This window comes from Microbacterium kyungheense (assembly GCF_006783905.1).
GTDB lineage: Bacteria > Actinomycetota > Actinomycetes > Actinomycetales > Microbacteriaceae > Microbacterium > Microbacterium kyungheense.
The window spans coordinates 745752-975489 of sequence record NZ_VFPE01000001.1 but is presented as its reverse complement, the minus strand read 5'-3'; the positions used below and the strand labels follow the sequence as shown (position 1 = coordinate 975489).

The 229738-nt window shown below is 70.7% G+C and carries 207 protein-coding genes and 2 riboswitches (1 of these 209 running past the window's edge); of the genes, 101 read left to right on the top strand and 106 right to left on the bottom strand.

The annotated features are described in order from the left end of the window. The first annotated feature begins 188 nt into the window (after window positions 1-188). Window positions 189-437, top strand: coding sequence for a WhiB family transcriptional regulator (locus tag FB391_RS04255; RefSeq protein ID WP_018171995.1), 249 nt, complete (start codon window positions 189-191; stop codon window positions 435-437). A 163-nt stretch (window positions 438-600) separates the two neighbouring features. On the opposite strand, the gene FB391_RS04250 is transcribed toward FB391_RS04255, so the two are convergent. From FB391_RS04250 to FB391_RS04240, 3 genes are read right to left on the bottom strand one after another with little or no spacing between them, the layout of a single operon-like run. After that, complete coding sequence (locus FB391_RS04250; protein WP_141893016.1) at window positions 601-2085, bottom strand: sensor histidine kinase; 1485 nt, start codon at window positions 2083-2085, stop codon at window positions 601-603. A gap of 24 nt (window positions 2086-2109) precedes the next feature. Further along, on the bottom strand, window positions 2110-3420 hold the full coding sequence (locus tag FB391_RS04245) for a CpaE/TadZ family protein (RefSeq protein WP_185842933.1): 1311 nt from the start codon (window positions 3418-3420) through the stop codon (window positions 2110-2112). Further along, window positions 3417-4049, bottom strand: a complete 633-nt coding sequence (locus FB391_RS04240) for a CpaB family protein (protein ID WP_141893015.1) — start codon at window positions 4047-4049, stop codon at window positions 3417-3419. The genes FB391_RS04245 and FB391_RS04240 overlap by 4 nt, the downstream gene beginning before the upstream one ends. Before the next feature lie 98 nt (window positions 4050-4147). Here FB391_RS04240 and FB391_RS04235 point away from each other — a divergent pair, with 98 nt between their 5' ends. Then, a complete protein-coding gene (locus FB391_RS04235; RefSeq protein WP_141893014.1) occupies window positions 4148-4429 on the top strand; it encodes a MerR family transcriptional regulator in 282 nt (93 codons plus the stop codon). A gap of 14 nt (window positions 4430-4443) precedes the next feature. Here the strand turns inward: FB391_RS04235 and FB391_RS04230 are convergent, their stop codons facing one another. Then, the gene (locus tag FB391_RS04230; RefSeq protein ID WP_141893013.1) at window positions 4444-5052 is read right to left on the bottom strand and encodes a hypothetical protein; all 609 of its coding nucleotides are present in this window, start codon (window positions 5050-5052) and stop codon (window positions 4444-4446) included. A 132-nt stretch (window positions 5053-5184) separates the two neighbouring features. On the opposite strand from FB391_RS04230, the gene FB391_RS04225 reads away from it, so the two are divergent. Further along, window positions 5185-5631: an Rv3235 family protein gene (locus FB391_RS04225; protein ID WP_141893012.1), complete on the top strand. Its 447-nt coding sequence runs from the start codon at window positions 5185-5187 to the stop codon at window positions 5629-5631. 61 nt (window positions 5632-5692) lie between these two features. On the opposite strand, the gene FB391_RS04220 is transcribed toward FB391_RS04225, so the two are convergent. From FB391_RS04220 to secA, 3 genes are all read right to left on the bottom strand, one after another. Further along, entirely contained in the window at window positions 5693-6043 is a 351-nt protein-coding gene (locus FB391_RS04220; protein ID WP_141893011.1) for a hypothetical protein, read from the bottom strand. Between the two features lie 78 nt (window positions 6044-6121). After that, entirely contained in the window at window positions 6122-7348 is a 1227-nt protein-coding gene (locus tag FB391_RS04215; RefSeq protein ID WP_141893010.1) for a pyridoxal phosphate-dependent aminotransferase, read from the bottom strand. A gap of 192 nt (window positions 7349-7540) precedes the next feature. Then, window positions 7541-10375 (bottom strand): preprotein translocase subunit SecA, encoded by a 2835-nt coding sequence (gene secA, locus FB391_RS04210; protein ID WP_141893009.1) that lies wholly within the window; start codon window positions 10373-10375, stop codon window positions 7541-7543. A gap of 234 nt (window positions 10376-10609) precedes the next feature. Here secA and FB391_RS04205 point away from each other — a divergent pair, with 234 nt between their 5' ends. From FB391_RS04205 to FB391_RS04170, 8 genes are all read left to right on the top strand, one after another. Then, window positions 10610-11539, top strand: a complete 930-nt coding sequence (locus FB391_RS04205; protein WP_141893008.1) for an efflux RND transporter periplasmic adaptor subunit — start codon at window positions 10610-10612, stop codon at window positions 11537-11539. Further along, window positions 11527-12435 carry an ABC transporter ATP-binding protein gene (locus tag FB391_RS04200; RefSeq protein WP_425462936.1) on the top strand — a complete coding sequence of 303 codons (909 nt, stop codon included), beginning with the start codon at window positions 11527-11529 and terminating at the stop codon, window positions 12433-12435. The genes FB391_RS04205 and FB391_RS04200 overlap by 13 nt, the downstream gene beginning before the upstream one ends. Then, window positions 12432-13643 (top strand): ABC transporter permease, encoded by a 1212-nt coding sequence (locus tag FB391_RS04195; protein WP_141893007.1) that lies wholly within the window; start codon window positions 12432-12434, stop codon window positions 13641-13643. The genes FB391_RS04200 and FB391_RS04195 overlap by 4 nt, the downstream gene beginning before the upstream one ends. 56 nt (window positions 13644-13699) lie before the next feature. After that, entirely contained in the window at window positions 13700-14338 is a 639-nt protein-coding gene (locus FB391_RS04190; protein WP_141893006.1) for a PadR family transcriptional regulator, read from the top strand. After that, window positions 14335-15051 carry an ABC transporter ATP-binding protein gene (locus FB391_RS04185; RefSeq protein WP_141893005.1) on the top strand — a complete coding sequence of 239 codons (717 nt, stop codon included), beginning with the start codon at window positions 14335-14337 and terminating at the stop codon, window positions 15049-15051. The genes FB391_RS04190 and FB391_RS04185 overlap by 4 nt, the downstream gene beginning before the upstream one ends. Further along, window positions 15048-17915: an ABC transporter permease gene (locus FB391_RS04180; RefSeq protein ID WP_246093347.1), complete on the top strand. Its 2868-nt coding sequence runs from the start codon at window positions 15048-15050 to the stop codon at window positions 17913-17915. The genes FB391_RS04185 and FB391_RS04180 overlap by 4 nt, the downstream gene beginning before the upstream one ends. 118 nt (window positions 17916-18033) lie before the next feature. Next, on the top strand, window positions 18034-19875 hold the full coding sequence (locus tag FB391_RS04175) for a DEAD/DEAH box helicase (RefSeq protein ID WP_141893644.1): 1842 nt from the start codon (window positions 18034-18036) through the stop codon (window positions 19873-19875). A 705-nt stretch (window positions 19876-20580) separates the two neighbouring features. Continuing rightward, window positions 20581-21939: a hypothetical protein gene (locus FB391_RS04170; protein WP_141893004.1), complete on the top strand. Its 1359-nt coding sequence runs from the start codon at window positions 20581-20583 to the stop codon at window positions 21937-21939. Between the two features lie 455 nt (window positions 21940-22394). On the opposite strand, the gene FB391_RS04165 is transcribed toward FB391_RS04170, so the two are convergent. Beyond that, complete coding sequence (locus FB391_RS04165; protein WP_141893003.1) at window positions 22395-22868, bottom strand: DUF1772 domain-containing protein; 474 nt, start codon at window positions 22866-22868, stop codon at window positions 22395-22397. Between the two features lie 52 nt (window positions 22869-22920). On the opposite strand from FB391_RS04165, the gene FB391_RS04160 reads away from it, so the two are divergent. Next, window positions 22921-23490 (top strand): TetR/AcrR family transcriptional regulator, encoded by a 570-nt coding sequence (locus FB391_RS04160; protein WP_141893002.1) that lies wholly within the window; start codon window positions 22921-22923, stop codon window positions 23488-23490. 172 nt (window positions 23491-23662) lie between these two features. Here the strand turns inward: FB391_RS04160 and FB391_RS04155 are convergent, their stop codons facing one another. Further along, complete coding sequence (locus tag FB391_RS04155; RefSeq protein ID WP_141893001.1) at window positions 23663-24874, bottom strand: amidohydrolase family protein; 1212 nt, start codon at window positions 24872-24874, stop codon at window positions 23663-23665. Between the two features lie 156 nt (window positions 24875-25030). On the opposite strand from FB391_RS04155, the gene FB391_RS04150 reads away from it, so the two are divergent. Then, window positions 25031-25705: a GntR family transcriptional regulator gene (locus tag FB391_RS04150; RefSeq protein ID WP_141893000.1), complete on the top strand. Its 675-nt coding sequence runs from the start codon at window positions 25031-25033 to the stop codon at window positions 25703-25705. Between the two features lie 56 nt (window positions 25706-25761). On the opposite strand, the gene hpf is transcribed toward FB391_RS04150, so the two are convergent. The 5 genes from hpf to mtrA form a co-directional block, all read right to left on the bottom strand. Further along, on the bottom strand, window positions 25762-26421 hold the full coding sequence (gene hpf, locus FB391_RS04145) for a ribosome hibernation-promoting factor, HPF/YfiA family (RefSeq protein ID WP_141892999.1): 660 nt from the start codon (window positions 26419-26421) through the stop codon (window positions 25762-25764). Window positions 26422-26537: 116 nt separating this feature from the next. Continuing rightward, a complete protein-coding gene (locus FB391_RS04140) occupies window positions 26538-27224 on the bottom strand; it encodes a phosphoribosyltransferase family protein (RefSeq protein ID WP_141892998.1) in 687 nt (228 codons plus the stop codon). A gap of 92 nt (window positions 27225-27316) precedes the next feature. After that, the gene (locus FB391_RS04135) at window positions 27317-29020 is read right to left on the bottom strand and encodes an LpqB family beta-propeller domain-containing protein (RefSeq protein ID WP_141892997.1); all 1704 of its coding nucleotides are present in this window, start codon (window positions 29018-29020) and stop codon (window positions 27317-27319) included. Continuing rightward, entirely contained in the window at window positions 29017-30786 is a 1770-nt protein-coding gene (gene mtrB, locus FB391_RS04130; RefSeq protein WP_246093346.1) for an MtrAB system histidine kinase MtrB, read from the bottom strand. Before mtrB ends, FB391_RS04135 begins: the two co-directional genes overlap by 4 nt. A 7-nt stretch (window positions 30787-30793) precedes the next feature. Then, window positions 30794-31474, bottom strand: a complete 681-nt coding sequence (gene mtrA, locus FB391_RS04125; RefSeq protein ID WP_141892996.1) for an MtrAB system response regulator MtrA — start codon at window positions 31472-31474, stop codon at window positions 30794-30796. A gap of 205 nt (window positions 31475-31679) precedes the next feature. Here mtrA and FB391_RS04120 point away from each other — a divergent pair, with 205 nt between their 5' ends. The 6 genes from FB391_RS04120 to aqpZ all read left to right on the top strand — a co-directional run bounded on the left by FB391_RS04120 (window position 31680) and on the right by aqpZ (window position 38337). Then, window positions 31680-33128: a DUF7847 domain-containing protein gene (locus tag FB391_RS04120; protein ID WP_141892995.1), complete on the top strand. Its 1449-nt coding sequence runs from the start codon at window positions 31680-31682 to the stop codon at window positions 33126-33128. Beyond that, entirely contained in the window at window positions 33119-33799 is a 681-nt protein-coding gene (locus FB391_RS04115) for a DUF4129 domain-containing protein (RefSeq protein ID WP_141892994.1), read from the top strand. Before FB391_RS04120 ends, FB391_RS04115 begins: the two co-directional genes overlap by 10 nt. Before the next feature lie 122 nt (window positions 33800-33921). After that, window positions 33922-35049 (top strand): DUF4350 domain-containing protein, encoded by a 1128-nt coding sequence (locus FB391_RS04110; RefSeq protein WP_141892993.1) that lies wholly within the window; start codon window positions 33922-33924, stop codon window positions 35047-35049. Beyond that, window positions 35046-36146: an AAA family ATPase gene (locus FB391_RS04105; RefSeq protein ID WP_425462935.1), complete on the top strand. Its 1101-nt coding sequence runs from the start codon at window positions 35046-35048 to the stop codon at window positions 36144-36146. Before FB391_RS04110 ends, FB391_RS04105 begins: the two co-directional genes overlap by 4 nt. A gap of 5 nt (window positions 36147-36151) precedes the next feature. After that, window positions 36152-37453, top strand: a complete 1302-nt coding sequence (locus FB391_RS04100; RefSeq protein ID WP_141892992.1) for a DUF58 domain-containing protein — start codon at window positions 36152-36154, stop codon at window positions 37451-37453. 86 nt (window positions 37454-37539) lie between these two features. Then, a complete protein-coding gene (gene aqpZ, locus FB391_RS04095; protein WP_141892991.1) occupies window positions 37540-38337 on the top strand; it encodes an aquaporin Z in 798 nt (265 codons plus the stop codon). 90 nt (window positions 38338-38427) lie between these two features. Here aqpZ and katG read toward each other — a convergent pair whose 3' ends face one another. From katG to FB391_RS04080, 3 genes are all read right to left on the bottom strand, one after another. Beyond that, entirely contained in the window at window positions 38428-40737 is a 2310-nt protein-coding gene (gene katG, locus FB391_RS04090; protein ID WP_141892990.1) for a catalase/peroxidase HPI, read from the bottom strand. A gap of 39 nt (window positions 40738-40776) precedes the next feature. Then, a complete protein-coding gene (locus FB391_RS04085) occupies window positions 40777-41247 on the bottom strand; it encodes a Fur family transcriptional regulator (protein WP_185842978.1) in 471 nt (156 codons plus the stop codon). A 67-nt stretch (window positions 41248-41314) separates the two neighbouring features. Continuing rightward, the gene (locus tag FB391_RS04080; RefSeq protein WP_141892989.1) at window positions 41315-42310 is read right to left on the bottom strand and encodes a stage II sporulation protein M; all 996 of its coding nucleotides are present in this window, start codon (window positions 42308-42310) and stop codon (window positions 41315-41317) included. A 16-nt stretch (window positions 42311-42326) separates the two neighbouring features. On the opposite strand from FB391_RS04080, the gene FB391_RS04075 reads away from it, so the two are divergent. Next, complete coding sequence (locus FB391_RS04075) at window positions 42327-43172, top strand: RDD family protein (protein ID WP_141892988.1); 846 nt, start codon at window positions 42327-42329, stop codon at window positions 43170-43172. A 13-nt stretch (window positions 43173-43185) separates the two neighbouring features. Here the strand turns inward: FB391_RS04075 and ahcY are convergent, their stop codons facing one another. Then, a complete protein-coding gene (gene ahcY / locus FB391_RS04070; RefSeq protein WP_141892987.1) occupies window positions 43186-44673 on the bottom strand; it encodes an adenosylhomocysteinase in 1488 nt (495 codons plus the stop codon). A 46-nt stretch (window positions 44674-44719) separates the two neighbouring features. After that, a complete protein-coding gene (locus FB391_RS04065) occupies window positions 44720-44926 on the bottom strand; it encodes a DUF3499 family protein (protein ID WP_141892986.1) in 207 nt (68 codons plus the stop codon). Window positions 44927-45042: 116 nt separating this feature from the next. Here FB391_RS04065 and FB391_RS04060 point away from each other — a divergent pair, with 116 nt between their 5' ends. Next, complete coding sequence (locus FB391_RS04060; RefSeq protein ID WP_185842932.1) at window positions 45043-45483, top strand: metallopeptidase family protein; 441 nt, start codon at window positions 45043-45045, stop codon at window positions 45481-45483. Between the two features lie 10 nt (window positions 45484-45493). Here FB391_RS04060 and FB391_RS04055 read toward each other — a convergent pair whose 3' ends face one another. The 4 genes from FB391_RS04055 to manA all read right to left on the bottom strand — a co-directional run bounded on the left by FB391_RS04055 (window position 45494) and on the right by manA (window position 51517). Then, the gene (locus tag FB391_RS04055) at window positions 45494-46900 is read right to left on the bottom strand and encodes a DUF5719 family protein (RefSeq protein WP_141892985.1); all 1407 of its coding nucleotides are present in this window, start codon (window positions 46898-46900) and stop codon (window positions 45494-45496) included. After that, on the bottom strand, window positions 46897-49773 hold the full coding sequence (locus tag FB391_RS04050; RefSeq protein WP_141892984.1) for a glycosyltransferase: 2877 nt from the start codon (window positions 49771-49773) through the stop codon (window positions 46897-46899). Before FB391_RS04050 ends, FB391_RS04055 begins: the two co-directional genes overlap by 4 nt. Before the next feature lie 83 nt (window positions 49774-49856). Further along, complete coding sequence (locus FB391_RS04045) at window positions 49857-50183, bottom strand: WhiB family transcriptional regulator (protein WP_141893640.1); 327 nt, start codon at window positions 50181-50183, stop codon at window positions 49857-49859. A gap of 185 nt (window positions 50184-50368) precedes the next feature. After that, window positions 50369-51517 carry a mannose-6-phosphate isomerase, class I gene (manA, locus tag FB391_RS04040; protein WP_141892983.1) on the bottom strand — a complete coding sequence of 383 codons (1149 nt, stop codon included), beginning with the start codon at window positions 51515-51517 and terminating at the stop codon, window positions 50369-50371. Between the two features lie 178 nt (window positions 51518-51695). Here manA and FB391_RS04035 point away from each other — a divergent pair, with 178 nt between their 5' ends. From FB391_RS04035 to FB391_RS04025, 3 genes are read left to right on the top strand one after another with little or no spacing between them, the layout of a single operon-like run. Beyond that, window positions 51696-53165 carry an O-antigen ligase family protein gene (locus FB391_RS04035; protein ID WP_141892982.1) on the top strand — a complete coding sequence of 490 codons (1470 nt, stop codon included), beginning with the start codon at window positions 51696-51698 and terminating at the stop codon, window positions 53163-53165. Continuing rightward, window positions 53162-54508 carry an O-antigen ligase family protein gene (locus tag FB391_RS04030; RefSeq protein ID WP_141892981.1) on the top strand — a complete coding sequence of 449 codons (1347 nt, stop codon included), beginning with the start codon at window positions 53162-53164 and terminating at the stop codon, window positions 54506-54508. Before FB391_RS04035 ends, FB391_RS04030 begins: the two co-directional genes overlap by 4 nt. Window positions 54509-54562: 54 nt before the next feature. Beyond that, the gene (locus FB391_RS04025) at window positions 54563-55552 is read left to right on the top strand and encodes a glycosyltransferase family 2 protein (protein WP_141892980.1); all 990 of its coding nucleotides are present in this window, start codon (window positions 54563-54565) and stop codon (window positions 55550-55552) included. Between the two features lie 31 nt (window positions 55553-55583). Here the strand turns inward: FB391_RS04025 and FB391_RS04020 are convergent, their stop codons facing one another. Genes FB391_RS04020 through FB391_RS04010 form a run of 3 tightly spaced genes read right to left on the bottom strand, consistent with a single transcriptional unit; the run spans window position 55584 to window position 58148 of the window. Further along, a complete protein-coding gene (locus FB391_RS04020; protein WP_141892979.1) occupies window positions 55584-56333 on the bottom strand; it encodes an ABC transporter ATP-binding protein in 750 nt (249 codons plus the stop codon). Continuing rightward, window positions 56333-57139: an ABC transporter permease gene (locus FB391_RS04015; RefSeq protein WP_141892978.1), complete on the bottom strand. Its 807-nt coding sequence runs from the start codon at window positions 57137-57139 to the stop codon at window positions 56333-56335. Before FB391_RS04015 ends, FB391_RS04020 begins: the two co-directional genes overlap by 1 nt. Before the next feature lie 46 nt (window positions 57140-57185). After that, on the bottom strand, window positions 57186-58148 hold the full coding sequence (locus tag FB391_RS04010) for a class I SAM-dependent methyltransferase (protein ID WP_246093345.1): 963 nt from the start codon (window positions 58146-58148) through the stop codon (window positions 57186-57188). Window positions 58149-58300: 152 nt separating this feature from the next. Between FB391_RS04010 and FB391_RS04005 the strand changes: the two genes are divergently transcribed. Continuing rightward, window positions 58301-60574 carry a glycosyltransferase gene (locus FB391_RS04005; RefSeq protein ID WP_185842931.1) on the top strand — a complete coding sequence of 758 codons (2274 nt, stop codon included), beginning with the start codon at window positions 58301-58303 and terminating at the stop codon, window positions 60572-60574. Next, window positions 60574-61851: an oligosaccharide flippase family protein gene (locus FB391_RS04000; protein ID WP_141892976.1), complete on the top strand. Its 1278-nt coding sequence runs from the start codon at window positions 60574-60576 to the stop codon at window positions 61849-61851. Before FB391_RS04005 ends, FB391_RS04000 begins: the two co-directional genes overlap by 1 nt. A 12-nt stretch (window positions 61852-61863) precedes the next feature. Here the strand turns inward: FB391_RS04000 and FB391_RS03995 are convergent, their stop codons facing one another. After that, window positions 61864-62982 carry a UDP-N-acetylglucosamine 2-epimerase gene (locus tag FB391_RS03995; protein ID WP_141892975.1) on the bottom strand — a complete coding sequence of 373 codons (1119 nt, stop codon included), beginning with the start codon at window positions 62980-62982 and terminating at the stop codon, window positions 61864-61866. Next, window positions 62979-64049, bottom strand: a complete 1071-nt coding sequence (locus tag FB391_RS03990) for a glycosyltransferase family A protein (protein WP_141892974.1) — start codon at window positions 64047-64049, stop codon at window positions 62979-62981. Before FB391_RS03990 ends, FB391_RS03995 begins: the two co-directional genes overlap by 4 nt. Before the next feature lie 182 nt (window positions 64050-64231). On the opposite strand from FB391_RS03990, the gene FB391_RS03985 reads away from it, so the two are divergent. Next, a complete protein-coding gene (locus FB391_RS03985; protein WP_141892973.1) occupies window positions 64232-65725 on the top strand; it encodes a DUF2142 domain-containing protein in 1494 nt (497 codons plus the stop codon). On the opposite strand, the gene FB391_RS03980 is transcribed toward FB391_RS03985, so the two are convergent. From FB391_RS03980 to glf, 3 genes are all read right to left on the bottom strand, one after another. Continuing rightward, complete coding sequence (locus FB391_RS03980; RefSeq protein ID WP_141892972.1) at window positions 65704-66078, bottom strand: DUF2304 domain-containing protein; 375 nt, start codon at window positions 66076-66078, stop codon at window positions 65704-65706. The genes FB391_RS03985 and FB391_RS03980 overlap by 22 nt on opposite strands. Then, window positions 66075-66833 carry a glycosyltransferase family 2 protein gene (locus tag FB391_RS03975; RefSeq protein ID WP_141892971.1) on the bottom strand — a complete coding sequence of 253 codons (759 nt, stop codon included), beginning with the start codon at window positions 66831-66833 and terminating at the stop codon, window positions 66075-66077. The genes FB391_RS03980 and FB391_RS03975 overlap by 4 nt, the downstream gene beginning before the upstream one ends. Before the next feature lie 67 nt (window positions 66834-66900). Then, complete coding sequence (gene glf / locus FB391_RS03970) at window positions 66901-68037, bottom strand: UDP-galactopyranose mutase (RefSeq protein WP_141892970.1); 1137 nt, start codon at window positions 68035-68037, stop codon at window positions 66901-66903. A 107-nt stretch (window positions 68038-68144) separates the two neighbouring features. On the opposite strand from glf, the gene FB391_RS03965 reads away from it, so the two are divergent. Then, window positions 68145-68576 carry a GtrA family protein gene (locus FB391_RS03965; protein ID WP_185842929.1) on the top strand — a complete coding sequence of 144 codons (432 nt, stop codon included), beginning with the start codon at window positions 68145-68147 and terminating at the stop codon, window positions 68574-68576. 12 nt (window positions 68577-68588) lie between these two features. On the opposite strand, the gene FB391_RS03960 is transcribed toward FB391_RS03965, so the two are convergent. From FB391_RS03960 to FB391_RS03950, 3 genes are read right to left on the bottom strand one after another with little or no spacing between them, the layout of a single operon-like run. Further along, window positions 68589-69602: a Gfo/Idh/MocA family protein gene (locus FB391_RS03960; RefSeq protein ID WP_141892968.1), complete on the bottom strand. Its 1014-nt coding sequence runs from the start codon at window positions 69600-69602 to the stop codon at window positions 68589-68591. Next, window positions 69602-70699, bottom strand: a complete 1098-nt coding sequence (locus tag FB391_RS03955; protein ID WP_141892967.1) for a DegT/DnrJ/EryC1/StrS family aminotransferase — start codon at window positions 70697-70699, stop codon at window positions 69602-69604. Before FB391_RS03955 ends, FB391_RS03960 begins: the two co-directional genes overlap by 1 nt. Then, complete coding sequence (locus FB391_RS03950; RefSeq protein WP_141892966.1) at window positions 70696-71283, bottom strand: acyltransferase; 588 nt, start codon at window positions 71281-71283, stop codon at window positions 70696-70698. Before FB391_RS03950 ends, FB391_RS03955 begins: the two co-directional genes overlap by 4 nt. A gap of 77 nt (window positions 71284-71360) precedes the next feature. Between FB391_RS03950 and FB391_RS03945 the strand changes: the two genes are divergently transcribed. After that, window positions 71361-72935 (top strand): DUF2142 domain-containing protein, encoded by a 1575-nt coding sequence (locus FB391_RS03945; RefSeq protein WP_141892965.1) that lies wholly within the window; start codon window positions 71361-71363, stop codon window positions 72933-72935. Here FB391_RS03945 and FB391_RS03940 read toward each other — a convergent pair. The 6 genes from FB391_RS03940 to rfbA form a co-directional block, all read right to left on the bottom strand. Beyond that, window positions 72920-73774 carry a glycosyltransferase family 2 protein gene (locus FB391_RS03940; RefSeq protein WP_185842928.1) on the bottom strand — a complete coding sequence of 285 codons (855 nt, stop codon included), beginning with the start codon at window positions 73772-73774 and terminating at the stop codon, window positions 72920-72922. The two genes, FB391_RS03945 and FB391_RS03940, sit on opposite strands and share 16 nt — an antisense overlap. Then, window positions 73767-74978, bottom strand: a complete 1212-nt coding sequence (locus tag FB391_RS03935; protein ID WP_141892963.1) for an ABC transporter ATP-binding protein — start codon at window positions 74976-74978, stop codon at window positions 73767-73769. The genes FB391_RS03940 and FB391_RS03935 overlap by 8 nt, the downstream gene beginning before the upstream one ends. Further along, on the bottom strand, window positions 74978-75889 hold the full coding sequence (locus FB391_RS03930; protein ID WP_246093344.1) for an ABC transporter permease: 912 nt from the start codon (window positions 75887-75889) through the stop codon (window positions 74978-74980). Before FB391_RS03930 ends, FB391_RS03935 begins: the two co-directional genes overlap by 1 nt. 69 nt (window positions 75890-75958) lie before the next feature. Further along, a complete protein-coding gene (locus FB391_RS03925; protein WP_246093342.1) occupies window positions 75959-77923 on the bottom strand; it encodes a rhamnan synthesis F family protein in 1965 nt (654 codons plus the stop codon). Next, on the bottom strand, window positions 77920-79779 hold the full coding sequence (locus FB391_RS03920; protein WP_185842927.1) for a rhamnan synthesis F family protein: 1860 nt from the start codon (window positions 79777-79779) through the stop codon (window positions 77920-77922). Before FB391_RS03920 ends, FB391_RS03925 begins: the two co-directional genes overlap by 4 nt. A 175-nt stretch (window positions 79780-79954) precedes the next feature. Beyond that, window positions 79955-80839: a glucose-1-phosphate thymidylyltransferase RfbA gene (gene rfbA / locus FB391_RS03915; protein WP_141892961.1), complete on the bottom strand. Its 885-nt coding sequence runs from the start codon at window positions 80837-80839 to the stop codon at window positions 79955-79957. Between the two features lie 72 nt (window positions 80840-80911). Between rfbA and rfbB the strand changes: the two genes are divergently transcribed. The 3 genes from rfbB to FB391_RS03900 are packed head-to-tail and all read left to right on the top strand — an operon-like array spanning window position 80912 to window position 84509. Then, on the top strand, window positions 80912-81910 hold the full coding sequence (gene rfbB / locus FB391_RS03910) for a dTDP-glucose 4,6-dehydratase (protein ID WP_141892960.1): 999 nt from the start codon (window positions 80912-80914) through the stop codon (window positions 81908-81910). A 2-nt stretch (window positions 81911-81912) separates the two neighbouring features. After that, window positions 81913-83343, top strand: coding sequence for a sugar nucleotide-binding protein (locus FB391_RS03905; protein WP_141892959.1), 1431 nt, complete (start codon window positions 81913-81915; stop codon window positions 83341-83343). Then, window positions 83340-84509, top strand: a complete 1170-nt coding sequence (locus tag FB391_RS03900; RefSeq protein WP_342778175.1) for an acyltransferase family protein — start codon at window positions 83340-83342, stop codon at window positions 84507-84509. Before FB391_RS03905 ends, FB391_RS03900 begins: the two co-directional genes overlap by 4 nt. A 60-nt stretch (window positions 84510-84569) precedes the next feature. On the opposite strand, the gene FB391_RS03895 is transcribed toward FB391_RS03900, so the two are convergent. The 7 genes from FB391_RS03895 to FB391_RS03865 form a co-directional block, all read right to left on the bottom strand. Then, window positions 84570-87095 (bottom strand): hypothetical protein, encoded by a 2526-nt coding sequence (locus FB391_RS03895; RefSeq protein WP_141892957.1) that lies wholly within the window; start codon window positions 87093-87095, stop codon window positions 84570-84572. 77 nt (window positions 87096-87172) lie between these two features. Next, a complete protein-coding gene (locus FB391_RS03890; RefSeq protein WP_141892956.1) occupies window positions 87173-88303 on the bottom strand; it encodes a glycosyltransferase in 1131 nt (376 codons plus the stop codon). A gap of 2 nt (window positions 88304-88305) precedes the next feature. After that, window positions 88306-89778, bottom strand: coding sequence for an LCP family glycopolymer transferase (locus FB391_RS03885; RefSeq protein WP_141892955.1), 1473 nt, complete (start codon window positions 89776-89778; stop codon window positions 88306-88308). Beyond that, window positions 89775-90242 (bottom strand): 5-(carboxyamino)imidazole ribonucleotide mutase, encoded by a 468-nt coding sequence (gene purE, locus FB391_RS03880; RefSeq protein WP_141893636.1) that lies wholly within the window; start codon window positions 90240-90242, stop codon window positions 89775-89777. Before purE ends, FB391_RS03885 begins: the two co-directional genes overlap by 4 nt. A 149-nt stretch (window positions 90243-90391) precedes the next feature. Continuing rightward, window positions 90392-91528: a 5-(carboxyamino)imidazole ribonucleotide synthase gene (locus tag FB391_RS03875; RefSeq protein ID WP_141892954.1), complete on the bottom strand. Its 1137-nt coding sequence runs from the start codon at window positions 91526-91528 to the stop codon at window positions 90392-90394. A 58-nt stretch (window positions 91529-91586) separates the two neighbouring features. Beyond that, window positions 91587-92174: a PH domain-containing protein gene (locus FB391_RS03870; protein WP_141892953.1), complete on the bottom strand. Its 588-nt coding sequence runs from the start codon at window positions 92172-92174 to the stop codon at window positions 91587-91589. A 54-nt stretch (window positions 92175-92228) separates the two neighbouring features. Then, entirely contained in the window at window positions 92229-93035 is an 807-nt protein-coding gene (locus FB391_RS03865) for a biotin--[acetyl-CoA-carboxylase] ligase (protein ID WP_141892952.1), read from the bottom strand. Window positions 93036-93157: 122 nt separating this feature from the next. Here FB391_RS03865 and FB391_RS03860 point away from each other — a divergent pair, with 122 nt between their 5' ends. Together FB391_RS03860 and FB391_RS03855 are read left to right on the top strand one after the other, a co-directional pair. Continuing rightward, window positions 93158-94747, top strand: coding sequence for an acyl-CoA carboxylase subunit beta (locus FB391_RS03860; RefSeq protein WP_425462934.1), 1590 nt, complete (start codon window positions 93158-93160; stop codon window positions 94745-94747). Continuing rightward, a complete protein-coding gene (locus tag FB391_RS03855; RefSeq protein ID WP_141892950.1) occupies window positions 94744-94983 on the top strand; it encodes an acyl-CoA carboxylase subunit epsilon in 240 nt (79 codons plus the stop codon). Before FB391_RS03860 ends, FB391_RS03855 begins: the two co-directional genes overlap by 4 nt. 345 nt (window positions 94984-95328) lie before the next feature. On the opposite strand, the gene FB391_RS03850 is transcribed toward FB391_RS03855, so the two are convergent. The 4 genes from FB391_RS03850 to FB391_RS03835 are packed head-to-tail and all read right to left on the bottom strand — an operon-like array spanning window position 95329 to window position 99717. Continuing rightward, a complete protein-coding gene (locus tag FB391_RS03850; RefSeq protein ID WP_185842925.1) occupies window positions 95329-96432 on the bottom strand; it encodes an MFS transporter in 1104 nt (367 codons plus the stop codon). Continuing rightward, window positions 96429-97679, bottom strand: coding sequence for a sensor histidine kinase (locus tag FB391_RS03845; protein ID WP_185842924.1), 1251 nt, complete (start codon window positions 97677-97679; stop codon window positions 96429-96431). Before FB391_RS03845 ends, FB391_RS03850 begins: the two co-directional genes overlap by 4 nt. Further along, window positions 97669-98346, bottom strand: coding sequence for a response regulator transcription factor (locus tag FB391_RS03840; protein WP_141892949.1), 678 nt, complete (start codon window positions 98344-98346; stop codon window positions 97669-97671). The genes FB391_RS03845 and FB391_RS03840 overlap by 11 nt, the downstream gene beginning before the upstream one ends. A gap of 9 nt (window positions 98347-98355) precedes the next feature. After that, window positions 98356-99717 carry a class I SAM-dependent RNA methyltransferase gene (locus FB391_RS03835; protein WP_141892948.1) on the bottom strand — a complete coding sequence of 454 codons (1362 nt, stop codon included), beginning with the start codon at window positions 99715-99717 and terminating at the stop codon, window positions 98356-98358. A 43-nt stretch (window positions 99718-99760) separates the two neighbouring features. Between FB391_RS03835 and FB391_RS03830 the strand changes: the two genes are divergently transcribed. From FB391_RS03830 to FB391_RS03820, 3 genes are all read left to right on the top strand, one after another. Beyond that, entirely contained in the window at window positions 99761-100438 is a 678-nt protein-coding gene (locus FB391_RS03830) for a Maf family protein (RefSeq protein ID WP_141892947.1), read from the top strand. A gap of 78 nt (window positions 100439-100516) precedes the next feature. After that, on the top strand, window positions 100517-102283 hold the full coding sequence (locus FB391_RS03825; RefSeq protein ID WP_141892946.1) for an ATP-binding protein: 1767 nt from the start codon (window positions 100517-100519) through the stop codon (window positions 102281-102283). A gap of 22 nt (window positions 102284-102305) precedes the next feature. Continuing rightward, a complete protein-coding gene (locus FB391_RS03820) occupies window positions 102306-102608 on the top strand; it encodes a hypothetical protein (protein WP_141892945.1) in 303 nt (100 codons plus the stop codon). A 127-nt stretch (window positions 102609-102735) separates the two neighbouring features. Here FB391_RS03820 and FB391_RS03815 read toward each other — a convergent pair whose 3' ends face one another. After that, entirely contained in the window at window positions 102736-104184 is a 1449-nt protein-coding gene (locus tag FB391_RS03815) for an NAD(P)H-quinone dehydrogenase (RefSeq protein ID WP_425462933.1), read from the bottom strand. A 113-nt stretch (window positions 104185-104297) separates the two neighbouring features. Between FB391_RS03815 and FB391_RS03810 the strand changes: the two genes are divergently transcribed. Beyond that, window positions 104298-105131 carry a purine-nucleoside phosphorylase gene (locus FB391_RS03810; RefSeq protein ID WP_141892943.1) on the top strand — a complete coding sequence of 278 codons (834 nt, stop codon included), beginning with the start codon at window positions 104298-104300 and terminating at the stop codon, window positions 105129-105131. 125 nt (window positions 105132-105256) lie between these two features. After that, complete coding sequence (locus FB391_RS03805) at window positions 105257-107203, top strand: phospho-sugar mutase (RefSeq protein WP_425462940.1); 1947 nt, start codon at window positions 105257-105259, stop codon at window positions 107201-107203. Window positions 107204-107328: 125 nt separating this feature from the next. Here FB391_RS03805 and FB391_RS03800 read toward each other — a convergent pair whose 3' ends face one another. The 6 genes from FB391_RS03800 to FB391_RS03775 form a co-directional block, all read right to left on the bottom strand. Continuing rightward, complete coding sequence (locus tag FB391_RS03800; protein WP_141892942.1) at window positions 107329-108216, bottom strand: patatin-like phospholipase family protein; 888 nt, start codon at window positions 108214-108216, stop codon at window positions 107329-107331. A gap of 266 nt (window positions 108217-108482) precedes the next feature. Beyond that, on the bottom strand, window positions 108483-109388 hold the full coding sequence (locus FB391_RS03795) for an ATP-binding cassette domain-containing protein (protein ID WP_141892941.1): 906 nt from the start codon (window positions 109386-109388) through the stop codon (window positions 108483-108485). Continuing rightward, window positions 109385-110218, bottom strand: a complete 834-nt coding sequence (locus FB391_RS03790) for an ABC transporter ATP-binding protein (protein ID WP_141892940.1) — start codon at window positions 110216-110218, stop codon at window positions 109385-109387. Before FB391_RS03790 ends, FB391_RS03795 begins: the two co-directional genes overlap by 4 nt. Further along, window positions 110218-111084, bottom strand: coding sequence for an ABC transporter permease (locus tag FB391_RS03785; RefSeq protein WP_221886275.1), 867 nt, complete (start codon window positions 111082-111084; stop codon window positions 110218-110220). The genes FB391_RS03790 and FB391_RS03785 overlap by 1 nt, the downstream gene beginning before the upstream one ends. Next, window positions 111081-112040: an ABC transporter permease gene (locus FB391_RS03780; RefSeq protein WP_141892939.1), complete on the bottom strand. Its 960-nt coding sequence runs from the start codon at window positions 112038-112040 to the stop codon at window positions 111081-111083. Before FB391_RS03780 ends, FB391_RS03785 begins: the two co-directional genes overlap by 4 nt. Before the next feature lie 65 nt (window positions 112041-112105). Continuing rightward, complete coding sequence (locus tag FB391_RS03775; RefSeq protein WP_141892938.1) at window positions 112106-113683, bottom strand: ABC transporter substrate-binding protein; 1578 nt, start codon at window positions 113681-113683, stop codon at window positions 112106-112108. A gap of 208 nt (window positions 113684-113891) precedes the next feature. On the opposite strand from FB391_RS03775, the gene FB391_RS03770 reads away from it, so the two are divergent. Both FB391_RS03770 and FB391_RS03765 read left to right on the top strand, forming a co-directional pair. Beyond that, window positions 113892-114476 carry a GNAT family N-acetyltransferase gene (locus FB391_RS03770; RefSeq protein ID WP_141892937.1) on the top strand — a complete coding sequence of 195 codons (585 nt, stop codon included), beginning with the start codon at window positions 113892-113894 and terminating at the stop codon, window positions 114474-114476. A gap of 229 nt (window positions 114477-114705) precedes the next feature. After that, entirely contained in the window at window positions 114706-115659 is a 954-nt protein-coding gene (locus FB391_RS03765) for a type IV toxin-antitoxin system AbiEi family antitoxin domain-containing protein (protein ID WP_141892936.1), read from the top strand. 264 nt (window positions 115660-115923) lie between these two features. Here FB391_RS03765 and FB391_RS03760 read toward each other — a convergent pair whose 3' ends face one another. Further along, window positions 115924-117846, bottom strand: a complete 1923-nt coding sequence (locus FB391_RS03760; RefSeq protein ID WP_141892935.1) for a BglG family transcription antiterminator — start codon at window positions 117844-117846, stop codon at window positions 115924-115926. A gap of 129 nt (window positions 117847-117975) precedes the next feature. Between FB391_RS03760 and FB391_RS03755 the strand changes: the two genes are divergently transcribed. The 11 genes from FB391_RS03755 (at window position 117976) to FB391_RS03705 (ending at window position 128962) form a co-directional block, all read left to right on the top strand. Then, a complete protein-coding gene (locus FB391_RS03755; protein WP_141892934.1) occupies window positions 117976-118329 on the top strand; it encodes a PTS sugar transporter subunit IIB in 354 nt (117 codons plus the stop codon). Window positions 118330-118379: 50 nt separating this feature from the next. Beyond that, window positions 118380-118658, top strand: a complete 279-nt coding sequence (locus tag FB391_RS03750; RefSeq protein WP_141892933.1) for an HPr family phosphocarrier protein — start codon at window positions 118380-118382, stop codon at window positions 118656-118658. A gap of 79 nt (window positions 118659-118737) precedes the next feature. Continuing rightward, window positions 118738-120336, top strand: coding sequence for a phosphoenolpyruvate--protein phosphotransferase (gene ptsP / locus FB391_RS03745; RefSeq protein ID WP_425462939.1), 1599 nt, complete (start codon window positions 118738-118740; stop codon window positions 120334-120336). Window positions 120337-120359: 23 nt separating this feature from the next. Then, a complete protein-coding gene (locus FB391_RS03740) occupies window positions 120360-121922 on the top strand; it encodes a PTS mannitol transporter subunit IIBC (protein WP_141892931.1) in 1563 nt (520 codons plus the stop codon). A gap of 115 nt (window positions 121923-122037) precedes the next feature. After that, window positions 122038-122475 (top strand): PTS mannitol transporter subunit IIA, encoded by a 438-nt coding sequence (locus FB391_RS03735; protein ID WP_141892930.1) that lies wholly within the window; start codon window positions 122038-122040, stop codon window positions 122473-122475. Beyond that, a complete protein-coding gene (locus tag FB391_RS03730; protein WP_141892929.1) occupies window positions 122475-123629 on the top strand; it encodes a mannitol-1-phosphate 5-dehydrogenase in 1155 nt (384 codons plus the stop codon). Before FB391_RS03735 ends, FB391_RS03730 begins: the two co-directional genes overlap by 1 nt. A 171-nt stretch (window positions 123630-123800) precedes the next feature. Beyond that, window positions 123801-124595 carry an alpha/beta hydrolase gene (locus FB391_RS03725; protein WP_141892928.1) on the top strand — a complete coding sequence of 265 codons (795 nt, stop codon included), beginning with the start codon at window positions 123801-123803 and terminating at the stop codon, window positions 124593-124595. A 33-nt stretch (window positions 124596-124628) separates the two neighbouring features. Continuing rightward, on the top strand, window positions 124629-125351 hold the full coding sequence (locus FB391_RS03720; RefSeq protein ID WP_141892927.1) for a sulfite exporter TauE/SafE family protein: 723 nt from the start codon (window positions 124629-124631) through the stop codon (window positions 125349-125351). Between the two features lie 166 nt (window positions 125352-125517). Next, entirely contained in the window at window positions 125518-126915 is a 1398-nt protein-coding gene (locus FB391_RS03715) for a flavin-containing monooxygenase (protein ID WP_141892926.1), read from the top strand. Next, window positions 126912-128009, top strand: coding sequence for a bile acid:sodium symporter family protein (locus FB391_RS03710; protein WP_141892925.1), 1098 nt, complete (start codon window positions 126912-126914; stop codon window positions 128007-128009). The genes FB391_RS03715 and FB391_RS03710 overlap by 4 nt, the downstream gene beginning before the upstream one ends. Next, entirely contained in the window at window positions 128006-128962 is a 957-nt protein-coding gene (locus tag FB391_RS03705) for an SDR family oxidoreductase (protein ID WP_141892924.1), read from the top strand. Before FB391_RS03710 ends, FB391_RS03705 begins: the two co-directional genes overlap by 4 nt. 253 nt (window positions 128963-129215) lie before the next feature. Here the strand turns inward: FB391_RS03705 and FB391_RS03700 are convergent, their stop codons facing one another. The 9 genes from FB391_RS03700 to FB391_RS03660 all read right to left on the bottom strand — a co-directional run bounded on the left by FB391_RS03700 (window position 129216) and on the right by FB391_RS03660 (window position 140005). Further along, window positions 129216-130331, bottom strand: a complete 1116-nt coding sequence (locus FB391_RS03700; protein WP_141892923.1) for an adenosine deaminase — start codon at window positions 130329-130331, stop codon at window positions 129216-129218. A 102-nt stretch (window positions 130332-130433) separates the two neighbouring features. Then, the gene (locus FB391_RS03695; protein ID WP_141892922.1) at window positions 130434-131756 is read right to left on the bottom strand and encodes a thymidine phosphorylase; all 1323 of its coding nucleotides are present in this window, start codon (window positions 131754-131756) and stop codon (window positions 130434-130436) included. Next, window positions 131753-132154 carry a cytidine deaminase gene (locus FB391_RS03690; protein ID WP_141892921.1) on the bottom strand — a complete coding sequence of 134 codons (402 nt, stop codon included), beginning with the start codon at window positions 132152-132154 and terminating at the stop codon, window positions 131753-131755. The genes FB391_RS03695 and FB391_RS03690 overlap by 4 nt, the downstream gene beginning before the upstream one ends. Window position 132155: 1 nt before the next feature. Next, window positions 132156-133427 (bottom strand): ABC transporter permease, encoded by a 1272-nt coding sequence (locus FB391_RS03685; protein ID WP_141892920.1) that lies wholly within the window; start codon window positions 133425-133427, stop codon window positions 132156-132158. Continuing rightward, complete coding sequence (locus FB391_RS03680) at window positions 133424-134758, bottom strand: ABC transporter permease (RefSeq protein WP_141892919.1); 1335 nt, start codon at window positions 134756-134758, stop codon at window positions 133424-133426. Before FB391_RS03680 ends, FB391_RS03685 begins: the two co-directional genes overlap by 4 nt. Then, window positions 134755-136269 (bottom strand): ABC transporter ATP-binding protein, encoded by a 1515-nt coding sequence (locus FB391_RS03675; protein WP_141892918.1) that lies wholly within the window; start codon window positions 136267-136269, stop codon window positions 134755-134757. Before FB391_RS03675 ends, FB391_RS03680 begins: the two co-directional genes overlap by 4 nt. Window positions 136270-136358: 89 nt before the next feature. Further along, entirely contained in the window at window positions 136359-137477 is a 1119-nt protein-coding gene (locus FB391_RS03670; protein ID WP_141892917.1) for a BMP family lipoprotein, read from the bottom strand. 182 nt (window positions 137478-137659) lie between these two features. After that, window positions 137660-138775, bottom strand: a complete 1116-nt coding sequence (locus FB391_RS03665; RefSeq protein WP_141892916.1) for a mannose-1-phosphate guanylyltransferase — start codon at window positions 138773-138775, stop codon at window positions 137660-137662. Between the two features lie 69 nt (window positions 138776-138844). Continuing rightward, on the bottom strand, window positions 138845-140005 hold the full coding sequence (locus FB391_RS03660; protein WP_141892915.1) for an endo-1,4-beta-xylanase: 1161 nt from the start codon (window positions 140003-140005) through the stop codon (window positions 138845-138847). 241 nt (window positions 140006-140246) lie between these two features. On the opposite strand from FB391_RS03660, the gene sdhC reads away from it, so the two are divergent. The 9 genes from sdhC (at window position 140247) to FB391_RS03615 (ending at window position 148852) form a co-directional block, all read left to right on the top strand. After that, a complete protein-coding gene (sdhC, locus tag FB391_RS03655) occupies window positions 140247-140672 on the top strand; it encodes a succinate dehydrogenase, cytochrome b556 subunit (RefSeq protein ID WP_141892914.1) in 426 nt (141 codons plus the stop codon). Beyond that, complete coding sequence (locus FB391_RS03650) at window positions 140672-141121, top strand: succinate dehydrogenase hydrophobic membrane anchor subunit (protein ID WP_141892913.1); 450 nt, start codon at window positions 140672-140674, stop codon at window positions 141119-141121. The genes sdhC and FB391_RS03650 overlap by 1 nt, the downstream gene beginning before the upstream one ends. A gap of 40 nt (window positions 141122-141161) precedes the next feature. Beyond that, window positions 141162-142985 carry a succinate dehydrogenase flavoprotein subunit gene (sdhA, locus tag FB391_RS03645; protein WP_141892912.1) on the top strand — a complete coding sequence of 608 codons (1824 nt, stop codon included), beginning with the start codon at window positions 141162-141164 and terminating at the stop codon, window positions 142983-142985. Next, window positions 142985-143758 carry a succinate dehydrogenase iron-sulfur subunit gene (locus FB391_RS03640; protein WP_141892911.1) on the top strand — a complete coding sequence of 258 codons (774 nt, stop codon included), beginning with the start codon at window positions 142985-142987 and terminating at the stop codon, window positions 143756-143758. The genes sdhA and FB391_RS03640 overlap by 1 nt, the downstream gene beginning before the upstream one ends. A 48-nt stretch (window positions 143759-143806) precedes the next feature. Continuing rightward, window positions 143807-145033 (top strand): MFS transporter, encoded by a 1227-nt coding sequence (locus tag FB391_RS03635; RefSeq protein ID WP_141892910.1) that lies wholly within the window; start codon window positions 143807-143809, stop codon window positions 145031-145033. Between the two features lie 28 nt (window positions 145034-145061). Then, complete coding sequence (locus tag FB391_RS03630; protein WP_185842923.1) at window positions 145062-146309, top strand: YihY/virulence factor BrkB family protein; 1248 nt, start codon at window positions 145062-145064, stop codon at window positions 146307-146309. Window positions 146310-146339: 30 nt separating this feature from the next. Further along, window positions 146340-147188: an exodeoxyribonuclease III gene (locus tag FB391_RS03625; RefSeq protein WP_185842922.1), complete on the top strand. Its 849-nt coding sequence runs from the start codon at window positions 146340-146342 to the stop codon at window positions 147186-147188. A 71-nt stretch (window positions 147189-147259) separates the two neighbouring features. Beyond that, window positions 147260-148267: a tryptophan--tRNA ligase gene (gene trpS / locus FB391_RS03620; protein WP_141892907.1), complete on the top strand. Its 1008-nt coding sequence runs from the start codon at window positions 147260-147262 to the stop codon at window positions 148265-148267. 18 nt (window positions 148268-148285) lie between these two features. Beyond that, window positions 148286-148852, top strand: coding sequence for a GNAT family N-acetyltransferase (locus tag FB391_RS03615; RefSeq protein ID WP_141892906.1), 567 nt, complete (start codon window positions 148286-148288; stop codon window positions 148850-148852). Between the two features lie 77 nt (window positions 148853-148929). Here FB391_RS03615 and FB391_RS03610 read toward each other — a convergent pair whose 3' ends face one another. Beyond that, the gene (locus tag FB391_RS03610; protein WP_141892905.1) at window positions 148930-152988 is read right to left on the bottom strand and encodes a hypothetical protein; all 4059 of its coding nucleotides are present in this window, start codon (window positions 152986-152988) and stop codon (window positions 148930-148932) included. A gap of 153 nt (window positions 152989-153141) precedes the next feature. Between FB391_RS03610 and FB391_RS03605 the strand changes: the two genes are divergently transcribed. After that, window positions 153142-154125 carry a helix-turn-helix domain-containing protein gene (locus tag FB391_RS03605; RefSeq protein ID WP_141892904.1) on the top strand — a complete coding sequence of 328 codons (984 nt, stop codon included), beginning with the start codon at window positions 153142-153144 and terminating at the stop codon, window positions 154123-154125. A gap of 42 nt (window positions 154126-154167) precedes the next feature. Further along, window positions 154168-155028: an Fpg/Nei family DNA glycosylase gene (locus FB391_RS03600; protein WP_141892903.1), complete on the top strand. Its 861-nt coding sequence runs from the start codon at window positions 154168-154170 to the stop codon at window positions 155026-155028. 28 nt (window positions 155029-155056) lie between these two features. Here the strand turns inward: FB391_RS03600 and glpK are convergent, their stop codons facing one another. Continuing rightward, window positions 155057-156595 (bottom strand): glycerol kinase GlpK, encoded by a 1539-nt coding sequence (glpK, locus tag FB391_RS03595; RefSeq protein WP_141892902.1) that lies wholly within the window; start codon window positions 156593-156595, stop codon window positions 155057-155059. Window positions 156596-156661: 66 nt separating this feature from the next. Further along, entirely contained in the window at window positions 156662-158437 is a 1776-nt protein-coding gene (locus FB391_RS03590) for a glycerol-3-phosphate dehydrogenase/oxidase (protein WP_425462932.1), read from the bottom strand. Between the two features lie 88 nt (window positions 158438-158525). Beyond that, window positions 158526-158689, top strand: a riboswitch (FMN riboswitch). 66 nt (window positions 158690-158755) lie between these two features. Here FB391_RS03590 and ribD point away from each other — a divergent pair. From ribD to FB391_RS03560, 6 genes are all read left to right on the top strand, one after another. Beyond that, window positions 158756-159826 (top strand): bifunctional diaminohydroxyphosphoribosylaminopyrimidine deaminase/5-amino-6-(5-phosphoribosylamino)uracil reductase RibD, encoded by a 1071-nt coding sequence (gene ribD / locus FB391_RS03585; RefSeq protein ID WP_141892900.1) that lies wholly within the window; start codon window positions 158756-158758, stop codon window positions 159824-159826. Beyond that, window positions 159826-160464 (top strand): riboflavin synthase, encoded by a 639-nt coding sequence (locus FB391_RS03580; protein WP_141892899.1) that lies wholly within the window; start codon window positions 159826-159828, stop codon window positions 160462-160464. The genes ribD and FB391_RS03580 overlap by 1 nt, the downstream gene beginning before the upstream one ends. After that, window positions 160461-161753: a GTP cyclohydrolase II gene (gene ribA / locus FB391_RS03575; protein ID WP_141892898.1), complete on the top strand. Its 1293-nt coding sequence runs from the start codon at window positions 160461-160463 to the stop codon at window positions 161751-161753. The genes FB391_RS03580 and ribA overlap by 4 nt, the downstream gene beginning before the upstream one ends. Then, complete coding sequence (gene ribH / locus FB391_RS03570; protein ID WP_141892897.1) at window positions 161750-162232, top strand: 6,7-dimethyl-8-ribityllumazine synthase; 483 nt, start codon at window positions 161750-161752, stop codon at window positions 162230-162232. The genes ribA and ribH overlap by 4 nt, the downstream gene beginning before the upstream one ends. Before the next feature lie 69 nt (window positions 162233-162301). Next, a complete protein-coding gene (locus FB391_RS03565) occupies window positions 162302-162655 on the top strand; it encodes a Fe-S protein (RefSeq protein ID WP_141892896.1) in 354 nt (117 codons plus the stop codon). Window positions 162656-162888: 233 nt separating this feature from the next. Beyond that, the gene (locus tag FB391_RS03560; RefSeq protein WP_141892895.1) at window positions 162889-164343 is read left to right on the top strand and encodes an MFS transporter; all 1455 of its coding nucleotides are present in this window, start codon (window positions 162889-162891) and stop codon (window positions 164341-164343) included. 186 nt (window positions 164344-164529) lie between these two features. Here the strand turns inward: FB391_RS03560 and FB391_RS03555 are convergent, their stop codons facing one another. The 5 genes from FB391_RS03555 to FB391_RS03535 all read right to left on the bottom strand — a co-directional run bounded on the left by FB391_RS03555 (window position 164530) and on the right by FB391_RS03535 (window position 168540). Continuing rightward, on the bottom strand, window positions 164530-165222 hold the full coding sequence (locus tag FB391_RS03555) for a DUF4166 domain-containing protein (protein WP_141892894.1): 693 nt from the start codon (window positions 165220-165222) through the stop codon (window positions 164530-164532). After that, entirely contained in the window at window positions 165219-165803 is a 585-nt protein-coding gene (locus FB391_RS03550) for an SRPBCC family protein (RefSeq protein WP_246093339.1), read from the bottom strand. The genes FB391_RS03555 and FB391_RS03550 overlap by 4 nt, the downstream gene beginning before the upstream one ends. A gap of 87 nt (window positions 165804-165890) precedes the next feature. Then, window positions 165891-166709: an ABC transporter permease gene (locus FB391_RS03545; protein ID WP_141892893.1), complete on the bottom strand. Its 819-nt coding sequence runs from the start codon at window positions 166707-166709 to the stop codon at window positions 165891-165893. Further along, window positions 166706-167602, bottom strand: a complete 897-nt coding sequence (locus tag FB391_RS03540; protein WP_141892892.1) for an ABC transporter permease — start codon at window positions 167600-167602, stop codon at window positions 166706-166708. Before FB391_RS03540 ends, FB391_RS03545 begins: the two co-directional genes overlap by 4 nt. Further along, entirely contained in the window at window positions 167599-168540 is a 942-nt protein-coding gene (locus tag FB391_RS03535; protein ID WP_141892891.1) for an ABC transporter ATP-binding protein, read from the bottom strand. The genes FB391_RS03540 and FB391_RS03535 overlap by 4 nt, the downstream gene beginning before the upstream one ends. A 188-nt stretch (window positions 168541-168728) precedes the next feature. On the opposite strand from FB391_RS03535, the gene FB391_RS03530 reads away from it, so the two are divergent. Both FB391_RS03530 and FB391_RS03525 read left to right on the top strand, forming a co-directional pair. After that, window positions 168729-168944: an AsnC family protein gene (locus FB391_RS03530; RefSeq protein WP_141892890.1), complete on the top strand. Its 216-nt coding sequence runs from the start codon at window positions 168729-168731 to the stop codon at window positions 168942-168944. 26 nt (window positions 168945-168970) lie between these two features. Then, window positions 168971-170950 carry an ABC transporter ATP-binding protein gene (locus tag FB391_RS03525; RefSeq protein WP_141892889.1) on the top strand — a complete coding sequence of 660 codons (1980 nt, stop codon included), beginning with the start codon at window positions 168971-168973 and terminating at the stop codon, window positions 170948-170950. 254 nt (window positions 170951-171204) lie between these two features. On the opposite strand, the gene FB391_RS03520 is transcribed toward FB391_RS03525, so the two are convergent. Next, window positions 171205-173100, bottom strand: a complete 1896-nt coding sequence (locus FB391_RS03520; RefSeq protein ID WP_141892888.1) for a phosphoenolpyruvate carboxykinase (GTP) — start codon at window positions 173098-173100, stop codon at window positions 171205-171207. Window positions 173101-173224: 124 nt separating this feature from the next. On the opposite strand from FB391_RS03520, the gene FB391_RS03515 reads away from it, so the two are divergent. Beyond that, window positions 173225-174661, top strand: coding sequence for an XRE family transcriptional regulator (locus FB391_RS03515; RefSeq protein ID WP_141892887.1), 1437 nt, complete (start codon window positions 173225-173227; stop codon window positions 174659-174661). Window positions 174662-174667: 6 nt separating this feature from the next. Here the strand turns inward: FB391_RS03515 and FB391_RS03510 are convergent, their stop codons facing one another. Together FB391_RS03510 and FB391_RS03505 are read right to left on the bottom strand one after the other, a co-directional pair. Beyond that, window positions 174668-175747, bottom strand: coding sequence for a winged helix DNA-binding domain-containing protein (locus tag FB391_RS03510; protein WP_185842920.1), 1080 nt, complete (start codon window positions 175745-175747; stop codon window positions 174668-174670). Between the two features lie 54 nt (window positions 175748-175801). Then, a complete protein-coding gene (locus FB391_RS03505; protein WP_185842919.1) occupies window positions 175802-176230 on the bottom strand; it encodes a winged helix-turn-helix transcriptional regulator in 429 nt (142 codons plus the stop codon). 112 nt (window positions 176231-176342) lie between these two features. Between FB391_RS03505 and FB391_RS03500 the strand changes: the two genes are divergently transcribed. Further along, window positions 176343-176708 carry a DoxX family protein gene (locus FB391_RS03500; protein ID WP_141892886.1) on the top strand — a complete coding sequence of 122 codons (366 nt, stop codon included), beginning with the start codon at window positions 176343-176345 and terminating at the stop codon, window positions 176706-176708. 137 nt (window positions 176709-176845) lie between these two features. Here the strand turns inward: FB391_RS03500 and FB391_RS03495 are convergent, their stop codons facing one another. Then, window positions 176846-177682 (bottom strand): alpha/beta fold hydrolase, encoded by an 837-nt coding sequence (locus tag FB391_RS03495; RefSeq protein WP_141892885.1) that lies wholly within the window; start codon window positions 177680-177682, stop codon window positions 176846-176848. A gap of 152 nt (window positions 177683-177834) precedes the next feature. Here FB391_RS03495 and FB391_RS03490 point away from each other — a divergent pair, with 152 nt between their 5' ends. Beyond that, entirely contained in the window at window positions 177835-178251 is a 417-nt protein-coding gene (locus FB391_RS03490) for a VOC family protein (RefSeq protein ID WP_141892884.1), read from the top strand. 71 nt (window positions 178252-178322) lie between these two features. On the opposite strand, the gene FB391_RS03485 is transcribed toward FB391_RS03490, so the two are convergent. Then, the gene (locus FB391_RS03485) at window positions 178323-179519 is read right to left on the bottom strand and encodes an epoxide hydrolase family protein (RefSeq protein WP_141892883.1); all 1197 of its coding nucleotides are present in this window, start codon (window positions 179517-179519) and stop codon (window positions 178323-178325) included. Between the two features lie 62 nt (window positions 179520-179581). Here FB391_RS03485 and FB391_RS03480 point away from each other — a divergent pair, with 62 nt between their 5' ends. Then, complete coding sequence (locus FB391_RS03480; protein ID WP_141892882.1) at window positions 179582-180583, top strand: helix-turn-helix transcriptional regulator; 1002 nt, start codon at window positions 179582-179584, stop codon at window positions 180581-180583. A gap of 123 nt (window positions 180584-180706) precedes the next feature. On the opposite strand, the gene FB391_RS19610 is transcribed toward FB391_RS03480, so the two are convergent. Continuing rightward, on the bottom strand, window positions 180707-180847 hold the full coding sequence (locus FB391_RS19610) for a hypothetical protein (protein WP_185842918.1): 141 nt from the start codon (window positions 180845-180847) through the stop codon (window positions 180707-180709). A 79-nt stretch (window positions 180848-180926) separates the two neighbouring features. Here FB391_RS19610 and FB391_RS03475 point away from each other — a divergent pair, with 79 nt between their 5' ends. The 4 genes from FB391_RS03475 to FB391_RS03460 all read left to right on the top strand — a co-directional run bounded on the left by FB391_RS03475 (window position 180927) and on the right by FB391_RS03460 (window position 182839). Then, window positions 180927-181481, top strand: a complete 555-nt coding sequence (locus FB391_RS03475) for a DapH/DapD/GlmU-related protein (protein ID WP_141892881.1) — start codon at window positions 180927-180929, stop codon at window positions 181479-181481. Window positions 181482-181688: 207 nt separating this feature from the next. Then, window positions 181689-182111, top strand: a complete 423-nt coding sequence (locus FB391_RS03470) for a hypothetical protein (protein WP_185842917.1) — start codon at window positions 181689-181691, stop codon at window positions 182109-182111. A gap of 45 nt (window positions 182112-182156) precedes the next feature. After that, entirely contained in the window at window positions 182157-182561 is a 405-nt protein-coding gene (locus tag FB391_RS03465; RefSeq protein WP_141892879.1) for a VOC family protein, read from the top strand. Beyond that, window positions 182558-182839: a winged helix-turn-helix transcriptional regulator gene (locus FB391_RS03460; protein WP_141892878.1), complete on the top strand. Its 282-nt coding sequence runs from the start codon at window positions 182558-182560 to the stop codon at window positions 182837-182839. Before FB391_RS03465 ends, FB391_RS03460 begins: the two co-directional genes overlap by 4 nt. Window positions 182840-182854: 15 nt before the next feature. Here FB391_RS03460 and FB391_RS03455 read toward each other — a convergent pair whose 3' ends face one another. Further along, window positions 182855-183157, bottom strand: coding sequence for a hypothetical protein (locus FB391_RS03455; RefSeq protein WP_141892877.1), 303 nt, complete (start codon window positions 183155-183157; stop codon window positions 182855-182857). A gap of 215 nt (window positions 183158-183372) precedes the next feature. Between FB391_RS03455 and FB391_RS03450 the strand changes: the two genes are divergently transcribed. Then, window positions 183373-183810: a DUF1622 domain-containing protein gene (locus FB391_RS03450; protein ID WP_141892876.1), complete on the top strand. Its 438-nt coding sequence runs from the start codon at window positions 183373-183375 to the stop codon at window positions 183808-183810. Between the two features lie 129 nt (window positions 183811-183939). Here FB391_RS03450 and FB391_RS03445 read toward each other — a convergent pair whose 3' ends face one another. From FB391_RS03445 to FB391_RS03425, 5 genes are all read right to left on the bottom strand, one after another. Continuing rightward, entirely contained in the window at window positions 183940-185001 is a 1062-nt protein-coding gene (locus FB391_RS03445; RefSeq protein ID WP_141892875.1) for a hypothetical protein, read from the bottom strand. Window positions 185002-185152: 151 nt separating this feature from the next. After that, window positions 185153-185623 (bottom strand): DUF1294 domain-containing protein, encoded by a 471-nt coding sequence (locus tag FB391_RS03440; RefSeq protein ID WP_246093338.1) that lies wholly within the window; start codon window positions 185621-185623, stop codon window positions 185153-185155. A 226-nt stretch (window positions 185624-185849) separates the two neighbouring features. Next, window positions 185850-186446 (bottom strand): class I SAM-dependent methyltransferase, encoded by a 597-nt coding sequence (locus FB391_RS03435; RefSeq protein ID WP_141892874.1) that lies wholly within the window; start codon window positions 186444-186446, stop codon window positions 185850-185852. A 121-nt stretch (window positions 186447-186567) separates the two neighbouring features. Beyond that, window positions 186568-188037 (bottom strand): NAD-dependent succinate-semialdehyde dehydrogenase, encoded by a 1470-nt coding sequence (locus FB391_RS03430; protein WP_141892873.1) that lies wholly within the window; start codon window positions 188035-188037, stop codon window positions 186568-186570. Window positions 188038-188158: 121 nt separating this feature from the next. After that, window positions 188159-190069, bottom strand: a complete 1911-nt coding sequence (locus FB391_RS03425; RefSeq protein ID WP_141892872.1) for an FAD-binding monooxygenase — start codon at window positions 190067-190069, stop codon at window positions 188159-188161. Window positions 190070-190201: 132 nt separating this feature from the next. Between FB391_RS03425 and FB391_RS03420 the strand changes: the two genes are divergently transcribed. After that, the gene (locus tag FB391_RS03420) at window positions 190202-190906 is read left to right on the top strand and encodes an IclR family transcriptional regulator (protein WP_141892871.1); all 705 of its coding nucleotides are present in this window, start codon (window positions 190202-190204) and stop codon (window positions 190904-190906) included. Window positions 190907-190913: 7 nt separating this feature from the next. Here the strand turns inward: FB391_RS03420 and FB391_RS03415 are convergent, their stop codons facing one another. Beyond that, window positions 190914-191222 carry a hypothetical protein gene (locus FB391_RS03415; RefSeq protein ID WP_141892870.1) on the bottom strand — a complete coding sequence of 103 codons (309 nt, stop codon included), beginning with the start codon at window positions 191220-191222 and terminating at the stop codon, window positions 190914-190916. Window positions 191223-191361: 139 nt separating this feature from the next. On the opposite strand from FB391_RS03415, the gene FB391_RS03410 reads away from it, so the two are divergent. Then, on the top strand, window positions 191362-193014 hold the full coding sequence (locus FB391_RS03410; RefSeq protein ID WP_141892869.1) for a thiamine pyrophosphate-binding protein: 1653 nt from the start codon (window positions 191362-191364) through the stop codon (window positions 193012-193014). On the opposite strand, the gene FB391_RS03405 is transcribed toward FB391_RS03410, so the two are convergent. Beyond that, window positions 193011-194210, bottom strand: coding sequence for an FAD-dependent monooxygenase (locus FB391_RS03405; RefSeq protein ID WP_141892868.1), 1200 nt, complete (start codon window positions 194208-194210; stop codon window positions 193011-193013). The two genes, FB391_RS03410 and FB391_RS03405, sit on opposite strands and share 4 nt — an antisense overlap. 87 nt (window positions 194211-194297) lie before the next feature. Here FB391_RS03405 and FB391_RS03400 point away from each other — a divergent pair, with 87 nt between their 5' ends. Together FB391_RS03400 and FB391_RS03395 are read left to right on the top strand one after the other, a co-directional pair. Continuing rightward, window positions 194298-195014: a TetR/AcrR family transcriptional regulator gene (locus FB391_RS03400; protein WP_141892867.1), complete on the top strand. Its 717-nt coding sequence runs from the start codon at window positions 194298-194300 to the stop codon at window positions 195012-195014. Window positions 195015-195095: 81 nt separating this feature from the next. Further along, window positions 195096-195911: an LLM class flavin-dependent oxidoreductase gene (locus tag FB391_RS03395; RefSeq protein ID WP_141892866.1), complete on the top strand. Its 816-nt coding sequence runs from the start codon at window positions 195096-195098 to the stop codon at window positions 195909-195911. 91 nt (window positions 195912-196002) lie between these two features. Here the strand turns inward: FB391_RS03395 and FB391_RS03390 are convergent, their stop codons facing one another. The 10 genes from FB391_RS03390 to FB391_RS03345 all read right to left on the bottom strand — a co-directional run bounded on the left by FB391_RS03390 (window position 196003) and on the right by FB391_RS03345 (window position 205223). Then, entirely contained in the window at window positions 196003-196764 is a 762-nt protein-coding gene (locus tag FB391_RS03390; RefSeq protein WP_141892865.1) for an enoyl-CoA hydratase/isomerase family protein, read from the bottom strand. Window positions 196765-196774: 10 nt separating this feature from the next. Then, window positions 196775-197971, bottom strand: a complete 1197-nt coding sequence (gene paaE, locus FB391_RS03385) for a 1,2-phenylacetyl-CoA epoxidase subunit PaaE (protein ID WP_246093337.1) — start codon at window positions 197969-197971, stop codon at window positions 196775-196777. Further along, the gene (gene paaD / locus FB391_RS03380) at window positions 197971-198477 is read right to left on the bottom strand and encodes a 1,2-phenylacetyl-CoA epoxidase subunit PaaD (protein ID WP_185842916.1); all 507 of its coding nucleotides are present in this window, start codon (window positions 198475-198477) and stop codon (window positions 197971-197973) included. The genes paaE and paaD overlap by 1 nt, the downstream gene beginning before the upstream one ends. Next, window positions 198477-199367 carry a 1,2-phenylacetyl-CoA epoxidase subunit PaaC gene (gene paaC, locus FB391_RS03375; protein WP_141892864.1) on the bottom strand — a complete coding sequence of 297 codons (891 nt, stop codon included), beginning with the start codon at window positions 199365-199367 and terminating at the stop codon, window positions 198477-198479. The genes paaD and paaC overlap by 1 nt, the downstream gene beginning before the upstream one ends. Next, the gene (gene paaB, locus FB391_RS03370) at window positions 199364-199669 is read right to left on the bottom strand and encodes a 1,2-phenylacetyl-CoA epoxidase subunit PaaB (protein WP_141892863.1); all 306 of its coding nucleotides are present in this window, start codon (window positions 199667-199669) and stop codon (window positions 199364-199366) included. Before paaB ends, paaC begins: the two co-directional genes overlap by 4 nt. Then, window positions 199669-200658, bottom strand: a complete 990-nt coding sequence (gene paaA, locus FB391_RS03365) for a 1,2-phenylacetyl-CoA epoxidase subunit PaaA (protein WP_141892862.1) — start codon at window positions 200656-200658, stop codon at window positions 199669-199671. Before paaA ends, paaB begins: the two co-directional genes overlap by 1 nt. Before the next feature lie 39 nt (window positions 200659-200697). After that, window positions 200698-201138 carry a hydroxyphenylacetyl-CoA thioesterase PaaI gene (gene paaI / locus FB391_RS03360; RefSeq protein WP_425462931.1) on the bottom strand — a complete coding sequence of 147 codons (441 nt, stop codon included), beginning with the start codon at window positions 201136-201138 and terminating at the stop codon, window positions 200698-200700. A 181-nt stretch (window positions 201139-201319) separates the two neighbouring features. Further along, window positions 201320-203452, bottom strand: a complete 2133-nt coding sequence (gene paaZ, locus FB391_RS03355; protein WP_246093336.1) for a phenylacetic acid degradation bifunctional protein PaaZ — start codon at window positions 203450-203452, stop codon at window positions 201320-201322. Further along, window positions 203449-204297 (bottom strand): 3-hydroxyacyl-CoA dehydrogenase family protein, encoded by an 849-nt coding sequence (locus FB391_RS03350; protein WP_281286398.1) that lies wholly within the window; start codon window positions 204295-204297, stop codon window positions 203449-203451. The genes paaZ and FB391_RS03350 overlap by 4 nt, the downstream gene beginning before the upstream one ends. A 176-nt stretch (window positions 204298-204473) precedes the next feature. After that, a complete protein-coding gene (locus tag FB391_RS03345) occupies window positions 204474-205223 on the bottom strand; it encodes an enoyl-CoA hydratase/isomerase family protein (protein WP_141892859.1) in 750 nt (249 codons plus the stop codon). Between the two features lie 89 nt (window positions 205224-205312). Here FB391_RS03345 and FB391_RS03340 point away from each other — a divergent pair, with 89 nt between their 5' ends. Continuing rightward, window positions 205313-205921 (top strand): TetR/AcrR family transcriptional regulator, encoded by a 609-nt coding sequence (locus FB391_RS03340; protein WP_141892858.1) that lies wholly within the window; start codon window positions 205313-205315, stop codon window positions 205919-205921. Between the two features lie 4 nt (window positions 205922-205925). Here the strand turns inward: FB391_RS03340 and FB391_RS03335 are convergent, their stop codons facing one another. Both FB391_RS03335 and FB391_RS03330 read right to left on the bottom strand, forming a co-directional pair. After that, a complete protein-coding gene (locus FB391_RS03335; RefSeq protein ID WP_141892857.1) occupies window positions 205926-207371 on the bottom strand; it encodes a lactonase family protein in 1446 nt (481 codons plus the stop codon). A 180-nt stretch (window positions 207372-207551) separates the two neighbouring features. Continuing rightward, a complete protein-coding gene (locus tag FB391_RS03330; protein ID WP_141892856.1) occupies window positions 207552-208928 on the bottom strand; it encodes an MFS transporter in 1377 nt (458 codons plus the stop codon). A 114-nt stretch (window positions 208929-209042) separates the two neighbouring features. Between FB391_RS03330 and FB391_RS03325 the strand changes: the two genes are divergently transcribed. The 9 genes from FB391_RS03325 (at window position 209043) to FB391_RS03285 (ending at window position 217846) form a co-directional block, all read left to right on the top strand. Further along, window positions 209043-210623 (top strand): fumarylacetoacetate hydrolase family protein, encoded by a 1581-nt coding sequence (locus FB391_RS03325; protein ID WP_141892855.1) that lies wholly within the window; start codon window positions 209043-209045, stop codon window positions 210621-210623. After that, entirely contained in the window at window positions 210620-211327 is a 708-nt protein-coding gene (locus tag FB391_RS03320; protein WP_141892854.1) for a GntR family transcriptional regulator, read from the top strand. The genes FB391_RS03325 and FB391_RS03320 overlap by 4 nt, the downstream gene beginning before the upstream one ends. A 102-nt stretch (window positions 211328-211429) precedes the next feature. Next, window positions 211430-212941 (top strand): 5-carboxymethyl-2-hydroxymuconate semialdehyde dehydrogenase, encoded by a 1512-nt coding sequence (gene hpaE, locus FB391_RS03315; RefSeq protein ID WP_141892853.1) that lies wholly within the window; start codon window positions 211430-211432, stop codon window positions 212939-212941. A 16-nt stretch (window positions 212942-212957) separates the two neighbouring features. Beyond that, window positions 212958-214124, top strand: a complete 1167-nt coding sequence (gene hpaD / locus FB391_RS03310) for a 3,4-dihydroxyphenylacetate 2,3-dioxygenase (RefSeq protein ID WP_141892852.1) — start codon at window positions 212958-212960, stop codon at window positions 214122-214124. A 19-nt stretch (window positions 214125-214143) separates the two neighbouring features. Further along, window positions 214144-214929 carry a 2-keto-4-pentenoate hydratase gene (locus FB391_RS03305; protein WP_141892851.1) on the top strand — a complete coding sequence of 262 codons (786 nt, stop codon included), beginning with the start codon at window positions 214144-214146 and terminating at the stop codon, window positions 214927-214929. Further along, window positions 214914-215717, top strand: a complete 804-nt coding sequence (locus FB391_RS03300; RefSeq protein WP_141892850.1) for an HpcH/HpaI aldolase family protein — start codon at window positions 214914-214916, stop codon at window positions 215715-215717. The genes FB391_RS03305 and FB391_RS03300 overlap by 16 nt, the downstream gene beginning before the upstream one ends. Window positions 215718-215758: 41 nt before the next feature. Further along, window positions 215759-216328, top strand: a complete 570-nt coding sequence (locus FB391_RS03295; RefSeq protein WP_141892849.1) for a hypothetical protein — start codon at window positions 215759-215761, stop codon at window positions 216326-216328. A gap of 85 nt (window positions 216329-216413) precedes the next feature. Continuing rightward, window positions 216414-216794, top strand: a complete 381-nt coding sequence (locus FB391_RS03290; RefSeq protein WP_141892848.1) for a YciI family protein — start codon at window positions 216414-216416, stop codon at window positions 216792-216794. Beyond that, complete coding sequence (locus FB391_RS03285; protein ID WP_141892847.1) at window positions 216794-217846, top strand: RNA polymerase sigma factor; 1053 nt, start codon at window positions 216794-216796, stop codon at window positions 217844-217846. The genes FB391_RS03290 and FB391_RS03285 overlap by 1 nt, the downstream gene beginning before the upstream one ends. A 10-nt stretch (window positions 217847-217856) precedes the next feature. Here the strand turns inward: FB391_RS03285 and FB391_RS03280 are convergent, their stop codons facing one another. Beyond that, entirely contained in the window at window positions 217857-218159 is a 303-nt protein-coding gene (locus FB391_RS03280) for a hypothetical protein (RefSeq protein WP_141892846.1), read from the bottom strand. Window positions 218160-218288: 129 nt separating this feature from the next. On the opposite strand from FB391_RS03280, the gene FB391_RS03275 reads away from it, so the two are divergent. Together FB391_RS03275 and FB391_RS03270 are read left to right on the top strand one after the other, a co-directional pair. Next, complete coding sequence (locus tag FB391_RS03275; protein WP_141892845.1) at window positions 218289-218744, top strand: MarR family winged helix-turn-helix transcriptional regulator; 456 nt, start codon at window positions 218289-218291, stop codon at window positions 218742-218744. A 3-nt stretch (window positions 218745-218747) separates the two neighbouring features. Next, on the top strand, window positions 218748-219392 hold the full coding sequence (locus FB391_RS03270; RefSeq protein ID WP_141892844.1) for an NAD(P)H-dependent oxidoreductase: 645 nt from the start codon (window positions 218748-218750) through the stop codon (window positions 219390-219392). A 110-nt stretch (window positions 219393-219502) separates the two neighbouring features. Here the strand turns inward: FB391_RS03270 and FB391_RS03265 are convergent, their stop codons facing one another. Together FB391_RS03265 and glyA are read right to left on the bottom strand one after the other, a co-directional pair. Next, complete coding sequence (locus FB391_RS03265) at window positions 219503-220384, bottom strand: bifunctional methylenetetrahydrofolate dehydrogenase/methenyltetrahydrofolate cyclohydrolase (RefSeq protein WP_141892843.1); 882 nt, start codon at window positions 220382-220384, stop codon at window positions 219503-219505. After that, window positions 220381-221655 carry a serine hydroxymethyltransferase gene (glyA, locus tag FB391_RS03260; RefSeq protein ID WP_141892842.1) on the bottom strand — a complete coding sequence of 425 codons (1275 nt, stop codon included), beginning with the start codon at window positions 221653-221655 and terminating at the stop codon, window positions 220381-220383. Before glyA ends, FB391_RS03265 begins: the two co-directional genes overlap by 4 nt. A 37-nt stretch (window positions 221656-221692) precedes the next feature. Continuing rightward, a riboswitch (ZMP/ZTP riboswitch) is annotated at window positions 221693-221777 on the bottom strand. A 151-nt stretch (window positions 221778-221928) separates the two neighbouring features. Between glyA and FB391_RS03255 the strand changes: the two genes are divergently transcribed. From FB391_RS03255 to FB391_RS03235, 5 genes are all read left to right on the top strand, one after another. Next, the gene (locus FB391_RS03255; protein WP_185842977.1) at window positions 221929-223464 is read left to right on the top strand and encodes a family 20 glycosylhydrolase; all 1536 of its coding nucleotides are present in this window, start codon (window positions 221929-221931) and stop codon (window positions 223462-223464) included. 30 nt (window positions 223465-223494) lie between these two features. Then, entirely contained in the window at window positions 223495-224631 is a 1137-nt protein-coding gene (gene nagA / locus FB391_RS03250) for an N-acetylglucosamine-6-phosphate deacetylase (protein ID WP_141892840.1), read from the top strand. A gap of 377 nt (window positions 224632-225008) precedes the next feature. Then, window positions 225009-226946, top strand: coding sequence for a sigma-70 family RNA polymerase sigma factor (locus FB391_RS03245; RefSeq protein WP_185842915.1), 1938 nt, complete (start codon window positions 225009-225011; stop codon window positions 226944-226946). A 218-nt stretch (window positions 226947-227164) separates the two neighbouring features. Further along, window positions 227165-227557, top strand: coding sequence for a YrdB family protein (locus tag FB391_RS03240; RefSeq protein ID WP_141892838.1), 393 nt, complete (start codon window positions 227165-227167; stop codon window positions 227555-227557). Further along, entirely contained in the window at window positions 227554-228945 is a 1392-nt protein-coding gene (locus FB391_RS03235) for an FAD-binding oxidoreductase (protein ID WP_141892837.1), read from the top strand. The genes FB391_RS03240 and FB391_RS03235 overlap by 4 nt, the downstream gene beginning before the upstream one ends. Before the next feature lie 177 nt (window positions 228946-229122). Here FB391_RS03235 and FB391_RS03230 read toward each other — a convergent pair whose 3' ends face one another. Beyond that, window positions 229123-229738: the 3' portion of a hypothetical protein gene (locus FB391_RS03230; protein WP_141892836.1), read on the bottom strand. The gene runs 176 nt beyond the window's last position; the window shows 616 of its 792 coding nt (coding positions 177-792); its start codon lies beyond the right edge, outside the window; its stop codon occupies window positions 229123-229125.

The following is a 229738-nucleotide window of genomic DNA, read 5'->3' as shown; positions in this document are numbered from 1 at the left end:
GAGGGAACACTCAGCAAGTCCTACACAAACGCGCCGATGAACCCTTGATTCAGGTAAACCGCTATGGGACGATTGGTGAAGCCGTGTGCTCCCACAGCGACGTGGGGCGAGTTTCCTCGCACATCCCACAGGGTATCGGACCCGAACCGGCACTCTTTCCCCACCCCTCTGTCACAAGGAGCACCACCATGGACTGGCGCGACAAGGCCGCCTGCCTGACCGTCGACCCCGAACTGTTCTTCCCCGTGGGGAACACCGGACCGGCCGTCGATCAGATCGAGAAGGCCAAGTCGGTGTGCGCACGCTGCACCGTCACCGAGATCTGCCTGCAGTACGCCCTCGAGACCGGTCAGGACTCGGGCGTGTGGGGCGGCCTCTCCGAAGACGAGCGTCGCGCGCTCAAGCGCCGCGCCGCTCGCGCGCGCCGCGCCTCCTGACCACCCGACACAGAAGACGGAGTGGATGCCGCTCGTGCGGCATCCACTCCGTCTTCTTTCGTCCCGCGCGTGACCACCGCCGAGATCAGGAGATCTCGCCGGCACAGGACGCGTCGTCGAGGAACGGCCTGTCTTCGCGAGATCTCCTGATCTCAGAAGCGGCTCAGCCCTGGCTGCGCTCGATGTAGCGCAGCGGGATGTCGATGGTCACCTCGGTGCCGCTGCCCATGATGGTGTGCCAGTCGATGGTGCCGCCGAGCTCGCCCTGGATGAGGGTGCGAACGATCTGGGTGCCGAGGCCGCGACCGACCTGGCCCTCCGGGAGCCCGGAGCCGGTGTCGCGCACCCGGACCTCGAGCCGGTCGTCAGTGCGGTCGGCGATGATCTCGACGTCGCCCTCCTGGCCGGCGAGACCGTGCTCGACGGCGTTCGTCACGAGTTCGGTGAGCGCCAGGGCCAGCGGCGTGGCGTACTCGCTGGGAAGGGTGCCGAAGCGGCCGGTCGAGTGGGTGCGGGCACGCGTGTTGGGCGCGGCCGCAACCTCGGCGACGAGCTTCAACACGCGGGCGAACACCTCGTCGAAGTCGACATTCTGTGCGAGCCCCTCCGACAGCGTGTCGTGCACGACGGCGATCGCCGAGACGCGGCGCATCGCCTGCGTGAGCGCGTCCCGCGCCTCGTCCGAGTGCGAACGACGCGCTTGGATGCGCAGCAGCGAAGCCACGGTCTGCAGGTTGTTCTTGACGCGGTGGTGGATCTCGCGGATCGTCGCGTCCTTGGTGATGAGCTCCTGCTCCTGGTGGCGGATCTCGGTGACGTCGCGGCACAGCAGGATCGCGCCGATGCGCGTGCCGTGGTCGCGCAGGGGGATGGTGCGCAGCGACACCGTCACCCCGCGCGCCTCCAGGTCGGCGCGCCACGGCGCGCGGCCGGTGACGACCACCGGGAGCGATTCGTCGAACTGGCGCTTGGTGGGAAGGATCTGCGTCACGACCTCGACCAGTGACTCCCCCTCCAGCTCGTCCTCGAAGCCGAGACGGTTGAACGCGGACAGGGCATTCGGGCTCGCGAAGGTGGTGATCCCGTCGACGTCGAGCCGCACCAGTCCGTCCGACGCCCTCGGCGCGCCGCGGCGCGGCGAGGTCGGCGCGCTGAGGTCGGGGAAGTCACCGGATGCGATCATGCCGAACAGGTCGTCGGCGCACTCGTTGAACGTGATCTGCTGCCGCGACGGCGTGCGCGCCTCGCCGAGGTTCGTGTGCCGGGTGACGACGCCGATCGCCTGCAGGGCACCGCCCTGCTTGCGGGCGACGGGGACGGCGCGGACGCGCGTCGGCGTCTCTTCGAACCAGTCGGGCGACGCCGAATCGACGATCACGCCGGTCTGGAACGCCTCACGCACCTGCGTGCGCCACTGCGGGCGCACCCGATCGCCGACGATGTCGCGGTAGAAGAGGGTCGCCGCACCACTCGGACGCGTGTGCGCGACGGCGACGAACGAGTCGTCGGACGTCGGCACCCACAGCACGATGTCGGCGGACGCCAGATCGGCGAGGAGCTGACCGTCACCGGCGAGACGGTGGAGCCACTCCACATCCTCTTCGCTGGAGCGGCCCTGGGCGTAGACGAGATCGCTGAGGGTCGACACGCACCTAAGCCTAGGGCTCGCGCCTCATGCGGCCGGTGCGCCGGCGCGCGACGGCTGCCGCGCGTCGCCACGGCCGGCGCGCCCCGTGCGCGCAGGACGGCGTGCCTTCATCCCCGCGCCCGGCTCCCGCGCCGGCACGACGGCATCCCCTGCGAACCGGCGGATCGCGAGCGTCAGAGGCGACTTCGGCGCGACCTCCGCGATGGTCTGTGACGACAGCAGCGCGGCATCGGCGGACCGCGGGTCCTGCGGGAGGAACCACACGTCCTCGATCCCGCCGAAGCGGTCGAGCGTGCGCCGCACCTGTCCGCGCGCGTCGATGCCGAGGGCGCCGGGGCGCAGCCGGTTCGCCACCACGGCGACCCGCGTGGCGCCGATCGTCGCGCGCAGCTCAGCGTGCGCGCGCAGGAAGCGCGCCACGCCGAGCGGATCTGCCGCGGCCACCGCCACCACGAGATCGGCCGCACGCAGTGCCGCGATCGTCGCGGCGTTGCGCCGCGGTCCGTCCAGGTCGCTCACGATCTCTTCGTCGCGCTCCAGCGACGACGCGACGTCCACGACGGTGTAGTCGGACCACTCGCGGCACGCCGCGAGTGCCGTCGTCACTCGCCGGTCGCTGAGCTCGGGCCAGCGCGACGGGCGGTTGATCCCGGTGAGCACGTCGACGCCGGTGCGCCCGAGCGGCGTGGCGATGCGCGTGAGCTCGCGCGCGTCCAGACCCCCGAGCTCGGCCTGCCGGCAGGCGGCCGCGAACCCCGGGCCCTCGTCGGCGAGGCCGAGTGCGAGCGCGATGGACGGCGCATGGGTGTCGGCATCGACGAGGGCGACATGGCGTCCGCCACGAGCGAGCTCCATCGCGAGCTCGGTGGCGACGGTCGTGCGACCGGGGGCGCCGGCGGGTCCCCACACCGCGATCACCCGCGGCCGGCTCGACGCCATGTCGGCGGAGCGGACGGCGGCCGGCGCCGTCGAGGGCCCGGCGAGAAGCACCTCGGCGATGCGCCACGGCTCCGCGTTCGCGTCGAGCGGCGCCTCGAGACCGCAGGCCGCGGTCAGACGCTCCCCCGCCTCGTCCGCGACGAGGGGGACGATCCGGGTGCCCGCCCGGTCGCACAGGGCGACCACCGTCGGCGAGAGACTTGTTCGGCCGACTTCGAGCACGAGCGCGTCCGCATCGGCGAGGGCGCGCAGCAGCTCCTCGGCCTCGGGCCCCGGCATCCCGTCGGCCGCCGCGGCGGGCGCCGACGCCGCGAACCGGGCGATCACCTCGACGCCCTCACGGATCAGCCCGGCGACGAGCGCCTCGGTGTCGTCCGCGGCGACGACCGCCCTCACGAACCCGCCCCGATCGTCGGCACGATCGACAGGGCCGACTCGTCGGCCATCGCCGCGAGCGTGGCCGACACGTCGTCGCGCGGGATCACCAGCTCCAGCGCTGCCGCCCCGCCGCCGATCATGGAGTCGTCACGCGTCACCGAGACCACGGTGGCGTCGGTGACGAGGATGCGCGGCTCGTCGTAGGTGCCGCGCTCCAGCAGCGGCGCCGCCCACACCTCCACGACGGTGCCCGCCTCCACCGACGCCGGCACGTCGAGAGCGCTGCGCACCACCACGCTCGTCGTGCGCGCGTCCGCCGCATCCCCGACCGAGGACGCCGGCACGAGCTCGCCGGCCTCGATGGTGCGCGTCGCGACCGCGGCGTCTCCGAGGTCGCCCGCGCCGACATACGTGCCCGCGACCGTGCCGAGTGCGACGTCGACGACCTTGACGTCACCGGCGGCGATCGGCTCGCCGGGAACGATGGTGTGCGCGGCCGCGTACACGGGGACCGTCTGCCGGGCGGCTGCGACCACGAGCCACACGCCGCCCACCGAGGCGATCACGAGGAGGATGCCGAGGAAGAACCTGGTGTCGCCCCAGAAGGCGCGACGCGGCGTTCGAACGGATTCGCTGGCGACGGTCATGGGACCATCGTCGCCGACTCGCGCGAAACGCGTCGGGCGTTATCCACAGGGCGTCCGCCGCCCGGCCCGCACCAGATCCGCGGGGCCATAATGGGGGCATGTCAGATGACCCGACGTCCGACGTGCGTCTTCTCGCCCCCGCTCAGGTGGGCGAGGTGCTCGGCGTCTCGGTCGACGAGGTGATGGCACTCGTCCTGGACGGCCGCCTGCGCGGCCTGCGGGTCGGCTCGCCCGCGCGCTGGCGCGTCGACGCCGCAAGCGTCGGCGACTACCTGGACGACCAGGCCGAGGAGGCGCGGCGCATGGCCCTGTGGCGCCAGTCGCAGACGGCCAGCTTCCCCGAGCTGTGGGGCAGCGGCATCGTGCGCAACGGCGACTGACGCCGGCGCGAGTCTCAGGGCAGCGAGGGTCCCTCGTCCGCCCGCACCCACGCCACCGCCGCGAACGGCACCATGCGATGGCCCGTCACGGCGTCCGCGCGACGCGGCGCGCCCGGATCGTGCAGTGCGAGGTCGAGGTGGTCGGCCCCCGCACGATCGATCGTGCCGGTCAGCAGGCGCCCGTTGACGAGGTGCACGGCCACGCCCGCGCGACGGCGCACGAGATCGCGCAGCACGAATCCGAACGTGAGGCGATCGGTCAACGGCGAGCGGGGCGGGGCGGCCCTGGCGGTGCGCAGCAGGTCGGCGTGCGGCATCCCGACCGCAAGGATCGCGCCGAACGGGGCGACCACCGCGCCCGGCGGCCCGTCGGCCGGCGCGAGGGCGACCCAGTCCGCGCCGACGCCGGTCACCGTCGCCCGCAGCGCGGTGCCGTCGACGAGATCGAAGGATGCCGTCGCCAGAGCGGCCCCGTCGCGCCCTGCCAGGAGCGCGAGCCGCTCTGCGAGCAGCACGCGCGACAGACGCAGGCGCTCGGCCTCGGTGTCGAGCGCGGCACGCTCCGCCTCCCACTCGGAGGCGAGCTGATCCTCGAGGTCGTCGAAGAAGCGGTCCCAGCGCACGGAGCGAGCGTAGGGCAATTCCGCTCTGACCGGCCTCGAGTTATCCACAGATTCGCGGTCGGGGATTTTCCTGAGAGTTCCCCGTGTGTTGTACTAGCCCCCAAGACATCCCCCCTGTCGAGATAGGCACCCATGGCAACGACGCCCGCGGGCACCGCCCGCGCACACCCTCATCCGCTGTCGACACGCAGCGCGCAGCTGTCAGAGTTCTTCGCGCCGCAGCACACGCCCTCGACCGAGCTGCCCTCGCCCGAGCCCTTCCTGCGCAACCTCGCGCTCGGGGTGCTCGAGGTGTTCGCAGGCGTGCGCGAGGTCGAGCAGCTGGCGCGGTGGCTCACCGAGGACGCGTATCGCAAGCTCGTCGTCCGCACCAACCTCGCCGCGCGTGCCCGCAGCGCACGTGGAGTGGCCGCCCGCCGACCCGTGCACACCGTCATGTCGGTGCACGAATCGTCGCCGGCCGACGGGATCGTCGAAGCCGTCGTGGTGGTGCGCGGGCCGGCGCGCACGCGCGCCCTGGCGGTGCGCCTGGAGGGCCGTGACGGCCGCTGGCGCGCCACCTCGCTCGCGCTCCTCTGATCTTCCAGCCGCGGCGGACGGGCCGGTCCCGACGATGTGACCGGCCCGGCCGTCGGCGTTCTCAGTCGTCGCGGTCGATCAACTCGAGCAGCGACTTCAGGGCGTCGCGGATCTCGTCGTGGCCGTACTGCCCCGCGCGGCTCTCACCCGAGATCACCCCCGCACGGTGGACGCGACGGAAGTCCCCGAACGGGAACGAGTAGGCCTGCTTCGTCTCACGGTCCTCCGAGCGGTCGACGCCGAGGTGCCAGTGCGAGAACTCCGTCCACCCGTCACGCTCGATGAACGCGTTCTCCTCCTCGGCGGTCGGCGCCGCCTCCGACCAGTCGTCCCGTTCGTCGCGGACGACCTTTCCGTCACGGATCAGCGCCCGCGCGTGGCGGAGCGCCGGCTGATTCAGTTCGATGGACATGCCTGCGACGCTAGGTCGCGCGCGACGCCGATCGCGAGGGGGTTGACGGATGCGCGGACCGGTGTGTCGCAGCCCCCGTCACTGCTTGTACGACGAGAGGAAGTTCCCCAGGCGCTCGATCGCCTCGGTGAGCACCCGCGCCTCAGGAAGCGTGACGATGCGCAGATGGTCGGGCGTCGGCCAGTTGAAGCCCGTGCCCTGGACGAGAAGCACATGCTCGGCGACGAGGAAGTCGTACACGAGCTTCGCGTCGTCGTGGATCTCGTAGACCTCGGGGTCGAGCCGGGGGAACGCGTACAGCGCGCCCTGCGGCTTGAGGCACGTGACGCCCGGGATGCGCTCGAGTGCCTCCCACGCGGCATCCCGCTGCTCGAGCAGCCGCCCCTCGGGGGCGATCAGCGCGTCGATCGACTGCACGCCCGACAGCGCCGCCTGCACGGCATGCTGCGCCGGCACGTTCGGGCACAGCCGCGTCGACGCGAGCAGCTGGATGCCTTCCAGGAACCCTGCGGCGTGGGACTTGGGTCCGGTGATGACGAGCCAGCCCGACCGGTATCCCGCAACGCGGTACGTCTTCGACAGCCCGTTGAAGGTCAGGCACAGCAGGTCGGGCGCGAGGGTCGCCAGCGGGATGTGCTGCGCCCCGTCGTACAGGATGCGGTCGTAGATCTCGTCCGACAGCAGCAGCAGCGAGTTCTCGCGCGCGATCTCGACGATCCCCTCGAGCACCTCGCGCGAGTAGACCGCGCCGGTCGGGTTGTTCGGGTTGATGACGACGATCGCCTTCGTGCGCGGCGTGACCTTGGCGCGGATGTCGTCGAGGCTCGGCTGCCAGCCGTCGTCCGGATCGCAGCGGTAGTGCACCGGAGTGCCGCCCGCGAGGCTCGTCATCGCAGTCCACAGCGGGTAGTCGGGCGCGGGGATCAGCACCTCGTCGCCCTCGTCGAGGAGCGCCTGCATGGTCATGGTGATGAGCTCGGACACCCCGTTGCCGAGGTACACGTCGTCCGGATCGAACTGGGGGAAGCCCGGCACCTGCTCGTAGCGCGAGACCACCGCGCGGCGCGCCGACATGATGCCGCGGCTGTCGCTGTACCCGTGCGAGTGGGGGATGGCCTCGATCATGTCGCGCACGATCTGGAACGGCGCCTCGAAGCCGAACACGGCCGGGTTGCCGGTGTTGAGCTTGAGGATCGTGTGACCCTCGTCCTCCAGCCGGTCGGCCTCTGCCAGTGCCGCCCCACGGATCTCATAGAGAACGTTCTGGAGCTTGCTCGACTGGTCGAGAGGACGGAGGCGATTCATCGCATCAGGATATCCGCGCCTGCTCGGTGCCAATGCACGCTCTGTGGCCCGGCCGGCGCGTGCACGAGATCAGGATATCCGGCGACCACAGGTTGATCCGCGCGAGGACATCCTGCCTCGGCGAGATCTCCTGATCTGGGCGAAGTGGATGCCGCGACCCGGCGTCGGCCGAGGTCGCGGCATCCATCCGCCTCACTTCTTGCGCTGCTCGGCGGCGCGACGCTGGGCGCGGTTGAGGGGCGCCTGCTCGGCGGCGGGGGCGTCGGTGCGCTGCCCGAAGGCGCCGCGCGGCGCCTCGGCGGCGGGCTGCGCCGGCGGCTGGGCGGGCGTGGCCGCGGCGGCCGCGGCGGCCTGGCGCAGGCGGGTCGCCGCCTGCTGCACCTGGCCGCGTTCGTTGCGCACCTCGACCTCGCCGGCGTCGTTGGACGCCGTGTACTGCAGTCGCTGCGCATCGACCGACGGCGCGGACGACAGTCCCTTGGCCTCGACCTGCGTGACCTGCTCGGCGTCGCCCTCGCCCTGGCGGCGCACCTCGACCTCGAGGTTGTAGAGGTAGCCGACCGACTCCTCCTTGATCTGCCCCATCATGGCCTGGAACATCTGGTAGCCCTCGCGCTGGTACTCGATGAGCGGGTCGCGCTGGGCCATCGCGCGCAGGCCGATGCCGTCCTTCAGGTAGTCCATCTCGTACAGGTGGTCGCGCCAGCGGCGGTCGAGCACCTGCAGCACGACACGGCGCTCGAGCTCACGCGTCGCCGCCTCGCCCAGCGCGGTCTGGCGCTTCTCGTAGGCGATGCGGGCGTCGGAGAGGATCTCGCGCTTGAGGCCGTCGGCGGTGATGCCGCCCTTGCGGCCGGCTGCCTCGGCCACAACCTCGTCGATGGTCACTCCCACCGGGTAGAGGGTCTTCAGCTCGGTCCACAGCGCGTCGAAGTCCCAGCTCTCGTTGTGACCCGACCCGGTGTGGTCGTCGATCACGGCGCCGATGGCGTCCTCGATGAAGTGCTGCACGCGGTCGGCGATGTCGTCGCCCTGCAGGATGTGGCGGCGGTCGGAGTAGATGGCCTCGCGCTGGCGGTTGAGGACGTCGTCGTACTTGAGGACGTTCTTGCGGATCTCGGCGTTGCGCGCCTCGACCTGGCTCTGCGCGGACTTGATCGCGCGCGTGACCATGCCGGACTCGATCGCGACGTCGTCGGGGAAGTTCGTGCGCGCGATGATCGCCTCGGCGGCTCCGGACTGGAACAGCCGCATCAGGTCGTCGGTGAGCGAGAGGTAGAAACGGCTCTCACCCGGGTCGCCCTGACGGCCGGAGCGACCGCGGAGCTGGTTGTCGATGCGGCGCGACTCGTGGCGCTCGGTCCCGAGCACGTAGAGACCGCCGGCCTCGACGACCTGCGTCGCCTCGCCCGCGACGTGGTCGCGCGTGGCCTGGTACACCGCGTCCCACTCGGCCTCGTACTCCTCGGGCGTCTCGACCGGGTCGAGGCCCTTCGCCTTCATCTCCTGCACGGCGAGGAACTCGGCGTTGCCGCCGAGCATGATGTCGGTGCCGCGTCCGGCCATGTTCGTGGCGACGGTGACGGCGCCCAGGCGACCGGCGCGGGCGACGATCTCGGCCTCGCGCGCGTGGTTCTTCGCGTTGAGGACCTCGTGCTTGATGCCCTTCTTCGCCAGCAGCCGCGAGAGGTACTCGCTCTTCTCGACGCTGACCGTGCCGACGAGCACCGGCTGGCCGTTCTCGTGGCGTCGCGCGATGTCTTCGACCACCTGCGCGAACTTCGCCGTCTCGTTCTTATAGACGAGGTCGGACTGATCCTTGCGGATCATCGGCTTGTTCGTCGGGATCGGGACGACGCCGAGCTGGTAGGTCGACATGAACTCGGCCGCCTCGGTCTCGGCGGTACCGGTCATGCCGGCGAGCTTGTCGTACAGGCGGAAGTAATTCTGCAGCGTGACGGTGGCGAGGGTCTGGTTCTCGGCCTTGACCGGCACGGCCTCCTTGGCCTCGATGGCCTGGTGGATGCCCTCGTTGTAGCGCCGGCCGACCAGGATGCGGCCGGTGTGCTCGTCGACGATCATGACCTCGTCGTTCATGACGACGTAGTCGGTGTCGCGCTTGAACAGCGCGAGCGCCTTGATCGAGTTGTTGAGGAACGAGATGAGGGGCGTGTTGGCCGACTCGTACAGGTTGTCGATGCCGAGATAGTCCTCGACCTTCTCGATGCCGGGCTCGAGCACGCCGATGGTGCGCTTCTTCTCGTCGACCTCGTAGTCGACGCCCGCCTCGAGGGTCTTGGCGATCTTCGCGAACTCGACGAACCACCGGTTCGCCTCGCCCGACGACGGGCCCGAGATGATGAGCGGCGTCCGGGCCTCGTCGATGAGGATCGAGTCGACCTCGTCGACGATCGCGTAGAAGTGACCGCGCTGGACGAGGTCCTCCTTGCGCCACGCCATGTTGTCGCGCAGGTAGTCGAAGCCGAACTCGTTGTTCGTGCCGTACGTGATGTCGGCGTTGTACTGCTCGCGGCGCACTTCCGGCGTCTGCCCGGCGACGATCGTTCCGGTCGTCATGCCCAGGGCGCGGTAGATGCGGCCCATCAGCTCGGACTGGTATGACGCCAGGAAGTCGTTGACGGTGACCACGTGCACGCCCTCGCCGGCGATGGCGTTGAGGTAGACGGGGAAGGCGCCGGTGAGCGTCTTGCCCTCACCGGTCTTCATCTCGGCGATGTTGCCGAGGTGAAGTGCCGCGCCGCCCATGATCTGGACGTCGTAGGCGCGCTGGCCCAACGTGCGCTTGGCGGCTTCGCGAACGGCGGCGAACGCCTCGGGCATGAGCTGATCGAGGGTCTCGCCCGCCTGGTAGCGGGCGCGCAGCTCGGCGGTCTCGCCGCGGAGCTCCTCGTCGGTGAGCTGCTCGTAGTCCTCTTCGAGGGCGCCCACGGCCTTCACGACCTGCTGGAGCCGGCGCAGGACGCGACCCTCACCGGCGCGAAGCAGTTTCTCGAGGGGGTTGGCCACGGAGTGTCTCCATCTTCAGGAAGTCGGGTGCGGCGCGCTGGCGCCGCTGCCGCCCGAGCCCCCAGGGCCCAGGCATACCTGCCTATGTTATCCACCCGTGACCTTGGTGTGCGCTGGGTGCGCGAGCCGTGTGGATGCCGGCGGACACGGCTTCACGGCATCCTTCGTCTGCATTCCGGGTATGTATATACTCGGTCACTACATACTGGGTATACCCCGACGGAGAGGTACGACATGGTGGTCTGGCGTCGATGGATCTTCCCGATCCTGATGGTGATCGTGGTGGGGGCAGGAGCCGTCGCCCTGGTGAAGATCGCCTTCTTCCCGGATCAGGCGCCCGCCGCCGCGTTGGAGCCGAGCGCGCAGATCGCCGATCCCGTGGTCGCCGTCGAGCGCGGCGAGGTCGTCAACGCGCTGAGCCTCACCGGGACCATCGCGCGGGATGCCGCCTACCCGGTCCGCTCGGGCGTCGACGGCCTGGTCACCTCGGTCGACGTCGGCGAGGGCCAGTCGGTCGCCGCCGGCCAGAAGCTGTTCACGATCAAGCAGACCGACCCTGTCAAGAACATCGACGTCGTCGCCCCCGAGGCCGGCGAGGTCACCGAGCTCGCGATCGTGAAGGGCCAGCCCGCGTCCATCGGCGTCGAGCTGGCGAAGCTCACCCCGGCGCGGTACCACGTGCAGGCCACGGTCGAGCCGGTGCAGCTGTACCGGCTGCTCAACGCCCCCACCGAGGCGGCCGTCACGATCCAGGGCGGCCCGGCGCCGTTCACCTGCACGGGCCTCAAGGTCGCGGTCGCCGAAGACGGCACCACGACCGTCACGTGCGCGGTGCCCGCCGACCAGACCGTGTTCGCCGGGCTGCAGGCGCAGCTCGACATCGACCTCGGCACCGTGTCGGACGTCCTCGTCGTGCCCACGACCGCAGTCAAGGGCGGGTCGGGCACCGGCGTGGTGTGGGTGGATGCCGGCACCGGCGAACTCGAAGAGCGCGATGTCACGCTGGGCGTCAGCGACGGCACGACCGTCGAGGTGACGGCCGGGGTCGACGAGGGCGAGCAGGTGCGGCAGTACGTGCCTGGCCTCGCCGCAGGCAACGAGCCGGTCTGCTACGACGACGGCATGGGCGGCGAGTACTGCGAGCCGGCGGGATGGAACTGGTGAGCCTCGTCCGGCTGGAGGGCGTGGCGAAGCACGTCATCCTCCCCGACGACTCGCGGCTGGACATCCTGCGTGACGTCGAGCTCGCCATCGCCGCCGGCGACCACGTCGCCATCGTCGGCCGCAGCGGTTCGGGCAAATCGACGCTGCTGAACCTCATGGGGATGCTCGACCGCCCGTCCGAGGGCGCGGTGTGGTTCCGCGGCGAGCCGGTGCGCCGGATGCGCAAGGGCAAGCTCGACAAGCTGCGCGGACGCAACGTCGGGTTCGTGTTCCAGCAGTTCAACCTGCTCGCCGGGCGCACGGCGCTCGAGAACGTCGCGATGCCCCTGGGGTACGCGTCGGGCCGTGCATTCTGGAACCGCCGGCGCACCGCCACCGCGATGCTCGAACGCGTCGGCCTCGGCCATCGCATCGACTCGACGCCCGAGCAGCTGTCGGGCGGCGAGCAGCAGCGCGTCGCCATCGCGCGGGCGCTCGTGCGCCGCCCGGCCCTGATCCTGGCCGACGAGCCGACCGGGGCGCTGGACGTCGAGACGGGTGGGAGCGTCATGGCGCTGCTGGACGAGATCGCCTCCGAGGCGGACGCGGCCCTCGTCACGATCACGCACGACCTCCACGTCGCCGCCCGCGCGCGGCGCCACTACCGCCTGGAGGCCGGAGTGCTCACACCGTTCGACCTGTCAGCGCCGGCCGCGGGTGCCGCGGCGGCCGCCGCGTACGACCGCGTCGCGCTCGCCCCCGAGCTCGCCGAGAGCGTCGCGGCAGGACCCGCGGATGCCGCCGCCTCGGTCGTCGGAGAGCCGGAGGACACGGCATCCACTCCGTCGTCCGAGTCCGAGTCCGAGTCCGAGACCGCGACCGCGACCGACGCCGACCCGGTGGAGGTGGCCTCGTGACCGGCCTGATCGGCGCGCTCGGCGAAGCATGGTCGGAGCTGCGGCACCACAAGCTGCGGGTGCTGCTCAGCCTCATCGGCATCGCGGTGTCGGTCGGCGCGCTCACCGCCGTGGTCGCGCTCAGCGAGTACCAGCAGCAGCAGATGGCGGAGCAGTCCGACCAGAGCGGCGGCCGGCCGGCGACGGTGTCGGTCTCGGCGATGCGCACCGACGGCACGCCGATGGACTGGGAGACCTTCGACGCGCACGTGCAGGACGTGTCGGGGCGGTACTCGTTCTCGTACCTCACGCGCATCGTCAATCCGGTGGCGGTCCAGGTGCAGACGCCCGAGCAGGTCCAGACGCTGAACGTGCGGCTCGTCGACCCCGCCTACCCGATCATCCACCGCACGGCCCTGCTGGAGGGCCGCTGGTTCGATGAGGCAGACGCCGAGCTGCTCGCCCCGCCCGTGGTGATCACCGAGGCGCTGTGGGACGTCTACGGCCGCCCCGATCTCGCCGCCGGCTTCGCACTGCCGCTGACCGGCGACGTCGCCGGTTCGTACCCGGTCATCGGCGTGACCCCGCGCGTGTACGACGGCGACAACGAGAAGCTCGCCACCATGCTGTACGACTCGTACGCGGCCCGCGTCGACGCCCTGCCCGCGGACTCGTCGGTGACGTGGGAGGTGTGGGTGCCCGAGGAGGGCGTGGCCGACGTCGGACCCGTCCTCGCGATGGACCTGCGCGCCGGTGTCGACAAGGGCGTCGAGGTCATGGTCTCGCGCACGGACTGGGCGTCGCGGCCCGAGGCCAAGAGCTCGGCCGCGATGTTCGAGCTCATCACCGGCGCCATCGCCGGGCTCGTGCTGCTCCTCGGCGGTCTCGGCCTCGTCAACATCCAGCTCGTGGCCATGCGCCAGCGCATCCGCGAGATCGGGGTGCGTCGCAGCTTCGGCGCGACCGGGGGCCGCATCTTCACCTCGGTGCTGCTGGAGAGCGTCGTGGCCACCGCGGTCGCCGGCGTGATCGGCATCGCCCTGGCCGTCGCGATCCTGAAGGCGCCGTTCGTGCTCGACATGTTCCAGGGGATGCAGGACATCCCGCCGTTCCCGATGCGGGCCGCCGTCGTCGGGCTCATCGCCGCCGTCGCGATCGGTGCGCTGGCCGGCTTCATCCCCGCACTCATGGCTGTGAGGTCCAACGTCATCGACGCACTCCGCTTCTGACACTCCGTCTGCGCTCCAGCCCGGGCGCAGCAGCACTCCGTCCCGAAGGAGATCCCATGTCCGTCCGCCAGAGCCTGCTGGCCATCCTCGATCAGGGCCCGTGCTACGGGTATCAGCTGCGCGCCGAGTTCGACCGGCGCACCGGTTCCACATGGCCGTTGAACGTCGGCCAGATCTACAACACGCTCGACCGCCTCGAACGCGACGGCCTCGTCGAGAAGGGCGATGTCGACGACCAGGGCCACGTGTACTGGCAGATCACCGATGCCGGCGCCGCAGAGGTGCGCTCGTGGCTCGACTCGCCCGTCGAGCGCGGGCAGGGCACGCGCGACGAGCTGGCCATCAAGCTGGCGGTGGCCGCGACGCTGCCGGGGGTCGAGGTGGCCGACATCATCCAGACGCAGCGGCGCGCGTCGCTCGCCCAGCTGCAGGAGCTCAACCGCGCGAAGTACGCCGGCGAGAATCCGGACGGCCCGGAAGAGCTGGCGTGGTCGCTCGTCGTCGACTCGATGATCTTCGCCGCCGAGGCAGAGGTCCGCTGGCTCGACCACTCCGAGCAGCGCCTGGCGATGCATCCCGACCATGCGATGGCGCTGGCGCTGTCGACCGAGAAGCCCCGCCGCGGGCGTCCTGCCCTTCGACAGGCTCAGGGACCGGTCGCGGGGCCTGTCGAAGCGCCCGGGTCCCTGCGATGAGCGACACCGTGCTGCGCCTCATCGGCGTGACGCAGCAGTACGGCACCGGGGCGACCGCCGTCTCGGCGCTGTCGGGCGTCGACCTCGACGTGCAGCGCGGTGAGCTCGTCGCGGTGATGGGCCCATCGGGGTCGGGCAAGTCGACGCTCCTGGCCATCGCCGGCGGGCTCGCGATCCCGACGACCGGCGAGGTGGTGGTCGAGGGCGCCTACCTCAGCGAGCAGTCTCCGCGCGAACTCGCACGTCTGCGCCGGCGTTCGCTGGGGTTCGTGTTCCAGGACTTCAACCTCATCCCGACGCTGACCGCGCTCGAGAACGTCACCCTGCCCCTCGAGCTCGACGGGTTCCGCGCCCGGGCGGCACGGCGCGCCGGTCGGGACGCCCTCGCCGCCGTCGGGCTCGAAGGCAAGGCGTCGTCGTATCCCGACGACCTGTCGGGCGGCCAGCAGCAGCGGGTGGCGATCGCGCGGGCCGTGGTCGGCGGGCGCCGGCTCATCCTCGCCGACGAGCCCACCGGCGCCCTCGACTCGGTCACCGGCGAGTTCGTGCTGAAGATGCTCAGAGCGCGGGTGGATGCCGGGGCCGCCGGCATCCTCGTCACCCACGAGGCGCGCCACGCCGCGTTCGCCGATCGCATCGTCTTCCTGCGCGACGGCCGCATGGTCGATCAGACCCGCCGGGCCGGCGCCGAGAGCCTGCTGACAGGCGCATGACCGGACTGCTGGAGGCCTCCGTCACCGAGGCGACGCCGAGGGATGCCGCGCCCCGTGGCCGTCCGTCGGCGTGGGCACGCTGGCGTGTGGCGGCGCGTCTCGCCCGTCGGCAGGTCTGGCGCGCGAAGGGTGCGAGCGCCCTGGTGATGACGCTCGTGGCGCTGCCGATCGCGGCGATGAGCGCCTACGCCGTCTACGCGATGAGCTCGGTGGGCACCGCCGAGGAGCGGAGCACCGTCGAGCTCGGCGGCATGCAGGCCTGGGTGAGACCGGCCGGTGTGCCCGACGCGGGGTTCTGGCAGGCTCCGAACCGGCCGGACTGGAACGGCTACCCTGTCACGGACGGCGGCGGGTGGCAGATCCCGCCGGGCGGGCCGGTGGCGAGCCCCGTGCCGTGGCTCCCCCGTGGCGCCGAGACGATCGAGCTGACCCACGGCGACGTGGCGGTGAAGACGCTCGGCGGCACGGCCCGCCTCGAAGCGTGGGGCGGGCCCGCCTGGGATCCGCGCTTCGCCGGGCGGTTCGACCTCACGGGCGGGGTGCGTGCCGCGGGCGCGGACGAAGCCATGGTCACCGCCGCCGCCCTGGACCGCCTCGGAATCGCGATCGGCGGGGAGCTCGCCCTCGCCGGGCCGGACGCCGGCCGCGCGTTCACCGTGGTCGGCACGTTGGATGCCGCGACGATCCCTGATGCCGTCGCGGCGGTGTTCCTTCCCGGGGCGGATCTCGTCCCGGGCGAGCCGCGGTGGTATCTGCCCGACACCGCGATCTCGTGGCAGGACGTGCAGCGGCTGAACGCGAAGGGCATCGTCGCCTACTCGCGGCAGATCGACCTCGACCCGCCCACCGTGACCGCGATCGAAGGAGCGAGCGCACAGGACGCGTGGCTGAGCTCGATGTGGACGATCCTCACCGTGCTCGCCGTGGCCGGCGCCTTCGTCGCGTACGTCGCGGTCATGCTCGCGGGCGCCGCCTTCGCCGTCTCGGCCCGTCGGCAGCAGCGCTCCCTCGCGATGGTGGCGAGCGTCGGCGCCCGCCCGCGCGACCTCGCACGCACCATCGCCCTGCAAGGCACGGTGCTCGGCATCGTCGGGGGCGTCATCGGCATCGTCGCAGGGATCGGCGTGGCTGCTCTCGTGATGCAGCTGACGCAGGACGGCAGCGCCACCCGCTACTGGGGCTTCCATGTGCCGTGGCCGATGCTCGCGATCGTCTTCGCGTTCGCAGCCGTCGTCGGCACCGCCTCGGCGCTGATGCCCGCGCGGACCGTGACCCGCAGCGACGTCATCGGCGCCCTCCGCGGTGCCCGGCGCCCGCAGCGGCCGCGCGCTTCGCGGCCGATCTGGGGCAGTGTGCTGCTGCTCGCCGGCATCGGTGTCACCGCGGCCGCCGCAGCCGCCGCGACCGCTCTCAGCTCCAGCACCGTGCCGTACGACTCGCCGCTGCGGACGCTCCCGCCCGTCGGGATCGTCGTCGGGCCGGTCCTCGTCCAGATCGGCGTCCTCGTCTCAGGCGCCTGGCTGTTGTGGTGGGCCGCCCGTGGACTGTCGAGGGTCGGTCTCTCGGCGCGGCTGGCCGCGCGTGACGCCGCGGCGAACGCCTCGCGCACGGTTCCCGCGTTCGCGGCGATCGCGGCCACCGTGTTCCTGGGTGTGTTCGCGATCGGGCAGTCCGCGATGCAGTCGGCCTCCTCGGCACGGACGTGGTTCTACGCGGCGCCGCTGGGGGCACTGTCCATCGAGGTGACGCCGTCCGGGATGGATGCCCTCACGCCGGACGCCGCGCGCACCGCCATCGCACGCGCGGCGGATCTGGCGAGGAGTGCGGGCGCTGACGACATCGCCGTCGTCAGCGCCCAGCCGGACCCGTGGTTCCTCGCGCAGCGCGCGGACGACGCCGAATCGGAGTTCGTGATGGCGCTGCTCCCCTCGCGCCACCTCCTCGATCCGAACGTCATCGAGAGCTTCTCGACGAACGGGCAGCACCCGACGAACCCCATTTCGGTCATCACGCCCGGCGAGCTCGAGGTGGCGCTCGGCATGAAGCTGTCAGCCGGACAGCTCGCCGCGTACCGTGCCGGCGCGGCGCTCGCCGCGGATCCCCGCTACGTCACCGACGGCAGGATCGAGCTGGCTGCCTGGACGGCGCGCGACGCGAGCGAGGGCCGTGCGCCCGACAACATCTGGGACACCAGCAGGGCATTACCCGGAGAGTCCGCCCCGCCCGACTTCGCCGAACCGCTCTGGACCGACCGGCTCGACGCGATCACCGTCGACCGCCCGAACCAGCCCATCTCGATCGCCATCGCGCCGTCGACGGCCGCTCGCCTCGGCATCGTCGCTCAGCCGGAGTCGGTGGTCGCGGGGTTCGCACAGCCGCCTCCGGTGAGCGACCTCGACAGGGTCGCCGAACAGTCCGCACTCGTCCAGGGCGAGGGATGGGCGCTCGCACCGCGGTTCGAGACAGGGCCGCCGAGCAGCGCCGTGTGGATGGTGCCGAGTCTCGCCGGCGTCGCCGTCCTCGTGCTCGGCGCGAGCGCCGTCGCACTCGGACTCGCCCGTTACGAACGACGCCCCGATGACGCCACGCTCACCGCGATCGGCGGCACCCGGAGGCTCCGCCGGCGCATCGGGTTCTGGCAGGGCCTCGTGATCGCGGGCTTCGGCACGCTGTCGGGGACGGTCGCCGGCATCCTTCCACCGCTCGGCTTCGCGCTCCAGTCACAGCTGGATCTGCGCGCCGCGGACATACCGTGGACGGTGCTCGCGATGCTCGCGGTGGGCCTCCCGCTGGCGATCGCCACGGTGTCATGGCTGGTGCCGCCGCGCGACCCCGACCTCACGCGCCGGACCGCGATCGCCTGATCGTCGCACAGGCCGGGCCGACGGCATCCTGTCGCCTCACAGGCGGGCCCCGCTACGCTTAACTGTGCACACGAACGCCGACCAGATCGAAGACGAGGCTCAGACCGAGCCCGCAGCGATGACCTTCTCAGACCTCGGGCTCAGCGCTCCCGTCCTCAAGGCGCTGAAGGACATCGGCTACGAGACCCCTTCGGCGATCCAGGCGGCGACCATCCCGACCCTCCTCGCGGGGCGCGACGTCGTGGGCATGGCGCAGACCGGAACCGGCAAGACCGCCGCGTTCGCGCTGCCGATCATCGACCGGCTCGACCTGTCGCAGAAGACTCCGCAGGCGCTCGTCCTGGCCCCCACCCGCGAGCTCGCGCTGCAGGTGTGCGAGGCGTTCGAGAAGTACGCGGCGCACCTGAAGGACGTGCACATCCTTCCCGTCTACGGCGGGCAGGGCTACGGCGTGCAGCTGTCGGCGCTGCGTCGCGGCGTGCACATCGTCGTCGGAACCCCGGGCCGCATCATCGACCATCTCGAGAAGGGCACGCTCGACCTGTCGGAGCTGCAGTACCTCGTGCTCGACGAGGCCGACGAGATGCTGAAGATGGGCTTCGCCGAGGACGTCGAGACCATCCTCGCCGAGACCCCCGACACCAAGCAGGTGGCGCTGTTCTCGGCGACCATGCCGGCGCAGATCCGCCGCATGTCGAAGCAGTACCTCCACGATCCCGAAGAGATCACCGTCAAGGCGAAGACGCAGACGTCGGCCAACATCTCGCAGCGCTACCTCATCAGCGCATGGCAGCAGAAGATGGACGCCCTCACCCGCATCCTCGAGGTCGAGAACTTCGACGGCATGATCGTGTTCGGCCGCACGCGCAGCGTCACCGAAGAGATCGCCGAGAAGCTGCGCGCCCGCGGCTACTCCGCCGCCGCGATCAACGGCGACATCGCCCAGCCGCAGCGCGAGAAGACGGTCAACCAGCTGAAGTCGGGCAAGCTCGACATCCTCGTGGCCACCGACGTCGCCGCGCGCGGTCTCGATGTCGAGCGCGTGTCGCACGTCGTCAACTACGACATCCCCACCGACGCCGAGTCGTACGTCCACCGCATCGGCCGCACGGGTCGTGCGGGCCGCTCGGGCGACGCCATCAGCTTCGTCACGCCCCGCGAGCGCGGCCTCGTCAAGATGATCGAGCGCGCCACCCGTCAGGAGCTCACCGAGATGGCGCTGCCGAGCGTCGACGAGGTCAACGTGACGCGTCTGTCGCGCTTCGACGACCGCATCACCGCGGCGCTGGAAGAGGCCGGGCGCATCGAGGCCTTCCGCGACATCGTCACCCACTATGTGCGTCACCACGATGTTCCCGAGGTCGACGTCGCCGCCGCTCTGGCCGTGGTCGCACAGGGCGAGACCCCGCTGCTGCTGGAGCCCGACCCCGAGCCCGCTCCGCGCCGTGAGCGCACCGACCGCCCGGAACGCGGTGACCGCCCCGACCGCGGCGAGCGTGGCGACCGCCCCGAGCGCCGCACGCCGCGCGAAGGCTTCGCGACCTACCGCATCAACGTCGGCAAGCGTCAGCGCGTCGAACCGCGCCAGATCGTCGGCGCGCTCGCGAACGAGGGCGGCCTGCGCCGCGACGACTTCGGCGCGATCAAGATCATGCCCGACTTCTCGCTCGTCGAGCTGCCGGCAGACCTTCCCCACGGCACGCTCGACCGGCTCGCCGACACCCGCATCTCGGGCCAGCTCATCGAGCTGCGTCCCGACAGCGGACGCCCGCAGCGTCGGACGGATGCCACCTCCCGCGGCCGCCGCGACGACCGCGGCTCGGGCGACCGCGGCGGCTACGGCGGTCGCGGGTCGTACGGAGACTCCGGCTCGCGCGGCTCGTACCGCGACTCGGGCTCGAAGAGCTCGTACCGCGACTCGGGCGACCGCAAGCCGCGGCACAAGCGCGACGCCGACTGAGGCATCCCGCCTCGCCCGGTCGGGCCGCGCCAGGCGGGCGTCGCCCGCGGTGCGGCGCCGGGCAGCGCCACACCGTGCCGCACCGCCCCGGGCCGCGCGGGGGCAGGCGTCGCCCGCTTCGCGCCGCACCTTGAATCGGATCCGCATGAGCGGACCGGCGGTCTGACACGCCGTTGCGCCGATCCCGGATCACGGCGCGGCGCCCTGTCGGTCCGCATCAGCGGATCCGATTGTGCGTGCGTGGCGCAGACCGTGAACGTCACGAACTTCGGGATGCCCGGCCGCGGGCATACCCCTGGTTCGCGCGTCGCCGGCCTGCGGCATCCCGGGCCGCCGGCATCCCGCCTCCGGGATTCCCGGCCTTCGGCATCCCCGGCCTCCGGTATCGCCGGCCACGCCAGCATCCCCGGCCTCCGGTATCGCCGCTGCCTGCATCCGCGGCCTCCGGTATGGCCGCCTCCGGTGTCCGGGGATCCCGGCATCCCCGGTCTTCGGCCTCCCCGGCCTCCGGCATGGCCGCTGCCGGCATCCGCGGCCTCCGGTATGGCCGCCTCCGGTGTCCGGGGATCCCGGCATCCCCGGACCGCCGGCATCCCGCCCCACCCCCGGCTCCGGCGGGCAGAGTCGGCGACGCTCTGGGCGAACAATCCCCAGCGGCGGGGGTCCGCCTCAGCCCGCTCCCAGCCGCGCCCGTAGGATCGATTCATGGCCGGATTCTGGGGCAGACGCAAGCGCGAGCAAGAAGAACTGACCGCACAGGACGCGGATCTCGCGCGCCGTGCGCAGCAGGCGCTGGTCGCCGCCGACGAGCGGATCCGCCTCACCACCGACGAACTCGCGTTCGCCGAGGCCGAGCTGGGCCCGGGCACCACGAAGGATCTGCGCGAGGCGCTGGACTCGGTGCGCACGCACCTGCAAGAGGCGTTCCAGTTGCACCAGCTGAACCACGACGAGATCCCCGACACGGCCGAAGAGCTCCGCACCCGCAATGCCCGCATCGTGCAGCTGTGCGAGTGGGCGGAGGACCTCCTCGACGACCGCACCGAGGCCCTCGCGGCGCCGATCGAGCGTGCCCGTCGCGCTCCCGAGATCATCGCGAAGATCCGGGCGGATGCCGCGCGCCTGCGCCTTGCGCTGCCCGATGCCCGCGCGACCGTCGACCGGCTGTCGGCACGGTACGCCGCGCAGGCGCTCGCCCAGATCGACGCCAACCCGGCCGAGGCCGAGCAGCTGCTCGGGTTCGCCGAGCACAGCGCGAGCGTCGCCGAGCGTCGCCGCGAGGCCGGTCAGCGCGAGCAGGCCAGCATGGCGCTCGAGGCCTCGATCGAGTCCGTGCGCCGGGCCGAGAAGCTCATCGAGGCCGTCGAGACGTTCGAGGTCGAGGCGCTGCGGGCCGAGTCGACGCTCGCCGCGATCGTCGAGGATTCACGCGGCGACCTCGTGGTCGCGCTCAAGGAGCCGTCATCGCCGGCCGTCGCCGCTGCGATCGACGAGCTGCAGGCGGCCCTGGCCGCGCTGCCGGCGGGCGGCGTCAACACCGACCCGTTCGAGCAGCTCACGCGTCTGCGCGAGGCGAACGCGGGCCTCGACGCGGCCATCGCGGCCGCCCGCGAGCGCGCGGCGCGCCCGCTCCCGCCGCTGGAGCACGTGCGCCACGCGATCGACGATGCCGACCGCCAGCTCGCCGTGACACGCGACGTCATCGCCGGGCACCGCGGCTGGATCGGCGCGGACGCGCGCACCCGCCTGGCCGAGGCGGAGCGCGTGCGGACCGACCTCGATCGCTACCTCGGCACGTCGGCGGCGGCCGTCACCGCCATCGACGACGATCACCGCGAAGAGGCGTTCGCGATGGCGCGTCGGGCCGCGTTCCTCGCGAGCGAAGCGCTGCAGCTCGCGCAGCGTGACATCGACAACGCCCGACCCCAGCCGGACCAGTGGGGCGGCCCCGGCTACGGCCAGCGTGGCGGCTACGGCGGCCGCGGCAGCGGCGGCTCCGACGTGATGGGCGGCATCCTCGGCGGTCTCGTCATCGGCAGCCTGCTCGACGGCTTCTTCGACTGACGCGCTCCCCCAGCCGCCGGCATCCCTCCCCCAGATGAGGAGGAGTCCAGGTTCGCCCGGTCCTCGGATGAGGATCGCGCCAGGCCGCGCGACTCCTCAAACGAGGATGAGTGCCGGGCTGCGGACCGGTCCCCTGTGTTGTGGTCAGCAGCTCGGCTCGGCACCTCAGTTGAGGTGCGGTGGCACTTCGCGGTCTCGGGTGGACGGCGCCGACGCGACCCGGTCCTCAGATGAGGACAATCGCCGAGCTGCGGGTCGACAGGCATCAGAGCCTCCGCCGCCCGGCGCTGCTCCTCAGTTGAGGACGCTTCAGGATGCTGGCGCGCCGATGCCCGGCGCGACACACGCAACCGCGATTCGGGCGGCGCTCGGCGGTCCCGGGCGTGCCCGGGTGATCGGACGGGGATGCCTCGACCCGGCGCGGAGCAGGGTCGAGGCATGAGCTCCCGAGCGGCTCAGCCGAGGAGGATCGTCGTGCACAGGAGCAGGATCGTCACGCCGAGGAGGACCGCGCGCAGCGGGATGATCGACTCCCAGCGGGCCTGCAGGGCGCGGGCGTTCGAGGGGACCTCATCGGCGAGCGCCGCCGCCGTCAGCACCTTGTTGATCGGCGCCGAGATGCGGGCGAAGAGCGTCAGCCACACGAGGAGCAGCAGCAGCGCGACCACCGACGCGATGCCTGTCACGGTGGTGCCCCACAAGAGTGAGAGCCCGGCGGTGGCGGCGGTCAGCACGGTGCCGGCGATTCCGACGATGGGCAGCCGGCGGTCGCCGTAGTAGTGGCCACGGCCGGTGAACTGCACAAGGCTGCGGTCGTCGACCTCGGCGTAGACGGGGCGCTGCACGACGGCGGCGACGACGTCGGTCCCGTAGATGACCGCGAGCGCGAGGATTGCGAGGGTGGCAGTGGCGCCGATGATGAGGTCCATGGTGTCTCCAGGTGTTATCACTGCTAACAGTTAGCGGTGCTAACCTAGCGACGTGGCACGCACAGCGCAAGAGCAGGAGCGATTCCGCAACCGAGAGGCGCGCATCGTCGACACGGCCCGCGAGATCGCCGAGCAGGACGGATGGCCGGCCGTCACCGTGCGCCGGCTGTCGGACGCCATCGGCGTGAGCCAGCCGATCCTCTACCGGCACTTCCCCGGCGGGCGCGACGAGATCGTCGCGCGGGTCGTCGTGCAGGGATACGCCGACCTCGTCGACGTCATACGCTCCCCCGGCGCGGAGGATCCCGCTGCGAACCTCCCCCGGCTGATCGAGGGCTACCTGCGCTTCGCGCGCACGCATCCCGCCGTCTACGAGGTGATGACGACCTCACGGACGAGCGTCGCCTTCGCGTCGAGCGACACCCCCGCGATCCTGCGCGAGGGGTTCGCGATCTTCGAGCAGGCGGTCGGCGGCGCCGACGAGAAGGATCGTGCCGTGCGCGCCGAGCTCCTGTGGAGCATGCTCCACGGCGCGGGCCAGTTCGCGGCGCATGACCGCCTCGACCCCGCGCTGGACGACGTGCGCGAGGCCGCGATCGCCCGGCTGTTCGCAGGAGGCTGAGCGGACCCCGCCGCCGTCTTTCATCGAGGCCGGGCGTCTCGGTCGAGACCCGCGGCGTCGCCCCAGGGCCCGGCCCGACCGCCCGGTCTCGACGACATCCGCCCCGGTCTCGCGGCGACGGACACTCGACGACGAGCTGCCGCGGCATCCACAGCCCGCGAGGGGATGCGCCTCAGGGTGCCAGCACGCGCAGACCGTCGGCGACGAGGCGGCCGTCGTGCAGCACCGTGCGGTCGTCGCTGCGGTCCATGACGGCGCTCGTCGGCGTCTCGCCTGCGACGATCACGAGGTCGGCACGGTCGCCGACGGCGACGCCCGGGCGGTCGCCGACACCCGCGACCCGCGGCGAGGAGTGGCTCATGATCGACGCGCCGCCCATCGTCGCGACGGCGAGGGCGAGCTCGATGTGGTCGTCGCGACGGAAGCCGTTGACGAACGCGAGCTGCCACGTCCGGTCGAGCATGTCGCAGTTGCCGTACGGGCTCCAGTAGTCGCGCTGTCCGTCCTCACCGAGCCCGACGCGCACGCCCGCGTCCGCGAGGTCGAGCAGGCGCAGGTGGTTGGTCGTCGACGGGGCGATCGTCGCCATTGCGATGTCGAGCTCGGCGAACTCGTCGATGAGGCGGCGGCTCGTCGCCTCCGAGACCGCGCCCAGGTCGTACGCATGCGACATCGTGACCTTGCCCTGCATGCCGAGGGCGCGCGTGCGCTCCAGCACGAGCTCGGTGCTGAAGACGCCGAGCGCGCCCGGCTCGTGCAGGTGGATGTCGACCTCGACCTGGTACTTCTCGGCCAGGCCGAACACGATGTCGAGGTGCTTCACGGGGTCGCGGTCGAGCTGGCTGGGGTCGATGCCGCCCATGACGTCGGCGCCCTGCCTGAGCGACTCCTCGAGGTAGGCGACCGTGCCCTCCTCGCGCAGGATGCCGGCCTGCGGGAACGTCATGACCTGCACGTCGGCGTGGCCCCGGTACTTCTCCTTCGCCGCCATCACCGAATCGAACTTCTCGAGCTTGCAGTCGACGTCGACCTGCGCGTACGTGCGCACCCGTGTCGTGCCCCGCGCGATCATCCGCTCGAGCGTGCCCGCGACGATGTCGGCGTGCGGCACGTCGGTGTTGCGCCAGTTCGCGCGGTCGTTGAGCATCATGCCCCACACGCCGGGAGCGCCGGTGTGAGGCCGGAACGGCAGGCCGATGCGCGATGAGTCGAGGTGCACGTGCACGTCGCTGAACGACGGCAGCGCGAGCCGACCGCGGCCGTCAACGTCGCCCGCGGCCACGACGGCGGCCCGATCGTGCGGGCGGATCGCGGCGATCCGGTCCCCGTCGATCACGATGTCCGAGGTCTCGCCGCCCCACGGTCGCACGTTCCGAATGATCACGCCTGGCCCTTTCGACGAGAGGATGCCGCACCAAAGCGGGCAACACCCCCTCGATGGTATACCAAATGCCCATCTTCTCGCTAAGATGAGGTCGTCGGTGCGGCCGAGAAGCCCGGTTGGGATACCAACCTCCCCGCCCGCCTTCGAGGAGTGCCCATGTCCGATGTCGTCGACACCGATGCCGGCGCCGAGGCGCTCGCCGACGGCGTGTACGGCGCACTGCTGCGCGCCATCGTGGCGGACGAGCTGCGGCCGGGCACCTGGCTCAAGGAGCGCGAGCTCTCGGAGCGCTATGGCGTGTCGCGCGTGCCGGTGCGGCAGGCGCTGCATCGGCTGGAGTCCGAGGGTTTCGTGAAGACGTCGCCGCGCCGCGGGGCCGTCGTGTCACCCGTCACGAGCACCGACATCGACGAGCTCTTCGACGCGCGCCTGTGCATCGAGCCGTTCGCCGCGCGGCAGGCCGCACGACGCGTCGCCGACGGTGTGCCGGCCACGCTCCTGCAAGACGTGCTCACCGCGTCCGAGGCGAGCTTCGCCGAGGGCGACGACAGCGACGGAATCACGCTCAACCTGCGCTTCCACGCCGCGGTGCTCGACGTGTCGGGCAACACCCTCCTCGCACGCAGCCTGCAGCCGATGCTCGGGCGCATGGAGTGGATCTTCCGCCGCACGAGTCGCGCCGGTGAACCCGATCAGCTCCGCGAGCACCGGGCGCTGTACGAGGCGATCGTGGCAGGCGACGGCGAACTCGCCGCGGCGATCGCCTACGCGCACATCGAGCGCGGACGCCGACCTGCGCTGGCGGCGCTCGGACCGGTGCCCGCACCCTGACACACGCGTCGGGCGCGGCCTGGTGGCCGCGCCCGACGGAATCCTGCTGATGCGGACTACGAGGCGAGCTCCTCGGGCTGCGCCTGCGTGCTCAGCGAGATGACGCCGTAGTCCCAGCCCTTGCGGCGGTACACGACGCTCGGGTGGTCGGAGCGCACATCGATGAACAAGAAGAAGTCGTGGCCGACGAGCTCCATGCGGTCGACCGCCTCTTCCACCGACATCCACTCGGGCTGGAACTCCTTCGTGCGGATGACGACGGGCGTATAGCCCTCTTCCTCCTCGTTGCCGGTGACGATCGGGATCTCGCCCGTCGCGACGGCGCGGAGGACGTCGGCGGATGCCGGCTGCAGATCGATCCCCTGGATTGCGCCGCTCCCCTTCTCGTACTTGGCGCCACGCGGGTGGTTGCGTGCGTCGACGCGCTTGTCCTTCGCGCGCCGCAGCTGCTCGCACAGCTTGTCGACCGCGAGATCCAATGCGGTGAACTTGTCGCCGTCGGTGGCTTCGGCCCGGACCACCGGCCCCTTGCCGTCGACGGTGAGCTCGACGGTCTCGTCACCCGGACGCCCGTTGCGGTAGGCGCGGTGGGTGACCTTGATATCCACGCGTTGCGCGCGCGGAGCGAGGGTCTCGATGCGGGTGGCCTTCTCTTCGACGACCGAGCGGAAGCGATCCGAAATACCCACTCCCACGCCGACGATGCTGGTTTCCATCCCCTGACCTCCTTGTTCCGGTCCACCCGGTCAAGGGCGGACCTTCAGTCGCCTTGTGCCCCCAACGGTAGTCGGGCGTTACGGGTCTGTCACCTGTGAGTTTGGAACGTGTCCGGTCAGTGTTCACCGAGTCGTGCGAAGCGGCGGGGTGTCGCTGCGGCGGTGGCGGCGCCCACCACCTCCGCACCCGCCGCCCGGAGTGCACGGGCCGCTTCGGCCAGGCTCGCGCCCGTCGTGACGACGTCGTCGACCACCACCACCCGTCGCCCCGACAGGCCCTCACGCGCGACGAGACTTCCCTCGACGTTCCGGCGCCGGGCGGCCCGGTCGAGCCCTCGCTGGTCGCCGGTGCGACGCCGGTGCCGCAGCAGCCGCGTCGCGCGCCGCCCGGTGCGGCGGACGAGAAGCTCGGGCACGCGAAACCCGCGGCGCCGGTACGCTGCCCGCGACGTCGGCATGGGCACGAGGATGACGGCCTCGGCGCCGGGGCGCCCCCGCTCCGCGTGCTCCAGCGCGGCCGCCAGCGCCGGAGCAAGGGAGCGCGCGAGGCTCGTGCGGCCGTCCTGCTTGATCGCTCGCAGCACGCGCGCGGCGACGCCCTCGAAGACGAGCCCGCTCCACACCGGGATGCCGCCCCCGGGCGCGTCCACGAGCTGACGCCGCGGCGCGGGCGCCAGCGCCAGCACGCACCGCTCGCACAACCCGACGTCCGGTTCGTCGCAGCCGGCGCATGACACGGGGAGCAGCAGGGCGAGGGCGTCCGCGCAGGCGGACCGGACGGCGAGCACCAGGGCGGACGGCATGCGCCCAGCCTGCGGCGGCGGGTGGCGGCATCCACTCGCCTCCCCCGGATCTGTGGACGGATGCCGCACCCCGGCGGGCTGGGGAGGAACGGCTACTGCGGCGAGCCCTGCTGGGTGGCGAGCAGCAGCACGCCGGTCGCCGTCGGCTGCCACGCCGTTCCGCGCTTGACGAACAGCGTGCCGTCCTCGGCGCGGAGCCGGAGACTGGAGGTGCCGTTCCCGCCCGCGATCGACGCCATGCCACTCGTGCCCGACGAGGTCGCCGTCGGGCCGCCCACCGGCTGCTCCACCACGATCGACGCGTCATCGCCGCGCGCCAGCACGCCGACGGTGACGTCGTCGACCCAGGTGACGCCGTCGGCCGGGCCGCCGACGATCGCGAGCGGAACGGTCGGCCCCAGGGCGACCGGCACGTTGTCGCCGTCGCGCAGGACGCCGGCCACCCACAGCACGGTGCGGCCGCCCGAGGTGACCGTCGCCGCCATGCGGGTGCCGTCGCGCGAGAGCGCCATCGCGCTCACGGCCGTCGCATCGGGCCACGCGTCGGCGAGCGCGATGGGATCGATGCTCTGCGGCGCATAAGCCTGGAGCGCCGTGGGCTGGTCCTTCGGCACGCTCCAGACGTACCCGAAGCCGTCGACCACGGGATCCGCCAGGCCGGCGCGGGTGTCGAGCACCTCGGGAGCCGTCGACGTGGACGTCAGTCGCGCGACCTCACCGCCGGGCAGCTTCACGGCGGCGACGTCGTGCTCAGGACCGACCTGCACCGCCGTCGGAGCGGCGGCCACCACGGCGGGCGACAGCCCGGGGATCTGATCGATCTCATCGCCGGCGAGGAAGCCGAAGCCGTCGGCGGTGAGGACGAGCGGCGCCGCGGGCACGCGCGTGGAGCGCACCGCCACCGGGGATGCCTCGACCGGCGTCGAGTCGACGCGCATCACGACGTCGGCCACGCCGGCGGCGTGCAGGCTCTCGCGCAGCTGGGTCACCATGCGGTCCAGCGCGGTCGGATTCGCGCTGAGCAGGGAGGTGTCCTCGAAATCCACGATCGCGACGTCCTGCTCGTCGACCTGCACCGACGGCACCACCACGGCGCCGTCGGGGAACGCCGTCTTCACCGACTCGGCCAGCCACTCGCTGCGTGGCTTGTTGACGAGGTTCACGGCGATCGTGCTGGCCGCGTTGACGGACGGGAACCAGCGGACGTCGGGAACGAGGTACTGCCACGTCGGATCGAAGTACATCAGCGAATAGCGGCGGAACACCTGCGGGAACTGACCCTCGTCGAGCCAGATGCCGTCGGGCGCCTCGGTGATGCGCCACTCGCCGTCGGACTGCTTGGCCAGGCGGAACTCCTGGGAGTTCGCTGCCAGCTCCGCACGCTTGTACGAGCCGATGTCATCGAGGTCGGCGACCGCCTCGTACGAGAACGTCACCGAACCCTCGCCGGTGGCGGATTCGGCGTAGTCGCGCTCGGCACGCTCGTCGATCCGCACCGTCGCCAGCGGATCCCACGCCTCCTTGAGATCCGGGGCGAGGAATTCCTTCGCGACGTCCCACGTACCGCGCACACCCGGGCCCGACCCGGCGTCGATGAAGCCCTCGACGATCTGCTGCGGCGTCGCGCCCGGCTGCGGCCGGTTCGGGATGAAGGTCACGTTCTGAGACCCCCCGGTATCGGCCCCGGTCTCCAGGCCGTACTGGATCGACCCGCTCTCGGGGAAGCCCGCGCAGCCCGTGACGAGGACCGCGCACAGCGCGACGATGAGAGCGAGGATGCCGCGAGCCCGGGTCATGACGCGTCCCCTCGGCCGCCGGCTGGGCCCACGCGCCCGGAGGCTCCGGGCGACGCGCCAGCGTCGTCTGGAGGGGGCGTGGGGACCTGCTCTCCCCCGCCGCCATGCGGCAGCTCGATGGGCTCGGTCAGCCCCAGCTCCTCCAAGCCCGGCCCGTCGTCGTCACCCGGCTCGACCGGGATGGGGAGGGCACCGTCGAGGGAGCCGTTCTGCCTCGGCAGGGTGAGCACGAAGTTCGTGCCCCGGCCGAGCTCGGACCACACCGACAGCCGGCCGCCGTGAAGCTTCGCGTCGCCCAGCGCGATCGACAGGCCCAGGCCCGTGCCGCCGATCGTGCGCTTGCGCGACGGATCGGCGCGCCAGAACCGGTCGAACACGTGGTCGACGTCACCGGGCTTCATGCCCATGCCGAAATCGCGCACGCCGATCGCGACGGCGTTCTGGTTGCTGTCGACGGTGACGACGATGGGCCGCGCCTCGCCGTGCTCGATGGCGTTGCCGAGCAGGTTCCGCACGATGCGGCGCACCCGGCGCGGGTCCATGTCGACGGGCGAGTAGCCTCCCGGCGCGACCAGGCGAACGTCCGATCCGTGCTGCTCCGCCAGCTGCTGCATCGACCCGATCACGTCCTCGGCCAGGTGGGCGAGGCTCGTGGGCTCGCGCTCCAGCTGCACGGAGCCCGCGTCGTACCGGCTGATCTCGAGCAGGTCGGTGAGCAGCACCTCGAATCGCTGCACCTGCGCGTTCAGCAGCTCGGCGGCCCGCGCGGTCGCGGGGTCGAACTCGTCGCGCTGGTCGTTGATCATGTCGGCGGCGAGGCGGATGGTCGTCAACGGCGTGCGCAGCTCGTGCGACACGTCCGACACGAAGCGCTGCTGCACGAGCGAGAGCTCCGCCAGCTCTTTGATCTGGGACTCCATGCTGTCGGCCATCGCGTTGAACGAGCGCCCGAGGGTGGCGAGCTCGTCCTCGCCGTGGACCTCCACGCGCACGTCGAGCTGACCCGCCGCCAGGCGCGCGCTGGTGTCGGCCGCCTCGCTGATCGGGGCGGTCACCGAGCGCAGCACGAACCACGCGATGCCGCTGATGAGCAGCACCAGCCCGATGCCGACGACCCACAGCGTCCCCTGCACGAACCCGAGCGTCTGGGGCGCATTGGCGAGGTCGTAGGCGAGGTAGAGCTCGTACGACGCGACCCCTTCGATGTTCAGCTGCTGGCCGACCATGATGCCCGGTGTCGTGCCGCCGTCCTCGGGCAGCGCCACCGGCTGCCAGATCTGCCGCCCGGGGTTGGCGCGCACCTGCTCGCGCATCGCCGGCGTCAGCAGCGGCTCGATGACGCCCTCGGCCGTCGAGAAGTCCTGGGGCGCGTTGGCCACCGGCGGGCCGATCCGGTATGCCGCCATCATCTGCGCCGACGACTGGTCGCTCAGGGCCCGGGATGCGAGCGTCATGACGCTCTGCAGCTGCACCGCCTCGGACTGCACAGCGGCGTCGAGCGTGCGCTGCGCGGCCGCGCGCGCCTGTTCGGCGTCGGCCAGCACCTGCTGCTGCCGGGAGGTGTAGAGGTCGTTCTGGATCTGCAGCGCCATCCAGATGCAGGCGACGGCCACCGCGAGCAGCGTCAGGCCGATCGTGACGAGGAGCGTGCGGAAGCGCAGGGACCGCCGCCACAGCGCGCCGATGTTGCCCGGCCACGCGCGCCACAGCCGCCAGCCGCGCAGCGGCGTGCGGGTCGTGGTCACGCCCGTGATCGGGGCGGTCATGGCACGCTCAGACGACGGCGCCGGCGCGGTACCCGACGCCGCGCACCGTCGTCACGATCTTGGGATTGTCGGGATCCTTCTCGACCTTCGCCCGCAGTCGCTGCACGTGCACGTTCACCAGGCGCGTGTCGGCCTTGTAGTGGTAGCCCCACACCTGCTCGAGCAGCATCTCGCGCGAGAAGACCTGCTGCGGCTTCGAGGCGAGCGCCACGAGCAGCTCGAACTCGAGCGGCGTGAGCGCGATGGGCGCGTCGCCGCGGCGCACCTCGTGCGCGGCGACGTCGACGGCGAGGTCGCCGATGCGCAGGGTGTCGCCCGCCGGCTGGGACGCCGGCCGCAGGCGCGTGCGGATGCGGGCGACGAGCTCCTTCGGGTTGAAGGGCTTCACGATGTAGTCGTCCGCGCCGGACTCCAGGCCCTTGACCACGTCGGCGGTGTCGGTGCGGGCGGTGAGCATGATGATCGGGATGCCGGACTCGGCGCGGATGAGGGTGCAGATCTCGATGCCGTCCATCCCGGGGAGCATCAGGTCGAGCAGGATCAGGTCGGGCCGCTCGCTGCGCCAGGCCTCGACCGCCTGGGCGCCGTCGGCGCAGAAGACCGTCTCGAATCCCTCGGTGCGCAGCACGATGCCGATCATCTCGGCCAGGGCGGTGTCGTCGTCGACCACCAGGATGCGTGAAGTCATCGCGCGCGTTCGTTCCTTCTCTCCAGGCACGGGCAGAGCCTTCGCCTTCCCCATGCGCTCCCCACAGAGTAGTCGACGCACGCTGAGGACCGGCCGAACCGCGCGCACGGCGCCGGGATGCGGCATCCCCCGATGTGGAACGATGGGACCCAAGCGACCCGCAACGCCGCGCACGACGCCGCGGCGGCCGACGGAAGGGGACTGCGTGACCGCGTATCCGGCCTGGACGCCGGCATCCCGCCCCGGGATCATCCCGCTGCATCCGCTCACCTTCGGCACGATCCTCGGTCGCTCGTTCTCGGCGCTCCGGCAGAACCCGCGCGTGCTGCTGGGCTTCGCGCTGGTCGTCCAGACCGTCGCGTACATCGTCGTGCTCGTCGCGGTGCTCGGCGTGATGTGGGCCTCGTTCTCGCGCCTGGACACGCTGACCGAGGGGACCGAGGAGTACAACACGGTGCTCGCGGGGTCGATCGGGCTCGTCGCGGTCACCGGGTTCGTGCTGGGCCTCGCGGCCGGAGCGCTCAGCGTCATCGTCCAGGGCATCGTCGTGCTCGAAGTGACGCATGCGGCCGTCGCCGAGAAGCTCGCACTGGGTGCGCTCTGGCGCCAGCTCAAGCCCGTGGCGTGGCGCCTGATCGGGTACTCGCTGCTGGTGATCCTGGCGGTGACCGCCCTCGTGGCGGTCGTGGTGCTCGGCGTCGTGGGCGTCGCCGTCGTCGCACCGCCCGCCGCGATCGGCCTCACGATCCTGCTCGTCGTCGGCGCCATCCCGCTCACGTGGTGGCTCATGATCAAGCTGCTGCTCGCGCCGTCGGCGATCATCGTCGAGCACGCGACGATCCTGCAGGCCCTCTCTCGGTCGTGGACCCTGACGCGCGGGCGCTTCTGGCCGGCGCTCGGCATCATCGTCGTCATCAGCGTGATCTTCGGCGCCATCGCCCAGGTGGTGAGCCTGCCGTTCAGCTTCCTCTCGGCCGGGCTCACGACGATCATCGCGCCGACCGGAGCGTCCGAGCCCAGCGCCATCATCGGCGTGATCGTCACGGTGCTCCTCGCCCAGGTGGTGACGCTGCTGCTGCAATCGGTCGCCGTCGTCGTGCAGTCGACGGCCACCGCCCTCATCTACATCGACTGCCGCATGCGCCGCGAGGGGCTCGACCTCGACCTCCTCGCGTATGTGGAGAGGAGGGATGCTTCGTCTCGTGCCTCGCTCAGCACGAGTGCCGGCGGCACCGCCCTCGCCGACCCGTACCGTGAGCACGTCGGACGCGCGATCGCCCCTCGCGGGTGGTCCGGCGCCCCGGCAGGGTTCTCGGGGTACGCGCCGGGATACGCGTACGGTGCGTACCCCGGTCAGCAGGTCCCGACGCCGCCCGGAGCGTACCTTCCCGCCGCGGGGGCGTACCCGCCCGCCGCCGGCGCGTATCCGCAGCCCCCGTACGCAGCCCAGGCCGCCCCCGGGGTCCCCCCGGGGCAGGGCGCTCACCCCGTTCCGCCGCAGGCAGCCCCGGCACCCGCCCAGCCCGCCGCCGCATCGGGGTCGCCCGAGACCGCCGTGACGCCCGAGGGCCAGGAGCCCGCCCCGCCGTCGCCGACGAACTGGGCCGCTCCCGGCGCCTCGCAGGATGCCGACCGCGAGTCGCCGTGGTCTTGACCGCCCTGCTGCGCGCCGTCACGGCATCCGCCGCCGACGTGCCGCCGCTCACCCCTGACGGCGACGAGGCTCGCCGCTGGGCCGAGGAGGAGCTCTCGAAGCCCGCGTACGACATCGCCGAGCCGACGCCGTTCGACCGCATCGCGCGCGCCATCGGCGACTTCATCGCGTCGCTGTTCAACCCGCAGGTATCGGGCGACTGGGGGTCGGTGCTCGCCCTCGTCGCGACCGCTGCGGTCGTCGTCCTGATCGTGACGGCGTTCGTCGTCTGGGGCGTGCCGCGGGTGTCGCGGCGCGCCGCGGCGCGGACGCCCCTGCTGTTCGGGGAGGCCGAGCACCGCTCGGCCGCCGCCCTGCGCGCCGCCGCCGCCGAGCGCGCGCAGGCCGCCGATTGGGAGGCCGCCATCGTCCTGCGCTTCCGCGCACTGGCACGCGGGTGCTACGAGCGCGGCGTGGTCGATCCGCCGCCCGGGGCGACCGTCCACGGGTTCGCCCGTGCCGCCGCGCGCGTGTTCCCCGGCCTCACCACGCGGCTCGAGGACGCCGCGACCGCCTTCGACGATGTGCGCTACCTGCGCCGCCCCGGCACGGCCGAGTTCTACCGTCTCATCGCCGCGGTCGACGACGACATCGCCACGGCGCGCCCGCTCGCCGAACAGGTGCCCGCATGACCGCGCTCGACGGCACGACGACGAGTCGATCGGGGGCAGGAACGCCGGCCCCGCATTCCGGGTCCGCAGAGCAACAAGACTCCGGCACGCCTGCCGCCGCGCCCACGCCCCGGCGGCGCCGCGTGGCCGCGTGGATCGTGATCGGCATCGCGCTGCTCGTGGTGGGCGGCATCGGCGGCGCCATCTCGGCGGCGAACCAGTGGGCCGCCCGGGACGCCCTGGATCCCGCCTCGGCGGGTCCGCAGGGCACCCGCGCACTGGCCGAGGTGCTGCGCAGCCACGGCGTCGACGTCGAGGTGACGCGCAACCGCGCGGACGCGCTCGCGGCCCTCGACGGCTCGGCGGCGACGCTCGTGCTGCCCGATGCGCCTGCGCTGTCGGACGACGCCGTGTCACAGCTCGCCGATGCCGCCGACGACGTCGTGCTGATCCAGCCACGCTCCCGCACCCTGGACCTCCTGCTGCCGGGGTCGGCCGCGGCGGGCTTCGCCGCAGGGGATGCCGTCGCGCCGGCATGCGAGTCCGCCGAGGCGGACCGCGCCGGCGCCGTCGCCCCCGGCGCCCTGTACACGCCCGGATCAGCGACGGCAGCCTGCTACCCGGTCGAAGAGGGATTCGGACTCCTCGTGCACGACACCGGCGACCGGCGCGTCTGGGCCGTCGACGGGAGCGTCCTCTTCACGAACGAGCATCTCGCGGCCGACGGAAACGCCGCGCTCGCCGCGAACCTGATGGGGCGGCATCCACTGGTCGTCTGGTACGTGCCGAGCGCCGGCGACACCGACCTCAGCGACACCGATCCGTCGCTGGGCGAGCTCACGCCCCCGTGGGCGAGCCCCGTCATCGTGCTGCTGCTGGTCGCGGGCGTCGCCGCGGCGATCTGGCGCGGACGCCGATTCGGGCCGCTCGTGGCCGAGCGGCTGCCCGTGACCGTGCGCGCATCGGAGACCACCGAGGGGCGCGCGCGCCTGTACGCACGAGCACGCGACCCCTTGCACGCCGCCGATCGCCTGCGCATCGGCGCGCTGCGGCGACTGTCGGCGCTCCTGGGTCTCGGCGCGCACGCCGAAGCCGGGGAGGTCGCCGACGCCGCGGCCGGACGCACCGGATGGGACCGCGCGACTGTGCGCGGCATCCTGCTCGACGACATCCCCCGCAGCGACGCCGACCTCGTCGCCCTGAGCACCCGCCTGCGAGACCTGGAGGAGGCCGTGCACACGGCCGTCCGCCCCGAGAGGAGCACCCGATGACGGACACCCCCGACACCCCGACCCCCGACGGCGTGGCCGGCGGCGCGCCCGCCGCGCCGGCGTTCGGCGAGCCCGGAGCACGGGCGTACGGCGCCGCGCTGTCGCCCGACGGGGCGGGGGCGCCGCGCGACGGCGTCGAGCCCGACCATGCCGCGCTACGGGAGGCGATGAACCGCGTGCGCATCGAGGTCGGCAAGGCCGTCGTCGGTCAGGACGGCACCGTCACGGGGCTGCTGATCGCCCTGCTCGCTCGCGGCCACGTGCTGCTGGAGGGCGTCCCCGGCGTCGCCAAGACGCTGCTCGTGCGCGCGTTCTCGACGGCGCTCGGGCTCGACACCAAGCGCATCCAGTTCACCCCCGACCTCATGCCGGGCGACGTGTCGGGCTCGCTCGTGTACGACGCGCGGACCGGCGAGTTCGAGTTCCGCGAGGGCCCGGTCTTCACCAACGTGGTGCTCGCCGACGAGATCAACCGCACGCCCCCGAAGACCCAGGCGGCGCTCCTGGAGGCGATGGAGGAGCGCCAGGTGTCGACCGACGGCGTCACGCGCCCCCTCCCCGACCCGTTCCTCGTCGCGGCGACGCAGAACCCGATCGAGCACGAGGGCACCTATACGCTCCCCGAGGCGCAGCTGGACCGGTTCCTGCTGAAGCTCATCGTCGAGGTGCCGGCACGCGACGCCGAGCTCGCGGTGCTGCGTCGCCATGCCGGCGGCTTCGACCCGCGCGACCTCGCCGCCGCGGGGCTGCAGCGTGCCGCGACCGCGGACGAGATCCGCGCGGCACAACGCGCCGCCTCCTCCGTCACCGTGTCGGACGACGTGCTCGGCTACGTCGTCGATCTCGCCCAGGCGACGCGCCGGAGTCCCTCGGTGCAGCTGGGCGTGAGCCCTCGGGCGGCCACCGCTCTCCTCGCCGCCGCCAAGGCATGGGCGTGGCTCGGCGGGTACCCGGCCATCACCCCCGATCACGTGCAGACGATGCTCCTGCCGACGTGGCGTCACCGCATCCGGCTGCGGCCGGACGCGGAGCTCGAAGGAGTGTCGGTCGACGCCGTGCTCGGCTCGGTCCTGCAGCAGACCCGCGTCCCCATCTGATCCGCATGTACCTCACCGGCCGCCTCCCGCTCCTCGTCGCCCTCGGCGTCGTGCCCGTCGTGCTGCTCTCGCTCGCCGGCGTCGATGCGTGGCTCGCGGCCGCCGGGTGGGTCGTGCTGTGCGCAGCCGCCGCCCTCGGCGACGCAGCGGCCGCGGCGGACCCGCGCCAAGTCACGGTGAAGCGCCGGATGCCGCACCGCGTGCTGCTCGGGCAGCCGGTCCTCTCCGAGATCATCGTCCGCAACGGCGGCACGCGCACGATCCGCGGTCTGGTGCGGGACGCGTGGCAGCCGACCGCCGGCGCCCCTGCCGAGCGTCAGACGATCGAGCTGCCGGCCGGAGAGGCGCGGGCCGTCGGCATCCCGCTCCTCCCCCGCCGGCGCGGCGAGCTGCGCTCCGCCTTCGTCGTGGTGCGGTCGGACGGGCCGCTGCGTCTGGCCGGACGACAGGCCCGGATCGACGCGCCGGGCGCGATCCGCGTCCTGCCGCCGTTCACCGCACGTCGGCACCTGCCCTCGCGGCTGGCGCGGCTGCGCGAGCTCGACGGCAGCACCAGCGTGCAGGTGCGCGGCCAGGGCACCGAGTTCGACAGCCTTCGCGAGTACGTGCGGGGCGACGACGTGCGATCGATCGACTGGCGCGCCACGGCCCGCTCGACCACCACCATGCTGCGCACGTGGCGTCCCGAGCGCGACCGGCACGTCGTCATCGTGATCGACACCGGCCGCACCGCCGCCGCGCGGGTCGGAGACGGCGTCCGCATGGATGCCGCCATGGAGGCCGCCCTGCTGCTCTCGGCGCTGGCAACCCGCGCGGGCGACCACGTGCACCTGCTGATGTTCGACCGGGTGATCCGCGCCCGTGTGACCCGCGTCGACGGGCCGGGCCTGCTCCCCGCTCTCGTGGACGCGATGGCGCCCGTCGAGCCCCAACTCATCGACACGGACTGGGACGCCGCGTTCGCGCAGGTGCGCGCGCTCACCTCGCGACCCTCGCTGGTCGTGCTGCTCACGGCGCAGGACGCGGCCGAAGCGGCACGCGGATTCCTCGGGTCGCTTCCGGCGCTGGCGCAGTCGGCCCACGTCCTCGTCGGGGCGGTGACGGGCGACGCCGAGCCGCTCCCGGAGCGCCCGGACGCGGCCGACGTGTACCGCGCGGCCGCCGTCGAGCGGGCGGCGCAGGATGCCGCGGTGGTCGCGGCGGCGATCGGCCGGGCGGGCGGCGAAGCCATCGCCGACACGCCCGACGGGCTGCCGCCGCGCATCGCCGACCGCTACCTCGCGCTCAAGGCAACGGGGCGCCTGTAGCACGGGCATCCGCGGACACTCCGACCGGCTTCCCTGAGAATCTGCTGGGCGGCCCGATACTCTCGCGACGATGAAAGGAGTCCGCCATGCCGGATACCATCAAGGACCCCACCACGGCGACCAAGCTCGTCGCAGAGGCTCTCGGTACGTTCCTGCTCGTCTTCGGCGGCGTCGGCACCGCGTTGTTCGCCGCCACCTTCCCCGCCGACTCTGACGGCAATCCGCTCGGCGTCGGGTTCGTCGGCGTCGCTCTCGCCTTCGGCCTCACGGTGGTCGTCGGCGCCTACGCGTGGGGCCCGATCTCGGGCGGCCACTTCAACCCCGCCATCACCCTCGGCCTCGCCGCCGCGGGACGGTTCGCGTGGCGGGACAGCATCGCCTACATCATCGCCCAGCTCATCGGCGGCGCGCTCGGGACCACCGTCATCGTGCTCGTCGGCCTGTTCGGGCCCGAGGGCTGGCTCGCCACGGCGCAGGACGGCGGCTTCGCGTCCAACGGCTTCGACGAGCACTCCCCCGGCGGCTTCGGACTGGGCGCCGCGATCATCGCCGAGATCGTGCTCACGGCCATCTTCGTGTTCATCATCCTCGGCGTGACGCACACCGTCCGCGGCACGGCGGCCCTCGCGCCGCTGGCGATCGGCCTCACGCTGACGCTGATCCACCTGATCTCGATCCCGATCGACAACACGTCGGTGAACCCGGCGCGCTCGATCGCCGCGGCGATCTACGGCGGCCCTGCGGCGCTGTCGCAGGTCTGGGTGTTCATCGTGTTCCCGATCGTCGGCGGCATCCTGGCCGGCGTGATCCACCGGGCGCTCTTCGAGCCGAAGGGCTCGCTGCCGCCGGACCAGTCGCAGGCGCGGGTGCCCGACGCACGCTGAGCCCCCGGCACGACGCGGAACGGCCCGCCCCCTCGGGGGCGGGCCGTTCCTCATGGATGCCGGCAGCCGCGGCCGCCGGCATCCACTCTGTCAACGCAGGTCGAACCGGTCGAGCTCGGTGACCTTGCCCCACGCCTTGACGAAGTCGCGCACGAACTTCTCGTTCGCGTCGTCCGAGGCGTACACCTCGGCGACCGCGCGCAGCTCCGAGTTCGACGCGAACAGCAGGTCGACGCGCGTGCCGATGCCGACCGGCTCGCCCGAGCCGTCCTTCGCGCCCGAGAACGCGTGCGACCCCGGGTCGAGCGGCTTCCACGTGGTGCCGAGGTCGAGCAGGTTCACGAAGAAGTCGTTCGTGAGCACGCCCTTGCGGTCGGTGAACACGCCGTAGTCCGAGTCGTCCCAGTTGGCGCCGAGCACGCGCAGGCCGCCGACGAGGACGGTCATCTCGGGTGCGCTGAGCGTCAGCAGGTTCGCGCGGTCGATGAGGTGGTGCTCCTCGGGCATGAACGCCGACGGGCCGTAGTAGTTGCGGAACCCGTCGGTCACAGGCTCCAGGAACGCGAACGACTGCACGTCGGTCTGCTCCTGCGAGGCGTCAGTGCGACCCGGGTGGAACTCCACCTCGACGTCGACGCCCGCGTCCGCCGCGGCCTTCTCGACCGCCGCGTTGCCGGCCAGCACGATGAGGTCGGCCAGCGACACCCGCTTGCCGTCGGTGCGGCCGTCGTTGAACGATGCCTGGACGGCCTCGAGCGTGGCCAGCACGGACTGCAGCTGGGCGGGCTTGTTGACCTCCCAGTCCTTCTGCGGGGCGAGGCGGATGCGGGCGCCGTTCACGCCGCCGCGCTTGTCGCTGCCGCGGAAGCTGGATGCCGCCGCCCACGTCGTCTCCACGAGCTCGGACACGCCGAGCCCCGACTCGAGGATGGCGGCCTTGAGCGCGGTCGCGTCGGCCGCGTCGATGAGCTCGTGATCGACGGCGGGAACACGGTCCTGCCACACCAGCTCTTCGGCGGGGACCTCGGATCCGAGATAGCGCTCGATGGGACCCATGTCGCGGTGGGTGAGCTTGAACCACGCGCGCGCGAACGCATCGGCGAAGGCCTCGGTGTCGTCCTTGAAGCGACGCGAGATCTTGTCGTACTCGGGGTCCATGCGCAGGGCGATGTCGCTCGTGAGCATGCGGGGCTCGCGGCGTCCGTCCGAGTGCGCCAGCGGCACCATGTCGGCGCCGCCGCCGTTGATCGGGCGCCACTGGTGGCCGCCGCCCGGGCTGCGCATGAGCTCCCACTCGTACGCGTAGAGGATGTGGAAGAACTCGTTGTCCCAGCGGGTCGGGTGGTACGTCCAGGTCACCTCGAGCCCCGACGTGATCGTGTCATCGCCCTTGCCGGTGCCGTGGTTGTTCTTCCAGCCGAGGCCCTGCTGCTCCAGGCCGGCGGCCTCGGGGTTGTCCTCGACGTTCGTGTCGGGCGCCGCGCCGTGCGTCTTGCCGAACGTGTGACCGCCCGCGATCAGCGCGACCGTCTCTTCGTCGTCCATCGCCATGCGGCCGAAGGTCTCGCGGATGTCGCGGGCCGACGCCAGCGGGTCCGGGTTGCCGTTGGGGCCCTCGGGGTTGACGTAGATGAGGCCCATCTGCACGGCCGCGAGCGGGCGCTCCAGGTCGCGGTCGCCGGAGTAGCGCTCGTCGGCGAGCCACGTCGTCTCGGGGCCCCAGTACACGTCGGCGTCCGGCTCCCACACGTCGGCGCGACCGCCGGCGAAGCCGAACGTCTTGAAGCCCATCGACTCGAGCGCGACGTTGCCGGCGAGGATCATCAGGTCGGCCCACGAGATCGCCTGGCCGTACTTCTTCTTCACCGGCCACAGCAGGCGGCGAGCCTTGTCGAGGTTGACGTTGTCGGGCCAGCTGTTCAGCGGCGCGAAGCGCTGCTGTCCGGCACCGCCGCCGCCGCGGCCGTCGGTCACGCGGTAGGTGCCGGCGCTGTGCCACGCCATGCGGATCATGAGCGGGCCGTAGTTGCCGAAGTCCGCGGGCCACCAGTCCTGCGACGTGGTGAGGACCTCCGCGATGTCGGACTTGACGGCGGCGAGATCGAGCGTCTCGAACGCGGCCTTGTAGTCGAAGTCCTCGCCGAGCGGGTTCGCGACCGCCGGGTTCTTCGCGAGGATCTTGAGGTTCAGCTGGTTCGGCCACCACACGCTGTTCGCGTTGCCGGTGGTCGGGTGGGGCTGGCCGCCGTGGATCACCGGGCAGCCCTCGGTCTCGTTCGGCCGCGGGCGGGTCTCGCCGTCCTCACGCTCGTCGACGGGGGTGTCGATCGGGGTGACCGCCTGGTCGGCGTCGGTGGGGTTCTCGCCGATCTCGGGGATCGTGTCGTTGGTATCGGACATGGTTACCTTCCTTGCAGGCGAACGGGATGGGAACGGGAGTCAGGATGCCGCGAGTGCGGCGCAGGCGGGGCACACGCCCCAGAACGTGACCTCGGCCACGCGCACGGTGTACCCGTGCGCGTCGTCGGGCGTGAGGCACGGAGCCTCGCCGACGACGCAGTCCACGTCTTGGACGGCGCCGCATTCCGAGCAGACGAGGTGATGGTGGTTGTCGTCCACGCGCAGCTCGTACAGGCCGGGACGCCCGGCCGGCTCGATGCGGCGGGCGAGGCCGGCGTCGACGAAGTCGCCGAGGGCGTTGTAGACCGACTGCAGGCTCGTCGCCGGGACGGAGCGCGCGACGATGGCGAACAGCTCGTCGGCGCTGGCGTGCGGACGCTCGACGAGCGCCTCGACCACGGCGCGCCGGGAGTCGGTGACCCGCAGCCCCGCAGCGCGCAGCCGCTCGGCGGCGACGGTCTCGGCGGGTGACGCCGAGCTGCCGGGAGCGGCGGCTTCGGTGGGCGGGATCACACCCTCAGCTTAGCCAAGTTTTGATTCACTCAAAACAACGGGTGCGGCATCCAGCATCCGGCGCTCAGCCGGCGACGAGCGTCGGCGTCCCCGCCTCGAACTCGGTCAGATCGCCGGTTTCGCCCTGCCGCGCGGCTCGGCGCCCCAGCATCAGCATGTACAGGAGGAAGAGGGCGAGCGCGAACGCGCCGATGCCGATCTTCACCGGCCACGGCCACGGCTGCCGCGTCACGAAGCCCTCGATGAGTCCCGAGACGCCGAGCGCGATGACCAGTCCGATGGCGATGGTGGCGAGCGAGCGGCCGGCGGCGGCGAGTGCCGCGCCGCGTGAGCGGGGTCCGGGCGCGACCCACGCCCAGAAGATCTGCAGGCCCGCGGCCCCGGCCACGAAGATGCTCGTGAGCTCGAGCAGGCCGTGCGGCAGGATGAACAGCACGAAGACGTCGGCGCGGTCGAACGCCGTCAGCACCGCGGCGGCGGTGCCGACGCCCACGGCGTTCTGGACCAGCACCATGAGGGGCCAGATCCCGGTGATGCCGAACAGCACGCATTGCGCGGCGATCCAGGCGTTGTTGGTCCACACCGTGCCGGCGAACACGGCGGCGGGGTTCTCGCTGTAGTAGTCGGTGAACCGGTTCTCGGCGTAATCCTCCAGCTGGGCGCGGCTTCCGAGGCTCGCCACCAGGGCCGGGTCGCCCGACACCCACAGCGCCACCGTCGTGACGACGATGACGAAGCCGACCGCGATCGCCAGCGTGGTCCAGCGCACGCGGTACAGCGCGGCGGGCAGCTGCAGCACGAAGAACCGCGGGATCTGCCGCATCACGTTGTCGGGGGCGCCGGTGAGCCGCAGCCGGGCGCGGGCCAGCATCGTCGAGATGTGATCGCTCTGCACGCTCCGCCCGGCAGAGGTCTTCGCGTCGGCGAGATCGGCGGATGCCGCACGATAGCGGGTCACCAGCTCGTCGACCTCGGGCCCCGACAGCTGACGGGTCCGGCTCAGCGCGTCCAGGCGCGCCCACTCCTCGCGGCGGGCGGCCGTGAGGGCGTCAAGATCCATGCGCTTTACTGTAGCCATGCCCGCCGAGCGTCCGACCATCATCGACATCCATCAGGACGAGGTGCTCACCGGCGAGGCGGTCGCACTGGACGTGCAGCCGGTCGGGTACTTCCTGCGGGCGCTCGGCGTCATCATCGACATGCTGCTCGGCTTCGCCGCGCTGCTGCTGTTCGCGCTGGGCGCGGGCTGGCTCGTGACGAACGGCGCGCTCGACGGCGCGGTCGTCCCCATCCTCACCATCGTGATGCTGGTGCTCGTGATGGTCGTGATCCCGACGGTCGTCGAGACGGCCGGCCACGGCCGCAGCCTCGGCCGGCTCGCCGTCGGCGCCCGCATCGTGCGCTCCGACGGCGGCGCCGCCGGCTTCCGTCAGGCGTTCATCCGCGCTCTCGTCGGCGTGTTCGAGCTGTGGTTCACCCTGGGCGCCGTCGCGGCACTCGTCGGCGCGTTCACACCGCGCTCGCAGCGCCTGGGCGACCTGCTCGCGGGCACGTACTCCGAGCGCACCCGCACCCCCCGGCTGCCCGAGGCGGGGCTGGGAATCCCCCCGGTCCTCGCAGAGTGGGCCGGCGTCGCCGATGTCGCCCGGCTTCCCGAGCCGCTCTCGCGACGCCTCGCGCAGTTCGCACGATCGGCGACGAGCATGGAGCCGGCTGCCCGCGCCCGGACGGCGGCATCCCTCGCTCGCGAGACGGCGGAGTTCGTGTCTCCGGTCCCGGCGGGCGACCCCGAGACGTTCCTCATCGGCGTGGTCGCCCTGCGTCGCGCGCGCGAGCTGCGCGCGCTGCAGCTCGAGACGGCGCGCGTGGAGGCACTGACCGCACCGGTGTCGGCCCCGCCTCGCGGCTTCCCCGATCGCTGAGGCGCAGCCGGGCTCAGTAGCGGTAGTGGTCCAGCTTGTACGGGCCCTCGACCGGGACGCCGATGTAGGCCGCCTGCTCGTCCGACAGTGTCGTCAGCTTCACTCCGAGCGCGTCGAGGTGCAGGCGCGCGACCTTCTCATCGAGGTGCTTCGGCAGCGTGTACACCGCGGTCGGGTACTCGTCGCGCTTCGTGAACAGCTCGATCTGGGCCAGCACCTGGTTGGTGAACGACGCGCTCATCACGAAGGAGGGATGCCCCGTGGCGTTGCCGAGGTTCAGCAGGCGCCCCTCGCTCAGCACGAGCACGCTGCGACCGGTCGGCAGCCGCCACTCGTGCACCTGCGGCTTGATCTCGATCTTCTCGACGCCCTCGAGCGACTCCAGGCCTGCCATGTCGATCTCGTTGTCGAAGTGGCCGACGTTGCCGACGATCGCGAGGTGCTTGAGCTTCAGCAGGTCGTCGACCGTCACGACGTCCTTGTTGCCGGTGCCGGTGATGACGATGTCGACCTCGCCGGCGACATCGGCCAGCCGCGCCACCTGGTAGCCGTCCATGGCGGCCTGCAGCGCGCAGATCGGGTCGACCTCGCTCACGATCACGCGAGCGCCCTGGCCGCGCAGCGCCTCGGCGGCGCCCTTGCCGACGTCGCCGTAGCCGCACACGAAGGCGACCTTGCCGCCCATCAGGACGTCGGTCGCGCGGTTGATGCCGTCCGGAAGCGAGTGGCGGATGCCGTACTTGTTGTCGAACTTGGACTTGGTGACCGAGTCGTTCACGTTGATCGCGGGGAACAGCAGTTCGCCGGCGGCCGCGAGCTCGTACAGACGGTGGACGCCCGTCGTCGTCTCCTCCGTCACGCCGAGGAGGTCGCCCGCCATGCGCGTGAACCGCTGCGCGTCGCGCGCGAGGCTGGCTCGCAGCGTGTCGAGGATGATCCGGTACTCGGCGCTGTCGTCGGCGGCGGCATCTGCAACCGCGCCGGCCTTCTCGAACTCGACGCCCTTGTGCACGAGCAGGGTCGCGTCGCCGCCGTCGTCGAGGATCATGTTCGGTCCGTCGAAGCCCTCGGCCGTCCAGTCGAAGATGCGGTCGGCCAGACGCCAGTACTCCTCCAGGGTCTCGCCCTTCCAAGCGAAGACGGGCACGCCGGCGGGCGCGTCCACGGTGCCGGCCGGGCCGACGACGACGGCTGCGGCCGCCTCGTCCTGTGTCGAGAAGATGTTGCAGCTCGCCCAGCGCACCTGCGCGCCGAGCGCGACGAGGGTCTCGATGAGCACCGCCGTCTGCACCGTCATGTGCAGCGAGCCCGCGATGCGCGCGCCCTTGAGCGGCTGCGAGGCGCCGAACTCCTCGCGCAGGGCCATGAGCCCCGGCATCTCGTTCTCGGCGAGGCGCAGCTGGTGACGGCCCGCCTCCGCGAGCGAGAGGTCGGCGACCTCGTACTCGAAGGCGGGGACGGAAGCCTCGACGGGCGTGGCGACGGCGGTGTGGGACGGCATCCGCCCATTGTCCCACGGCGAGGCCGCCACGGAACCGCGCGGGACGTCAGGTGCGCAGCGTCTCGTGACGCACGACCACCCAGCCGCGCGGCACCGACAGGCGCTCGGTGTGCTGCGCGCACAGGTCGTGCGCGTGGGGGTCGCCGGCGGCGCCGAGGGGTCCGACGGCCGCCATCTGGTCGGCGTAGTCGTACGTGAGCGTCGACACCGCCTCACGGGCGCAGCCGACCTTGGAGCAGACTCTCTGGCGCATCACCGTGACGCTACCGCGAACCGGCGACACCGAGCCGCATGCCGCGCCGCCGCTGCCCGCGCGGGACGCGCCGCGACACCCGCCTGACCGCGTCTCCCCCGGCCTAGGATGGACCCATGGCGTGGCGCAAGACCCGGACCAGCGAACGCGCGGCGGTGCGCCCCGCGCGGCACGGCCGCCACGGTCGCGAGGGTCGCAGCTCGGTCGTCCGGCCGCCGCTCCCCCCTCTCGACACCCGCGTCGACCGCTTCGACCTCTCGGTGGGCACCGCCGCGGAGTTCCTGCGCTCCGCGTGGTCAGAGCTTCGCGACGTGCGGTTCGAGGTGGCCGACATGCCGGCCGCCACCGATGACGACGGCATCCCCCGCTGGACGGTGCTGCGTGACGAACGTCGCATCGTCCTGTACCGGCTCCCGATCGAGCGACTCAGCCACCTGCACCGCGATGATGAGCTGCATCACCGCATGCTGGTCGAGGGCTCGGTCTTCCGCGCTGCGGCGGAGTACCTCGACCGCGACCCCTGGGATCTCGGTCCCGAACGCTTCCGGTACTTCTGACGCGGGACGCTCAGGGGTATACGACGATCGCGTGCGCCGCGACGTCCGCCGGCCACACCGGAATGCCCGCGAGCGCGCCGTCGCCGGTGAGCGACAGCCCCGCACGCACCGGGTCGGCCGGATCGATCACGTAGACCGTCCGGGGCGACAGGCGCACGGTCGTCGATCCGCCGGCGGGCACGGTGAGATCGACCTCGAATCCGCCGCCGTGCGCGGCGACGCTCACGTCCGCCGGCGCGGTGCCGGGATTGACCACCGTCAACGTCGGCACGGGGCCTCCGGGCGTCACGAAGAGAGTGGATGCCGCCACCTCGGGTGACGGCGTGTACCAGGCGAAGTCATCGCCCTCGCCGAATCCCGTCGTCTGCCACACGGCGGCGACGACAGGCGTCTCCGCCTCCACCGTCACGGTGTAGGAACCGGCGGCGAGACCGTCCAGCTCCAGCTCCAGCGGGCTGCCCGGCTCGAGCGGGACCTCCTGCGCGGCGCGCGCGGGCTCCGTGCGTCCGGCGGCGGTCACCACCACCCGGGCGGTCGTCGCGACCGACGGCGACAGCATCCGCAGCATCGTCGCCCCCGCAGAACCGTCCTGCGCCGGCGACCGGGTGACGGCGACGCCCGCGATCACCAGCTGCGACTCGGGCGCGGCGATCGGACCCACCTGGTCGACCCCGCCGGGCGTGAGCGTGCGGGTGATGCTGGTCTGCAGCGACGCGTGGATGGGCGCGCCGACGGCCGACACGCGTACCACCGGGCTCTCTTCGCCGAGGGCGATGCCGGCCAGCGGCACCACCCGCTGCGTGCCCGGCGCGACGATGAGGTCGGCGCCGCCGGGCGGCGTCTGCGGGCCCGCGACGCCGTACACCGTCAGCTGGACGGTCGCGGCGACGGTGCCCGGGTTCGACAGCAGCACGAGGTCGGCCGCACCCGTCGCGCCCGATCCGCCGACGAGCCACGACTCCAGGAGCGGCGGGCGGCAGGCGGACGCCGCGAAACCGGCGAGATCGTCCGCACGCGCGGTCGCCGCTCCGGCGGCGGCGACGTCCACCGCAGCGCCCGCCTCAGGCGGAGCGGTCAGCGTGACCGGCCCCTCCCCGACGGCGTCGTTGGTCAATGTCTGCTGCTGCGGTTCTGCGGCGCCGTCCTTCACGCCCGTGACGACGGTCTGGCGTGCCGCGAGCGTGAGCGACGCGGCATCCGCCGCATTGCGTCCGATGGACAGCAGCGCTCCGTCGCAGGTGATGACCGACGCGGCCGGCGCCGGCGTCGCCGCGATCTGCACCGGCTCGCGCACGACGGTCGGCCACGGAACGGTGACGGCGGTGACGACCGCGATCACGGCGACGACCGATACGGCCGTGCCGATCAGCAGACGGGCGCTCGTCGTCGCCCAGCGGAACACGCGGCGATCGCTCATCGGCCCTCCTCCCAGTGGGGCCCCACCACGCGCGGGGTCCGTCGCGCCGCGCGTCGCGTGGCGGCGGTCGGCACGGCGAGGAGCAGCGCGATCCCGAAGACAGCGATCTGCGCGAAGCCGATCCAGCGGGCCAGCGCCGTCTGCGACCCGGACTCGTCAGGACGCGGCGCGACGTCGTCGACGACGCGCCACAGCTCGCCCTTCGCGGTGTCGCCGACGACGACGAGCGTGTCGCGCTGACTGAGCGCCGTCGTCGCCGACAGCCGCATCGTGCGCGCCGCGTCGGTCTCGGGGACCGCGGACGGCGCGAGCAGGATGAACCCGATGCCCCGATGCGCGAGCTGGGCCACCACGTCGTCGGCGGACGGCGTGACGAGGTCGGCGGCGAGTGCAGCGACCTCCTCATCCTGCGCATCGGGGTGCGTTCGCGTGGACTGCAGCGTCGTCTGGCCGCCGAGCGTCTCGCTGCCGCCCCACACGATCTGCGCCGCGACCCCGGCATCGGACTGCGGAGTGAGCACGATGGTGCCGACATCCGGGTTCCCCCGGCCCTCGGCGGCGACGAAGGCCGGCAGGGTGCTCGCGGGCCCGTTCGCGACGGTCGCTACCCCGCGGGTGAATGCGGTCAGCGACGGCAGTGCCAGCGTCACCGCACCGGCCAGCACGAGGGCCGCCGCGATGCCGCGCACGAACGCGACGCGGGGCGCCAGTCCGGCATCCAGCGACACCAGCGCGCCGCCGAGCGCTCCGAGCCACGCGAGGCTCAGCCCGCTGCCTGGCCAGATCGGCACCGAGATCGACTGCGTGAAGGCCACGGCCACCCCGACCGCGGCGAATGCGGTGGCCAGACCCAGGGCCGTCACGACCAGCAGCACGGTGCCCGCGGCCCAGCGCTGCGTCAGAGGCGCCGCGAGAGCCAGGAGCGCCAGAGGCACGCTCAGCAGCGGCACCCACCACGTCGGGCCGTCCGGCAGCAGCGTGGTCCATCCCGCCAGATCCGAGGTCGGGATGCCTGCGGCCAGGAGCGCGCGCCCCGCGGCGTCGGCCGCCACCTGCGGGCCGGCCCAGGGCACGCCGGGGTCGGCGACGAGTCCCCACACCCGAGCGTTCGCGAGCGCGTTCCAGACCACCGGCACCGCGAGCACGAGAGACGGGACGACGAGCCAGACGAGCCGGGTCACGCCACGACCCGAGCGCACGGCGACGGCGATGACGATCATGCCGACCCACACCACCGCCAGCGCAGCGGCCAGCGAAGGAGCCGTCGCGACCACACCCGCGAGCAGGATCGAGGCGGTGCCGGCGCCCGCCCACGAACGATGGGCGACGGATCCCGCGAAGAACAGCCACGGCAGCAGCAGGTGGACGATGACCCCGGTGGGGCGCCCCTGCGTGAGGGCGACGAGGAGCGTCGGCGACAGCGCCCATACGGCGCCGCCCAGGATGCGCAGCCCCGAGCGCTCGGTGACGCGTGTCGCGGCGAACCAGCCCCCGAGCGCGGCGAGCGGCAGCGCGACGATCCACAGCAGCACGAGCGCACGCGACGGTGCCCACGGCCACAGCGTGCCGATGATCGCGACGACCGCGGCGAAGGGATCCGCGGGCCCGACGGTGTCGAGGCCGAGGATGCGCTGCCCGAACGCGGCGTCGTCCCACAGCTGCCCGACGGTCGTGGCGAGCGGCTGCAGAGCTCCACCGCCGAGCACCGGCCAGGCCAGGAGTGCGGGGAACGCCGCGATCGACGCCGCCAGCGCGCCCAGCACCAGCCACGCCCCGCCGCCCGAGAAGAAGCGCAGGTCGCGTCGCCGCACTCCACCAAGCGCGACCTCGGGGTCGTCGTCCAGCCGCTCGCGCAGCTCTGTGCGCGTCGTGCGCAGGGGAGCGATCTGCGCCCATGAGCCTGCGCCGTCGCGGGCGAGACCGGTCCTCGCCCGCGTCAGGCGCCGACGGGCGCGCCACACCGCCGGGATCGCGACGAGCGCAACCGCCGCCGCGCCCCACTCGGACGGAATGCGCCCCGGCTGCTTGCGGACGAGGTCGACCGCCGTGCGCCACAGCGCCAGCGGAAGCAGGGTGAGCCAGTGCAGCGGCACCGCGAAGGCGGGCGCGTAGACGAGGCGACGGTGCAGCTGCGCCACCCGTTCGGCGTACACGGCGCGACGGCGCCGCTGCGGGGTGAGCGGGATCGGAACCCCGGCTACGCCGTCGCCGGCGACGGCCACGCGCGCACGAGGGGCGAGTGACACGCGAGCGCCCGCGAGCCGGGCGCGCACGCCGAGGTCGAGCCCTTCGTCGGCACCGGCGAGCCCCGGATCGATCCCGTCGAGCGCAGACCAGGCTTCCGCGCGGATGAGGATGCCGCGAACGTCGGCTCCGAGCACGTCCTCGCGCGCGTCGTGCTGGCCCTGATCGAGCTCGCCGTCCGCGATGCCGACGCTGCGTCCCCACCGCGTCATGCTGACCCCGAGCGAGACGATCTCGGCGCGGTCGTCCCAGCGCACGAGCTTCGGCGCCACGAAGGCGACCGAGGGCGACAGCTCCAGCGCGCCGAGCAGCTGCGCGAGCGCGTCCGGTTCGGGGGCCGTGTCCTGGGCGAGGAGCCACAGCGCGTCGGCGCCGTCGTCGGCGCCGCGGACGGCGAGGACGGCGGCCGCGGCGTAGCCGGTCGAGGCCGGCGCTCGGACGAGCGAGGTGGCCGACGAGGCCTCGACGATGTCGTGAAGGTGGTCGTCGCCACCGCAGACGATGACCGTCAGCGCGTCGACCGCGCGCACCTGCTCATCGAGCGCGGCCAGCGTGCGCCGCAGGTGGAACGCGGCCGGCGTGCGACCATCGGGACGCACGACGAGGATGGCGTGAACTCGAGCGGGCATGTCCTGGTCAGCCTAGGCGCGCGCGCCCGTCAGCCTCGTTGAACGCGCCGGGTCGGCCGGATAGGCCGGCCGACCGGCGTCGTTCAGCTCGCGCGCCGCTTGAGCTTGCGGCGCTCGCGCTCGCTCAGGCCGCCCCAGATGCCGAACCGCTCATCGTTCTGCAGCGCGTACTCGAGGCATTCGCCCCGAACGTCGCACGACCCGCAGATGCGCTTGGCATCTCGCGTGGAGCCGCCCTTCTCGGGGAAGAACGCCTCCGGATCTGTCTGCGAACACAATGCATCGGTCTGCCAGGCGAGCGGATTGTCGTCGTCCACATCGATGTTGCGGCGAACCCCCGGAACCCCCAGTTGAACCGGATCGACGAACCAGTCGTCGGGAACGCCGGAACGGAATTGCGAAACCGTCATGTCGTTCTCACCCCCGTGATCCTGCTCCACGCTGGTGCGTGTTGTAGGTGTAATTACACCCGTGTAGTTCACCGAGGTCAAGTCGCAGATATTAAAGCCTCAACACAGTCTTGAACCTTCACGACGCGCCGACGGCGTGTCGCACTGTGATAACAGTCCGCGTCACCCGTCTCCGCGACGGCCTGTCAGCGGCCGGGTTGGGCGATGAACACCTCTCCGCCGCCCGTCACGCGGACGGATCCCTCGTCGGGCGTGACGAGCACGGCCGCGCCCGGCGCGAGCACGGCTTCATCCCGGGATGCCGCCCCCGCCACGATCGGCGCACCCGAGGTCGCCAGCGCGATCGCGGGTCCGTCCAGCGGCACCGTGGCCGGCGCGGCGGCGGGAGCGACCGCGTACAGAGCGAAGTCCGCCACCGGCACGTCGTAGGCGCGGACGCCCTCGCCCAGATCGCGCGGCCGGATCACCGGAGGCAGCCCCGGTTCGGGGTCCAGCACGCTGACGAGCTCGGCCGCGTCCACGTGCTTGGGCGTGAGACCGCCGCGCAGCACGTTGTCGCTCGCCGCCATCAGCTCGACGCCCAGCCCCTCGAGGTAGGCGTGCAGCACGCCCGCCGGGACGAACAGCCCCTCGCCGCGGCGCAGCGTCACGAGGTTCATCAGCAGCGCGACGACGATGCCCGGGTCGCCCGGGAAGGCCGAATCGAGCGTGCGGACCAGGTCGAGCTCAGCGGCGAACTCGTCCGACGCGCCGGCGACGGCCGCGGCGATCACGTCGCGCGCGGCATCCGCGCCCTCCGAGAGGAGCCAGCCGATGACGGCCGAGAGGGAGGCGTCGTCGCCGGACAGCCGCTCGGCGAGCGGCGCCGCCCCTTCGCCCAGCTCCGCGACCAGCCGTCGCGTCGCGTCGAGGTCGCGCAGCCCCGCGACGGCACGGAACTCGTCGCTCAGCGCCACGATGAGCTCGGGTTTGTGGTTGTCGTCGCGATACGTGCGCTCCGCCGCGTCGCGTGCGATGCCCGCGGCCTCTTCGCGCAGGAACCCGGCCTCGGCCTGAGCCTTGGACGGGTGAGCCTGGATCGACAGGGCGGAGGCCGCGGCGAGCAGCTTCAGCAGGTACGGCAGCGGGGCCGGGATGCCGGCATCCTTGCCCTCGGCAGCGATCCAGCCGTCCAGCGTGCGGCCGTCGGGCGTCACCGCCGGGTCGCCCGGGTGGTCACCGAACCACACCTCCGCCTCGGGACGCCCCGACGGCTCGCGCCCCTCGAGTGCGGCGATCAGGGTGGTGGATCCCCACGCGTAGTCGCGGGGGTCGTTGGCCAGCGGGATCAGCATCGTGCCAGCCTACCGACGAGCATCATGCCGGTCGTTGAGCGAGCGAAGCGAGACGAAACGCGTCCGTGCACGAGGGCGTTTCGTCTCGCGAGTCGGTCACTGAGCGAGCGAAGCGAGACGAAGTGTCGTCGCTCGCTCAACGGCCGGTGCGAAGGATGGTCGCGGTACCCTGAGTGCGATGGCCGTCTACTCGAAGCACCCGGCATCGGCTCCGCCGAGCCCGCCGATCCGTGAGAAAACGGGCCACCTCATGCTGCGCGCGTGGTGCATCTTCGTGCTGTTCATGGCGTTCTCGGGCACCGCCTGGATCAACGCCTTCGGCGAGCTGGCGACCGCCGTCATCACGATTGGCGGGGGCATCCTCACCGTCATCCTCTGGATCGTGCTGCGCCCGCCCGTGCAGTACCGGCGTCTCCCCTGGTTCGTGGTCGGCTACGTCGCGTGGGCGACGCTGTCGCTGCTCTGGTCGGCGTGGCCGCAGACCACGGCGATCACGCTCCTGCTGCTCTACATCACGACGACGCAGGCGCTCTTCATCGGCAGCGCCCTCACGTGGCGGGAGCTGGTGCGCGCGATCGCCTCGGCGCTCAAGTGGGTGATGGCGCTCTCGATCCTGTTCGAGCTGTGGGTGTCGGTGTTCATCGGGCAGCCGATCCTCCCCGGCTTCGTCGTGGACAAGGCCGACGACCCCATCGAATACTGGTCGCGCGACAACCTGTTCGACGGCGGGCGGCTGCAGGGCATCATGGGCAACGCCAACCTGCTCGGCCCGGTCGCGCTCCTCGCCATCATCGTCTTCGCGATCCGGCTGGCCTCCGGCGCGCCGCGGCGCGTGCTGCTGTGGGGCTGGATCGTGCTGTCGACCTTCCTGTTCGTGCGCGCCTCGTCGGCCACGGCGTACGTCGCGGCCGCGGCCATCGCGGTCGTCCTGATCACGGTGCTGCTGATGCGCCGCGCCGACAGGCCGGGCGCACGCACCAAGTACTACGTCGCGTACGCGGTGGTGGGCGTCGGCGGCGCGGTCGCCCTGTGGGCGCTGCGCGACGCGATCTTCACTGCGCTCGGGCGCAGTGCCGACCTCACTGGCCGCGAGGGCATCTGGGAGCAGGTGCTCGCGCGCACGGCCGAACGCCCCTGGATCGGATGGGGCTTCGCCACCCCGTGGATGACCGCCGACCCGGCCTTCGACGTGCACATCACCGATCACGGTCAGCTCGTGATGCAGGCCCACAACATGTGGATCGACGTGTCGATGCAGCTCGGCATCATCGGTGTCGTGCTGCTGGGGCTGGTCTACCTGGCGTTCGTGTGGCGTTCGTGGTTCTTCGCCGTCGACCGCCCGCGCTGGGACCTCCGCGCCGACCGTCCCTACTCGCCACTCACGCTCCTGCCTACGCTCGTCGGCGCGATCCTACTGGTGCAGGGCCTCGCCGAGTCCGGTCCGCTCCTGCTGTGGGGGTGGATGCTGGTCGCCATGTTCGGCGCCAAGATCAAGCAGTCGCCGCACGTGGGCGTGGGCCCCGCCGAGCAGAGCGCCGCGATCGAGCGCGGCGAGGCCGTCGGCTCCGTCGACGCGAGCGGGGACGCGCAGATCGACGCACCGGCCGGGCCGGACGCGCCGTCCCGCGAGGCGGGACGCGGCGCGTGACCGACGCGCCGCACGCCGGCTGGTTCGGCACGCTCCTGGGGTCCGCATCGTTCGCACGCGCGTTCACCCTGACCGTCTTCGCCGCGGTGTTCTCGTCGTTCGCCATCGAGCGCATCGCGGGATCCGTCACCTCCCTCACGATCGTCACGTCGCTGTGCCTCATCGGCGTGGCCGTCATGGTCGTGCGCCGCCGCGAGATCTCTCTGCTGCGGCTCGTGCCCACCAGCGTGATCGTCTTCGTGGGCTGGGCGTTCGCGAGCGTGTTCTGGAGCAGCGACGCCGGCAAGTCGTTCTGGAGCTGGGTGTCGCTCCTCGGCATCGCGTTCCTCGCCGTCGTCATCGGCCATGTGCGCGACACGCTGCAGACGGTGCGGGCGCTGGGCGACGTGCTGCGGGTGCTGCTGACGGTGTCGCTCGTCGTCGAGGTGCTGTCCGGCATCCTTCTCGACATCCCGTTCGCCTTCCTCGGCGTGCAGGGAGACATCGCCGCGTTCGGTCCGATCCAGGGCATCTTCGGCACGCGCAACCTGCTCGGCTTCGTCGCGGTGATCGCCCTCATCACCTTCCTCATCGAGTACCGCACGCAATCGGTGCGGCCGGGCGTCTCGGTCGCCTCGGTGGTGCTGGCCGGCGGACTCGCCGTGCTCAGCGACTCCCCCACCGTGGTCGTGCTCGCCCTCGCCGTGGGCCTCGCCGTCGCGGCGCTCGCCCTCGTGCGTCACGCCGCGCCCGAGCGCCGCGCGGCACTGCAGCTGTCGCTCGGCGCGCTCGTGGTCATCGGGGTGTTCGTCGGCTACGCCGCCCGGCACACGATCATCGCCCTCCTCGGCGCGGGCTCCGACTTCTCGATGCGCGTCGACCTGTGGAACCGCATGGTCGACATCGTCCGCTTCCGCCCCGTGCAGGGCTGGGGCTGGTTCGGACCGTGGGACCTTCACGAGTTCCCCTTCAACGCCATCAACGCGCTCCTCGGCGAACAGCACGCGACGGGACTCAACGCCTACTTCGACGTCACGCTGCAGCTCGGCTGGGTCGGCCTCGTGCTCTTCGTCGCGCTCGGCGCCCTCGCCCTCGCCCGATCGTGGCTCGTCGCCGGCGAGCGCCGCTCGGTCATTTACGCGTGGACGCCGCTCGTGCTCGTCGCGCTGCTCGTCGACTCCATGTTCGAGAGCTTCACCCTCACGGGCCTCGGCTGGCTCATGCTGGTGCTGTGCGCCGTGCGCGCCGGACAGTCGCGATCGTGGCGCGAGCGCCTCGACAGCGGAGTGGATGCCGGCGGCCCTGCCGCGGCCGACGACCAAGGACTGCCGCACGCCCAGGGAGACCAAAGGCCTACAGGGTAGGCTTGCGTGCGGCCCGACGTCTCGGCGCCTGCCACTTCCCTCGGAGATCAGCCCGTGACCCATGTTCCGTCCGCCGCGCCGTTCGACCCGCAGACCGCGACGATCGCCATCGTCACCTTCAACCGCTCGAACCTGCTGACGCGACTGCTGACCAGCATCGGCGAGATGGACCCCAAGCCCGGTCGCATCGTCATCATCGACAACGCGTCCACGGACGACACCGCCGAGGTCGTCGAGTCCTTCCGCGACGCCGTCGCCCCCGCCGACATCGTGTACCGCCGCATGGAGACGAACACGGGCGGCTCCGGGGGATTCAGCGAAGGCATGCGCGTCGCGTACGAGCTGGGCTCCGAGTGGATCTGGCTCATGGACGACGACGTCGAGGTGCTCCCCGACGGCCTCGCCAAGATGGGCAAGTGGGCGCCGCGCTTCAAGAGCATCCAGGGACGCCGGTACGACTACGACGGCAGCGCGTTCTACTGGCAGTACCGCGTGGCCGAGCCGCTCGGCATCCCGATCCCGTTCGCCCCCGCCGAGTTCGATGCGTCCGGGTACAAGGCGATGAACTCGGGATGCTTCGAGGGCATGTTCATCCACCGCGACATCGTGCAGCAGATCGGCCTGCCCGACCCGCGGTTCTTCATCTACTGGGACGACCAGATGTACGGCTGGCTTGCCTCACGCAAGACCTCGTCTGTCATCGTCGATGAGTTCGTGCTGCGCCGCACCCGCGAGATCAAGCAGTGGGACATGGGCATCCGCCACATGAACGCGTCGAGCAACGCGTACCGCTACTACATCATGCGCAACCGGGCATACATCAAGAAGTACTACCGGGAGCTGGGCGTCTACCGCCCGGTGCCGTTCGCACTGGGCACGACGCTGACGTTCGGCAAGGAGCTCATCCGCCTGGTCTTCGTCGAGCGAACCGTGCGCGGCACGTCGAACCTCTTCCGCGGGCTGCGCGACGGCCGGAAGATCGCGAGGGATGCCTCGTGGCAGCCGATGCCGCCGCTGGAGGCAGCGACTACCACCGGTCGTTGACCGAGCGAGGAACGAGCGAGACGAAACGAGCTCAGGCTCCGACGGGGTAATCCGCGTTGTAGCGATCCAGCACCTCGCCGATGGGGGCATCCATCGCCAGCCGGTGCTTGTCGAGATACAGACCGCGGGTGCAGAACCGGCGCAGATCGCGCTCGCTGTGCGATACGAAGAACAGCGTGCGGCCGTCGGCGAGCAGCTCGTCGATGCGGGTGTAGCACTTCTCGCGGAACGCCTTGTCTCCCACCGCGAGCACCTCGTCGACCAGCAGGATCGGCTCTTCGAGCTGTGAGACCACAGAGAACGCGAGGCGCACCTTCATGCCGTTGCTGAGGTGCTTGTAGGGCGTGTCGACGAAGTCCTCGAGCTCGGCGAAGTCGATGATCCCGTCGAACCGGCGGGCGACCTCCGCCTTCGACATGCCGTGGAGCCCGGCGGTGAGTCGGACGTTCTCACGCACCGTGAGATCGCCCACGAACCCGCCGGTGATCTCGATGAGGGGTGCCACACCGCCGTTGACCGACACCGTCCCCTCGTCGGCGAGCAGCACGCCGGCGACCAGCTTGAGAAGCGTCGACTTCCCCTGTCCGTTGCGACCGACCACGCCGATCGACTCCCCCGGCCGCACGTCGAAGGTGACGTCACGCAGCGCCCAGAACTCTCCCGGCTTCGAGCGCCGCGTCGAGTCCGAGAAGAGGTCCTTGATGCTGCGGCGTCCTCGCCGGTTGCGGCGGAAGCGCACGCCGAGGTCCTTCACCTCGATGGCGAGATCGGATGCCGCCATCACAGCTCCTTCAGGACAGGACGCTCGAGGCGCCGGAAGACGTAGATTCCGAGCGCGAGGAACAGGAACGACATCACGGCACCGATGCCGATGACCCACGGGTCCCACTCGCCCGCGAAGAAGCCCACCCGGTACAGCGCGAAGATGCCGGCCAGGGGGTTGAAGGCCGCCAGCGTCTCGAACACTCCGGGCAGATCCTCGACGCCGTAGATCACCGGCGAGGCATAGAACAGTGCCCGCAGGATGAGCTTGGTGGTCCGCTCCAGGTCGTTCCAGAGAACGCACAGCGGTGCCACGAGGAGCCCGAGGCCCACGAGCAGCACCGTCTGCAGCAGGACGGCGACCGGGATCCACAGGAGGCCCCAGTTCAGCTGAGCAGGGTGGTCGGTGAAGTACGAGATCACGACGAACAGCGCCAGCACCGGCAGCGAGCAGAGGAACTCGATGCCCTTGCTCAGCACGATCCGGTTGACCCAGATGGAACGCGGGATCGCCGTCGAGCGCACGAGGCGCGCATCCCGGTTGAACGCGCGTGTGAAGTCCGATACCGACGAGTTGAACCACACCCACGGCAGCAGCGCCGTGATCAGGAACACGATGTAGGGCTCGTACCCGACCGTGCGGTGGAACACCTGGGTGAACACGAACCAGTAGATGGCGCTCATCACGAGCGGATCGAGCACCGACCAGAGGTACCCGAGTGCGCTCGTGGAGTACCGGACCTTGAGGTCACGCGCCGACAGCAGCCACAGCGAATGCAGGTAGCGCCGGGGCGATCCGGGGGCGCCGACGGCGGCAGTGGTCACGATGACGAGTTTACTGGGCGCCTGGCCGGGGCTCTGCCCCTGCCGGCTACGGCACAGGCGGGATACCCGACTCGGATGAGGCGCGGCCACGAGGGCACCTTCGCGCCATCGCCCGCAAAGGCGCGGTGATGCGCCAGCTCGAGCTGTCGGTCATGGCCTGGATGTGCTTGCGCTGGGCGTCGAGCTCGACCTCCTGCTGCTCCTCATGTGAGGCGCGAGACTGAACCTCCGCCCGGAGCTGGTCCAGTTCCCGGGGCAGTGTGAGCAGCCAAGCCTGCCGGGCCGCGACATCGCCGAGCCTGCCGAAGTCGGCACGGATCCGATCAGCCGTCGCGGCATCCGCCTCGAACAGCGCGCGAAGCGACGGGGTGGTGGGCTCGCCGATGCTCAACACGCCCAGACCATGCCCGTGCGAGAACGCGAACGACCTCCCGTGCGTCGCCACTTCGTCCCACAGCCGCCACACGCCGAAGCCGTTGCCCTTCTCGGCGATGTCGTGGAACAGCACGACGCCGCCTGGGCGCACGGCGCTCCGCCATTCCGAGAAGTCCGCCAGCACGTCCTCGTATCCGTGTCGGCCGTCGATGTGCAGGAGATCCACCGACCGGTCCGGGAAGAGGGACCGCGATTCATCGAAGCGGCCGCGAACGAGGCGGACGGACTCGGGATAGTCCGAACGAGCCACGCCGTCGACGTACTCGAAGACCTCCTCCCCATAGAAGCCCGCGTGGTGGTCGCCCTCCCAGGTATCCAGCGCGTTGATCGTGGTCCGGAGCCCCAGACGCTTGGCCGCCTCGGCGAACGCGAAGCAGGAGTAGCCGAAGTGCGTCCCCAGCTCGACGACGACGCTCGGGCGGACGGCATCCACTATCCACGCAGCGAACGCCCCGTGCGTCCACCACGCCGAGGTGGGGAAGTGTGCCGGCATCCAGTACGCGGCGGGCGTCAGCCAGAAAGGGGCGTTCGCGTGCCCCTGTCGTGCGGGACCGGCCTCGACGGACAGCTCCATACTCGTGCTCCATTGCTCGGGTTCGAGCCAGCCTATTCGGTCGGTGTCGCCCCGTGCGAGCCGGCCGCGCTGCCGGCGCCGCGCTCGAGCTCGGACCCGGTCGATCACGCGCGATGCCATACACTTGACGGCGACCTGAATCGATGGGACCCATGACGAAGACCCTCGCGAACGAGGCGCGGACGGGCCCGACATCCAACACGTTCTGGCCCCGGTCGACCAGCCTGTTCCTGTTGTTCGTCGGCCTGGTCCTCGCCGTCGTCTCCTTCACCGTCGTACTCAACATGCCAGAACTGCCCTGGCACTCGGCACGCGACGCCGAACTCCGCGCAACGTACGACGCGTACCGCTCCACGGGCACGCTGCTCATCAAGGAGACCGGCTCGGGCTCGTACTACACACAGGCGCCGGCTTCGGGACCGTGGAGCTCGGCCGCATGGGACGACGACCCCGGCTCATACATGATCGCGAGCCTGATGAGCCACATCACCGGCTCCGAATCGCCGTACCCGGGGCTGGGGCTCGTCCAGGCGCTGCTCGTCTCCATCCCCCTCATCTGGCTTCCCATGGCCGTGGCACGCATCTTCCGTCGTGCGCGTGCGGGCTACGCGATGTTGCTGCTTCCCGCGCTGCTGTGGATCGTCAACAACGGCACCATCCTGGTCGGCACCGAATACGGGCTCTCGGACGAAGTGGCGACGCTGCGCGTCTACGCCCTTTACGGGATCGCTGCGTCGATGGCCTTCCTGTCCCTCACCCTGCTGCTACTTTTCAGCACATATCGACTCCGGCTACCCGCGCTGATCGGCGCGAGCGTGCTGATCGGCGTACTGGCCGGGTTCGGAAACCTGGCCCGGTCGCTGTCGGGCATGGGCATCGCAGCCGCGGTCGCGGTGCTCTGGTGGCTCAACACGACCGGTCGCTGGCGATGGGCGAAGGCGCTGGCTGCCGGCGTCCTGGCCATGGTGCTGGCCTTCGGTGTGCAGACCGGTGTGATGAGCGCGGTCAACTCGGGCCGTGTGGCCGCGACCGGCGAATCCCTGGAGCAGCTGCCTGACGCGCACGGCGTCTGGCATCCGCTCTATCTGGGCCTGGCATGGCCTGAGCCGATCACCGGCCAGCCGTCGCGCTTCGGCATCGAATGGTCGGACGAGTTCGGATGGAACAAGGCCCGCGAGGTCAACCCCGAGGTGATCATCGCAAGCGAAGAGTACGACCTCATCCTCAAGGACTACTACCTCGACGCGGTGGCCTCCGACCCCATCGGCGCTGTCAAGCTCTACGTGCAGAAGACGCTGTTCGTCATCAAGCACTTCGGCGCCATGATCGCCTTCATCATCGTCGGCTTCGTCCTCGCGCTGACTCGAAGGTCGCCCCAGCGACGACGGCTCGTGGCGGCCCTCGCGATCGCGCTGCCGACGCTGGCGCTCGGCTTCGTCCCGCCGGTGCTCGTGATGCCGTACCTCTACTACTACTCCGAACTGTCGGCGGCCCTCGGCATGCTCTCGGCTGTCGCACTCGGTGCTCTGGTCTGGTCGATCACCTCCATGCCCTCCCACGTGCGAGCTCTGGAGCGCACCCGGCTCAGCGCCCGTACCGAGCCGGCCGCCGTGCCCGCCGATCGCATCCGGCTCAGCGTCGTCATCCCCACCCGCAATGGCGAACAGGTGATCGGTGAAACGCTCGCGACGCTCGGCAGAACGCTGAACGCCGACGATGAGATCGTGGTGGTGGAGAACGGCTCCACGGACCGCACCACGTCCGCGCTGGAACGGCTGGCGGCGGAATGGGTGGCCCCGCCCGCACTCGTCGTCCTCCACTCCGCACCTGGATTGGGCGAGGCTCTGCGCACCGGCCTGCTCACGACCCGCGGCGATCGGGTGCTGCTCTCGGCCGACGACCTGCCGTTCGGCGTGACCGACCTCGATCAGTTCCGCAAGCTACCGACATCCGATGTCGTCGCGATCGGGTCGAAGGCGCACCCGCACTCCAACGTCGTCCGGGGCTGGCGCCGCTCCGTGCAGTCTCGCATCTTCCGGTTCCTCCGTGAGGCGCTCCTGCAGTCCCGCGTCGGAGACAGCCAAGGCACTATCTGGGTCGCCGGTCCGTGGGGGCGCTCGTTCGCGCTGCAGTCGCGGGAGACCGGCCTGATGTGGACGACGGAGCTCGTGCTAGCGGCCGAGCAGCAGGGCATCCGCGTGGTCGAGGTGCCCGTGACACTCAGTGGCGGCCATGAGAAGGGCGCCAGCAGGTTCAGGTTCTCGGACGCGTGGCAGTCGGTGGTCGGGTTCACCCGGCTGGCGATCTACAAGGACGACTACTGCAACGAGGACTGGACGAGGTCCACGCGCGCCGACGACGAACCGCTGACCGCGGTCGCGGTCGATCCGGAGCCGCCGGTCGTCGCTCCCGCTGGGAACGTCTGATGACTGACGGCACGGGTCTGCCTTCGCCTGGCGGACCCGCGGAACCACGTCGCCTTCGCGGACACATTCGAGCCCACGTGCGTGGACTGTCCGCGGTGGCTCTGGCCACCGTGATCGGCATCCTGGCATCGTTCGTGGCTCAGATCCTCAGCGCGAGATACCTCGCGCCCGCGGAATTCGGGCTCTTCTCCGCCTTTCTGGTGATCGTCAACGTGGCAGCGGTAGGCAGCGCTTCCCTCCAGAACACCGTCACCGTTCACACCGCCGCGACGCCAGCGGCCTCAGTGCGCAAGCAGAGCCGCTGGCCGTGGGAGGCCATCGCCATCGGGGTGGTCGGCGGCGTCGCCGTCGCGGCGGTCTCCCCCCTGATCGCGCAGTCGCTGACCACCGACGTCGCGGTCGTGCTTGCGGCAGCCGTCTCCATCCCGCTGAGCTTCATCTTCGCCGACGCCCTGGGGCTGCTCCAAGGCAGCGGAAACGTAGCCAAAGCGGTGTGGTGGACGACCGCCTCCCAGCTCGTGCGCGTCGCACTGATCCTCGTGACGATCCTCGTCGGCGCCGGCATCGGCGGCGTGATTGGCGCCGTCATCGGCTCCATCGCCATCAGCCTCGTGGGAGCCGAGTGGGCGGCACGCCACATCCGACGGCCCGACACCGGCGCGTTCAGCATCACGGGGGCGACGATCATCGTCCTGACGGTGGCCTTCGCATGGCTGACGACGTCCGACGTGATCTTCCTGCGCGCCGGCGCCCCCGAAGACATCGTGGGAGCCTACGCCGCCGTCACCGTCCTGGTGCGCGCGGGCCTCATCGTGCCCTCGACGCTTTCGCTCTACCTGCTGCCACGCTTCGTCAGGAACCGTGAAAACGCGCGGCTGTCACGGCTGGGCGTGCTGGTCACCCTCGCGGTGTCGTTCGCAACGAGCGCTGTCATGGTGATCGCGTTCGCGTTGCTGGGCGAGTGGATCATCGCGCTCCTCTACGGCGACCGCTATGAGGCCGCCGTCGCACTCCTGGTTCCGACGGCGTTCGCCTACCTCCCCTGGATCGCCGCGCAGGGCCTTCTGATCAAGATGACGTCATCGGCCTCGAAGGCCGCGGCCGCCCTGCTGGTGGTGGCTGTCGTCGCCCAGTGGGCCGCCTTCACGGCCGTCATCCCCGATGTCTCCGCCATGCTGTGGGCGTACGGCATCATCGGCGCCGTCGTCCTGATCGCGTTCCTCGTCATAGACTCCTTGCACGCGCGACGCATCGCCGCGCGTGCAGCGGCGCACTGATCGCCGGGCCGGTCAACCCCGAGGCGGATTGCTCTCCTCGACCTGGCTCGGCACTGCGAGGCCGCGTGCCACAAGGTCGGCCACGATGACGTCGGAGGGGGACTCTTCGATCGTGCCGCCGCTCTTGCGATAGTCTCGGTACGACGAGAGGAACTGCGAGAGCACGCCGAGGTCCCAGCCGGACAGCACCGCGGTGGTACCGAAGCCCTCCCGCCCCTCCGTGACCTTGCGGTGAATGAGCGTCGGCACTCCCAACGCCGCGGCTTCCTGCTGGATCCCTCCCGAGTCGGTCACGATGAAGCTGGCCTCGCTCATCGTCGCGACGAACTCACTGTGCTCAAGCTTGGTCATGAGCGTGAACTTCTCGAAGCCGAGCTCTTCGATCGCCAGCGCGATCGCCGAGCTGGAGTACGAGTCCACGATGATTCGCAAGGGCAGCGGGCTGTCGGCCTCGAGGGTGCGCAGGGTATCGCGAACGAGCGACGGGACCGAGATGAACTCGTACCGGTGCAGCAGCACCAGGCCGTACGGCTCGGCCTCTCCCTCGCCCGATGCGCTAGCGCGGCCCGTGACATCCCGGACGGCATCCTTCGCGGTGTTGCCGTGGGTCAGCACCACGTTCGGCTTGCCCGAGAGGTTATCCGCGGCCTCCTCCGATGGAACGTAATGGATATCGGCGAACCGGCCGACGATACGGCGGTCGAGCTCCTCGGGGAACGGGTTACGCCAATCCCCGGAGCGCAGCCCGGCCTCGACGTGCGCGACCGGCACCCGTAGGCGCCTCCCGATGAACGTGCCCAGCACCGTGGTGACAGTGTCGCCGTGCACGATCACCACCGAGCCCGCGGGAAGCGAGCGACGGATCGAGCGGATGTTGCGCATGGTCCAACCGAGCACGTCGAACACCCACCCCACCATCTGGATCGGGGATTGCAGCGGGCGCCCGCGCCAGCCATCAGCGATGACGCGATCGGGAGGCGTGAGGCCGAGTTCGGGGATGGCGCGTCGCAGCGACTCTGTGTGCTGCTGCGTCACCCACTGCTGGTACGGCACGCCAAGGGCATCCAGTCGCCGGGCCACGGGGGCGATCTTGATCGCCTCGGCTGTGGTGCCGTAGATGAAGATGATCATGCGAACTCCTCCTTGCGAGCCCGCAGGAATGCGCGCCGGTGGATAAACACGCCGCGAATGAGACCGAGCCAGAACGGCACGACGAAGACGGGCAGGCAGACGACGAAGGCCAGAAGACCGCGGGGGCGACAGCGGTTGAACGCCGCGACGACGACAGGGCTGAGTGCCGCCACCACAAGGGTGATGACCAGCGCGAGCGCCAGACCGGTCAATCCGGCTGCGATCAGCACGATCAGCGCGGCGAGCGCGACAACAGGCAGCGCCGCGAGCACGAGCAGCACGACCGAACGCACGACGCCGGTACCGGCGTAGCTGTCGACGAAGAGCGTCCCCCGGTCGAAGGTGTGGCGGACGAAACCGCGCAGGGTCGTTCGCGGACGGTACGTAGCCGCGATCCCCGGTTCGAGGCGGATGGACGAGGCGTCGGCGATGTGGCGCAGGATCTTTGTGTCGTCCGAGACGAAGCGGGCGTCGCCCTCGGGCCAGCTCGCAAGGAAAGCGGCTTCGAGGTCGCTCTTGCGGGCGATGAACATGCCGGTGCCCTTCGGGGCGGAGTCGAACGTGTCCCTCGTCAGGTCGAACGGTCGGGGCGAACGGAGGAAGCGACCCCAGAAGACGTGCGTCGGGACCTCCCAGAACAGACCGACCAGCGGCGACGCGGGATCGGTCACGACGTACCCGTTCCACGCCCTCTGCGCGGGGTCTACGCGCGAGGCGCTGACGTAGTTCCGCAGCGCGTCTGGGGCCACGAGGACCCGTGAGTCGAGCAGGAAGACCGTCGCCGAACGTGCACGCTGGATGCCCGCCCACCGCGCCAGGAAGCGTCCGCCGTTCTCCTGCCGGACCACCACGACCTCGCCGGGGAACCCCGCCTGCAGCGATCGGAGGACGGCTTCGGTGTCGTCCGTGGAGCCGTCGTCGACGACCACCACCTCTACGGCGATGTCGGCAGCCCGGACGGCAGCGGCCAGGGCGCCCAGCGTCGACGGAAGCCAGCGCGCGGAGTTGAAGGAGGGGATCACGACGCTGAGCGCAAACGTCGTCTCCCTCGTGGGTTCTGCGCTCATCGTGCGAGCAGTCCTCCCGTGCGACGGATGCTCTCTCGTCCGCAGGAGAAGTCGTGGCCATCGTCGCACGGATAGCATGGTTGACGGTCGGCGGTCACCCCCCCAGCCTAACCGGGCCGACCCTCTCGGATACATCTCGCATCCGACGAGCGCGGATCGACGACCAGAATGAGCCGGATTCGATGACACCTCGCCCCCGCGGACGCCTGCTCGCGACCATCCTCGTCCCCATTGCGATGCTCGTGGCGCTCCTCACCTGGGGGATCTCGTCTCCGGTCGGATCAAGCCCCGACGACGACTACCACATGGCCAGCATCTGGTGCTCGGCAGGCGAGGCCGAAGGCATCTGCGAGACGACCGCGGATCCCGACGTGAGGCTGCTCCCCGGCGAGCTGCTCAAGGCCGCAAAGTGTTACGCGTTCATCGAGCAGCAGTCGGCCTCCTGCCCCCTGCCCGAGGGAAAAATGCTCCCCACCGACCGGGGCAATTGGTCTTACGCGTCGTACCCGCCGTTCTTCTACAGCGTGATGAGCCCGTTCGTCACGCAGGACGTCTCCGCGTCGATCGTGATGATGCGGTCTTTCAATGCGCTCCTCTACGTCGGCATCCTCACCGGCCTCTTCCTCCTGCTGCCACGGCCTCAGCGCCCGCTGCTGGTCTGGGGCGCAGTCATCTCCGCCGTCCCGCTCGGGATGTTCCTCATCCCCAGCGTGAACCCGAGCTCGTGGGCAGTGCTGTCCGCGACGGGCCTCTGGGTGGCGGCGTGGGGGTACTTCCGCCAGACGGGCGTGCGCAAATGGCTCCTCGCCGGACTCAGCGCACTCCTCCTCGTCCTGGGCGCCGGGTCGCGCAGTGATGCCGCCGTCTACGGTGTCATCGCGCTCATCGCCGCGGCAGTGCTGTCGTTCCGACGCGACCGCCGCTATCTTCTGGACCTCATCCTCCCCGCCGTGCTGGGTGTGGTGGCCGTCGTGTTCTTCTTCAGTGCCGGGCAGTCCGCGATCGTCACGGGTGACACGGCCGTCGACGACAGTGGTCTGTCGACCGGCACGCTGATCCTCATCAACGGCAAGATGCTTCCGCAGCTGTGGGCGGGCGTCTTCGGCCTCAGCGGTCTCGGCTGGCTCGACACGATCATGCCGGGCATCGTCTGGATCACGGCGCTGGCGGTCTTCGCGGCGCTGTGCTTCTGGGGTTTCCGACGTGGCGACTGGCAAAAGTGGGTGTCTGTCGCGGGCGTGGCGGCCAGTCTCGTGGTGATCCCCATGTACATCCTGGTCCACGACGGGGTGACGGTCGGGTCGGGCGTCCAGCCCCGATACATCTACCCGCTGATCATCATGCTCGGCGGCGTCGCGCTGGTCGGGTTCTCACGCGCCGGCCTCGGGCTCGGCCGGGTCCAGCTGGTGATCGTCGGCGCAGGTCTCTCCGCGGCGAACAGCGTTGCCCTCCATACCAACCTGCGCCGCTACATCACCGGGATGGACTCGCAGAGCTTCAACCTCAACGCGGACATCGAATGGTGGTGGAACGCGCCGGTCTCGCCGATGGTCGTATGGGCGGGCGGGTCACTTGCGTTCGCGGTGGTCCTGGGGGTGCTCATCTGGATGGTCTGGGACGGTCGCCTCGACGCCGAGACCACGCGCTTCGAGCCTCAGGAGTCCGTCTCGTCGTGAGCCCGTTCGGCTTCGAGCTCCTTGACCCGCAGCTCCAGCAACGCGGTGCGCTCCGCGAGGACGCGGGTTTCGGACTCCAGGTCGGTGAGCTCGGCGCTGTGCTGGATGCACACGATCACGAGCACGCCGATGCTGACGAAGAACACCAGGTTGGCGGGGATCACGACGCCCGCGAGGGAGGCCACCCATTGGAGCGCTCCGGGGAACAGGCCGGCCAGGAGGGCGAGAACGGTCGCGATCAGCCACCAGATGGCGTGACGCTCGCGCAGCCGCCGGCGACGCAGCAGTTCGATGACGAAGGCGAGCATGATGATCGCCACGATGATGCCGACGATGTACGCGGTGGTCGTCATGCCGAAGCTCCTTCCTGCGTGGTACGCAGATCGAGGGTGGCGACGCTCGGAGCCGGCCGCAGGTAGGCGAATCCGAGGGCGACGAAGGCTCGGAGCAGGTAGACCGCGGCCTTGAAGGGATTGTGCGACGGGCGACCGCCGGTCCGCGCCCGCATGGCGACCGGCACCTGCGTGATGCGGCAGCCCGCCCTTGCTGCGATGACGAGCGCTTCGATGGTGTCGCCGAGATACTCGGCCGGGTAGTTGTCCGCGAACAAGGCGACAGCGCGCGGCCCGCTGGCCTTGAAGCCGGAGGTGGTGTCGGTGAGCCTCGTCTTGGCCGTGCGGCTCAGCACGCTGGCGATGACGCGCATCGCGAAGCGACGGATGCCGCCGGCCTGGTAGTCCCCCACACCCGCGAAGCGCGCCCCGATCACGATGTCGGCCCCGTCGAGCTTCTCTAGGAGTTGGGGCACGGCAGCGGGGTCATGCTGGCCGTCCGCGTCGATCTGGACGACCACGTCGAAGTCGTTCTCGACCGCATATCGGAAACCCAGGCGCATCGCACCCCCGACGCCCAGGTTGAACGGCAGCCGCACGACTTTGGCGCCCGCGCGATCGGCGATTCGCCAGGTGGTGTCCTTCGATCCGTCGTCGACGACGAGGCAGGTCATGCCGGGCAGCGTCGAGCGGACTTCCTGGATGACGGCCCCGATGGACTCCTCTTCGTTGAAGGCGGGAAGCACGATGAGCACGCGCGAGGGAGAAGGGGGCATGGCCTCGATTCTACCGACCGCGCCTGGACGGCCCCGCGTCGCGCTCGCCGGGGCGCGCGAACTTTCATCACGCCAGTTCGTTGTTCCACATCGAGAGGGCCGATCCGATTGCCATGTGCATGTCGAGGTACTGGTAGGTCCCGAGCCGGCCGCCGAACAACACGCCGTCCTCCCCCTTGGCGAGTTCGCGGTAGGCCAGCAGACGTGCGCGGTCGTCGGGCGTGTTCACCGGATAATAGGGCTCATCGTCGCGAGAGGCGAACCGGGAGAACTCCCGCATGATGACGGTCTTGTCGGTCGGGTAGCGCTCTGCGCGCTCGGGGTGGAAGTGCCGGAACTCGTGGATCCGGGTGTACGGGACATCCGCGTCCGCGTAGTTCATGACGGATGTGCCCTGGAAGTCGCCCACGTCGAGAACCTCCCGCTCGAAGTCGAGGGTCCGCCACGACAGCGAGCCCTCCACATAATCGAAATAACGGTCGACGGGGCCGGTGTAGACGATCGGAACCTGACCGACGGTTGCCCGCTTGTTGAGAGACTGCGTCTCGTCGAAGAAATCGGTCTCGAGGCGGACGTCGATGCCGGGGTGCGCGGCCATGCGCTCCAGCCACGCCGTGTATCCGTCGGTGGGGAGCCCCTCCCACGTGTCGTTGAAGTAGCGGTTGTCGTACGTGTAGCGCACCGGCAGGCGGCTGATGATCTCGGCGGGGAGGTGCTGGGGGTCCGTCTGCCACTGCTTCGCGGTGTAGTCGCGGATGAACGCTTCGTAGAGCGGTCGACCGATCAGCGCGATCCCCTTCTCCTCGAGGTTCTGCGCCGCCTTGGCATCGAACTCCCCGGCCAGCTCGTGGATGAGCGCTCTGGCCTCGGTCGGGCCGTAGGCCGCTCCGAAGAACTGGTTGATCGTGCCGAGGTTGATCGGAAGCGGGAAGACGACGCCCCGGTGGTTGGTGTATACCCGGTGGACGTAGTCGGTGAACGTCGTGAAGCGGTTGGCATACTCCCACACTCCGGGGTTCGACGTGTGAAACAGGTGCGCGCCGTAGCGGTGGACCTCGATCCCGGTCGTCGGCTCGTCCTCGCTGTACGCGTTTCCGCCGATGTGGTCACGCCGGTCGATGACGGTGACTTTGCGCCCCGATGATGCGGCGCGCTCGGCGATGGTGAGTCCGAAGAACCCTGAGCCGACAATGAGGAGATCCATGACGAGTGCAGCCTTCCGGGTCCGAACGCATCTGCAACCCTATCGCGGCACCCACCGGGTCCCTGCCGGTGAACTCCCATCCCAGCGGGGCATGGGAGGATGGAAGCGTGCATGCTGACCCGAGGCCTGAGCGTAGATCCCTGCTCGTGCGCCTGTGGTCGACGAGCGCGGCCCGCTTTCTGGTCGTCGGAGGGTTCAGCTTCCTCTTCGACATCGGCCTGCTGTGGCTGTTGCACGAAGCGTTCGGCATTCCGCTCGCGATCAGCACGCCCACGGCATTCCTACTGAGCTTCGTCGTGACGTACACGTTGCAGCGCACGGTCGCGTTCCGCTCATCGGAGGCTGTCGCCCCGAGCGCGCTCCGATACACGATCCTCGTCGCAGTGAACACCGTTGCGACCACGCTGATCGTTGCGGCCGCCGACGCGATCGGGCTCCCCTGGGCGATCGGCAAGGTGGCAGCCGTCGTGGCGACCACCGTGTGGAACTATTTCCTCTACCGATACTGGGTATTCGCGAAACGCGAAGTGGACGACTGAGGAGCGATCGCGTCAGCGTCCGTCGGCACCGACGGGATCGCTCACGAACTGAGTGACGCCCTCGCGGGCCGACGCCAGCGCGCACTCGACGACCTCGAGCGTGTGCGCGGCCTCCGCCATCGTGGACAGCTCGGTCCGTGCCCCGAGGACCGAGTCCCGGAACGCCTCGAGCTCCGCCCGCAGCGGCTCCTTCTTCGCGAAGGCGAAGCGGGTGACATCGCCCTCGGACACGCCGCGGAATGTGGAGACGGACTCCCATTCCAGCGACACAGTGCCGTTGGCGTAGAACGTGAGGTCGCCCGTCGCGGTGTCGGCGATGAACGTGCCGCGTTCACCCGTGACGACGGTCACGCGCTCCTTCATCGGGCTCAGCCAGTTGATCAGGTGGTTGGCGATGATCCCGTTCTGCAGGCGGCCGGTGATCGCGATCATGTCCTCGTGGTCACGCCCGCTCTTGTGAGCGGTCTGCGCCGAGACCGAGTTGTAGAGGGACTGCGCGACCCAGGCCGTGAGGTCGATGTCGTGCGTCGCGAGGTCCTTGGCCACGCCGACGTCGCCGATGCGCCCCGGGAACGAGCTCTGCCGACGGGTGGCGATCTGGTAGACGTCGCCGGCGTCGCCCGCCTCGAGACGCGCCCGAAGCTGCTGGAGCGCGGGATTGAACCGCTCGACGTGACCGACCGCTCCGACGAGGCCACGGGTTCCGAAGGCCTCGGCGACTCGCCGCCCGGTGGCCGCATCGTCGGCGATGGGCTTCTCCACCAGCGTGTGCACGCCCGCGTCGGCCAGGGCGAAGGCCGCATCGGCGTGGAAGCGGGTCGGGATCGCGACGATCGCGATGTCCAGTCCGCTCGCGATAAGCTCCGCGACACCCGGAAGCACGTCCAGGCCGCCCGCCACGCGATGGGGGTCGCCGCCGGGGTCTGCCACAGCGACGAGCTCTACTCCTTCGACGTCCCTGAGGATGCGGGCGTGATGGCGACCCATCATGCCCAGGCCGATGAGGCCCGCTCGCAGGTCGGCCATCAGGCGCCCGCCTCGGCGACTGCGAGGACCGCGGACACGATGCGGTGGAGGTCATCGCTGCTCAGTGAGGGGTGCACCGGGAGCGACACCACTTCGCGAGCTGCGCGCTCGGTCTCGGGCAGGTCCAGGCCCGGCGCGTAGTGCGCGAGCGATGTGAGCCGGTGATTGGGGATTGGATAGTAGACCCCGCTGCCGACGCCGTGCTCGTCCTTGAGAGCCCGCACGAAGCCGTCGCGATCCTCGGTCACCCGGATCGTGTACTGGTGGTACACATGGTGTGCGCCCTCGCTCACGGGAGGCACGACCACTCCGCGCAAGTTCGCGTCCAAGAACGCCGCATTGCTGCGTCGCGCCTCGGTCCAGGCGTCGACCTTCGTCAACTGCACGCGCCCGATCGCGGCGTGCAGATCGGTCATCCGCGCATTGAAGCCTACGACCTCGTTCTCGTACTGGCGCTCCATCCCCTGGTTGCGCAGCAGTCGGACCCGACGGGCGAACTGTTCATCGACGGCCGAGACCATTCCGCCCTCACCGCTTGTCATGTTCTTGGTGGGGTATAGGGAGAACATCGCGAACTCGCCGAAGGTGCCGACCTGTCGCCCGTCGAGCGCCGCACCGTGGGCCTGGGCGGCATCCTCGTACAGCGCGACTCCGCGCCGGTCGGCGATGTCCTGCAGTTCGCGCATGCGAGCCGGGTGGCCGTACAGATGGACCGGCATGATGCCCTTGGTCCGTTCGGTGATCGCTGCCTCGACGGACGACGGATCGAGAGTGAACGAACCGGGCTCGATGTCGGCGAACACCGGGGTGGCGCCGGTCAGGGCGACAGAGTTGCCGGTGGCGGCGAAGGTGAACGAGGGCACGATCACCTCGTCCCCCGGCCCGACACCCGCAGCGAGCAAACCGAGGTGCAGGCCCGATGTGCCCGAGTTGACCGCGACGACGGGGCGTCCCGCAACGAAGTGCTCGGCAAACTCGCCTTCGAAGGCGGCGACCTCGGGCCCCTGCGCGACCATGCCGCTCCGCAAAACGCGATCGACGGCAGCGCGCTCCTCATCGCCGATGATCGGCTTGGCGGCAGGAATGAGATCGGTCACAGTTGCTCCTCCAGAAGGACTCCGTCGGCCTCGACGTACATGGTGCCGGTCGCGGGGCAGCGCCAGTGGTCATCACCCTCGTCGGCGAGCGGCACGCCGGCACGCCCCACCCAGCCGATCCGCCGAGCCGGCACTCCCGCCACCAGGGCGTAAGCGGGCACATCCTTGACCACGACCGCACCAGCGGCGACTGTCGCCCACGCCCCGATCGTCACCGGTGCGACGCACGTGGCGCGAGCCCCGATGGACGCTCCGTGTTCGATGGTCACGCCGACCGGAGTCCAGTCGTGCGCGCTCTTGAGCGTGCCATCAGGGTTGATCGCGCGTGGGTACGTGTCGTTGGTGAGGACGACGGCCGGCCCGATGAACACGCCGTCCGCCAGCGACGCAGGTTCGTAGACGAGGGCGTAGTTCTGCACCTTGCACGCGTCGCCCATCTGGACTCCGGTGCCGATGTACGCGCCCCGACCCACGACGCAGTCGCGTCCGAGACGGGCGCCTTCACGGACCTGCGCAAGATGCCAGATCGAGCTGCCGTCGCCGATCACCGCATCGGCGGCGACGTCGGCGGTTGCGGCGATCATGACGAGGGAAGGGTCGGTGGGGCACACGTCAGGCAAGCTTACCCGGGCCCAGGGATGGCTCCGACTACTATGATCCAGTGACTCCGCGCCGCAGACCTCCGCTGACGCTGGTCGCGGCCTTCGCCATCCCCGTTCTCTTCTTCCTGGCTCTCGTGGGATGGTCGTTCGCGTCGCCGGTCGGGTCCAGCCCTGACGACAACTTCCATCTGGCGTCCATCTGGTGCGGCCTCGGTGACCGCGAGGGGCTCTGCGAGGAGTCCGGCGACCCCGACACCCGAATGGTCCCCGCCCCGGTGGTGAACGCGCCCTGCTACGCGTATCACCCCGAGATGAGTGCCGCGTGCTGGAACAGCGAACAGGACGGCATGGCCGAAGCCACGTGGATGAACGCGAACGGCCTGTATCCGCGTCTGTTCTACGCGACGATGGGCCTCTTCGCATCGGAGGACGTCGTCAATTCGGTCTTGATCATGCGGGTCTTCAACAGCGCGCTCGTGGTCGGTCTGCTGACCGGTGTCTTCTTCGCACTGCCGCGGCGCGTACGACCCGCGCTCGTGATCTCCGCCGTTGTCACTGCCGTGCCCCTGGGACTGTTCCTGATCGCGTCGACCAATCCCTCGGCGTGGGCGTATGCGTCCGCCGCCGTCGTCTGGGCGGCGCTGTACGGCGCCACCCAGACGACCGGCAGGCGGCAGATCGTGCTGGGCGCGCTCGCGGTGCTCGCGTCGTGCCTCGGAGCGGGAGCGCGCGCCGACGCCGCGGCCTTCGCCGTGTTCGGCGTCGTCATCGCCGCAGTCCTCGGTGCGCGACGCGGGCGACCGCTCCTCGTGCCGGCGATCGCGGGGACGCTCGTCGTCGTCGTCAGCGCAGGCTTCTACCTCAGCGCCGACCAGACGAGCGCCCTCACGTCAGGCCTGCCGAACACCAATCCCCCGCTCACCGGCGCCCAGCACGTCACCAACTTCTTCGGGGTCCCGTCGCTGTGGCTCGGGGCGTTCGGCGACGCCGGCCTCGGATGGCTCGACACGTCGGTCCCCGCGACCGTGCCGGTCTTCGCGTTCGCGGCATTCTGCGGCGCCCTCTTCATCGGTGTCCACCGGCCCGGCATCCGACGCTCCATCGCGCTGACGCTCGCGTTCCTGGCCTGCTGGCTGGTGCCGTTCGTCCTGCTGGCGCAGTCGCACGCGATGGTGGGAACGATCGTGCAGCCGCGGTACATCCTTCCGCTGCTGGTGATTCTCGCTGGTGTCGCAAGCTTGCGGCCAAATGTGCTCGAGGCCTGGACGGGCGCCCGGGCGCTCATCGTCGTGCTCGCCGTCGTCGGCGCCGCGACGCTTGCGATGCAGTTCAACATCCGCCGTTACACCGTCGGTGCGGGGAGTATCGCTATCGATCCGGGAGCCGGCGCCCAGTGGTGGTGGGGCGGCGCGGCCGCTCCTGCCGTCGTCTGGATCGGCAGCTCGATCGCTTTCGCGGGAGCCTGCGCGATTCTGTGGCTGGAGGCTCGCGCCAATCGTGACCTCCCCCGAACGGATGCCGGAGCCGGAGATCGCGAGGACGCACAGGCTGACGGGACGGAGGCCGTGGAGCGTCGCGCGGCAACGACCGCCACGAGTCGGCCGGCAGCCTCACGCGATCAGACGTCGCGGTAGGTGATCCCGTCCCGGAGCCCGCGGAAGAACGCACCGATCTTCTTCGGCCGGCCGCGTTCGCAGAACAGCACCTTCAGCCACGCCTTCGCCGCGTAGCGGACGTCGTCGCGGAACCACTTGCCCGGGCCGAACCGTCGCATGACGATCACCCTGTTGCGCGAAGTGTAGTAGTGCCGCATCGGCGAGTAGTTCGCGAGGTACACCTTGCGCCAGAGGAAGCGCGCCGGCTGGGAATCGCCGAACCTGTGGTCCAGCAGGGTGTCGAAGACCTTGAGGTTCGTATAGCCGGCGCGTATCGCGCGCAGCGAGATGTCATGGTCGACGTAGTCGATGAACAGTGGCTCGTCGTGAAGCCCGATGTCCTCCAGGAGCGGCCTCGAGAAGAGCGCGCCGGAAGAGATGAGGGCCTCGATCGGCGCACTCCCCCGCCCTCGGTCGGCGTCGTAGACGTTGCCCGTCTCGGCAGCGCGCAGCGCCGGGCCGACGATCCCGACCTTGACGTCCGTGCGCGCCTGTGCCCTGAGCAGCGCGTCCAGCATCTCGTCTGCGACGGTGCTGTCCTGATCGAAGATCCACACGAAGTCGAATCCCGCGTCCAGCGCCGCCCGCATGCCCGCGTTGAAGCCCGCCGCAACGCCGACGTTGCCCGCCTGCTCGAGCACCTCCACCCGCTGGGGATCCAGGCGTGCGAAAAGTGCGCGGGAGGTCTCATCCGGCGAGTTGTTCACGACGAAGACTCGCGGCACCTGAGTCAACAGGCGCGCGATGTTCTCGTGGATCTCGTCGGTGGGATGGTAGGCGAGGACGACCCCGGCCGTGCGAGCCGACGCGTCAGCCACGCTTGCCGCTGCCCGCGCTGTCGACGGTGACCGCCGCGGCGACGGTGCCAAAAGTCGGGTGGTCGCTGGTCACGGTGAAGAGGGCGCCCTGCATGAGTCCGTGGCTGCTCTCCTCGCTGACGCCGGCCGCGTTGGCGTTGACGTAGTACTGGCCAGGTCCGAGGTGCACCTGCTCGATACGCAGATCCACATGGACGGGGCCAGAGATCGGGGCAAGGCGGACGCCGAGCACCTCGGTGTTGCTGGCCAGGGCCATGTGTCCGAGCGGTGTGTCGATGCTGAAGCCCAGCTCCCACCGCTCGATGGGGCGGAGCGAGTCGACGTGGACGCGGATGGTGAGAGCCGAACCGGCGGCGACCCTTCGCGTCACCTCACCGGTCTCGTCGAGCAGTTCGATCCGCTTCACCTGGATCGGATGCATGGTGCTCTCGGGCGGCACTTCCCCGACCCTGCGTCCGTCGAGCACATCGCGCAGGGCGCCGATGGCCGCGTTGGTGTCGCCGTCGAACACGACCTTGCCGTCGGCGAGGACGATCCCGCGATCGCAGAGCTCCGCCACCTGCTGGGCGGAGTGGCTGACGAGGATGATCGTGCGGCCCTCCTCGCGGAACTGGGCGATGCGCTCCATGCACTTGCGCTGGAACGCCTCGTCGCCGACCGCGAGCACCTCGTCGACGAGCAGGATGTCGGGATCGGTGTGCACGGCGACAGCGAACGCCAGGCGTACGTACATGCCGGACGAGTAGAACTTGACCGCCGTGTCGATGAAGTCGCCGATCCCGCTGAAGGCGACGATCGCGTCGAACTGCTGGTCGATCTGATCGCGTGTCAGGCCCAGGATCGAGGCATTGAGATACACGTTCTCCCGGCCGCTGAGGTCGGGGTGGAATCCGGCGCCGAGCTCGAGCAGCGCCGCCATACGGCCGCGGGTCTCGATCTTGCCGGACGACGGAGAGACGATGCCGCCGATGAGCTTGAGCAGTGTGCTCTTACCCGAACCGTTCGCACCCATCAGGCCGACCGTGGTACCGGCCTCGATCGAGAGCGACACCTCGTCGACCGCGATGAAGTCCTGCCGGTGAGCGTTGCCCAGGCGACCGAAGTAGACGATGCGGTCCTTGAGATTGTTGTCCTTGCGTACGACGAAGTGCTTGCTGACGTCGGTCAGACGGACGAGATCCGGACGCGGGGTGGTGGTGTCCATCAGAGCTCCTGCGCGAAGTTGCCCTGCATGCGGACGAACGCACGATGGGAGATGAAGAGGAACACGAGGCCGATCACGCCGGCGATGACCATACGCAGACCCAGATTGTCGGGATAGTCGGCTGGGGTGCCGGCATTCCAGAACGCCTTGTGGAATCCGAGGACGCCGATCGTGATGGGATTCGCCGCATAGATCTCGAGGACCCACGGCGGCAGTGAGAACCGGGCGATCGAGTCGGTCACCATCTGCCACGAGTAGACGATCGGTGATCCCCACATCGCGAGCATCATGACGACCTCGGTGAGGTACTGGATATCGCGGAGATACACGTTCAGCGCCGCGAGCAGCAGTCCTATGGCGAGGCCCCACACCAGGATGAGGCCCACGGACGGGAAGAACCACAACATCTGGACGGGCGCCGGCAGGGCACTGAGGACCAGAGCGGCGATGAAGAGGATCAGCAGCTGCACCACGAACATGAAGGATGCGGCGCCGATGCTCGCGAGCGGGAAGATCTCTCGCGGGAGGTAGATCTTCTTCACCAAGCCCGCGTTGCCGATGATCGATCCGGTGGCGCCGAAGACCATGTCGCTGAAGAATGCGAACAGCGTCAGGCCTGAGAACAGGTAGATCGCGAACTGGTCGATGCCTCGGGCAGCGCCGAGGAACTGCCCCAGGACGATGTAGTACATCAGGAACTGGATGAGCGGACGGATCACCGTCCAGAGGAACCCCAGCGCGCTGTCGCGGTAGCGCGCCTGCAGATCGCGGCGCACCAAGAGGTTGAGCAGCTCGCGACGCGAGAAGATCTCGCCGAGCTTGCCGCCGCGGCCGCGCGGCCGATGGCCGCGGTCGTCGACGACGGTGAACGGCTCAGCTGCGAGCCGTGCAAAACGTGCGGAAGTGTCCAAGGGGGGGTACTCGCTATCGGGTCAACCAGAGAACTATAGCCGCACGCTCACGCGCGGCAGACGCGTTGATCATCGCCGCCTTCGGCGCAGCGCCTCCGCGACGGTGGCGCGAGGATGACGAAGCCGGCGACCCCAGCGTCCGAGAAAACGATCCGGCTCGAACACGCCGAGGATCCTGCCCTCCGCGCCCGGGTGGTTCAGCCGCAGGTACATGCGCAGGAAGTCGCGCGCGCGGCCTTGGCCGACGTACCCGGCCCTGCGTATGAAGCGGATCTGCTCGTAGGTGTAACCGGGCGTGGTGGCGGAGAGCTCGTCGAAGTTGAACTCGAATGCAGTGTGCGAGATCGACGTGTACTCGGTGGTGGCCGCCGTGCGCGTGTGGTAGCCGAGCTCGGCGGCCGCATACGACGGCATGCGCTCGAGGATGTGGGCGAGGCCGCCATCACGATAGGCCTCCACGCCGCCGAACTCCTCATAGCGCCATTCGCGCTCGATTAGCGGACGCAGCGCCTCGGGGCGGGCGATGTACATGGACCCGTAGGGTGCGAGCGGCGAGATGTCGTCGAGCGGGACACGGATGCCGAGTGCCAGGGCCAGCTGCTCGAAACCCGGTTTGTTAGACCACCAGCCACGCCCCATCGTCGGGTAGCCGATGTGGATCATCGGCGGGTACACGAGGCCGAGACCGGGCTCTCGCTGGAAAAGTGCGAGGACGTTGGCGGTGTACCCAGGGCTGGCCAGCAGGTTGTCGAACTGCTGCGCCTTGAAGTGCCGACCCACATTGAAACCGTCCTGCGGGGTCTTCTTCGAGTGCAGCTTCACGACCAGGTCGTAGCGATCGCTCAGGAGCACGTCTCGGCACCCGATGAGGAACGCACTCTGATCGCGTCCGTCGTTGTTCACGACCCGAACCTCGACGTCGCCGCGCGCAGGCCGCTCGGCGATGAGGCGACCGATGGCCTCCGCTTTCTCAGCGGTCGGAGTCGTCACGACGAGGTCGTAGGCGGTCGGCAGCGTGTCGGCCAGATCAAGAATCTCGTCCGTCATCTCCTCGTAGAAGACGTGCGCCGTGACCACGATCCGGAACGGACGGGAGTCGTCGTATGACGTATCGATGTCCAGCAGAACGTCGAACAGCCCCGCGTCAGCGTTCAGATCGCGAGGCGCGACGTTCCGGCTGAGATGCCGCAGCACAAGCTGGACGGGATAGCCGTGACGCTCCGCCTTCGCCAGGGTCCATCGTCCGATGACCGAATGCCGGTCGAGGAAGGGCGGCCATTCGACGAACGGGCGGCGGCGCAGCAGGGGACACCCGGCGTCGAGCAACTCGTCGGCTGCGAGCAGCGATGCGTTCGTGAATCCGTGGTCGGCGCTGGCGTAGGCGACGTCGACGGCGTATCCACGCTCGGTGAAGTGCTCCGTGAACAACGCCTCGTGCTTGAGCACCGCATCGAAGTACGACGGCATCTGCGGAAGATCCCGCCAATACGACGCCCACGCCTCAGACAGGAACATCTCCCGCCGCACCGCGATCCAGAACGACTGCACGTGATACGGCAGCACACCCTTGCCCGTGAACGGGTTCGGCTCCTCCCGGGCATGATCTGTCATCCCCCAGAAATGAACCGCGCGCTCCCCCATCCGCTCGAACACCGGACCATACGGACGCACCGGACCGAACCACGTGTCGTTGGTCAGCAGCACCTCGTCGAACTCCGCCAGACCGGCACCCACATGATCCAGCGCCGCCTTGTGCGCCCAGATGTCGAAGCCCTCGTTCTCACGCACCAGGATCTCGTCCGACACCGGCTCCAACGCCGCGCGACCCTGATCGGTCAGCTTGCCGTTGACGACCACCAGCACCCGAGCCGCATGCTCACGCAACCCCGCCAACGCGACCGGGATGTAATCATCCACGTCGCCACGACGATCGAAAACCACATAAACCACAAGACGGCGACCACCCACAGGAAACACCCCCGGAGCGGCCACATCCATCTGCGTCTCCGACGCCGACGCCTCCGTGTCCCTCACTGCTCCACCTTCGTCTCCGGGATGCCCCGGACTCTGCGCACGACCGCCTTGCCACGGCGCATCACGCCGCGCGCGATCCTCCCGGCCGGCGACAGCACTGGGTTCAGCACCTGCATGGTGCGCGGATGGTTGGTCCGCATGTACATGCGCGTCATCGCCACCATGCCACCCGCCCCCATCCAGCCCGCGCGGTGAAGGTACTGGATCTGATCGACCGGATATCCCGGTGTCGTCGACGACAGCTGATCGACCTTGTACTCGAGCGAGACGTGACTGATCGCCGCGTGCTCCGGCGTCAGCACGGTGCGCGTGTGGAATCCGAGCTCCCCCGCAGCCAGGGGCACCATGCGCTCGAGCACCTTGCTCAGCTCAGCACCGCCCTTGGACGGCTTGATGAACTCGTCGTAGGTCCAGTCGGCTTCGGTGAGTAGGCGCAGGGCCGCCGTGCGCGCGATCCACATGCCTCCCAGCGGCGCCAGCGGGGAGATGCCGTCGAAGGGCACTTCGATCCCGAGCATCTCGGCGATGTCCTTGCCGCGGTCGCGGTACGCGTGCCAACCGCGACCCGGAGTGGCATATCCGATGTGCATCGGCGGGGGGAAGACGAGGCCGAGGCCCTGCTCGCGCTGGAACAGGCCGAGGATGTTGGCGACGTGCCCCGGGCTCAGGAGCAGGTTGTCCAGCTGGTACCGGCGGAAGTAACGCGTGGCGTTCACGTTGCGCTTGCTGGGCGTGCGCCCATGCACCTTGATGACGAGGTCGTGCTCGCCCGCGCGCAGGACATCGCGCCAGCCGATGAAGAACGCGCTCATGTCCCGTCCGCGGCGCGCCGGCGTCCGGCGCACCTCGCGACGCCCCGCCTGCGGGAGCTCGGCCGCGGCCACGAGGCGCTCGACCTCCTGGACGTCGACGTCGTCGACGATCGACACGAAAAGGTCGAAGGGCACGGGGATGCTCCCCACCCGTCTGAGCACGCGGACGACGGCTGCTGCGGAACCTGCGTGCACCATCACCGCCACGCGGAACGGGCGCTCGGGATCGTACGAGACATCTACGCCGGGCAGCACCTCGAGCATGCCGACATCGGCGTTGAGCGTCTTCGGTGCGACATTGCGGGCGAGGTTCTGGAGGATCACCTCGACGGGGTAGCCGTGCTCGGCCACCCGGACGAGGTTCTGTCGTCCGATGACGGCATGACGATCAAGGAAAGGCGGGTAGTGGAAGAACGGGCGACGCTTGAGGACGGGGCATCCGTCGGCCATCAGAAGGTCGGGATTGAAGAGGGCGGGATGGTCGGTGGGGTAGTCGGCGCTGGCGTAGGCGACGTCGACGGCGTATCCACGCTCGGTGAAGTGCTCTGTGAACAACGCCTCGTGCTTGAGCACCGCGTCGAAGTACGACGGCATCTGCGGAAGATCCCGCCAATACGACGCCCACGCCTCAGACAGGAACATCTCCCGCCGCACCGCGATCCAGAACGACTGCACGTGATACGGCAGCACACCCTTGCCCGTGAACGGGTTCGGCTCCTCCCGGGCATGATCTGTCATCCCCCAGAAATGAACCGCGCGCTCCCCCATCCGCTCGAACACCGGACCATACGGACGCACCGGACCGAACCACGTGTCGTTGGTCAGCAGCACCTCGTCGAACTCCGCCAGACCGGCACCCACATGATCCAGCGCCGCCTTGTGCGCCCAGATGTCGAAGCCCTCGTTCTCACGCACCAGGATCTCGTCCGACACCGGCTCCAACGCCGCGCGACCCTGATCGGTCAGCTTGCCGTTGACGACCACCAGCACCCGAGCCGCATGCTCACGCAACCCCGCCAACGCGACCGGGATGTAATCATCCACGTCGCCACGACGATCGAAAACCACATAAACCACAAGACGGCGACCACCCACAGGAAACACCCCCGGAGCGGCCACCGATCGGCCGGCGACCTCGACTGCTTCTGTCATCCGTGCGTACTCTCCACCGTCGATCGCTGCTGGGCGGCGCGATCGCGCGCCGCGGCCGGAGTCGATCTTAGACCGCGGGCTGGTTGGCACCCTGGGCGAGTGCCTTGAGCAGATATGCGCCGTACCCGCTCTTGACCAGTGGCTCGGCGCGCTCGCGCAGCTCGTCGTCGGTGAGGAACCCCATGCGCCACGCGACTTCCTCAGGGCAGCCGATCGACAGCCCCTGGCGCTTCTCGACCGTGCGGATGAAGTCCGTCGCCTCGCTGAGCGAGTCGAATGTGCCGGTGTCGAGCCAGGCGGTTCCGCGTGGCAGGAGCTCGACCTTGAGGTCGCCCCGCGTGAGGTACGCCTTGTTCACATCGGTGATCTCGAGCTCGCCGCGCGGCGAGGGCTCCAGGTCTTTGGCGATCTCGACCACGTCGTTGTCGTAGAAGTAGAGGCCCGGCACCGCATAGTTGCTCTTGGGGTGCACCGGCTTCTCCTCGAGAGACACCACGTTGCCGGCGTCGTCGAACTCGACCACGCCGTAGGCCGTGGGATCATCCACCCAGTAGCCGAAGACGACCCCGCCGGTGAGGTGGGTGTACTGCCGCAGCCGCGTGCCCATGCCCTGGCCGTAGAAGATGTTGTCGCCGAGGACGAGAGCCGCGGAGTCCGATCCGATGTGCTGTTCGCCGAGGATGAACGCCTGCGCCAGGCCGTCAGGCGACGGCTGGGACTTGTAGGTGATCGAGACTCCGAAGCGACTGCCGTTCCCGAGCAGCCGCTGGAACTGGTCCGAGTCCTGGGGTGTGGTGATGATCAGGATGTCCTGGATGCCGGCCAGGATGAGGGTCGACAGCGGGTAGTAGATCATCGGCTTGTCGTACACCGGGACCAGCTGCTTTGAGATTCCGAGGGTGATCGGGTGAAGGCGCGAGCCGGTGCCGCCTGCCAGGATGATTCCACGCATGCCACTAGTCTCGGGTATGGCACCGGGGTGGGCCAAACCTCGGCGAGCACCCCTCCCCGGTATTCTGGAACGATGCGCAGACTCCTGGTCACTGGCGGTGCCGGTTTCATCGGCTCGAATTTCGTCCACCACGTCCTCGAGCACACCGACGATCACGTCACGGTCCTCGACAAGCTGACGTATGCCGGCAACCTGGCCTCTCTCGAGGGGCTCCCATCGGACCGGTTCGTCTTCGTCCAGGGCGACATCGCCGATGCGGCGCTCGTGGACGAGCAGTTCGCGCGGGCGGATGCGGTGGTCCACTACGCCGCCGAATCCCACAACGACAACTCGCTTCACGACCCTCGGCCGTTCCTCGACACGAACATCATCGGGACGTACACGCTGCTCGAGGCCGCACGCAAGCACGGGACGCGTTTCCATCACATCTCCACCGACGAGGTGTACGGCGACCTGGAACTGGACGATCCGGCCCGCTTCTCCGAGACGACGCCCTACAATCCGTCGAGCCCATACTCGTCGACGAAAGCCGGGAGCGACCTGCTCGTGCGCGCGTGGGTGCGCTCTTTCGGTGTGCGCGCCACGATCTCGAACTGCTCCAACAATTACGGCCCCTACCAGCACGTCGAGAAGTTCATCCCGCGGCAGATCACGAACGTCATCCGCGGCATCCGTCCTAAGCTCTACGGTGCCGGCGAGAACGTCCGCGACTGGATCCACGCCGATGACCACTCGTCGGCAGTGCTCACGATCCTCGACAAGGGCGAGATAGGCGAGACGTATCTCATCGGCGCGGACGGCGAGAAGAACAACAAGGACGTGGTCGAGCAGATCCTGCAGCTGATGGGCGAGCCGAAGGACGCGTACGACCACGTCACCGACCGCGCCGGCCACGACCTTCGCTACGCCATCGACTCGACGAAACTGCGCGAAGAGCTCGGCTGGCGGCCCTCCTATGGGGACTTCGAGGCGGGTCTCGCCGCGACCATTCGGTGGTATCGCGACAACGAGCAGTGGTGGGCGCCTGCCAAGGACGGCGTCGAGGCGTTCTACGCGTCGAAGGGCCAGTGAGCATGGCCGCGGGTGAAGGCATCGCATTCGGCAAGGGTTTGACGCGGATCGAGACACCGATCCCGGGCCTCGTGGTCTTCGAACTGCCGGTGCACGGAGACGCGAGGGGCTGGTTCAAGGAGAACTGGCAACGCGAGAAGATGACGGCGGCGGGACTCCCCGATTTCGGACCCGTGCAGAACAACGTCTCGTTCAACGACGCCGTCGGCACGACGCGGGGCATCCACGCCGAGCCGTGGGACAAGTGGGTTTCGGTCGCGACCGGCCGGATCTTCGGGGCATGGGTCGACTTACGCGAAGGCCCCACGTTCGGTCAGGTGTTCACGACGGAGATCGATCCCTCCCGGGCGATCTTCGTACCCCGCGGCGTCGGCAACTCGTATCAGACCCTCGAGCCCGACACCGCCTACACCTATCTCGTCAACGACCACTGGTCTCCCGACGCCTCGTACAGCTTCCTCAACCTCGCCGATGAGACAGCAGCGATCGCCTGGCCGATCCCGCTGGCCGACGTCGAGATCTCCGCGAAGGATCGCGAGCACCCGCGTCTCGCGGACGTGACCCCGGTCCCCCCGAGGAAGATCCTGGTGGTGGGCGCGGCCGGTCAGCTGGGACTCGCACTGCGTCACGCCCTCGGAGAGTCCGACCACGTCGAGTTCGCGACGCGCGCCGACCTGGACGTGACGGACCCCCAACTCGGGGAGGCGCGTCGCTGGCGCGATTACGGGGTCATCGTCAATGCGTCGGCGTACACCGCCGTCGACGTCGCCGAGACCGCCGACGGCCGCCAGGATGCCTGGGCGGCGAACGTGACGGGCGTCGCCGGTCTCGCTCGCATCGCCGCAGCCCATGGGATCACTCTCGTCCACGTGTCCAGCGACTACGTCTTCGACGGCACCCTCGGCCGTCCTTACCGCGAGGACGATCCGTTCTGTCCGCTGGGGGTTTACGGCCAGACGAAAGCCGCCGGCGACGCCGTCGTCGCCACCGTTCCCCGCCACTACATCGTGCGAACGTCGTGGGTGATCGGCGCCGGGAAGAATTTCGTCCGCACGATGGCATCCCTCGCCGATCGCGACGTAAACCCGAGTGTCGTGGACGACCAGATCGGTCGGCTCACGTTCGCCGACGACATAGCCCGCGGGATCCGTCATCTCCTCGACACCGAGCAGCCCTACGGGACCTACAACCTGACGAGCGCGGGGGACGCAGCGTCCTGGGCGGACATCGCTCGCGACGTGTTCCGGCTGACCGGGCATGACCCGGCGCGAGTTCACGGCGTGTCCACCGCACAGTACTTCTCCACCGCCACCTCGCCGATCGCCCCGCGGCCGAAGTACAGCGTCCTGGATCTCACGAAGCTCAGCAGCACGGGCTTCACGCTCGCATCAGCACCCGACGCGCTGGCACGCTACCTCGCCACCGCTTTGTGAAAGTGTCGGCCCCCACGTCGTCGCGCATCGCCAGCCTCGATGGGCTCCGCGGTACGGCGGCGTTGATCGTGCTCCTGCACCATGCCCTGTTGACGATGTCGGGGTTCGCGGCCGTGTACTGGGGTCTTCCCGCTCCCGCCTTCGCGGCGCCTTTCGCCTACACACCCCTGCACGTCGTCTGGGCCGGGCCCGAGGCCGTCCTCGTCTTCTTCGTGCTGAGCGGCGTCGTGCTCACGCTGCCCGCGACCCGCCGGAGGTCGCTGCCCTGGGCTGCGTACTACCCGAGCCGCCTCATCCGGCTGTACCTGCCGGTCCTGTTCGCGGTCGCATTCGCGGTCCTCCTGGCACGGCTCTGGCCCAGGGCGACCGATGGACGGTACAGCCCGTGGGTCCAGATGCACAACGAGGCGCCCACCGTCGCGAATGCACTGCACAACGCCTTCCTCCTCAACGGGACGACGTGGCTCAACAGCCCGTTGTGGTCGTTGCAGTGGGAGGTGCTGTTCTCGCTGCTGCTCCCCGTGTACGTCTTCCTTGCGGTCCGTTGGGGGCGCGACCAGTGGCTTCTCATCGGCTGCGGCCTGGTCGCTCTGATCGTCGCCGGGGAAGTCACCGGTATCGTCGCCCTGCGCTACCTCCCCTACTTCGGCCTGGGCTCGCTCGTCGCGGCGAATCTGGAGGCCCTCACGGGCCTCTCGGATCGCTTCGACCGATCGAGGCGGAGCACCCTGGCGCAATCCGCCCTGGCCGCCGGTGCGCTGATCCTGCTGACGTTCAGATGGTGGCCTGGGAACCTGCTGCCCGCCCCGGTCGCTCAGTTCAGTGGCGCGATCGTCGCGGTCGGAGCAGTTCTCGTGGTGCTGGTCGCGGTCTGTCTTCCGGGGGCACGACGCGTCCTGGCGTCACGCCCACTCATGGCTGCGGGAACGATCTCATTCAGCCTGTACCTCGTCCACGAGCCGATCCTGGTGACGCTCGCCGTGGTCACGCCGCCGGACATGTCGTGGATCGCGCCGCTCGCGGGGATCCCTCTCGCGATCGCGGCAGGCTGGCTGTTCTACATCGTCATCGAACGCGGCACCCATCGTCTGGCGCGCGCCGTCGCTCGTGCGATCAAATCACGGCCGATCAAGCCGTCGGCGTCGTCGCGTGTCGGTGAGAGCTGACCGCCGAGCACGGCAACTCCCGGGCGCGCGCACTCCGCGGAGCGCGTCCGATCAGACGGATCACGGCACTGTCACATCGCGGCAGCCCATGAAGGTGTGCCCGCCTGCACCGGTGTTGATCGCGTAGACGCACACAGTGTTCTTCCCCGACGGCATCGCGATGAACTCGGAGAACCCGTGGCTGTCGCCGAGCCGGTATGCGGCACCCACGTCGGCGCGCGGCTTGTTCGCGGTGTACTCGGTGCCGGTAGCACCTACATAGATGTGGACCTTGATCGACGCGGTGGTATCGGGATCCAGCGCCCATCCCGACACCGTCGCGCCGCCGGCGGCGGCCGTCACGCCCTCGAAGTTGCCGAGCGGCGCGCGCCCGAGATCTGGCGCGGACTCGACCACTGTCGCGGATCTGCAGCCCAGGAAGGCGTGTCCGCCGACACCGGTGTTGATCGCGTATGCGCACACCTGCGTCGTGCCGGCCTGCAGCGTCAGCTTCTCGGCGAAGCCGTGGTTGGGGCCTGCTGACGGATAGCTGGCCGCGACGTCGGCGCGGGGCTTGTCGGCGGTGTACTCGGTGCCGGTGGCTCCGACGTACAGGTGGACCTTCGTCGGCGCGGACGTGTCGGGGTCGATGGTCCAGCCCGACGCGGTCGCGGTGTTGCCGCTCACGGTCAACGCCTCGAAGTTGCCGAAGGGAGCGCGGCCGAGGTCGGGTGCGGTGTCGACGACGGTGGCCGCCTTGCAGCCGAGGAAGGCATGCCCACCCGCACCGTTGTTTATCGCGTACGCGCACACCTGGGTCGTGCCCACGGGCAGCGTGACCTTCTCGACGAACCCGTGGTTGGTCCCCGTCCCGGGGTAGGCGGCGGCGACATCGGCGCGCGCCTTGTCGGCGGTGTACTCGGTGCCGGTGGCTCCGACGTACAGGTGGACCTTGATCGGCGCCGACGTATCGGGATCGATCGCCCAGCCGGAGGCTGTCGCCGAACTGCCGCTCACGGTCAGAGCCTCGAAGTTGCCGAACGGGGCGCGTCCAAGATCCACGGAGCCCGGCACCGTCACAGTCTGGCAGCCCAGAGGCGTGGTCCCTCCGGGACCGATGTTGATCGCGTAGGCGCACACCGAGCGGACGCCCGGCGAAGCCGGAAGCTTGGCGGCGAAGCCGTGGTTGGCGCCGTACGCGGGATAGCTCGCCGTCAGTTCGCCCCGCGCCCGGTCCGCGTTGACAGCCGTGCCGACCGCATCGACGTAGAGGTGGACCGAGGTCGGTCCGGTGCTGTCGGGGTCGATCGCCCAGCCGCTCACTTCGACGCCGCCATCGACCACCTTGACGGTGTCCAGCTTGCCGGTGGGCGGGCCGCTCATGGACTCGATCTGCTGGCACTCCAGCAGGACGTTCGCACCTTGACCGGCGTTGATGCCGTACACGCAAACGTTGGTCGGACCGGCCCCCACCGCAGGGACCTTGACGTCGAATCCATGTCGGCTGCCGACTGCAGGATACGCGGCCCCCACATCCGCGCGTTCGAGGTCCGCCGTGAACGCCGTGCTCTGCGAGCCCGCGTAGACATGGATCGAGATCGGAGCCGTGGTGTCGAGGTCGGCCGCCCAGCCGGAGACGCGGAACTCACCGGGACCGGCAGCGACGAGCTCCACGTTGCCGAACGGATTGTTGTAGCTCTGCGTCGAGTTGAACCAGTCCGTGAAGTACTGGTAGAAGTTGCGGTTGCCGTAGCTGGAGCACCCGTCGCCCTCGCCGTAGCCTGCGCGCAACGCGGCGGCGTTGGGCTGATACGGCGTGTAGTAGTACAGGTCCGCGGTCGCCTGGTTCTGGATGTAGACGGGCGACGATCCGCACGCGGCGTTGGGGTGCCAGCGGACGTTCCACGTCTTGCCCGGCGCGTACCACGTGAAGTACTGGCTCGTCCCCGGAGGGTTCGCATACCGCTTCAGCTGCCACGCGGCGCCATACACCTGGTTGAAGAACCCGTAGTACCGGGTGTCGCACGCCGCGGTGTCGGGACACCCCTGTCCCATCGCGATCGTGTACCGCCAGTCGCTCGGCCAGACGTGGGTGACGAGCCCCTGCTCCTTCTGCAGCATGACGAGGATGACCTGCGGGTTGATGCCGCACGCCTGCGCGACCTTGTAGATGATGGTTGACGCGCGCTCGCGCACTCCGCCCGCGTACGGCCCGCACATCGCGTCGGCGCCGGTCGTGCGCGACGTGTCGTACCAGTCGCGGAGACAGGTGTAGCCCGCCTGGCAGGCCGGCACCTTGGCCTCGAGGAACTGCTGGATCTGCGCCGCCGACATCGTCCCGCGGTCGAAGAACCGCGCGTCGCTGATGATGTTGCCCGGTTGGAACTGCGACAGATCCGCCGTCTTCACGATGGATGCCGGCACCGCATCCGTCGAGGCGTCGACCGTCTCGGCGGCCGAGGCGGCGGCATCCGCGTTCCCGATCGCGGGCGACGGCCCCACGGCGGGTGCCAGTAAAAGCGCCCCCACCAGGCTCAGAACACCGGCGAGCACACCGACCCACCGCCGTGCGGACCCGCGCGGCGTGTGCAGTTCTCGGCGATCCACGGAACCCAGTGTGGTTGACCAATCGCCGATTGGCCAGCATCCTCGCCGAGAGGGCGTGTCGCGCTGTCCGGTTGCGGCTACAGCTCCGCGTGCAGCGCCCACACCTTGTCGGCGGCCTCACGCCACGAGAACGCGCGGCCGCGGTCACCCGCAAGCACGCCGAGCCGATCGGCCGCAGCCGTAGACCCAAGGGCCGAAGCCAGCGCGTCACCCATCCCGGAAGCCAGCGACGCGGCATCCGCCCCCGACACGAGGACTCCCCCGTCGAATACGACCTCGTCGTGCACGGCGGACGATGCCGCGATCACCGGGACGCCGAGCGCGAGGGCGTCCACGACGCGCCACGGGAAGGCGGCGCGGCGGGAGGGCGCGACGAGCGCGACCGCACCGCCGAACACAGCCGCCCGATCCGCGACCGGAAGCACGCCGCGCACGTGGAGGCGTCTCTCGGGGATGCCGGCGGCCGAGGCCAGCTCGGCGACGGCAGGCTCGTGGCCGTCCTCGACATCGAGCACGACGAGGGGAAGGTCGACGCCCGAGGCCGCGATCGCGGCGAATCCGGCATCCAGCCCCTCGGAGGCCAGCGCGCCGGCCGCGATCAGCACGAACCCCTCGGGCAGCCCCAGCTCACGACGCCGCCCGACCTCGTCCATCGGCACGGTGAACCCCGAGGGGGCGGCTCCCGCGATCACGCGGACGCGGTCGCCCAGGCCCGGCGCGATCTCGAGCAGCCGTGCGGCCAGCGAGTGCGTCGGCGCGACGACGGCGTCCGCGTGCTTGACGGCGCGCTTCAGCATGGCCTTGTGCCACGCCGCGACGCCGCGCGGCAGCTCGGCGGACAACTCCCAGGGGCGCAGGTCCCACACCGTCACGACGGTCTGGTCGTGGTCGTGCACGCGGTCGTGGCGCACGAGCGGCGCGAACAGTGACGGCGAGTGGATCATGCCGCCGCCGATGCCCGTCCCGACCCCCAGCTGCAGGGCGGCGGCGAGTTCGCGGCGTGGCAGGGCCGTGCGGCGCACGCCGGCGAGGCCGCCCACGGCATCGAACGCCGTCTCCGCACCGCCGGACGGCGCGATCGCTTCGACCTCGCAGCCTGCGGGCGCGCCGACCACGAGGGCGCGCGCGAGCTCGCGCGACGCCTCGGCGAGTTCGGGTTCGGTGGGCGCGACGAGCTGGTCGAGCACGACGCGGAGCGTGGCGACCACGATCACTCTCCCGACGGGGTGGGGGTGGGCGGGTGCAGCGTCGACTCGACGAGCTCGGCGATGTACGCGTAGTCGGGGGCGAACTCGTCGATCCCGCCGGCGGGAGTCAGCTCGATCGTCTGGACCGGCTGCTCCTTCGCCTTGAGGGCGAGGTCGGCGAGCGTCGGGATCAGCGACTGCGGCAGGTCGGTCTTGACGAGGTCCGTGCCGGCCGCGACCACCTCGTTGAAGCGCGTCAGCACGACGTCCGGCTTGAACTGGGCGAGGATCGCCTCCTGAAGCTCCCGCTGGCGGCGCATGCGGTCGAAGTCGCTGGTCGTGTAGCGGGAGCGCGCGTACCACTGCGCGGTGTCGCCGTCCATCTTCTGCTGCCCGGGCTCGATCCAGCCGATCGCCCAGCTGTCGACGTCGTGCGGATCGACGCCCTCGGGCGGCCCGCCCTTCGGCAGGCGCTCGGTGACGTTGATGTCGACGCCGCCCAGCGCGTCGACGAGCGACGCGAAGCCGTGCATGTCGATGAAGACGTAGTACGGGATCTTGATGCCGAGAATCCCCTCGGCAGCGTCCTTGGTCGCCTCGACGCCCGGCTCCGACGCCTCGGAGATCGCCTTCGGGTAGAGCTCGTTCCCGTCCTGGCACACTTCGACCTCGGTGCGCAGCTGGTTGATGCCGCTCCCCCAGCCGCACGTCGGGTCGGCGTGGCCCTCGTGGCCGTTCGGGTAGCGGTCCTTCATCGGGCCGTCGGCGAACGGGAAGTTCGGCATGTCGCGGGGGATGCCGGTGATCGTGGTCGCTCCGGTCTCGGCGTTGATCGACACGACCGAGATGCTGTCGAACCTCATCGAGTCACGACCCTCGCCGCTGTCGGCCCCGAGCAGCAGGATGTTGTAGTACCCTTCGTCGGGCGGCACGACCGGGCCCGTGGCCCGGAAGATGCCGATGCCGCTGCGGACGGATCCGACGGCGCTCTGCGCGTAGGCCGCGGTGCCGCCTGCGACGACCATGAGGAGCACGGCGACGAAGGCGATGCCGAACCGCGCCCAGGTGCCCGTCTTGACCAGCCGCACGAGGCGGAGGGTGTCGATGGTCAGCACGATCCACAGCACGCCGTAGGCGATGATCGCCCCTTGCGCGATGAGCAGGGGCACCGGTCGCAGCAGTCCGAGCCAGTCCGGCAGCCAGGCGCCGGTGAGGATGCTGAGGCCCGCGGTCGGCGCGAGCAGCGCGAACAGCAGCGCGACGACGAGCGCCGTCCACATCACGAGCGTCGCGCCGAGCCCGAACTTGCCGAGCCTGCGGTTGCCTGCCACGGCCTGCGCCGACCCGGGGATCAGGAAGTTGAGCGCGACGAGCCACCACCCGCGTCGCGTCATGAACGCCCGGGACGAGGCATCCGGATGCCGCAGCGGGCGCTCCTCGACGACCGCCGCTGCAACGGGGCGGTTCGTGTGACGCGGCGGGCTCGCGACACTCACAAGGACTCCTTGAGCCGCCGGTTCTTGAGCTCGACCTGGGCTTCGAGGTCGCGGGCGTAGGCCTCGACGCGATCGGCGACCTCGGGGTCTCCCGTCCCGAGGATGCGGGCGGCGAGCAGCCCGGCGTTCTTGGCGCCGTTGATGGAGACGGTCGCGACGGGGATGCCGGCGGGCATCTGCACGATGCTCAGCAGCGAGTCCATGCCGTCCAGGGTCGCCAGCTGGACCGGCACGCCGATGACCGGCAGCGCGGTCACCGATGCCAGCATGCCCGGCAGGTGGGCCGCACCGCCGGCACCCGCGATGATCGCGCGGAGACCGCGTGCGCGGGCTTCACGCCCGTAGCGCATGAGCTTGTCGGGCGTGCGGTGGGCAGAGACGACCTCGACCTCGTGCGGGATGCCGAAGTCGGTGAGCGCCTGGGACGCGTCGCTCATCACCCGCCAGTCCGAGTCGGAGCCCATGACGACCCCGACCAGCGGTGTGTCGGAGGAGTGCAGGGGGGATTCGAGCGCGCCGGTCACCCGTCAAGGGTAGGGGTGATGGCTGGAAGATCCCCGCAACGGCGCGGCCCTTCGACGCGCTCCAGGGCTGCTGCCAGGCTCGGACCCGGTCAGTCCAGGAAGACGGCGACCGCGGCCCGCGCCTGGTACGCGACATCGTCGAGGTCGTCGCCGACGACGTTGACGTGCCCCACCTTGCGTCCGGGACGCGGCGCCTTGCCGTACGTGTGCACCTTTGCCTGCGGATGCTCGGCCATCGCGGTCGCGAAACGCTCGTCGAGAGAGCCCTCGACCGGACCGCCGAGGACGTTGACCATCACCGACCAGGCGGCGAGGGCCGTCGTGTCGCCGAGCGGCAGGTCGAGCACGGCGCGGAGGTGCTGCTCGAACTGCCCGGTCACGGCGCCGTCCTGGCTCCAGTGGCCGCTGTTGTGGGGCCGCATGGCGAGCTCGTTCACCAGCAGACGCTCGTCGGTGGTCTCGAACAGCTCGACCGCCAGCATCCCGGTCACTCCCAGCCCCTCCGCGATGGCGGTGCCGATCTGCGCGGCCACCTGGGGCAGACGCTCCCCCGCGTGCGGCGCCGGAGCGATCACCTCTGCGCACACTCCGTCGCGCTGGACGGTCTCGACCACCGGGTACGCGCGCATCGCGCCGGAGGGGCGACGCGCCACCTGCTGTGCGAGCTCGCGGGTGAACTCGACGAGCTCCTCCACCAGAAGCGCTCCGCCGTGGGCGTCCTCGGCGAGGGTTGCGAACCAGTCCGCCGCCTCGGTCCCCGCCGAGACGACGCGCACGCCCTTGCCGTCATACCCGCCGCGCGGAGTCTTCACGACGGCGCGGCCGCCATGGTCGTCGATGAAGGCCTGCAGCTCGTCGGCGTCGGTGACGGCCGCCCAGTCGGGCTGCGGCATCCCGAGCTCCTGCAGACGTGCCCGCATCAGCAGCTTGTCCTGCGCGAAGCGCAGCGCGTCGGGCCCCGGATGCACGGCGACCCCCGCCTCGACGAGCGCGGCGAGCACGTCCTGCGGCACGTGCTCGTGGTCGAAGGTGATGACGTCGACGTCGCGTGCGAACTCCAGCACGGTGGCGGCGTCGCGGTAGTCGCCCACCGCCGTCGCCGCGAGGGATGCCGACATCCCGGCGTCCTCGGCGAGCACGCGGAGCTCCACTCCCAGCTCGACCGCCGGCGCGATCATCATGCGGGCCAGCTGCCCGCCCCCGACGACTCCGACTCGCAGCGTCATGCGACTCCCTCTCGACTGCCTGCATCCATCATCCCGCACGGACAGGACGGCGCGGGACCTACGCGAGAGGGGTGGTGGGCGCGGTCGGCGGAACGGGCGGCGGCGGACCGGGCGGCAGGGGCTGCGCGTCGCGGTGCGCGAGGATCTGGTTGACCTCGACCTGGTCGACCAGCGCCTCGTGGACGAGTGCGACCGACGGGATGTCGGCGAGGCGCATCGGCTCATCGACGCCGTTGCGCAGCGTGATGGTGCCGGCTCCCCACATGCGCTGCAGCAGCCCGCGCTTGACGGTGAGCGTGTACCCGCGGACATGGGCGAGCTCGCGCCGCTTGGCGGCGAACATCCCGCGCCGCTCCAGCACCCGCCGCGTCGTGATCGTGTACACGTGGCCCCACCAGGCGAGGAACGGCAGCACCACCAGCAGCAGCACGACGGCTCCGGCCGCTGCCAGCAGCATCCAATTCTGCAGACCGGCGGGCAGGTTGCCGTAGAAGTACCCGCACGCTCCCGCGATGGCGATGAGCACCAGCGCCGACCAGAGCAGGCGACGCGCGTGCCCGCGGAACTTCGCGACCAGCAGCTCAGGCGTGGGCGCGCCGGGGGCCGGGGTCAGCGGCCTGCCGCCCAGTCCCATCGGCTGCGTCATGGGTCCATTGTGACCGGAACCGCCGACAGGCGCCTGCGAAACCGCCGTGTCGCGTCAGGTGGTGCGGCGCACATGGACGACGTCGCCGGCCGACACCGCGCTCTCGAACTCCCCGTCCTGCAGCACGACGAGGCGGCCATCGGCATCGATGCGCTGCGCGCGGCCCCGCAGCGTCTCGCCGTCCGGCAGCGAGACCGCGACGTCCGCGCCCACCGTCCCGCACAGCGCCTCGACCTCGGCGAGCACGCCGGCGGCGGCCGCGTCGCCGTGCGCGGACGCGAGCGCGCCGAGCTGCTCCGAGAGGGCTCCGAGGTAGTCGGCGAGCAGGCGATCCTCGTCGCACTCTTGTCCGAGGGCCGCGAACGAGGTGGCGGTGTCGACCGGAAGATCGACCGCGGGCATCCGCGTGTTCACCCCGGAGCCGATCACGACGACATCGGGATGCGCGGGGACGATCTCGGCGAGGATGCCGCACACCTTGCGGCCGTCCACCAGCACGTCGTTGGGCCACTTGAGGGTCGTGGAGTGCACGGTGCCCACCAGCTGCGCGGCGACGGCGCGCGTCATGGCCGCCCCGGCAACGAGCGGGACCCAGCCGCGAGCAGCCGGCGGAATCGCGGCGACGTCGACAACGACCGACACGGCGAGGGCGGAGCCGGGCGGCGTCACCCACGTGCGGTCGAGCCGGCCGCGTCCGGCACGCTGATCGGTGGTGAGCAGCAGCGAGAGGTGCGGCCACTCCTCCGGTGCGTCGGTGACGTGGCGCACGACGTCCGCATTGGTCGAGTCCGTCGTCGGCACGACCTGGACACGGGGGCTGACGGCGGCGGCGAGGGGGTATCCCTCCAGCGGGAACGACATGACCACACGGTACGCCCCGGCCCGGATCGCCACCGCATCGCGCGAAGAGAGACAGTGGATGCCGCAACCCCTTGTGCGAACCCTCCAACGGATCGCGGGAGCCCGCCGATAGGGTGGAATCCGTGACCGAGCAGCCCGACCTCTCGACGACCGCCGGCAAGATCGCCGACCTCCGCGCGCGCTACCAGGAGGCCGTCCTCGACCCCGAGGACGCCGCCAAGCAGAAGCAGCACGCGAAGGGCAAGGGCACCGCCCGCGAGCGCATCGAGCAGCTGCTCGACACCGGCAGCTTCGTCGAGCTCGATGAGTACGTGCGTCACCGCACGACGGCGTTCGGCATGGACCGCTCGCGCCCCTACGGCGACTCGGTCGTCACCGGCGTCGGCACGATCCACGGCCGCACGGTCGCGGTGTACTCGCAGGACTTCTCGACCTTCGGCGGATCGCTCGGCGAGGCTGCCGGCGACAAGATCATCAAGGTCATGGAGTTCGCGCTGCGCAGCGGCATCCCGATCATCGGCATCCTCGACTCGGGCGGTGCGCGCATCCAGGAGGGTGTCATCGCGCTCGGCAAGTACGGCGAGATCTTCCGCCTCAACACCGCCGCCTCGGGCGTCATCCCGCAGATCTCGATCATCATGGGCCCGGCCGCGGGCGGCGCGGTCTACTCCCCCGCGCTCACCGACTTCGTGGTCATGGTCGACAAGACCAGCCAGATGTTCGTCACCGGCCCCGACGTCATCAAGACGGTCACCGGCGAGGACGTCGGCATGGAGGAGCTCGGCGGTGCGCACACGCACAACACCCGCTCGGGCGTCGCGCACTACCTCGCCGAGGACGAGGACGACGCGATCGACTACGTCCGCTCGATGCTCGGGTTCCTGCCCGACAACAACATGGCCGAGCTGCCCGTGTACGAATCGGGCTTCGAGTTCGAGACGACCGACGCGGACCGCGCGCTCAACACGCTCATCCCGGACTCGCCGAATCAGCCGTACGACATCCACCAGGTGATCCGCGGCATCGTCGACGCCGAGGACTTCCTCGAGGTGCAGCCGCTGTTCGCCCCCAACATCGTGATCGGCTTCGGCCGCATCGAGGGACGCTCGGTGGGCATCATCGCCAACCAGCCGTCGCAGATGGCGGGCACCCTCAACATCGAGGCCGGCGAGAAGGCGAGCCGCTTCGTGCGGTTCTGCGACGCATTCTCGATCCCGATCGTCACCCTCGTCGACGTTCCGGGCTACCTTCCCGGCACCGACCAGGAGTGGACGGGCGTCATCCGCCGCGGCGCGAAGCTGCTGTACGCCTACGCCGAGGCGACGGTGCCACTGGTGACCGTCATCCTGCGCAAGGCGTACGGCGGGGCGTACATCGTGATGGGCTCCAAGCAGCTCGGCGCCGACATCAACCTCGCATGGCCGACCGCCGAGATCGCCGTCATGGGCGGCCAGGGCGCGGTCAACATCCTCTACCGCGGCGAGATCAAGCGCGCCGAAGAGGCCGGCGAAGACGTCGCCGCCGTCCGTGCGCGGCTTGCCAGCGAGTACACGTACAACGTGGCTTCGCCGTTCCTGGCCGCGGAGCGCGGCGAGCTCGACGGCATCATCGAGCCCGCGCAGACCCGCGTGTCGATCGCGAAGGCCCTGCGTGCCCTCCGTGGCAAGCGCGCGAGCCTGCCGCCCAAGAAGCACGGGAACATCCCGCTGTGAGCGTCGCCGACGACGAGAAGGATGCCGGCGGCCCCGGTGTCACGATCGACGTGCGCCGCGGGGCGCCGACCGAAGAGGAACTCGCGGCGCTCATCGCCGTCGTCAGCCAGGCGTACACGGGCGAGGCCTCCGAGGCGGTCGCCGAAGAGACGCGCTGCCGCAGCGGATGGGAGCTGTCGGCCCGATCCATGCGACAGCCGCTGAACCGCGACCTCGGGTGGGGCCGTTTCGGCTGAACCCGTCGGTCACGGAGCCCGGTCTGTTTCGGCGGACAGCTTTGTCCCCCGAAATACCTACAGACAATCTTCTTGCGGCCCGGAGATACTTGTCTTGCTGGAACGCTTCTGCGTTCGGTCGATCCGAATCCGCTCAGCGGATATCCCGGATCCGGCCATGCGGACGGTTTTCGGGTAACCGTCCGCCAGGCGAGGGGCGGGCGGCTTCGCCGCCCCTCGCCTCCTCCGGTCACGTTCCCCGCCTGGCTTCCCCTCCCCCTGCTGGGCGGGGGACGAATCCGGCTTCTCGCCGCCACGCCGTCGCCCTGAGGGATGCCGCGCCCCGGCATCCCGTCCACTCAGCGGTCAGCGGCCGGGGTGAGGGATCTCGCGCCACAGGTCGACGGCGTCCTCGTCGCTCGGGCCCCCCACCGACATGGAGCGGCCGACGACCGTGACGGCGATCCGCGCGTCGGGAGAGGTCCGGATGTAGAGACGGTCCGAGCTGGCCGAACGCAGCGTCTCTGCCAGCTGCGCACGGATGACGCTGAGCGTCTCTTCGTCCACGCCGTCCAGACCGCCCTCGTCGAGGACCGTCACGTTGGCGCCGCGGCGGCGCGCGCGCTCCAGCTCGGCGCGGACGTCGTCGTCGAGCAGACGCGGCCCCCGCATCTCGTCGCGGAGCCGCCCCTCCGCCAGGCGCGCCTCGAGACGGTCGGCGTCGGTCAGGTGGCCGGCATGAGCGACGGTGCGCGTCAGCACGGGCCCGGCGACCGCGAGGGCCTTCTGGACCTGCACGCGCCGTTCGCGCTGGCGCACCACCTGAGAGGTCTGCCACGCCGAGGCCGCCCGCTGCAGCCGCGTCAGGCGCGACGTGTCGCGCGCGGCGCGGTCCATCGACAGCACGAGCAGCTGCGCGCACGCGACCCACACGACCGAGCCGACGAGGCCGAGCGACAGCGCTCCGAGCGGCCCCATCCAGGCCATCGACGCGACGGTCAGCAGCGCGATGCCCGACCACGCTGTCCAGGGCCGCCGGCGCACCATGACGATCGTCATGAGCGCCCCGATGCCGCCCAGGTACCACGTGGCGAACGGCTCGGTGCGGTTGCCGGGACCGACGGCCAGGGCGATCGCGCTCGGGACGATCGCCGCGCATGCCAGTGCCAGCACCTGGGCGAGCGGCGGCAGTGAGCGGGGTCCGCGGATGCCGTCGATCGGCGTCTGCGACTCCGTCTCTGCCACCGGCGCCGGGATCGCACTCTCGTCGGTCGCACCCGCCGAGAGCACGTACCCCGAGGTGGGCTCCCAGAACACGCACAGCCACGTCGTCACCAGGTAGAGCGCGAGCGCGGCGACCACGATGAGCGGCTGCGGGACATCGCTCGTCGTCCACCACAGACCACGTGCCGCGAGATAGGCCGTGAACGCCACCGCGAGCAGCATGAGGACGTTCTTGACGCTGATCACGCGACGCCCTCCTGCCACGAGAGGTGCACGGACGTGCCGTGCGCGTCGGTCTCCAGGTCGGCCTTGCCGCCCACCGCGGCCACGCGCGCGACGATCGACGCCCGGATGCCGAGGCGGTCGTCGGGCACCGCTTCGAGGTCGAAGCCTTCCCCGGCATCGTGCACGTCCACGCGCACCCGGCCGTCGGCCGCAGACAGCGCCACACCGAGTCCGGCACCGCCGGCGTGCTGCAGCGCGTTGGCGACCGCCTGGGTGGCGGCCAGCGACAGCGCCCGGGCGACGCGGCCGGGCAGCGGCGGGCTGCCCGGTGCGATGTCGCGCTGCACGTCGACCTCGACGCCGAGCTCGCCGGCGGCGGCCTCGATGTCATCGGCGAGCTGGTGGGCGTCGCGGGGTTCGTCGGTGCCCTCGTGCGCATCCTGCTCGGTGTTCGCGAGCCGCGTGAGCGCTTCGCGCGCCATCGCCGCGGCCAGGGTCCGCTCGCGCGGCGTGGTGGCCCGCTCCGCGGCGATGAGGGCTGCCAGGACGCTGTCGTGCATGAGCGCCGCCACCGCCACGCGCTCCTGCTCGGCGGCGTCTGCGGCGGCGGCCCGCGCGTACGACGACACCGCGCGCGCACGCGTCTCGTCGACGTTCACCGCGACCGAGCGGAACAGCCAGCCGAGCGTGAGGATGACCCCGCCGAGGATCAGCGCGAACGAGACGTCGAGGGTGACGGCGATCCAGTAGTCCGTCGTGAAGCCGCCCTGCATGAGCCGCACGAGTCCGAACAGCACCGGGGCGAGGATCGTCCACCCGATCTGCAGCGGGAACGGGAACGCCAGCACGGCGGCGAGGGTGGCGAGATTGACGAGGTACCAGATCCACGGTTCGTCGAGGGTCTGCGGCGCGATCCCCTCCGTCGCGATCGGCCACGCGGCGAGCGCCAGCATGTACACGAGCGCGAACGCCCCGGCCGCCAGCCGCACGCCGCGCCCGATCACGCACGCGAGGATCATGATGCTCAGCGATCCGAAGACGGCGATCATGAGCGCCTCATGCCAGCCGGGCCGCTCGTCCGACGGCCCGAGGGCGGTGATGAAGGCCTGCACGCCGAGCACGAGGGATCCGAGTCCGCCCGCCACCAGCGAGATGATGCGCTCGACGCGCGAGCGCGTAAAGGATCCGATCCCCGCCGTCGCCTCGCGCGAATGCGGGATCTGGGCCCACGCGGTGTCGAGCACCGCGGTCTGCCCGTCAGCGGCCACGCGCGATGTCCCCCGAATCGGACGCCGGCTCGTCGATCAGCCCGTCCTCCACCGCACGGTGGAGCAGGTCGATCTTGGTGGGCGCCGGGCGGCCCACTTCCACGTACTTCACGCGGATGCGCGTGATGTTCTCCTTCGCGGTCGAGTAGGCGATCCCGAGGCGATCGGCGACGGCCTTCAGCGGCAGACCCGCGGCATACAGCCGCAGCACCTCCCGCTCGCGGGCGGCCAGCTGGGCATCGGCGAAGTCGCGGTCGCCTTCGACGGCGCTGGCCCACTCTACGTTGTTGAGCGGCTCGCCGCGTGCCACGGTGCCCACGGCGGCGATGACGTCGCCGATGGGCGACGACTTGCTGACGACGCCCGCCGCGCCCGCGGCGAGCGCCTCGCGCACGGCCGCCGGACGGTCGGCGACGCTGTGGATGATGACGCTGGAGCCGTCGCGCACCAGCCGGACCACGTTCTCGGTGACGGTCGTGCCGTCGCCGAGGGTGAGATCCAGCACGACGACGTCGGCGGGCGCCTCGCGCGAGAGCGCCCGCCAGTCCAGATACTCGGTGACGGTGTTGCCCGAGAAGGCGACCTCCATGTCGCCGATCCGCGCGCACGCGGCTTCCAGCCCGAGCCGCACCGACTCGTGGTCGTCGATGAGGGCCACGTGCGTCATGCCGACAGCCTAGCGAGAGCCGCCAGGGCGGGTCAGGACCGCGACCGCCTCGACATGGTGCGAGTTGGGGAAGAGGTCGAGCGCGTCGACGCGTGCGAGCTCGTAGCCGCCGGCGCGGAAGGTGGCGACGTCGCGCGCCAGCGCCACGGGATCGCAGGCGACGTAGACGACCTTCTCGGGCGAGAGCGCCGTGATGTGCTCGACCACGTCGCGTCCGGCTCCGGCGCGGGGCGGGTCGAGGAGCACGACTCCGCGAGAGAGCCGCTCTCGTTCAGAGGGGGATGCCTCCGCCGCGAGCCGCGCCAGCCAGCGGTCGACGCGCGCCGTCTCGGCACGGGATCCGACCCATTCCGCGAGGTTCTCACCGGCGTGCTCCGTCGCCCGCGCGTCCGACTCGACGCTCGTCACGCGGGTCGCGGGACCGCCCAGGTCGCCGAGCGTCGCGGCGAACAGGCCCACGCCGCCGTAGAGATCGAGGTGCCAGGCGTCCGGGTCGATCGACGGACCTTCGGGGTGCGCCTCCTGCAGGACGGCGGCCACGTGCTGCGTGAGCGTGTGCGCGGCGAGGCGGTGCACCTGCCAGAAGCCGCCGGCATCCACGCGGAAGTCGCGCCCGCCCGCACGCTCGATGACGACCTCTGACTCGGGCCCGCGCGACGCCGTGCGTGCGCCGCCACGGCGGCGGGAGGGATCCTTCCCCCGCTCCGGACGCGGGAGCACCCGGACCCGTCCGTCGGCGGGCTGCACCAGGTCGATGCGACCGGGCTCGCCGCTGCGCAGCTCGAGGGCCGCGCGCTCGATCTGCGCGGTCGCGAGCGGGTAGTCGAGGTCGGTGATCACGCGATGACTGCGCGCGGCGTACGGGCCGATGCGCCCGTCGGCGTCGACGTGCAGGCTCACGCGGGTGCGCCAGCCGGTGCCGTCCTCCGTGTCTGCGGCGAGCACCTCGCCGGACTCCGACAGGGCCGGCGACGCGGCCGCGATGGTCGCGACGGGCGCCTCGATGCCGCCGAAGCGCTGGAGGGCGTCGAGCAGGACCCGTGTCTTGAGCTCGCGCTGGTGCGACAGCTCGATGTGGCCGAAGTCCGCGCCACCGGGGCGATACTCGGGCTCGACGTCGACGTCGGCCTGCCGCCACACGTGCAGCTGCCGATGCGGCGAGGCATCGAGCACCTCGAGCGTCTCGCCACGCCAGAACGACTTCTTCGCGGTGTCGGTGAGGCGCACGCGCACCGTCTCGCCGGGGATCGCGTCAGGAACGAAGACGACGCGCCCTCTGCCCTCCGCATCGGCACCGTGGCGGCCGACGAACACGCCGCCGTGGGCCACATCGGTGATCTCGAGGTCGATGACGTCGCCGGCTGCACTCACCCGTCGAGCCTACGCCGCGCGCCGTGCCGCGTACGGTGGGGGCATGCGCGTCTGCCTCGCCTCGACCTCGCCCGCCCGGCTCATGCTGCTGCGACAGTTCGGCATCCGCCCTCTCACCCTGGCTCCCGACGTCGACGAAGAGGCGGTGATCGCCGCGGTCGAGGCCGCTGAGGAGCGCACCCTGGCGCCCGACGAGCACGTGCTGCTGCTGGCACGGCGCAAGGCCGCGGACGTGGCCGCGCGGCTCCACGACGACATCCCTGACTTCGACGGCATCGTCATCGGCGGCGACTCGATGTTCGAGCTGGACGGCGAGGTCCTGGGCAAGCCGTACACGCCCGAGAACGCCACCGCCCGCTGGCGCGCGATGCGCGGGCGCACCGGCGTGCTGCACTCCGGCCACGCCGTCGTGCGCGTCCAGCCCGGACAACCCGCCCGCGAGGTCCACGCGACGGCCGCGGCATCCGTCTCGTTCGTGGAGGACGTGACGGATGCCGAGATCGAGGCGTACGTGGCATCCGGCGAGCCGCTGCACGTGGCCGGCGCCTTCACCGTCGACAGCCTCGGCGGGGCGTTCATCTCGCGGGTCGACGGCGACCCGTCGACCGTCGTCGGCATGTCGGTGTCGACGCTGCGCCTGCTCGTGCGCGAGCTCGGGGTGGAGTGGACGGCCCTGTGGAACACCGTCGACCCGTCCCTGGAGGGCACGCCGGCTTTGTAGTAGGAATCCCACGTTTCTCTTCGGTTCTTGTACGAAGCGCTCAAAAGACCGAGGAAGTGCGTCGGTAGGCTGGCATCCATGCCTCAGATCGCCAAGGTTCTCGTTGCCAACCGCGGCGAGATCGCCGTTCGCGTCATCCGCGCCGCTCGTGACGCCGGGAAGGCGTCGGTCGCCGTCTACGCCGACCAGGACCGCGACGCGCTGCACGTGCGTCTCGCCGATGAGGCCTACGCGCTCGACGGTGCGACTAGCGCCGGCACATACCTGTCGATCGACAAGATCCTGTCGGTCGCCCGCCGCTCGGGCGCCGACGCGGTGCACCCCGGCTATGGCTTCCTCGCTGAGAACGCCGACTTCGCGCGCGCCGTGATCGCGGCGGGTCTCGTCTGGATCGGGCCGTCGCCCGAGGCGATCGAGGCTCTCGGCGACAAGGTGACCGCCCGCGCGGTCGCCGAGAAGGTGGGCGCCCCGCTGGCCCCCGGCACCCCCGGTCCCGTCGCCGGTGCCGAGGAGGTCGTGGCCTTCGCCGAGACCGTCGGCCTGCCGATCGCGATCAAGGCCGCCTACGGCGGCGGCGGACGCGGCCTCAAGGTCGCCCGCACGATCGACGAGGTGCCCGAGCTCTTCGAGTCGGCCACGCGCGAGGCGATCACTGCCTTCGGCCGGGGCGAGTGCTTCGTCGAGAAGTACCTCGACAAGCCGCGCCACGTCGAGACGCAGTGCCTCGCGGATGCCGCGGGCAACGTCGTTGTCGTCTCGACGCGCGACTGCTCGCTGCAGCGCCGCCACCAGAAGCTCGTCGAGGAGGCGCCGGCGCCGTTCCTGACGGAGGCCCAGAACGAGATCCTCTACTCGGCGTCCAAGGCCATCCTCAAGGAGGTCGGCTACGTCGGCGCGGGGACGTGCGAGTTCCTCATCGGCGCCGACGGAACGATCTCGTTCCTCGAGGTCAACACCCGTCTGCAGGTCGAGCACCCGGTCTCGGAGGAGGTCACCGGCATCGACCTCGTGCGCGAGCAGTTCCGCATCGCGGAGGGCGAGGAGCTCGGCTACGACGATCCCCAGCCCGACGGCCACTCGATCGAGTTCCGCATCAACGGCGAGGACCCGGGTCGCGGGTTCCTCCCCCAGCCCGGCCCGATCCACGTCTTCAAGACCTTCGGCGGACCCGGCATCCGCCTCGACTCCGGCGTGACCGCCGGCGACAGCGTGAGCGGTGCCTTCGACTCGCTGCTCGCGAAGATCATCGTGACCGGCCGTGACCGCGCCGAGGCGCTCGAGCGCTCGCGCCGCGCGCTCGACGAGTTCGAGGTCGCCGGCCTTCCCACCGTGCTCCCGTTCCACCGCAAGGTCGTCCGCGACGCCGCGTTCACTGCTGAGGACGGCGTGTTCGGCGTGTACACGCGCTGGATCGAGACCGAGTTCGTGAACGACATCGCGCCCTGGGACGGCGAGCTCGAAGCGCCCAAGCCGGCCGAGGCGCGCCACACCGTCGTCGTCGAGGTCGCCGGCAAGCGTCTCGAAGTCAGCCTGCCCGACCGCGTCGCCCCCGCTCCGGGCCTGTCGGGACGCCCCGCCGCCGTGCCGCCGTCGCGCCGCTCGCACGCCTCGTCGGTCGTCGCCGGCGCCTCGGGCGACGCCGTCAAGTCGCCCATGCAGGCGACGATCGTGAAGGTCGCCGTCGAAGAGGGCCAGCAGGTCGTCAAGGGCGACCTGGTGGTGGTGCTCGAGGCCATGAAGATGGAACAGCCCATCCAGGCCCACAAGGACGGCGTGATCGGCGCGATCAACGCCGACCCCGGGACCACCGTGTCGGCCGGTCACCAGCTCCTCACCATCTCCTGACGTCCGCTGGCAGGATGGCGGCATGCCCGCCACTCCTGACCCCGCCGCGCCCGAGGTGTCGGCCCTCGCGATCAACGTGGTGATACCGCCGGACCTGCGGTGGACCGACGTGCGCCGTGGCGAGGAGTTCGAGCTGCAGACGCTCACGGTGCGACTGCTGCCCGACCACTCGCTCGCGGTCAAGGCCTACGGACGCCCGATCGCCGGCGGTCGCGGCGCCTACGTGTCGTTCCCGATGCCCGACCGACCCGAGCTGCGCGCACTGGTCGACGCCGCGGCGGTCCGCGCCTCCGAGCTCTGGGGCGCCAGCACCGGCCTGGACTGAACGGGGATCGAGTGGATGCCGGGCGCCCGGCATCCACTCGCATCATGTGCTCTCGCCGAGAGCACATGTCACGCGCGCGCAGATCATGTGCTCTCGGCGAGAGCACATGATCCGGACGGCTGTGGGGTCAGCCGCCGTAGACGTTGTGGTCGACGACGTGCATCGCGCGGGCCGCGTCGGTGATGCTGCCCGACAGCGACGGGTACACCGCGAAGACGCGCGAGACCTGGTCGACCGTCAGGCGCCGCTCCACGGCGATCGCGATCGGGTAGATGAGCTCGGAGGCGCGCGGGCCGACGATCACGCCGCCGATGACGGTTCCGCTTCCCTCGCGGGCGATGAGCTTGACGAAACCGTCCTTGATGCCCATCATCTTCGCGCGCGGGTTGGCGGCCAGGGGCAGCTTGTGGACGACGCCGTTGATGTGGCCGTCCTCGATCTCTTTCTCCTGCCACCCCACGGTCGCGATCTCGGGGGCGGTGAAGATGTTCGAGGTGATGCGGCGGCGCTCCAGCGGGATCACGACGTCGCCGAGCGCGTGGAAGACGGCCGTGCGGCCCTGCATCGAGGCGACGGAGGCCAGCGGCACGAACGTCGTGCAGTCGCCGGCGGCGTAGATGTTCGGCACCGACGTGCGGGCGACGCGGTTGACCTGGATGTGCCCCGACTCGGTCATCTGCACACCCGCCTCTTCGAGCCCGATGCCGCGCGTGTTGGGGATCGAGCCGACGGCCATGAGGCAGTGGCTGCCCTCGACGGTCCGGCCGTCCGACAGCGTCACGACGACGCCGTCGCCGGTGTTCTCGACCTTGTCGGCGCGTGACTTGGACAGGAGCTTCATGCCGCCGCGCTTGAACACGCGCTCCAGGACGGCCGCGGCATCCTTGTCCTCGCCGGGGAGCACCTGGTCGCGGCTGGAGACGAGCGTCACCTTCGCGCCGAGGTTCATGTAGGCGCCGGCGAACTCGGCGCCGGTGACGCCCGAGCCGACGACGATGAGGTGCTCTGGCAGCGCCGACATGTTGTACAGCTGCGTCCAGGTGAGGATCCGCTCGCCGTCGGGCTTGGCGCTGGCGAGCTCTCGCGGCGAGGAGCCGGTCGACACGACGAGGGTGTCGGCCTCGATACGGTCGAAGTCGGTACCGCCGGGGCCGGTCGAGACGACCACGGCGTTGTCGCCCTCGAGGCGGCCGTGGCCCGAGACGATCCGGACGCCCGCCTCGACGAGCGAGGCGCGCATGTCGTCGGATTGCTGCCGCGCGAGAGTCAGCAGGCGCTTGTTGACGGCGGCGAGGTTGATCGCGATCTCGGGCTTGAGGGGCTTGCCCTCTTTGCCCTTGGCGAACAGCTGCACGCCCAGATCGCCGGCTCCGGCGATCGCCACGGCCGCGTCGGCGGTGGCGATGAGGGACTTCGAGGGGACGACGTCGGTGATGACGGCCGAGCCGCCGATGCCCGCCCGTTCGACGACGGTCACCTCCGCTCCGAGCTGGGCGGCGGCGAGCGCCGCTTCGTAGCCTCCGGGGCCGCCGCCCAGGATGGCGACGCTCTGGGTGGTCTCGAAGCTGATCGACATGACTTCCATTCTCCCCTGCTGAGCGTGTCCGGTACGACATGCCGCGACACTCCCGGCGCGCGCGGGTCACGTCCGTTCTGGCTCTCGCGGCCCGCGCTTCCTAAAGTGGTCCCATGTCAGACACCAACGGCAACCCTCTCGACGACCCCGCTGCCGACCCGTTCGCGGTCGCCGCCGCCGCCGCGGAGGACATCGCCCGCATCACCGGCGTCGAACGTCACGACATCGCGCTCACCCTCGGCAGCGGCTGGGGCAAGGCGGCCGAGCTGCTCGGCGAGACGACCGCGACGTTCCCCGCCACGCAGGTGACGGGCTTCAGCGCACCGGCCCTCGCCGGTCACGTCGGCACCCTCCGCAGTGTGGTCACGCCCAAGGGTCGCCGCGTGCTCGTGATCGGCGCACGCACGCACTACTACGAGGGCTACGGGGTGCGCAGGGTCGTGCACAGCGTGCGCACCGCCGCGGCGACGGGGGCCCGCACGATGGTCCTCACGAACGGCGCCGGGGGCATCAAGCACACCTGGACCCCCGGTCGTCCTGTGCTCATCAGCGACCACATCAACCTGACCGGCGATTCGCCGCTCGAGGGCGCGACCTTCATCGACCTCACGGACCTGTACTCGCTGCGCCTGCGCGATCTCGCCCGCTCGATCGACCCGAGTCTCGATGAGGGCGTCTACTGCCAGTTCCGCGGACCGCAGTACGAGACGCCCGCCGAAGTGCAGATGGCCAAGACCATCGGCGGCCACATCGTCGGCATGTCGACGGCGCTCGAGGCGATCGCCGCCCGCCAGGCCGGGATGGAGATCCTCGGCTTCTCGCTCATCACGAACATGGCCGCCGGCATCCAGACCACCCCGCTCAGCCACCAGGAGGTCATCGACGCCGGCCGCGAGGCCGAGCCGGTCATCTCCTCGCTGCTGGCCCACGTGATCGGCGCGATGTGAGCGAGCAGGTCCCCACGTCCCCTCCACCCGCCGCTGACGCGTCGGGCGGAGCCTCCGGCCGCGTGGGCCCAGCCGCAGGCCTGGGCGGCGGCGAGGACTCCGTGCTCGCGCGCGCACACGCGTGGCTGGCGCAGGATCCGGACGGCCAGACGCGCTCCGAGCTTCGCGCGGTCATCGACGCCGCCGAGGTCGGCGACGCGGACGCCCTCAGCGACCTCGAGGATCGCTTCGGGACCCGGCTCGCGTTCGGCACCGCAGGGCTGCGGGGCGCGCTGGGCGCCGGCACGAACCGCATGAACCGCGTACTGGTCGCGCAGGCCGCCGCGGGCCTGGCCGCCTACGTGCGCGAGCAGGCGGGGCTGGAGCCGATCGGCACCGCAGCGCCGGCGGCACTGGCGGACGACGCCGAGAGCGGGCCGGACGAGATCGTGGCACCCGATCAGGCCGCGGCTGCCGATGAGCAGCCGGACGACAGCGCCGAGGACGGTTCCGCTGCCGAGGCGGCTCCCGAAGCCGGCGGGGAAGAGCCCGCGACGCCCGACGAGGCGTCCTCTGTGGACGCCGCCTCAGCCGCCCCGGAGCCGACTGCGCCGGAGCTCACCGAAGCGCCGTCCGAAGACGCCCTGGCGGCCGAGGGAGCCGAGGTGCCCGGCATCCTCGACGACGCGCCGATCGTGGTGATCGGCTACGACGGACGCCGCAACTCGGACGTGTTCGCGCGGGACTCGGCCGAGATCTTCGCCGGCGCGGGACTGCGCGCGATCCTGCTGCCCCGGCTGCTGCCGACCCCCGTGCTCGCCTTCGCCGTGCGGCACTTCGGCGCGGCGGCGGGCGTCATGGTGACCGCAAGCCACAATCCCCCGGACGACAACGGCTACAAGGTGTATCTCGGCGGCGCCGACGAGGGCTCGCAGATCGTTCCGCCGGCAGACGGCGACATCGCCGCACACATCGACCGTGTGGCCGCGGAGGGCGACATCGGCACGATCCCGCGGTCGCTCGGCTTCGAGACCGCCACCGACGACGTCGTGGACGCGTACATCGCCGCCACGGCTGCCGTGGCCCCGGCGCCCGAGGGCGCCGCCGGGCTCACGTGGGTGTACACCGCGATGCACGGCGTCGGCTGGCAGACCCTGTCGCGCATCCTCGAGACCGCGGGCTACCCCGAGCCGGTGCCGGTGACGGCGCAGCTCGAGCCCGACGGCTCGTTCCCCACGGTCGCCTTCCCGAACCCCGAAGAGCCCGGCGCGATGGACCTGTCGTTCGAGACCGCGCGCGAGACGGGCGCCGAGCTCGTCATCGCGAACGACCCGGACGCCGACCGCCTCGCGGTCGCGATCCCCGACGAAGCCGCCGACGGCGGGTGGCGTCGGCTTACCGGCAACGAGATCGGGCTGCTGCTCGGCTGGCGCGCCGCGCGGCTCGTCGCCGAGACCGGCGATACGTCGGGCGCCTCGCTGGCATGCTCGCTGGTGTCGTCGCCCGGCCTGCAGACCGTCGCCGAGCACTACGGCCTCGCCTTCCACGCGACGCTCACGGGCTTCAAGTGGATCTCGCGCGCACCCGGCATCGCGTTCGGGTTCGAAGAGGCGCTCGGCTACCTGGTGAACCCCGGCACGGTGCGCGACAAGGACGGCATCTCGGCGGCCGTCGCGATCCTCGGCATGGTGTCCGAGGCGCGCGGCCGCGGCGCGACGCTCGCCGACCTGCTCGCCGAGTTCGACGAGCTGTTCGGAGCCTTCGCGAGCGACCAGGTGTCGGTCCGCGTCGACGACGTGTCGCAGATCGGCCGGATCATGGCCGCGCTGCGGGAGCGGCATCCCGAGTCCATCGCCGGCGTCGCGGTCGATCGCGTCGACGACCTCACGGACGGCTACGAGGACCTGCCCCCCGGCGACGTGCTGCGCCTGTGGCTCGCCGACGGGTCGCGGGTGATCGTGCGGCCGAGCGGCACCGAGCCCAAGCTCAAGCTGTACCTCGACGTCCGCGGCGAGGACCGCGGCGACGCCGCAGCCCGCATCGCTGCGCTCGCCGACGGCGCCCGCGCGCTGCTCGCCGAGTACGGCGGCTGAGCACGGGTCGGATGATCTGACGACGACGGGGATGCCGCGACCGCGACGCGGCCCCCGCGCCCCGAGGCTCCGCGCAGCGCGAAGCGATGCGTGAAGAGGGCGTGGGGACCCCGTCGTCTTCGGTGTCAGCGCCAGAAGTCGGCGAGCGTCGGCGCCAAGGCGAGCCCCTGCGCGTGGCCGGCCTCGGCGGCCGGGCGACGCAGCGCGGGGTACATGCCGCGGACTCCGAACAGCTCGTCATGCTCCGCAGGCGGACCGATCAGCTCGGCGCGGCTGCCTGCGGCACGGAGAGCCTCGATCTGCGTTCCGACGTCCAGATGCCATTCCGCAGGCGTGCGTGTGCGCCCGCCGTACGGCGATAGCACGAGTACGCGGTCGTACCCCGCGGCGAGATCGGCGTTCTCGGCGTTGGAACGGTAGCCGCCGTCCACGTACCACGCGTCGCCGATCCGGTACGCGGGGCCGGACGAGGTGCTCGCGGCGACCGCATCCACCAGTTCCACTCCGCTGTCGCGGTCGAAGACGACGCCGTCGCCGGTGCGGGCTTCGACGGCCGTGATCTGCACCGGACGCTCGGGCCAACGCGGGTCGGGCAGGCGTCCGGCGACGATGTGACGCCACCGGGGCTGCCACTGCGGATCGGCGGCGGCGAGCTCGAGCGACGAGGCGCCCAGTCGCCGCCGCAGGTCGGCCGGATCGGACGAGTCGGCGATGATCGCCGCAGTGCGTTCGAGGTGGTTGACGACGGGCCGCGTCGATCCCGATCCGCCGCGGCGGTCACCCGCTGACGCCGGGAGCGGCGCGATCGTGGCGGCGTACAGCTCGAGCGGGTCGATGCGTGCCAGCTGGACCGCGGTCGTCGAGCCGGAAGAGGTGCCGATGATGACGTCGGCCATGGTGACGTCGAGCCCCGCCGCGGAGAGGCCGGCCACCACGCCGAGCACCCACGCGTTGCCGGACGAACCGCCGCCGCCGAGGACGAGCGCGCGGGAAGGAGAGGAGGTGTTGTTCATGGGAGTCGCCTTTGCGATGTGCGCGGTGCTCCCGGCGGCGATGACGTCAGCCGCGCGATCGTGAACAGCGGGGAGCACCCGATACGGATGTTGCGTTCATGGGTGTCACCTCCTGTCGTCGAACCACGATCACGTCGACGTTAGCACAGGCGGGCGCGGCTCCTCCCGGGTTCGGGGCGCACTCCGGACGTGTGGGGCGTACCCCGCACGCCCCGAACGCACGACACGCGCCCCAAACCCGGAATGGTAGGTCTGTGTCGGCGCTGTCAGCGCAGGACGAGGTGACCGGGCGACACCTCGACGAGCGCCGAGCCCTCCGGCTCCAGGCCGACGGGGTCGGGCCGCGCCGAGATGCGCTCCAGACGCGCCCGCGCGCGGACCGGATCGGCGGTGAGCGCGGCGTCGAGGAGGTGGCGCGTGTACGCGTGCTGCGGCGACGCGAACACCTCCGCGGTCGGACCGAGCTCGACGATGCGGCCCCGGTTCATCACCGCCGTGCGCGTCGCGATCTCGCGCACCACCGAGAGGTCGTGCGTGATGAACAGGTACGTCAGGTCGAGGTCGCGCTGCAGCTGCAGCAGCAGGTCGGTCACCTGCGCCTGGATCGACATGTCCAGCGCCGAGAGCGGCTCGTCGCATACGACGAAGCCCGGCCGCACGGCGATCGCCCGGGCGATCACGATCCGCTGGCGCTGTCCGCCCGAGAAGGCGCGCGGACGCCGGTGGACGGCATCCCCCTCGATCCCCACCGCGGCCAGCGCCGCGACCGCCCGTTCGCGCACGTCGTCGCCGGGGGCGAGCACCAGGAGCGGCTCGAGCACGTTCTGCAGGGCGGTGCGGTGCGGGTTCAGCGACGAGAACGGGTCCTGGAAGATGACCTGCATCGACCGGTGGTGCGCCGCGCGCTCGGCACGCGGCAGCGCCGTGAGGTCGACGCCGTCGTAGGTGACGGTGCCTGCGGTGGGCTCCTCCATCTGGAGGATGCAGCGGCCGAGCGTCGACTTGCCGCTGCCGGACTCGCCGACGAGCGCCAGCGTCTCACCGCGCCGGATCGTCAGGTCGATGCCGTCCACCGCCTGCACGGTGCCGGTCTTGCGGCCCCACGCGTTGCGCACCGCGAACGTCTTCACCAGTCCGTCGACGCGGACGAGCTCCTCGGCGTGCGCGCTCATGCGTCCCCTCCCTGGTCGGTGGCGGGCTCGTCGGGCGCGGCCGGCGCGGCAGCGAGCAGCGTCTTCGTGTAGGGATGCTGGGGCGCGCCGAACACCCGGTCGACCGTGCCGGTCTCGACGATGCGCCCGTCCTTCATCACGAGCACGTCGTCGCACACGGCAGCCACGACACCGAGGTCGTGCGTCACGATGACCACCGTGAGCGCGCGCTCGGCCTGCAGCGTGCGCAGCAGCGCCAGGATCTGCGCCTGGATGGTCGCATCCAGCGCGGTGGTCGGCTCGTCGGCCAGCAGCAGCTCCGGCTGCGCGAGCAGCGCCATGGCGATCATGGCGCGCTGGCGCATGCCTCCCGACAGCTCGTGCGGGTACCGCGACAGCACGCGCTCGGGGTCGGGGATCCGCACGGCGACGAGCGCCTCACGAGCGAGCGCCATCGCCTCGCGCCGGCCGACGCGCTGGAAGCGCTGCGCGACCTCGGTGAGGTGGCCGCCGATACGCACCAGCGGGTTGAACGAGGTCATCGGATCCTGGAACACCATCGCGGCGGGGAGCCGCCGGCGGGGCAGCTCGGACGTGATGTCGGCGCCGTCGAGCACCACGCGCTCCCACGACCGACGCGCGCCGTCCGGCAGCAGGTCCAGAAGCGAGCGCAGCAGCATCGTCTTGCCCGAGCCGGACTCCCCCACGATGCCCACGACGCGTCCGCGCGGGACCTCGAAGGCCACGTCCTCGAGCACCCGCACGCGCCCGCCGGTGCGGCCGGGCAGGTCGACGGTGAGACCCTCGACGCTCAGCAGCACATCGCTCCGGCTTGCGGCATCCACGCTCATCACGCACCCCCTTCGCTGACCGATTGACGCAGCGCGTCCCCCAGCACGTTGAACGACAGCACCGTGAGGAGGATCAGGATGCCGGGGATGAGCGCCAGGTACGGCGCGGCCTGCAGGCTGTCCTGCGCGGTCTCGAGCAGGCTGCCCCACGATGCCATCGGCGGCTGGATGCCCAGGCCCAGGAAGCTCAGCGCCGACTCGGTCAGGATCGCGTTCGAGATGCTCGCGGTCGCCGCGACGATGATCGTCGGCGCCGCGTCCGGCAGCACATGACGGCCGACCACCAGCACGCGGCGCACCCCGATGTAGCGGGCGTAGCCGACGTACGGGCGCTCGCGCAGCGACAGCGTCTCGGCGCGCACGAGCCTCGCGGTCGCCATCCACGAGAACGCGCCGATCACGAGGATGATCGTCCACAGTCCGGGCTTGAGGAACACGCTGACGACGATGACGAGCACCATCCACGGGATCGACGACAGGAAGTCGACGAAGCGCATCAGCAGGTCGTCGAGCCGCCCTCCGGCATACCCCGCGACGAGACCCACGACCACGCCGATCGCGGTCGCCGCCGCCATCGCCAGGATGCCGACGGTCAGCGAGATGCGACCGCCGTACACGACGCGTGAGAAGTAGTCGCGGCCCAGCTCGTCCGTGCCGAACCAGTGCTCCGCGCTCGGCGGCTGCCAGCGCGCGGCGAGGTCGGTGGTCGTCGGATCCAGCGGCAGCAGCGGCGCCAGCAGCGACACGAGGCCGAGCACCACGAGGAAGGCGATCGCGAGGAGAGCCGACACCGAGCGGAACGACCGCGTGCGATGCACGAGCGTGCGGGCGTCGAGCGCGCCCTCGACATCGGGGACAGAGGTCATGAGCCCGCTCCGATCCGGATGCGGGGATCCACCAGGACGTACAGGATGTCGGCGATCAGGTTGCCGACGATCACGAGCACCGCCGACAGCAGCAGCACCGCGAGGATCACGGGATAGTCGAGGCTGCGCGTCGCGGTGAGGAAGTAAGGGCCGACGCCCGGCCAGCCGAAGATCGACTCGGTGACGATCGCTCCGGTCACGAGGATGGGCAGGGCGAGACCGAGCTGCGTGATGATCGGCAGCATGACGTTGCGGCTGACATGGCGCGACAGGATCTGCCGACCCGAGGCGCCGAAGCCGCGCTGCACCAGCACGTAGTCCTGAGACAGCTGGCTGATCGTCGCCGAGCGCACGTAGCGGGCGAGCTCGGGGAAGAACGCGACCACGAGCACCAGGAACGGCATCACGAAGTGCGCGAGGAAGTCCAGCGGATCTCCCTGCTTGCCCACCGAGTGCATTCCGATGATCGGGAACCAGCGCAGCACGTAGCCGAAGACGTAGATGACCAGCAGCGCGAACCAGAACGACGGCGTCGCGATGCCGATGCCCGCCAGGCCGTCGATGACCTTGTCGACGGGCTTGCCGCGGCGCGAGCCGGCCAGGAGCCCCAGCACGACCGCGAGGACGAGCGCCACGAGGTACGCCGGCGCCACCAGCACGATCGTGTTGGGGATGCGGACGGCGAGCTCGTCGGCGATCGAGTGGCGGCTCGCGAGCGAGTAGCCGAGGTCGCCCTGCACCACGTGAGACAGCCACAGTCCGTACTGCACGAGCATCGGCTGATCCAGGCCGTACCGCTCGCGGATCGCCGCGACGGTCTCGTCCGACATCTGCGGCGTCGTGATCGAGTCCACGACGTCGTACGGCGCCGCATGCACGAGCAGGAACACCACGAACGTCACCAGCAGCAGCATCGGGATGACCTGCAGCAGGCGGCGCAGGATGTAGACCGCCATCGTTCCCCCTTCCGGCGGACGCACAGGGATGCCGGCGGCCTCGGCCGCCGGCATCCATCCGGTCCTTACTTCTCGGTGAGAAGCCCGAAGTTCTCCAGAGTGTAGATCGGAACGAGCTTCGCGTCCTCGACCCCGCCGATCCGCGGGTTGACCGCGAGGATCTTCAGGTTGTCGGCGAGGGGGAAGATCACGGCGTCGTCGGCGATCTGCGCCTGCAGGTCGGCGTAGATGTCCTTGCGGGCGTCGGCGTCGAGCTCGGCCGCGCCCTGGTCGAACAGCGCGTCCGTGGCCGGGTTCGAGTACGAGAAGTAGTTCGCCGAGGCGCCGGTTCGGTACAGCGCGCTGTAGGCGTCGGGGTCCTGACCCATGATGTAGCCGCCGAGGAACGCGTCGTACTGCGAGTCGGCGCCCTTCTCGATCTCGTCGTAGACGGCAGCCGGCTCGACGCCCTTCAGCTCGACCGTGATGCCGGCCTTGCCCAGCTGCTCCTGGATCAGCGTGGCCTCGGTGGTCTGCGCCGGGTCCGCGCCGGCGTACGCCAGCGTGAACGACAGGTCGGAGACGCCGGCCTCTTCGAGCAGCGCGGCCGACTTGTCGGCGTCCTGCTCGTACTTCTCGACGTCCTCCGTCGCGAACGCGTTGCTCGGCGGGAGGATCGTGTAGGCGTTCTGGTAGTAGTCCTCGCTGAGGAACGCCGCCGTGTTGATGTCGTCGCGGTTCAGCGCGAAGAAGATCGCCTGGCGCACCTTGGGGTCGGTGAGCTTCGCGGCGTTCAGGCCGAGATAGGCCACGCGGCCCTCGGCGTAGGGGTAGACGTTGAGGCCTGCGCCCTCGAGCTCGGTGATCTGGTCGGGGGTCGCGAACGACGCGTCGACCTCGCCGGTCTGCAGCGCCGTCTTGGTCGTGTTGGCGTCCGACACGATGCGCAGCGTCAGCTTCTCGATCTTCGGCTTCGGGCCGTAGTAGTTCTCGTTCGCCTCGAACGTGAGGTACTGGCCGCGCTGGTAGTCGGTGAGCTTGTAGGGGCCCGAGCCGACGGCGAGCGGGTCGAGCTCGGTCACCGAGAAGTCGGTGACGTCGCCGTAGACGTGCTCGGGGATGATGTACGTCTCGGTCGCGATGTTGCTGAGGGCAGCCGCGCTCACGCTCGGCAGGTGGAAGACGACGGTGCGGTCGTCGGTCGCCTCGGCGGTGATGGGCTGGTCTCCGACGTACAGCAGGTCGGCGTTGCCGTTCTCGCGGACGGCCTTGTTCGTGTAGGTGAAGACGACGTCGTCGGCGGTGAGCGGCTCGCCGTCGGACCACTTGAGGCCCTCCTTGAGCGTCACGGTGACCGACAGGCCGTCGTCGGCGGGCTCGATCGACTCGGCCAGCTCGTTGACGACCGTGCCGTCGCCCTCGACGCGTGCCAGCGGCGAGTAGACGATGTTCGTCGCGGTGAGGCCCCAGCGGTCGCTGACGTTGATCGGGTTCAGCGACGACGGGTCACTCGCGATGGCGTAGGTGAACTCGCCGGTCTTCTCGGCGGAGGTGGACTCGGGGTCCGACCCGCCCTGGGCGCAGGCGGCCAGCGTGAACGTCGCGGCCAGCGCCAGCGCGATGGGCGCGATCACTCGTCTCTTCGTGAGCTTCGGGGTCTTCATGGGCTTCGGGATCCTCTTCGCTGTGCATGCGCCGGAATGGACGCGCTCTCGAGCCTAGGCGGGCCTCGGCGGGAGCGGCCCCGGGAGGGCGAAGAATTGCGAAGTGTGACGGCGACGCCTCGTGCAGATTCTCGCTGTGGATCGGTACCCGTTGGTCACCCTGCCCATCTGGATCGGCGGGCCGCATACGCGGCCGTACGCTCGGATCATGCTCCTCACCGCCCCCGTGACCCTTGAGAACGCCTATGTCCGGCTCGAGCCCCTCTCGCCCGACCACGCGCCCGACCTCGCCGCCGCAGCGGTCGGCCTCGAGCACACCTGGTACACGTCGGTGCCGCGACCCGAGGGCGTCGCCGCGGAGATCGCGCGCCGTCTGGCCTGGCGCGACGAGGGCGTGATGAACCCGTGGGCGGTGCGCAGGCTCGACACGGGTCGCGTCGTCGGGACGACGACCTACTGCAACATCGACCAGCCCAACCGGCATGTCGAGATCGGCCACACCTGGATCGGCGTCGAGGCGCAGCGCACCTTCGTCAACAGCGCGTCCAAGCTGCTGCTGCTGGGCCACGCCTTCGACGAGTGCGACGCGATCGCGGTCGAGTTCCGCACGCACTGGCACAACCGTCAGTCGCGCGCCGCCATCGCCCGTCTGGGTGCCAAGCAGGACGGCGTGCTGCGCAACGCCCGTCTCGGCCCCGACGGCACGCTCCGCGACACCGTCGTGTTCTCGGTCCTCCCTCACGAGTGGCCCGCCGTGCGCCTGGGCCTCCAGGAGCGCCTCGCCCGCGGCTGACCCGGAATGGTTCGGGATGCCGGCGGCCACGGTCGCCAGCATCCCACCGTCTTCTCCGGTTTGGGGCGCGTTTCATCCGGTTGGGGCGCGCAAAGTACGCCCCAACCGCGCGGAGAGCGCCCCAAACCCGAGCGCGTGGGCTGGCTGAGACCTTCCTCCACAGGCGTGGATTCTCCACAGATCCCGGAGAGAGCCCGCCCACCGCGGATGCGCCTGCACACACTCGAGTGTGACCCCGCTCACTCTGCACCGACGAGACGACCTCCTGACGGCCGGCCGGTCGAGCCGGGATCTCGCCACAGCCGCTCGCGCCGGCACGCTCGTGCGCGTGCGGAGCGGGATCTACGTCGACGGTGCGGCGTGGACCGCCGCCGTGCCGGAGGCGCGCGTCGTGGCTCGAGCCCAGGCGCTGACGCTCACATCCGAACTCGCGCCCGTCATCTCCCATGAGTCGGCAGCCGCCGCGCACGGGCTCGGACTGTTCCGCCCGGATCCGACACGCGTCCACGTCGTCGTCCCTGTCGAGCGGCCTGGCGCGGCGTCGGCCGTCGTCCGCCACCGTGGCGAGCTCCCCGGCGACGAGATCGTCGAGATCAACGGGCTCCGTGTCACCTCACTCGCGCGGACGGTCGCAGACGTCGCACGCACGGCGACGTTCGACCAGGCGGTCACGATCGCCGATGCCGCTCTGCGCGCGCAGTTCGTCCCGAAGCCGGGTGCGTACGACGCCGCGCGGGCCGAGGAGTTCCGGCAGACCGTCTTCGGCATCGTCCGGCGGTCCCCGCACGGGCAGGGGCGCGCGAAGCGCGTTCTGGCCTTCGCGGACGGTCGCGCCCAGCTGCCCGGCGAGAGCGTCAGTCGCATTCAGCTGTCCGAGCTCGGGTTCCGCGTCATCGCCCTCCAGGTGCCCGTAGCCGGCCCGGGCAGCAAGACCTACTACATCGACTTCGGGCTCGAGGACGCGTCGGCCTGGGGCGAGTTCGATGGTCGGCTCAAGTACGTGGACGGCAGGATCGTCGACGGCCGCTCCGCCTCGCAGATCTTCGACGAAGAGAAGCAGCGCGAGGACTGGATCCGCGGCACGACGCAACGGCCGTTCGCACGATGGGGCTGGCCGCATCTCCGCGCCTCCGCGGACCTCGGCGCACGCCTCGCGGCATTCGGCATCGTCGCGCCCGGCTGAGGTCGCGACCCCGGCCGGCGCGCCTGACCTTTTCGGGTCTGGGGCGTATTCCGTGCACTCGGGGCGCACGAGAGGCGCCCCGAATGCGCGAAATGCGCCCCAAACCCCGACATGCCGGCCGCCACCCCCAGCCGGCATCGCCGTCACTTCCGGGGTTGGGGCGCATCTCGTGCATTCGGGGCGCACGAGACGCGCCCCGAACACATGAGAGGCGCCCCGAACACGTGAGATGCGCCCCGACCCCAGCCGGAGGGACCCGGGTCCTCAGCCGTCGATCACGGCGACGAGCTCGTCGAGGAAGGCGTTGAAGTCGGTGCCGCGGCGCACGATGCGCTGCACGCTGTCGCGTTCGCTGAACACCTCGACGAACTGCTCGAACACGGTCTGGAACGCCTCGCGATCCGTCTCCGAGAACGCCACGAGCGCCACCACCTGCACGCGGCCGTCGCCCCACGGCATCGACGGATCGGCGATGCCGATCGCGATCGCGGTGCGCGATGCCGTCATCTCCAGCGCGTGCGGCACAGCAAGCGCGTCCGTGAACGCCGTGGACGACAACCGTTCGCGCTCGATGGTGCGCTCGATGTAGGTCTCGTCGATCACGCCTCGCTCGCGCAGCAGCGCGCCGAGTCCGCGGATCACGTCCTCCTCGTCGCCGCCGACCCCGCGCACGAACGCGGAGGGCTCGAAGTACCGCTCCAGTTCAGCGCGCAGGCGCGCCAGGCGCCGCGACCGGCGGATGCGGCCGGCTGCCGCCTGCACCCGCTCGACGTCGGCGTCGGTGAGGAACGGCTGGATCCGCACGATCCGGTCGGCCGGCGTCACGGGTTCGATCGTCGTGAGCACGAGGTCCGTGTCGATCGAGGCCCAGTCGGGGTCGACGCGCGTCTCGACGCCGACGACCTCGATGGCCTGCCCGAGCGAGCGGTCGACGCTCGAACGCAGCAGCTCGTGCAGGTCGTAGTACCCGGGGCAGACGATCGTCGCGGTGAGCAGCTGGTCGGCGCGCCGGCTGCGTTCGAGGCGCCCGCCGACGTGCATCGCGATGTAGGCGATCTCGTCGTCGGGAAGGGGGATGCCGAGCCGCTGCTGCAGCCGGCTCGCGATGAACACGGCGACCTCGAAGATCATCGGGTACGTCGACTTGAGCGACCGCGTCAGCGGATTGCGCGACCACGCCTGCTCCCGCGCGCGGTGCAGCAGGTTCTGCACGTGCAGCGCGAGCCGCGCGATGAAGTCGTCGTGCGCGATGTCGACGAGGAACTCGTCGGCGGCCGCCGTCACGACGTCGCGCACGACGGCCTCGGTCTCGGGGTCGAGACCGGGAAGAGTGGATGCCGCCACCCCGCGGTCAGGGGCGACCACCCGCGTCAGGACGAGCGTCGACAGGTGTTGCAGGTCGGCGCTGCCCAGGCGCACGCCGAGGTGGCGCTCCGACAGGTCGGCGATGATCTCGGCGACCTGGGTCTGCGTCGGCCGCTCCCCCGCCCCCACCGGTTCGGCCGTGTCGAGCGGCCGGTCCTGGGCGACCCGGTCGGCGGCGATGGCGATGTGCATGACGACGTCGGCGATGCCGAACTCGTTGACAAACCAGCCGAGGTCGCCGAGGCGCGCGACCAGCTCGGTCTTGAAGGGCCCGAAGGCGCGCGCCCCCACCGACCCCTCGCCGAGGGTGCGCCGCAGCGCCGAGAGGTCGAAGGATTTGGCATCCATCTCGTCGTGGGCGAGCTTCGACAGCAGTCGTCGCTGCGCGCCCTCGGTGCCGCGCAGTCGCGCACGTGAGGCGGAGCGCTCCAGCGTGAGCTCGGTGCCCCCGAGGAGCCCGCGCACGCGTGCCAGATCGGCGTCGAGGGTCGCGGGCGACACGTGCAGCGCCTCGGCCGTGTCGAACACGTCGATGCCCTCCGGCGCGTCCAGCAGCGCCCGCACCACGGTGTGGAGCCGATCACGCGGCGTTCCCGCATCTGCCTCGACCCGCAGCGCCGCGGCCGCCTCGGGGCCGGCGCGATACCCCTGCGGGCCCGACTCGATCGCGACGCCGCCGGCCACGCGGGCATTCACGGCCGTGACGTACGACCGGATGCTGCGCGGCGTCACCCCGAGGGCGTCGGCGAGGGTGGATGCCGTCACCCAGTCGCCCTCGCGCACCAGCAGTCCGAGCACACGATCTTGACGGGCCCGGGTCACGAGCCCAGTCAACCACGGGTGCGCGGGGCCGGACCGGTCCCGGCATCCCGCGTTTCCGCCCCCGCGGAAGAAGGACTGGTTGTCGACTCCCAGCGGTTTCACAAGAATGGGCCGAAAGGAGGCGGATCGATGAGGATCCTGGTGGTCTGCGGAGCGGGTGCCTCGAGCACCTTCGTCGCACAGCGCGTGCGTCACGCAGCCCACGATCAGGGTCTGGATTACGCTGCCTTCGCCGGCACCGAGGCGTCGCTTCCGATCGACCTCGATTCCGCCGATGTCGTCCTGGTGGGGCCGCATCTGGTTCACGCGCTCGAGCGCATCGAACGGGATGCCGCCACCCGGGGCACGACGGTGGTGCTGCTGCCGCCCGACATCTTCACCGACCGGGACGGCACGCGGACGCTCGCGCTGGTCCGCGCCGCGGTCGGAAGCCCCGGGGGGCCGCTTCCGGCCGCGGGCGAGACCGCCCCCACCGACACCTGAACCACCGAACACCCGAAGCACCGAGTCACCCAGACAGAGAGGTCGCCGATATGCCACCCGTCTCCCGCACCGTCCGGATCGGATCCGCGCACGGGCTCCACGCCCGGCCCGCCAAGCTCTTCGCGCAGGCGGCGAAGGACTCCGGCCTGCCGGTCTCGATCGCCAAGGGCGCGGCGAGCCCGGTGAACGCGGCGAGCATCCTCGGCGTCATCGCGCTGGGCGTCGAGAAGGGCGACTACGTGACCCTCACGGCGGAGGGCGACGGCGCCGAAGCACTGCTCGATGAGCTCACGGAACTGCTGACCACCGACCACGACGCGGAGGCGTGACATGACCGAACCCCTGCTTTCCCGAGAGCTGCGCGGCGTGGGGATCGGCCTCGGCGTCGCCCAGGGACCCGTCGCCCGCATGGCGGAGCCCGCTCCGGCACCGTCCGACGCGCCGAGCGCGCTGACCCAGGACGAAGAGAAGGGGCGTGTGGCCGACGCCGTCGCCGCCGTCGCTCGCGAACTCGAGGCGCGGGGCGCCCAGGCGGGCGGCGCGGCGCAGGAGGTGCTCGAGGCGCAGGCGATGATGGCCGAGGACCCGACCCTCGCCGACGAGGTCAACGCGCGCATCGCACAGGGCCGGACCGGCGAGTTCGCGGTGTTCGACGCGTTCGCGTCCTTCCGCGATCAGCTCACGGCCCTCGGCGGCTACCTCGGCGAGCGCGCCGCCGACCTCGACGACGTCGCCCAGCGCGTCATCGCGAGGCTGCGGGGCGTGCCTGCCCCGGGAGTGCCCGACCCCGGGCATCCCTTCGTCCTCGTCGCGAAGGACCTCGCCCCCGCCGACACGGCGCTCCTCGACCTCGACAAGGTGCTCGCGCTCGTGACCACCGAGGGTGGCCCCACGTCGCACACCGCGATCCTCGCGCGCGAGAAGTCGATCGTCGCGGTCGTCGGCGCCACCTCGGCCACCGGGCTGCGCGACGGCGAGACGGTGATCGTGGATGCCGCGGCCGGCGTCGTCACGACGGAGCCCACCGCCGACGAGCTCGAGCGCGCGCACCGGCGCGCCGCCGATCGGGCGGCGGCGGCATCCGCCCCCATCACCGACGGCGCGCTGGCCGACGGCACTGCGATCCCCCTGCTGGCGAACCTCGGCAACGCCGACGGCGCCGCCGAAGCGGTCGCGCTCGGCGCCGAGGGCGTGGGGCTGTTCCGCACCGAGTTCCTGTTCCTGAGCTCCAGCCAGGCCCCCACGGTCGAGCAGCAGCGCGAGGCCTACACGAAGCTGCTCGCCGCGTTCCCCGGCAAGAAGGTCGTGGTGCGTGTGCTGGATGCCGGCGCCGACAAGCCGCTCGCGTTCCTCAACGACGCGCACGAAGAGAACCCGGCGCTCGGGCTGCGCGGCATCCGCGCGCTGCGGGCCAGCGAAGACATCCTGCGCGAGCAGCTGACGGCTCTCGCCGAGGCGGATGCCGCCACCCAGGCCGACCTGTGGGTCATGGCGCCGATGGTCGCGACGGTCGAAGAGACGGAGTACTTCGTCGCCCTCGCACGGGACTACGGCATCAAGACCGCCGGCGTGATGGTGGAGGTGCCGTCCTCGGCGCTCCTCGCCGACCGTGTGCTCACCCACGCGGACTTCGCGTCGATCGGCACGAACGACCTCACCCAGTACACGATGGCCGCTGACCGGCTGCTCGGGTCGGTCGCATCGTTCCAGGACCCGTGGCACCCCGCGGTGCTGCGGCTCATCCGCGAGGTCGGCGACGCCGGCCGCGCGAACGGCAAGCCGGTCGGCATCTGCGGCGAGGCGGCGGCCGATCCGCTCCTGGCGGTCGTGCTCGTCGGGCTCGGCGCCACCTCGCTGTCGATGGCCCCCACCGCGCTCGCCGACGTGCGGGCCACCCTGCTGCAGCACACCCTCGACCAGGCATGCGTCATCGCCTCGGCCGCCCTCGCCGCGTCCGACGCGGCATCCGCCCGCGTCGCCGCCCAAGAGGCCGCGGCCCGGCCGTAACCCCGAGAACAAGGAGACCCATCATGACAACGGCGTCAGTTCCCACCACGGGAACCAGCAAGGCGCGCGTCGGAGTCCAGCGCTTCGGCACGTTCCTGTCCGGCATGATCATGCCGAACATCCCCGCGCTCATCGCGTGGGGCATCTTCACCGCGTTCTTCATCGACGTGGGGTGGACCCCGAACGCCGACCTCGCGACGATCGTCGGCCCGTTCATCCACTACCTGCTGCCGCTGATCATCGCCTACACGGGCGGCAACATCGTCTACGGCGTGCGCGGCGGCGTGGTCGCCACCATCGGCACGATGGGCGCGATCGCGGGATCCGACCTGCTCGTCGCGAACTTCAACGCCACGCTGCCCGAGGGCGACGCTCCCCTCGGTCAGGTGCACATGTTCATCGGTGCGATGATCATGGCCCCGCTCGCGGCGTACACGATGAAGTGGCTCGACTCCCTGTGGGAGGGCAAGATCAAGGCCGGCTTCGAGATGCTCGTCAACATGTTCTCTGCGGGCATCTGGGGCTTCGTGATGGCGATCGTCGGCTTCTACCCGATCGCGTGGGTGGTCAACGGCATCATGCAGGCCCTCGGCAACGCGGTCCACTGGCTCGTCGACACGAACCTGCTGCCGCTCACCAGCATCCTGATCGAGCCGGCGAAGGTGTTCTTCCTCAACAACGCCATCAACCACGGCGTGCTGACGCCGCTCGGCATCGCGGAGTCCGCCGAGACAGGCCAGGGGTCCATCCTGTTCCTGCTCGAGGCGAACCCCGGCCCCGGTGTCGGCCTGCTGCTCGCGTTCACCTTCTTCGGGATCGGCGCGGCGCGCGCCTCGGCTCCCGGTGCGGCCGTCATCCAGTTCTTCGGCGGCATCCACGAGGTCTACTTCCCGTACGCGCTGATGAAGCCGATGCTGATCCTCGCGCTCATCGCGGGCGGCATGACCGGCGTCACGACGAACATGCTCCTGGGCGGCGCACTGAGGGCGCCGGCGGCGCCGGGCAGCATCATCGCGGTGATCGCCCAAGTCGCCAACAACTCGTACTTCGCGGTGCTGTTGTCGGTGGTGCTCGCGGCGACGGTGACCTTCCTCATCTCGTGGGTCATCCTCCGGGCGTCGCGCAAGCGCGACCTCGAGGCGATGGCGGCGACCGACGACGCGTTCGGTGCGGCGATCACGCAGACCGAGGCGGCCAAGGGCAAGTCGTCCGACGCGCTCTCGGGTCTGCGCGGCGGTGCGGCCACCCAGGCCGACGGCGGCGTGGAGCCGGCCACCATGACCGAGAAGCAGATCAAGAACATCGTGTTCGCCTGCGACGCGGGGATGGGTTCGTCGGCGATGGGCGCGAGCGTCCTGCGCAACAAGATCAAGAAGGCGGGTATCGAGGATGTCACGGTCGTCAACAAGGCGATCGCGGCGCTCGACCCCTCGGCCGACCTCGTCATCACCCAGAACCAGCTGACCGACCGGGCCCGGCAGAAGACCCCCGACGCGGTGCACGTGTCGGTGGACAACTTCATGAACTCGCCCCGGTACGACGAGGTCGTGGACCTCGTCCGCGGCCAGCACGAGGATGGCTCTTAGCAGAGACCGCGGCGGGGCCGGGCGGGCGCGAGGCCCCCGGCCCCACCGCCTCTGCCGGGACTGACACCGGCATGCGGCATCCATTCATCTTCGAACACACGAGAAGGGCGAGAACATGGCACGCGAGGTTCTGAGCATCGGCCAGGTGCGGATCCACTCCGGCGGGGCGACGCGCAACGAGGCGATGAAGGAGGCCGCCGACATCCTGCAGGCGGCCGGCGCCGTCACCGGCGCCTACTACGACGCCATGCTGCAGCGCGAGCAGACCGTGTCGACGTACATGGGCAACGAGCTCGCGATCCCCCACGGCACGAACGAGACCAAGGGCGAGATCCTCGAGTCCGCGCTGTCGGTCGTCCGGTACGACGGCGGCGTGGACTGGGACGGCAACCCCGTGACGTTCGTCGTCGGCATCGCCGGCAAGGGCGACGAGCACCTCGAGATCCTGTCGCAGATCGCGATCCTGTTCTCGGACGAGGACGACGTCGCGCGTCTGAAGGCGGCGCAGACCCCGGAGGAGCTGTTCGGGCTGGTCTCGGCAGCAGGCGTGTGATGAAGGCCGTCCACTTCGGCGCCGGCAACATCGGGCGCGGGTTCGTCGGGCTGCTGCTGCACCAGGGCGGGTACGAACTGGTGTTCTCGGACGTCGCGGCGCCGCTCGTCGACGCCATCAACGCGGTCGACCGGTACACGGTGCACGAGGTCGGCGAGGGCGGCCGCGACACCGTCGTCACGGGGTTCCGCGCACTCAACAGCGCGGAGCATCCGGATGCCGTCATCGAAGAGATCGCCGGCGCCAACGTCGTGACCACCGCGGTCGGACCCACGGTGCTGAAGTTCGTCGCGCCGCTCATCATGTCGGGGCTCGCGCTGCGCGACCCGTCCAGCCCTCCGCTGCAGATCATGGCGTGCGAGAACGCGATCAACGCGACCGACCTTCTGCGCGACGAGATCAAGGAGCGGGCAGGCGACGCGTGGGACGCGCTGGCCGGACGCGCGGTGTTCGCCAACACCGCGGTCGACCGGATCGTCCCGGCGCAGCCCGAGGGTGCGGGCGTGGACGTCACCGTCGAGCCGTTCTTCGAGTGGGCGATCGAGCGCCCGCCGTTCGGCGACGACCCGCCGACCATCCCGGGCGCGCACTTCGTGGACGACCTCGCGCCCTACATCGAGCGCAAGCTGTTCACCGTCAACACCGGGCACGCGACGACGGCGTACTTCGGCGCCCGCGCGGGGATCGACACCATCGCGGCCGCGCTGGCCGACGACGACATCGCGGGGCGCGTGTCGGCGGCGCTGGAAGAGACCTCGGCGCTACTCGCCGCCAAGCACGGCCTCGATCCCGCATCGCTGGCGGACTACCGCGCCACGATCCTGCGACGGTTCCGCAACGCCGCGCTCCCCGACACGGTGTGGCGCGTCGGGCGGCAGCCGCTGCGCAAGCTCTCGCGCCACGAGCGCTTCGTGGGTCCTGCGGCCGAGGCGGCCGAGCGCGGACTCCCCGTCGATGCGCTGGTCGACGCGATGGGCGCCGCCCTCGCGTTCGACGACACCGAGGACGCGCAATCGGTCGACCTGCAGCGCATGCTGCGGGAACAGGATGCCGCGACGGTCACGGCTGCCGTGACGGGCCTGGAGCCGCAGCATCCGCTGTTCGCCCGGGTCGAGGCCGTCGTGGCCGCGCGCCAGGCGGAACTCGGCGTCTGAGGACGGCGACGGGCACCGGGCACGCGGCGCCGGCCCGCTCGCAGAATCGGATCCGCTTATGCGGACGCGTGACCTGACACGCCGTGCGCGTCGTCACTTGACCGGCGTGTCGCGGCGTCGGTCCGACTGAGCGGATCCGATTCTGCGTACGCAGGAGGCTACGCTCGACGCGTGACCGCTGACGCGCCCGACCCCGCCCCCATCACACCTTCACGTCCGCGGCGACGCGGGCTGCGCGTCCTGTGGTGGATCGTCGGCGCGCTCGGCGCCCTGATCGTGCTCGCCGTCGTCGGGATCGTGATCTGGAGCCAGGTCGGCGTGATGGCCGCCGAACCCGAGCCGCTGGCCGAGGTGCGGGCGAACACGGCGATCGAGATCACCGACACCGACGCGGGCATCGTGCTGGCACCGACCGGCGAGTCCGCCGACGTCGGCCTGGTGTACATCCCGGGGGCGAAGGTCGATCCTTGGGCGTACGCGTACAAGCTCTCGGGGCTCGTCGCCGAGGATGGCGTCACCGTCGTCATCACCAAGCCCTGGCTGAATCTCGCGTTCTTCGACCTGCGCCCGCTCTCGACGTTCACCGATCTCGCCCCCGACATCGACACGTGGCTGGTCGGCGGGCACTCGCTGGGCGGCGTGCGCGCCTGCCAGCTCGCGACGGACGCCGATGGTCTCGCGCTGTTCGGGTCGTACTGTGCGACCGACCTCTCGGACTCCGGCCTGCCGGTGATCAGCGTGTCAGGCAGCGAGGACGGCCCGTCGACCCCCGAGAAGATCGCCGACGCCCGCCACCTGCTCCCGGACGACGCCGAGATGCACGAGATCGCCGGAGCGAGCCACTCCTCGTTCGGCGACTACGGTCCGCAGCCCGGCGACGGCACCCCCACGATCGCCGACGACGACATGCGGGATCAGCTCACCGAGCTCGTCGGTCCGTTCGCGCTCGACGTCCCTGGCGGCTGAACCGCGGGTCCCGCCCGCCTAGACTGGAATCCCGTGACTGTCATTTTCGCGGGCATCGCGACCTTCGTCGCCGCGATCATCCAGCGCATCACCGGACTCGGGTTCGTCCTGGTGCTGGTCGGCCCGATCGTCCTGCTCTACGGCCCGATAGAGGGCGTGACCCTCGCCGTGCTGCTGGCGTTCGTGGCCTCGCTCGCGGCGATCCCGATGGTGTGGCGACACATCGACTGGAAGCGGTCGTGGTGGCTCATCTGGCCGGGCCTGATCGCCGCGCCCTTCGGCGCACTGGTGGTGCGCCTGCTCCCCGATGCCGCGCTGCTGCTCGTCATCGCGGCGATGGCGTACGTCACGCTCCTGGCGGGTCGCATCCCGGCGCTGTCGGCATCGCTCACCGGGCGGCGCGGAGCGGTGGCCGCGGGCGCCGCGGCAGGCTTCATGAACGTCGCGAGCGGGCTCGGCGGACCACCGCTGGCCGCGTACGCCGTCGGCGACCGCTGGGGTCAGCGCAGCTTCGCCGCGAGTGCGCAGCTGATCTTCATCGCCTTCGACATCGCGACGGTCGCGCTGCGCGGCCTGCCGGTCACGCCCATCGAGGACGTCGGCACCCTCGTCGTCGCGACGATCGCGGGCATCGCGATCGGCACGGTGCTCTCGCGCAACGTCGCCCCGCGCATCGCCCGGGCCGCGATGCTGGTGATCGCCTGGGCCGGGGCGACGGTGGTGCTCGTGCGCGGCATCCTGGCACTCTTCCCATGAGCGGTGACTTGGCGTATGTGTACGCGACACGCCAGCGTGTTGCGTACATATACGCCAAGTCACCGGCGCGGGGCCGCGCGATTTCGGTTAATGCCGAGTAACGCTTAGGGTTCTGTCGGCGCAGTGCCGCGCCCGACACGATGGAGTGCGAGAAGGACATGGAGCAATGACCAGGTATGCCGTCATCGGCGCAGGGCCGTCGGGGCTGTCGGCGGCGCGCGCCCTGCAGCGCGCGGGCATCGAGTTCGACGGCTACGAGGCCTCGCGCGGCGTCGGCGGGCTGTGGGACATCGAGAACCCCCGCTCGACCATGTACGAGTCGGCGCACCTCATCTCATCGCGCACCACGACCGAGTTCGCCGAGTACCCGATGGACTCGACGGCCGACTACCCGAGCCACCGCGAGCTGATCCGCTACTTCCGCGGGTTCGCCGACCACTTCGGCCTCACCGCGCGCTTCCGCTTCGACACGAAGGTCACGTCACTCGAGCCCGCAGAGGGCGGATGGATGCTGCACGCCTGCCCTTCGGCAGGCTCAGGGACCGAGGGCGACGACTCAGGGACGGACGGCGACGGCACGGTGAGCGAGCGCTACGACGGCGTCATCCTCGCCAACGGCACGCTGGCCGAGCCCAACGTCCCCCCGTTCCGCGGCGAGTTCACGGGTGAGCTGCTGCACACCAGCGCGTACAAGTCGGCCTCGCAGCTGTCGGGCAAGCGGGTCCTCATCATCGGCGCGGGCAATTCGGGATGCGACATCGCCGTCGACGCCGTGCACCATGCGGCTTCGGTCGACATGAGCGTGCGTCGCGGCTACTACTTCGTGCCGCGCTACCTGTTCGGCAAGCCGTCCGACACCCTCAACCAGGGTCGTCCGCTGCCGGCGCGCCTCAAGCAGGCGCTCGACACCCGGGTGCTGCGGGCCTTCACGGGCGACCCGGTGCGGTTCGGCTTCCCCCAGCCGGACTACCGGATCTACGAGTCGCACCCGATCGTGAACACGCTGATCCTGAACCACCTGGGCCAGGGCGACCTGCGCATCATGCCCGACATCGACCGCTTCGACGGGCGCACGGTGCACTTCCGCGACGGCTCGTGGGCCGAATACGACACGGTGCTGCTCGCGACGGGCTACAAGCTCGACTACCCGTTCGTCGACCGCGCGGCCCTCGCCTGGCAGGGCTTCTCGCCGAAGCTCTTCCTCAACGTCTTCACGCCGTCGTTCAACGGACTGTACGTGATGGGCATGATCGAGGCGTCCGGCATCGGCTGGCAGGGACGCTACGAGCAGGCCGAGCTCATCGCCGCGTACCTCGCGGCGCTCGAGCGCCACCCCGAGCGCGCCGCCGCGTTCCGGGCGCGCGTCGCCCTGGAGCCGTGGCCCGACCTCACCGGCGGGTACAAGTACCTGGGCCTGGAACGCATGTCGTACTACGTCAACAAGGACGCGTACCGCCGGGCCGTGCGCACCGAGACCGAGGGACTGCGGAAGGATGCCGCGCCCCGGCGTGACGGCGTCCCCTCCTCCTCCCGAGCGAAGAACCGCAAGGAGGTGTCGGCATGAATCCCGACGACGTCGTCCTCAGCTTCAACCCGAGCACCCTCCTGATCCTCGATGTCGTGCTGGGCCTCATCATGTTCGGCATCGCGCTGGACACCACGCTCGACGACTTCAAGGTCGTCGCGCGCAAGCCCAAGCCGTTCGTGATCGCGATCCTCGCGCAGCTGGTCGTCCTGCCGGCGGTGACGTTCGCACTCACCCTGATCCTCCCCGTGACACCGTCGATGGCGCTCGGCATGATCCTCGTGGCCTGCTGCCCGCCGGGCAACATCTCGCAGGTGCTCACGCACCGCTCGGGCGGCAACGTCGCGTTGTCGGTCTCGATGACCGCCGTGTCGAACCTCATCTACATCTTCGTGCTGCCGCTGTCGGTCGCGTTCTGGGGCTCGCTGCACCCGACGGCCAGCAAACTGCTCGAAACGGTGTCGCTGGATCCGTGGGCGATGCTCGGCGAGATCCTGCTCATCATCGGCCTGCCGTTCGCGCTGGGCCTGTTCATCCGGTACCGCTTCGAGCGATTCGCACGCAAGGTGCAGCCGTTCGTCAAATGGTTCTCGCTGATCGCGCTGTGCGGATTCATCGTGGGGGCGCTGGCGGGCAACTGGACCTACTTCATCGCCTTCCTCGGCGTCATCGTGCTCGTCGTGACCGTGCACGATGCCGTCGCCCTTGCGATCGGCTATGGCACCGCGGTCGCCGGCGGCCTGGGCACCCGGGAGCGCAAGGCCATGACGTTCGAGGTCGGCATCCGCAACTCCGGCCTCGGCCTCGGCCTCATCTTCACGTTCTTCGGCGGACTGGGCGGCATGGCCATCGTCGCCGGCTGGTGGGGCATCTGGGACATCATCGCCGGCCTCATCGTCGCCGCCCTGTGGGCAAGCCACACGCGCCGGCGCACCGGCTCGCCGAAGGGCGACGCGTCGCGTCACGCGATGCGGACGATGGATGCTGCGTCGCGGCCCGCGCGCAGCACAAGCGCCGGTGCCCCCTCGGCCGCCGACAGCCCCGGCACAGGTGCAGCAGGTGCAGCAGGTGCAGCCGGCTCATCCCCTCCGGACTCCCCCGGCGCAGAACGGCCCTCGGGAGCGGACTCATGAGCCGCCGCGTGCTGATCACCGGGGGTTCAGGGTTCCTCGCCACGCACGTGGCCGCCGCCCTCGTCGCACGCCCGGATGTGGAGCTCGTCGTGGCCGGAGACGTGCGCGGGCCGCGGCATCCACTCGACGGCGTCGTGTATGCCGACTGCGACGTCACCCGGCCTGACGCCCTGACGCCCCTGCTGCGTGAGCACCGCATCGACGTGGTCGTGCACCTGGCGGCGATCGTCAACCCCGGGCGCGACCACGACCTGGAGTACCGCGTCGACGTCGACGGCTCGCGGCACGTGCTGGAGGCGTGCGTCGAGGCGGGCGTGAAGCGGATCGTCGTGTCGTCGTCGGGCGCCGCCTACGGGTACCACGCCGACAACCCGGAGTGGCTGCGCGAGAGCGACCCGGTGCGCGGCAACGACGAGTTCCCGTACTCCAAGCACAAGCGGCTGGTCGAGCAGCTGCTCGCCGGATACCGCGAGGCGCACCCCGAGCTCGAGCAGGTCGTGTTCCGCATCGGCACCATCCTCGGCCCGACCGTGCAGAACCAGATCACCGCACTGTGGGACGGACCGGCGCTGCTCGGCGTACGCGGGTCGGACTCGCCGTTCGTGTTCGTGTGGGTCGACGACGTCGCCGCCGCCATGGCGCGGGCCGCGACCGACGGTCCGCCCGGGGTCTACAACGTCGCGGGCGACGGGCGCGTCACCGTGCCCGAGATCGCCCGGCGCCTCGGCAAGCGCGTCGTGTGGGTTCCTGCCGGCGCGCTCGGCTTCGGCCTGCGCGTCGGCCGCGCTCTGCACCTCACCGTGCACGGCCCCGAGCAGGTGGGGTTCCTGCGCTACCGCCCGGTGCTCGCCAACGACGCCCTCAAGCGCGACTTCGGCTACACCCCGGCGAAGACCTCGGCCGAGGCGTTCGAGGCATACCTCGAGTCCCACCCCGGGGTCCCCCGCGGCTGAAGCAGTCGGACTCTGCGGCTCTCGCCGCTGAACACCGTCGTTCGCGCTGCCCTTTTCGGCACACGCTACAGGCCTCGTGACGACCCATATCTTCGCACTGTCGAAATCGGCATCCGCTGTCGCTGTTTTCGGGCGCGGATGCCGATTCCGACAGCGCGAAGGAGGTCGCGACTCCGGCCAGTCGCGCTCGCGGCAGAAACAACGAGAGGGTGGATGCCGGGCGCCCGGCATCCACTCTCTCGATCGTTCAGGACTACGCGTCGAAGCCGTCGGCGATGAGGTCGATGAGTTCCTCGCGCTCTTCGACCGGCAGGAACGCGCCCGCGGCGGCGTTGAGCTGGAACGCCTCGAGGTCGTCCAGACCGTACTCGAACGTCTCGGCCAGCAGGGCGAGCTCGCGCGTGAGCGACGTGCGGCTCATCGTGCGGTTGTCGACGTTCACCGTGACGGCGAAGCCGAGCTGGTAGAGCAGGTCGAACGGGTGGTCCTCGAGCGTCGTGCCCCAGCGCTCGATGGCGCCCGTCTGCAGGTTCGACGAGGGCGACAGCTCCAGGGGGATCTCGCGGTCGCGCACCCAGCGGGCCAGGTCGCCGAACTGCACGAGCACCTCTTCTCCCGCGCGCGAGACGACCTCGAGGTCCTCGGCGATGCGCACGCCGTGGCCGAGGCGCAGCGCGCGGCCGTCAATCAGCGCGGAGCGGATCGAGTCGAGCCCGGCGGCCTCGCCCGCGTGCACGGTCGACGGGAAGAACTCCGACGCGAGGTAGTCGAACGCCTCGCGCAGGCGCGAGGGCGGGAAGCCGTCCTCGGGACCGGCGATGTCGAAGCCCACGGCGCCGCGGGTGCGCCAGTCGACGGCGAGCCGGGCGATCTCGAGCGACCGGTCGGTGTGACGCATCGCCGAGATGAGCTGGCCGACCCGGATGTCGTGGCCGCGGCTCTCGGCCGCGTCCTCACCCTCTTCGATGCCCTCCTGCACGGCGGCGACGACGTCGTCCAGCGACAGACCACGGCCGAGGTGCTGCTCGGGCGCCCAGCGCACCTCGCCGTAGATCACGCCGTCGGCAGCCAGATCCTCCACGAACTCACGGGCGACGCGCGTGAGACCCTCGCGGGTCTGCATCACGCCGATGGTGAGGTCGAACGTCTTCAGGTACTCGACGAGCGAGCCCGAGTCGCTCTTGTCGGCGAACCAGTCCGCGAGGTCGTCCGGGTCGGACTCGGGGACCTCGAGGCCGATCTCGTCGGCGAGCTCGATGATCGTCGCCGGGCGCACGCCGCCGTCGAGGTGGTCGTGCAGCGAGATCTTCGGGAGGCTGCGGATCGACACCCCGTCGAGGATGGCGTCGCCGTGCTGGTCGATGGGCATGGGGTTCTCCTCGAGGGCGATCGCAGGGGGTGGGTGAGAGATGGATGCTTCGTCTCGTGCCTCGCTCAGCACGAGTGCCGCGAACCGGCGCGACTGAACAGTCTAGGCAGTGATGCGCTCACGGACGAGGGGCGTGGCGGCCGGGGCGTCGGACCCGATCGACCATGCGCCCTCGACGGCTTCGAGCGCGCGCTCGAAGCGCGACGCATCCTCGCCCAGCAGGGTGAACAGCGGCTGTCCGGCCGCGACCTGGTCACCGGGCTTGACGTGCAGGTCGATGCCCGCCGCGTGCAGCACGGGGTCCTGCGCTCGCGCGCGACCCGCGCCGAGACGCCAGGCGGCGATGCCGAAGGGCAGAGCCTCGAGGCGCGTCACGAAGCCCGCCTCGGACGCGGTGACGGTGTGGGTCTCGTTCGGCGCCGGCAGGGCGGCATCCGGATCCCCGTCCTGGGCGATGATCATCGCGCGCCAGGCGTCCATGGCGCGACCGTCCTTGAGGGCGGCCTCGACGTCGGCGTCCGGTCGGCCGGCGAGGGCGAGCATCTCGCGCGCGAGCGCGACCGTCAGCTCGACGACGTCGGCGGGGCCGCCGCCGGCGAGGACCTCGACCGATTCGCGGACCTCGTTCGCGTTGCCGATCGCCAGGCCGAGCGGAGTGTTCATGTCGGTCAGGAGAGCGGTCGTCGCGACACCCGAGTCGGTGCCGAGCTCGACCATCGTCCGGGCCAGTTCGCGGGCGCGGTCGAGATCTTGCATGAACGCGCCCGAGCCGAACTTCACGTCCAGCACGAGCGAGTCGGTGCCCTCGGCGATCTTCTTCGACATGATGCTCGAAGCGATGAGCGGGATGGCCTCGACCGTGCCCGTGACGTCGCGGAGCGCATAGAGCTTCTTGTCGGCAGGGGCGAGACCCGAGCCGGCTGCGCAGATCACCGCGCCGACGCCCTGCAGCTGCGCGAACATCTCGTCGTTCGACAGCGCCGCGCGCCAGCCGGGGATCGACTCCAGCTTGTCGAGCGTGCCTCCGGTGTGCCCGAGACCGCGACCCGACAGCTGCGGCACCGCGACGCCGAACGACGCGACGAGGGGCGCGAGCGGAAGCGTGATCTTGTCGCCGACGCCGCCGGTCGAGTGCTTGTCGACGGTCGTCTTGCCGAGGCCCGCGAAGCTCATGCGCTCCCCGGAGGCGATCATCGCGTCGGTCATGACGCGGATCTCGTCGCGCGACATGCCGTTGAGCAGCACCGCCATCGCGAAGGCCGCCATCTGCGAGTCGGCCACGTAGCCGCGCGTGTACGCGTCGACCATCCAGCGCAGCGCGGGTTCGGGCACCGCTCCCCCGTCGCGCTTCGTGCGGATGACGTCGACCGCGTCGAACGGCTCGACCTCCGCAGACCCCGGCCCCTGCGCCTGTCCGAGGGTCATCGGGCGGACTCCTCGAGGTCGCGCGGACCGAACGCGTCGGGCAGCACCTCGTCGATCGTGCGGATGCCCGACACGGTCTCGAGCAGCATGCCGGGGATCGCGAACTCGTAGAGCAGCTGACGGCAGCGGCCGCACGGCATGATCGTGTCGCCGTGGCCGTTGACGCACACGAACGCCACGAGCCCGCCGCCCCCGGTCATCGCCAGCTCGCTCACCAGCCCGCACTCGGCGCACAGGGTCACTCCGTACGAGGCGTTCTCGACGTTGCAGCCCGTCACGATGCGCCCGTCGGTCACGAGGGCGGCCGCCCCCACCTTGTAGCGCGAGTACGGCGCGTACGCGCGGTGCATGGCGTCGGTGGCTGCGGAACGCAGCTCGTCCCAGTCGATGTCGGTCACGTCATCCCTTTATGTACGGTTTGCCCGCGGCGGCAGGACCGCGGATCTGCCCGGCGAAGCCGGCGACGGCGAGGATCGTGACGATGTACGGGAGCATCAGCATGAACTCGCTCGGAATCGGAGTCTTGAGGATCGTCAGCAGGTTCTGCAGGTTCGTCGCGAAACCGAACAGCAGCGCCGCGAGGCTGGCGCGGATCGGGTCCCAGCGGCCGAAGATGACGGCGGCGAGGGCGATGAAGCCGAGCCCCGCGGTCATCTCCTTGCCGAACTGCGGCACCGAGACCAGCGTGAAGTACGCGCCGCCGATACCGGCGATGGCGCCGGCGAGCGAGACGTTCCAGAACCGCGTCGGGTTCACCCGGATGCCGACGGTGTCGGCCGCCTGTGGGTGTTCGCCGACCGCGCGCAGGCGCAGCCCCCACCGCGTGCGGTACAGCGCCCAGGCGACGACCGCGACCGTGATGTACATGAGGTACACGATGAAGGTCTGGTTGAACAGCACCGGCCCGATGATGGGGATGTCGCTGAGGAACGGGATCTCCCACCGGCTGAACCGCACGGGGCGGTTCAGGGCGTCCTCGTTGGGAACGAGCAGCGCGCCGTAGAGGAAGCCGGTGAGCCCGGTCACGAGCACGTTGAGCACGACGCCGACGATCACCTGGTCGACGAGGTACTTGATGGCGAACGCCGCGAGGACGAACGAGACCAGCACGCCGCCGATCATCGCGCCGATCAGGCCGATGAACGGGTTGTGGGTGATGCTCGAGAGCAGCGCCGCCGAGAACGCGCCGAGCAGGAGCTGACCCTCGATCGCGACGTTGACGACGCCCGCTCGTTCGCCGATCACGCCGCCGAGGGCGCCGAACACCAGCGGCACCGACAGCGAGATCGCGCCGAACAGCAGGCTCGTCACGGGCACGAGGCCGTCGGCGGCCGCCCACACCAGGAAGGCGAACACCGCGAGCACACCGAAGACGATCGTGAGCCACAGCGCCGGGCGGCGATACGACCACGCGTCGAAGAAGGACCAGGCGGTCAGCAGCACCAGCAGTCCGACGACGATCCAGCTGGTCGCCGTGGTGGGCACCGCGATGTTGCCGAGACCGCCGTCGAGCCGGAACGTGCTGGTGCCGTCGCGGGGGACGAAGAAGAACAGCGCCGCCAGCAGCACCGTGGCCGTGGCCAGCACGATCGGGACCTTGAAGTGCCGTTCGCGGACCGTGGCCAGCTGGACCGTGCCGTCCGCGGCGGCCTGGGGAGCGAGAGTGGTCATGATGCCACCGCCTTGTCTTCGACGGCCTTGGCTCGCTGCTTCGCGGCCTTGGCGCGGGCCTGCGCAGCCTTCTCCTGGTCGGTCTTGGGGAGGAAGAACACCGCCCGCAGCAGCGGGGGCGCGGCGATGAACAGCACGATCAGCGACTGCACGACGAGCACGATGTCGACCGGGATGCCCTGCGCCTGCATCGAGAACGAGCCTGCTTTGAGAGCGCCGAAGAGGATGCCGGCGGCGAAGGTCCCCCAGGCACGACTGCGTCCGAGGAGCGCCACGGTGATGGCGTCGAAGCCGATGCCCGCGTCGATGGCGGCGGTGAAGCCGGTCGTCACCGACCCCTGCACCTGGTTCATCGCCGCGAGGCCCGCGAGACCTCCGGCGAAGAGCATCGCGTAGATGTAGATGCGCTGCACGCTGATGCCGGCGGCGCGGGCGGCGTGCGGGTTCTCGCCGACCGCACGCATGCGCAGTCCCAGGCTCGAACGCTCGATCACCCACCACACGACGATCGTGGCGACGATGACGATGACGAAGCCCCAGTCCAGCTGGGGGAACCGCGGGCCGAACAGATCCGGGAACTGCGCCGTCTCGGGCGTCGCCGCGGTGATCGGCTGATTGGTGCCCTCACGCTGCAGCAGGCCCGGCGTGCGGATCATCCACAGCAGCAGGTAGTACGCCACGTAGTTGAGCATGATCGTGAGGATCACCTCGTGCGCGCCGGTGCGGGCCTTGAGGACGCCGACGAGCCCGCCCCACAGCGCACCGCCGACGATGCCGGCGATGAGGGTGAGGGGCAGGTGCAGCCACATCGGCAGGTCGATGTGGAAGGTGAACAGCGCCGCGAACATCGCGCCGATGAGCATCTGACCGCGGGCGCCGATGTTGAACAGGCCGACCCGGAAGGCCAGCGCCACACCCAGTCCCGCCGCGATCAGCGGGGCGGCGAAGCCGAGCGCGTTCGTCAGCGGCCGGATCTGCGCGGCGAAGTCGGCGGCCTTGTAGTTGAACACGGCGCCGCGGAAGAGCGCTTCGTAGCCGCCGTACACCGACTGCCAGATCGCCACGAAGGTGTCGCCGGGGCGGGCGAAGAAGTACACCGAGGCCGCTTGCACGTCCTCGTCGGTGAAGGCGATGAGGATGCCGCCGACGATGAGTGCAAGCACGATCGCGAGGATGGTGGTCACCGCACTGCCGCGCAGCAGCTCCTTCACGAAGATGCTCGTGCGCGGCGGGCCCTGCTCGTGCCCCGTGAGGGGTCCCGACACCGGGGGAAGCTGCTCGGGGGGAAGACCGGCCGGCACGTTGCCGGCCGGAGGGGTGCTGTGGCTCATGCCGCCGCCTCCGGGTCCGTGGCTCCGGCCATCATGAGGCCGAGGGTCTCGCGGGACGTGTCGCCCGGCACGATGCCGACGATCGATCCCCGGTACATCACGGCGATGCGATCCGCCAACGCGCTCACCTCGTCGAGCTCTGTGGAGACGACGACGACCGGGATGCCGGCATCCCGCGTCTCGATGATCCGCTTGTGGATGAACTCGATGGAGCCGACGTCGACACCGCGCGTCGGCTGGGCGGCGACGAGCAGGCGCAGATCGCGGCTCATCTCGCGCGCGATCACGACTTTCTGCTGGTTGCCGCCGGAGAGGGTGCCGGCCGGAGTCGACGGCCCCTGGGTCCGGATGTCGAACTCCTCGATGCGCTCCCGTGCGAACTCCGCCAGTGCATCGCGTCGCAGCGTGCCGGCTCGCACGAACGCCGGATCGGTGGAGCGGTCGAGGATGAGGTTCTCGGCGACGGAGAATCCGCCGACCAGTCCGTCCTCATTGCGGTCCTCGGGGACGAACCCGACGCCCTCGTCGAGGATCCCCCTGACGCCGCGCCCGACGAGCTCGACGCCGCCGAGGGTGATCGACCCTTCGACGCGTGCGGCGAGTCCGACGATCGCCTCCACCAGCTCGGTCTGCCCGTTCCCCTGGACGCCGGCGACGGCGAGGACCTCGCCCGGTCGCACATCGAAGCTGACGTCGTCGACGACGATCGCTCCGCCCGGCGTCAGCACGCGCAGGTCGCGCACCTCCAGGCCCCCCTCGCCGACGTTCGGCGGATTCTTGTGCACGGTGAGCTCGACGGCGCGGCCGACCATGAGGGACGCCAGCTCGGCGTTGGTCGCCGTCGGCTCGGCCTCGCCGACCACCTTGCCGAGGCGGATGACCGTGATCCGGTCCGCGACCTCGCGCACCTCGCGCAGCTTGTGGGTGATGAACACGATCGCCGTGCCCTCGTCGCGCAGCTGGCGCATGATCGCCATGAGCTCGTCGGTCTCTTGCGGGGTCAGCACGGCGGTCGGCTCGTCGAAGACGAGGACCTTGGCGTCGCGCGACAGCGCCTTGATGATCTCGACCCGCTGCTGCACGCCGACCGGCAGATCGCCGACGATGGCGTCCGGGTCGATGTGGAAGCCGAAGCGCGCCGCGACGTTCTTCACGTGCTCGCGGGCCTTCGCGAGGTCCAGGGCGCCGATGCCCTTGGTGTCCTCGTGGCCGAGCATGACGTTCTCGGCGACCGTGAACACGGGGATGAGCATGAAGTGCTGGTGCACCATGCCGATGCCGGCGGCCATCGCGTCGCCGGGGCCGCGGAAGCCCTGCGGCACATCGTCGAGGAGGATGTCGCCCTCGTCCGCCTGATACAGGCCGTACAGCACGTTCATCAGGGTGGACTTGCCCGCGCCGTTCTCACCGAGCAGGGCGTGGATCTCACCGGGCTCGACCGTGAGATCGATGTGGTCGTTGGCGACGAGGCTGCCGAATCTCTTCGTGATCCCGCGGAGCTCGAGCTTCATATCTGCACCTTATCCAGTCCGTTCTTCAGCAGAAAGGACGGCGGCCGGCCGGATGCGCGCATCCGACCGACCGCCGCTTCAGCCGTGCGTCACGGGGAGTTCGGCGACTCCACCGTGATGTCACCGGAGATGATCTGCTCCTGGAGCGTGGCCAGCTCGTCCAGCAGGCCCTCGGGCAGCTGCGACTCGAAGTCGTGGAAGCTGGAGAGCTTGACGCCCTCGTTCTCGAGCGTGCCGATGTACGGCGCCACGTCGAAGTCGCCCGTGGAGGCGGACACGACGGTGTCGTGCACGGCGACGTCGATCGCCTTCATGATCGAAACCAGCGTGATGTCGGCGACGCTGTCGTCCGCGACCGCGAGGTCGGAGTCGACACCGAGCATGACGGTCGAGGTGCCGCTGTCGGCGATGGCCGCCGCGGCGCTCTGGTAGATCGGGCCGCCGACGGGCAGGATCACGTCGACGCCCTGGTCGAGCACGCCCTGCGCGGTCTGCTTGGCGGTGTCGTTCGCGTCGAAGCCGCCGGTGAACGAGCCCTCCTGGGTCTCGATGTCCCAGCCGAAGACCTCGACGGCGCCGCCCTTGTCCTCGTTGAACTTCTCGACACCGAGCTGGAAGCCGTCCATGAACACGGCGACGGACGGGATCTGCATGCCGCCGAAGGTGCCGACCTTGTTCACGCCGTCCTGCGCCGACCATGCCGCCGCGGCGTAGCCGCCGAGGTAGGCCGCTTCGGCGGTGTTGAAGACCAGCGGCTTGATGTTCGGGGCATCCGTGGTGCCGTCGAAGTCGGTGTCCGCGTAGTCGTCGATGATCGCGTAGTTCACGTCGGGGTTGGCGTTGGCCGACTCGACGGTGGCGGCCGACAGGTTGAAGCCGACCGAGATGATCAGGGTGCAGCCCTCGGAGACGGCGGTCTCCATGTTGGGCGCGTAGTCGTTCTCGGAGGTGGACTCGAGCTCGAGGCCCTCGACGCCCAGCTCGTCCAGGGCCGAGTCGAGGCCCTCCTTCGCAGACTGGTTGAACGACTTGTCGTTCCAGCCACCCGCGTCAGAGACGAGGCACGGCTTGAAGCCCTCGACGACGTCGCTGCCGGCGTTGTCGGTCGACGACGTGTCTTCCGGTGCGCTGCCACAGCCCGCGAGGACCAGGGCGATGCCCGCGGCGGCAGCAAAGCCGGCGAGCTTCTTGGTGCGTGAGATGGTCAACTCAGCCTCCACAGGATTCCCCCCGCGTCCTTCACGGGGACTGCATCAAGTTACACACTGTGTCGGCGCGGTTGCATGCTTCGCGGGGCACTGTTCGCGAAATGTTGCAAGACCGCAATATGGTGCTCAGATGAGCACGGGATGCCGCGGCCCGCGGCATCCGCTTTCCCCCGCGTGCGGCGTCAGAGCACCTCGCCGCGCCCGCTGAGCTTGAGGGCGTCGACGACACCTTTCACACGCTGGGCGTGCTCGCTCGTCGTGACCAGGAGGGCATCCTCGGTGTCGACCACGACGATGTCGCGGACGCCGATGAGGCTGATCACGCGGCGGGTCTGGCTGACGACGATGCCGCTGGCGGCATCCGAGAGGATGCGGGCGTTCTCGCCGAGGATGGCGAGGTCGTTCTTGCGGCCGTGCGAGTTGAGCTTGGCGAGGCTGGCGAAGTCGCCCACGTCGTCCCAGTCGAAGTGGCCGGGGATGACGGCGAGGCGCCCCTTGGCCGCAGCGGGCTCAGCGACCGAGTAGTCGATCGCGATCTTGGTGAGTGTCGGCCACACCCGGTCGACCACCGGTCCGCGCGCGTCGCGGTCGTCCCATGCCTCGGCAAGGTCCATGAGACCCGCGTAGAGGTGCGGGTCGCTCTCTGCGATCTCGCCGAGCAGCACGTCGGCGCGCGCGATGAACATGCCGGCGTTCCACAGATAGTTGCGGTCGGCGAAGTACCCCTTGGCGGTCTCGAGGTCGGGCTTCTCGACGAAGCTCTCGACCAGGGCGGCCTCGGGAGCGCCGTCGACCTGCAGCGCATCGCTCTTCTTGATGTAGCCGAAGCCGACGGAAGGCTCGGAGGGCTGGATGCCGACGGTGCAGATGTATCCCTCGCGCGCCGTCGCGACGGCCTGACGGACCGCCCAGTCGAACAACTGGGGCACGCGGATCACGTGGTCGGCCGCGAACGAGCCGATGATGACATCCGGCTCGCGACGCGACAGCACGGCGGCGGCGAGGCCGATCGCGGCGGTCGAGTCGCGCGGCTCGGACTCCAGGAACACGTTGAGGTCGGCGATGCCGGGCAGCTCCTTCTCGACCGCGGCGCGGTGCGCACGACCGGTGACCACCGCGATGCGGTCGGGTCCGGCGAGAGGCTCCAGGCGATCCCAGGTGTCGCGCAGCAAGGTTCGCCCCGACCCGGTGAGGTCGTGCAGGAACTTCGGCGCGTCGGCGCGCGACAGGGGCCACAATCGGCTGCCGATGCCGCCCGCGGGGATCACGGCGTAGAAGTCGTCGATGGGTCCAGACATGCCACTCAGGCTAATCGCCCGGTGCCCGCGACGGCGGCCGACTGCGGTCGGCCGCCGTCGCGGGGCGCATCAGCGGCGCGGCGACGTGCCCGGCGTCGCGTCGGTGAGCGACTGCAGCATCGCCGTGAACGCGGGCTTGGGAGTGAAGTCGTCCTCGAAGATCGTCGCCCAGCCCTCGCCGGGGAAGACGCCGGGAACCCACGAGTTCGCGTCGGGGAAGCCCCACACCGTGAACGACGAGCACGCGGTCACGTTCAGGCACGCCCGCAGCATCGCGTCGTACCGCTCGGCCTGCACCGCGACCTGCTCCGGGGTCGGGCCCGTCTCGCCAGCCTGCAGCGGGATGCGCACGTCGGCCTCCGTCACGGCCACCTTCAGGCCCAGCGCCGCGAAGCGCTCGAAGTTCGCCTGGATGGAGGTGTCGAAGCCGTACAGCAGGCTGAGGTGGCCCTGCGCGCCGAAGCCTCCGAGCGGAGCCCCGTCAGCCAGCATCTGCTCCGCGAGCGCGTAGTAGGCGTCGGTCTTCTCGTTGATGCCCTCCGCGTTGTAGTCGTTGAGGAACAGCACGGCCCCGGGGTCGGCCTCATGCGCCCACCGGAAGGCGTCCTCCACAAGCGCGACCGGGTCGTCGGCGCAGGCTTTGAGGAACGGGTTCGCCTCGGTGCGCAGCCGCACGCCGCCGTTGTCCCACGTGTCCTGGAAGATCTCATTGGCGACGTCCCACTCGTAGATCTCGCCCTTGAAATGGCCCACCACGGTGCGGATGTGGTCTTCGAGCACGGCGCGGGCGTCGTCGCACGTCCATGTCCGGCTCGCGGCGGTGACCCATGCCGGATTCTGGCTGTGCCAGAGCAGTGTGTGACCGCGGACCTGCTGGTGGTTCGCCTTCGCGTAGGCGACCAGCGCATCGGCCGAGGTGAAGTCGTAGACGCCTGGCGCCGGGTGGACGGCATCCCACTTCATGTCGTTCTCGGGGGTGAGCGACGAGAACTGCGTCGAGAGCACCTGCTGGTACTCGGTGGGCGCGGCGCGGTCGTACTCGAGCAGATCGCGCTGCCCCCACACGGCGCTGCCGATCGCGAGGTCGCGCGGCGCCTGATTGCGCAGCGCCCCCTTGTCGGCGTTGCTGAACCCGGGAGGGGCCGCGGCCGCCGCCGTCGCGGTGCAGAGCGGCAGCACCAGGGCGGCGGTGGCTGCGGCCACCAGCAGTGATCGGGTCGATCGGCGCATGAGAACTCCTGACGTCATTGTCGGTACATATGCGACGCACGCGCGACGCATATGTTCGCGTGCGCAACAAACGCTAGGAGCCGCGGCTTCGCACGGCAAAGGGTTTCGTCAGGTTTTCCACGAGCCGTCCGGCACCCCGGGCAGATATCTCGACGTCGAGAGAAGTTAGGCGCCCCTAATCCCCGAGTCCATCGCGACGGGAATAGGATGAACACACAGGTTCCAATCAGGGAGGACGGCCGTGTCTGCACCAGCACGCGTCACACCGTCGGTATCCGAGACCACTTCCCGAGTCCCCCGCGGCACGCTGTACCGCGGGAACGAAGGCATGTGGTCGTGGGTGCTGCATCGCATCACCGGCGTCGCGATCTTCTTCTTCCTTCTTGTGCACATCCTCGACACCGCGCTCATCCGCGTCTCTCCCGAGGCGTACGACGCAGTGATCGGCACGTACAAGAACCCGGTGATGGCGCTCGGCGAGGTGGCCCTGGTGGCCGCGATCGCGTATCACGCCTACAACGGCCTGCGCATCATCCTCGTCGACTTCTGGCCGTGGGCCACGCGTCACCAGCGGCAGCTGTGGTGGGGCGTCCTGGGCCTGTGGGCCGTGACGATGCTGGGCTTCGCACCGCGTCACCTCATGCTCGCGTTCGGAGGGGGCAACTGATGACCGCCATCGCCGACCCCCGCGCGCCGCGCGCCGCGGTCCGCCGCAAGGGACCCAACCTCGAGAAGTGGGGCTGGATGTACATGCGCGCCTCCGGCGTGCTGCTCGTGGTCCTCATCTTCGGCCACCTGTTCGTCAACCTCATGGTCGGCGAGGGCATCCACGGCATCGACTTCGCGTTCGTCGCCGGCAAGTACGCCACCCCGTTCTGGCAGTGGTGGGACGTGCTGATGCTGTGGCTCGCCCTGATCCACGGCGCCAACGGCATGCGCACGATCGTCAACGACTACGTCACGCACAACGGCACGCGTCGCGTGCTGGTGTGGGCGCTGTGGCTCGCCGCCGCGTTCCTGATCGTCCTCGGCACGCTCGTCGTGTTCACGTTCGACCCGTGCATCGGCTTCGACGCCGAGACGGCGTCCGACGTCATCATCGGAATCTGCGGATAGCGTCGGGCGATCCCCGGCATCGACCATCGAAAGCATCAGCGTGAGCACTGAGACCATCGACTCCTACGTCAAGGACGGCGTCCACTACCACCAGTTCGACATCGTGATCGTCGGCGCCGGCGGCGCCGGCATGCGGGCGGCCATCGAGGCCGGCCCCGGCGCGAAGACCGCGGTCATCACGAAGCTCTACCCGACCCGCTCACACACCGGTGCGGCGCAGGGCGGCATGGCGGCGGCCCTGGCCAACGTCGAAGAGGACTCGTGGGAGTGGCACACCTTCGACACCGTCAAGGGCGGCGACTACCTCGTCGACCAGGACGCGGCCGAGATCCTCGCCAAGGAGGCCATCGACGCGGTCATCGACCTCGAGAACATGGGCCTGCCGTTCAACCGCACGCCCGATGGCAAGATCGACCAGCGGCGCTTCGGCGGTCACACCGCCGACCACGGCAAGACGCCGGTGCGCCGCGCGTGCTACGCCGCCGACCGCACCGGCCACATGATCCTGCAGACGCTGTTCCAGAACTGCGTGAAGCTCGGCATCAACTTCTTCAACGAGTTCTACGTCCTCGACCTGATCACCGTCGGAACGGGCAAGGACAAGCAGATCGCCGGCGTCGTGGCGTACGAGCTGGCCACCGGCGAACTGCACGTCTTCCAGTCCAAGGCGGTCATCTTCGCGACCGGCGGCTTCGGCAAGATCTTCAAGACGACCTCCAACGCCCACACCCTCACGGGTGACGGCGTGGGCATCATCTGGCGCAAGGGCCTCCCGCTGGAGGACATGGAGTTCTTCCAGTTCCACCCGACGGGGCTCGCCGGGCTCGGCATCCTCCTCACCGAAGGTGCGCGCGGCGAGGGGGCGATCCTGCGCAACGTCACCGGCGAGCGCTTCATGGAGCGGTACGCGCCGACCATCAAGGACCTCGCCCCCCGCGACATCGTCAGCCGCTGCATGGTGCAGGAGGTGGCAGAGGGTCGCGGCGCGGGTCCGCACCGCGACTACGTGCTGCTGGACTGCACGCACCTGGGCGCCGAGGTGCTCGAGACCAAGCTTCCCGACATCACCGAGTTCGCCCGCACGTACCTGGGCGTCGACCCGGTGGTCGAGCCCGTCCCGGTCATGCCGACCGCGCACTACGCGATGGGCGGCATCCCGACGAACAACAACGCCGAGGTGCTCTCGGACAACACCACCGTCGTCCCGGGGCTCTACGCCGCCGGCGAGTGCGCGTGCGTGTCGGTGCACGGCTCGAACCGTCTCGGCACCAACTCGCTCCTGGACATCAACGTCTTCGGCAAGCGCGCCGGCCGCAATGCGGTCGAGTACGCGAAGACCGCCGAGTTCGTCCCGCTCCCCGAGGACCCGGCCGCCGAGGTCCGCTCCCTGATCGAGGGTCTGCGCGCCAACCAGGGCACCGAGCGCATCGCGGTGCTGCGCAAGACGCTGCAGGACGAGATGGACCGCAAGGCGCAGGTGTTCCGCACCGACGAGTCGCTGGGCGAGGTGCTCGAGGTGATCGAGGAGCTGCGCGAGCGCTACCGGAACGTGCACGTCGACGATAAGGGCAAGCGGTTCAACACCGACCTGCTCGAGGCCGTCGAGCTCGGCTTCCTCCTCGACCTCGCCGAGGTCGTCGTCTACGCCGCCCGCAACCGCAAGGAGAGCCGCGGCGGTCACATGCGCGACGACTTCCCGACGCGCGACGACGAGAACTACATGCAGCACACGATGGCGTACCTGACGGGCGACCCGCACTCGTCCGACGCGGCGGACCACATCAGCCTGGACTGGAAGCCGGTCGTCTTCACGAAGAACGAGAAGGGCGAGTTGAACTACCCGCCGATGGAGAGGAAGTACTGATGACGCTCGTCGCCGACGCGGATTCCGCTACCGAGACCACCAACGACACCGGCATCCAATCGTTCCTCGTCACGTTCATCATCCGCCGGTTCGACCCCGAGGTCGATGAAGAGCCGCGCTGGGTGGACTACGACGTCGAGCTGTACTCGACCGACCGCGTGCTGGACGCCCTCCACAAGATCAAGTGGGAGGTCGACGGCTCGCTGACGTTCCGCCGCTCGTGCGCGCACGGCATCTGCGGGTCCGACGCGATGCGCATCAATGGCCGCAACCGCCTGGCCTGCAAGACGCTCATCAAGGACCTCGACATCTCGAAGCCCATCTACGTCGAGGCCATCAAGGGCCTGCCGCTGGAGAAGGACCTCGTCGTCGACATGGAGCCCTTCTTCGCGTCGTACCGCGAGGTGCAGCCGTTCCTCATCGCGAATTCGACCCCCGAGCCCGGCAAGGAGCGCATCCAGTCGATCACCGACCGCGCGATCTTCGACGACACCACGAAGTGCATCCTGTGCGCCGCGTGCACGTCGTCGTGCCCCGTGTTCTGGACCGACGGCCAGTACTTCGGCCCCGCCGCCATCGTCAACGCGCACCGCTTCATCTTCGACTCGCGCGACGACGCCGGCGATGTCCGCCTCGACATCCTCAACGACAAAGAGGGTGTGTGGCGCTGCCGCACGACCTTCAACTGCACGGAGGCGTGCCCCCGCGGCATCGAGGTGACCAAGGCGATCGCCGAGGTCAAGCAGGCCGTCCTGCGCGGCGGCACCCGATGAGCTCGCGCTCTCGCGCGGGCCGCCGCTGACAGAGCCGGAAAGAGCCAGATGACCACGTCGCAACGGAGCGACCGGGAACAGCAGGACGTCGGGCGGATGCCTCGTGCCTCACGTGTCTCCGTCACGGCCGCGTACGCCGCCCAGGCCCTGGGCTACGCCGTGCTCGTCACCTCGCTGCCCGCCCTCAAGGAGCGGCAGCAGGTCGACGACATGACGATCTCGCTGATCCTCCTCGGGGTCAGTGTCGCCGCGGCGCTCGGATCGGTCCTGGCCGATGTCGTGTCCGTGCGCTGGGGCAGCCGCGCCGCGCTCGCCACGGGCCTCATCATCGAGGCGGCGCTGCTGCCGGTCGTCGCTTTCGAGACGCCGTTCGCGGTGTTCGTTGGCGCGCTCGCGGTGTACGGCGTCGGGCTCGGTTGCGTCGACGCCGCCTCGGCGATGCAGGGTGTGCTGGTGCAGCGTTCGTATGGACGCTCGCTGATGGGCGGGTTCTTCGCGGGCTATACGGCGGCCGCGATCGCCGGAGCGCTGCTGGTGTCGGGCGTGGCGGCATCCGCGGTCGGTGCCGGCGTCGCCATCACCGTCGCCGCCGTCGTGATCCTCGCCGTAGGGCTCGTCGGCACGCGCCTGTTCGCCCGCGATGTGCCCGTCGACGAGGCGCTGCCGAAGGCGGAGCGCTCGAAACTCCCCCGCGCCGGCATCTGGGCGTTCGGCATCGTCATCCTCGCCGTGTTCGTCGTGGACTCGGCGGTCAGCACCTGGAGCACCGTCTACCTCCAGGACAACCTGCGGGCGCTCGCCTGGGTCGCCCCGCTCGGGTACGCCGTCTATCAGGCGTGCATCCTGGTGACCCGGCTGGCGACCGACCGCCTGCTTCCCCTGGTCGGCCGCATGCGGCTCGTCCTCATCGCGACGCTGGTGTCGGTCGTCGGGTGCCTGCTGGTGGCACTCCTCCCCTTCGCCGCCGCGGCGGTGGTGGGCTTCGGCCTGGCCGGCGTCGCCGTGGGCGTGCTCGTGCCGGTCACATTCGGAGCAGCGGGCGAACTGGATCCCGCGCACAGCGACCAGGTCATCGCCCGGGTGAACATCTTCAACTACGCCGGCGTGATCGTCGGCGCGGTGCTCGTCGGGGTGCTGGCGGGCGGGCCGAGCCTCGGCCTCGGCTTCCTGATCCCGGCCGTCGTGCTGCTCGCGGTGCTGTTCGTGCTGCGCTGGTTCCGCGCGCCCCGTTCGGCGGGTGATGCCGCTGCCCCGAGCGCCGCGTCCACCGCGTGAGACGGCATCCGCCGATAATGTGACTTCCGTGAGCGAACAGCGCGACGCACGGACCCGCGATCAGGCGGATGCGGCCGAACGTGAGGAGGAGTCGCTCCGCGCCCGTTGGGAGGCCACGCAGGAGGAGCTGCGTGAACGCTTCGACGAGCCGATCAGCAAGGCGAGCGCGCTGACGAAGCGGACGCTGGCGTGGTTCCCGGTGCGGGTGTGGCGGCACTTCCTGCAGCACAACGGCTTCCTGCTGGCCGCCGGCGTCAGCTACCAGGCGCTGTTCGCCACCTTCGCGGGCGTCTACGTCGCTTTCGCCGTCGTGGGGCTGTGGCTGGGCGGCAGCCAGGATGCGATCGATGCGCTCATCGAGCTGCTCAACAGCTACATCCCCGGCCTCATCGCCCCGTCGGGCGGGGTGTTCACGAACGAAGAGGTCGAGGCCATCGCGACCAACAGCGCCACCACCCTCGGGATCACGGGTGCCATCGCCCTCGGCACCCTGCTCTGGACGGCGATCGGCTTCATCACCTTCGCGCGTCGCGCGGTGCGCGACATCTTCGGCCTTCCGCCCGATCTGCGCAGCTACTTCCTGCTGAAGGCGCGCGACCTGTTCGGCGCGCTGCTGTTCGCCACCGCCCTGCTGCTCGGCTTCGCAGCGACGACCTTCGGCACGTGGGCCCTCACCACGGTGTCGGACTGGCTGGGCTGGGACATCATGTCCAACGGGTACGCGGTCGTCACCCGCATCGGCTCGGTCATCATCTCGTTCGCGATCTTCACCGGAGCCCTCGCCGCCCTCATCCGCTTCCTCACCGGCACGCAGCTCAAGTGGCGGCGCATCTGGCCGGGTGCGCTGCTCGGCGGCGGTGCCATCACGGTGCTGCAGCTGTTCACGGGATGGCTGCTCGTCTACACGCCGACGAACGCGCTGCTGGCGACCTTCGCGATCTTCATCGCCCTGCTGCTGTGGTTCCGCATCATCGGCATCATCATGCTGGTCGCCGCGTCGTGGGTCGCGGTGGCCGCGAAGGATGCCGACGTCCCGCTGATCCCGCAGTCCGAGGCCGAGCGGCTCGCGGCCGAGCACCAGGCGCTGCTGGTCGCGGCGCGCGTGCGCCTGCGCACGGCTCAGGACGCCCGCGATTCGGCTCCGTGGTACCGGGCCTGGGCGGCCGACCGCGCCGTGCGCGCCGCCGAGCAGGAGCTCTCGCAGGTCGAGGCGGCGGCGCCCGCACCCACGGTCGCACCGCCCGCGCCCGCGGGCAGGCGACCTCGCGCAAGCTGAATGTCGGCGCCGGCGGATAGTCTCGAGAGCATGCCCCGCCGCGTACGCATCGCCTCTGTCAACGTCAACGGAATCCGCGCAGCGACCCGCAAGGGCATGCTCGAATGGCTCGACGAGGCCGACGTCGACGTGATGGCGCTGCAGGAGGTGCGCGCCACCGAAGAAGAGCTGCGCGCCGCTCTCCCCGGCTGGGAGGTCGTCAACGACGAGGCTCTCGCGAAGGGGCGTGCGGGCGTCGCCGTCGCGAGCCGCATGCCGTCCGTCGAGGTGCGGCGCGTACTCGGGCCCGAGCCGCTCGACAGCGCCGGGCGCTGGATCGAGGCGGACTTCGACATCGACGGCGAGAAGCTGGTCGTGGTGAGCGCCTACGTGCACACCGGCGAGGCCGACACCCCCAAGCAGGACGCCAAGTGGGCCTTCCTCGACGCGATGGAGAAGCGGATGCCGCAGCTCGGCGCCGCGAGCCCGCTCGTGGTCGTCATGGGCGATCTCAACGTGGGGCACCGCGAGCTCGACATCCGCAACTGGAAGGGCAACGTCAAGAAGGCCGGCTTCCTCCCGCGCGAACGCGCGTACTTCGACCGCTTCTTCGGCGAGGCGGGAGCGCAGGTGACCGGTGTCGACGGCTCCACGGGACCGGGGCTCGGCTGGGTCGACGTGGGACGCCGCTTCCACGGCGACGTCGACGGACCCTATACGTGGTGGTCCATGCGGGGACGCGCCTTCGACAACGACACCGGGTGGCGCATCGACTACCACCTGGCGACCCCCGCGCTCGGCGACCGCGTGACCGACTACCGCGTCGTGCGCGCACCCTCGTGGGACACGCGATGGAGCGACCACTCCCCCGTGGTCGCCGACTACGCGATCGGGCTCTGACCGGTACGGCGCCGCGCGGCGGCATCCGTCGGCGGCGCAGGCCGCCGGCATCCGGTTTGTAGACTTGAGCGATGACCAAACCGCGCCTGTACTCCGGCATGCAGCCCTCGGCCGATTCCCTCCAGATCGGCAACTACATCGGGGCGCTCATGCAGTGGCGCGATCTGCAGCAGTCCTACGACGCGTTCTTCTCGGTCGTCGACCTGCACGCCATCACGGTGGCCCAGGATCCCGAGCACCTGCGCGAGAAGACGCGTCGCACGGCGGCGCAGTACATCGCGGCCGGCATCGAGCCGTCCAAGTCGACGCTGTACGTGCAGTCGCACGTGCCGGCGCACGCCGAGCTGGCGTGGATCCTGTCCACGGTCACGGGCTTCGGCGAGGCCGGGCGCATGACGCAGTTCAAGGACAAGTCGTCGCGGTACGGGTCGGACGCCACGTCGGTCGGCCTGTTCACATATCCGGTGCTGATGGCGGCCGACATCCTGCTGTACCAGACCGACATCGTGCCGGTCGGCGACGACCAGAAGCAGCACGTCGAGCTCACGCGCGACCTGGCCGAGCGCTTCAACAGCCGTTTCGGGCAGACCTTCCGTGTGCCGATGCCGGTCATCCAGCAGGAGACCGCCCGCATCTACGACCTGCAGAACCCGACCGCGAAGATGTCGAAGTCGGCCGAATCGGACGCCGGGGTGCTGTGGCTGCTGGATGAGCCGTCGAAGTCCGCCAAGAAGGTCATGCGCGCCGTGACCGACTCCGAGGGCTCGGTCCGCTACGACCGCGAGAACAAGCCCGGCGTCTCGAACCTGCTGGTGATCTACGCGGCCCTGACCGGCCGCCAGATCCCCGCCATCGAGGACGAGTACGCGGGCCGCGGCTACGGCGACTTCAAGAAGGGTCTCGCCGAGGTCGTCGTCGAGGAGTTCGGTCCCGTGCGCGAGCGCGCTCTCGAGCTGTTGGCCGACCCCGCCGAACTCGACCGCGTCCTGGCCGCGAACGCGGCGAAGGCCGAGGAGGTCGCAGGCCGCACCCTCGCCGACGTCTACGACAAGGTGGGGCTCCTGCGCCGCGTGCGCTGAGACGCCCCTTCGTCCCGCATGCAGCCCGTCCGACTTCGCACCCCTCGGCTCGCGCTGACGCTGCCCGAAGCGGGCGATGTCGACGCGCTGTTCGAGGCGTGCCAGGACGCGGACATCCAGCGCTTAACGCCCGTCCCCGTCCCGTACCGGCGCAGCGACGCGGAAGCGTTCGTCGCGCGTGTTCCGCAGGACTGGGAGAGCGGCATCCACCTCACGTGGGTGATCCGCGAAGAGGATCGCCTCGTCGGCACGATCGGCTTCTACCGTGTCGACGGGAAGGGCGCCGGCGAGATCGGCTACTGGATCGCGCCGGACGCGCGCGGCGGCGGGCAGCTCCGCGAGGCCGCGCGGGCTGTCATCGACTGGGGATTCGATCCCGAGGGCCTCGGGCTGGTGCGGATCGAGTGGCGCGCCGTGGCGGGCAATGTCGCCTCTGCGAGAGCCGCACGGGCTCTCGGCTTCCGCTACGAGGGTCTGCTGCGCCAGGCGCTCGTGGGGCCGCGGGGGCGCGACGACGGCTGGATCGCGGGACTGCTCGCGACGGACGAGCGGATGCCGCAGCCCTGGCCCGTCCTGGAGGCCTGACACTCGACGTCGCGACATGAGCATGAACCGCGAGAGGCCCGCCCGCGCAGGGCGCGGACGGGCCTTCGACGTGCCGGCTACCTCGCGGCGAGCGCCGCGTCGATGCCGGCGACGGGCGAGCCGAGACCGGTCGCGGTGTCGTAGCCGGGACCGGCTGTGCACTCGGCGCCGCAGAGTCCGATCGCACCGGCCGTGACGTCGGCCAGACCGCTCGTCAGTCCGTAGAGAGCCTCGTGCAGCGGAGCGCTGTCGCCGTCGACCGCGACGAGGCGCTGTTTGCCGTCGGCGGAGCGGAGCTGGTCCGTGGCGGCGAGGATGCCCGCCCACAGCGGCGACGAGAGGCTCGTGCCGCCGATCTCGGCCCAGTACTGACGGGTCCCGACCGTGTAGAAGATGGCGAATCCGGTGTTGGGATCGGCCACGAAGCTCACGTCGGGAGTGGCGCGCAGGCCGGACGACACCACGCCGTCCTGATAGGCCGGTCGCTTCTCGAAGAAACTGAAGCCACCGCCGGCGCGGGTCCACGTGCTCTCGGACACCGTGTTGCCATCGGCGTCGAGCACCAGGTTGGTGCCTCCGACCGACAGGATGTGCGGGTTCGCGCTGCCGTAGCTCACCGGCCAGCCGGAGTCGCCCGTGGACTGCACGCACGTCGAGGTCGACAGTGCGCAGTGCTGGTCGTAGAACGACTCCTCCGAGAACTCCGGCATACCCCAGCTGTTGTTGATCGCCGTCGGCTTGAGCGCCGCCGCGACGTCGATCGCCCGGTACAGGGCCGCCGCCGACGGGTCGGTCGCCTCGACGAGCACGATCTTCGCCTTCGGCACGACCGCGTGAACCGACTGGATGTCGAGTGCCGCCTCCTGGTTCCACCCCGAGTTCACCGCCGGCTCCGTGCCGTCGGCGAACACCACGTCGAAATCGAAGCAGTCCGCGCCCTCGGCCGCCGTGCCGCAGGTCTGCGGCAGCCCGAACTGGGCCGAGTAGGCGTTGACGTCGGCTTCGGCCGTCGCGTAGTGGTACGCGATCGTGATGGCCACGGTCTGTCCCTCGCCGTCGCCGGTGAGGCCGAGCCGCTTCTGGATCTGCTGCGGGGTGTAGCCGGGGATGCTCGCCGCGGTCGCGTCGGGCGTGGCCGCCTGCTGGGTCAGCACCTCGTGCGGGGCGCCGGTGTAGCCGAGCGGCAGCGCGCCGTCGGGGACCTCGGCGGCCGTGGCCGCCTTCACCTCTGCCGCCGTCGGAGCCGGCGCCGCGGCATCCGTCCCCGTGGCCGGGGCCGCACCCGACGCCTGCAGGATCGTCACGCCGTGCGGGAACTTGTCGGTGGCGTACGACTCGTTGCCGAAGCCGCCGACCTGCTGGTTGAGGTTGTAAGCGGCCCAGTCGCGCGGCAGCGCGATGAGGTCGGTCGCGTCGCCGTCGTTCAGCTCGGCGGGAGTGACGGATGCGGCGAAGTAGGCGAAAGCCGAGCCGACGCTCTTGATGTAGCTGTTGGGGTCGTTCGGGAACGGCATGGTCCACGAGAGGATGCCGCCGACGCCGCCGACGAAGACCTCCGAGCCATCCTGTGCCGTGGCGGTCTGCGCCGTCCACACGTTCGCCATGGTCCGCATGTAGTACGGCGTCGAGCCGTCCGCGGGGAGCTGGTGGATCTGGTTCGTGTGCAGCCAGAACACTCCCTGGTCGGCGCTCGAGGCGAAGCCCTGGAACGTCGCCGAACCGGGGCCGTCGTACGAGGCGACCGGGGCGCCGGTGCGGCCGTCGAGGAGCATGATCTGGTGCGCACGTGAGACGACCGAGTCGCCGCCGAACGCGAAGGCCACCGCGTCGCCGTCGGCGCCCGGGACGTCCGCGGCGTAGACGCCGTCCTGCGCCTGGATCCACGACGTCTTCTGTCCGCCCGATGCCGCGACGGCCCACTGCTCCGCACCGCTGGCGAGGTCGAGCGCGACCGCCGTCGGCGCCGGGTCGGACGCGCCGATGCCGATGCGCTCACGGACGCCGCCGAACTCGAGGAACACCTGCCCGTCGCGGACGGCAGGCGACGAGTAGGCCACGGTCTTGTCGCCCACCGAAGCCGGGCGGTACGACCAGACCAGGCCGCCGTCGGCATCGTAGGCGCCGAAGGCCCGATCGCTGCTCGCGAGGATGCGGCCGTCGGCGACGGTCGCGTCCCACTGGAACGCGCCGGTGTCGACGTCGGCCCTCAGCTTGCCGCTGCGCGCGTCGATGACCGCGAAGCCGTGCGAGGTCGCGACGACGACCCGATCGGCCGCCTTGCCCTTCTTGTCCTTCACCGAGCCGACCTGGAGACCGTGCACACCGTGGCTGACGGCCGTCGACCACAGGACGACCGTGCGGCCCTCGGCGAGCGCGGCGCCGTCGAGCGCGAACACGCCGTGGCTCTGGCCGCCCGCGATGACGTCGTTGCGGCCGTCGCCATTGACGTCGTAGTCGCCCGCCGCATAGAGGTCGCCCAGCAGCGGCATCGCCGTCGCCCGGCCCTTCTTGTCGGTGTGGTAGGCCGTGAGGTCGTAGCCGACGGTCAGGAACCCGCCCTGGTACGGCGTCGCACGGTTGCCGGTCACGGCGCCCTCACGCGTCCACGAGACCTTGCCGCTGCGGGTGTCGAGGGCGACCAGCTGTGTGTGCAGCGGTCCCTCGGGATGCGCGAGCGACTGGATGATGCCGTCGCCGACCGTGGCGACGGCGGTGCCCGAGGCATCCACCGACAGTCCCGTCACCGGCGCGATGGGCGCACCGATCGTGGACGCCGTCGTGTAGGTCCACGCGGTCGTGCCGTCTGCCGCGACCCCGCGCACGACGGAGGGACCGTCGCTGAGGTCGGCGTTGATCGTGACCTCGGCCAGCAGGTACCGCGGTCCGCTGCCGTTGGAGTTCACCGCGAGTGCCACCGGGATCGCCCCGTTGTGCGAGGCGATGACGGAGCGCTCACCCGAGGCGATGTCGATCGAGGTGAGGTCGAGCCGGACCGCATCGTACGGGTCGTTCTGCTCGGCGACGAGGATGCGGCCGTCGACGGCGTCCTGCTGCACGATGCGCGGGTAGCCGGGCGTCTTGACGTCGAGGTCGACCGAGCCGTCGGCCGTGTCGACGACCAGCACGTGGCCGGCGGCCGGGCGCGGGCTGCCGAGGCCGAGGGGCGTGTCGGTCCAGCCGACGGTGATGCGGCCGGCGCCGAGCGACTCGACGTCGGACCAGTCCGCGAAGGGAGCGCCCGTGCTGTACGACCACGCCTGTTCGCCCGAGAGGTCCGCACCGCCCGAGAACCGGTACGCGACGAGGGCGCTGCGGCTGTCGGACTGCTCTGCGACGGGGTTGTTGTCGTAGTCCGGACCGGTGTTCTCGGCCGCGATGAGCAGGCCGTCCTGCGCAATCATCGAACCGACGGTGCCGGGCACGATCGTGTGCCAGGCGACGTGCCCGTCGGCGCCGTCGATGATGCTGATGAAGGTGCCGCTGGTGAGTGCGGATCCGGGGGTGTCGAACGGGGCGAGCGGGGCGACGCCCAGCTGGTAGGCGACCGCGATGTCGGTGACGCCGTCGCCGGTCGCATCGAGCTCAGCGAAGGGATGCCGGCCGGTCGCGCCGGGCTGGTACGGGTTGAAGCCCTGATACATGACCGGTGTGAGGTCCTCGGTCGTGAACGGCGACTGGAAGTCGACCTGCCAGGCCGTGTGCAGGTCGTGCACGCCGGTCTGCCACTTGAGCGTTCCCTTGCCGTCGTAGCGGGCGAGGCTTCCGGCGTTCGTGATCGCGATCCAGTCGTCGGTGCCGTCCAGGGCGATCGGCGTCGCAGCGCCGCGCATCGTCTCCATGCTGCCTTTCGACGCGAAGCCCGAGACGTGCTCGTCGTTCTCGCTCGGCGCCGCGGACTTCAGCTGCGGCGCCGCACCGCTGTCTGCGCCGTCGGTCAGCTCGGCGACGAGTCCGGGAGTGCCGTCGGATTGGGGCGTGTAGCGGTCGCTCAGCGAGGCGAGCGTCTCGGGCGTGAGCCGCGGAGCGTCGGTGCCGGTATCCGTGGCGAACGCGGAGGGCGCCGCGACCAGTCCGATGACGGTCGCTGCGGCCACCGCGACGCCGGCGCAGCGCAGGCGACGAAGGGGCGGTTTCATGGGTGTCCTTCTGTGGGGAGAGTTCCCGCCTGGGGCGCGGGAGTCCGCTGGGGAGGCGGGACGCCGTCAGCTTGACAGACTCCGGAGGCAGGAATCGGACAGGTTCCGGACAGTAGCCGGTTCCGGCCACTAGGCTGTCGCATAGTCGACGGGATGAGGTCACGCGTGCTCGATGGTGTCGGGCTGGACGAGGTCGAGGAGCGCGTGTACCGCGCGCTGCTGCGGCACCCCAGCCTCTCGGTGCGCGACCTCGCGGCCGCCGTCGATCTGCCGGTCCGCGCGGCGCGTCGCAGCGTCGACGCCCTCGTCGCCGCGGGACTTGCCACCGTCACGGAGGGCCCGCCGGCGCTCTACGCCCCGGTCGACCCTCGGATCGGCATCCCCGTGCTGGTCCGCGCCCGGCAGTCCGAGCTCGAGAGGACGACGGCAGCGATCGCGACGTATGCCGCGGAGTACATGGAGCGGATGCTGCGTGCTGAACCGCAGCGCCTCGTCGAGGTGCTGGACGGCCCGTCCATCATCTCGGAGCGGCTCGACACCCTGTTACGCACCGCCGAGGAGGAGGTCATCGCCTTCGAGGAGCCGCCGTACGTCACCGACGTCCCGCGCTCCGAGACCGAGACCGAGGAGGTGCTGCTCGCTCGTGGCGTGCGCGTGCGCGCGGTGTACTCGGCGGCAGTGCTGGACCTGCCGGAGCGGGTCGATGCGATCCGGCGGCTGTCCGCGCTCGGCGAGCAGGCGCGGGTCGTCGCGCACGTGCCCCTGAAGATGATGCTGATCGACCGTCGGGTGGCGGTCGTGCCGCTCACGGCACGGGAGGAGAGCACGCGCACGACTGCGGTGCTGGTGTGGCAGTCCCGCCTCTGCGACGCGCTCGTCGAGCTGTTCGAGGCGACGTGGAGCCAGGCGAGCCCCGTGTTCGAGCCCGAGGGGTCGGCAGCGCCCCGCGACCTGGACCCGCTGGATGTCGAGGTGCTGCGGCTGCTCGCGGCGGGCCTCAAGGACGAGACCGTCGCCCGGCACCTGGGGCTGTCGGAGCGGACCGTGCGGCGCCGTGTCGCCGACCTCATGACGAGGCTGGGGGCGACCAGCCGGTTCGCCGCCGGCGTGCAGTCCGCGCGACGCGGCTGGATCTGAGGCACCTGCCGCCGTGTCGGTCGCGCATGGCAGGATGAGCGCATGCCTGAGATGCCGGAGGTGCAGGGGCTCGTCGACTTCCTCGGGGAGCGGCTCGCCGGCGTGCGCATCGAGCGCGCCACCGTGGCGAACATCGCCGCGCTCAAGACCTACGACCCGCCGATCGAAGCGCTCAAGGGCGTCGAGATCACGGGCGCCACGCGGCGCGGCAAGTTCGTCGACCTCTCGACGACGGGCCCGCACCTCGTATTCCATCTCGCGAAGGCGGGGTGGCTCCGCTGGTACGACGCCCTCCCCCAGACCCTCATCCGCCCCGGCAAGACCCCGATCGCGCTGCGCGTCGCACTCAGCGACGGCGCCGGCTTCGACCTCACCGAGGCCGGCACCAAGAAGTCGCTCGCGTACTACGTGGTGCGCGACCCGGCCGATGTCCCCGGCATCGCGCGGCTCGGGCCCGACCCCCTCGACCCCTCCTTCACGCGGGATGACTTCGCCGCGCTGCTGGCCGGGCGCCGCACGCAGATCAAGGGCGTGCTGCGCGACCAGTCGATCATCGCCGGGGTCGGCAACGCGTACTCCGACGAGATCCTGCACGCCGCGAAGATGTCGCCGTATGCGCTCGCGTCGTCGCTGAGCGACGACGACGTGACACGACTGTTCGAGGCCATGACCGAGACGCTGCGGGATGCCGTCGCCGCAGCATCCGGCAAGCCTCCTGCCGACCTGAAGGACGCCAAGCGCCGCGGCATGCAGGTGCACGGCCGCCGGGGCGAGGCCTGCCCTGTCTGCGGCGACGAGGTGCGCAGCGTGTTCTTCGCCGACAACTCGCTGGAGTACTGCCCGACCTGCCAGACCGGCGGCAAGATCCTCGCCGACCGGCGCCTGTCGCGACTGCTCAAGTAGCCGGAGCGGCTGCGCAGGCAGCCGGGACTCAGCCCTCCGTGGTGCCCATCAGCACGCGGGCGTCGTCGTCGACCCAGTCGAGCGACTTCGACACGGCCTTGCGCCACTGCCGGTACCGACGCTCGCGCTCGTCGGACGGCATCCGCGGTTCGAAGCGGGCGTCCTCGCGCCAGTGCGCGCGCAGCTCGTCGAGGTCGCGCCACACGCCGGTCGCGAGGCCGGCGGCGTACGCGGCGCCGAGCGCCGTCGTCTCGACGACCTCAGGTCGCACGACGGGGATGCCGAGGATGTCGGCCTGGAACTGCATGAGCAGGTCGTCGCGGGTCATCCCGCCGTCCACACGCAGCTCCTCCAGCGCGCGTCCGGTGTCGGCGACGACCGCGTCGATGACGTCACGGGTCTGGAACGCCGTGGACTCGAGCGCCGCGCGCGCGATATGCGCCTTGTTGACGTACCGCGTGAGCCCCACGAGGGCGCCGCGCGCGTCGGGCCGCCAGTAGGGGGCGAAGAGCCCCGAGAACGCCGGCACGAAGTACGCGCCGCCGTTGTCGTCGACGCTCGAAGCCAGCGTCTCGACGTCTTCGGACCGCTGGATGATGCCGAGGTTGTCGCGCAGCCACTGCACGAGCGAGCCGGTCACGGCGATCGAGCCCTCCAGCGCGTAGTGCGCGGGCTCGTCGCCCAGTCGGTAGCCGACGGTCGTGATGAGGCCGCTCGGCGAGCGGACGATCTCTGTGCCGGTGTTCACGAGCAGGAAATTGCCCGTGCCGTAGGTGTTCTTCGACTCGCCGGCATCGAACGCCGCCTGGCCGAAGGTGGCCGCCTGCTGGTCGCCGAGGATGCCCGCGATGGGCACGCCGTCGAGCACGGAGGGCAGCTGCGAGTGACCGACGACCTCGGACGACGAGCGGATCTCCGGCATCATCGCGCGCGGGATGCCCCACACCGCGAGCAGTTCGTCCGACCAGTCGAGGGTGCGCAGATCCATCAGCAGGGTGCGCGACGCGTTGGTGACATCGGTGACGTGGATGCCGCCCCGGGTGCCACCCGTGAGGTTCCATACGATCCACGTGTCGGGCGTGCCGAACATCAGCTCGCCGGCCTCGGCGGCGGCACGCGCGCCGGGGACGTTGTCGAGGATCCACGCCACCTTGGACGCCGAGAAATAGGTTGCCAGCGGCAGGCCGGTGGTGTCGGCGAACCGGTCTGCGCCGCCGTCGGCGGCCATCGCGTCGATGCGCGGCTGGGTGCGGGTGTCCTGCCACACGACGGCGTTGTGCACGGGGCGGCCGGTGCGCTTCTCCCACACGATGGCGGTCTCGCGCTGGTTGGTCACCCCGATCGCGGCGACGTCGGATGCCGTGATCCGAGCCCGCGTGAGGCACGAGGAGATCACCCACTCGGCGCTCGTCCAGATCTCGACCGGGTCGTGCTCGACCCATCCGGCGCGGGGGAAGATCTGCTCGTGCTCGCGCTGCGAGACGGCGACGACCGCACCCTCCCGGTCGAACACGATGGCGCGGGTCGAGGTCGTTCCCTGGTCGATCGCCAGCACGTGGTCGGACAACGTCGTCTCCTTCTCCCCCGGCACGGACGCCGGATCCGGTGCCCGCCAGGCTATCGCCCGTGCGACCTATCGCGCGGAGGCCCCGGTCCAGGCCGGATCGGCGGCGTGCACGCCGGCGAGCCCGCGCTCGACCTCGGCCCCGACGCGGGCGGCGTCCCAGCCGAGCACGGGCGCGACGGCTGCCGCGATCTCGCGCGCGGCCTCGGGTGTCGCGCCGCCGATGAAGGCGAGCGACGTGCGACGCAGCAGCAGGTCGTCCAGATGCACCACCGACTCGGCCGACGCGAGGTACCGCAGCTCGCCGGACGAGTAGCCGGGGGCGTGCTCGAGCGGCGCGTCGGCGGCATCCCTCGCGATCGCCGCGATGACGGATGCCGCCACCGTGCCGTAGCGGTCGAGCAGCGTCGCCACGCGCGCCGGGTCGAGGGCGCCGGTGTGTGTGGCGATCCACTGCTGACGCGACCGCTCGGTCGTCGGGAAGCCGCGTCCGCCGCCGATCGGCACGCCCTTGGTGGAGCGCCGGCGCGGCTGCGCGAGCAGCTCGAGGGCACGATCGGCGAGGTGCTCGGCCGACGCGCGGAATGTCGTCCATTTGCCGCCGACGAGGCTCAGCACGGTCGCCTGCCCACCCACGAGCGGTGCGGACTCGATCCGGTAGTCGCGCGAGACGAACCCCGGCGCGAGGTCGCCGTGGCCCGGCAGCGGGCGCACGCCGGCGAAGCGGTACACGATCCGGGCGCGGTCGACCGCGATCGCGGGCAGCACCTGCGCGATCAGGTCGATGAAGTAGTCCACCTCGGCCTCGGTGCACACGATCGGGTCGCCCATGTCGTGCTCGAGGTCGGTGGTGCCGACCAGCACACGCCCCTTGAGCGGGTAGATCAGCACGATGCGGCCGTCCTCGTTCTCGAAGAACAGCTCGCGGCCACCGGTCGCAGCCAGCAGCTCCGGGTGGTCGAGCACGATGTGCGAGCCCTTGGTGCCGCCCATGTACCGGGTCGGGTCGCCGAGGGCGAGGTTGGTGCCGTCGGTCCACGGTCCGCTCGTGTTGAGGACGACGGATGCCGCGAACGTCGTCTCGCGCCCCGTCTCGGCGTCGCGCAGCAGCACATGGCCGCCCTGCGCCCCGATGGCCGCGGTGTAGTTGGCGGCGCGGGCGCGGCTGCCGGAGCCTTCCCCGCCGACGCTGCGGGCATCGCGCAGCACGTCGAGCGCGAGGCGCTCGGGATCGTGCAGCGAAGCATCCCAGTAGGTCGCGGTGTACTTCACGTCCGGATTGAGCTCGGGCAGCAGGGCGAGCGACCGGCGTCGGCCGTGGAACGCGTGCCGCGGCACCGTGCCGCCGCCGAATATGCCGCCGCCCCGCGAGAACGAGTCGTAGATCACGAGGCCGATCTTGATGAGCGCGGCGCCGCGCTCACGCGCCCGTCCCTTGCCGTGGCGCAGGAACCGCAGCGGCGCGGTGAGCACGCCCGAGAACGTCGAGAAGATCGGGATCGTCGTCTGCAGCGGACGCACGTAGTGCGGCGCGGTGCGCAGCAGCGCGTTGCGCTCGGTGACCGCCTCGTGCACGAGACGGAACTCGCCGTTCTCGAGATAGCGGATGCCGCCGTGGATCATGTGGGACGACGCGGCGGATGCGCCGCTGACGAAATCGTCGCGTTCCACCAGTGCGACGTCGACGCCCTGCAGCGCCAGATCGCGGAAGGTCGCGAGGCCGTTGATGCCGCCGCCGATGATCAGCACGTCCGCGTACGGTCGCGCAGCCAGCTCGTCGTATCCCCGTGTCGTCGTCAAGAATCTCACCGTCCCCACCTCCAGGCTATGCCGCCCTGACGACATCGGGCCGCGCCTCGCCCCGGTGGCCGCGCTTCATGCGAAGACATGGAATGAATGGGCGGATGCCGCGTTGACTACACTCGAGAGCATCAACGTGCTCCGGGGTCGGTGTGAATCCGAACCGGCGGTGAGAGTCCGCGAGCCGACGCATCCACTCTGTCGAACAGGGTGAGCCGAGGTCGATCCGGTGGAATTCCGGAACCGACGGTGATGCGACGAGCAGTCGTCGCTAGTCCGGATGGGAGGCAGCACGAGCGGCGTCGCGCGCGCCGCCGCTTCCCGTTGCCCGGAGCCTCAGCAGACAGCGAGAGGGCAGGCCGGATGGCGAGCACAGCGGAACACGACGCGATGCGTCGGGCGCTGGCGGTCGCCGCGAACGGACCGCGCGGCGTGAACCCGCAGGTCGGCGCCCTGCTGCTGTCGCCGGACGGCCACGTGCTCGCCGAGGGCTGGCACCGCGGCGCCGGGACCCCGCACGCCGAGGTCGACGCGCTCTCGAAGCTCGCGCCCGACGCCGTCCGCGGCGCGACCGCCGTCGTCACCCTCGAACCCTGCAACCACACCGGGCGCACGGGGCCGTGCTCCGAGGCGCTCATCGACGCCGGCGTGGCGCGCGTCGTGTACGCGGTGTCCGACCCGGGCGATCACTCCTCGGGCGGAGCCGCGCGGCTGCGCGAGGCCGGCGTCGACGTCGAGGCAGGCCTGCTGGCCGACGAGGCAGCCGCGCTGCTCGACTCGTGGCTCACCGTGCAGCGCCTCGGGCGTCCGCACGTGACGGTCAAGTGGGCGCAGAGCCTCGACGGCCGCGCCGCCGCCGCCGACGGCACCAGCCAGTGGATCACCGGGCCCGCCGCGCGCGCGGACGTGCACCGCCGCAGGTCCGAGACCGACGCGATCGTCGTCGGCACCGGCACTCTCCTGGCCGACGACCCCGCGCTCACGGCGCGACGCCCCGACGGCACGCTCTACGAGCACCAGCCGCGTCCGGTCGTGGTGGGCCGGCGGCCGGTGCCGTCGGGGGCGGCCGTGCGACGGCATCCACTCCCCCTCGCCACCGATGACGGGCAGGACCTTCCGGCGCTCCTCGAGACGCTCCGCCAGCAGGGCGTGCAGCGCGTGTTCGTCGAGGGCGGGCCCGCCTTGGCCAGCTCGTTCCTGCGCGCCGGGCTCGCCGACGAGGTCCTCGTGTACGTGGCGCCGGTGCTGCTCGGCGGCGACCGGCTGTCGCTGCGCGACATCGGCGTGACGACCATCGCGCAGGCGCGGCGGCTGGATGTGGCATCCACGATCCCGCTGGGCGACGACGTGCTGTACGTCGCCGCCCTTCGACAGGCTCAGGGACCCGACGAAGCTCAGGGACCGGAAGAGGCCCCGGAAGAAGGAGACGACTGATGTTCACCGGAATCGTCGAAGAGATCGGCGAGGTCACCGCGGTCGAGCCGTCGGGCGACGGCGTGCGCGTGACCGTCCGCGGCCCGAAGGCCGTGTCGGATGCCGCGCACGGCGACTCCATCTCGGTCAGCGGCGTGTGCCTCACGGTCGTCGACCAGGGCGACGACTGGTTCACCGCCGACGTCATGAAGCAGACGCTCGACATGTCGACGCTCGAGGGCGTCGCTGCGGGACGCGTCGTCAACCTGGAGCGGGCGACGGTCGCGCACGGGCGCCTCGGCGGTCACATCGTGCAGGGCCACATCGACGGCACCGGCGAGGTGCTCGAGGTGCGCCCCGGCGCCCAGTGGCAGGTGCTGCGCATCTCGCTCCCCGCTGCGCTCGCACCGCTCGTCGTCGACAAGGGCTCGATCGCCGTCGACGGCGTCTCGCTCACCGTCAGCGCCGCGAGTCCCGCCCCCTCGACAGGCTCAGGCACGGCGGCGGACGCATGGTTCGAGGTCTCGCTGATCCCCGAGACGCTCGCCGCCACGACCCTCGGCGCCCGTGTGGCGGGCGACCGCGTCAATCTCGAGACCGACATCCTGGCGCGCCATGTGCGCCGGCTGCTGGAATTCACGGAAGGAGGCTCGCGATGAGCCTTGCCACCATCCCCGAGGCCCTGGAGGCGCTGCGCGCCGGCCGGCCCGTCATCGTCGCCGACGATGAGAACCGCGAGAACGAGGGCGACGTCATCCTGTCGGCACAGCTCGCGACGCCCGAATGGGTGGCGTGGACCGTGCGCTGGACGAGCGGGTTCCTGTGCGCCCCGATGCCCGCCGACTGGGCCGACCGTCTCGACCTCCCCCCGATGGTCGAGCACAACGAGGACTCGCGCGGCACCGCCTACACGGTCAGCGTGGACGCCGCCGACAACGTCACCACCGGCATCAGCGCGGCCGATCGCGCCCACACGCTCAACGTGCTGGCCGACCCCGAGTCGACGCGCACCAGCGTCAAGCGCCCGGGCCACATCCTGCCGCTGCGCGCCGTCGACGGCGGCGTGCGCGAGCGCGCCGGCCACACCGAGGCCGCCGTCGAACTCATGAAGCTCGCCGAACTCGAGCCCGTCGGCGTCATCGGCGAGGTCGTCGCCGAGGACGGCAGCATGATGCGCCTGCCCGGTCTGCAGGACCTCGGCGCCGAGTACGGCATCCCGGTCATCACGATCGAGCAGCTCGTCGCCTACCTCGACGAGCACGCGCCGTGCGACCCCGCGATCCGCGGCGCCCACAAGCGCCGCGTGAGCCTGCGCGCCGAAGCCCACGTGCCGACCTCGCACGGTGCCTTCCGCTTCCTCGCGTACAAGGACCGCATCACCGGCACCGACCACATCGCGGTCGTGTCGGGCGAGCTCGACGAGGCGCCGCTCGTGCGCGTGCACTCGGAGTGCCTGACCGGCGAGGCGTTCGGCTCGCTCAAGTGCGAGTGCGGCCCGCAGCTCGAGGCCGCTCTCGACGCGATCGAGCAGGACGGCGGCGTCGTCATCTACATGCGCGGTCACGAGGGACGCGGCATCGGCCTCATCAACAAGCTGCGCGCCTACTCGCTGCAGGAGCGCGGCCTCGACACGGTCGACGCCAACCTGGCCCTGGGTCTGCCCGCCGATGCCCGCGACTACGCCGCGGCCGCCGGCATCCTCACGGATCTCGGCGTCGAGAAGGTGCGCCTGCTCACGAACAACACCGACAAGGTGAAGCAGCTGCGCGAGCTCGGCCTCGAGATCGTCGAGCAGGTGCCGCTGCTGGTCGGCGTCGGACCGAACAACCACCAGTACCTCGCCACCAAGCGCGACCGCATGGGCCACATCATCGCCGACGAGGACTTCGCCGACGCCCTGGCACACATGCACGACAGCGCGGCACACAACGAAGGAGCACAGGCATGAGCGGCAAGGGCGCTCCCCAGGCGACCGGAACGGTCGACGCGACGGGTCTCGACGTGGTCGTGATCGCGGGCACGTGGCACGAGACGATCACCGACGGACTCATCGCGGGCGCACAGCGCGCGCTGGACGCCTCCGGCGCGACGCACCGGGTGGTGCGCGTGCCGGGCTCGTTCGAGCTGCCCGTGGTCGCCAAGGCCGCCCTCGAGGCCGGCGCCGACGCGGCGGTGGCGCTCGGCGTCATCATCCGCGGCGGGACGCCCCACTTCGAGTTCGTGTCGAACGCCGCCACCGACGGTCTCACGCGCGTCGCGCTCGACACCGGCAAGCCCGTCGGGTTCGGGGTGCTCACGCTCGACGACGAGGCGCAGGGCATCGATCGCGCAGGGCTGCCCGGGTCGCAGGAGGACAAGGGCTTCGAGGCGGCCGACGCCGCGATCCGCACGGCGCTCGTGCTGCGCGCACTTCGACAGGCTCAGTGACCGGGTGACGGCCCGGTGACCGACGGGGCTGACCCTCGCGCCGGAGCAACCTTCAGCTAGACTGAGGGCATGGAAATCCTCCGTCATGTCGTCGTGCTCGTCCACCTCGTGGGCTTCGCCATCCTCTTCGGCGCCTGGGTCGTCGAGGCGGTCAACGGAAAGCACCAGATCACGCGCCTCATGAACTGGGGACTCGCGATCGCCGGTCTCGCCGGCCTCATCCTCGCCGCCCCGTGGGGCATCGAATACGACCTGAACTACGTCAAGATCGGCGTCAAGCTCGTGATCCTCGTGATCATCGGCGCCCTGCTCGGCATCGGGGCCGGCCGCCAGCGCAAGACCGGTTCGGTGCCCGGGGGCATCTTCTGGTCCATCGGCGTGCTGACCTTCGCGAACGCCGCGATCGCCGTGCTGTGGCGCTGACCGACTGAGACGACATCCGAGAGCGGATGCCGCGGCCCTGGGCCGAGGCATCCGCTCTTCGCATCCGGAGCCGCAGCAGCGCCGCCGGGGTAGGCTTGATCCTCGTGCCGGGCGACCAGCTCGCACCCATGGTGATCCAGTGCAGTGCCGCCTGACGCGCCATCCTGCGCCGGGCGTCCGCCCACCGCAGCATCCCACCCGGATGGCCCCGTTCCGCGCATGCCCAGGTGAATATGACCTCCCCCAGCACGTCCGCTGCGGCTCCCGCCGCTCCTGCCAACCCTCGTTCCCGCGTCATTCTCGCGAGCCTCATCGGCACCACGATCGAGTTCTACGACTTCTACGTCTACGCGACCGCCGCCGTGCTCGTGTTCCCGATCCTGTTCTTCCCGACCGGCAACGACACCACGTCGCTGCTGCTGTCGTTCAGCGTGTTCGGCGCCGCGATGGTCGCCCGCCCGCTGGGCGCCGTCGTCTTCGGCCACTTCGGCGACCGCTTCGGACGCAAGGCGACCCTCGTGGCATCGCTGCTGACCATGGGAATCGCGACCTTCCTCATCGGCTGCCTGCCCACGTTCAACGAGATCGGCGTGTGGGCCGCGGTGCTGCTGCTGATCCTGCGCCTGTTCCAGGGCTTCGCGCTCGGTGGCGAGTGGTCGGGCGCCGCCCTGGTGGCCACCGAGAACGCACCGAAGGGCAAGCGCGCCTGGTACGGCACGTTCCCGCAGCTCGGCGCCCCGCTCGGCTTCATCATCGCGAACGGCGTGTTCCTCGCCATCAACTTCCTGCTGCCGCACCCCGAGGGCGCCGGCCAGCGCTCGGCGGACTTCCTCGCGTGGGGCTGGCGCGTGCCGTTCCTGTTCTCGGCCGTCATGGTGATCATCGGCCTGTGGGTGCGACTGCGCCTGGTCGAGTCCGAGACCTTCGTCAAGGCCGAAGAGAAGGGCGCGCTGCGCAAGTTCCCGCTCGGCACCGTCATCCGCCACCACTGGTGGCACCTGATCCTCGGCACGTTCATCATGCTGGCGACGTACGTGCTGTTCTACCTCATGACGAACTTCACGCTCGCGTACGGCACGAAGGCGACCCTCGCGGGTGCCGAGGCGGCGGCCGAGGCGGCGGGAACCCCGTTCGACGCGGCGACGTACGTGCCCGGCCTGGGCTTCGGCTACACCGACTTCGTGCTGATGCAGATCATCGGCGTGGTGTTCTTCGGCATCTTCACGCTGCTGTCGGGACCCATCGCGGATGCCGTCGGCCGGCGCCGCCTGCTGCTGTGGGTGACGGGCGTCATCGTCGTGTTCGGCCTGACGTTCAACCTGTTCCTGCTTCCGCAGCTCGACCCGAAGTTCACGGGCGCGCTGGTGCAGGCCTTCCTCGTGTTCGGGTTCATGCTGATGGGCGCCACGTTCGGGCCGATGGGCGCGATCCTGCCCGAGCTCTTCCCGACGAACGTGCGCTACTCGGGCTCTGCGATCTCGTACAACGTGTCGTCGATCCTCGGTGCGGCGCTGGCGCCGATCGTCGCGGTGGCGCTGTGGGCGGCCGCGGGCGGCAGCCCGTGGCTCGTCGGCATCTACCTGTCGGTGATGAGCGTGCTGACGTTCGTCGCGCTGCTCCTGAGCCCCGAGACCAAGGACGTCGACTACAACGCCGACCTCGGCGTCGGCGCGACCGGCTCGCTCTAGCCGCCCTCGCCCGCGTCTCGGTGGAACTCGTTCGCCGAGACCGGGGGCTCGGGCTGAGACCCCGGGCATGACCCCAGGTCTCAGCCCGCGTCCCCGGTCTCGCGGACGATCTGCTCGGTCTCGGGGATGCCGCCTCGGCGCGGTCGCGGGAGGGATGCCGTCGCGCCGCAGTATGCGCGAGCCAGGCTAGGTGCGCAGCTCGTGCCGGACGGGCTTCAGCCGCTGCGGCGCATCGGCCGCTTCGGGGAACGTGCAGCGGAACGTGCCCTCGTAGCCGAAGAGGAAGCCGAACACACGGTTGCGCACCTCGAGGCGGATGCGGAACACGCCTGCCTCGTCGTCGAACGACTCGCGCAGCAGCGCCCGGCCGCTGAAGATCATCGGGAACCGGAAGCCGAAGGGGCCCGCGTAGAAGCGCTGCGCGTCCGACCGCAGCACGAGCGCGCCGTCGTCATCCGCGCACAGCTGCAGATCGACCGCCAGGTGCTGGTGGGTGCCGAGGTAGTCGACGATGCTCCCCTGAGCCAGCACCATCGTCGCGTCGAAGCGGTACCGGCGGCGCGGCATCCGGAAGTCCCTGACGAACGTGACGGTCTCGCGACCGAACGGGTCGCGGTACGCGTAGTTCTCGATGGTGAACGGGATGTCGGTGCCCACCTCGGGCACCAGGATGTTGCGGAACCGTCCGACCTGCAGGAACGGCACCGTCCACCACGGGCCGCGGCGGATGCGCGTCATGACCCCCTCGCCGACGCAGGCGTAGCCTGCTTCGAGACCGACGCCGAACCTTCGCTGAAGCATCGGGTGCAGGCGCGCGAACTGGTCGCCCATCGCCGCGGCGAACATCGACGTCCGCTGCCCCACGACCGCCGAGGTCATGGCGCCGCCAGGTCCGCGAGCGTCGCCGGCGCGCCGGCGAAAGCGTGCGCACCGGGGGCGCGACGGCGGCAGCGCCCGGCCCGGGGACGCCCGGCGCGCCAGGGCTGCAGTGCCGTCGCGAGCGGCCAGCGCTCGGGGGCGGCGCCCTGCTCGGCCCACAGGCGCAGGCGATCGAAGCTCCACGCCGTGAGCCATCCGATCGCGGGTCGCACCAACCGATCGAGCAGGCGGCCCCACCCCGGCTCGTAGTCGTAGCCGGTAGAGAACACCACTCCGTCACCGTCGGGCACGTAGCGCCAGTAGCCGCGGCCCGCTCCGAGGGGCGACAGCGCGTCGTCGGTGTCGAACCGCAGTGCGGAGGTCCGCGTGCCGTCGGGACGCTCGCGTTCGCCGATCGTCGCACCGACGCCGACGATCGTGCGCCCGGGGACACGCCGTTCGTACCGGAAGCGGTACCCGCCCCCGGGGAGCGACGCGGTGGGCACGATCGCGCTGAAGCGGGCATCCCACCGCACGTGCGCGGCGGGATCCTGCGTCAGCTGCCACACGCGCTCCCACGGTGCATCGATGCGGATGCTCACGAAGATCGGCGCCGCGCGCCTCCGCTGTCGTCCCTCGGGTGTCCGCACACCCCGAAGCTAGCAGAAACTGAACGCGTTCAGAAAGTGTCAGTCCAGGAAGAGCGCCCGCAGCCGCTTGGTGGTGAAGACGAGTCCGACCGCGATCATGACGACGAAGTACAGCACGTGCCACCACATCTCGGGAGTGAGGATGCCGGTCGTCAGCCCGCGCACCAGCTCGACGCCGTGCCACAGCGGGAAGGCCATGATGATCGCCTGGATCCAGTCGGGGTACGCGGTGATCGGGAAGAGCGTCGCCGAGAACAGGAACATCGGCAGCAGCACGAAGTTGATCCAGTCCATCTGCTGGAACGTCTTCATGTAGCTCGTCACGGCCATCCCCAGGCTCGCGAACCCGAATGCGATGAGCAGCACGGCAGGGATCGCGAGGATCGCCGTCCAGGCGAGGTTGAGCCCGAGCAGCTGCATGATGACCATGAAGCCGGTCGCGTACAGCAGTCCGCGCAGCAGCGCGTAGAGGATCTCTCCCAGTGCCACGTCGAGCGGGCCGAGCGAGGTCGCCAGCATGCCCTCGTAGAGCTTGCCGTAGTTGAGCTTGAAGAAGACGTTCCACGTCGAGTCGTAGATGGCGCCGTTCATCGCCGACGTCGCCAGCAGCGCCGGGGCGATGAACGCCGCGTAGCTCACCTCGACGCCGCCCGATGTCTGCACGGTGCCGATCAGGGCGCCCATGCCGATGCCCATCGACAGCAGGTAGAACACCGGCTCGAAGAAGCCCGACAGCACGACGGCCCAGCTCGACGACCGCGCCGCGATGAGACCGCGCTGCACGACAGCCTGAGGGTTGCCGGCCCACAGCGCGCGGACGCCGCCGGAGCGCACCGGAGCCTCGGTCATGACCGTCATTCGCCGAGCCTCCTCTGGAACAGCCGCCGCCCCACGATGTAACCCCCGACCGCGAGCACGAGCAGGAAGACCACGTGCGCGAGCACGACGAACGGATCGGCAGGCTTGCCGTACGTCGCCATGCGCCCGAGTTCGGACGCATGCCACAGCGGCGAGATCCAGCCGATCCACTGCAGCCACAGCGGCAGCGTGTCGAGCGGGTAGAACGTGCCCGAGAACAGGAACATCGGCATGAAGATGAACCGCTGCACGAGCGCGAACTGCCCTTTGTCCTCAGTGATCGAGGCGGCATATGCCATGTAGGGAATGCCGAACGAGAGCCCGGCGAGCAGGCCGATCGGGATCGTGAGCCATCCGGTCGCCGGGGAGGGCACCGCGCCGAAGATCCAGATGAGCGCGTAGTACGCGACGACGACCACGAACATGCGCGCGGACGCCCCCATGACGACGCCGCCGGCGATCTGGCCCGGTGACAGCGGCGAGGCGCTGAAGCCGAAGAAGTAGCGGCGCCACTTGAACCCGGCCATCACGGGGAACGAGAACTCCTCGGTCGCCACCGAGATCGCGGCCGTCATCAGCAGGGCCGGCGCGACGAACACCAGGTACGGGACGGTCTGATCGCCGTCCTGGATCGGCGCGCCGATGAGCGCCGCGAGGCCGACGGCCAGCCCCAGGAGGTAGAGGATCGGCTGACCGAGCGCGCCGACCACGATCGTCCAGCCGTAGGCGCGCATCGCGCGGACCATGTGCTCGGTGACGTACCAGGTCCCGAGGCCGCGGGGCTTGCGGCCCCACTCCATCGCCTCGGCGCGCAGCTCTTCGGTCGTGGGGTGCGCGGTGACCGCCGACGCGGCGCCGGGCTGCGGCACGCCCTCTTCGGAACGCCCGCTCATTCGATCAGCGACCTTCCGGTCAGTCGAAGGAACACGTCCTCGAGGCTGGACCGGCGCACCAGCGAGGTGAGCGGCGTGAGCCCGCGGTGCGTGACGGCTTCGAGCGCAGACTCGCCGTCGTGGGCGTAGACCAGGATGCGGTCGGGCAGCACCTCGACGCGGTCGCCGATACTCGCCAGCTGCGGGGCGACCTGCTGGTTGCGGTCCGACCCGAAGCGCACCTCGAGCACCTCACGGCTGGAGTGCTCGCGGATGAGCGAGGCGGGCGTGCCCTCGGCCATGATGCGACCCTTGTCGACGACGATGAGCCGGTCGCACAGCTGCTCGGCCTCGTCCATGTAGTGCGTGGTGAGCACGAGCGTCGTGCCGCGCTCCTTGAGTCGGAACAGGCGGTCCCACAGCACATGACGGGCCTGCGGGTCCAGGCCCGTGGTGGGCTCGTCGAGCAGCAGGATGCGCGGGTCGTTGATGAGTCCACGCGCGATGGTGAGCCGCCGCTTCATGCCGCCCGACAGCGCGTCGACCTTGCTCTTCGCCTTGTCTTCGAGCTGCGCGAACGCCAGCAGCTCGTCCGCCTTCTGCTGGCACACCTTGCCCGGCAGCCCGAAGTACCGGCCGTAGATGTAGAGGTTCTCGCGGGCGTTGAGCTCGCCGTCGAGGTTGTCCTGCTGTGGGACGACACCCAGGCGCGAGCGGATCTCGGGACCGTACCGGTCGGGATCGAGCCCGAGGATCGACAGGTCGCCGCCGGAGCGGGTCGAGACGGCGCCGACCATCTTCATGGTGGTGGACTTGCCTGCGCCGTTGGGGCCGAGCAGGCCGAACGACTCACCGGGCGCGACCTCGAACGAGAGGCCGTCGACGGCGACGAAGTCGGGCTTGCCCTTGACCTTGTAGGCCTTGGCGAGGTTCGACGCTGAGATCACGGGGGCGGGCACCGGAACACAGTAGCGCGCCCTGCCGACACGGCCCAGCGTCAACTTGAGTTGACGACCCGCGGTGCGTCAACTATGGTTGACGCTGGATGCCTCACCGCGTGGGCCCACGCGCCCCGAGGCTCCGCGCAGCGCGAAGCGATGCGTGGAGAGGGTGTGGGGAGCATCCACTCGACACGAGAGGCGGCACGATGAGCGGCGACGACCTGCAGACCCTCATCGGCGCGGCCGGCGAGCGCGAGCCGCTGGCCGAGCTGCACCGCCTCGCCGAGGTGCGCCGTGAGCTCGCCCGCGCCGAAGAGGTGCAGGTGCGCAAGGCCCGCAACCTCGGCTTCTCGTGGCAGGCGATCGCGAGCGCCCTCGGCGTGAGCAGACAGGCCGTCCACAAGAAGTACGGTCGAAGGTAAGCCCCCTTCACGAACGAGGTACACCCATGCCCTCCGCCGAACTCGACGAAGCCCCCACCGCCGCCCCCGCACGAGGCCGCGGCATCCGATCCCGACGCATCAAGCAGGAGGGACCGCGCGCGACCTTCGGCCAGCTGCTGCCCTACCTGTTCGAGCACAAGGGCACCATCGCCGTGGTCGTCGTGCTCAGCATCCTGAGCGCCGGCGCGTCCCTCGTCCAGCCGCTGCTGGTAGGCCAGGTGATCACGCGCGTGCAGGAGAACCTCGACCTCGGCCTGCTGGTGTGGGCGCTCGTGGGCTTCGTGATCCTGGGCTCGCTGATCTCGGGCTATCAGCACTACCTGCTGCAGCGCACCGGCACCGCCGTCGTGTACTCCAGCAGGCGACGGCTCATCGCCCGCATCCTCCACCTGCCGATCAGCGAGTTCGACGCCCGCCGCACGGGCGACCTCGTCTCGCGCGTCGGCAGCGACACGACCCTGCTATACGCGGCGCTCACGCAGGGGCTCGCCGACTCTGTCGGCAACGCCCTGCTGTTCGTCGGGGCCCTCGTCGCGATGGCGTTCATCGACCCCGTGCTGCTGGCGATCATCGTGGTCGTCATCGGCATCTCGGTGCTGGGCGTCACGGCGCTCAGCGGCCGCATCCGCACCGCCTCGACCGAGCAGCAGGAGAAGGTCGGCGCCCTCGCGTCCGGCGTCGAGCGCGCGGTGGGATCGATCCGCACCGTGCGCGCTTCGGGCGCGACCGACCGCGAGGTCACGGCCGTCACCAGCCAGGCGACCGACGCGTTCGACGTGGGCGTGCGCATCGCGAAGGTGTCAGCGCTCGTCGTGCCGATCGCGGGCATCGCGCTGCAGGTCTCGCTGCTGGTGGTGATCGGCCTCGGCGGCTTCCGCGTCGCCACCGGGGCGCTGACGATCGCCAGCCTCGTGACCTTCATCATGTTCCTCTTCATGCTGATCGCGCCGCTGGGCTCGTTCTTCGGCGCCATCACGTCCGTCAGCCAGGCGCTCGGAGCGCTCGGCCGCATCCAGGAGGTGCTCGACCTTCCGGTCGAGGCGCAGGACGACGCCGCGATCGCGGCACGCGTGCGAGAAGAGGATGCCGCCGCCCCCGGCGTCCCGACCCCCGCGGCCGCGGCGATCGAGTTCCGCGACGTGCGCTTCCGCTACCCAGAGAACGTCGTCGCCGCCCGGCGCAAGGCCGAGTCCGAAGCGCTGGCGGTCCTGGAGAGCGCCCACGTCGACACGTCGGTGATCGCCCTCGGCGACGGCGCCTCGGCCGACGGGCACGTCGCGGATGCGGCATCCCTCGACTCCGACGGCGACGTGCTGCGCGGCGTCTCGTTCACGGTCCCGCGCGGTGCCCGCGTGGCACTGGTCGGCCCGTCGGGCGCCGGCAAGAGCACGACCCTCGCGCTCATCGAGCGGTTCTACGACCCGACCGGCGGCGCGATCCTGCTCGGCGGCGCCGACGTGCGCACGCTCGACCGCGACGCGCTGCGCGCGCAGCTCGGTTACGTCGAGCAGGATGCCCCCACGCTCGCGGGCACGATCGGCGACAACCTGCGGCTCGCGTCGCCCGAGGCCTCCGACGCGCAGTGCGAGGACGTGCTGCGCGCGGTAAACCTCGGCGAGGTGCTGGACCGCAACCCGCTCGGCATCGACGCGCCCGTCGGCGAGTCGGGCGTCATGCTGTCGGGCGGCGAGCGTCAGCGGCTCGCGATCGCGCGCGCGCTGCTGGCCGCTCCCCCGATCCTGCTGCTCGACGAGTCCACGTCGTCGCTCGACGGCCTCAACGAGCAGCGGATGCGCGACGCGATCGACGCCGTGGCGGCCGGCCGCACGCTCATCGTGATCGCGCACCGGCTGTCGACCGTCGTCGACAGCGACCACATCGTCGTGATGGACCACGGCCGCGTCGTCGGTCAGGGCACCCACTCCGAGCTCGTGCAGACGACGCCCCTGTACCGCGACCTCGCGAAGCACCAGCTGCTGGTCTGAGCCCGCGGGTCGGCTGACCGCGTGGCGCCCAGTTTCCCGCGAGTCGCCACGAACGACGCACCGCGCGCGGCGAACGTGGCGACTCGCCACAGGCCCAGTCGCGGGATGGGATGCCGCCACCCACACGCGTCGCCACGAACGACGCACCGCGCGCGGCGAACGTGGCGACTCGCCACAAACGACAAGCGGATGCCCCGGCCACCGCACAGGTGAGGCCGGGGCATCCGCCTCGACAGGCTCGGCGACCGAGCCGGTCAGGCGCGCTGCAGGCGGTACCGCAGCGCGGCCAGCTCGGCCCACAGCGGCGCGGGCACGCGCCCCTCGAAGGTGCGGTAGAACTCCTCGGTCAGGTCGGCCTCCTGCAGCCACAGCTGCGGGTCGACCGCGAACAGCTCATCGAGGTCGGCCTGGGGCACCTCGATGCCGTCGAGGTCGAGGTCCTCGGCGTGCGGCAGCCGGCCGATGGGGCTGTCGACGGCGCCGACCTCGCCCTCGACGCGGCGGATGATCCAGTCGATCACGCGCGAGTTGTCGCCGAAGCCGGGCCACAGGAACCGGCCGTCCGTGCCCTTGCGGAACCAGTTCACCTGGAACACGCGCGGCGCGCGGTCGAAGCGCAGCTTCTGGCCGACCTTCAGCCAGTGGCCGAAGTAGTCCGCCATGTTGTAGCCGCAGAACGGCAGCATCGCGAACGGGTCGCGGCGCAGTTCGCCGACGGTGCCCTCGGCGGCCGCCGTGCGCTCGGACGACACGTTGGAGCCCATGAAGACGCCGTGCGTCCAGTCGGTGGCCTCGACCACGAGCGGCACGTTGGTGGCGCGGCGGCCGCCGAACAGGATGGCGTCGAGCGGCACGCCCTGCGGCGCGTCCCAGTCGTCCGCGATCTGCGGGCACTGCGCCGCGGCGACCGTGAAGCGCGAGTTCGGGTGCGCGGCGGGGCGACCCGATGCCGGCGTCCAGGGCTTGCCCTCCCAGTCGGTGAGCTCTGCCGGCGGCTCGTCCGTGAGACCCTCCCACCACACGTCGCCGTCGGGGCGCAGCGCGACGTTCGTGAAGATCGTGTTGCCCCACAGCGTCTCGACGGCCGTGACGTTGGTGGACTCGCCGGTGCCCGGTGCGACGCCGAAGAAGCCCGCTTCGGGGTTGATGGCCCAGAGGCGCCCGTCCTCGCCGGGCCGCAGCCAGGCGATGTCGTCGCCGAGGGTCTCGACGCGCCAGCCGGGGATCGTCGGGCGCAGCATCGCGAGGTTCGTCTTGCCGCACGCCGACGGGAACGCCGCGGCGAGGTGGTAGGCGCGCCCTGCGGGATCGATCACGCGGATGAGCAGCATGTGCTCGGCGAGCCAGCCCTCGTTGCGGCCGATGACCGAGGCGATGCGCAGCGCGAAGCACTTCTTCGCGAGGATCGCGTTGCCGCCGTAGCCCGAGCCGTACGACCAGACCTCGAGCGTCTCGGGGAAGTGCACGATGTACTTCTCGTCGTTGCAGGGCCACGCGTCGTCCTGCTGGCCGGGCTGCAGCGGGGCGCCCACCGAGTGGACGGTCTTGACCCACGGCGCACCGGCGGCGATCTCGCGCAGCACGTCGTTGCCGACGCGGGTCATGATGCCGATCGAGGTGACGGCGTAGGCGCTGTCGGTGACCTGCACGCCGATGTGCGACAGCGGCCCGCCGACCGGACCCATCGAGAACGGCACGACGTACATCGTGCGGCCCTTCATCGAGCCGTCGAACAGCGGGGTGATGGTGGCACGGATCTCGTCAGGGGCGGCCCAGTTGTTCGTGGGACCGGCATCCTCTTCACGCTCGGAGGCGATGAAGGTGCGTGCCTCGGTGCGCGCGACGTCGCTCGGGTGCGAGCGCGCCAGGTACGAGCCCGGCCGCCATTCCGGGTTGAGCTTGATGAGCTTGCCCTCGTCGACCTGCTGGCGCAGCAGGGCGTCGTTCTCGGCGCGCGACCCGTCGACCCAGTGGATGCGGGCGGGCTTGGTCAGCGCCGCGATCTCGTCGACCCACTCGCGCAGTGCGACCATGCCCTCGCCCGACACGGTCGGCAGCTCGCCGTACGTCCGGGTCGCGGTCGGACGGGCGGGCCCGGCGTTCGACGAGGTCGATCCTTCGATACGGGTGAAGATGTCGGCAAGGGCCATGGTGTCGCTCCTCGTTGATTTCGACGTGCAGATTCGTGCTCTTCCTCTACTTTCACGCGTGATGGATGCCTCTTCCCACGATTCTGCGTGTCAAGAGTTGCAATTCTTTCGCTATCATCAAGGAATGCCGCCGACCTCCCTCGAACTGTCGACCCTGGGCCACCGCATCCGTCACCAGCGTCTGGCTCACGGCTACACACTCGACGAGCTCGGCGCCCTCGTCGGCGTCGCGGGCAGCCAGCTGAGTCTCATCGAGAACGGCAAGCGCGAGCCCAAGCTGTCGCTGCTGCAGACGATCGCGTCGATCACCGGCGTCGAGGTCGCCGATCTGCTGTCGGCCGAACCGCCCAACCGCCGCGCCGCGCTGGAGATCGAGCTGGAGCGCGCGCAGTCGAGCTCGGTCTTCCGTCAGCTCGGCGTCGCCCCCGTCAAAGTGACCAAGGGCATGAGCGACGAGACGATCGAGTCGATCCTCGGCCTGCACCGGGAGCTGCAGCGCCGCGAGCGCGAGGCGATCGCGACGCCCGAAGAGGCGCGTCGCGCGAACACCGAGCTGCGGCTGAAGATGCGCGAGCTCGACAACTACCTGCCCGACATCGAGAAGCTCGCCGAGAAGCAGCTCAAGTCCGCCGGCCACGTGTCGGGCGCCCTCACCCACCGCACCGTCAGCATCATGGCCGAGAAGCTCGGGTTCGAGCTGATCTACGTCAACGACCTGCCGCACTCGACCCGGTCGGTCACCGACCTGGAGAACGGCCGGATCTATCTGCCGCCGGCATCCATCCCGGGCGGACATGGCCTGCGCTCGATGGCACTGCAGGCGATGGCGCACCGGCTGCTCGGCCACAAGCGGCCGACCGACTACGCGGACTTCCTGCAGCAGCGGCTCGAGATCAACTACTACGCCGCGTGCTGCCTGATGCCCGAGACCGCGTCGGTGGCGTTCCTGCAGCAGGCCAAGAAGGACCGCAACCTCGCGGTCGAGGACTTCCGTGACGCGTTCGGCGTGACCCACGAGGCCGCCGGAATGCGGCTCACCAACCTCGCCACCCATCATCTGGGCATCAAGCTGCACTTCCTGCGCGTCGACGGATCGGGGGCGATCTCACGCGTCTACGAGAACGACGATCTGCCGCTGCCGATGGATGTCACCGGCGCGGTGGACGGCCAGATGGCGTGCCGCAAGTTCTCGGCCCGCGCGGCGTTCGCCGAGCAGAACCGCACCACCGAGCACTACCAGTACACCGACACGCCGGCCGGCACCTTCTGGTGCTCGACGCAGACCGGCTCGACCTCGGCGGGCGAGTTCTCGATCACCGTCGGCGTGCCGTTCGACGACGCCCGCTGGTTCCGAGGGCGCGAGACGCAGAAGCGCGCCACCTCGACGTGCCCCGACGAGTCGTGCTGCCGCCGCGCCGCATCCGACGTGGCGGGGCGCTGGGCCGGCAAGGCGTGGCCGAGCGCGCGCGTGCACATGCAGATGTTCTCGCCGCTCCCCCGCGGCGCCTTCCCCGGGGTGGACGACAACGAGGTGTACGACTTCCTCGACCGCCACGCGTGAGACTGCTCAGCCGGTGATGAACGCCCGGTAGCGATCGAGGGATGCCGCCACCTCGGCGTCGGTCGCCGCCCCGGCTGCGAACAGCTCGGGGATGGGGTCGTCGGCGTGCCGGCCGACGGCGACGGAGTGCGTCCAGACGCCGACCGCTTCGCCGCGGGCGACGATGATCGGACGCACGATGCCGTTCATGCTGGGCCCGATCGCCGACAGGAACTCCGGCGCGCACGGCACCGTGCGGTCGACGTACGACAGGTAGTACTCCTCGAAGGGCGGCAGCGCCAGGACGTCGGGGGCGGATGCCGCACGCCGGGGCGCGGGGCCGGCCGCCAGGTACATCGGCTCGGGTTCATCGGCGACGACCACCAGCCGGTCCCCCGCGGCTTCGGCCGCGGCCCGTGAGACCCCGAGCGGCAGCCCCGTCCACCAGGCGAAGTCGCGGGCACCCGCCGGACCGTGCGAGGCGATGTAGCGCACGAACAGCTCGGCCGCCGGATCGGCCGGCGTGACGGGGTCGCGGATCCACTCCTCGGTGAGGACCAGGTACTGCTCGCGCGTCGGTCCCTCGGCGCGCGGCACGACCGGCCCCTGGCACACCACGCCTCGCAGCGACATCGCGACGAGCAGGTGGTAGCCGCGCTGCTTGGCGGTCGAGACGCCGGCGAGCTCCCACACTTCGGCGAGCTCCTTGCGGGTGAGCCGGTTGCCGCCGGCGAGCGCGGCGCGGGTGGCGGTCTCGGTGCGGTCGAGCTCGGCGTCGTCGATCGACTCCACCCTCCGTACGGCCGCCATCTGGCGGTGCTGGCGGTCGGCGGTGATCGAGAGCACCCACGGCAGGTCCTCGGCGGGGATCAGATGGATGGTGCCCCGCATCGTCCACGACCGCACGATCTCGCCGCGGTCGAACGCCGCGTCGACGTCGCGCAGTGACGGTGCTCCCCTCGTGCGCTGCGCGACGGCCCAGCGTCCGCCCCAGAACTCCTGGGCCTGCGTGGCGAGCATGTGCCGTGCGGCCTCGGCGATCGTGCGGGCCGGAGCGCTGAGTCGATGCGACCGGAGCCGCTCTGCGCGCATGGTTGTGGCATCCACTCGCCCATCATGGCGTGAACGACCGACACTGCGCAGGCGGCGCGTGACACCGCGTCAGGCGTGGGCGGCGTCGTACGCGGCCCGCGCCTCCTCGATGCGGGGATGGTTCTGGATCGCCCAGTCCGCGAGCGCCATCGCGAGCTGCACGAGCGTGCCGCCCAGCGGCGTCAGCTCGTACTCCACGCGCGGCGGCACCTCGGCGTGGACCGTGCGCGTGATGAGCCCGTCGCGCTCGAGCTGGCGCAGCGTCAGGGTGAGCATGCGCTGCGAGATGCCGGGGATGTGCCGCTGCAGCTCGGTGAAGCGCAGCCGCTCACCGCGCAGCGTGCCCACCACCAGCAGCGACCACTTGTCGCCGATGCGGTCGAGCACGTCGCGGATCGCACGGCCGTGATCGCTGCCCGGGCCCGCACCCTCGCAGGAGCGCTCGTAGCCGGTCGGCGCGGGATCCCCCGCCGCAGACACCGTCAGCGTGCTCGTCATCGCGTGTCACCTGCTTACATCCATGTGCCTTTTGTACGCCTTCCGCAGATGACGCATCATGAGGTTGCTTACAAACAGTAACAGACCACACGATCTCTACCTGGAGAATTGCATGATCATCGCCCTCTGGATCCTCAACGGACTCCTGGCGCTCGCGTTCATCATGGCCGGCTCGATGAAGGCCGCCCGCCCCAAGACCTCGCTCGTCGCCGCCGGCATGGGCTGGGCCGACGACTTCGCCGACCCCACCGTCAAGCTCATCGGCATCGCCGAGGTCGTCGGCGGCATCGGCCTCATCCTGCCGCTGCTGACCGGCATCGCCCCGATCCTCACCCCCATCGCCGCGACCGCCCTCGCGGTCGTCATGATCGGCGCGATCGCCGTCCACATCCGGCGCAGAGAGAACGCGACGCCGTCGATCGTGCTCGCCGCGCTCTCGATCGCGAGTGCAGTGCTCGGCTTCGTCGTGGTGCTCTGAGTCGCGCACGCCCCGAGAGAAGTGGATGCCGCGGTCCCGGCATCCACGTCGCTCTCGAGGCGTGACGTCCGTCTCATCGCGTGGAAGCGGCGCGCCCGAGGATCTCGAGCGCGCCGCCTTCTGCGTCCTGCAGCGGGTTACTGCTGGATGAACGCGAGGATGTCGGGGTTGAGGACCTCTGCGTGCGTGGTCAGCATGCCGTGCGGGTAGCCCTCGTAGATCTTGAGCGTGGCGTCGGCGAGAAGCTCCGCCTGCTTGAGCGCGGCGTCCTTGTAGGGAACGATCTGGTCGTCGTCGCCCTGCAGGACGAGGACGGGCACCGTGATGGCCTTGAGGTCCTCGGTCTGATCCGTCTCGGAGAACGCCTTGATGCCTTCGTAGTGGGCCAGTGCGCTGCCCATCATGCCCTGACGCCACCAGTTCGCGACGGTGGGCTCCGACACGTTCGCGCCCGGCCGGTTGAACCCGTAGAAGGGGCCGGATGCGACCGCCTGGAAGAAGTCCGCGCGGTTCGCGGCCAGCGCGGCGCGAAAGCCGTCGAAGACCTCCAGCGGCGTGCCCTCGGGGTTGTTCTCGGTCTTCAGCATGAGCGGCGGAACCGCGGCGACGAGGACCGCCTTCGCGACGCGGCCCTGGGGCTGGCCGTACTTCGCGACGTAGCGGGCGACCTGTCCGCCGCCGGTCGAGTGGCCGACGTGGATCGCGTTGCGCAGGTCGAGGTGCTCGACGACCGCGCTCACGTCGCTCGCGTAGTGGTCCATGTCGTGCCCGACGGCGGTCTGCGACGAGCGGCCGTGTCCGCGGCGATCGCTGGCGACGACCCGGAACCCCTTGCCCAGGAAGTAGAGCATCTGGGCGTCCCAGTCGTCCGACGAGAGCGGCCAGCCGTGGTGGAACACGATGGGCTGGGCGTCACGGGGACCCCAGTCCTTGTAGTAAATCTCAGTGCCGTCATCGGTGGTCACAAAAGGCATGAGGAGCTCCAGGTTGTGTGTCGGCCGGGTGGTGCCCGGGTTCTGTCGTGAGCGCTCCGCGTGGTCGCGAAGTCACCCGACGTAGCGACGGCGGGCTGCTGGATATTCCGCGTCCGGGCAAAGGCGTCGTGACCCTCCTCTACGGTGAGCGCATGGACGTACGGTTCGCAGCCGGCTTCGGCCCCATCGTTCGCGACGACGCAGCCTCGCGGACCTTCTACCGAGATGATCTGGGGCTGCCCCTCCACGAGTCCCCGCCCGGCTACCTGCACACGAACTCGCTGGGCGGCGTCAAGGCGTTCGCCCTGTGGCGGTTGACGGATGCCGCCCAGTCGACGTTCGGCACTGCCGAGTGGCCGGCGCACCTCCCGGTGCCGCAGGCGTGGCTAGAGTTCGAGCTCGCATCGCCCGACGCAGTGGCCGACGGCGAGCGCGAGTTGCGTGAGGCGGGTCACGAGATCCTCGTGTCGACCCACGTCGAGCCGTGGGGCCAGACGACCGCGCGACTGCTCAGCCCGGAAGGGATGCTAGTGGGCCTGTCGTTCTTCCAAGAGCTCCACGACGACTGATCCCGAAGAGCGCCCGCCGGTCCGCCGTCTGCGGGCCGGCGGGCCGGCGGGCGCTCATCGTGGAACGAGCGTCAGCGCAGGGCGGCGAAGAACTCACGGAGGTCGCCGCACAGTGCCGCGGGCACCTCCATCGCCGCGAAGTGACCGCCCACCTCGTGCTCCGCCCAGAACACGATGTTGTCGTTGTCGCGCTCGGCGAACGCGCGGATCGTGCGGAAGTCGTTCGCGAACACCGAGACCCCCGTCGGGGTGTGGTTGACCGGCGCCGGCTGACCGTGCTGCGCCACACGGGCGTCCTCGAAGTACTGGCGGGCAGCCGATCCCGAGGTGTTCGTGAACCAGTAGACCGAGGCGTTCGCGAGCACCTGCTCGGTCGTGAGCAGGTTTCCGTCGCCGAACCCGACGATCAGCTCATTCCATGCGAGCAGTCCGACGGGTGAGTCGGCGAGTGCGTGCGCGACCGTCTGGGGCCGGGTCGACTGCATCGCCGAGAACCCGGCACGGGCCTGGAAGTTCGCGAGGATCGCGAGCGCTTCGTGATCCTTCGGTGTCAGGCGCTCGAACTCCGCCGGGTCGCCCGAGGGGAACGAGAAGAGCTGCAGCACGTGCGTTCCGACGAGCCCCTGCGGCGCGAGCAGCCCGAGCTCGCGCCCGATGAGCGAGCCGCCGTCGCCGCCATGCGCCCCGTACCGCTCGTACCCGAGGCGCTTCATGAGCGTGTCCCAGGTGGCGGCGATCTTGGCCGACGACCATCCGCCCGAGGTGAGCGGTGAGCTGAAGCCGTACCCGGGCACCGAGGGGATCACCACGTGGAACGCGTGTTCGGACCGCCCGCCGTGCGCGACCGGGTCGACGAGAAGGTCGATGAGGTCGATGTACTCGAGGAACGATCCGGGCCAGCCGTGGCTGAGCACGATCGGCAGAGCGTCGGGCTCCGCCGAACGGACGTGGAAGAAGTGGATGCGCTGCCCGTCGATCTCGGTGACGAACTGCGGGTACGTGTTGATCTTCGACTCGACGGCGCGCCAGTCGAATTCATCTCGCCACTGCTCGGCCATCTGCTGCACCCAGGACGTGGGTGCACCGTACGACCAGTCGTCGCCGGGCGCCGGCGGCGCGAAGCGGGCGTTCGCGAGCCGCGCCCGCAGATCGGCGAGCTCGGCCTCGGGGACCTCTACGCGGAACGGGCGGATCGAGATATCCGTCTCTTCCGTTGCGAGGGCGTCGAAGGCGGTGGTGGACAGGACCGGTGTGGTGGTTTCGCTCATGATCTGACGGTAGAAACGAATCCGGAGAGGTTGCTTCCTGTTTCGCATGGCATGCTCGAGAAATGTCCACGACCGCCGTGCGCCTGTTGGCCCTGCTGTCACTCATGCAGGCGCGCTCGAGCTGGACCGGCCCCGAGCTCGCCGAACGTCTGGGCGTGTCGGACCGCACGATCCGCACCGACGTCGATCGACTGCGCGAGCTCGGCTATCCGGTCGCCACGGACCGCGGCGTCCACGGCGGCTATCGCATCGAAGCGGGGGCGCGGATGCCGCCGCTGCTGCTCGACGACGACGAGGCGACCGCGATCGCGATCAGCCTCTCCACGCTGGGGCCGCAGCTGATCGCGGGCATCGATGAGAGCGCGGCGCGCGCGCTCGCAAAGCTCGAGCAGGTCATCCCGTCGCGGCTCCGGCAGCAGGTGGCGGCGCTGCGGGATGCGACCGAGACGCCGCAGACGCCGGCGCGTGCGCGCCGCGAGACGCCTGTCGCTCCCCAGGTGCTCGCCGCGCTCGCGACCGCGATCCAGGAATCCGAGTGGTGCCGCTTCGATTACGTCAAGGCCGACACGGGCCACTCACCGGGAGCGTCAGAGAAGCGTCGCGTCGAGCCTTACCGCCTGGTCGCGTGGAACGGCCGCTGGTATCTCGTCGCCTACGACCTCGACCGAGATGACTGGCGCACGTTTCGTGTGGACCGCATGGCGCTCGGCGCGCGCACCTACCGCCCCTTCGACGCCCGGACGCTGCCGACGGATGCCTCGACCCTGGTGCTGCGCGGCGTCGCGGGCGCCGGCTGGCGTGCCCACGCGCGCGTCATCGTCCAAGCCCCCGCCGCCGAGGTGCTGGCTCGGATCGACGCGACCGTGGGCACCGTGGAACTGCTCGATGAGTCGACCTCGGCGCTGGTCACCGGGGCCGACAGCCTCGAGCGCATCGCGGCCTACCTCGGCATGCTCGGGCTCGACTTCGCCGTCGACCAGCCCGCGGAACTCAGGACGCACCTGCGCACCCTCGGGCAGCGCTACCTCGCTGCGGCCGATCCAGGCGGGGCCCCGGCCACCTGATCGGCGACGACGCGCGGCACCGACTTCTGAGCGCAGCAGGACTACGAGCCCCTCCAGGTGCGTCACGTCCTCGTGAGAAGTGGATGCCTCGGCCCCGGCATCCATTTCGCTCCTGCGGTGCGCTCACATGGGCTCGGTCGTGCGCACCAGCCCGCAGTTCACACATGACCACGCGACGAGGAATCGCTCGTCGTCGAGGATCTCGAAGGTCAGCCGATCGCCGCACGTCGGGCAGGCCAGCGGGTCTGCGCGTGGGTCGGTCACGCCCCCAGCCTAAGGTCGCCACACACCGGCCGGCCGGGATGCCGCCGACCGGGTCCCGACGCTGTCATCATGGGCACCGATGAGGAACGAACGTCTGATCCCACGCCGCACCCCTGAGTCCCGAGAGGTCGCCGAGCGGACCCAGCTCGTGCTGGACCTGACCTCCCGCCTCAACGTGCTGCGCCACAGCGACCTCGACGGGCGGGCATCGCTCCTGAGCGAGATCTTCGGACGGCCCGCGCCCGACACGCTGACGCTGTATCCGCCGTTCCCCTGCGACTATGGCCTCAACCTGGAGTTCGGCGAGCACGTGTTCGTGAACCAGAACTGCTCGTTCTACGACATCGGCGGCATCACCATCGGCGATCGCACCATGATCGGGCCGGGCGTCACCCTCAGCACCGCCGGGCATCCGGTCCAGCCCGGTGAGCGCTTCGACGGCATCACGATCGCACCCATCGTGATCGAGTCCCACGTCTGGATCGGCGCCAACGTCACCGTCACGCCGGGCGTGCGGATCGGCAGCGGCTCGGTCGTCGCCGCGGGTGCCGTCGTCGCCAAAGACGTTCCGCCGAAGTGCGTCGTCAGCGGTGCCGGGTACATCAAGCGCCGTGATCTGGATGCCGCACCGTAAGACATCGAATGCCCTGTGTCGCCACGGAATTCGTCCCCTATGGTGAGATGCGTGCGGCGGCAGCGAAGCGTGGTTCTGGGCTTGGTCTTGACGATGATGCTGGCGGGGTGCGCCACCACCACCGGTCGCGACGGAGGAGCGGTCAGCGCTGGAGCGGGTTCGGCGACAGACGAGAGTGCGACGCCCACGCCGACCGCCGATGTGGTCGTGGACGCTGACGCCGAAGCCACCGCCCAGTCGTGGCTCGACGGCGCCGTGCTCCCGCCGGGCGCGGTGGCGTCGGAGACGAAGCCTGCGAACTTCCTCAGTTACTACGCCTGGCCGTGCCAGCCGATGGTCGAGCGCTCGGGGTACTGGACAGTCGAGGACAGCAGTGTTGCCGAGGTGGCCAACTGGCTGAAGCAGAACCCGACCGGTGGACTCATGGTCACGACCCCCGGGCCGATTCCCGAGGACACGGATTACGACGAGGCGACGGTCGGCAATGCTCCGGCGTTCGACTCGCTCGAAGGCATCGCGTACACGATCACGAAGAACGCCGAAGGCGTCGCGATCCGTGCCGAGATCGGAGTGAAGCCCGCGGACTCCGAGTGCCCCGAGGGCAACTGGGGCGGGCCCGGCCAGGGCTGACCGGAGGGCTTGACGGCGCACTTTCATTTTGGAAGTATCAGCCTCATGAGCCTCTTCATCACCTGCCCGGTCGACAGCGTGGAACGCGCGACCGCCTTCTATTCCGCCCTCGGCTGGTCACTCAACGCCGAGATGTCGGATCACAACGTGTCGTGCTTCGCGATCGCGCCCGACCAGTACGTCATGCTCGGCAGCCGAGAGATGTACGCGAGCGTCGGCGGCGTGGAGCCGTTGATCGGCGGCCCCGATACGCCGTCGAAGGTCACGGTCTCGTTCGACCTCGGCAGCCGCGAGGCGGTCGACGAACTCGTCGAGCGCGCCGGCGCCGCGGGTGGCCGAATCGGAGACACCGACGACTACCCCTTCATGTACCAGCGGCAGTTCGACGACCCCGATGGCTACCACTACTCGCCGTTCTGGATGAAGCCGGACACCGAACCGACGGCGTGAGCGACCTCGCCGCGGCCCTCGACGTCGTCGGAGCGCGCTGGGCGCTCCTCATCGTGGAGCGGCTGCTCGAAGGCCCGCAGCGCTACGGCGACCTGCAGCGCGACCTGGGCGCCGGCACGAACATGCTGGCGACCCGCCTGCGCGAACTCGAAGCGGCCGGGGTCCTGCACCGCCTGCCCCTGCGGCACAACACCCGCGCGTACGCGCTCACCGATCGCGGGCTCGCTCTGCGCGACGCGATCGCCGCCCTGCAACGGTGGGGCGCCGAGCACACCTAGGCGGCTCGGCGCTTTTCAGCGGTCGGCCTGGCCGTCTTCTTCCGGCTCGAACGTCGACGGCTCGCCGGTGTAGCCGGCGGCCACGCCATCGGGTTCATCGGGGATCGTGCCGTCCTGGCCGAGCCCGTCGCTCTTCGGCTCCCCCGAATCCTGGGACGCGTTGCGTGCAGGGCTCACGTACGAGTCGGCGCTGTCGTTGAGGTCGTCGGCGGTGTCGCCGAGCCCCGACTTGTCGCCGACGGGCATCTCGACATCGGGACCTTCGTAGCCTTCGTCATCCGCTCCGGACTCGAAGGAAGACGGCTGCTGGTTCGTCATTTCGCACCTCCTGGCTTTGCCCACCAGCATCCGAGTTCCTCACTGCGGATGCGTAGGGGGTTGACACGCCGGCGCACCCCCTGGGACCCGACATACTGCTCAGGCCTGCGCGCAGCACGCGTCGGCAGGACGGCGTCAAGGCAGCCCGAGCGCCTCGCGCAGCCCGATATGCGCGTTGCCTAGCCACGGGCGGGCTGGCCCCCTACGCTGAGCGCGTGGATTTCGAGTCGGTGTTCAGCGCTGTCGCCATCGGGTTCGAGGTGATCGGTGCCGTCGTCATGGTCGCCGGATTCCTCTTCGCGGTCGTGCTCGGCATCCGCTCCCTCCTGCGCGGCGAGGGAGGCCACGCCGCCTACGCCGCCCTGCGCACGACGCTCGGCGCGGCGATCCTGCTGGGACTCGAGGTCCTCGTCGCCGCGGATCTCGTGCGGACGATCACCTCCAAGCCGTCGCTCGAGGATGCGCTGATCCTCGGGATCATCGTGATCATCCGGACGATCCTGTCGATCTCCATCCAGATCGAGATCGACGGGGTCGCGCCGTGGCGTCGTGCGCTCCTGACAAGCGGCGGTCAGCTGCTCGGTCAGGCAGCGGCGAACGATCGCGCCGCCTCGGCCCGTGCAGCGGCATCCCCTGCAGAGCGCGCTGAGTAGTCCCCGCCCTTCGCCCGTCAGGCGGGCGTCCTTCCCGATCGGGCCTCAGCCCGAGGTGGTGCCGGTGATGAATCGCACCTGATCGGTCCCTCAGCTCGCACCGGAGGCGCTCAGCGACCGCTCCTGGTGCTAGATGTCGAGGACGCCGTTGTGAGCGTTGGCCGGGTCGGGAAGGGCACTGGTGTCGAGGTCCTCCATGAGGTGAATCGAAGCGTACATCGAGGGTCGTACGCGCCCGGCCTCGTCGAAGACGCGGAGAGTGCGTCGAAGCCGCCCGCCAGGAAAGTGCGGGTGGGTGAAAGACACTTCCACCCGCGTGTGCGGCCACTCACCGACCGGCTCAACGCGGGGATCCCCCAAGCCTCGCGAAAGCGGAGATGTGCGGCCGTCCTGTCCGTGCCAGTAACTCGCGAGGTGATCGAACTCTCGGAGCGTCGACGCGACGGCGGCGTTCTGTTCCGCAGTGGAGAGATGGATGAGGCTCCACGGGATCGGCGACTCAATGGGAGCAACGTCGAGGGGACGTGGCGCGACGTTCCCCATCGCGCGCAACAGTTCCTGCTCATCGAACAGCTCGAACCTGTCGTCCGCGATGTTTATCTCGGCGGGCAACTCGTCGCCGAGCGCGACCGACGCGTACCGGTAGGAATACGTCGTGCCACCTAGCCTCGCGGTTGTTGCGGCGGGCGCGCCGGAGTAGAGGATCAGACGCGGTGACGTGTCCGTTTCCATCACGAAAGCAATCCGGCGGTCGGTGGTGATGATCCGGCTCGAGCCACCCGGGATAAGCACCTCCGCGTGACGCGGTTGTTGCCATGCCGACGGGTCGTCAAGTTTCGGGAAGGCGTCGGCGGTTACCCACAGGCCATGGCGTGTCACACCCAGTGGCTGATGCCCACGCACTTCGGTGAAGCGCGTGATCTGACCATCGGTCGCGATGTGAACGGCAGCAGGTTTGCCGTCTGGGAGTGCGGGATCCTCGGACTCGTCCGGACGATAGAACACCCACGCTCCGGTGGGAGCAGCGAGGACCGTGATCGACGTTGCGCGGGAACCCACGTCGAGGTCCGGCCAGGAGACAACGACTTCTGTGCCTGGTCCTCGTACGAGGCCGACGGGGTGATCCCCGCTGATCGCGATCCGGACCTCGCCGGCTTGCACCTGCACCCACCGATCACGATCACCGCTCATGGGAACAGAATCCCAGACCCGAGCGACACGTACTCAGAAGTCGACCGCCCGCAGCCGGCGGGCAGCATCTCACGTGCCGGCAGCGTGCGACGGCACGCGGGCCGGCGGCGCTATCGGTCAACTCCTGCTGCGGTTCGCTCATCGGCATCAGTCAGGTCACTCCGAATGAAGTGAGGAACGGAAGGTCGAGTACCCCGGGCTCAGTCACGGCGACGTAGACGAGCCCGGACAGCACGGCGACGTTGATGAGGATCGTGAACCAGAACATGCGCCGGAAGGAGCGCTTGCGCGTCTTATGCCGGAACACCTGCTGTGCGATGAGCGCTCCCGGCCAGCCGCCGAGGAGGCCGACGGTGAGAAGCGTCTGCTCCGAAACGCGCCCACGACCTGCCTTCGCCGCCGACTTATCGACACCGTAGGCGGCGAAGCCCCCGATGCTCATCGCGAGGTAGAGCGCAGGGATCCACAGTGGAAGGTCGGCCGCGACGTAGGCGACCGGGAACGCGACCGCGAAACCGCACAGAACTGTCCAGCTCAGCGCCGAAGGAAGCGGCTTCGACATGTCACGGGAACGATGATCGCCGACGTCCAGACGTGTCGATCTGCTTGAGCCGGTGGTCACGTGCTCGATTCTAGGGAGACCGGTCGACTCACGACTCACACCCGCTGCACGCCCCGGTGCCGCCTCGGCACGTGGTGGCGGCACCGTCGAATCGTCCAGCCTTGCGGGGCATCCGCATTGCTTCGGCGACCGCCGTGTCCCCTGAGGTGGGCGCGGCGTCTGGAAGCTCCCGCTACCGCGGAATCTCAAGCCAAGGCTCGCGGTATCGGCGCAGGGCTTCGCGCAATCAGCCGCGGCTGACGATCAGGTATCTCTCGTCGGTGATAGCCCCGCCCCAGTACGCAGGGTCGTCGAGCATGCGCAGCTGCACGTCTTCTCGTCGCTCGCTGACGAGGCGGAGGCTCTCGTCGGCGGTCAGCCCGACCCCGGTGTGCCACCGTCCCTCGATGAGGATGAGCAGGCCGGCCGGCGCGAGCAGTTCGATCCACCGGTCGAGCGCTGCGGCCGGATCCGGCAGCGCCCACAGGACGTGACGGGACAGCACGACGTCGAACGATCCTCGGGGAAGTGGAGGATCGGATGCGTCAGCAACGGTGAAGGTGGGCCTCGGTGTCGTGGCGCCGGCCTTGTGGCGTGCGCGGCGGATCATCTCGGGCGAGAAGTCGACTCCCGAGACCAGGTGCCCTCCCTCGCTTGCGAGGAGGACCGACAACGTGCCGGTCCCGCACCCCAGGTCAGCCACGCGGAGCCTGCGACCCTCGATGAGCGGGAGCAGCAGGTCGGCCCATGCTCGCCGGACGTCAGGATCGCGGAGCCCATGGTCGGCGGCATCATCGAAGGCTTCGGCCTCCGCATCCCACAGAGATCTCGTGTCGTCGCTCATCTGCTCACCTCTTCCAGACAGCCTCCGCCCATCCCGACCCACCCGTGAATCGCCGCAACTCTGACCAGCAAAATGAGCGGACACCCCGTCGCCGCGGCATCCGCTCATCTCACTCCCCGGGTCAGAACGGGTTGGGCGTCAGCGTGTACTTGGTCTGCAGGTACTCGTGGATGCCCTCGGCACCGCCCTCGCGGCCGAGGCCCGACATCTTCCAGCCGCCGAACGGGGCGGCGGCGTTGGAGACGACCCCCATGTTGAGGCCCATCATGCCGGTCTCCAGACGCTCGATCATGCGCTGGCCGCGGGCGAGGTTCTCGGTGAAGACGTACGAGACCAGTCCGTATTCGGTGTCGTTGGCCAGACGCACGGCTTCGTCCTCGGTGTCGAACGGCACGATCGCGAGCACCGGGCCGAAGATCTCCTCACGCAGGATCTCGGAGCCCGGCTGCACGTCGGTGACGACGGTCGGCTCGTAGAACGTGCCCGGCCCGTCGATCGCGTTGCCGCCGGTGGCGACGGACGCGCCGCGCGTGACGGCATCCTGAACCAGCTGGGCGGCCTTCGCGACCGCGCGGTCGTCGATGAGCGGGCCGATGGTGACGCCGTCCTCGGTGCCGCGGCCGATGGTGAAGCCGTTGACGCGCTCGGTGACGCGGCGGGCGAACTCGTCGGCGACCGAGCGGTGCACGATGAACCGGTTCGCGGCCGTGCACGCCTGGCCGATGTTGCGGAACTTCGCCGCGATCGCGCCGTCGACCGCCTTGTCGAGGTCGGCGTCGTCGAACACCACGAACGGAGCGTTGCCGCCGAGCTCCATCGAAGTGCGCAGCACGCCCTGCGACGCCTGCTCGAGCAGACGCTGGCCGACCTGCGTCGATCCCGTGAACGACAGCTTGCGCAGACGCGGGTCGCGGATGATGGGCTCCGACACGGCGCCCGACGTCGACGTGGTGAACACATTGACCACACCTGCCGGCAGGCCCGCGTCTTCGAGCAGCTTCGCGAAGTACAGCGTCGTGAGCGGCGTCAGCTCGGCCGGCTTGATGACGACGGTGCAGCCGGCGGCCAGCGCCGGCGCGATCTTGCGGGTCGCCATCGCGAGCGGGAAGTTCCACGGCGTGATGAGGAAGCACGGACCCACCGGATGCTGCGACACGATCATGCGGCCGGTGCCCTCGGGGTTCGCCCCGTAGCGGCCCTGGATGCGCGAGGTCTCTTCGCTGAACCAGCGCAGGAACTCGCCGCCGTACGCGACCTCGCCGCGCGCCTCGGCGAGCGGCTTGCCCATCTCGACGGTCATCAGGAGCGCGAATTCCTCCTTTCGCTCCTGCAGCAGGTCGAACGCCCCGCGCAGGATCTCGGCACGCTCGCGCGCCGGCGTGGCCGCCCACGCCGGGAACGCCTCGACGGCGGCGTCGAGAGCGGCCTTGCCGTCCTCGGGCGAGGCGTTCGCGATCTCTTTCACGACCTCGCCGTTGGACGGGTCGTAGACCTTCAGCGTCTTGTCGCCGGACGCCGCCCGCCACTGGCCGCCGATGAACAGCCCGTCGGGGACGGACGCCAGCAGCTCGGTCTCACGATTCTCGGTCATGTGGACTCCCTCGTCTGCGGGTGAGTAGTGGATGCCTGGGGCCATTCTTGTCGTGCCGACAGGCCTGAGCACATATACGGTGCGTACAGAGGCGGCCTCGTTATCGCCGCAACGTACGGCGTCAGCGCTGCGGCAGCAAGGCCGTCGCGAAGAACGCGGTGAGCTCGTCGGTCGCCGTCAGCGGCAGCACCGCGGCGACGTACTGGTCGGGGCGCACGACGACCACGACGCCGTCGCGGGACAGCCCGCGCTCCTCGAAGATGTCGGTCGACGTCCACGCGCTCGGCGCCGCCGCGTACACCTTCTCCCAGTCGATGAGGCCGAGCGGGCCGGTCTCGGGCAGGAAGAGCTTCGGCACCGCCATGATGTCGACGTCCTCGTGCGCCTGCTGGTAGATGACCTTCACGTCGAACACGGCGTCGACATCGGCCCCGGCCGGCGTGAACCGCGTCACCGGCGAGGCGTCCGATGCCATGTACCGTGCCCAGTCCGAGAGAGTGGATGCCGCGCCCGGCGCCGCCCGGTCGGCGAAGGCGTAGATCCGCCACCGGCCGTCGGCCTTGGCGTGATGGCCGAGGTGCACCGCGTTGCCGTCGCACACGCGCACGACTTCGGAGGACTTGAAGCGCTTGCCGATCGGGAAGCCGGACGCGAGGCCCTGGTGGGCGGCATCCGTCACGATCATCGACTGGCCGTACTGCGTCATGAAACCGGACGGGAACTCGGCGGTGCCGAGGTAGAAGGTGGCGAGCTCCTGCGGATCCGAGATCTCTTCGGGCTTGCGCGCCATGAGCGACGACCACTCGCGGTCGAAGTCGATGAGCTGCTGCGCGACGGGCTGCCGCTCGGCCGAGTACGTCTCCAGGAGCGACGCCGGGCTGAGGCCGGAGAGGACGTGACCGAGCTTCCAGCCCAGGTTGAAGCCGTCCTGCATCGAGACGTTCATGCCCTGACCGGCCTTCGCCGAGTGCGTGTGGCACGCGTCGCCGGTGAGGAACACGCGCGGCGCGTGACCCTGATCCACGTCGACATCGTCGAACTTGTCGGTCACCCGGTGCCCGACCTCGTAGACGCTGTGCCACGCGACCTGCTTCACGTCGATCGAGTAGGGGTGCAGGATCGCGTTGGCCTTGCGGATGACCTCTTCGATCGGCGTCTGGCGCACGCGGTGGTCGTCGTCGTCAGCCACCTCGCCGAGGTCGATGTACATGCGGCTCAGGTACCCGCCTTCGCGCGGTATATGGAGGATGTTGCCGGCCTCGGCGTTGATGGCGCACTTGGTGCGCCAGTCCGGGAAATCGGTGTTGACGAGCACATCCATGACCCCCCACGCGTGGGCCGAGATCCCGCCGACGTGCTTGCGGCCGATGGCCTCGCGCACGCCGCTGCGCGCGCCGTCGCAGCCGACCACGTACTTGGCGCGGATCGTGCGCTCGTCGCCGGCTCGCTCCCCCGCCCCGGCCCCTGAGCCTGTCGAAGGGCGGACGCGCACCTCGACGGGGTACTCGCCCTCGTCGTGGATTGTGAGGCCGACGAACTCGATGCCGTAGTCCGGCACGATCCGCCCAGGGCCGTGCGCGGCCGCCTCGGCGAAGTAGTCGAGCACGCGCGCCTGGTTGACGATGAGGTGCGGGAACTCGCTGATCTTGAACGCGTAGTCCTCGGTGCGCGCGGTGCGCACGATGTTCTCGGGGTTCGCGGGGTCGGGTCCCCAGAAGTTCATCCAGCCGATGTTGTACGCCTCGGCGATGATCCGCTCGGCGAAGCCGAAGGCCTGGAAGGTCTCGACGCTGCGCGGTTGGATGCCGTCGGCCTGACCGAGGACGAGACGACCGTCGCGGCGCTCGATCATGCGGGTCGTGACGCCCGGGAACTGCGACATCTGCGCCGCGAGGAGCATGCCGGCGGGGCCGGAGCCGACGATGAGCACATCCATCTGGTCGGGGAGCTCGGCGGGCCGGTCGACGCCGGTGCCGGCGGCATCCTGCACGCGGGGGTCGCCCGAGACGTAACCGTGGTGATGGAACTGCATCGTCCTGATCCCTTCCCGACGACTTCGTCGGAGGTTGTGTGGGAGCGGTGGGTGTTCTATATTCGAACACGCCGTTCTACTATTGAACAGATCGTATACGACCGGTCGGTGATCCGACAAGGCAGGAGTCCCGTGAGCACGACCGCGCCCGCCTCGCAGACCCTGAGCCGCGGCATCCGGATCCTCGAAGTCCTCGCCGACGCACGCGAGCCGCTCACCATCGACGAGCTCGCGTCACGCCTCGACGTGCACCGGTCGGTCGCGTACCGGCTGCTGCGCACGCTCGAGGATCACGGGGTCGTCGCACGCGACTCGGCCGGCGGCGTCCAGCTCGGCGCCCGGCTCGCCGCCCTCGCCGCGGGGGTCGCGCATGACCTCCAGGCCGAGGCGCTGCCCGAGCTCACCGCGATCGCGAACGAACTGGGCATGACCTGCTTCCTGGCGGTGCTCGACCGCGACGAGTGCATCACGCTCGCGAGCGTCGAGCCGCGGCATGCGGTCGCGACGGTGGCGCAGCGCCCGGGCGCCCGGCACTCGATCACGGTCGGCGCGCCGAGCAAGGCGATCCTGTCGACGCTGCCCGCGTCCGAGTGGCCCGTCGAGGTCGACGACCGGCTGCGCGCCGAGATCGCCGAATGCGCGCAACGCGGCTACGCCACCAGCCACGACGAGGTCATCCCGACCGTGCAGGCGATCTCGGTGCCGCTGCGGCTGCGCGGCAGCCAGCGGCCCGCGGCGATCGCCGTCGTGCATGTGTCGAGCCCCGCCGATCCCGCGGCCGTCGCCGAGCGGCTGGGCCGTTCTGCCGCCGCCATCCGCGAGGCGCTCGGCGGCTGAAGCGGGATCAGACGGTGGTCGGGAACTCCGTCGCGAAGCGGATGTTGTACTCGGCCACGCGCTGCGGAACACCCGCGAACGCCTCGGCGCGGGCGTCGGTCGCCATGTAGGCCTCCTCCAGCGCGAGGAACGCCTGCTCGTCGCCGGGGGCGCTCACGGCCCACACGAACTCGTTCGTCTCGCGGATGCCGTACGCGAACTCGATGGTGAACCCCGCTGCGGGGCGCACGCGCGGCATGCAGCCCTCCCACCAGTCGACGAACGCGTCGTACTCCCCGTCGACGAGCGTGTACCGGCGCAGCTGGATGGTCTTCATCCCTCCATCCTGGCGTACGCCTATACTCGGTTCCGTCCGGTGGCACCGTCGCCCGCCGGTGCTCGAAAAATGGGCACGCAGCGCTGACGCGCGAGACACATACGGCCTCTCATCCGTCTGAAGTCTCCAGGGATCCGTCATGCCCACCGTCTCCGCCCACGTCGCCCTCACCCTCGCCCGCCACATCGACCACGTGTTCGGGGTGATGGGCAACGGCAACGCGTACTTCCTCGACGCACTCGAGCGCTCCACCGACGTGCACTTCACCGCCGTCCGCCACGAGGCTGGCGGCGTGGTCGCCGCCGACGCCTTCTTCCGCGCGTCCGGACGCCTCGCGGCCGCGACCGCGACGTACGGTGCGGGCTTCACCAACACGCTCACGGCGTTGGCCGAGGCCGTGCAGGCGCATGTGCCGCTCGTGCTGGTCGTCGGCGACGAGCCCACGTCCGGCCCGCGTCCGTGGGACGTCGACCAGATCGCGCTCGCCTCGGCGGTGGGCGCGCGCACGTACACGGTCGGGCGCGCGGATGCCGCCGCCACGACGGTCATCGCGATCGAGCACGCCCTCACGTACCGGGTGCCGACGGTGCTCGCGATCCCCTACGACGTCGCGGCGCGTGACGCGGGGCCGGTGCCCGAGGCTCCGGAGCCGCGCCTGCCCGGGCCGCTCACCCCGGCCGGTCCGTTCGCGGCGGGCGCGCTCGACGGGCTGGTCGACGCCCTCGCATCCGCCGAGCGCCCGTTCCTGCTCGCCGGTCGCGGCGCCTGGATCTCGGGCGCCTCGGACGCCCTCGGTGAGGTGGCAGACCTCGTCGGCGCCGTCACGGCCTCCACCGCGCTCGGCCGCGGCGTGTTCCCCCGCACAGAGTACGACCTCGGCGTCACCGGCGGCTTCGGCGCCGAGGGAGCGATGGAGCTGGTACGCACCGCCGACGTGGCCGTCGTGTTCGGGGCATCCCTCAATCAGTTCACGATGCGCTTCGGCGACCTCTTCGCGCCGGGCACGCGCGTGTTCCAGGTCGACGTCGCGCCGGCGGCGACGCACCCCCACGTCGGCGGATTCGTGAGGGCGGATGCCGGCGTCGCAGCCGGAGCCGTCGCCGCCGCGCTGCGCGAGCGGGGTGCCGCGCCGAGCGGCTGGCGGGAGTCGGTCGACGTCGCCGCGCTGCGCACCTACGAACCCGGTGACGCGCTGGCGGCGGACGGCCGCCTCGACCCCCGCGCCGTGGCCCGCCGCATCGGGGAGCTGCTGCCCGCCGACCGCGTGGTGGTGTCGGACGGCGGCCACTTCATCGGCTGGGCGAACATGTACTGGCCCGTCGCCTCGCCCGACCGCATGATGATGGTCGGCACGGCCTTCCAGTCGATCGGCCTCGGCTGGCCGTCCGTTCCCGGCGCGGCGCTCGCGAAGCCCGACTCGACGGTCGTCCTGACGACCGGCGACGGCGGCGGGCTCATGGCCCTCGCCGATCTCGAGACCGCCGTACGCGTGGCCGGCGGCCGCGGCGTCGCGGTGGTGTGGAACGACGCCGCCTACGGCGCCGAGGTGCACCTCTACGGCCTCAAGGGCCTCGCCGAGCAGCCGATGCTCATCCCCCAGGTCGACTTCGCGGCGCTCGCGTCGGGCGTCGGCGCCGAGGGGGTCGTGGTGCGCACCCTCGACGACCTGCAACGCCTGGCCTCGTGGAGCGCGGAGCCGCCGGCATCCCGCGCCTTCCTCGTGCTGGACTGCCGCATCTCGGGCGAGGTCGTCGCGCCGTATCAGCGCGAGATCATCCGCGTGAACTCCTAGCGCACGCGCGGCGCGCGCTGCAGGTCGTAGTCCGGCAGCGACGTGTCGGTGGCGAACACGTCCGTGATCCACATCATCCCCCGCATCAGCAGCGGGTTGGCGAAGGTGCGATCGCGCATCCGGATGCGCCGCTGTGACGACGGCGCGAGGAACGGCCCGGCGCTGCCCGTCCTCGCGACCTTCGTGGGCTTGCGCATGCGTGCGTCGTACGCCGCGAGGGCGGCGGCGTGCTCGCCCCGCGCCCGCACCAGCTCGCCCGCGAGCACGTACGCACCGATCAGGGCGAGCCCGGTGCCGAAGCCGCCGAGCGTGTTGGCGTAGCCGGCGTCGCCGACGAGCGCCACCCTGCCCTTCGTATACGACGTGATGCGCGTGCGGGTGATCTCGTCGAGGTAGAAATCGGATGCCGCATCCGCGGCCGCCAGCATCTCGGGCACCCGCCACCCGATGCCGGTGAACGCCTCACGCAGGAAGCGGCGCTGCGAGTCGACGTCGCGGCGGTCGTAGCCGTCGGCGGCGCCCTGGAAGACGAACAGGTTCGGGGCCTTCTGCCCGCCGGCGAGGGCGAGCCGGCCCGGGACGTTGTAGCCGTAGGCGATCCCCCGCCCGTCCGGCATCCGGGTGTCGAGGCCGTCGAGCGGCACCGCCCCGCTCGCGACGGCGTAGAAGTAGCCCAGCCGCTCGACGTGCTCGGACTCGGCACCGAACGCGAGCCGGCGCACCGCCGAGTGCACGCCGTCAGCGCCGACAACTAGGTCGAAGCGCTCATCGGGCCGGCGCGCGAACGACACGTCGACGCCTCGGGGGCCCTCCGCCAGCGAGGTGATCTCGTCGTCGAACACGTACTCTGCGACCTCCGCGCTGTGCCGATGGAGGATGCCGGCGAGGTCGCCGCGAAGGATCTCGAGGTCTCCGCCGATGAACTCGCCCGGGATGACGGCCTTCACCCGATCCGCGTCGTCGACCATGCGCCAGTCCGTCTTCGCGGTCTGCTGCGCCTGCACGTCGTCCCACACCCGCATCCGCTGCAGGATCTCGCGGTGCGTCCGGCCTTTGAAGTCCACGGCCTGACCGCCCGCGCGCACCGCGGCGGCCTTCTCGACGACGGTGACGTCGTACCCGCTGCGGCCCAGCCAGCCGGCCAGCGCGGGGCCCGCGATGCTCGCGCCCGAGATCAGGATCTTCTGCGTGGTCATTCGACTCTCCATCCGTGTCGTTAATTGCGTCCCTTGGACACAATATACAACTGAGTACACTGGACGCAATTGTTTCGGGAGGAACCGATGACCGCTGAGCAGCCAGGCTCCGCTGCCGCCCCTCGCGACGCGGACGACCCGCTGTGGCCCCGCCCGACCGCGGTGAAGCGGGGCCCGAAGCCGAAGTTCACCGTGGCGCAGATCGCCGATGCCGGCATCCGCATCGCCGACGCCGACGGCCTGACGGCGGTGACGATGCAGCGCATCGCGCAGGACCTCGGCACCACCAAGATGGCGCTGTACCGCTACCTGCCCGGACGCTCCGACCTCGACGCGATCATGCTCGACCGCGCGTTCGGCCCGCCCGATCGCACAGACCACCGTGACTGGCACGACGCCGTCGTCGCCTGGGCGGAAGGCGTGCACGGCCGCGCCGGCGCGCACCCGTGGTCGGTCGAACTGGCCCAGCGTCCGCACCGCCCCGGGCCGTGCGAGCTCGCGTGGTACGAGGACGGCCTCGCCGCCCTGTCGGGACTGCCGCTCCACGGCAGCGAGAAGCTCGACGTCCTGGCGCTGCTGGCCGGGCACGCGATGTCGATCGTGCGTCAGGAGTCCGCCGGCTCCGCGCCCGAGCACGAGCTCGCGGCGACGATGGCCCGGATCCTCACGGACCGCGCCGGCGAGTACCCCCTCACCCGCGCCGCGTTCACCGAACCCGGAGGCGCCCGCGAGAACGCCCTGCGGTTCGGGGTGGATCGCATCGTCGCGGGCATCGATGCGCTCGCCTCGTCGCGTCGCGGCTGATGTGACGTCGTCCCGCGGGAGGAGCCCGGGTGCCTCCCGCGGGCGGATGCGCGGGCAGCCGTCGCGGACGAGCATGGGGGCATGACCTCCTTCCGATTCGGCGTCGTGACCGGTGCCCACGGCGACGCCCGGGCGTGGAGCGAGACGGCCCGGCGCATCGAGGACGAGGGGTTCTCGGCGCTCCTCGTGCCCGACACCCTCTACACGCCGTCGCCGTTCCTCGCTCTGTCGGTCGCCGCGGCGGCGACCGACACGCTGCACCTCGGCACGTGGGTGCTGGCGGCGCCGCTGCGCACTCCCGCCGCGACCGTCCGTGAGACGCGCACGCTCGTGGAGCTGTCGCACGGCCGATTCGAGCTCGGTCTGGGTGCGGGCCGGCCGCAGGGGGAGGCGGATGCCGCCGCCCTCGGTGTGCCGTGGGGCTCGGGGCGGGAGCGCGTCGATCAGGTCGAGGCGACGATCCGCGCCGTGCGCGAGGCCTTCGGCGGCGAGGTGCCGCTCACGCTCGCCGCGGGCGGCGATCGCATGATGCGGATGGCCGGACGCCACGCGCACACCGTGGCGCTGCCGCTGCCTCCGCACGCCGACCTCGCCGCGGTGACGGACGCGGCCGACCGCGTGCGCGCGGCCACTCCCCCGGACCGGGAGGCGGTCGAGCTGTCGCTGCAGATCGCCGGCGTCGGTGAGTCCGTGCCGGAGTGGCTGCGCCGCAGCGCCGGGCTCACACCCGAGTCGCTGCGGGCGGCCGGAGCCGTCGCCGCACTGTCGGGCGACGTCGCGCGCGACGCCGACGCGCTGCGTGCGCTGCGCGCGGCGACGGGCGTGTCGTTCTTCACCGTGCCCGGCGAGCTCGCACCGGCGCTCGCGCCACTGGTCGCTGAGCTCGCCGGTCGCTGACGAAGACGAGGACGAGGACGAGCCTCACCCCCGGCCGTTGAGCGAGCGAGGAACGAGCGAGACGAAACGAGCGGGCTGGCCGAGACCCCGGTCACTTCCCCTGGAACTCGGGCTTGCGCTTGGCCTGGAAGGCGGCGAAGCCCTCACGGTAGTCGTCCGTGGCGCGCAGCGCCTCTTGCGCACGGGACTCCTCGGCGACGGCATCCCACAGCCTCGCATCGCGCAGGCGCGCGACCAGGCGCTTCGACGCGGCGAACGCGGCCGTCGGTCCCACGGCGGTGGTCGCCGCCCGCTCACGCGTGAAGGCGAGCAGCTCGTCGGCCGGGACGGCACGACTGAACAGGCCCACCGCCACGGCGTCCGCCCCCGACAGCAGTTCGCCGGTGAAGATCAGATCGAGGGCGCGGTGCGCGCCCAGGCGGTCCACGAGCAGCGCGTGGGCACCCGAGTCGGGGATCGCGCCGAGGTTCGCGAACGGCGAGCCGACCTTGGCGGTCTCGGCGACGTACACGACGTCGGTGGCGATGGCCAGGCCGAGCCCGACGCCGAGGCACGCCCCCTGCACGGCCGCGAACGTCGGCACCGGGAACCCGGCGATCCGCCGCATGACCTGTTCGAGCGCGCCGAGATACCCCGGCACATCATCCGTCCCGGGATCCACCCCGGCGATGTCGCGCCCGGCGCAGAACGCGCGGCCTTCGCCACGCAGCACGAGCGCACGGACCCCGGATGCCGCCGCCTGGGCGAAGGCGTCGTCCAGCTGCCGCAGCGCCCCCAGCGAGAGCGCGTTCAACTTGTCGGGGGCGTTCAGCGTGATCTCGGCGACGGCGCCGTCGACGGTGAGCTCGATCATCGGGGACCTCCTAGACGTCGTAGTCCACCACGACGGCGTCGCTCGTGGGATGGGACTGGCAGGTGAGCACATACCCACGCTCGAGCTCGTCGGGCTCGAGCGCGTAGTTCTCGGTCATCGTGACCGACCCCTGCAGCAGGCGCGCACGACACGTGCCGCACACGCCGCCCGCGCAGGCGAACGGCACGTCGGGACGCACCCGCAGCGCCGCGGTGAGGATGGACTCGCGCGCGGCGACGGGGCTGTCGACCGACTGCGACTGACCGTCGAGGGTGAAGTCGATCCGGGTGACCGGCTCGTCCTCGGCAATGTGCACCGGACCACCCGCAGGCGGCTCGTCGCGCGGGCCGTCCGCCGGGGTGAACAGCTCGTAGCGCACATGCGCGGAGTCGACCCCGAGGTCGGCGAGGGTGTCGCGGCACAGCTGCACGAGCGGGAAGGGTCCGCACAAGAACCACTCGTCGACGGTGTCGGGCAGCACGAGGTCGTCGAGGATGCGCCGCAGCCGGGGCTCGTCGAGGCGACCCGACAGCAGCGGCGCGGTGCGCTGCTCGCGCGAGAGCACGTGGTGAAGCGCGAGCCGCGTCGGGTACCGGTCCTTGAGATCCGACAGGTCGTCGAGGAACATCACGTCGAGGCTCGACCGGTTCGTGTAGACCAGCGTGAACCGCGAGGTCGCCGAGCGTGCCAGGACCGTCGCGGCGAGCGCCATGAGCGGCGTGATGCCCGACCCTGCGGCGATGCCGGCGACATGCGCGCCGTCGAGGTCCGCGAGTGTCGACGTGAACGAGCCCTGCGGATTCATGACGTCGATCGCGTCACCGACCTTCAGCTCCGTCTGCGCCCACGTCGAGAAGCGGCCGCCGGCGTCGCGCTTGATCGCGATGCTGATGGTGCGCGGGCCGTCTCCTCCGCCGCCCGCGTCGACGGCGCGGCACAGCGAGTACGAGCGACGCACCTCGCGCCCGTCGAGCATGGCCCGCAGCGCGACATGCTGACCGGCGAGGTAGTCGAACTCGTCGCGCACCTCTTCGGGCACCGCGAAGGTCACCTCGACGGCATCCTCGGTCAGCGGCCGCACCGCGGCGACGCGCAGCGTATGGAACCTCCCGCGGCGCCGGCTGCCGTGCGGGCCGCCGACCGCGGTCGTCAGCAGCGCCTCGGCGATCCGCTCACGCTCGGCGTCGCCGGGCTGCCCGGGCGCCATCAGTGCGCCTTGAAGTGGTCGAAGGGCTCCAGACATGCGCGGCACTCGAACAGCGCCTTGCACGACGTCGAGCCGAAGCGGGCGAGCTCGTGGGTGTCGAGCGAGCCGCAGCGCGGGCACCGCACCGACAGCCGCAGCGGGATCGGGCCGGTCACCGCGCGGCGACCGGTGGGCGGTGCGATGCCGTACTCGCGGAGCTTGTGCCTGCCGGCATCCGTCATCCAGTCCGTGGTCCACGCCGGGGCGAGCACGAGGCGCACCTGGACGCGCGCGAACCCCGCCGCCGTGAGGGCCAGCACGAGGTCGTCGCGGATGGCGTCCATGGCGGGGCACCCCGAGTAGGTCGGGGTGATGGTCACGGTGACCGTGTCGGCATCGACCGTGACGTCGCGCAGCACCCCGAGGTCCTCGATCGTGAGCACCGGCACCTCGGGATCGAGCACGGATGCCGCGACCGCCCACGCGCGGGCCGTCATGGTCGTCGGCTGCTCAGCCTGTCGGAGCATCACCACGTCACCCCCGGATGCTGCCGGGCGAGCACCTGCATCTCGGCGAGGAGGTATCCGAGCGTCGGGAAATGCGACCCCCGTCGTCCTCCGGCCGACGACATCGCGCCGGCAGGCACCTCCAGCTCGGCCTCGGCGAACACCGCGGCGATCACCGCGTCGAACCCCGGCTGCAGCGTCGAGGGGCGCACGGCGATCCCCTCCAGCCGGTCGATCACCAGCTCGTCGCGGAACAGCTCGCCGACATACGGCCACACGGCGTCGACCGCGCGCACCATCCGGCGCCGGGACTCGTCGGTGCCGCCCGCGAGACGCAGGGTCCACTGCACGGCGTGGTCGCGGTGGTACTCGACCTCTTTGACCGCCTTCGCGGCGATCGCCGCCAGGGTCTCGTCCGACGACCCCTGCAGCGCCGTGTACAGCTCGAAGAGATAGGTGGATGCCGCCAGCTGGCGCGCGATCGTCTGCCCGAAGTCCCCGTTCGGCTGCTGAAAGAGCCAGGCGCAGCGGAAGCCGTGCTCATCGCGCCAGTAGGCCAGGTCGTCCTCGGTGCGCCCGTCGTACGAGCCCGCATAGCGCAGGAACGACCGGGCGTGACCCAGCAGGTCGAGGGCGATGTTGGCCAGCGCCACGTCCTCTTCGAGCTCGGGCGCCCGGGCGATCCACATGCCCAGCTGCTGCGACAGGACGAGCGCGTCGTCGCCCAGCCACAGCGCGTACTCGGCGACGTCGGCGGATGCCGCGCGCCCTTCGCCACCGGCGAGCTCCGCCGACAGCGCGACGCCGTCGACGGTGACGTCACCGTGTGCGTCGCTCGGTCCCTGAGCCTCGACCGATCCCGGTCCTTGAGCCTCGACCGATCCTGATCCTTGAGCTTGTCGAGGGGTCACAGGTGGGGCACCCCCTCGGACGCGGTGTAGTACGACGCGTGGCGGTAGTTCTTGCCCGCCGGACTCTCGAAGAACGCGCCCTTCGCGTCGGGGTCGCTCGTGGTGATGGCATCGGCGGGCACGACCCAGATCGACGTGCCCTCGCCGCGCCGCGTGTACAGGTCGCGGGCGTTGCGCAGCGCGAACTCCGCGTCGGGCGCGTGCAGCGAGCCGGCGTGCACGTGGCTGAGCCCGCGCCCGGCCCGCACGAACACCTCCCACAACGGCCAGGTCTCGCGGTCGGCTGCACCGGGGGTCGTCATCACGCCACTCCCTTCGAAAGGCTCAGGGACCGGGCACCGCCGTCGCGCAGCTGCTGCTTGCGGGCGTACTCCGCTGCGGCCTCGCGCACCCACGCACCGTCCTCGTGCGCCTCACGCCGCCGCCGGATGCGCTCGGCGTTCATCGGCCCGCGACCGGCCAGCACCTCGTGGAACTCCGTCCAGTCGATCTCGCTCGTGATCCACCGCCCGGAGCCCTCGTCCCACCGCAGCTCGGGGTCGGGGAGCGTCACCCCCAGCACCTCGGCCTGGGGCACCAGCATCCCGATGAACCGCTGGCGCAGCTCGTCGTTCGAGAAGCGCTTGATCTTCCAGCCCATGGACTGCGCCGAGTTGGGCGATTCGTCGTCGGGCGGGCCGAACATCATGAGGCTCGGCCAGTACCAGCGGTTCACGGCATCCTGAGCCAGTTCGCGCTGCGCGGCCGTGCCCTGCATGAGGGTCAGCAGGATCTCGAACCCCTGCCGCTGGTGGAACGACTCCTCCTTGCAGATGCGGACCATCGCCCGGGCGTAGGGGCCGTACGACGCGCGGCAGAGCGGCACCTGGTTGCAGATCGCGGCGCCGTCGACGAGCCAGCCGATCGCCCCCATGTCGGCCCACGTGGGCGTCGGGTAGTTGAAGATCGACGAGTACCTCGCGCGCCCCTCGATGAGCTGCTCGGTCATCTCGTCCCGTGTGATGCCGAGCGTCTGCGCGGCCGAGTAGAGGTACAGGCCATGGCCGGCCTCGTCCTGGACCTTCGCCATCAGGATCGCCTTGCGCTTGAGGCTCGGTGCCCGCGTGATCCAGTTGCCCTCGGGCTGCATCCCGATGATCTCGGAATGGGCGTGCTGCGAGATCTGCCGGATCAGCGTCTTGCGATAGGCCGCCGGCATCCAGTCCCGCGGTTCGATGCGCGAGTCGGCCTCGATGACCGCGTCGAACGCCGCCTGCTCGGGCGCCTCGTCGATCAGCGTCTCGGTCGTCATCATCGACTCCTCATTTACAGACCGTTCGTTCAGTAAAGTCTACGCCGTCCGGCGGGTGGTGAGCGACCGCCCGCGGAACTCAGCCACCACCGTGCCCGTCTCGTCGGTCACCGTCACGTCGTAGAGGCCCGCACGGCCGGACGCGACGCGGCGCCGCGCGTGAGCGGTGAGCGTCTGCCCCGCGCGCGTCGCGGCGAGGAACGAGATGTCGGCGCCGGCCGCGACGGTCACCTCGGCGTCGCCGCCCTCGGCTCCCGGAACGAGCTCGTTGCACGCCATCGCGAACGCCGTGTCGGCGAGCGCGAAGACCATGCCGCCATGCGTGATCCCGAACCCGTTGGTCATGTCGTCGCGCACGCGCATCGACACGACGGCCTCTCCCGGCTCGTCGCGCTCGACGACCATGCCGAGCGCCGCCGACGCCCGGTCTCGTCGCAGCATGACACGCTGCCCTGCGAAGTGCTCGGCCGGGTCGGTCACGGCACCACCTCCGCGCTGTCGAAACCCGCATCCGCTGCCGTTCCTGCGACGCGCCTCCTGCTCGCGCTGTCGAAACCTGCAATCGCGCCAGAGAGTTTCGCGCGCGCATGCCGATTTCGACAGCGCGCAGGATTCTTCCGAGACGACGCCGCCACCGCCACGACAGTCAGGCTGCCCCCGCTCACGCCCCGACCCCCGCAGGCTCGGGAGACGCGGATGCCGGGCGCCCGGCATCCCCCTCGTCCCAGGTCTTCGCGACCAGCGTGAGCACGTCGTACGTCGCGACGAGCTCGTCGCGCTGGTTGAGCAGCACTGCGTCCCACCGCACCTCGCCGTACTCGTCGGTCTCACGCGGTGTGATCTGCTTGGCGGTGAGCACGACACGCACCTCGTCGCCCGGTGACACCGGCGTGACGAAGCGCAGGTTCTCCAGCCCGTAGTTCGCGAGCACGGGGCCCGGTGCCGGGTCGACGAACAGCCCGGCCGCCCACGACACCAGCAGGTACCCGTGCGCGACGCGCCCCGGGAAGAACGGGTTGGCCGCGGCGGCGGCTTCGTCCATGTGGGCGTAGAAGAGGTCGCCGGTGAAGTGCGCGAACGTCTCGATGTCGTCGAGCGTCACCGCCCGCAACGGTGAGGCGAACTGGTCGCCGATCCTCAGCTCTGCCAGCGACTTGCGGAACGGGTGCCGGTCGGAGCGGGATGCCGCACCCTGGTGCCACACGCCGGTCAGGGCCGTGAGCATCGCGGGCGAGCCCTGTACCGCCGTGCGCTGCATGTGGTGCAGCACGGCGCGGATGCCGCCGAGCTCCTCTCCGCCCCCCGCGCGGCCCGGACCGCCGTGGACGAGGTGCGGCACGGGTGCGCCGTGGCCGGTCGAGGTGCGCGCGTCGTCGCGGTCGAGGAACAGCAGGCGTCCGTTGTACGCGGCCGTGCGGGCGAGCAGGGTCGCCGCGACAGCGGGGTCGGCGGTGGCGACGCTCGTGACGAGCGAGCCGCCGCCGCGGCCGACGAGGTCGGCGGCCTCGTCGACGCTGCGGTACGACAGCACGCTCGCCACGGGGCCGAACGCCTCGACGTCATGGACCGCGTCGGGCAGCGCCGACGGGTCGCCGTCGAAGGCGAGCACGACGGGGGTCAGGAACGCGCCCTCGGGCGCAGGCCCCGTCGAGCCGTCCGCGCGGACCACGTCCGGCGCCTCGGTGCCACCGAGCACGATGCGCCCGCCGGCGGTCTGGAGCGCCTCGATCGCACGCAGCACTTCGTCGCGCTGCTCCCGCGAGACGAGCGGACCCATCGTGACGTTCTCGGCGTGCGGGTCTCCCACGACGACCCGCTCGGCGATCCTGTCGCGCAGCGCGTCGATGACCGCCGGCACCAACCCCGAGGGCACGATGGCGCGCCGGATCGCGGTGCACTTCTGGCCCGCCTTGGTCGTGAGCTCGATCAGCAGCTGCTTCACGTACGCGTCGAACTCGACCGTGCCGGGCACCGCGTCGGGGCCCAGGACCGACGCGTTGATCGAGTCGGTCTCGCTCGTGAATCGCACGCCCGGCCCCGCCTGCTCGCGGAGCCGGGCCGCCGTCGAGGCGCTGCCGGTGAACCCGACGAGGTCGCCGAGGCCGAGGTGATCGAACAGGCCGGGCACGGAGCCGCTCACCAGCTGCAGCGACCCCGCCGGCAGTCGTCCGGTCTCGGCCAGGATGCGCACCCAGGCCTCGGCGATGTAGGCCGTGGGGGTCGCCGGCTTGACCAGCGACGGCACGCCGGCCAGGAACGCCGGCGCGAACTTCTCCAACGCGCCCCACATCGGGAAGTTGAAGGCGTTGATCTGCACCGCGACACCGGGCAGGCGCGAGTAGACGTGGCGCCCGAGGAACGACCCGTCCTTGGCCAGCGACTCGACCGGACCGTCCAGGTACACCCGCGCGTTGGGAAGCTCACGGCGGCCCTTCGACGCGTAGGTGAAGAGCACGCCGATGCCGCCGTCGACATCGTTGAGCGAGTCGCGCACCGTCGCACCCGCCCGCTTGGAGAGCTCGTACAGCTCTTCCTTGCGGGCCGTCAGCGCGACCGCGAACTCCTTGAGCAGCAGGGCGCGCTGGTGGAACGTGAGCTCACCCAGGCTCGCCTGCCCCACGGTGCGCGCGTACTCGAGCGCACCGGCGAGGTCGATCCCCGCGGTGCTGACGTGCGTCACGATCTCGCCGGTCGAGGCGTCGCGCACGGCGACGGCGTCGGCCGGTCCGTGAGCCTCTCGATCAGCCGGCGACCACCATGCGTCTCGCAGATAGCTGGGGAGGGTGTCCGTCACTGTTCGCTCCATTCGTAGAAGCCCCGGCCGCTCTTGCGGCCGAGATGTCCGTCGGCGACGAGGCGCCGCAGCAGGTCCGGCGGCGCGAACCGGTCGCCCAGTTCGCGGTGCAGCTCTTCGGCGATGCCGAGTCGCACGTCGAGCCCCACGAGATCCGTGGTGCGGAGGGGGCCTACGGGATGCCGGTACCCGAGCTCCATCGCCGCATCTATGTCGGCCGCGCTCGCCACGCCCTCTTCGAGCATGCGGATCGCCTCCAGCCCCAGTGCGACTCCCAGCCTGCTGGACGCGAACCCGGGGCTGTCGCGCACGACGACGGCCGTCTTGCCTAGGCTCTCGACCCACGCCCGCGCATCGTCGACGAGCGAGGGGTCGGTGGCGGTGCCGGTCACGACCTCGACGAGCTGCGACGCGGGCACGGGGTTGAAGAAGTGCAGGCCGACGAACCGTCCCGGACGCGCGAGCCCGGCGGCCAGCTCGCTGAGGGAGATCGACGAGGTGTTGGTCGCGAGGGCCGCCTCCGGCGCCAGCACCGCCTCGGCTCGTGCGAGCGCGTCGGTCTTGAGCGCGCGGTCCTCGGGCACCGCCTCGACCACGAGCCCGCACCCGGCGAGCGCCGCGGCGTCGGTCGCCGTCTCGATCGCCGCGGCGAGCGCATCGAGCGAGCGGTCGGTCGTGCCGCGTTCGACGCTGCGGCGCAGACTCTCGGTGAGACGAGTGGATGCCGCCACCGCCGCGTCCTCGTCGCGCTCCACCACCACGACCCGCGCCCCCGCCAGCGCGAAGGCGTGCGCGATGCCCGCACCCATGCGGCCACCGCCGATGACGCCGACGCGTTCGGGCACCGTCGACCGGCCGGGGCGCAAGGCGCCGTCGTCGCGCGCATCGTTCTCGGGGCGGACTCGCGACGTTTCGTCTCCCTCGTTCCTCGGTCGCTCAACGGCCGGATGGGTCGACTCCCCACCCGTTGAGCGAGCGAAGCGAGACGAGACCCCCCGGCCGTCCGTGAACTGCTGGTCTTTCATCGCCCGCGCCCCTCGAGGAACGCCGTCATCCGCCGGTACTTCTCGGGGCTCTCGAACAGCTCGGCCTGCAGTTCGAGGTCGATGTCGGGATGCGCCGCCGGCGGCGCGAGCAGGGCCGTCTTGGTGTGACGTGTCGCGAGCGGGTCGTTGCGGGCGATGCGGTCGGCGAGGGCGTGGGCCGCGGCCAGAAGATCACCCGGCTCGAACAGGGACGACACGAGCCCCCAGTCGACCGCGGTGGCGGCATCCAGGATCCGGCCCGTCAGCAGCATCTCGGCCGCGCGCCCCTCCCCGACGAGTTCGCGCAGGCGCCATGTCGCGCCGGCAGCGGCGATGATGCCGAGGCCGGTCTCGGGATTGCCGATCTGCAGCCGCGGCGTGCCGATGCGGATGTCGGCGGCATACGCGAGCTCGGCGCCGCCCCCGAGCGCGTGGCCGTCGATCGCCGCGATCACAGGCATGGGCAGGTTGCGCACCCGCTGGAACGCCCGCGTGTTGATGCCGCGACGCGCGTCGCCGGCACGCCGCTCGCGGAGCTGCGCGACGTCGGCGCCCGACGCGAAGACCCCGTCGGCGCCGATGAGGATCAGGATGCGCGGGGAGCGCTCGAGTTCTGCGCACAGCTCGTGGAGCCGGTCGATCGTGCGCTGGTCGATCGCATTGCGCACCGCAGGTCGCGACAGCGTGGCGACGACGCGGTCGGCGCGGCGCTCGATGACGAGCGGGAGCTCTGGGGTGACCGACATCGGCATCCTCTCGATCCGCTTCTTCGCGGCTTCTCACATAATACGTGACCGATCGTTCAGTATTACCTCGGAAGTGCGAGACTGGGCCCATGTTCGCGAGCGCCGAGTCCGCACCCGCGCGGCGCGGCCGCCCCGGCTACGACCGCGCGCAGGTGCTCGCCGTCGCCGTGGAGCTGTTCAACGAGCAGGGGTACGACGCCACTTCCGTCGCCGATCTGGCGCAGCGCCTCGGCCTCACGAAGTCGGCTCTCTACCACCACTTCGACTCGAAGGAGCAGCTGCTCGCCCTCGCGCTCGACGAGGCGCTGAGCGGGCTCGAGGGGCTGCTCGACGATCCCGCGATCGCCGGTGCAGCACCCGCCGACCGATTGGCCGGGGTGCTGCGAGGGGCCGTGCTGGTGCTCGTCGACCGACTCCCCTACGTGACGCTCCTGCTGCGCGTGCGTGGCAACAGCGACGTCGAGCGCGCCGCACTGGAACGGCGCCGGGCCTTCGACCACCGCGTGACGCAGCTCGTCGCCGAGGCGCAGTCGGCCGGCAGCGTGCGCTCCGACGTCGACGGCGCCGTCGTGACGCGCCTCGTGTTCGGCATGGTCAACTCGATCGTGGAGTGGTACCGCCCGGGCGGCGCGATCGACCGCGACCGCCTCGCGCACGACGTCGTGACCGTCGCGCTGGACGGCATGCGCACCCGCTGACCGCTCAGAGCGCCCGGCGTCGGGCACGCAGTGTGATGACCGCCAGACCCGCGACGAGGAGCCCGGCACCCAGCCCCGCCCCGCCCACGAGCGCCGCGGGGTCGGCGCCGGTCGCCGGCAGGCACGTCACCTGCTCACCCGGCACGACGGGGCAGGGCTCCGGAGTCGGCGACGGCGTGGGCGTGGCGGTCACGGTGAGCAGCATGGGCGCGCCGACGACCGGATCGAACAGGGCGCTGGTGGCGACCACCCGATACAGCGAGCCCGACGCGGCGAGCGCGCCGTCGACCCTGAGGGTCTCGGTCTGCGCATCGGGGACGTCGGTCCACGTCGTGCCGCCGTCGGCGCTCACCTGCCACTGCAGCTGCTGCCAGAAGTCATCGACGACGACCGTGAATGTCGCGGGAGCGCCTTCGGCAACCGTCTGGCCGCCGCCCGGGGTGACGGTCGGGCGCGTGAAGACGAGCACTTCGCCGCTCCCGCCGCTCGTGGCGTACACGCGCTGCGCGGCACCGTCGGCGTCGACGGCCACCTCGACCGACTCGACGTTGTCGCCGATCTGGACGAGGGCGCCGGTCGGCGCATCGGACGAGTAGTCCAGGGCCACGAGGCCGCCGGTGAGGCACGCGACGTAGGCGCGCGCACCGTCCGGCGTGCCGTCGACCAGGCGCGGGCCGCACGCGATCGGCTGCGTGTCGACCGCGCCGCCGGGCGGCGTGAAGCCCGACAGCGACGTCGGCGATCCGGAGTTCGAGCTGAGGACGCGGTCGGGCCCCTCCAGGTAGGCGACGCCCCACGGCAGATCGCCGGTCGCCGTGAACGCTCCGAGGCTGAGGGATCCGTCCGCCGCGACGTCGACCGTCTGCACGCCGCCCGCCGGCGCCGCCGCGAACTGGGTGAAGTACACCGCACCGCCGTCGCTGCGGGCCGCGACTCCGCGCGACCCGATCGGCAACCCGATGGTGCGCGGGGGCGCCGTGGGATCAGCGGTGAAGAACTGATATTGGGGATTGAAGAGGGTCGCGGCGTAGATGTACCCGCCCGCAGGATCGTCCGTGAGGTCGACGAAGCCTCCGCCCCCGGTGATCACCACCGGCGCCGGAGATGCCCCGGCGATGAGGTCGGCTGTGGGGTACACGAGGATCTGGCCAGGGTTGTAGAACGACACCCAGACCTGCGAGCCGTCGGGCGAGACCTGGACCGCCGTCGGGTTGAAGCTCGCACCCGGGCCGAACACGATCCGGCCGAGCTCGTCGAAGGTCGTCGTGTCGTAGACGCGGAGGTCGGCCTCGCCGCCATCGCCCCGATCGATCACGAAGAAGTGCGCACCGTCGGGTGTGGTGTCGACGTCGATCGGGTAGTCGCCGGCGGGGACGGCGTCGTAGGTCTCGGGCGGATCCGCGGCCGCGGGCTCACCCGCCATCAGCAGGACGCCGGCAGACAACGCCACCGCCGCCATGACTGCTCCGGCCCTTCTGCGACCCCGCACGCCGCTCGCCATACCGGCTCCCCTCGAGCTTTCGGTACATCCTGTCGCACGGGCAGCGGTCCGGCCAGCACCTGGAACACGGGATGCCGCCGCCCCGGGCGCACGAGAAGCCCGGGGCGGCGGCATCCCTCGCCCGGAAGCTCAGGCCTTGGCGAGCCCGTAGATCGGGCTGACCTCCTGCTCAGCCTCGTGCTCGGGGCCGAGCGGGATGCCGGAGCGGTCGCGCAGCAGCAGCGTCGCGACGAGCCCCAGGAGCGTCATGCCCGCGAGGTACCACGTCACCGACATCGTCGAGCCCGTCGCCTGCACCAGGGCGGTCGCGATCGTGGGCGCGAAGGCGCCACCGAGGATCGCGCCGATCGCGTACGAGATCGAGACGCCCGAGAAGCGGATCGAGGCGGGGAACAGCTCCGAGTACAGCGCCGCCTGCGGACCGTACGTGAAGCCGAGGCCGATCGTGAGGATCGCGAGACCCGCGAACAGCAGCCAGATGCTGCCGGTGTTCACGAGCGGGAACAGCAGGAAGACGCCGGCGAGCTGCAGGATCCAGCCGATGATGTACGTCGTGCGGCGGCCGATGCGGTCGGAGATGAAGCCGGCGGCCAGCGTCGACAGCAGCCAGGTGACCGCCGAGCCGGCGACGGCCCACAGCACCGGACCGCGCTCCAGCGCGAGGGGGCCTTCGGGGTTGGTGGAGTAGCCCTGGATGTAGCCGCCGGTGGTCATGTAGCCCACCGCGTTGTTGCCGGCGAAGACGAATGCGGCGACGATCACGAGCAGCAGATGCTTGCGGAACAGCGTGATGATCGGCATCCGCGCCTTCTCTTTGCGCTCCGCGAGTTCGGCGAACACGGGGCTCTCTTCGACACGGCGGCGGACGTAGTAGCCCACGAGGATCAGCACGACGCTGAGGAGGAACGGCACGCGCCAGCCCCAGACCAGGAACGCGTCGCCGGGGGCGATCATCGCCATGAGCGCCATGACGCCCGAGGCGAGCAGCAGGCCGAGCGGCACGCCGATCTGCGGTGCCGCACCGAACGCGCCGCGGCGCGTCTTGGGGGCGTGCTCGACGGCCATGAGCACGGCGCCGCCCCATTCGCCGCCCGCCGAGATGCCCTGCAGGATGCGCAGCAGCACCAGCAGGATCGGCGCAGCGATGCCGATCGCCTCGTAGGTCGGCAGCACGCCGATGAGCGCGGTCGACGCGCCCATGAGGATCAGCGTCCACATCAGCACGACCTTGCGGCCGTACTTGTCACCGAAGTGGCCGGCGAGGAACGCGCCGAGCGGACGGAACAAGAAGCTCACACCGACGGTCGCGAACGCGACGAGGGCGCTGCTGGCGCCGAGCGGCGCGAAGAAGAGCTGGCCGAAGACCAGCCCCACCGCGGTGGCGTAGATGAAGAAGTCGTACCACTCGACGGTGGTGCCGATGACGGTCGCGAAGACGACCCTCTTGCGATCGGCCGACGCCGCGATGGTGCCGGTGGGGGTGAATCCCTCGTGGGATGTGCTCATTGTGACTCCTGTGTCGGGGCTGACGTCGTCGTCTCCGGCGGTCCTTCGGGGATGGTTGCCGGATGCTGCACGATCATATACGATTTCGGATACGACGCAAGAGTGAGGGAGCTCATGACGGTTGACATCGCATCGCAGGATGCCGCAGACCCGCGGTTCGCGGCTCTGCCCGGGCGTCCGGGCAAGATCATCGCGATCCACCTCAGCTACGCGTCCCGCGCCGATCAGCGCGGACGCCGGCCCGCCGCCCCCTCGTACTTCTTCAAGCCGTCGAGCTCGGTCGCGGCATCCGGAAGCACCATCGAGCGCCCCGCCGGCACCGAACTGCTCGCCTTCGAGGGCGAGATCGCGCTCGTGATCGGCGAGCCCGCCCGCCGCGTCGCGCTCGCCGACGCCTGGTCGCACGTCGCCGCCGTCACCGCGGCGAACGACTTCGGACTGTACGACCTGCGCGCGAACGACAAGGGCTCGAACGTGCGCTCCAAGGGCGGGGACGGCTACACGCCGCTCGGCCCCGGCCTGATCGACGCGCGCGCGATCGACCCCGAGACCCTGCGCGTGCGCACCTGGCTGAACGGCGACCTCGTGCAGGACGACAGCTCTGCCGGCATGATCTTCCTGCTCCCCCAGCTCGTCGCAGACCTGTCGCAGCACTTCACCCTCGAGACCGGCGATGTGATCCTCACCGGGACGCCCGCGGGCTCGTCGGTCGCCGGCCCGGGCGACGTCGTCGAGGTCGAGGTCGACGTCCCGGGCGGCCCCACCTCCGGACGCCTTATCACCACCGTCGTGCAGGGCGAGACCGCCTTCGACGGCGAGCTCGGCTCGCTTCCCGCGGTCGACGACCTGCAGCGCACCGAGGCCTGGGGCTCGCGCGAGGCGGCCGGGCTGCCAGCGGACGCCACCGACACCCCGTCGGCCACAGACACCCCCGCGAAAACAGGTGTTTCGGTGAACGCAGGAGCATCTGCCTCAGATCGTCCTGTTCTCGCCGAAACACCTGTTCTGAGCGACGCGCTGCGCGCGAAGCTGGAGGCCGCGCCCACCGCAGGACTGTCGGCGCAGCTGCGCAAGCGCGGACACCACTCCTGCTTCATCGACGGCGTCACCGCCAACCTCGACGGCGCCAAGATCGTCGGCCCGGCCAGGACGCTGCGGTTCGTGCCGTTCCGCGAAGACCTGTTCAAGGCCCACGGCGGTGGGTACAACGCGCAGAAGCGCGTGTTCGACGCCGTCGCCGAGGGCGAGGTCATCGTGATCGAGGCGCGCGGCGACGACACCACCGGGACGCTCGGCGACATCCTCGCGCTCCGCGCCCGCACGCGCGGTGCAGCGGGCGTCGTCACGGACGGCGGCGTCCGCGACTTCGACGCGGTGGCCGAGATCGGGCTTCCGGTGTTCTCGAAGGGCGCGCACCCGTCAGTCCTCGGGCGCAAGCATGTGCCGTGGGAGGGCGACGTCACGATCGCGTGCGGCGGCGCCACGGTCCAGCCCGGCGACATCGTCGTCGGGGACGGCGACGGCGTGATCGTGATTCCACCCACCCTCGCCGAGGAGGTCGCGGATGCGGCCCTCGCGCAGGAGGCCGAGGACGCCTGGATCGCCGAACGGGTCGCGGAGGGGCATCCCGTCGACGGACTGTTCCCCCTGAACGCCGAATGGCGCGCTCGCTACGACGCGGAGCGGGAACGATGACCCCCGGCCTCCGGCAGGCTCAGGGACCGGCCGACGAGCTGAGCAAGTCGCAGCGCGCGTACCACTGGGTCAAGGAGCGCATCGCGAACCAGGAGTTCACGCCGGGCTACCGGCTCGTGCTCGGCACCATCGCCGGCGACCTCGACATGAGCGTCGTGCCGGTGCGCGAGGCCATCCGCCAGCTCGAGGCCGAGGGGCTCGTGACGTTCGAGCGCAACGTGGGCGCCCGCGTGTCGATGGTCGACGACTCGGCCTACCGGTACAGCATGCAGGCGCTCTCGATCCTCGAGGGCACTGCCACGGCTCTCGCGGCGCGCCGGCTCGACGCCGACGATCTGCGCGCCGCCCGTCGCATCAACGAACTCATGATCGAGACGCTGGAGCACTTCGACCCGCGGGCGTTCACCGCGCTCAACCAGGAGTTCCACTCGACGCTGTATTCGAAGTGCGCCAATCCGCGCATGCTCGAGCTCGTCAACGCCGAGTGGAGCCGTCTCGGCCACCTGCGCGATTCGACGTTCAGCTTCGTCCCCGGCCGCGCGCAGGAGTCCGTGCGCGAGCACGAGAACATCGTGCAGCTCATCGAGGTGGGCGCGCCGCTCGGCGAGATCGAGAAGGCCGCCCGCCGGCACCGTGCCGCGACCCTCGACGCCTACATGATCCATGAACACCCCGACGAGGCCCTCGGCCTTCCGGCGTTCTGAAAGGTGGATGCCGGGCGCCCGCCACTCGTGCTGAGCGAGGAACGAGACGAAGCATCCACTCCCCCGAACCCACGCACCCGCACCTCCGACGAAGGAGACACCATGACCGACACCGCACTGCAGACCCGCCACGTGCCCGAAGGCCTGCCCGACCGCATCCAGCACTACATCGACGGCGAGTTCACAAACTCGCTCGACGGCGACACGTTCGACGTGCTCGACCCGGTCACCAACGAGACGTACGTGCAGGCCGCCGCCGGAAAGAAGGCCGACATCGACCGCGCGGTCGCGGCGGCGCGCCGCGCGTTCACCGAGGGCCCGTGGCCGCGGATGCTGCCGCGCGAGCGCTCGCGCGTGCTGCACCGCATCGCCGACATCGTCGAGTCGCGCGACGCGCGGCTCGCCGAGCTGGAGTCCTTCGACTCGGGTCTGCCGATCACGCAGGCGCTCGGTCAGGCGCGCCGCGCGGCCGAGAACTTCCGGTTCTTCGCCGACCTGATCGTCGCGCAGGCCGACGACGCCTACAAGGTGCCGGGCCGCCAGATGAACTACGTCAACCGCAAGCCGATCGGCGTCGCCGGCCTCATCACTCCGTGGAACACCCCGTTCATGCTCGAGTCCTGGAAGCTCGGCCCCGCCCTCGCGACCGGAAACACCGTCGTGCTCAAGCCCGCCGAGTTCACGCCGCTGTCGGCGTCGCTGTGGGCCGGCATCTTCGAAGAGGCGGGGCTGCCGAAGGGCGTCTTCAACCTCGTGAACGGACTGGGAGAGGATGCCGGCGACGCGCTGGTGAAGCATCCCGAGGTTCCGCTCATCTCGTTCACCGGCGAGAGCAGCACGGGCCAGCTGATCTTCGGTAACGCGGCGCCCTTCCTGAAGGGCCTGTCGATGGAGCTCGGCGGCAAGTCGCCCGCGGTGGTGTTCGCCGACGCCGATCTGGAGTCCGCGATCGACGCCACGATCTTCGGCGTCTTCTCGCTGAACGGCGAGCGCTGCACCGCGGGCTCCCGCATCCTCGTCGAGCGCCCGATCTACGACGAGTTCGTGGAGCGCTATGCGGCGCAGGCCGAGCGGGTCGTCGTCGGATACCCGCACGACCCGAAGACCGAGGTCGGCGCGCTCGTGCACCCGGAGCACTACGACAAGGTCGTCTCGTACATCGAGATCGGCAAGACCGAGGCGCGCCTCGTCGCCGGCGGCGGCCGCCCCGACGGATTCGGGACCGGCAACTTCGTGCGCCCCACGGTGTTCGCCGACGTCGCGCCGGACGCGCGCATCTTCCAGGAGGAGATCTTCGGCCCGGTAGTGGCGATCACGCCCTTCGACACCGACGAAGAGGCGCTCGAGCTCGCCAACGGCGTGAAGTACGGGCTCGCCGCCTATGTCTGGACCAACGACCTCAAGCGCGCACACAACTTCTCGCAGGCGATCGAGGCCGGCATGGTCTGGCTCAACTCCAACAACGTGCGGGACCTCCGCACCCCGTTCGGCGGGGTCAAGGCCTCGGGCCTCGGGCACGAGGGCGGCTACCGCTCGATCGACTTCTACACCGACCAGCAGGCCGTGCACATCACGCTCGGCCCCGCGCACAACCCGACCTTCGGCAAGAACTGACACGCAAGGACGCGACATGACCCGACGTGACGACATGACCCCCACCTCCTCCGGCTTCTACGTGAGCCAGGAGGCGCCGATCCTCTCCGACAACCCGATCCCGACCCCCAGCGCGCCGGCGCCCGACATCCTGCGCTGCGCGTACATGGAGCTCGTGGTCACCGACCTGTCGGCATCCCGCACGTTCTACGTCGACGTGCTGGGCCTCTACGTCACCGAAGAGGACGAGTCGACCATCTACCTCCGCTCGACGGAGGAGTTCATCCACCACAACCTCGTGCTGCGCCAGGGTCCCGTGGCCGCGGTGGCGGCCTTCTCGTACCGCGTGCGCTCGGCCGAGGAGCTCGACAAGGCCGTCGCGTTCTACGAGGAGCTCGGCTGCGACGTGCGCCGCAACCCCGACGGCTTCACGAAGGGCATCGGCGACTCGGTGCGTGTGACCGACCCGCTCGGCTTCCCGTACGAGTTCTTCTACGCCACCGAGCACGTCGAGCGCCTGTCGTGGCGGTACGACCTGCACACGCCGGGTGAGCTGGTGCGGCTGGATCACTTCAACCAGGTCACGCCCGACGTCCCGCGGGCGGTGAACTTCATGCAGTCGCTCGGCTTCCGCGTGACCGAAGACATCCAGGACGAGGCCGGCACCGTGTACGCCGCGTGGATGCGCCGCAAGCCCACGGTGCACGACACGGCCATGACCGGCGGAGACGGCCCGCGCATGCACCACGTCGCGTTCGCCACGCACGAGAAGCACAACATCCTCGCCATCTGCGACAAGCTCGGGGCGCTCCGACGCTCCGACGCGATCGAGCGCGGCCCGGGCCGCCACGGCGTCTCGAACGCGTTCTACCTGTACCTGCGCGACCCCGACGGGCACCGCGTCGAGATCTACACGCAGGACTACTACACCGGCGACCCCGACAACCCCGTCGTCACGTGGGACGTGCACGACAACCAGCGCCGCGACTGGTGGGGCAACCCCGTCGTGCCGAGCTGGTACACCGAGGCATCCCTCGTCCTGGACCTCGACGGCAACCCGCAGCCGGTCGTCGCCCGCACCGACGAGTCCGAGATGGCGGTCACGATCGGCGCCGACGGCTTCTCGTACACCCGCCCCGACGACAAGGCCGAGGAGCTCCCCAGCTGGAAGCAGGGCGAGTACAAGCTCGGCCACCAGCTGTAGCGACGGAGGGGATGGGTGGATGCTGTCATCTGATGACGTCGCGGTGATCGCGGCTGAGCTGGCCGAGGCCGACCGCACGCATGGTGTGATCCCGCGGATCACGGCCCGCTACCCGGACGCGACGGTCGAGGACGCGTACGCGATCCAGGGGGTGTGGCGGGACCGGATGATCGCGGACGGCCGCACGCTGGTGGGCCGGAAGATCGGGCTCACGTCGAAGGCGATGCAGCAGGCGACCGGCATCACCGAGCCGGACTACGGCGTCATGTTCGACGACACCGTGTACCAGTCCGGTGCCGAGATCCCCGTAGACGTGTTCTCGAACGTGCGCATCGAGGTCGAGCTCGCGTTCGTCCTGGCCCGCCCGCTGGAAGGTCCGGACTGCACGCTGGAGGACGCGCTGGCGGCGATCGAGTACGCCGTGCCGGCGTTGGAGGTACTCAACTCCCACATCGAACTGGAGGGCCGCACCATCGTCGACACCATCAGCGACAACGCCGCCTACGGCGCGATGGTGCTCGGCGGCGTCCGCAAGCGTCCCGACGAGATCGACCTGGCCTGGGTGCCCGGCGTGCTCTCGCGCAACGGGCAGATCGAAGAGACCGGCGTCGCCGCCGGGGTGCTCGGCCACCCCGCGACCGGGGTGGCGTGGCTGGCGAACAAGTTCGCCCAGCACGGCGCCCGGCTGGAGGCGGGCGAGATCATCCTCGCGGGCTCGTTCACCCGTCCGATGTGGGTGCACGCCGGTGACACCGTAAGGTGCGACTACGGACCGATGGGAGTGATCGAATGCCGCTTCGCCTGAACCCGACCTTCCGCGATCGGCTCGACAGCGCCGACCGGTCGCTCGTCGGACTGTGGGCGTGCGCCGGGTCACCGCTGGTCGCCGAGATCCTCGCCGGGTCCGGGGTGGACTGGCTGCTCATCGACATGGAGCACTCCGCCAACACCCTCGACACCGTGCTCGCCCAGCTGCAGGCCGTCGCCGCCTACCCCGTCACCCCGGTGGTGCGGGTGCCGTACGGCGACGACGTGATCCTCAAGCAGGTGCTCGACCTCGGCGCGCAGAACGTGCTCGTACCCATGGTCTCCACCGCGAAGCAGGCCCGCGAGCTCGTCGCCGGCGTCCGCTACCCGCCGCACGGGCGCCGTGGTGTCGGCTCGGCGCTGTCACGCTCGGCCCGCTGGAACCGCGTCGACGGGTACCTGCAGGATGCCGACGCGCACGTGTCGCTGTTCGTCCAGGTCGAGTCCACCGAAGCAGTCGAGAACGCGGCCGCCATCGCCGCGGTCGACGGCATCGACGGGATCTTCGTCGGCCCCGCCGACCTCGCCGCCTCACTCGGCGTCCTCGGGCAGCAGACCCACCCCGACGTGATCGCGGCCGTCGAGCGCACGTTCGACGCCGTCCGGGCCGCCGGCAAGCCCGTCGGCGTCAACGCCTTCGACCCGGCCGCCGCCGACGCCTATATCGACGGCGGCGCCGGCTTCATCGCCGTCGCCGCCGACGTCTCCCTCCTCGCCCGCGGGTCCGAAGCCCTCGCCGCCCGCTTCACCCCCACCCCACCCGCCACCGAACGCGCCTCCTACTGACGCGCGTGGAGGCGCCAGCCGGCGTGTGGCACAGTGAACGCATGAAGAAGTGGGTCGTGCGGTTCGTGTCGCTGCTGGTGTTCAACATCGTCGTGCTGCTGATCGTCGGCTGGCTGACGCCGGCGCGGGTCGGCTGGGCGGCGCTGTGGGCCGGCATCGTCATGACGGCACTGGTGATCTGGGTCAAGCCGCTCGTCGAGAAGTGGTTCCGCTCCTCGGCGGCCAAGTCGGCGGGCGGACGCACCAAGGCGGGCGAGAAGCTCGTCGAGTTCTTCATCGCGTTCGCGATCGCGTTCCTCATCTGGATCGCGACGGTGCTGTTCACCGGGGTCTCCATCGGCGGCGGGTTCTTCGGCGCAGTGTGGGGATACGTGCTGCCGCCGGTCATCCTGCTCATCGGGTGGGCGATCTACGGCGCGATCGACGACAGGGTCGAAGAGCACGCGGGCGCGCTGTACGACAGGGCGACCGGGTCGCGGGCGGGCACCGCCGGATCCGTGGACACCGCGACCCCGCCGGTCCCGAGCCCCGAAGCGGCGGCGGGTCGGCGTGAGCTGAACGACGGTCTCACCGACGAGCAGCGCCGCATGCTCGACGAGCTCGGCGGCTGATTCCGGCGGATACCCGTCCGGGTGTCGATCGAGAGGGCCCGGGATCGTCACTCCGGTGTCGCAACCCACCAGAAAGGACGACACCATGCGTTACGCACTCCTCCTCCACTACCCCGAGATGACGGCCGACGACCTCGGCCCCGAGGCCATCGCCGAAGGCATGCGCGAGTTCGACGCGTACGCGAAGGCCCTCCATGAGGCCGGCGTGCTGATCTCGGCCGAGGTCCTGCAGCCCTCCGCCGTGACGACGACGGTGACCGCCGGCGACGCCGGACTGCGGGTGCAGGACGGCCCGTTCGCCGACACCAAGGAGCAGCTCGGCGGGACGTTCGTGATCGAGGTGGACGACCTCGACGCCGCCATCGCGTGGGCGGGCAAGGCGCCGTCGGTCTCGTGGGGCCCTGTCGAGGTGCGCCCCAGCTCCACGCACTTCCGCGACGGCGCCTGGACCCCGTTCGCGGGCTGATGCCCTCCGCCGACGACGTCCGGGCGGCCGCCGAGCGCGCCGCGCGGACGTCGTACGGCCGCCTCCTGTCGGTGGTCGCAGCGTCGACGCTCGACGTGGCCCTCGCCGAGGACGCCCTCGGTGATGCGTTCGAGCGCGCGCTGCGGACCTGGCCGGACGCCGGCATCCCCGCCAATCCCGAAGGGTGGCTCGTCACCGTGGCCCGCAATCGCCTGCGCGACGCGCTCGGCTCCGCCGCGCACCGCACCGGCGTGCCGCTCGACGAGACCCTCGCCGCCGTCCTCGCGGACGACCGGGCGCCGGACGCCGTCGCCGAGCTCTCACGCGCCGACGCGATCCCCGACAAGCGGCTCGAGCTGCTGTTCGCGTGCGCTCATCCGGCAATCGACCCTGCAGCGCGCACACCCCTCATGCTGCAGACCGTGCTGGGGTTCGACGCGGCTGACATCGCGCGCGCGTTCGGCGTCGCACCGGCGACGATGGCGCAGCGGCTCGTCCGGGCCAAGCGCCGGATCCGCGACGCCGGCATCCCCTTCCGCGTTCCCGGGCGCGCCGACATGCCCGACCGGCTGCCCGCCGTGCTCGAGGCGATCTACGGCGCGTACGCGATCGGGTGGCTCGACCAGGGCGACGAGCCGCGCGAATCGCTCGCGGACGAAGCGCGGTGGCTCGCGGTGCTCACCGCGTCGCTGCTCGACGATGAGCCCGAGGCGTGGGGGCTGGCCGCCCTGCTCACCTACGCGCAGTCGCGGGCACCGGCCCGGGCGGAGCACCCGTGGCCGCCGCTGGACGAGCAGGACACGTCGCAGTGGGACCGTGCCCTGATCGCCGAGGCCGCGGCGATGCTGCGCAGAGCATCCGCGCTGCGCCGGCAGCTCGGGCGATTCCAGCTCGAAGCGGCGATCCAGGCCGTGCACTGCGATCGGGCCCGCACCGGCGCGCTGGACGTCGACACCCTCGTCACCCTTTATCGCGGGCTCGTGGCGATCGCGCCGACCGACGGCGCCCGCGCCGCGCTGGCCGCCGCCGAGGCGCGCCGCGACGCGCAGTGACCCGGGCGGGTCAGGGCATGCGGACGCCCACCACGTTCGTCGGCGGGTAGGGTCCCGCCTGGGCGGTGCCGACGAGGCGGTCGCCGACGACCTTCAGCACGAACCGCAGCGACAGCGGCAGCGGTGCGACGAAGTCGACGCGGAACGAGGCGGTGTCGCCGATGATGCTGCCGTCACGGATCGCGATCGGCCCGGTGTCGCCGACCGACGTGCCGGTGAGCGTCGTGCCCGCGCTGGCCAGGGTGAGGTCGTACCGGCGCGAGCCGGCGAGGGTGACGACGTCGATCGCCCATTTCCCATCGATGCCGGCCACGTGCCCACCTCTCGTCCCCACGGCCCACCCGCCGTCGAGGCCATTCTGGCCCCTCGACGTCGAAGGGCGCAGGAACGATTGCATGTAAACCAGTTGACTCACTAGAAGTCAACTGGTTTACTCGCTCTTGTGTCGGACCGCCTGAGCTTCACCATCCACGAACTCGTCGCCGAGATCGATGCCTACGCCGACGGCGTGCTGCGCTCCCGGTACGGGGTCGGGTACAACCACTTCCAGTTCCTCGCCATCCTGGCCGACGTCGAGCCGTCCGACATGACGCGGCTCGCGCACTGCCTCGGGGTCACGAAGGCAGCCGTGAGCAAGCGCGTGCCCGCGCTCGTCGAGGACGGCTGGATCACCGCCGACTCCCCCGCCGGCGCGGGGCGCAGCGTCCTGCTGTCGCTCACCCCCAAAGGCGCCGCCCTGGTCCGCGACGCCGGAGCCGTGCTCGAACGCGACTTCGCCGACATGCTCGCCGCGCCCGCACTGGCGGGCGATCCCATCGACGCCGCGCGCCTCAATGCGCAGCTCAACAACCTGCTCGCCTTCATCCAGAGCCGGCCCGCCGCCGCACCCCAGGAGTGACACATGTCCGTCCCCCGCATCCTCGTGATCGTCGGCACGCCGCTGCCCGACAGCCTCACCCACGCCCTCGCGCACTCGTACGCCGAATCGGCCCGCGCCGCCGGCGCCGAGGTGCGCATCGTCGACCTGGCCGCCGACCCGGTGCCCGGACATCCCTCCGCGCGAGGCGAGGTGCGGATGCCGCGCACCGATGCCGACGGACCGCTCCCGCCGGAGATCCGGGCGTACATCGCCGACGTCGAATGGGCCGATCACCTGGCGTTCTTCTTCCCGCAGTGGTGGGGTTCGTCCCCCGCGGCGCTCAAGACCTGGATCGACCGCGTCTTCGTCTCGGGCTTCGCCTACCGCTACCGGCCGGCCGGCCGACTGTGGGACAAGCTGCTCACGGGCCGCACGGCGCGCATCGTCATGACGATGGACTCCCCCGGTTTCTGGAACGCCTTCACCTACCGCGACGCCGCGATCCGGTCGCTGCGCTCGGCGACGCTCGAGTACTGCGGCATCAAGGTGCGCGGCGTCACGCGTCTGTCCGAGGTGCGGCATCGCACCGAGGCCGACCGCGAGCGCTGGATCGGCGGGATGGCGTCGTTCGGAGCGACGGATGCCGCGGCCGCCGTCGCGCGTCCGCGTGAGGCCGTCGCCGCCTGACCGCGCGCGCTGACGACATCGTGTGCTCTCGCCGAGAGCACGCGAAACGCGCGCCGGGAGCGTGCGCGCTCGGCGAGAGCGCACGTTCCCGACGCGCGTCGTGGTGCGTGTCAGCCGGCGGCGAGCTCGGCGGCCTCGACGACGTTCGTCATGAGCAGGGCCACCGTCATGGGTCCGACGCCGCCGGGGTTCGGAGACAGGTAGCCCGCGACCTCGGCGACGTCGGGGGCGACATCGCCGTAGACGCGGGACTTGCCCGTCTCGGGATCGGTTTCGCGCGTGACGCCGACGTCGAGCACGGCCGCGCCGGGCTTCACATCCGCGGCCTGCACGATGTGCGTGACACCCGCGGCCGCCACGATGACGTCGGCCTGACGCAGATACGACGGCAGGTCGACCGTCCCCGTGTGGGTGAGCGTCACCGTCGCATTGATCTCGCGGCGGGTCAGCAGCAGGCCGATCGACCGGCCGATCGTCACGCCACGACCCACCACGACGACGTGCTTGCCCTTCAGGTCGTAGTCGTTGCGCAGCAGGAGCTCGATCACGCCGCGCGGCGTGCACGGCAGCGGGGTCGTGATCGGCGCGTTGACGTTCAGCACCAGCCGTCCGAGGTTGGTCGGATGCAGGCCGTCGGCGTCCTTCGCCGGGTCGATGCGCTCCAGGATCGCGTCGGTGTCGAGGTGCTTCGGCAGCGGCAGCTGAACGATGTACCCGTGGCACGCGGGATCGGCGTTGAGGCGGTCGATGACGGCCTCGACCTCTTGCTGCGTGGCCTCGGCCGGCAGCTCGACCTGGATCGAGTTCATGCCGATCGCCTCGGACTCGCGGTGCTTCATGCCCACGTACAGCTGCGAGCCCGGGTCGGCCCCGACGAGCACGGTCGCGATCCCCGGCGTGATCCCGCGCGCCTTCAGCGCCGCGACGCGCTCGCGCAGCTCGTCCTTGATGGCGGCGGACGCGGCGCGCCCGTCGAGCTTGACGGCCGTCACTGCTGCAGCCCCGGGTACAGCGGGAACGCGGCGGTCAGGGCCGCGACGCGGGTGCGCAGGGCCTCGACGTCGGCGCCCGGCTGCAGCGCGAGCGCGATGACGTCGGCGACCTCGGTGAACTCGGCGTCGCCGAAGCCGCGGGTCGCGAGCGCGGGCGTGCCGATGCGCAGGCCCGAGGTCACCATCGGCGGACGCGGGTCGTTCGGCACCGCGTTGCGGTTCACGGTGATGTGGATCTCGTGCAGGAGGTCCTCCGCCTGCTTGCCGTCGATCTCAGCATTGCGCAGGTCGACCAGCACGAGGTGCACGTCGGTGCCGCCGGAGCGGACCGCGATGCCGGCATCCTTCACATCCTGCTGAGACAGGCGCTCGGCGATGATGTGCGCGCCGCGCAGCACGCGCTCCTGGCGTTCCTTGAACTCGGGCGTCGCGGCGAGCTTGAACGCCGTGGCCTTCGCCGCGATGACGTGCATGAGCGGCCCGCCCTGCTGGCCCGGGAACACCGCGGTGTTGATCTTCTTGGCGAGGTCGGCGTCGTTGGTGAGGATGAAGCCCGAACGGGGGCCGCCGATGGTCTTGTGCACCGTCGACGACACGACGTGCGCGTGCGGCACCGGCGAGGGGTGCAGGCCCGCGGCGACGAGACCGGCGAAGTGCGCCATGTCGACCCACAGCGTCGCGCCGACCTCGTCGGCGATCGCGCGGAACGCGGCGAAGTCGAGCTGACGCGGGTAGGCCGACCAGCCGGCGATGATCACCTTGGGCTGGTGTTCGATCGCGAGGCGGCGCACCTCATCCATGTCGATGACGCTGGTCTCGGGGTCGACGCCGTACGCGACGATGTTGTAGAGCCGGCCCGAGAAGTTGATCTTCATGCCGTGCGTGAGGTGGCCGCCCTGGTCGAGCGACAGGCCGAGCAGCGTGTCGCCGGGGCGCGCGATCGCGTGCAGCACGGCGGCGTTGGCCGTGGCGCCCGAGTGCGGCTGGACGTTCGCGAACTCGGCGCCGAACAGCGCCTTCGCGCGCTCGATGGCGAGCTCCTCGGCGACGTCGACCTCTTCGCAGCCACCGTAGTAGCGGCGACCCGGGTAGCCCTCGGCGTACTTGTTGGTCAGCACCGATCCCTGCGACTGCAGCACCGACACCGGCACGAAGTTCTCGGAGGCGATCATCTCGAGGTAGCCGCGCTGACGCTCGAGCTCACGCTCGAGCACCTGGGCGATCTCGGGGTCGACCTCGGAGAGGGGGGCGTTGAAGAACTGATCGGTCATGCGATCTCCTGACTCACGGCTTTCGGAAAAGAGGTCCCGCATCGGCCCAGGCGCGCGGTCGAATGCCGTAGTCGGTCGCTCCCCGGTGGTGCCCCACCTCAACGCCAGTCGCGACCCTCCGAGCATAACCGAACTCGACCCGCTAGGCTGGACCCCACCCCTTTTGTTAGGACTCTTTACATGTCGCGTCGACGAGGACCGACCGCCGCCGCGGCCGTCCTGGCCGCCGCGGCCTTGGCCGGCTGCGCGCCGGTCGCACAGAATGGAGACATCGTGTCGCTTCCCGCCGTCGTCCCCGCGCCCGCCTCGATCGAGGCGAGCGCTGGAGCGCCGTTCCGGCTCACGTCCGCCACGTCCGTGTCGGGAGAGTTGGATGCCGCGACCGCCCTCGCGGCGATCCTCACGGCCCGCACCGGCCTGGCGCCGACCACCGCCGAGGGCTCGGCCGACATCGAGCTGCGCATCGCGGACGGCGGCGCGGCCGAGTCCTACCGGATCGCGGTGGACGAGGCATCCATCTCGGTCACCGGCGCGGACGCGGCGGGACTGTTCTACGGGGTGCAGACGCTCGGGCAGCTCGTCGCCCGCGACGGCGAGGGGTGGATCGTGCCTGCGGTCGTCATCGACGACACGCCCCGGTTCGCGTACCGCGGCGTCATGCTCGACGTCGCGCGCCACTTCCACGGCGTCGACACCGTCAAGGGCTACATCGACCGGGCTTCGTCGCTCAAGTTCAACGCCCTCCACCTGCACCTCACCGACGACCAGGGCTGGCGCATCCAGCTCGACTCGCGCCCCGAGCTGACCGAGAAGGCGTCCGGCACCTCGGTCGGCGGCGACGTCACGGAAGGCGCGGAGCGCAGCGGCGGGTTCTACACGAAGGACGACTACCGCGAGATCGTCGAGCACGCGGCATCCCGTCACATGATTGTGGTGCCCGAGGTCGACATGCCCGGCCACACGCACGCCGTCGGACTCGCCTACCCCGAGCTGGCGGAGGATCCGGTCATCTCGGACCACATGCGCGACATCATCCGCGACTACGGCGGGCAGGAGCCGCGCCCGGGAACGCCCTACGACGGCATGGCCGTCGGCTTCTCGTCGCTGAAGATCCACGACGAGGCGACGTACGACTTCGTGGCCGACGTCTTCGGCGAGCTCGCCGCGATGACGCCCGGACCGTACCTGCACTTCGGCGGCGACGAGTCGCTCGCCACCGACGACGAGGACTTCGCGTACTTCGTGACGCGCGTGAGCGCGCTCGTGGCCGACCTGGGCAAGACGCCGGTGGCGTGGCACGAGGCCGGCTCGGCAAAGGACGTCGCCGATTCCACCATCGGGCAGTACTGGGGGTACGTGCGCCCGCAGGAGGGCTTCGCGGCCAAGGCGCAGACCTTCGTCGACAACGGCGCGGGCGTCATCCTGTCGCCGGCCGACGCGATCTACCTCGACATGAAGTACCCGTCGGGCCCCGAGCTCGGTCTCACCTGGGCGAACGGCCCGACGAGCGTCAAGGAGGCGTACGCGTGGGAGCCCGCGGACGTCCTGCCGGGCGTCGACGACGACGCCATCCTCGGCGTCGAGGCGCCGCTGTGGACCGAGACGATCCGCACCGCCGCCGACATCGACACGATGGCCTTCCCGCGCGCCGCCGCGGCCGCCGAGGCGGGCTGGTCGCCCCGCACCGGCGAGAGCGATCTGCGCACGTGGGAGTCGTTCCGCGCGCGCGTGGGCGCGCTCGGCCCGCTGTGGACCAGCATGGGCATCGGCTTCCACCCGTCCGAAGAGATCCCGTGGGTCACCGAGTGACCCACGCGTCCGCGTAGCCCGGAGCACCGCATGAGCATCCTCGTCCACTCCGTCCGCCTGTTCGGGTCGGCCACCGTCGACAGCGACCGCCCCGACGGGTGGGCCCTGTTCGACGGCGGCCGCGTCGCGGCGGTCGGCGTGGGCGCGGATCGTCCGTCCGCCGCCGACGACATCGATGGGAAGGGTGGATGCCTCGCGCCCGGCTTCATCGACATCCACGGTCACGGCGGCGCCGGGGCGGCATTCGACGACGGACCCGACGCGGTGCGCACCGCGCGCGCCGTCCACCGCGCGCACGGCACCACGCGGGCGGTGCTGTCGCTCATCACGGCGTCGATCGACGACCTCGCCGGGCGGGTGGCGATGGTCGCCGATCTCACCGAGGCCGACCCGACGATCCTGGGCTCCCACCTGGAGGGCCCGTTCCTGGATCCGGGGCACAAGGGCGCGCACACCGAATCGCTGCTGCGCGCACCCGACACGTCTTCCGTCGACACGCTGCTGGCGGCCGGGCGCGGCACGATCCGCCAGGTCACCCTGGCGCCCGAGCGCACCGGGGCCTTCGACGCGATCCGCCGGTTCACCGAGGCCGGCGTCGCCGTCGCAGTGGGCCACACCGATGCGGATGCCGCGACCGCCCGCCGTGCCTTCGACGCCGGTGCGACGCTCATCACGCACGCGTTCAACGCGATGCCCGGCATCCACCACCGCGCACCCGGCCCCGTGGTGGCAGCACTGCGGGACGAACGCGTGACGCTGGAGGTCATCGCCGACGGCGTGCACGTCGACCTCGCCCTCGTGGCGACGCTGTTCGCCGCCGCGGGCGATCGCATCGCGCTCATCACCGACGCGATGGCCGCCGCGGGCGCCGCGGACGGCTCGTACGACCTCGGTGGACTCGCCGTCCGCGTGACCGACGGCGTGGCCAGACTCGTCGAGGGCGGTGCGATCGCCGGCTCGACGCTGACGCAGGACGCCGCCGTGCGCCACGTGGTGACCGCCGGGGTCCCGCTCGAGGTCGCGCTGCGCGCGGCGAGTGAGACCCCCGCCCTCGCGATCGGCCGGCCCGACCTCGGCCGGCTCGACGTGGGCTCGGTCGCCGACGCCGTCCTGCTGGACGCGGACCTCGCCGTGCAGCGGGTGTGGATCGACGGCGCTCCCGCCTGACGGCCGCCGGGAAAGGCGAAGGCGGGGCCGAAGGTCCCTCCCCCGAGATCCCTTCGAGCCCCGCCTGGTCCGCGGGCGAACCGCGGGGGCGCTGCCGCCGTCGTGCCCCACACGTCGGGCGGCGTGCCACTCTGACGAAAGAGACGGCGTCCTTCCCGGTCTATTACGCGACTTCTGAGAATTTCTTCTCCGGCCTTGTGCGAGCCACTCCGGGAAAGCGGATGCCGCGACCCGGGCGCTCCCGCGCGCACCGGGTCGCGGCATCCGCCCTGGTCAAAAGCCCCGACGGCGACGACAATGGAAACCGTCGCGGCTCCTGCCGGTGCCGCGCCGGGGAGTTCACAGCGGGACGCGCGCCCGCGAACTGGGTAGATCACATGGACCACGACGACGTCCGCGAGCAGCAGGAGCAGGTCGGTCTCGGCGACGCCGATCTCGTCGTGCGCACGCGAGCGGGCGACCGCAGCGCTTTCGGCGAGCTGTGGCGCCGGCACTACCGGGCGGGCGTCACCGTCGCCCGCAACATGACGTCGAGCCTCGACCCGGACGACCTCGTGCAAGAGGCCTACACGCGCATCTACCAGTCGATCGTGGCGGGGGGCGGCCCGACGGGCTCGTTCCGCGCCTACCTGTTCACCAGCATCCGCAACACCGCGGCGGCGTGGGGCCGGTCACGACGTGAGACGGCGTACGACGAGCTCGACGGCGTCGAGGACCCGTCCGCCGGGGAGCACGCGAGCGAGGCCGCGCTCGACCGCGGCCTCACCCATCGCGCCTTCCGCAGTCTGCCGACGCGCTGGCAGGAGGTGCTCTGGTACTCCGAGATCGAGCAGATGAAGCCGGCCGAGATCGCGCCGCTGCTCGGCATGAAGGCCACCGCCGTCGCGCAGCTGACCTTCCGCGCCCGCGAGGGCCTGCGCGAGGCCTGGATCCAGGCCCATCTGCAGGCGGTCGAGGACGGATCCGACTGCCAGCGGACCATCGAGCGCCTCGGCGCCTACGCGCGCCGCAACCTCGGACGTCGCGACCACGCCAAGGTCGACGCCCACCTCGTCGCGTGCGTGCGCTGCTCCATCGTCGCCAGCGAGGCCCGCGAGGTCTCCAGCCGCCTCGCCCTGGTGCTGCTGCCGCTCGCGCTCGGCGCTGTCGGCACCACCGGGTACCTCGCGACACTGCAGGGCGGCAGCGCGCCGCTCGTCGCGCTGGCCGCCATGCCGTCCACCGTCGTGCAGGGCGCCGTCACCGTGCTGCCCGCCGGCGTGACCGGAGGCGCGGCAGGCGGCGGTGCGGCCGGCACTGGGGCAGCAGGCACAGGGGCGGCGGGCGGCGGTGCGGCAGCCGGATCCGGCGCCGCAGCAGCGGGGGCCGGCGCAGCGTCCGGCGCCGGAGCCGCGACGGGGACGGCCGCAGGCATCGGCTCGGGCGTCGCGGCTGGAGCCGGCGCGGGCGCCGCCGCGGTCTCGACGGTCGCAGCCGGCGGCACGGCTCTGGCAGGCATCGGCGCGGCGTCGGGTCTCGCGGCGGCGAGCCTCGTGGTCGTCGGCGGTGTGGTCGCCGCCGTCTCCCTGCCGCCGGCGGACGCCGCCCCCGAGCCCGCGAAGACCAGCATCTCCGACGTCGCCCCGGTCACTCCCCCGCTCGTCCTCGACACCGGGGCCGCCGACAACGCGCTGCAGCTGCCGGCGAACGGCCCCGCGCCGGCCGACCTGCCCGCCGCGCCTCCGGCCACCACGGACGCCGTCACGACGCCGGTCACGACCACGGACGGCACGACGACCGCCGGGTCGGGCATCGCCGGTTCGGCCGGCGCGAGCTCCGGCGGACAGGGCAACGGTGCGGGCGGTCAGGGCAACGGCGGCGGCCAGAGCAAGGACGACACGAGCGCGACCGCCGGCACCGGCAACAACGGCGTCGGCAACGGCACCACCGGCAACAACGGCGTCGGCAACGGCACCACCGGCAACTCGGGCGTCGGAGACCCCACCAACGGGACCGGCGGCGGCAACGGCGGCACCACCGGCAACAGCGGCACGACGGGCAACGGCACCCCCACCAACGGCACCGGCAACGGCAACGGCGGAAACACAGGCAACGGCGGATCGACAGGAAACGGCACCCCCACCAACGGCACCGGCAACGGCAACGGCGGCAACACAGGCAACGGCGGATCGACAGGAAACGGCACGCCCACCAACGGCACCGGCAACGGCAACGGCGGCAACACCGGCAAGGGCAACGGAACTGCGAACGGCAACAACGGCAAGGGCAACGGAACTGCGAACGGCAACGACGGCAACAACGGCAACAACGGCTAGGATACGGCGAATGCGCCGCAGCGCCTCGGCTCGGCGCCCGCGACGACGGAGTCGACGTCCGCCGCAGCGACCGCCGACGAGCCTGTCACGTCGAACGACAACGGCAAGCGGAACGGGCAGAAGCGCGCGGAGCCGGGCGCGGAGGCCTGAGCCCGGGAGCACCTTGCGTGCCGCCTGGACCGAGGGCGGCGGCATCCACTCGACGTAGACTGGAAGCCATGTCCGACACGCCCCACGTCACGCCTTCTCAGCCCGCCGAACCGGCGCCCGGAACGCGCGCCCCGCTGTCGGCCATCGACGTGCTGGCGTTCGTCTGCGAGATCTTCGCGATCCTCTCGCTGGCGCTGTGGGGCTTCACGATGTTCCCGTTCGCATGGAACATCCTCGCGGGCCTCGCCGCACCCGCCGTCGCCATCCTGGTGTGGGCGCTCTTCGTCTCGCCGCGCGCCGTGTTCGGCGTGCACCCGTTCGTGCGCGCGATCGTCGAACTGCTCGTCTACGCGTCCGCGACCGTGGCGTGGTGGATGATGGGCAACGCCTGGATCGGCCTCGGATTCGGCATCGTGGCCGTCACCGTCGGCGTCATCGCGGGCCGTCGGCGCATCGCGTGACGACCCCGTCCGACCCGCTCGCCCTGCTGCGCGGGGCGCTCGGCGAACGCGTCGACACCACCCCCGCAGCGCTCCACGCGGCACGGGCCGACAAGTCCGGGCATGCGGCCGCCGGTGTGCCCCTGGCGGTCGTGCATGCGCACACCGTGGAGGACGTGCAGCAGACGCTTCGCATCGCCAGCGCGACCGGGACGCCCGTCGTCACCCGTGGCGCCGGCACGGGCCTCGCGGGCGCTGCGAACGCGGGCGACGGCGAGATCGCGCTGTCGATGCGCGGGATGGACCGCATCCTCGAAGTGCGCCCCGACGACCTGCTCGCGGTCGTGGAGCCCGGCATCCTCAACGCCGACCTCAACGCCTCCCTCGCCGAGCACGGCCTCTGGTGGGCTCCAGACCCCGCCAGCCGCGCGATCTCGACCGTAGGCGGCAACATCGCGACCGGCGCCGGCGGCCTGCTGTGCGCCAAGTACGGCGTCGTGCGCGACGCGGTGCTGGGCGTGGACATCGTGCTGGCGGACGGCCGCCTGCTGCACCTCGGCCACCGCACCGTGAAAGGCGTCACGGGCCTCGATCTCACCTCGCTCGTCATCGGCTCCGAAGGGACGCTGGGCGTCGTCGTGGGCGCCACGCTGAAGCTCCGCCGGCTCGTGCCCGGCGAGGTCTGCACGGTGGCCGCCACGTTCCCCGACGTGCGGACGGCGGCCGAGGCATCCGCCGCCGTCACCGCGTCCGGGGTGCAGCCCGCGATCATGGAGCTGATGGATGCCGCGTCCCTCGCGGCCGTGCACGCCCTGCTGTCGCTCCCGGCGCCGACTCCCGGCGCGTCGCAGCTGACGATCCAGACCGACGGACCGGCGGCGGGCGTCGAAGCCGAGGCGATCGCCGACGTCCTCCGCGCCACCGGCGGCACCGTCGCGGTCTCGCACGACCGGGACGACGGCGAGCGGCTGCTCGCCATCCGCCGGTCGATGCACCCCGCGATGGAGACGCTCGGCACCGCCCTCATCGAGGACGTGTCCGTGCCGCGCAGCGCCCTGCCCGCGATGTTCGACGAGATCGCCCGGGTCGAGCGGGAGCACGGCGTCGTGATCCCGACCGTCGCGCACGCCGGCGACGGCAACCTGCACCCGAACTTCATCTTCGACGCCGAGCCCGACGAGTTCGGGGTGGTCGAGGCGCCCGATCACATCTGGGCGGCCGCGGACGACCTCTTCCGTGCCGCCCTGCGCCTGGGCGGCACGCTGACCGGCGAGCACGGCGTCGGCGTCCTGAAGCGCCGTTGGCTCGCCGACGAGCTCGGCGACGACCAGTGGGAGCTGCAGCAGCGGATCACGCGCGCCTTCGACCCGCAGGGCATCCTCAACCCCGGCAAGGTGTTCGCGCGCTGAGGCCCTCCGTCCCGTGCCGGCCGGCGGCCACGGCCGCTGACATCCCCCGATTTCGTTGACTTGCCTCATATGTACGCGACACGCCGGCGTGTCGCGTACATATGAGGCAAGTCAACGGCGCGAGGAGGTGGGCGGGGGTGTCGCGCCGCGGCGCGGGGAGGCACTCCCGGGCGCGGGTCAGTCCGCGGGCGGGAAGACCTGGGTCGGCGCCGCGGGCCGCGGCGCCTCGCGCGGAGCGGACACGATCGCGAGGATGCCGAGGAGCAGCACACCCAGCGTGCCCAGCGCCGAGGCGAAGAAGGTCGCGGCGATGAACTCCGCGCCCACGAAGTTACCGCGAAGCGATACACCGATGATCGACACCACGATCTGCGCACCGGCCGCAACGGCCAGGACGATCAACGGCACCCACCGCGCCCGATGCGGCACGGCACCCGCTCGGCCGATCACGACGGTCGCCACGATGAGCGCACCGAGCAGGAGGACGGTCGTCGCGTTCGGCGCGACGAAGGCCACCGCACCGTCCCACACGGCGATCGGGAAGACCGCCCACCAGATGTCCGACAGCAACGGCATGGCGGCGGCCACGACGAGCGCCACCACGCCCAGGGGCCGACGTGCGACGACACTCCCCTGCCCCCGCACCCCGAAGGCGAACACGACGAGCGCGGCAGCCCACAGGCCGTCGAGGACGAAACCCATGCCGGGGAACGAGAGCGCCGCGTTGCCGTTCGCCAGCAGCACCAGCGCCGCCCGCGCGATCAGCAGCGACCCGCCGACCAGCCACGTCAGG

Excerpts from the sequence above, each read along its gene's own strand:
- FB391_RS03325 (WP_141892855.1), top strand. The coding sequence starts at position 209,043 with ATGACGGTTGACATCGCATCGCAGGATGCCGCAGACCCGCGGTTCGCG.
- FB391_RS04005 (WP_185842931.1), top strand. The coding sequence starts at position 58,301 with ATGACGAAGACCCTCGCGAACGAGGCGCGGACGGGCCCGACATCCAAC.
- FB391_RS03270 (WP_141892844.1), top strand. The coding sequence starts at position 218,748 with ATGTCCGTCCCCCGCATCCTCGTGATCGTCGGCACGCCGCTGCCCGAC.
- FB391_RS04000 (WP_141892976.1), top strand. The coding sequence starts at position 60,574 with ATGACTGACGGCACGGGTCTGCCTTCGCCTGGCGGACCCGCGGAACCA.
- glf (WP_141892970.1), bottom strand. The coding sequence starts at position 68,037 with ATGGATCTCCTCATTGTCGGCTCAGGGTTCTTCGGACTCACCATCGCC.
- FB391_RS03750 (WP_141892933.1), top strand. The coding sequence starts at position 118,380 with ATGCCACCCGTCTCCCGCACCGTCCGGATCGGATCCGCGCACGGGCTC.
- FB391_RS03500 (WP_141892886.1), top strand. The coding sequence starts at position 176,343 with ATGATCATCGCCCTCTGGATCCTCAACGGACTCCTGGCGCTCGCGTTC.
- FB391_RS03740 (WP_141892931.1), top strand. The coding sequence starts at position 120,360 with ATGACAACGGCGTCAGTTCCCACCACGGGAACCAGCAAGGCGCGCGTC.
- FB391_RS03870 (WP_141892953.1), bottom strand. The coding sequence starts at position 92,174 with ATGACGCAGCCGATGGGACTGGGCGGCAGGCCGCTGACCCCGGCCCCC.
- FB391_RS03715 (WP_141892926.1), top strand. The coding sequence starts at position 125,518 with ATGACCAGGTATGCCGTCATCGGCGCAGGGCCGTCGGGGCTGTCGGCG.
- FB391_RS04220 (WP_141893011.1), bottom strand. The coding sequence starts at position 6,043 with ATGTCCATCGAACTGAATCAGCCGGCGCTCCGCCACGCGCGGGCGCTG.
- FB391_RS04170 (WP_141893004.1), top strand. The coding sequence starts at position 20,581 with ATGGCCGGATTCTGGGGCAGACGCAAGCGCGAGCAAGAAGAACTGACC.
- FB391_RS03590 (WP_425462932.1), bottom strand. The coding sequence starts at position 158,437 with ATGTCGTCAGGGCGGCATAGCCTGGAGGTGGGGACGGTGAGATTCTTG.
- ahcY (WP_141892987.1), bottom strand. The coding sequence starts at position 44,673 with ATGCCGTCCCACACCGCCGTCGCCACGCCCGTCGAGGCTTCCGTCCCC.
- FB391_RS03445 (WP_141892875.1), bottom strand. The coding sequence starts at position 185,001 with ATGAGCGGTGATCGTGATCGGTGGGTGCAGGTGCAAGCCGGCGAGGTC.
- FB391_RS04205 (WP_141893008.1), top strand. The coding sequence starts at position 10,610 with ATGGTGGTCTGGCGTCGATGGATCTTCCCGATCCTGATGGTGATCGTG.
- FB391_RS03465 (WP_141892879.1), top strand. The coding sequence starts at position 182,157 with ATGAGCCTCTTCATCACCTGCCCGGTCGACAGCGTGGAACGCGCGACC.
- FB391_RS03650 (WP_141892913.1), top strand. The coding sequence starts at position 140,672 with ATGACCGCCATCGCCGACCCCCGCGCGCCGCGCGCCGCGGTCCGCCGC.
- FB391_RS04175 (WP_141893644.1), top strand. The coding sequence starts at position 18,034 with ATGACCTTCTCAGACCTCGGGCTCAGCGCTCCCGTCCTCAAGGCGCTG.
- FB391_RS03300 (WP_141892850.1), top strand. The coding sequence starts at position 214,914 with ATGCCGCTTCGCCTGAACCCGACCTTCCGCGATCGGCTCGACAGCGCC.
- FB391_RS03695 (WP_141892922.1), bottom strand. The coding sequence starts at position 131,756 with ATGACCCTCGGACAGGCGCAGGGGCCGGGGTCTGCGGAGGTCGAGCCG.
- FB391_RS04135 (WP_141892997.1), bottom strand. The coding sequence starts at position 29,020 with ATGACCCGGGCTCGCGGCATCCTCGCTCTCATCGTCGCGCTGTGCGCG.
- FB391_RS04050 (WP_141892984.1), bottom strand. The coding sequence starts at position 49,773 with ATGCCCGCTCGAGTTCACGCCATCCTCGTCGTGCGTCCCGATGGTCGC.
- FB391_RS03580 (WP_141892899.1), top strand. The coding sequence starts at position 159,826 with ATGTTCACCGGAATCGTCGAAGAGATCGGCGAGGTCACCGCGGTCGAG.
- FB391_RS03295 (WP_141892849.1), top strand. The coding sequence starts at position 215,759 with ATGAAGAAGTGGGTCGTGCGGTTCGTGTCGCTGCTGGTGTTCAACATC.
- FB391_RS03935 (WP_141892963.1), bottom strand. The coding sequence starts at position 74,978 with ATGGACACCACCACCCCGCGTCCGGATCTCGTCCGTCTGACCGACGTC.
- FB391_RS04060 (WP_185842932.1), top strand. The coding sequence starts at position 45,043 with ATGGCGTGGCGCAAGACCCGGACCAGCGAACGCGCGGCGGTGCGCCCC.
- FB391_RS03495 (WP_141892885.1), bottom strand. The coding sequence starts at position 177,682 with ATGCCTTTTGTGACCACCGATGACGGCACTGAGATTTACTACAAGGAC.
- ribD (WP_141892900.1), top strand. The coding sequence starts at position 158,756 with ATGGCGAGCACAGCGGAACACGACGCGATGCGTCGGGCGCTGGCGGTC.
- trpS (WP_141892907.1), top strand. The coding sequence starts at position 147,260 with ATGACCAAACCGCGCCTGTACTCCGGCATGCAGCCCTCGGCCGATTCC.
- FB391_RS03505 (WP_185842919.1), bottom strand. The coding sequence starts at position 176,230 with ATGACGAGCACGCTGACGGTGTCTGCGGCGGGGGATCCCGCGCCGACC.
- FB391_RS03515 (WP_141892887.1), top strand. The coding sequence starts at position 173,225 with ATGCCGCCGACCTCCCTCGAACTGTCGACCCTGGGCCACCGCATCCGT.
- FB391_RS04240 (WP_141893015.1), bottom strand. The coding sequence starts at position 4,049 with ATGACCGTCGCCAGCGAATCCGTTCGAACGCCGCGTCGCGCCTTCTGG.
- FB391_RS03490 (WP_141892884.1), top strand. The coding sequence starts at position 177,835 with ATGGACGTACGGTTCGCAGCCGGCTTCGGCCCCATCGTTCGCGACGAC.
- FB391_RS03245 (WP_185842915.1), top strand. The coding sequence starts at position 225,009 with ATGGACCACGACGACGTCCGCGAGCAGCAGGAGCAGGTCGGTCTCGGC.
- glyA (WP_141892842.1), bottom strand. The coding sequence starts at position 221,655 with ATGACCGATCAGTTCTTCAACGCCCCCCTCTCCGAGGTCGACCCCGAG.
- FB391_RS03320 (WP_141892854.1), top strand. The coding sequence starts at position 210,620 with ATGACCCCCGGCCTCCGGCAGGCTCAGGGACCGGCCGACGAGCTGAGC.
- FB391_RS03390 (WP_141892865.1), bottom strand. The coding sequence starts at position 196,764 with ATGATCGAGCTCACCGTCGACGGCGCCGTCGCCGAGATCACGCTGAAC.
- FB391_RS03340 (WP_141892858.1), top strand. The coding sequence starts at position 205,313 with ATGTTCGCGAGCGCCGAGTCCGCACCCGCGCGGCGCGGCCGCCCCGGC.
- FB391_RS03840 (WP_141892949.1), bottom strand. The coding sequence starts at position 98,346 with ATGACGCACGTGGCCCTCATCGACGACCACGAGTCGGTGCGGCTCGGG.
- paaD (WP_185842916.1), bottom strand. The coding sequence starts at position 198,477 with ATGCTCCGACAGGCTGAGCAGCCGACGACCATGACGGCCCGCGCGTGG.
- FB391_RS03710 (WP_141892925.1), top strand. The coding sequence starts at position 126,912 with ATGAATCCCGACGACGTCGTCCTCAGCTTCAACCCGAGCACCCTCCTG.
- FB391_RS04190 (WP_141893006.1), top strand. The coding sequence starts at position 13,700 with ATGTCCGTCCGCCAGAGCCTGCTGGCCATCCTCGATCAGGGCCCGTGC.
- FB391_RS04165 (WP_141893003.1), bottom strand. The coding sequence starts at position 22,868 with ATGGACCTCATCATCGGCGCCACTGCCACCCTCGCAATCCTCGCGCTC.
- FB391_RS03960 (WP_141892968.1), bottom strand. The coding sequence starts at position 69,602 with ATGGCCGACCTGCGAGCGGGCCTCATCGGCCTGGGCATGATGGGTCGC.
- mtrA (WP_141892996.1), bottom strand. The coding sequence starts at position 31,474 with ATGACTTCACGCATCCTGGTGGTCGACGACGACACCGCCCTGGCCGAG.
- FB391_RS03545 (WP_141892893.1), bottom strand. The coding sequence starts at position 166,709 with ATGACGGTCATGACCGAGGCTCCGGTGCGCTCCGGCGGCGTCCGCGCG.
- FB391_RS03480 (WP_141892882.1), top strand. The coding sequence starts at position 179,582 with ATGTCCACGACCGCCGTGCGCCTGTTGGCCCTGCTGTCACTCATGCAG.
- FB391_RS03810 (WP_141892943.1), top strand. The coding sequence starts at position 104,298 with ATGTCAGACACCAACGGCAACCCTCTCGACGACCCCGCTGCCGACCCG.
- ptsP (WP_425462939.1), top strand. The coding sequence starts at position 118,738 with ATGGCGGAGCCCGCTCCGGCACCGTCCGACGCGCCGAGCGCGCTGACC.
- FB391_RS03985 (WP_141892973.1), top strand. The coding sequence starts at position 64,232 with ATGACACCTCGCCCCCGCGGACGCCTGCTCGCGACCATCCTCGTCCCC.
- FB391_RS03665 (WP_141892916.1), bottom strand. The coding sequence starts at position 138,775 with ATGTCTGGACCCATCGACGACTTCTACGCCGTGATCCCCGCGGGCGGC.
- katG (WP_141892990.1), bottom strand. The coding sequence starts at position 40,737 with ATGTCCGATACCAACGACACGATCCCCGAGATCGGCGAGAACCCCACC.
- FB391_RS04080 (WP_141892989.1), bottom strand. The coding sequence starts at position 42,310 with ATGGATCTTGACGCCCTCACGGCCGCCCGCCGCGAGGAGTGGGCGCGC.
- FB391_RS03795 (WP_141892941.1), bottom strand. The coding sequence starts at position 109,388 with ATGAGCGCGCACGCCGAGGAGCTCGTCCGCGTCGACGGACTGGTGAAG.
- FB391_RS03345 (WP_141892859.1), bottom strand. The coding sequence starts at position 205,223 with ATGTCGGTCACCCCAGAGCTCCCGCTCGTCATCGAGCGCCGCGCCGAC.
- FB391_RS03820 (WP_141892945.1), top strand. The coding sequence starts at position 102,306 with ATGCCCGCCACTCCTGACCCCGCCGCGCCCGAGGTGTCGGCCCTCGCG.
- FB391_RS04200 (WP_425462936.1), top strand. The coding sequence starts at position 11,527 with ATGGAACTGGTGAGCCTCGTCCGGCTGGAGGGCGTGGCGAAGCACGTC.
- FB391_RS03950 (WP_141892966.1), bottom strand. The coding sequence starts at position 71,283 with ATGATCGCCGCAACCGCCGACGTCGCCGCCGATGCGGTGATCGGCGAC.
- FB391_RS03995 (WP_141892975.1), bottom strand. The coding sequence starts at position 62,982 with ATGATCATCTTCATCTACGGCACCACAGCCGAGGCGATCAAGATCGCC.
- FB391_RS03785 (WP_221886275.1), bottom strand. The coding sequence starts at position 111,084 with ATGACCTCTGTCCCCGATGTCGAGGGCGCGCTCGACGCCCGCACGCTC.
- FB391_RS03865 (WP_141892952.1), bottom strand. The coding sequence starts at position 93,035 with ATGTCGTTCCCGCTGGAGGGATACCCCCTCGCCGCCGCCGTCAGCCCC.
- FB391_RS04065 (WP_141892986.1), bottom strand. The coding sequence starts at position 44,926 with ATGCGCCAGAGAGTCTGCTCCAAGGTCGGCTGCGCCCGTGAGGCGGTG.
- FB391_RS03485 (WP_141892883.1), bottom strand. The coding sequence starts at position 179,519 with ATGAGCGAAACCACCACACCGGTCCTGTCCACCACCGCCTTCGACGCC.
- FB391_RS04185 (WP_141893005.1), top strand. The coding sequence starts at position 14,335 with ATGAGCGACACCGTGCTGCGCCTCATCGGCGTGACGCAGCAGTACGGC.
- FB391_RS03735 (WP_141892930.1), top strand. The coding sequence starts at position 122,038 with ATGGCACGCGAGGTTCTGAGCATCGGCCAGGTGCGGATCCACTCCGGC.
- FB391_RS03415 (WP_141892870.1), bottom strand. The coding sequence starts at position 191,222 with ATGAAGACCATCCAGCTGCGCCGGTACACGCTCGTCGACGGGGAGTAC.
- ribA (WP_141892898.1), top strand. The coding sequence starts at position 160,461 with ATGAGCCTTGCCACCATCCCCGAGGCCCTGGAGGCGCTGCGCGCCGGC.
- FB391_RS03430 (WP_141892873.1), bottom strand. The coding sequence starts at position 188,037 with ATGACCGAGAATCGTGAGACCGAGCTGCTGGCGTCCGTCCCCGACGGG.
- FB391_RS04140 (WP_141892998.1), bottom strand. The coding sequence starts at position 27,224 with ATGCCGTCCGCCCTGGTGCTCGCCGTCCGGTCCGCCTGCGCGGACGCC.
- FB391_RS03435 (WP_141892874.1), bottom strand. The coding sequence starts at position 186,446 with ATGAGCGACGACACGAGATCTCTGTGGGATGCGGAGGCCGAAGCCTTC.
- paaB (WP_141892863.1), bottom strand. The coding sequence starts at position 199,669 with ATGACGACCCCCGGTGCAGCCGACCGCGAGACCTGGCCGTTGTGGGAG.
- FB391_RS03425 (WP_141892872.1), bottom strand. The coding sequence starts at position 190,069 with ATGCAGTTCCATCACCACGGTTACGTCTCGGGCGACCCCCGCGTGCAG.
- FB391_RS03625 (WP_185842922.1), top strand. The coding sequence starts at position 146,340 with ATGCCCCGCCGCGTACGCATCGCCTCTGTCAACGTCAACGGAATCCGC.
- FB391_RS04045 (WP_141893640.1), bottom strand. The coding sequence starts at position 50,183 with ATGACGGTTTCGCAATTCCGTTCCGGCGTTCCCGACGACTGGTTCGTC.
- FB391_RS03975 (WP_141892971.1), bottom strand. The coding sequence starts at position 66,833 with ATGCCCCCTTCTCCCTCGCGCGTGCTCATCGTGCTTCCCGCCTTCAAC.
- FB391_RS03990 (WP_141892974.1), bottom strand. The coding sequence starts at position 64,049 with ATGAGCGCAGAACCCACGAGGGAGACGACGTTTGCGCTCAGCGTCGTG.
- FB391_RS04010 (WP_246093345.1), bottom strand. The coding sequence starts at position 58,148 with ATGGAGCTGTCCGTCGAGGCCGGTCCCGCACGACAGGGGCACGCGAAC.
- FB391_RS03540 (WP_141892892.1), bottom strand. The coding sequence starts at position 167,602 with ATGAGCGGGCGTTCCGAAGAGGGCGTGCCGCAGCCCGGCGCCGCGTCG.
- FB391_RS04055 (WP_141892985.1), bottom strand. The coding sequence starts at position 46,900 with ATGAGCGATCGCCGCGTGTTCCGCTGGGCGACGACGAGCGCCCGTCTG.
- hpaE (WP_141892853.1), top strand. The coding sequence starts at position 211,430 with ATGACCGACACCGCACTGCAGACCCGCCACGTGCCCGAAGGCCTGCCC.
- nagA (WP_141892840.1), top strand. The coding sequence starts at position 223,495 with ATGAGCATCCTCGTCCACTCCGTCCGCCTGTTCGGGTCGGCCACCGTC.
- FB391_RS03240 (WP_141892838.1), top strand. The coding sequence starts at position 227,165 with ATGTCCGACACGCCCCACGTCACGCCTTCTCAGCCCGCCGAACCGGCG.
- FB391_RS03290 (WP_141892848.1), top strand. The coding sequence starts at position 216,414 with ATGCGTTACGCACTCCTCCTCCACTACCCCGAGATGACGGCCGACGAC.
- FB391_RS03790 (WP_141892940.1), bottom strand. The coding sequence starts at position 110,218 with ATGAGCGTGGATGCCGCAAGCCGGAGCGATGTGCTGCTGAGCGTCGAG.
- paaE (WP_246093337.1), bottom strand. The coding sequence starts at position 197,971 with ATGGCGCCCGGGCAGCCCGGCGACGCCGAGCGTGAGCGGATCGCCGAG.
- FB391_RS03635 (WP_141892910.1), top strand. The coding sequence starts at position 143,807 with ATGACCACGTCGCAACGGAGCGACCGGGAACAGCAGGACGTCGGGCGG.
- FB391_RS03455 (WP_141892877.1), bottom strand. The coding sequence starts at position 183,157 with ATGACGAACCAGCAGCCGTCTTCCTTCGAGTCCGGAGCGGATGACGAA.
- rfbA (WP_141892961.1), bottom strand. The coding sequence starts at position 80,839 with ATGCGTGGAATCATCCTGGCAGGCGGCACCGGCTCGCGCCTTCACCCG.
- FB391_RS03705 (WP_141892924.1), top strand. The coding sequence starts at position 128,006 with ATGAGCCGCCGCGTGCTGATCACCGGGGGTTCAGGGTTCCTCGCCACG.
- FB391_RS03770 (WP_141892937.1), top strand. The coding sequence starts at position 113,892 with ATGCTCCTCACCGCCCCCGTGACCCTTGAGAACGCCTATGTCCGGCTC.
- FB391_RS03685 (WP_141892920.1), bottom strand. The coding sequence starts at position 133,427 with ATGACCACTCTCGCTCCCCAGGCCGCCGCGGACGGCACGGTCCAGCTG.
- FB391_RS03815 (WP_425462933.1), bottom strand. The coding sequence starts at position 104,184 with ATGTCGATCAGCTTCGAGACCACCCAGAGCGTCGCCATCCTGGGCGGC.
- FB391_RS03905 (WP_141892959.1), top strand. The coding sequence starts at position 81,913 with ATGGCCGCGGGTGAAGGCATCGCATTCGGCAAGGGTTTGACGCGGATC.
- manA (WP_141892983.1), bottom strand. The coding sequence starts at position 51,517 with ATGCTGATCCCGCTGGCCAACGACCCCCGCGACTACGCGTGGGGATCC.
- FB391_RS03520 (WP_141892888.1), bottom strand. The coding sequence starts at position 173,100 with ATGGCCCTTGCCGACATCTTCACCCGTATCGAAGGATCGACCTCGTCG.
- purE (WP_141893636.1), bottom strand. The coding sequence starts at position 90,242 with ATGGGCTCCGACTCGGACTGGCGGGTGATGAGCGACGCGTCCCAGGCG.
- FB391_RS03405 (WP_141892868.1), bottom strand. The coding sequence starts at position 194,210 with ATGACCACGCAGAAGATCCTGATCTCGGGCGCGAGCATCGCGGGCCCC.
- FB391_RS03400 (WP_141892867.1), top strand. The coding sequence starts at position 194,298 with ATGACCGCTGAGCAGCCAGGCTCCGCTGCCGCCCCTCGCGACGCGGAC.
- FB391_RS04255 (WP_018171995.1), top strand. The coding sequence starts at position 189 with ATGGACTGGCGCGACAAGGCCGCCTGCCTGACCGTCGACCCCGAACTG.
- FB391_RS04100 (WP_141892992.1), top strand. The coding sequence starts at position 36,152 with ATGTACCTCACCGGCCGCCTCCCGCTCCTCGTCGCCCTCGGCGTCGTG.
- FB391_RS04215 (WP_141893010.1), bottom strand. The coding sequence starts at position 7,348 with ATGAATCGCCTCCGTCCTCTCGACCAGTCGAGCAAGCTCCAGAACGTT.
- FB391_RS03755 (WP_141892934.1), top strand. The coding sequence starts at position 117,976 with ATGAGGATCCTGGTGGTCTGCGGAGCGGGTGCCTCGAGCACCTTCGTC.
- FB391_RS03600 (WP_141892903.1), top strand. The coding sequence starts at position 154,168 with ATGCCTGAGATGCCGGAGGTGCAGGGGCTCGTCGACTTCCTCGGGGAG.
- FB391_RS03660 (WP_141892915.1), bottom strand. The coding sequence starts at position 140,005 with ATGCGCCGATCGACCCGATCACTGCTGGTGGCCGCAGCCACCGCCGCC.
- FB391_RS03525 (WP_141892889.1), top strand. The coding sequence starts at position 168,971 with ATGCCCTCCGCCGAACTCGACGAAGCCCCCACCGCCGCCCCCGCACGA.
- rfbB (WP_141892960.1), top strand. The coding sequence starts at position 80,912 with ATGCGCAGACTCCTGGTCACTGGCGGTGCCGGTTTCATCGGCTCGAAT.
- FB391_RS03560 (WP_141892895.1), top strand. The coding sequence starts at position 162,889 with ATGACCTCCCCCAGCACGTCCGCTGCGGCTCCCGCCGCTCCTGCCAAC.
- mtrB (WP_246093346.1), bottom strand. The coding sequence starts at position 30,786 with ATGACCGCCCCGATCACGGGCGTGACCACGACCCGCACGCCGCTGCGC.
- hpf (WP_141892999.1), bottom strand. The coding sequence starts at position 26,421 with ATGGAAACCAGCATCGTCGGCGTGGGAGTGGGTATTTCGGATCGCTTC.
- paaA (WP_141892862.1), bottom strand. The coding sequence starts at position 200,658 with ATGACGACCGAGACGCTGATCGACGAGGCGCCCGAGCAGGCGGCGTTC.
- FB391_RS04150 (WP_141893000.1), top strand. The coding sequence starts at position 25,031 with ATGTCCGATGTCGTCGACACCGATGCCGGCGCCGAGGCGCTCGCCGAC.
- ribH (WP_141892897.1), top strand. The coding sequence starts at position 161,750 with ATGAGCGGCAAGGGCGCTCCCCAGGCGACCGGAACGGTCGACGCGACG.
- hpaD (WP_141892852.1), top strand. The coding sequence starts at position 212,958 with ATGACCCGACGTGACGACATGACCCCCACCTCCTCCGGCTTCTACGTG.
- FB391_RS03605 (WP_141892904.1), top strand. The coding sequence starts at position 153,142 with ATGAGGTCACGCGTGCTCGATGGTGTCGGGCTGGACGAGGTCGAGGAG.
- FB391_RS03395 (WP_141892866.1), top strand. The coding sequence starts at position 195,096 with ATGACCTCCTTCCGATTCGGCGTCGTGACCGGTGCCCACGGCGACGCC.
- FB391_RS03640 (WP_141892911.1), top strand. The coding sequence starts at position 142,985 with ATGACGCTCGTCGCCGACGCGGATTCCGCTACCGAGACCACCAACGAC.
- FB391_RS03700 (WP_141892923.1), bottom strand. The coding sequence starts at position 130,331 with ATGCCCATCGACCAGCACGGCGACGCCATCCTCGACGGGGTGTCGATC.
- FB391_RS03555 (WP_141892894.1), bottom strand. The coding sequence starts at position 165,222 with ATGACCTCGGCGGTCGTGGGGCAGCGGACGTCGATGTTCGCCGCGGCG.
- FB391_RS03475 (WP_141892881.1), top strand. The coding sequence starts at position 180,927 with ATGAGGAACGAACGTCTGATCCCACGCCGCACCCCTGAGTCCCGAGAG.
- FB391_RS03530 (WP_141892890.1), top strand. The coding sequence starts at position 168,729 with ATGAGCGGCGACGACCTGCAGACCCTCATCGGCGCGGCCGGCGAGCGC.
- FB391_RS03800 (WP_141892942.1), bottom strand. The coding sequence starts at position 108,216 with ATGAACAACACCTCCTCTCCTTCCCGCGCGCTCGTCCTCGGCGGCGGC.
- FB391_RS03285 (WP_141892847.1), top strand. The coding sequence starts at position 216,794 with ATGCCCTCCGCCGACGACGTCCGGGCGGCCGCCGAGCGCGCCGCGCGG.
- FB391_RS03615 (WP_141892906.1), top strand. The coding sequence starts at position 148,286 with ATGCAGCCCGTCCGACTTCGCACCCCTCGGCTCGCGCTGACGCTGCCC.
- FB391_RS04105 (WP_425462935.1), top strand. The coding sequence starts at position 35,046 with ATGACGGACACCCCCGACACCCCGACCCCCGACGGCGTGGCCGGCGGC.
- FB391_RS03825 (WP_141892946.1), top strand. The coding sequence starts at position 100,517 with ATGCCTCAGATCGCCAAGGTTCTCGTTGCCAACCGCGGCGAGATCGCC.
- FB391_RS03875 (WP_141892954.1), bottom strand. The coding sequence starts at position 91,528 with ATGACGCTGCGAGTCGGAGTCGTCGGGGGCGGGCAGCTGGCCCGCATG.
- FB391_RS04235 (WP_141893014.1), top strand. The coding sequence starts at position 4,148 with ATGTCAGATGACCCGACGTCCGACGTGCGTCTTCTCGCCCCCGCTCAG.
- FB391_RS03680 (WP_141892919.1), bottom strand. The coding sequence starts at position 134,758 with ATGAGCCACAGCACCCCTCCGGCCGGCAACGTGCCGGCCGGTCTTCCC.
- FB391_RS03980 (WP_141892972.1), bottom strand. The coding sequence starts at position 66,078 with ATGACGACCACCGCGTACATCGTCGGCATCATCGTGGCGATCATCATG.
- FB391_RS03775 (WP_141892938.1), bottom strand. The coding sequence starts at position 113,683 with ATGAAGACCCCGAAGCTCACGAAGAGACGAGTGATCGCGCCCATCGCG.
- FB391_RS03675 (WP_141892918.1), bottom strand. The coding sequence starts at position 136,269 with ATGAAGCTCGAGCTCCGCGGGATCACGAAGAGATTCGGCAGCCTCGTC.
- FB391_RS03730 (WP_141892929.1), top strand. The coding sequence starts at position 122,475 with ATGAAGGCCGTCCACTTCGGCGCCGGCAACATCGGGCGCGGGTTCGTC.
- FB391_RS03830 (WP_141892947.1), top strand. The coding sequence starts at position 99,761 with ATGCGCGTCTGCCTCGCCTCGACCTCGCCCGCCCGGCTCATGCTGCTG.
- FB391_RS04225 (WP_141893012.1), top strand. The coding sequence starts at position 5,185 with ATGGCAACGACGCCCGCGGGCACCGCCCGCGCACACCCTCATCCGCTG.
- FB391_RS04020 (WP_141892979.1), bottom strand. The coding sequence starts at position 56,333 with ATGGCGGCATCCGATCTCGCCATCGAGGTGAAGGACCTCGGCGTGCGC.
- FB391_RS03780 (WP_141892939.1), bottom strand. The coding sequence starts at position 112,040 with ATGGCGGTCTACATCCTGCGCCGCCTGCTGCAGGTCATCCCGATGCTG.
- FB391_RS03330 (WP_141892856.1), bottom strand. The coding sequence starts at position 208,928 with ATGAGCACATCCCACGAGGGATTCACCCCCACCGGCACCATCGCGGCG.
- FB391_RS04180 (WP_246093347.1), top strand. The coding sequence starts at position 15,048 with ATGACCGGACTGCTGGAGGCCTCCGTCACCGAGGCGACGCCGAGGGAT.
- FB391_RS03305 (WP_141892851.1), top strand. The coding sequence starts at position 214,144 with ATGCTGTCATCTGATGACGTCGCGGTGATCGCGGCTGAGCTGGCCGAG.
- FB391_RS04035 (WP_141892982.1), top strand. The coding sequence starts at position 51,696 with ATGGCCGTCTACTCGAAGCACCCGGCATCGGCTCCGCCGAGCCCGCCG.
- aqpZ (WP_141892991.1), top strand. The coding sequence starts at position 37,540 with ATGCCGGATACCATCAAGGACCCCACCACGGCGACCAAGCTCGTCGCA.
- FB391_RS03610 (WP_141892905.1), bottom strand. The coding sequence starts at position 152,988 with ATGAAACCGCCCCTTCGTCGCCTGCGCTGCGCCGGCGTCGCGGTGGCC.
- FB391_RS03410 (WP_141892869.1), top strand. The coding sequence starts at position 191,362 with ATGCCCACCGTCTCCGCCCACGTCGCCCTCACCCTCGCCCGCCACATC.
- FB391_RS03565 (WP_141892896.1), top strand. The coding sequence starts at position 162,302 with ATGGAAATCCTCCGTCATGTCGTCGTGCTCGTCCACCTCGTGGGCTTC.
- FB391_RS04075 (WP_141892988.1), top strand. The coding sequence starts at position 42,327 with ATGCCCGCCGAGCGTCCGACCATCATCGACATCCATCAGGACGAGGTG.